We start from the raw sequence: 230686 nt of genomic DNA, 5'->3' as shown, positions 1-230686 counted from the left end.
AAAAAAGGGACTTTAGATGATCAAATGAAAAAAATACTAAGACCTGAGCAATATAAGATCTATTATAAAGAGACTAGACAAGGTAGAACTTAAGATAGCATACTTTGCAAACAAAAACGCCGATCAAATTTGATCGGCGTTTTTGTTTGTTATAAGTTTTCTGCAGTAATTGAAATCGCTTTTATAGTATCATCTAAATCTTCATATGTGAGTGCTTCTGTAATAAACCATGTTTCAAAGGCACTTGGTGCTATATAAATTCCTTGATCTAACAGTCCATGAAAGAACTTCTTAAAGGAATCATTGTTACCTAATGCAGCACTTTCGAAATCTATTACTGGATCTTCAGAAAAATGCACCGATATCATAGATCCTACCCTATTGATTGTATGTACAACATTTTTTTCTGTCAATACCTTAGTGATCCCTTGATGAAGGTATTCGGTTTTTTTAGCAATACTATCAAAAATATCAGCATTATTATGTAACTCGGTAAGCATAGCCAATCCAGCAGCCATAGCTAAGGGATTACCACTTAAGGTTCCAGCTTGATAAACAGGTCCCAAAGGAGCTAAATGATTCATAATTTCTTCTCTGGCAGCAAAAGCACCAACTGGAAGACCACCACCAATTACCTTACCAAAGGTTACGATATCAGCATTAATCCCTAATAGTTCTTGTGCGCCTCCTTTTGCCAATCGAAAACCAGTCATTACCTCATCGAAAATCAATAGAATGTCATTGGCATCACAAAGGGATCTTAATCCTTCCAAAAAACCTTTTACTGGAGGAATACATCCCATATTACCAGCTACTGGTTCTATAATAATACAGGCAATCTCTCCTTTGTTAGATGCTATAATACGTTCTACATTTTCAAGGTCATTATATCTGGCCAACAATGTATCTTTTGCGGTACCTTCTGTAACACCAGGACTATTAGGACTTCCAAAGGTTACTGCTCCACTACCAGCTTGTATCAAAAAAGAATCACTATGCCCGTGATAGCATCCTGCAAATTTGATAATTTTATCTTTTTTAGTAAATCCACGAGCTAATCGTACGGCACTCATACAAGCTTCTGTACCTGAATTAACAAACCTTATTTTGTCTATATTTGGTACCATTGCAACCGCTAGTTCAGCAATTTGAGTTTCAATCTCTGTTGGCATTCCAAAACTGGTTCCTTTTTTTGCTTTTTCTACTACTGCATTCACAACAGGTGGATGTGCATGACCCAAAATCATAGGCCCCCAAGAATTGATATAATCTATCAAACGGTTTCCGTCTTCATCATATAAATAAGCTCCTTTAGCTTCTTTTACAAAAATTGGATCTCCTCCTACTGCTTTAAAAGCACGAACTGGCGAGTTAACTCCTCCTGGAATTACTTTTTGAGCTTCTGCAAACAGAGCACTACTTCTTTTATAAATCATATTGAAATTTAAAATTCATCAGAATCATCATCAGGACTTATTTTTAAAACTTGTCCGATAGCGATTGCATTATCTTTTAGGTTATTATAAGCTTTAAGTTCAGAAACTTTAAGATTATATCTTCTAGATATAGAGTATAGTGTATCTCCTTTTTTTACTACATATTCGCCATTTTCTATTGAAGGAGGTTTATTATTTTTCGGTTTTTCGGCAACATAGGTTTTTCCTAAAACTTCTATATCGTAGTTATACAGTTGATATCTTTCGATAATACTTATCAACTTAGCAGGATATTTTTTATCGGTAGCATAACCAGCAGCTCGCAATCCATATGCCCAAGATTTATAATCGTCTTGTTTATATGTAAATAATTTTGCGTATCGTTTTCTATTTTTTAAAAACAAGGAATGATCTCTAAACGAGTGACTTGCTTTTTCATATTTTCTAAAACATTCTTGAGAGCGATCATCATCGTGATATACTCTTTCTCCCGTCCAATCGTGGCATTTGATTCCAAAATGATTGTTCGCCTTTCCTGTCAATTCTCCATAACCTGCTCCAGATTCCAGAATCCCTTGAGCCAAAGTAATACTAGCCGGAATCCCATATTCTTTCATCTCATGTTTTGCAATGTTCACATATTCAAAAATATAATTCTGAACTTTCTCTTTATATGAAACAGCAGCTAATGGTTTTTTGGGTTCTTCTTTTGGTTCCTCTATAGTTTTTACTTCTCTACTTACGACAGTCTTTCTTGGAGAAGGCGTTGTTTTTCTTGTTGATGTTGTTGCTTTTTTAGAACCTCCACACGCTACTAAAAGCGTTGCGACACAAAACAACAAAATAATTTTCCTCATGTTCATATCAAATTGTAATAAGGGGAAGTTTCTTCTTATTTAATCTCTTATTCATCCCCGAAATACCTTGTAATCCACCGGTATGAACGGCTAAAATACGAGTATTTTTTTTAAAAATACCGCTCCGTATCATATCAAAAAGTCCATACATCATCTTTCCTGTATAGATAGGATCCAAAGCAGTTCCTTGATCATTCCTAAATGTATTTATAAACTCAATTAGATCTATATTTATTTTGCCATATCCTCCAAAATGATACTTTTCAATAAGTTCCCAATTAGAATGATTCGTATATTTTTTAATTTCTTTAGAAAGAAAATCTCCCTTTAAGGCAGGAAAACCAAGTACTTGCTGATGTGCCATACTTGCGTTAATAATCCCTGAAATAGTTCCTCCTGTTCCCACTGCACAGCAGATATAGTCAAACAGTTCATCTTGGGTAGTTAGAATTTCTTCACATCCTTTTACAGCAAAATTATTAGTTCCTCCTTCGGGAATAGTATAAAACAAACCAAATTCCGTTTTTAAATGCTCTAACAAAGAGGAAGAAGATTTCTCTTTATAGGCAGCTCTACTAATAAATTTCAATTTCATTCCGCTATCCGAAGCAAACCTTAACGTTTCATTTTCTGATAAGGTGTAATCGAGATCATTTGCTAGTTCTTCTCCTCTGATTATTCCAATAGTTTGCAAACCGATTATTCTTCCAGCTGATGCCGTGGCTGCAATATGATTACTATAGGCTCCTCCAAACGTAAGAATTTTATCAAATCCTAATCTTTTAGCTTCTATCAGGTTATATTTTAGTTTTCTAAACTTATTCCCAGAAACATATTTATGAATCTGATCTTCACGTTTAATATGCAATGAAATATTAGCAGCATCCAGAATAGGATGTGTTATTTCTTCATTTTTTGATGCTTGAACTTCAGAAGAAAAAAAATGCATGTAATCGTTTTATAGGAAGTTTCACAAAACTACGATTATTAATGCTATGTAGGCGTAATAAATTTTAGGGATAAGCATTTTAAAAAAATGAATGAAACCGAGCATTTTACAAAAATCTTAAAGCAAATCTGACGTTTTTTTTACAAACAGCGTGTAAAATCTAGTTGAAAAACAGGATAAAAAATAATAAACCTAGATATATTTTTCATAAAACATTAATTTTTAGAGATTTACGTTTTCCCCGTAATTAAACTACGCCATGCTTTGTATTTACAGTAGTTTACAGAATATTGATGATTCCAAAAAACTCTTTAAAAATTATTAAATCATCATTTTTTTGGCAATTTATTAGAGAATAATTGATTTTTTAGCAATTATTTTTATAAATTGGTCAACCAATCCCTAAAATAATACTACCATGAAAAAAAGTACGCTTTCCAAATTTTGCTACACTATATTCATCTTATTTTTTATGTACTCGTCCTCTAGTTGTACTAATGACCTTACCGAAGAGCTATCTCCAGAAGCCGAAGAAATTAAAGATGATATTGATCAAAAATTATCTACTGGAGATTTTACATGGAAAAACTGGTACTTATCTGTACCAATCAATCGTGGTGATGGAAAAGCTACCTCCATTTACTATAAAGATCTTGAAGACGCAAATTTTACTAGTTCTGAAGATGACTACGTATGGAAAAATAGTAACGGAAGTTATACTTTCAAAACTAAATTTACTGGATATACCACATCTGGACAATACGGTACGAATAAAGGAAAATATTGTAGAACTGAATTGAGAGAGTATTGGAGAGGTAATCAATCTACATCTGATAATTGGTCCATGTCTTCAGGATATCATAAAATGGAATCCAAATTAAGAGTAGAATCTATTGGAGGTAACAAAAGAACTTTTGTAGCTCAGATACACGGATATGGTGGCAATAGTCCAGCTACTGTAAAAGTAGCCTGGGATAATGGAATGATCAAATTAGAATATTACGTAAAACCTACGAGTGGATCAAATTGGACTAGTAAATACATCGTAAAAAAAGATCTTGGATACGTTGGGGATTCTATATTTACCATCTATCTAGAAATCAAAAGCGGAAAATTACGTACCAAGTTATATTGTTCTGATCGAGGAATTAATACAGGATATAAAACCCAGTATGACTATAAAGGAAATGGTTATGACTATGACAATTATTTTAAAACTGGGAATTATTTTAATTGGAATAAGGATAAATCTGCTACATCCAAAGTGAGAATTTATGGTGTTAAAACCACGCATTATTAATTTTGTCCCATAACGATTGCATGAATTACCTGCTTGAACACATTTCTGGCAGGTTTTTCTCTTTATTTACAGATACTTAATAAAACTCCACAGTTTTCGATGCTTCAGATAAGAAAGTTCTGCTTCCATCTCATATGCTTCACGTTCAAAAGAAATGTTACGATACGCTTCCTGTGAATTCTTATATTGAAATAATCTAATAATATACTCTAAAAGATATATAAAATAAAAGGGGATTACTAGTAACTCCAGTTGCTGTTTTAAATGAATTTTTTCGTGATTTATAAAAATCTCATCATTTTTAAGATGATGATTTTTAATCACTATAAATGGCCAAAATGCAATTCCCACAAAATGGCGACCTATCAAATATTTGTTAACTACAATTGGCATCTTCTTGCAAGATAGTATTTTTGTACAGATGAGCAACCAAAAAAAAATACTAAAACCCGAAGAAGGAGACTATTATCTTACTCCAGAAGGGTATCGATGTTTTACAGAACAATATCATCTAAAAAGAGGATATTGTTGTGAAAGTGGCTGTAGGCATTGTCCTTATGGCTATGATAAAAAAACAAATAAATATACTAAGAAGTAATTCCTATAGTACTCATGGTATGATTGTTGTGCGTATTTTATCAAAAAAACGATTGTTAAACATAAAAAATCCAGGACTATGAAATTTTTCTCTCTTTTATCATTAATTCTTATCATAACCCTTAGCTCCTGTTCTAGTGTTAGAGTAGCTTCTGATTATGACAAGCAAGCGAATTTTGATGGTTATAAAAGCTACGCCTTTTTTAAGCCAGGAATTGACAAAGCCGAAATTAGCGATCTAGACAAAAAACGTATTTTACGTGCGATCGAAGCAGACATGGCCGCTAAAGGGTTTTCTAAATCCGAAAACCCTGATGTATTAGTAAGTATTTTTACCAAGACTAAAGAAAACGTAAATGTGTACCAAAATAATTTTGGATTTGGTTACGGATGGGGTTGGAATCCTTGGTTTTGGGGAGCTGGACAGAATACAGTTTCCAGAACTACAGAAGGCACATTATATATTGATCTGATCGATGCATCCAAAAAAGAATTAATTTGGCAAGGTATGGGAACCGCCGCTTTAACCAAAAATGTAGACAGAAAGCAAGAAAAAATGAACCAAATTGTAACTGCGATATTAGAAAAATATCCTCCACAAGCGAGATAATTATTCTAATATAGAAAACTGAAGCCTTTCCTTTTTTGGAGAGGCTTTTTTTATTGTCTTATTTCTAGTGCCTTTTGTTCTAAATCGGATTTTGCAATGGATTCAGTATTAGATAAGGTACCATTTAATAGATTTGTACTTTCATATGGATCTTCTATTAGATGATACATTCTTTCGGTACGATCATTAAAAACAATTAATTTATAGGTTTCATTACGTATTGCATATCCGTTATTATTTTGCCCATCGATCTCACTATATATAAATGCTCTTTTTTCTGCAGATGTATCTACTAACAAAGGTTTAAAACTTACACTATTATGTACACTTGTAGTTCCCGAATTAGCAATATCAGCAATTGTTGCAAATAAGTCGGTAGTATTAATCATCCCTTGTTCTACCTGATTACTTCTATCCACTCCATATCCCGAAACAATCATAGGTACATTAACTCCTCCTTGATAAAGGCTTCCTTTAACACGATTAGAATTATATGGAGATTGAGCCACTTGATTAGGAGTTCCATTATCCCCAATAAAAATTATTACAGTATTGGCACGTTCTTCTTCAGAAAACGAACTTAATAGACGACCAATTTCTGAATCCATAGCTTCTATAGCAGCCATATAATATGGTGTTGGGTTCGCATCTATAGATGCTTGATCAGTAGGTAAATCTCCTTGAGAATGTAACGCTGTTGGCGGTAAATGAAAAGGGGTATGTGGTGCATTAAACGCCAACCACAGGAACCACGGTTTTTCTTGTGCATCAACCCAATCGATAGCTAGATCTGTAAATTTTGTAGTCGTATATGTTGTTGATGTTGTATTCACTCCATTCTCTGTTAGATTCCAATTCCAATAAGATTGCACACCACCACCAAGTACACCAGCATAATAATCAATTCCCATATTAGAAGGACTCATTGGGTCGTTAGACAAGTGCCATTTGCCTATAATCGCATGACTATATGCGTCAGAAGTGTTATCATTTAGATACGATTGAAGGGATGTTTCTGCAGTTGATATTTCATCCCCTACTGCCAAAACTCCAGTTTGTACTCCATACTTTCCAGTGAGTATCGTTGCCCTTGTTGGTGAACAGGTAGGGGCTGACCAAAGATTATTAAATCGTACTCCATTAGCAATAAAAGATTCCAGATTTGGCATGTTTGGTTTTATAATACCTTCACTAAATCCAGGAGTAGCATCCAATCCCATATCATCTGCTATAATTAGCAAAATGTTAGGTTGACTTGTTTCTGGATTACTGATCTCTTCTGAAATAGTATCATCACTTTTACATGATACTATTGATATTATACAAACAAAGGATAATAGGTGTATTTTTCTCATAAGTATAGGACTCTTGAAAAATAAAAAGGTTTAATATTTTTATGTACATTTATAGAAACTTGACCCATAAAGGTATGCGTAATTTTCTTCTAGGTGCATTGCTTGCTGCATTCATTGTCTTAGGTATTAATTATTTTATTAATCAATTTCAAACTCAAAAAACTGAAATACAGTCTTCAGATCTTATTTTAGATCAAATAAAAAATGTAGGCAAACTTGTGGTTACTGAAGGACATTTTTCTGAAGTCATTACCTATAAAGATGCTAAAAAATATTATTTGGATATCCTTACTGCAGAGAAAAAAGCAATTGTTGTGGTTAACGCTGGTGTAACCGTTTCTTATGATTTAAGTAAAATTGAACACGCAATCGACGAAACTACCAAAACTTTAACGATTACTAATATTCCCGAAGCTGAAATTAATATTCATCCAGACATAAAATATCATGATCTAGAGGAAGATTTTTTTAATCAATTTAATCCTGAAGACCACAATCTAATTCAGAAAGAAGTAATACAACAGCTCAATAAAAAAATAGAAGCATCTACCTTAAAGTCTAATGCCGAGAATCGATTAATTAGCGAGTTACAGAAAATATATATACTGACTAATTCTTTGGGTTGGAAACTAGTGTATAAAGGCAATTCGATTACCAATTCTGATCAACTGCTTTTATAACTCCTTATTTCTCTATTTCTTTAATCACACTTTTTAGCATTGTGGGAACAATCAATGTATGAAATGGTTTTACAGGCAAAAAATATAATCGCCCAAACCAATTATTAAATTTTACTGTTGTAGAGATGAATAGGCTTTTATCTCCTTCTTGAACTTGTTTCATTAACAATAGAGAAACTCTAAAATTAAGATGACGATCATCTTCTCCCAAAATAATTTCATTTTCAGTTTTATCAAAAACTTTAAAGATTCCTAGTCGTTCACCAACCTCTCCTTTAAAATTATCTATTAACTGCATCCTACTCTTTACTTTGTCTCCAGTTTTGAGGCCAAAAATCGAAACAATTTTATTTCTTAATGCAAACAGTTTTTCTATCCATTCTGGAGAAGTCGAGAAAAAAGCTCTTGAAATTGAAAGAATATCAACATCTCCTTCTTTATCCGTATATTCTGATTTAAAGCTGTCAACATAGTCCACCTTAGTTTCTGCTAATAGTGAAACACTGGGAATTTCAACTTTTTGAACCTTCATTTTATTTTTCAATTTTTAGAAGTATCGGATTAAAGGCTTTAGATGCAACAATTACTTTACTTCCTATTTCCAAATGCTTAATTTCTGATTTTTGTGCAATAACTTTTACAACATTGCTACCTATAAGCACAGTTACAATATACACTACTCCTTCTTTTACAATAGCAATTACTTCTCCCGTAAATTGAAACTTTCCGCTAAGTTGGTCATTCGTAAATATTGTGGATGGATTGCCTTGTTTACTTATTTTTCCATCCTCAATACAATACACTTCATCAGACATCTTGACAATTTCTCCTACATCATGACTTACCAAAATTGTAGTTAGTTTGTATTGTCGATGTACTTTTAGAATATAATCTTGCAGTTTGCTGCGCATTTTAATATCCAAAGCAGAAAGTGGTTCATCTAACAATAGCACTTTAGGTTTACGCACCAAGGCACGTGCTAAAGCTACTCTTTGCTGCTGACCTCCAGACAAGGTGGTCGGTTTTCTATCTTGTAGTTCCTTTAATTCTATGATCTCTATAAGTTCTTCGATAATATTCTTATCCTGACCCTTTTCTAATGCAAATTCCAGGTTTTCTCGAACAGTCATATTAGGAAACAAAGCATACTCCTGAAAAACATATCCTATTCTACGTTGTTGTGGAGTACAATTGATCCTTTTTTCTGTATGTAACCACGTCTTATCGTCTACTACAATTTGTCCTTTATCTGCGGATAATAACCCAGCTAACATCCTAAGTACCGATGTTTTTCCAGCACCAGAAGGTCCGTATAAGGTAATACATTGCCCTTTCTTGATACTCAGTTGAATATCAAGTAACATGTTTCCACTTGCGGTACTAAGTGTTTTATGGATATTGGCCTCTATCATCTCCAGAATCGTTTTAGATATCCTCCATTAATTAAGTATACTGATAATAATACCACAAAGGTTATCACAAATAAAATCATTGAGTAGGCATTTGCATGTGCATAGTTTAGTGCTTCTACCTCATCATAAATAGCAATAGAAACTACTTTGGTTTTCTCAGGAATATTGCCCCCAATCATCAGTACTACTCCAAACTCACCTACTGTATGTGCAAAAGCCAATACAATTCCTGTTAACAATGATGGTTTTATGTTGGGTAGCAATACTTTGAATAACGTTTTAATTTTGGATTTACCCAATACATACGAGGCTTCTGAAAGTGCAACTGGCAAACCAGACAATCCTGATTGGATTGGGTTCACCATAAATGGCAAACTATAAATAACTGATCCGATCACCAGTCCTGAAAACGAAAAAATTAATCGAATACCAAACCAGTCCTGTAACCAACTACCAAATGCATTACCTGGACTAAATGCCATTAATAAATAAAACCCCAATACGGTAGGTGGTAATACTAAAGGCATACTCACCAAGGTTTCTACTACAGGTTTTATTCTTGATTTAGAATATGCCAACCAATATGCAAGCGGAATTGAAACTAAAAGAAGAATCAATGTAGTCACTAGTGCAAGTTTAGCGGTTAATATAATTGGACCCCAATCTATCATCCTGAAATCATAATTTCGTTTGTCTGAATCATAACACAAACTTTTTCATCTTCTATTAGCAGAAGTCTATCCACAGCTTCTGTTGAAAGAATGGCAATCACCTCACCTATTTGGGTACTCACCATTAATTTACTTAACAACATTCCTTTTTCGATCTCCTGTATAGTACCTTCAATTTTGTTTTGTATGCTAATCAACAGATTATCTTGTTTTGCTATGATCACTTCTGTTTCTTTAAACAAAATATCTACCGAGTTTCCCTTCCGTAAGTAAGCAGCTGTATCGGGAGTTTCTACTACAATTGTTTTTAGTTCAATATGCTTATTTATTTGAACTGAAACCATTGATAAGCTTCCATTTACTTCTATTTCTGATATGTGTCCAGAGAAAATATTCATTATTCAGCTACTAAATATCCGAAATCTTCTAATATTTTTTTAGCTTCTTTAGAAAAAAGAAAATCATAAAACTGTTGCGCATTTTTACCATTCCGATTTTTCTGTTTAATCATAACCACTCCTTGATCGATTTGCTGATATACTTTTTTATCCAATGCTACCCAATTTCCTTTTCCTTTCATTCTTGGAGATAGCACTATAGATTTTGCGGTAAAACCAATTTCTGAAGACTTAGACATAATAAATTGATTGGTCTGAGCAATACTCTCGCCATATACTAATTTCTCTTTTATAGTATCATATATCCTATAATGTTTTAACACTTCTATAGCTGCTTCTCCATAGGGTGCTGTTTTAGGGTTGGCTATAGCAATATGATGTATATTTTCATTAGCAAGCAAAGTAACAAAAGGTTGAATGCTATCATGCATTGACCATAATACTAACTGGCCATACCCATAAATTTCAGGAGGACGAACTGCTAAACCACTTCTGTAAATTTCTTCGGGATATTTCATATTTGCAGAAACAAAAATATCATATGGCGCACCTTCTTTAATTTGTGCAGTTAATTTACCTGAAGAGCCAATAATCAGGTCGTTTTTTATGCCAGTATGGGTAGTAAATGCTTCTGAAATTGCTTCTATTGGAAACTGCATATTAGCTGCTGTTGCAATCGTAATAGTATCATCTTCGGTTTGCTTGCAACTTATAGTTAAAAGAATGACAATAATCAATATTTTCGTTTTCAAACTCATTAATTACTTCTAAACAATTTTATAACAATCATTAATTTATACTGTAATACTCTTCTAATACCTCATCCAATGCATCTACGACCTCTTTGGCATTTTCTTTTGTAAAACATAAGGGTGGTTTTGTTTTTATCACGCTATCATCAGGTCCATCGGTACTGACCAGTATGAATTTATTTCGTAACTCATTTTTAATGTGATGTGCTAACGCTCTATCGGTTTTACGATTTTTGCTTTTTATGATCTCGATCCCTAAAAACAAACCAGATCCTCTTACATCTCCAATACAATCATATTTTTGTTGAAGTTCTGCTAAAAGTGATTTATAGTATGTTCCAACAATTCGTGCTTGCTCTTGTAATTTTTCTTCTTCAATCACTTCCAACACTGATAATCCTATTGCACAAGAGACTGGATTGCCTCCAAAAGAACTAAAAAACTCTACTCCTTTACCAAAAGATTCAGCGATTTCTGTAGTCGTTATAACTGCACCCATCGGATGTCCATTTGCAATTGGCTTTCCTACAATTACCATATCTGGGACAACATCTTGTGCTTCAAATCCCCAAAAGTGATCTCCCAAACGACCAAAACCTGTTTGAACTTCATCACTGATGCAGATACCTCCTTGTTTTCTAATTACTGGATATATTTCTTTTAGGTATCCTTTTGCCAAAGGAACTTGTCCTCCACAACCCACAATAGGTTCTGTAATAAAAGCTGCAATTGACCCCTGTAAACTTTCTATTTGTTCAATAGCTTCTTTGGCATACAATTCACCTGCATTATCACTTGTATATTTACCTCTATAAATATCTGGAATTTGAGTTTTCAGGATATATTCTTTCTGTCCTTGTCCTTTTGGGTTATTAAATTTATAATCACTAATATCTATTGCCATTTGGGTATTTCCGTGATACCCATGCTCCATAATCATAATATTTTTATGCTGAGTATGAGCATATGCCATTCTCAAAGCCAAATCACTAGCTGCGCTTCCAGAATTTACAAAAAATACCTTGTTAAGGGATTTTGGGAATTTTGATAACAACTTTTCTGCATAGGTAGGCAACAGATCATACAGATATCTGGTATTTGTATTTAGTTGAGCCATCTGTCTTTGCCCAGCTTCAACTACTTTTGGGTGCGAATGTCCTACATGCGGAATATTATTATATGCATCCAAAAAAGTATTTCCATACGCATCGTACATGTATTGGAATGCCGAACGATCCATAAAAATAGGTTCATCATAACTTAATGACAGAATAGGACTTAGATATTCCTGTCTTTTTTTGATCTCTTCGAAAACGGATAATGAATCAAGGCTTGGAAAGCCTATAGCTTCTCTGAAAGTATTTTCTGCTCTAATAGGACTAATCCTTATCCATTTATATAGCATATTCCAGGCAGATTTCTCACTGACGGTGGCATAGGTATTATCAGGATTAATTTTTCTGGAATGGGCAGAATTGCACACGCTTGTACATAACCTAGCTGCAATTAAGTAATACAAAACTTTTATTTCTACTTCTTCAAGCGGAAGTACATTGTGATATGATTTTAGAATAATTGATGCCCATTCTAAAGGGTTTTCTTTATCATAACAAGCATAAGTAATCGCTATTGCTAACTCATTTATTACATGTGAATGTGCTAAATCTCCAAAATCTATAATGCCCGAAACCTCTTCATTCTTAATTAAGATATTCCATTCGTTACCATCATTATGAATTACCTGTTTTCTTAAGGCAGGTAATATAGGAGTCACATTTTCTTCGAATTGCTTAAAAAAATACTGTACAATATTTTTGTCATTACAATCATCAATATCATCCAAATATTTTTTATTTAAATGTACATATTGAATATCCCATTCCCATTGTCTTGCCCGAAGGATATAACTATCGAATTCTTGAAGTTTAATATTCATCTCTGCAAGGAAAACTCCTATCGAATCAAATAATTTTTCTGAAGATACTACATCGCCAAGAAATTGACCTTCCAGAAAAGAAAGCATTCTACATATGATTGTTTCTCCATCTACATCTATAACTTTAATAAAATCTCCATTTATAAACGGAATTGGTTTTGGAAATTGATTTTCGTTTTTAGTATGTAAATAAAGTAAAGCATCACTTTCTGCTTCAAGCACGGCAAGTAACTCTTTGTTATATGTATATGTTTTAAAAATATACTTGGTTAGATTATTTTTAACAATATAATTTATGTTATCATAACCATTAAGTCTCTTGATTTCTGGGTTCCGAAATCCAAATTCAGTTTCTAAAAGTGTATCCATTATCAAATAGCTAAAACAGCAGTTTGTGTTTTTAAAATCTATGATAAATATAATGTATTGTTTTGCTTTATTTACAATAGAAACCTTTATATATTTTAGTCTGTTTTTACTCTTTTCAGAATGAAAAATTTATTCATTTCTAGCGGGTAATGTACTTTCTCTTACATTTATACATCCAACAATCTTCTATGATAATTTATTTGCCCTAAATGATACGTTAAATGTGTTGTTAGATGTACCAAAAATCTCTCTGTACTAGGATTCTTATCCATAAGTATTCTTGGATATTCTTTTTGTAAATCTTCTTTTGTAATTACATCCAAAGTTTCTTTTACGATCACAATAGTTTCATTGATCATGGATAATAGTCTAGATCTGGGAACATTTTTTAAAGAGAACTCTTGGTCTCTTTGTCTAATATATCCAGTATTACCTAATGTAGCGCCTATATATGTATTGAGATTCCCTACGAGATGTAAACAAAGGTTTCCTGCACAATTACTAATAGCATCCGTTTCGATCCATAAATTTTCTTCTTTGGTATAAGACTCAATCTCAACTCTCAATTTTATCAAGTCTCTTTCTAGTATTGTTTTTAATATATCTATAATTGAATCATTCATTGTTGTGTGCTTTATTATTGTATCTTATTTAGTCGTTTTCTGTACTATCATTTTTTTTATCAAAACTATTTGTCCTAAATGATAATATCCATGTTCGATCATAGCATCAATATTTCTTTGATAAGTTCCATATTTTTCATCTACAAAAATTTCATTTAGTTTTTCATCAGGCATATCATCTATTAGATTGGCAAAATCTTCAGAATTACTCCATAATGTCTTTAATAATGTTTCCCAATCTTCTTTAGATTCTAAAACTGGAGCTTCAAAACTATATTTATCCTTTATTTCTAAAGGACCTCCTTGTAATACTTTTACAACTCCTTCTATATAATAATTGACATGAAAAGTCAAAAGTGCTATGGTATTTAAAGAAGCTATTTTGGTAGTAGCCTGTTCCCAAGATGTATTAGACAATTGATCTCTATAATTAGTATTTGCAATCCAAACACCATCAAGCATTACTTCTCTGAATCGATTAGCGATCTGTTGCGTTCTTTTCATTTTTTCAACTTTTACTGATCAACAAATATTGTTTTAGCATCGGAAATTATGATCTAAAATAACCTTTTACAGCGTTTCTATCCGTTTAACAAACGACTACAAACGTTTACAACCGAAAATAAACACTTCCTAACCGTATCTGATTTGGAACCTCATCTATGTTTGCACTGTCGAAACGTAAGAACTCGATACTATCAAATTATTTAATATCCCTGCAATAGACAGGTGTCAAAAAAATTAAAATTATGAACACGCTAAAAAACAAAGTACAGTTAATCGGAAACCTAGGACAAGAACCAGAAATCGTGAATTTGGATTCTGGAAGAAAATTAGCAAAGTTTTCTATCGCTACGAATGATTATTACTACAATAAAGCAGGTGATAAAATTACGGATACCCAATGGCACAATATTGTTGCTTGGGGAAAAACTGCAGAAATTATAGAGAAATATGTAAATAAAGGTCAAGAAGTAGCGATCGAAGGTAAGCTTACATCCCGTAGTTATGATGATAATGAAGGTAATAAAAGGTATATCACTGAGGTAGTTTGCAATGAATTTCTGATGTTGGGGAAGTAATTACAAATTCCTTTTTTTTGATAAAGGGAAGCTCAAATCTTCCCTTTAGGCATATAGAATTTTAACAACTTAAAGAGTTAGTAACTCCCATTCCCTATTTAATAATTACCAGTAATAAAAACTGGAAACATATTATTTAGTATGAATAGTAATCAGAATGAAACAAAGGGGTTTTAACCTATGAAGAATTGTAATAGTCAAAGTGATTTCAATACACTGAAAGTTACAACCACAATACAAGTTATTTTATATCAGAATTTTAAAATTATTTCAAGCAATTTTCACTTGTTAAAAACAACATTTTAACATTAATTTTTATGTGGTTTAAACGGAGCTTCAGCCTATGTTATTTCGGTATATTTAAAACCAACTAACTCAACCAAATAAACATGAATAATTCTAAAAAGTTCTCAAGGAGAACATTTGCCAAAAAAACAGCGGTGATAGCTGCTGCAAGTACAGTCGTTCCTCAATTATTAAATTCTCAATCCACACAAAACCGTACTAACACCGACTATGATTATATCGTAGTGGGATCAGGAGCAGGTGGAGGGCCACTTGCCGCAAATCTAGCGAGAAACGGTTTTAAAGTATTGGTTCTTGAAGCTGGTGCCAAAGATCCAAAAACAGATAATTATAGAATTCCTGCGTATCACACTTTTGCTTCAGAAGATGAGGATCTATCGTGGAGTTATTTTGTAAAACACTATTCTGGAGATAGAGATCAACTGGATAGTAAGTATGTTCCTGGAAAAGGAATCTTGTATCCTAGAGGAGCTACTATTGGGGGATCAACAGCTGTAAATGCCATGATCACGGTATATCCACATGCAAGTGATTTTGAATACATTGCTGATCTAACAGGAGATGAAAGTTGGAGAGCAGAAAATATGCGCGAATATTTTAAACGTTTAGAAAACTGTGAATATTTATTAACCCGTGAAGCAATTCGCGAAGATCACGGTATTGACGGATGGTTACCAACCAATTACCAAAGTTTTGATATCGGAACCTTACTGGATAACTTTTCAGTCGCTGGACTTCTAAGAGCTAATCTAGATCATAATGGTAAAAACTTATTTAATTATCTCTTTGATGAAAAATCATTTGATGTAAACAGACGATTTTTCGAAAGAGGTGGTGAAGGTCCCGTAATGATTCCTCAAACTATGGATAGAAACTCTACAAGACATACTGTAAGAGAATATTTATTGGAAACTCAAGAGCAATATCCTGATAACCTAACAATCATTACGAATGCTCTGGTAAGTAAGGTTGTATTTAATGACCAAAAAGAAGCTATTGGTGTAGAATACCTAGAAGGAAACAATTTATACGAAGCAGATAAATTATATGATGATAATACGCCACAACCTGCAGCAGTATTTGTAAAAGCAGGTAGAGAAGTTATACTTTCTGCAGGAGCTTTTAATACGCCTCAGTTATTACAATTGTCTGGTATAGGAGATGCTAATTTACTGCGTAACAAAGGAATCGAAGTATTAGAAGATTTACCAGGTGTGGGTCAAAATCTACAAGACCGATATGAGTTAGGAATGACCTACACGCTAAAGGATACTATATTAGAAGACTGTACCTTCTCTGAAGGTTTTGATGCTTGTCTTAATAAATTTAATAGAGGTACAGGTCCATATACTAGTAGTGGGACATTAACTGCAAATATTACCAGAACAGATCCAGATCTACCAGATCCAGATATGTTCAGTTTCTGTGCTTTAAGTGATTTTAAAGGATATTACCCAGGATACAGTGATGATATCAAAGCATCAAATGATAAAATAACTTGGTTACTACTCAAAGGACATACAGAAAATACCGCAGGAGAAGTTAAAATCGACAGTACCGATCCCAGAAAAACTCCAGATATTAATTTTAAATATTTCACGGATGCGCAAGACCTGCAAGGTTCTGATATGCAAGCTATGGTAAAAGGTGTGGATAACATCCGAGATCTTATGAAAAACAGATTGGTACGCGATGTTATTAAAGAAGAACTATGGCCTGGTCCAGATGTCGACTCTTTCGAAGAAAAAGCAGATTTTATTTCCAGAGAAGCATGGGGACACCATCCTTGCGGCACTTGTAAAATAGGTGACGGAACAGATCGGTATGATGTATTAGATAGTAATTTTAATGTAAGAGGTGTTAAGAACCTACGTGTTGTAGATGCTTGTGTATTCCCTAAAATTCCTGGATTCTTCCTTGCAGTTCCTATATATCTAATTAGTGAAAAAGCTACTGATGTAATCCTAAACGATGCTGGTGTAGAAAGAAGCACAAATGTAGTACGTAGCAGTATCAGTAAGTTTGCTCGTACGAAACAAGAAGCATTATTATCAATAAAGAGCTATCCAAATCCTTGTGTCAACGAAATACATTTTGATATAAATAGAAGTTATAAAAACACATTTGGGCACTTATGTATTATAGATGCTACTGGAAGAATCATGTATAATGAATCGTATAAAAGTTTAGAAAAAGTATCAGTTAATACAAGCCGTTTTGCTCCTGGTGTATATGCATATATTATGAGTGTAGGAAAAAACAAAAAAACTGGAAAGTTTATTAAAAAATAAACCTCACATACTAAAAACAATTGCCAAAGAAGCTATATAAAAAGTTCTAAAAAACTAGATTATTAGTTGAAGTAAGACGAAGACATTTTGAAAATCAAAAAAATTAAACTTCGAAAAAACACTTTTTGTATAGCTTCTTTGTATTTCTAATTCCACATAGCAACTAAAACTACTAATAAAGGGTAGTTTCTTTCCAACAACGCAAATTCTAATTATAACTACACTAGGATTAGATCAACTAAAAAGGTAATATACCTCTATCCAATTCCTCTACCTAAGACAACAAATATTGCATAGTTGTCGTCTAAAGTAACTTTCGGAAAATTATCCAATATCGGTTATACTAAAATTCTGTATTTTTAACATAACCATCCATAATTGCATTGAATACATATACAAAATATTGGTTTCTAGAAGGTTTTAACCTGTTTAACAAATTAGGAAGAATTACCATGATGCGCATGTGTGAAATCTTGGAAATGGACAATATTGATAAAGGATCTACTATTGAATTATTTAATGAAGACGAAAAAAGTATCTTTTTCCTTAAAAAAGGGACCGTTAAGATTATTGATAGCAGTAATAATAATGTCAAGTATATTGTAAAAAAAGGGCACATATTTGGTGAACTATCTCTCTACAATGAGCAGGCAGCAGCAGAAGAGCAAGCTATTGCCTTAGAAGACTGTATCGTTTGTTATATAGAATCTGAGAGGATGGAACAAATCATGGAGAAACATAAATCTCTTAAAAACGGTGTTCTAAAAGTATATGGCTTACGTATTAAAAAATTAGAAAGACGATTGCAAGATCTGCTTTATAAAGATAGTGCGACAAGAATAAAAGAGTTTATCATTGATTACATCAAGGAATTTGGCGAAGAACAAAATACCAGAATAATTGCTAAAAACCTTTTATCACATAAAGATATCGCGAACCTAACAAATACTTCTCGACAGACAGTGAGTAATGTGCTAAGCACCTTAAGAAAAGACTCCTTAATCGACTATGACTCTCAAAATATATCAATTTCTATAGAACAAAAAATATGATCTTATTTCGAATATAAAAGAATGAAAAAAAATCTTAAAGCATTATTAGCATTGTTTTTTTGCAATCGAATTTGCAATCACAAGATGTTTAATAATGGAAGGAAAATAAATAATAGCAGAAATTCCGATATACTATTATTCATTGTCAATTTTTACAGGGCTTATACTATTAAAAACATATCAACTGAAACGAGGTTTTTTAGCTAATTGATCTCATATAAAACTCATCTCATGCAAACTAAACTAGCAAAAAACATTTGGATATTATGTGCTTTTTTATGCACGCTAATTACCTATGGACAAGAAATCGAAAGTTCGATTTTTATTACTTCCAATACAGGTGAAATAACCGATCAAAATTACTTATCCACAATCCTAACTGAGGCTAAAAATGCTTCCAACTCTAAATTACTTATTGTTGGGAATTCGGTTTCAGAACAAGGATTTATTGATGATACCTCAGCAAAAGCATTAAAAAACCAATTAGATGTATTATCCGATTTCGATGAGCATACAATTTTCATTCCTGGTACGAATGATTGGGCTAAAAAAGGACACAAAGGCGTTAGAAAATTAGAAAAGTTTATACAAAAAAATAGTCAAGCTAAATTTTATCCAGATGATGGATGTCCTATCAAGAAAAAAGAAATCAGCGAAAATGTAGTATTAATAACTATTGACTCTCAGTGGTATCTAGAAAACTGGAACAACCATATTTATCTCAATGAAGAATGCGATATTAAGAACAGAACACTTTTCTTTCTGGAGTTAGAAAGCATGTTCAAAAAATCGCAGGATAAAATCAAGATTATAGCCATCCATCATCCGATATACACCTATTCTAAACAAGGGCTATTAGCCAATACTGCAGGGACTTCTACACAAGATTTTGAAAACAAACAATACCGTAATTTTAGAAATAGAATTACTACTATGGCTAGACAAAATGAAAACGTAATTTTTGTTTCTGGAAAAGATAAGAACCTGCAATACATAAATAAATATGGCGTTCCGCAAATCATAAGCGGTGCTATTGGAAAAACCAAACGTGTAAAAAGAGCCATAGAAGGAGATTTTACAAGTACAAAAAATGGATATGCTAAAATAGATATCTATACCAATGGAAAAGTTGCAGTCACGTATTATGCAGTAACAAATGGAAAGACTACTTCTCTATTTAACACTACTGTATTGCATAATGAAAAAGTAAAAACCTCTTTTGACTTGAAACCCAAAAATAGTTTTTCTGCTACAGAAAGTGCATCCGTCTATTCTGCTGACGAAACCAAAAAAAGTAAACTATACAAAGGGTTATGGGGACAACATTATAGAAAATACTATAGTAAACCTGTAGCAGCTAAAGTTGCTTTTTTAGATACACTTAAAGGAGGATTGACTCCTATTAGAAAAGGTGGTGGACATCAATCCAACTCCCTTAGGTTAGTTGACAAAGAAGGAAAACAATATGTAATGCGTGCATTACGAAAAAGTGCAACAAAATTTATTCAGTCTACAGCTTTTTTAGATAAATACGTAGAAGAAGATTTACAAGATAGTTATGCTGATAGGTTTTTACTGGATTTCTATACAACTGCACATCCTTATACACCTTTTGCCATAGGAACCTTATCAGATGCCGTTGATGTATTTCATACAAACCCTAGTTTATATTATATTCCAAAACAAGAAGGCCTTGGTGAATTTAACGATAGTTTTGGAGATGAATTATACTTAGTTGAAGAACGTGTAGAATCAGGTCATAGTGATTTAGCTTCTTTTGGAAAACCACAAAAAATCCTTAGCTCCAATGACATATTACAAGCAGTGCACAAATCTGGTAAATCTGTAGTAGATGAGCCTTCTTACATTCGTGCTCGATTATTTGATATGCTAATCGGTGACTGGGATAGACATCCCGATCAATGGCGATGGGCTTTATTCGAAAAAGAAGATGGAACAAAGGTCAGTAAACCTATTCCCAGAGATAGAGATCAAGCATTCTCCGTTTTTGATGGAACAATTATTAACTTCTTAACGCATGCAATACCAGGATTAAGAAAAATGCAATCCTATGATGAGCAATTGCGCAGTCCTAAATGGTTTAGTCAAACTCCATATCCTCTGGATATGACCTTTATTAATGGTTCAGATTGGTCTAAATGGGAAAAACAAGCCACGTACATTCAGCAAAATTTAACAGACGAAGTAATAGAAAAAGCTTTTGAAAATGTTCCAGATGAAATGAAAGGTGAGACTATTAATGATATCAAAAAGAAACTTAAAGGAAGAAGATCAAATATAGTTGATATAGCAAAGAGATATTACAAACACCTTAATAGTTTTGAGGTCATTGCAGGAACGCAAAAGGATGATGTTTTTAATATCAAAAGATTACCAAATGGACAAACCAATATCGAAATTAATCGAAAAGACATTGGTATTCTTAATAGAACATTCATGCAAGAAGAAACCAAAGAAATATGGTTGTATGGATTAGATGGTAATGACACATTCAATGTAGAAGGAAAAGGTAATAACCTAATTGATATTAAGGTCGTTGGTGGAAAGAAAGACGATACCTATAACTTTAAAAATACTAAAAGGATAAAGCTATATGATTATAAAAACAAAACCAATACTATCGTAAATAAGCGATCCAAAAAATGGTTAGTAGATGATTATGACATTAATAATTATGATTATAAAAAACAGAAATACTACTTTAATCAGATACTTCCATTAATAGCCTTTAATCCAGATGATGGGTTACGTGTTGGTGTATTAGATAATTTCACATATTATGGAATACAAAGAAACCCATTCACACAAAAACATGCGATTAGCGCATCTTATTATACAGGATCTGGAGGATTTGATGTATCTTATAAAGGTGAATTTTCTCATATTTTCCATAATTGGAATTTTGGTATAGAAGGTTTGTATACCAGCCCAAGTTTTGCTCAGAATTTCTTTGGTTTTGGTAATGAAACAGATTATGACAAAGATGTTGTTGACTTAGATTTTAATCGCGTAAGACTCAGAAAATGGAATGCTGCAATCTCGCTGATATGGAGAGGAAGAGATGGAGGGTATTTTCAATTTAAACCCTTAATAGAATCCTTCGAATTAGAAAATACCAATGGCCGATTTGTCAATAACATTCCGATAACTAATGATGTTTTTGATCAACAAACGTATGCTGGTGCCGAAATAACCTACGGTTTCAAAAATAAAAATGATATTGCATTCCCTACATTAGGGATGGATATTGGGCTTACTGCTGGTTATAAAACAGCTATCGACGGAAGTGATAATAGTTTTGGTTATATAGAACCAAAAATTGACATCGATCACAAATTAAATAAACAAGGAAACTTGGTATTTGCTACCGAAATTGGAGGAGAAATTTTATTAGGAGATGATTTCGAATTTTATCACGGTGCTCAGATTGGAGGTATAAAAGGGCTACGTGGATTTAGAAATGAACGATTTGTAGGTAAATATTCTTTATATCAAAATATGGATTTACGACTTAAACTTGGTAAATTTAAGACTAGCTTTATTCCTCTTAAATACGGATTGACTGGAGGATTTGATTATGGCCGAGTATGGTTAGAAAATGACACCTCAGATAAATGGCATACCAGTGCTGGAGGTTCTTTCTGGATTAGCGGATTGGATTCTTTTACAGCTAATCTGGGATATTACGCAAGTTCTGATGGAGGAAGAATAGTATTTGTCCTAGGATTTGCTTTTTAGATAATACTAACATCTGATGAAAGTTTTGTTAAAATTTTAAGACCAAATAGCATATTTGCTCTGATCAACACCAACATAAACTTCTTATAACTAACATCAAAAAATTAAAACAACACATGAAAAAACCTGTAGCAATTGCCCAGATCAGTAATTTAGAAAACAAACAACCTTCGCACGCTTTAGTTAATGGACTTGATCTGGTTATCGTCAAGTTTGATGAAGAAATCTCTGTATTATACGGGAGATGTCTTCATAGAGGAGCATTAATGGCCGATGGACATGTAGATGGGCATAATCTGATTTGTGGAGTTCACGGATGGGATTACAGAGTAGACACAGGTGTTTCAGAGTATAACAACAAAGAAATCTTACATAAGTTTAGTACTAAAATCGATGGAGATACCCTATACGTTGATGAAACAGAAATTAACGATTATCTCCTTAATCAACCACAGCCATTTAACAGAGAGGAATACTTAGGTGCCTATGCAGATACGCATCCAGAAGATACAGAACCATACACAGGATATATTAAAGAACTTGCTAAAAACGGTTTAAAAAACCTTGGACATCACGGGTTTTCTGCCTCGATGGGTGTAGATAGAAATACATTACCTAAATGGAATGATATTCAATTTTTACCTGCCCAATTAGCAAGTAGACCTTTATTAGATCACGAAGAGGTAGCAACCAAAGTAGTTATTGGACCTAAAGCAAAAAAACCTTTAAGCTTGGATATTCCACTATTTGTGAGTGATATGAGTTTTGGAGCACTATCCAGAGAAGCCAAAATATCATTGTCCAGAGGAGCAGAAATGGCAGGAACAGGGATTTGTTCTGGAGAAGGTGGAATGTTACCACAAGAACAAGAAAACAACACTAAATATTTTTATGAGTTAGCGTCCGCCCAATTTGGTTTTTCTTGGGACAAACTGGATAAAGTACAAGCATTTCATTTTAAAGGTGGACAAGGTGCAAAAACAGGTACTGGTGGTCATTTACCAGGCACTAAAGTAAGTAAAGAAATTGCAGAAGTTAGAGGTTTAAACCAAGGAGAAACCGCAATCTCACCTGCTACTTTTCCAGATTTTCACGGAGTAAAAGATTTTAAAGCCTTTGCAGAACAAGTTCGTGAACGAACGGGTGGTATCCCCATTGGTTTTAAAATAGCTGCCAGTCATATCGAAAAAGATATTCAATTTGCCTTAGATGTAGGTGTGGACTATATTATTCTGGATGGTCGTGGCGGCGGAACTGGCTCTGCTCCTACTATATTACGTGATAATATTAATGTCCCTACAATTCCTGCACTTGCAAGAGCCAGAAAATATCTTGATAAAGTAGGAGCCACAGATATTACTTTAATTATCACTGGAGGATTAAGGATTGCCGAAGATTTTGCAAAAGCAATGATGTTGGGAGCTGATGCTATCGCTGTTTCCAATTCAGCACTACAAGCTATTGGATGTTTAGGAATGCGCGCTTGCGGAAGTAATAACTGCCCAGTAGGTATCGCCACACAAAAAGAATCATTAAGAAGTCGATTGATTATAGAATCATCTGCAAAGCAATTATATAATTACTTTAATGCAACCAATGATCTTATTAAGGTAGTTGCAAGAGCTTGTGGATATGATGATATTTCTAAGTTTAACCATGATGATTTATCAACATATGATCACGATATGCATAAACTAACTGGTATTAATTATGCTGGTGTTCACTAAGCATATATAACCAGAATAATATAGTTATCAGTTAACACTTTCTGTTATCCATATTAAAAAACAACAGGGATTCATACTTAAATTTAGTTCTGTAGCGGGACTCAATGAAAACCTCACTTGTATAAATGTAATAAATCTATAGTTATGAGTTCACAAATACATATTGCGGCCCAATACCTAGCAGCTGCTGGAATAAGTTTCTTACCCAAAAAAGATGACGATAGTCATACCAATCTGGGGTTTAATTCAGAAAAAGGATATCTGGAAACTTGGCCATTAAATGATCAAGGTTGTAAAATCACATTTGATTATTTAAATTTTGCATTGCATTGGGTAGCAAACAGCACTGTTAGATTAAGCATTTTATTAGACGGAAAAACACATCAAGAAGTGGTATCCTGGATGGAGTCATTAGCCACTACTCTTGGATTAAAAAATCCTTTTGTCTATAAGCTTCATTATGACCTTCCTTATGATCCTATAACCAATGACTTTGTTTTTAGGAAACCATCAGACGATGTCTTGCAAGAATTATTAGAGCAAAGAATATTAGCGCAGCATGTTTTAGAGAAAACGATCTCCTCATCTTCGTTAACTTCAGATATTCGAATTTGGCCTCATCATTTTGACATAGGTGCTTTTTCTTCTCTCAAAAATAAGGAAGGAGTTGCAATTGGTTTAGGCATGGCAATTCCTGATACAATACACAATGATTATTACTTCTATATCAGTGGATATAAAGGCCATGATGGTATAGACACAACTGGTTTCAACAAGCTAACCTTAGGATCCTGGAGTAACGAAGGTTTTAAAGGAGCCACATTACCAATTAAAGGAGTTACTGAAGAACAAGGAGTTACTTTTTTTAAAGAAGCTCTTGCCATATTTAAAAACTAAAAACCATGGAACATTGGTATTTGCCAGCAACAATAATACCTGGTATTGGGCTTTTGATATTATCTACGTCTAATCTTTTAGTTAATCTTAGTACTGAGATTAAAACATTGATTATAGAAGAAACTACAAAAGAAAAATTGATACAACGAAAGCTAAGACAACTTAAACTTTTAAACAGTGCTATGGTTTTTTTGTATGTAGCTGTAGCATGTTTTGTGATTTCTGCACTGGTTTCAGGAATATATAAAAGTGTAGAGACCAATTTCAATGCTACAATTTACATTACCATAGCTGGTATCGCTAGTGCCCTATTAGGATTAATTGCCCTTATCGTGTACTCGTTTAAGGCTGTAAAAATCAGACAAGATCAATATCTCAATAAATGCTAACATCATAAAAAACAATCATGACTTCAAAAAAAGAAACTGTTTGGTATAAAGTACTGGATAATAAGGATAGACTTCCCGAAGGAAGAGTACAAACTGTTACCGCTGGTCATCAAGGGGTTTGTCTCACTCATTTTAAAGGTAAATTCTCTGCTTTAGACAATCGATGTCCACATCAAGGTGGTCCGTTGGGAGAAGGTTCTATAGAAAATGGTTTACTACGTTGTCCATGGCATGGATGGGATTTCGATCCTTGTACTGGATTACCACCAGGAGGTTATGATGATGGTGTAGGCACTTTCGAAGTTAAAGAAGAAGGTGATGCAATTTTTGTTGGAATCCCAGAAGAACCAGCTCACGAAGAAACGATTTCTGATGTGATGATGCAGACCATGGTCAATTGGGATGTCAACACAGTTTTCGGGATGGTAGGTCACTCTAATCTCGGAGTTGCTGATGCAATGATGCGATTAGAAGCGCAAGGAAAATTACAGTTTTTTGGTATTAGACATGAAGGTGCAGCCGCTTTTGCTGCCTCAGCATATGGTAAATTAATGGGAAAACCAGCAGTATGTTTCGGAATTGCAGGACCTGGTTCTACCAATATGTTCACAGGTATGTGGGATGCCAAAGTAGATAGAGCTCCACTATTAGCATTTTCGGGACAGGTGAATACACAAGTTATGGGTACTGGTGCTTTTCAGGAAGTAGATTTGGTTCGAGCTTTCCAAACGGTTGCAGATTTTAATCATCCTGTACAGCAAAACTCAAAACATAGTGAATTAATGAGTTTAGCTATCAAAAGCGCATTACTCAATAGAAATGTATCACACATTACATTTCCTGATGAAGTAGCTTTTATGCCAAAAACTGAAGGTGAAGAAGCTCAAACTCCAGAAGGCAGAATAACTCCTATGAATATTTCTCCTCCAAAACAAATGGTCGCAAAAGCTGTTTCAATGATTTCTGAATCAAAAAAACCAGCCATTATTGTCGGTCACGGAGCAAGATTTCATATGGAAGCAATTACGGCTTTTGCCGACAAATTAAAATGCCCGGTCATTACCACTTTTAAAGGAAAAGGATTGATCGCAGATGCTCATGAACTTGGTTGTGGTGTCTTAGGACGAAGTGGAACTCCGATTGCATCTTGGTTTATGAATGAAAGTGATTTACTCATTGTATTTGGCGCATCTTTCTCTAACCATACAGGAATCACACCAAAGAAACCCATTATTCAGGTAGATTATGACCCAACGGCATTGAGTAAATTTCATAAAGTAGATGCGGCGCTTTGGGGTGAGATTTCTGAAACCCTAACATTGATCGAAGAACAGACCAAAAACAATATCAATACTATCGACAGAAGATCTGAAATTGCACAACGATGGGAAATATGGAAAGAAGAAAAAACAAATAGATTAAAAGATCAAAGTGATAAAGGGATTAGCTCTATTGCCGTATTCGAAGCGATGAATAAAATCACCCCAGAAAATGCAGTGATTGCGGTTGATGTAGGTAATAACACCTACTCCTTTGGGCGCTATTTCGAACCTAAAAGCCAATCGATTTTGATGTCAGGTTACTTAGGGTCTATTGGTTTCTCATTACCCGCAGCGATGGGAGCTTGGGCTGCACAAGGAAAAGAAAGACCTATCTGGTCTGTATCTGGTGATGGTGGTTTTGGTCAATATCTTGGTGAAATGATGACCTTGGTTAAATACAACATGAATATCAAACACGTATTACTAAACAACTCAGAATTAGGAAAGATTTCTAAAGAACAAAAGGCTGCAGAATTAGATGTATGGCAAACATCACTACATAATGTGAGTTTTGCAAAATATGCTGAAAACTGTGGCGCTTTGGGAATTAAAGTCACCAAAAAAGAAGATTTGATTCCAGCATTAGAAAAACTAAGAGATCACGATGGCCCAGCATTATTAGAAATCATTACAGATGTAACTTTAATCTAAAAAAAACAAATAGAACGAATATAATATGGAAATAGTAATTAAGATTATAACGAGCCTCTTAGGACTCTATTTTGGCATTGGACTTTTATTTGGGATTTACTTTTTTATCAAAGGTGCTTTTAAAATAGACGAATTGATAGCAGATAGTAAATGGACTGTTCGATTGTTGTTAGTTCCAGGAGCAATTGGTCTTTGGCCAGTTCTTCTTTTGAAAATAATTAATAAATCAAGAGCAAAATCATGACGTCAGGACTTAGAAAAACACATAAAATAATTTGGTTATTGCTAATTATTGTGATCCCAATTTTATTGGTGCTATCGGTTAACAGTATAAAAGAGTCTCTACTTATCGATGGTGATGTAACGGTTTCAGAAACATCAGGACAGCGTACAGTTTTAGATGATGAAAGTTTCTTAATTGGAATTAAAGAACTGGAGACCTCTAATACACTTCAACTTATTCTGAAAAAACCTTTAAAAAGTGCTTCCTCTCTGGTATATGGTGTTACACCCAGCAATACGGATGGCAAGTATTTAGGCACTTTAGACAAAAAAGGGGTATATACATTCAAAATCGATAAATCGATCAAAAGTATTCGAGTGTATGATGAAATAAAGAAAAACAACATTGTTAATATCGAACTATAATGGGAGTAAATTATCAAACGGTACTTTGGAATCGAAACAAAAAAATCTATGATAAATGGATCGGATTCAGCATGCTGATCTATCTGTTATGCTTCATAGGAATTACTATAATTACTAACGGTGAAACTAGTCCAGAAACTTTGATCATAAGAGCTTTTGGGACATTAGCCGTTGCTTTATTGCATATTATTTTGGTAATTGGACCTTTAGCGAGACTTAACACAAGATTTTTGCCTCTATTATATAATCGTAGACATCTTGGTGTTAGTATGTTTTTGGCAGCATTGGTACATGGCGGATTTTCTATTTTTCAATTTCATTCACTTGGAAATACAAATCCTATTTATGCGATTTTCACCTCTAATATGGATTATGGTTCTCTGAACAATTTTCCATTTCAGGTATTGGGCTTCTTTGCATTGATCATCTTGTTTCTAATGGCCGCAACAAGCCATGATTTCTGGTTAAAAAAACTCTCACCTAAAACCTGGAAACGTTTACATATGATGGTATATATTGCATATGCATTGATCATTATGCATGTTTTCCTGGGAGCATTTCAGCAGCAACCTTCTATTGCTTCAATTGCAATCTTAAGCATTGGATTCTTAACTATCGCCTCATTGCATTTGATTACGGGATTCAAAGAAACTAAGGTTGATAAAATCAAAACACAACAGATTGAAGATGGATGGGAATATGTATGTGATATTAATGAAATACCTGAAGATAGAGCTAAAATATTTATTGTAGGTAAAGAACGAATCGCGGTATTTAAATACGACAATAAACTATCTGCAATCTCTAATGTATGTAAACATCAAGGTGGTCCATTGGGAGAAGGAAAAGTAATAGATGGTTGTGTTACCTGTCCTTGGCACGGATATCAATACCTGCCACATAATGGCCAGTCTCCTCCTCCATTTACAGAAAAAGTTGCGACATACCGTCTCAAAAATAGTAATAACAAAATATATGTACTACCAGAAGCCTTAGCAGAAGGAACTGAGGTAACACCTATCACTTATTAAATAGCAATACCTATGAACAATAATGAAGATGATTTTTTTGTTGGTTACCTTGACAATGTTTCCTCTAAAACAAAAAAGACAGTAAAAAACTTTGTACTACTAGGCTTATTAGGAATTCTTATTATAGCAGTTGTTTTTGCTTTCTCACAAAACACCTTTAAAAACAGTTCTTTTGAACTAACTACAAACACTAAGATTATGGGAGTCTATCATGAGATGCCCTATCCAATGTTAAAGGTTAAAACTGATGAGAATTCTTTTAAAAATATTCTATTAATTGGTTTTGGAAAATATAGTGCCAACCCATTTCTAAAAAAGATAAGAGAAGAAGTATCTGAACTATCAGGCAGTATGCTGAGTATAGAAGGTAATCTCATCTATTATAACGGAAAAACACTTTTACAGATTACTAGCGATGAGAAGGTAACTCTGATCGAAAAAGCAAATCCCAAAAGATTACCCGAAACACAAGCTTTAGTTACCGATATGGAACTAAAAGGAGAAATTGTAGATCCCAAATGTTATTTCGGAGTGATGAAACCAGGAAAAGGAAAAATTCATAGAAGTTGTGCAGTTTTATGTATTTCTGGAGGGATTCCTCCAGTATTAGCAACTAACGATGAAAACAACATCTCCGAATATTACCTGATTACAGATCAGAAAGGAAATCCTATTCATAAAGATATATTGCCTTATGTCGGTAAACCGTCATTGGTAACTGGCAATGTAGTCCAAGTAGAAGATTGGTATCAATTAAGAATCGATGTCAGTAATATTAAGGAATTGAATCTGCCTTCTAGGATATATTAATTATGCGTAAAACACTAGAAATATTAAACACCTATAAATATCTAATAGCACTTATCAGTGTGTTTAATTTTCTATTGACTCCTATTCACGCTACAATATCAGAAATGTATCCTGCTCATGTAGTCGTGATTAATTATACCTTGGTAATTCTAGCTAGTTCGTTAATAGCTTCTAATGCTAAAACAAGGCTCAGAACGTATATCCTTGGAGTCATAGCACTTGCATTTATATGGTTAGAATTTTCTAAACCTGATATGCATATGGTAAATGTATTTCGGTTGTTATCTTCATTTCTTTTGTTTTCTTATTTCTGTTTTTTGCTACTACAACAACTAAGGAAAATAGATAAAATAAATCTTCAATTTATTCTTGGTCCTATATTAGGATTCATTTATTTAGGGATTATCGGTGGTATTCTTTTCGAAACCATTCATTTTATCGATCCAGGATCTTTTCATCTTAGAGGAGATTATTCTGGATATGTCTTTTACTACTTTAGTTTTATCAGTATTACTACGGTTGGTTATGGTGATGTTACACCTCTTACTCCGCAAGCTCAATCCATCACATTAGTCATGAATATTATCGGTCAGTTTTATCTCGCCATTGTCATTGCTGTCTTTGTTGGAAAATATATTAATGTAAAATCTTAAAAACTATGTTACAGTCCTTCAGTATTGTTTTTTCTATTGCTGCTTTTTTTAGTTTTGTAAACTACAAATGGCTAAAGATGCCAACCACTATTGCTTTGATGTTAATGAGTTTAGTAACTATTCTGATTATTACCGTAAGCAAAGGTTTTGCACCTGGTTTCTATCAGTTCTTTTGTGATATGGTTGCCAATTCTGATTTTAGAAGTTTATTATTAGATGGAATTTTAAGTTTTTTGTTATTTGCAGGAGCACTTCATGTGAATATTGATGAGCTGGCAAAAGAGAAATGGCCCATTATTTTATTTGCGACACTCGGAGTTCTTATTTCTACTTTTTTAGTAGGAGGACTTACTTTTGGCGCTGCTCAATTGGTCGGAATAGAATTACCTTTTTTACACGCCTTGCTTTTTGGTGCATTAATTTCTCCAACAGACCCTATTGCTGTGATGGCCATCTTAAAAAAGGCCAATATTGCTAAAAGTTTGGGAATAAAAATAGAAGGAGAATCACTATTTAATGATGGAATTGGAGTGGTCGTATTTTCTGGAATCCTAATTCTTACAGGAATGGGAGAACATCAAGTTGAAAGTTCGGTAGGATTAGAAATTGGCAAACTATTTCTAGAAGAAGCGGTAGGTGGTTTACTATATGGAGCACTTCTGGGATTTATTGGGTATCAATCTATTAAATCTGTAAAAGAAAATCCGCAATTATGCGTCATGATCAGTTTGGCAATTGTAATGGGTGGATACGCATTTGCTTCTTTGATCCATGTATCAGGACCATTGGCAATGGTTGTAGCTGGAATGATCATTGGTAATAAACTAAATATTAAAACCAATCAAGGAGCCACTAGAAAATTAATCAATGAAATCTGGGAGGTACTTGACGATGTTTTTAATGGCATATTGTTCGTGCTGATCGGTTTGGCAATTCATCTGTTAAAATTTGATGCTACTCATTTAACTTTAGGGATTATTGCCATTTTCATTGTACTCTTGTCAAGATTTATTTCGGTATTCGTACCCTATTCTCTATTAAAGCATTCTGAAATGAGTCCCCTAAAAACGGTAACAATACTTACTTGGGGAGGTTTACGTGGTGGAATTTCTCTGGCATTAGCGCTCAGTCTAAGCGACAACCCTTCTTCTGAAGTTATATTATATATCACCTATGTTGTTGTGTTCTTTTCGATACTCGTACAAGGGCTTAGTATTGGTAAATTGGTAAAAAAGATATATGCTTAACTTAACAATTAGATCACACACAAGCTACTAACAACCTTATCTTTACATGAAAATTACCATAAAATATATTTTTATAATTTTTCTGTTTCCAACAGTTGTTAAAGCTCAATTATCTGACCTGGCTCGAATCGATTATACCTTTTTACCAGAAGGAGAATCCGACATTGAGTATCACAGATATAGAGCTCTTTTTAATTATCCTATAAAATTAAAAGAAGATACTTATTTGTTTTTAGGCCTTGACTATAGCAATATTGATTTAAAATTTGGCAATGACTTCGCGGCATTCGACAATGAAAAAATAGAAGATTTTCAACTACTGGATTTTAATATCGGATATACCACCAAAATAAGTAAAAACTGGCGTATGGGTGTTCGTATAACACCAGGAGTAAGCTCTAATTTAACTGTAGATGATCTTTCGATAGAAGATATCGTCCTATCTGCAGATTTAGTGTTTATCAATGATAAAAAAAAAGCGACCGATGTTAAAAAACCAAACCGTCTTATCATTGGGATTTCGTATTCAGAGAATCGAGGATTTCCTTTTCCCTTGCCATTTGTAAGTTACTATAGAAGGATTCATTCTAAATGGTCTTATAATATAGGTGTTCCCAAAACCAATCTACAATTTCATTACTCAGAAAAGCATCGCTTAAAAATGTATGTAGAACTGGATGGTTTTACTTCAAATATCCAACGAGGGATGGATATAGGAGATGGAGTTACCGCAGAAAGCATCAATATGTCTTTGATCCTATCTGGATTACAGTACGAATATCATTTCTTAGAGCACTTTCAGTTTTATATTAGAGCAGCATACATCGCCAGTAATAGTGTATATCTTAGAGATAATAATAGAGACAGGATCCTATCATTGGGTAATTCTAACAAAAAATATTTTAGAGCAGGAGTTCGCTTAAAAATTTAAAATCGCAACAACATGTCATTAATATCAAAGAAATATTATAACAGAGACCTTTCCTGGTTACGTTTTAATCATAGAGTACTTCAGGAAGCAGCTGACACCAGTAATCCTCTGTATGAACGTATTAAATTTCTTGCGATTTTTTCTAGCAATCTGGATGAGTTTTTCAAAGTACGAGTATCTGATATTAGAAAGATTAAGGATCTAGACAAACCTTTAAGAAAAAAGCTAATCACTAAACCTAATAAGCTTTTAAAACAAATTAAAAAACAGGTCCATATACAACAAATGGAATTCGGAGAGATTTTTAATAATCAAATCCTTAAAGAACTTCAACAAGAAGGAATAGCATTAGTTCGTTGTGAAGATTTTACAGCATCTCAGCAAGCATATGCAACAAAATATTATAAAGAAAACTTACAAAATAAACTTACGATAAACATCAATATTGAACATGAAAACAAAAAAGTATTCATTGAAAATGAAGAGTTATACCTAACAGCATTATTGCACGATGAAGAGTTAATTATTGTAAAGATTCCATCAGACACCAATCGATTTGTTACGCTTCCTGCAGAAAACAATACACACTATATCACTTTTGTAGATGATATTTTAAAACACAATCTGGCACAATTTTATTCGCAAAAAGAGACTTCTATTTTTTATGCTATAAAAGTATCACGAGATGCAGAGTTGTATATTGACAATGAGTATTCAGGAGATTTATTAACCAAAATAAAGAACTCTCTTGGCAATAGAGATACAGGACAAGTTACCCGATTTTTAATCGATGCAGCAATGCCTACCAACCTTTTGACAGCTATTGAAAAAATGTTGGATGTTAATGAAACTGATATTATAAAAGGAGGACGTTATCATAATTTCAAAGATTTTTTTGGATTTCCGAACCCTACCCAAAAAAAACTCTCGAATCCACCCGTATCTCCTATTCCAAATGAAGCGTTACAGCAATTTTCTAGCATGTTTGAGGCTATTTCTGAAAAAGATCGATTATTATATTATCCATATGAAGCATTCGATGATCTGTTACGATTAGCAAAACAAGCTGCTGTGGATAAACAGGTTACAAAAATCAAGGTTACATTATACAGGATTGCCAAGCAATCAGGATTGGCAGATGCATTGCTTGAAGCAGCAAAAAACGGAAAGGATGTTTTTGTTTTTATTGAGACCAAAGCACGGTTTGATGAAGAAAATAATATCCAATGGGGAAGTGTTTTAGAAAAACATGGGGCCAAAGTAACATATAGCTATCCAGGTATTAAAGTGCATTCTAAAATACTATATATTGAACGTACAGAACAAGACATTCCTAAAGCCTATGGATATATCAGTACTGGAAATTTTAATGAAAAAACAGCCAAAATATATACTGATTTTGGCTTGATGACTGCAAATCCAAAAATTACTTCAGAATTAAATCAGGTTTTTCAATTGTTAGAACGAACCATTATAATTCCTAAAACCAAAAAACTATTAGTCTCTCCGTTTACCACCAGAAGCACCTTTAGAAAATTAATCACCGTAGAAATCGAGCAAGCTAAAGCTGGAAAAGAAGCCTACATCATTCTGAAGCTAAACAGCCTTCAGGACACTAAAATGATTGATCTTCTGTACGAGGCTAACAATGCAGGAGTACAAATAAAACTTATCGTAAGAGGAATTTGCTGTTTGGTACCTGGCATCAAAGGACAAAGCGAGCATATTACAGTTACCAGTATCGTGGATCGATTTCTCGAACACGGTAGAGTTTATATTTTCTGTAATGCAGGAAAAGAAAAAATGTACATCGGATCCGCAGATTGGATGACTCGTAATCTGGATCATAGAATCGAAGTGATAACACCCATACTAGATCTCGAAGTATATAAAAAAGTAAGAAAGATGATACAGATTCAGCTTAATGACACTACAAAAGCAAGGATTATAAATGAAAATCAGGATAATTCATACGTACAAGCAACTCCAAAATTAAGAGCTCAGGTAGAAACCATATCTAATATCTAAAACATCATATCGTTATGAGTGATAAAAAAACTGAAAAACTAAAAGATAAGATTCTAAGTCAAGAATTAAATATTGATAAAGATGAGCTAAAAGCTTTGAAGAAAAAATTGGCTAAAATAGAACCTAGACCAGAAAAAGGAGTAGAAACATTGTTTAGATTACTTTCTAAAAATCAATATACCCTAAACTCAATGATAGATAGAAAATCGAATATTTTGATCTCTATAAATGCATTGATTCTTTCTATTGTTCTAGGAACCGTATTAGATCAATTAAATAGAGATCCACATCTAATCTACCCGGCAATGTTGATACTGTTTACCAATCTGGCATCTATCACCTATGCAGTAATAGCAACCCGACCAGAGCTAAAACACGGAAATAGAGAATCTAATAATCTTATGTTTTATGGTAATTTTCATGATATGGAAGAAGATACCTATGTAAACGGACTAACAGATCTAATGAATCAGGGAGATGAGTTATATAGAACCATCGCCAAAGACACTTTTTATCTGGGAAAAACGATTGATCGTAAATTTAAATTGCTTCGTAAATCATTTAATGTGTTTTTGATAGGTATTATTCTCTCAGTAGTTGCTTTTATGATGTGTCATTTACTATTTGGAGAATATTTTGGGTAAAAATTGATTTACTCATACTTCCCTAAAGCGCGTTGTAATTTTCCATGAATTCTGTCACGTAAACGTGTGGGTGCAATTACCTCTATACTGTCTCCAAAACCAAGGATCAATCGTTCTAATTCAAAATTCATCTGTACCTTAATACTAAAAATAACGCCCTGATCATCTTTTGATACAATTTCTTGTGATGCATGAAATGGCTTTGTTACAGCATACGGAGCATTGCGATGATCTATTCTAAATGTTATAAGTTCGGGCGCTACATTCTGTGAAACCGTAACACCTACTACATCTTTATAATAAACATCTCCATCAATATGTTGATCTATATACCTAATATCTTCTTTAGAATTATGGATCCAAACAATACGGTCTAATGCAAAAGTGGTTAGCACTTTACGTTTATGTCCTACTGCCAATAAAAACCATCGGTTATTAAACTCTTTTAATAATTGAGGGTGAATCGTAATCTCAGTTTCATCTCTTGCCTTAAATGATTTATACGCAATCTTTAATACCTGTTTATTTTGTATCGCATGATATAATCTGTCGATATGTTCTAATCCTTTAAGCTGATCATTTTTTTCGAGATGAATAATCGGTATATTATCTTTCTGCGTAGCATATACAGAATCTTCTAAACGTTCTATAACACCGTTCATCTCTTTAAAAAGAGAAAAATCTTTAAACTGTCGTAATATCTGTATTGACTCATTCATTACTTTAATATCATGATCTGTCACTGGGATGTTCATAATACTGTAATCTTCTTCTGCATATCGATAATACTTGCGTTGATACACTTCTATAGGCGCATTATATCCCAACTTATCACTACGCATCATTTGTATATCTAATTGCACAGTACGTTTACTCACATATACATCTTTTCCTTCATATTCATACAATGCATCAGAACACGCCTCAATCAAATCATCTAACAACCACTTTCTGAATTTGTTACGCAAACATTGATCAATTGTTTTATAACGGATCAATGCATTTTTATTAGAAGCCATTTGAATATTTTTTTGAAAAAATAACAAATATTTTTTACTACGCAAAAAGAATGCGTACTGACCCCAGACATTTGTACCATAATAATAAAACAAATAGAAACTCTGAACAGAGATCCTGCAATAGCAGTATACGTTCAAACATAGTATTTTGAATATACCTTTTTCAGGTTTGTCTAATCAGCGTTTCACTTAATTAACAATTAAAAATATTTAGAATGAAGTTTAACCAATTTTCAAAAAAGGAGCAGGAGATCAGAAGTTATCTGTTAGCCGACGCATTCGGTAGCTTCTATGGAATAGGATTAGAGACTTCAGTTCTAAACACTATTCCAGGAAAAATGCCAAATGTAAATGGTAACACAGGAATAGAAAAAGCGCTGCATATACTAAGCATGAGCATTCGCGAAGTGCTAGTAATAGACAGCTATACTTCTCATATAGTGTAGATTTCGTAAGCTTTCTATAAGTAGGTATGTCTTAATTGATACACCAAGAAATAGTAAAAGAAACTATGATGTTCTTACGGCGATCCTGATGAATTTATATACATCAGATACAACCAACAGATACAATCATATTTCGACTACTAGCACACCTATAGTTTGATTACGATATACACTAACCGAGTATTACCAGTCATAATTTTCTAACATACTGAATTGTAACATCGTAATGTCACCTAGACTTCACACCTAGATGTCACACTGAGCTTGTCGAAGTGTTGTCAAAGTGTTGTCGAAGTGCTCTTAAAGTGTTATCGAAGTGTAATTAAGATCCAAGTCTCTGAGTCTTCAACTAGCTCAGGTGGACAAAAGATTTAATCACCTCATCATCAGATACAATAGAAAGCTAACTACTGATCTGCATACCATCCAAACTACAGTTCGCTACTACTCAAAAAAAGGGAAAGTAGAGTATCGCGACTGTACGAGGATCACTTTCCCAAACAAATCGATCATTTCCCATAGGTCTTGGGTATGAAATAACATACCGATCAGGGGTTCAAACCTATGGGCGTACCCTAACAATTGGAATATCAAAACAACTAACAACATGAAAACTTTAAAATACATACTATTAGCCGTCTTATTAGGTTTTAACCTAGTCTCTTGCGATCCTCCTTCTGTCAATGACGAAGTTGGAATCGAAGAAGTTGAAACTTCAGTTTTAACTGAGGACGGAGAAGAGGAAATAGAACCAGGTGGTTAGTAATTAACTATTTACCTAAAAAACATTTCTAGAGGGTTTATTTTTAATAAACCCTCTTCGTAATTTTTAGCTATAATCAATATATTATTTAATTTAGTTATCTCTAATATAATATTTGTATGAGGTTTTTAAAATTGAAAGCTTTATTGATTTGTTTTTCCTTCGTTTTTGCAAGTTGTGAACAGAAAACGGAGACGTCTAAAAAAAACATCCCAAAACTAAATCTAATTGACTCCTATATTGAAAATTCAAAAGACCCTTCCAAAACTATTGAAGAAAGAAAAGAATATTTAAAAAATGCTTATACAAGATATATTACATTAAATGATAATATATACAAAAGAAAAAAAATTGGTGAAATTTCAGTTAGCTATTATCATTTAAATGATTATAAGACCTCAAAAAAAATGGATAAAGAAATGCTGAATTTATCCATTTCAATAAATGATTCATTGGGTATAGCTGAGGCTTATTCCAGATTAGGAATTTATTATAGGTCGAAACAATTATTAGATAGCACGTATTATTATTTTTATAAAGCAGATAAACTATATATTTCTTTCAATCAAGGAAGTACTTATAGCCCTTTAGATTATGTTTATGATCATGGTAAGGTTTTAGTTGATTTAGCAAAGTTATCTAGAAAAGCAAAAGATTATAGTGAAAGTGAAGCTCTTACTATAAAAGCTATAGAAAAGTTTAAATTATCCGAAAATTATAAATACCTACCACTTTGTTATACTAATCTAGGTATAATCTCTAAATATCTAGAACGATATGAAAATGCTGTAATGTATCATCAAAAGGCTATAAAATTTGCAAAAAACACAACTAAAGAAAATCAATACGCATCCCTAGGCAATAACAATATAGGTACAATATATAAAGCTCAAAAAAAATATAACAAAGCTATAGAACACTATAACAAAGCATTAACATATAAAGATTTTCTAAGGAATAACCAGAATCATTATGCAAGAATATTAGGTAATTTGGCTTATGTTAATTTTCTTGCAAATAAAACCAAAAACCTTCCTAATGATCTTTTGCATCCTCTAAAAATAAAAGAACGTATTGGTGATAAATCTGGAATGAGTACTAGCTATCTTCACCTAGCAGAGTATTACAAATCTATTCAAAATGATAGCTTATCAACAAATTTTGCTCAAAAAGCCAAATTAGCGGCCTTAGCAGTAAACAATAATGGTTTATTACTACAATCTTATGAAATACTTGCTCAGATTTCTAAACCCTATGAAGGCAGAACATATGCAATGAAGTATATCAAATTAAATGACAGTTTAGTTAAAAACGATCAGTTTTTTAGAGATAAGTTTGCTCGTATTCGTTATGAAAGTGAAAACCTAGAAAAAGAAAATGAACAAAAAAACAAAGAGATCTTAGAAGTCCAAAATCAAAATACCATCTATTTTCTTGGTATCATATTACTCGTTACCTTTCTCGGGTTTATCATTTATTTTTCCAGGCAACGTACCCGATACCTTAGCCAGCAAAATAAAATCGTACAATTCCAGACGGCATACGAAACCGAAACCCGTATTTCTAAACGATTGCATGATGAGTTAGGGAATGATATTTTTCAAGTGATGATGCAATACCAGCACGATCCACACGATCCACAGATAGTACCTAAACTAAACACTGCCTATACCAAAGCCAGAGATATCTCTCGAGAAAACAGTGAGTTCGAAACAGATGAAAGTTTTCCAGAAGAACTCAGTGATATGTTACAAAACTATACGCAAAACCAGGTACAACTTATTCTTAGGGGATTTGATAAAATCAATTGGGATGTGTTAGATAAAAACATCAAAATTACCATCTATAGAGTATTGCAGGAACTGATGACCAATATGCAAAAACACAGTAAAGCAAATTTGGTTGCTATTGTATTTAAAAAAGAAACGAATACACTCACCATCAAATATTCAGACAATGGTGTTGGTGTTGCAGAAGAGCATAAAAAATCTAAAAATGGACTTAGGAATACAGAAAAACGTATTCAAGCTATAAACGGAACGCTTACTTTTGACTCTGAAAAAGACAAAGGCTTTAAAGCAGAGATTGTTATTCCAGCGTAGACTGGAATCTGTTTTGAGATAAAATCTTCAAAACAAACACCACAATACGGAAAAGCGTATTCAAGCTATAAATGGAACTCTTATCTTTGACGTTGGAAAAGACAAAAAATTAAAGCGATACCGATAATTCGGATAAAAAGAACACTATTATGTTTACTAAAGTATTGGTAGCAGAAGATTATGAGATTGCTAATCACGGCATCGTAAAAGTACTAAATGAAGAGGCAGGAATCCATAACATTCATGAAGCCCAGTATTGTGACGATGCATACCTAAAATTTAGAAAAGCACATCAAGAGAATGATCCATTCGAACTTTTAATAACGGATTTATCTTTTAAAGAAGACCATAAGGTACAAGTAAGAACCTCTGGTATAGAACTAATACGAGATATCAGAAGCATACAACCTGATATTAAAGTGATTGTATATTCTCAGGAAAGCAGACCTGATAAAATTAACATGCTGTTCGAAAAACTCAACATCAATGGATATGTTTGCAAAGGACAACATGCCGTAAAAGAATTAGTCACCTGCTTAGAAGGTGTTTCTAAAGGAAATACTGTATTGCCTCCAGAACTCACTAACGCATCCTCTAAAGATGCAATGGTACATCTGGATGATTTTGACATCCTGCTTTTAGAAGAACTAGCACTTGGTTTTACCAAAAAAGAAATTGTAGCTAAGCTAAAAAAGCAAAAAATATCTCCTAATAGTGAGAGTACAATTGACAAAAGAGTCAGTAAACTTTTTGATGATTTTAAAGCAAAAAATACGACTCATCTCGTAGCCATTGTAAAAGATTTAGGGTTGTTATAAAGTATCTCTACTATACATTCAATAGTATTACACCTATATAATTCCTGTACAAACTGGAATCCACTTCCCTTTTCATCTAAAACGTAAAAAGTTTTTTGTAGGTACACATAAGATATACCCAATCAATACCTACCAAAAGCACATTTTTTTAATAAAAAAACCCTCCATTACGGAAATCTGTAAGGACATATCGCGTAGCTGATTTATGTTTGCACCGTAAAAGAAATGAAGCGCCAGATGATGACGAGTTACCCTAAACCCAGAATAAACAAACTCAATATACAGATGAATAAGGATCAACTAATTATTGCAGGAATCATTAACGGAGATGAACATGTGTTAAAAGGCTTTTACAGAGACAATATAAGGTACATTCAAGGATATATTCTCCGTAATTACGGAAGTACTCAGGATGTAGAAGATGTGTTTCAGGATGCATTGGTAGTACTATATCAAAAGCTAAAATCTGGTATTTTAGAAATAACGGTACCTGTAAAAACTTATTTTTACGGGATTTGTAAAAACATCTGGAAAAACCGATTACGAAAAAAAAAGAAGCTTATTACAGATCAAGACCAAGTAAGCAGACAAGAAAACGTTAATGATTCTTTGGTTTTAGATATCGAAAACCAAGAACGAGAACACCTATATAGAAAACACTTTCGGAAACTTAGTACTAATAATAAGAATTTACTATTATTATATTTTGAAGGAAAATCTGCCAAAGAAATTTCGCAAATCACTGGATACTCTATTGGATATACCCGTAAAAAGAAATTCGAAGCAAAAAGACAATTACTGGCAATGATCGAAAAAGATCCTATGTACGAAGAATTAAAAATGACATCATAAATAGATTATTTGGAGAATCAAATCGATATAAACAAAGAATGATGTAGAAGGGGGAAATATTAAAAAAAGAAAACCGAGCATATGCTCGGTTTTCTGATTAATACAATTAGAAGTTTATCGTATCTCTTTATAAAATGACTTTGACCCTTGAAAAAAATTACCTATCATTATAAGACTAAAGCTAAACAACCATGAAAAAACTACTTCTTCTACTACTATTGATGATTTGTATAATATCTTGCAAAGATGATCAAAAACAAAAGGCTGCAGACACGCAAAACGAAATAGAGTCTGAACAAAATAATGAAACCCAGAACCCAAACACAAATAATGTAGATCGAGCCAATTCAAGTTCTAAATTAACAAATGTAGATCTCAATAAAGAAGTAGAAAATTTTATCATCTGTAAAAAAGCCGCTACAGAGCGTAATGATTGTAGAAACAGTATCACTAAAGTCATAACAAAGGCATTTGGGTTAACAGAATTTAATGACCAAAAACTAGGATATATGGTCTATGATAGTATTCGTCCTATTGCTGCACGATCACGCAATTGGTTGCAACTGGGATCTGTAAATCAAGAAACCATAGATCAAGCTTTAGCACATGCCAATCGAGGAGGTTTAGCATTAATTATTGACACTGCAGAAACCTACGGACATGTAGTTATGATTGTTCCTGGAGAAAGCAAAAAATCTGGTTCATGGGAAATGAGTTTACCGAATGTATTATCATTGACCAACTATAAACCAGAAAAATCATTTAGCAATAAATCTCTTTCGTATGCTATGAAAAAAAGCGACGATCTAAAGATATTTATCAGACAATAAAATAACGCTACCATATCATAATCCTCAATTGATCGTTTCATTTGAGGATTTTTTGTACACTTTTTTAGCTACGCAAAAACATTACGTAATACAAACTCACCTTTGTTCTATAATTAAAACAACCTCTCTTTAGCATAAAAGGAAGTGCTGCGGAAAAAGATTATTACGTAACCGTGGAGTGATTGGATGATATTGTTAGTGATGCGCTCACTAATGAATAGGTTTTGCAGAAGCACCGAAATACACAGGATGTAAAGTAGGGAAGCGCATTTAGAGCCAATCTGTTCGTTAAAACGAAAGTCTCAGTTCGAATCTGAGAAGAGAGACAAGATTTGAAAAAAAGTAGCAGAAAGTAATGGCGAAAAGAAAACTATTTAAAAATATAGCTAATGGGATTTTAGGCTCATTTGTTAGTCGTAATAATGATGTTAACGGTTATTGGGGAATTGGAAAATTATATAGCTTAATGATTAATAAAAATAAATACGAAGTAGAAATCGATCTTATTAAACAAACCATATCACCAAATAAAAATGAGTTTAATAGTATGATTCAATATTTCTCTAATAAGCTATCTAGTCAAATGCTACAAAAGAATTTAAAAAAATCTTTCTTAAAAGAGGCTAAGATTATTTTAATTGGCTATCCCAATAATAAAACTTTATCATTAGGACGAACTGTTCCTAATAAAATAAAGTGTAGTATTACAATAGTCGATGATTTAGAAAAACAATATAATTTAGAAAAAGATATTAGGTGTAGAAAACATAATCCTAAATTAGAAATAAAAAGAGGATAAAGCCAATTTAAATTAGTTAACAAAATTGAATAAAATCAGAAAGTTTAGATGTTTTATATACTAACTCTGATTTAAGAGAACGACCAGATTCGGACGAACTAAATGAGTTGTTAGTCAAAATTAGAGATAAATTCTACAATTAATTTTAACTACGCAAAACTATTGCGCAATACAACTACATCTTTGCTTCATTAATTAGAATTACAATGAAAAATAAAATACATATTACAGGAAAAACATTGATCGATTTAGGATTTAGATCTGGAAAATGGTTTCCTGAAGCTATCGAACATATCAATACGCATCAATTAGATAATGAAGCAATGCATGCATATTTAGCACAATATAAATTGCCTCCTATCCAGGAGTTACATGATACTCCAGTAGATTTTAAGATCAATATCAAAGCAGAGAATACACTAGAAGAAGGTAATGTCTCTTCTGTAATTAACACAATGCAAGAGTTGATGAAAACACCAACGATCATAAATGGAGCTGTGATGCCTGATGCTTGTCCTTCTGGACCTCTTGGAACCATTCCTGTAGGTGGCGTAATTGTTGCTAAAAATGCCATCCATCCAGGAATGCATAGTGCAGATATCTGTTGTTCTGTAATGCTTACTGATTTTGGAAAAACTGATCCGAAAAAAGTATTGGATGCAGCGCATGCAAATACGCATTTCGGTCCTGGCGGGAGACCTAGAGGACAACAATATAATTTGACAGATGAATTATTGGCCGAATTTAAATCCAACTTCTTCCTAAAAGAAGATAAAGATATTAGTATGGCAAGAGAACATTTGGGAACTCAAGGTGATGGCAATCATTTCTTATTTGTAGGTACTTCTTCAAAAACTGGAAATACTATGATGATTACACATCACGGATCCAGAGGTGTAGGTGCCAGATTGTTCAAAAAAGGAATGCATATTGCAAATAAATTTAGAAATGATATCTCACCAGATACCCTAAAGCAAAATGCCTGGATTCCTTTTAATACAGAAGAAGGACAAACCTATTGGTCTGCATTGCAAATCATCAGAAAATGGACAAAATTAAATCATGAAGTGATTCACGATGCGACCCTAAAAGCGTTAGAAGTTGAAGCAGCAGATAGATACTGGAACGAGCATAACTTTGTATTCAAAGAAGGAGATTTATTTTATCACGCAAAAGGTGCTACACCTTTAGATAAAAAATTTATGCCTGATATTACAGGACCTAGACTCATCCCTCTAAACATGTCAGAACCAGTATTGATTGTAGAAGGTGCAACTACAAACAATAATCTTGGATTTGCACCACACGGAGCTGGTAGAAATATGAGTAGAACGCAACATAAAAGAAATAAAGAAGGGCAAACCAAAGAAGAAATCTTTAAGATCGAAACTCAAGGTTTGGATGTTCGTTTTTTCTCTAAAGAAATAGACATTTCTGAATTGCCTAGTGCATATAAAAATGCCGCAACCGTAAGAAATCAAATGGATGAGTTTGGATTAGGTACTGTGATCGATGAAGTGATGCCTTACGGATGTATTATGGCGGGAGATTTTCAGATCAATGCTCCTTGGAGAAAGAAGAGAAGAAATAAAAACAAATAATAATGGCCATCTAAGCTTGTAGAAGACATCACAATTACTACGTAAGAATCTCTTCGACAAGCGCGGTGACAAATTAATACAAACTATTAAAATGACGACAAAAAAAGGAACATTGTATTGAGTTTTTAATTTTTAAACTTAATACAAATGAAATCTTATGACAACAAGAAACTTTACAATTATAAGAAGAGTCATAAAAGAAAAAAGAGAACCAAAAGTGCTAAAATTTGGTGGAAGAGTAATTCTTGGGAGTATCGCAGATGTTTACGACGAAAATATCGTAAGAAATGTAAAACAATTCTTCGTAAGAAAATTGAAAATGATAACCTTGAATTTCCGCTTTATAAAAAAACACTTTGGTGGGAAGCATAATAACAATTAAAAATGGACCTATATCCGATCATACAAAACAGCATTCAGTTCCTTTCAGATAATTGGAAGGAACAGTATGCTGATTTCTTACAGGAAGAACATCTAGGGATGTTTGCTAAAAATCTGGAGCAATATCACGAATTCGGAGTTCCTGATACCCATCCACTACCCTATTTTGATGAAGAGATAACGCCATCGTTGTCAAAAGCTTTTGAAAATTTTGAAGTAGTATTATCTAATCAAAATACGCCATTACAAGATTGGGCTAAAAGTATAGAAAGAGTACCATTCCAATATCTTTTGATGCTAATAGGACAACGATGGACCTCAGCTACTTTAAAAAATGAAACGGCAATTCCTCCTTTAAAAAAAACCTTATTGGATAGTTGTTTTGCACCATTTAATGATCAAATCTGCATTGCAACCAGAGCTTGGGAAAAACATATCGGAAGATCAGCGGATGATTTTTGGGGAGAAATGAAAGGCAATCCATCTCAGAAAGAAGAAAAAGTAAGAAAACGTATTCTGGAAATCATAGATCACAAAACCTGGTGGAATATTTTTTATCACTACAAGCATGAGTTTGTATATGAGATTCGTGTTCCAAGTGGACACGGAATCCGATGGAATTCTAAAGGAACAAAGCTAATTGGGTTTTTAGAACCTTTTTTATAATCAAAAAGTAATGGACAATTTTACTGCAACATACAACTTTACAAAAGACGAATGGAATAGCTGTCTTAAAGTACTTAGTACACTGAAAGAAGATCCTTTTCATAACCCGGATAACACTCATTTTGCTTCCTTGATTACAAAAATTCATAAGCAAGCTAAAAAAACAAACCGCAAACAGAGTTATACCGAAAAGAAATACAACGATTTAGAAATCATTAATGGATCTGTAATTTCACAAAAGGCATTGCAAAATGAAACTTCATTTGATCATACCAAAGAAAAAAAACATACTGAATATGCTACACTAGAAATCCCTAAGCATTGTTATTGTTGTAATCAATCTTTTGTATTGGCACATTCATTCTATAACCGATTGTGTCCCGATTGCGCGATTATTAATTATGAAAATCGTTTTAAAGAAATTGATTTATCAAATCGTCATGTAATTCTAACAGGAGGTTGTGTAAAAATTGGATATGCAACAGCACTAAAACTATTACGAAGCAATGCTAAACTTATGGTTACAACCCGTTTTCCAGGATTAGCATTAGAACAATACAAAAAAGAAAAAGATTATGAGGAGTGGAAAGATCAATTAACCTTGTATGGACTGGATTTACGAAACCTCAATGCGGTACAAGAATTTATAACATACTATAGATCAACATACGATTCTTTGGATATTTTGATCAACAATGCTGCACAAACTATTAAATATACCGATGCTTATTATCAGCCATTAATTCAACAAGAAAGAGAATTAATTGCCTTTAATAAACCAGAGATAACGTTAATTCAAAATAAAACTCCAATCGTTGAGTCTCACACCATACTCGAATCGGTTTCTGATCGATTCGGTTTACAATTAAATCGTTTTGGACAACCTATTGATACCAGAACCAAAAACAGTTGGAATTCTACGTTAGAAGAAATTGATATGATAGAGTTGTTAGAAGTAAATTTAATCAATCAAATCTCACCGTATCATCTAATAAAAGAATTGACTCCTTTATTAAAAGCCTCAACTTTTAATAAGAAGTTTATCATTAATGTAACCTCATCAGAAGGACAGTTTAGTTATACCAATAAGTCTATATTTCATCCACATACGAATATGACCAAAGCTTCATTGAATATGCTAACAAGAACCTCTGCCAGAGCATATGAAAAGAATAAGATTTATATGAATGCAGTAGATGTAGGTTGGGTCTCTACAGGAGCACAAGAAACATTAAGAAAAAAACAGTTCGACGCAGGATATATACCACCATTGGATCCAGTCGATGGAGCATCTAGAATTATGCTTCCTATTATAGAAGGAATTAAAAACATACATAATCCTGTTGGTAAATTATTAAAAAATTACAAAGTGGAAACATGGTAATTAATTAGGGGTGTTAGCTCCAATCGGAAGAGCGTCTGCTCCGCACGCAGAAGGTTGTGGGTTCGAGTCCCATACACTCCACTAATTAATTATTACATTTGAAAAGTATACAATAAAATGCAAAGAACGTTAGCTCAACTGGAAGAGCGTCTGCCCGTCACGCAGAAGGTTATGAGTTCGAATCCCATACGTTCTTTGTTACTTTTATATAAAACTAGGAGATTGTTAGTTTAACTAGAAAAGCAATGGATTGCGAATCCGAAGTTGCAAGTTCAAATCCTTTGCATTTTCTTTTTTTTCGTATTAGAACCTTTGAAAAAGTTAATCTAGAATCAAAATGAATTGTTTGTAAAATTTGGAACTTAATCAATAATAAACTCATCTTTGCAACAGAAATAAGAACCAAAAACAAGTTTTAAACATCTATGAATCTATTTTATACACATAAAAAAGGACGCTTTATAGCTATTTTAGAATCGAAAGCATAGGTAAAAAAACTAGAAAACGATATAATTTGAAGAGCGTCCAAAAAAAATGGACGCTTTTTTTATGTTTTTTTCTAAGAAACAAGGAACACCAAATATAATGTTGTTTGAACGATACTCATAAGAGCTACAGCAAGTTACCAATTAGATGAATATCTGTTATTAAACGGACAGGGATTTCTTTGCCTAAAATTAAACATAAAACACTGATTATCAAATAAATAAATTAAAAATAATTTGTGTAATAAAAAAAATGATTTCATATTTGCACCGCAATACGGCAATATCATAATGAACTTGTAGAAGTGTTGCCTAAGACAAAATAATAATTAATAATAACCGAAGTAATATGACCTTTACAAACATATACACAGATACTCTAAGAGAACCAGGTTCTTTTATGCGTACGCTTCGGGACTACTATACTACATAAGCTGATTACATCAGTTTAATATACAGTCCGAAGCCAGAACAAAGTTTCGGATTTTTATTTGCAATAATTTCTTTTCAGAGGTAATTAATACGTATCTGTTATACTACACCTGCTTTATTAATAGATAGGAGTATCGAAATATTGTTAAACCGTTCCGAAATATTTAATCATATTATTATTACCGCGTTAGGGATAGAGCAGTTACCCCACAGATGTCGCACTGAGTTATCGAAGTGTGGCGATCGAGGAGTATGAGCGAAAGCCCGACCCCGAAAAGTATGCATTGGGGAAACGCCCAAATTCCAATATCATGGGAAAGAAATTAAGCGGAAAAGACTTAATCAAATTAGGCTTTCCAAAAAACAATAGTATTAATGTGACATTGGGTCAGATTAATCGATATCAGAAAAGAGTAAAAAAAGAACAAATATTAATAGAAGCCAAAAAAGTATTACTAAATCCTGAAGCATATCTAGGAGATGGAATCTGGGGTAAGATTGCAGAGAGTTTGCTAAAACCTGTAGAGGTAAAAAAACACGCATTAAAAACCACAAGATCACCATTTCAGGTGTATGGCGAAAACGAAATTGATGATCAGGCAAAATATCAGTTATATGACGCCCTTAAGTTACCTATAGCTGTTGCAGGAGCTCTGATGCCAGATGCACATAGTGGTTATGGTTTACCGATTGGTGGTGTCCTTGCTACAAAAAACGCAGTAATTCCTTACGGTGTAGGAGTAGATATAGGATGTAGAATGTGTTTAACTATCTACCCTATTGCAACTTCTTATTTAAAAGGGAAAAAGCATCAATTAGAGAATATACTTTCTGAACACACCAAGTTTGGAATGTATGAAACCCATAAAATAAAGCACGATCATGAAATCTTTGAACGAGAAGAATTTAAGAACATTCCATTGGTAAAAAGGTTAAAAGACAAAGCGTATAAACAATTGGGAACCTCTGGTGGCGGTAATCATTTTGTAGAATTTGGGTCTGTGGATATTACAGATACAGAAAATGAATGGGGATTGGATGTGGGATCATACATCGGTGTATTATCACATAGTGGCTCTCGAGGATTGGGAGCTAATATCGCAAAACATTATACCTATTTAGCTACCAAACAATGTCCGCTACCAAAACACGTACAACAATTAGCTTGGTTAGATCTTAATACGCACGATGGACAGGAATATTGGTTGGCAATGAATCTTGCTGGAGATTATGCAAAAGCATGTCACGATAATATTCATGCCAGAATAGGAAAATTATTAGGATCCAGACCTGTTGCCAAAATTGAGAATCATCACAATTTTGCCTGGAAACAAGAAGTAAATGGTGAAGAATGTATTGTACATCGAAAAGGAGCAACTCCAGCTGCCAAAGGAGAATTAGGAATCATTCCTGGATCTATGACAGCACCTGGATTTATAGTACGCGGATTAGGAAACCCTGAAAGTTTGCAATCTGCATCACACGGAGCTGGCAGATTTCATTCCAGAAGAAAGTGTAAAGAGAAATTCACCAAAAGCGATATCAAAAAACAACTAAAAGCAAATGATGTCACTCTTATTGGTGGAGGAATTGATGAAGCTCCGATGGCGTATAAGGATATTACTAAAGTAATGGCGAATCAACAAGAGCTCGTAGAAATAGTAGGAACATTCACACCTAAAATCGTGCGAATGGACAAGTAAAAATATTAAAAATGAAAACTAAAATAATTCAGATAACGGCTGGAAGAGGACCTGCAGAATGTTGTTGGGTAGTAGCCCAAGTACTAAAGCTATTTCTAGAAGAAATTAAAAGTAATGGTTTTACTTACAATATTCTTCAACGGGATAAAGGTCAGGAAAACGGAACAGTACAATCTGTAACCATACAACTAAAAGGAAAAGAAATAGAACCTTTTGTAAAGTCTTGGTTGGGTACTATCCAATGGATTGGTACTTCTACATTCAGAAAACATCATAAACGAAAAAATTGGTTTATCGGGATGTATGAAATTAAACAAGTACAATCTATATCATTAAATGAAAAGGACATTTCGTTTCAGGCTATGAGAAGTTCAGGTCCTGGCGGCCAAAATGTAAACAAAGTGAATTCTGCGGTTCGAGCTACATACCATCCAACTGGAGATCAGGTAGTAGTAATGGACAGTAGATCACAACATCAAAACAAAAAAATCGCTATAGAGCGATTAAAAGAAAAAGTGTATCAAAGTCAGTTGGTTAAATTAAAAAAGTCATTATGTGATCAATGGGAAAATCACTTGCAGGTGCAACGTGGTAATCCTATCAGAACATTTAAAGGAACTGATTTTAAGAAAAATTATAAAAAACAATCGTATGCGTCGCATCGTCAACAATTAAAAACAGCGCTGCGCAACGAATTAAAAAACTAGCATCATGGGAAATTTATTAGATAAATATCTATTTCAGGCATTGGATGCATATCCATATAACTTAGAAGAAGCTGTAGAATCTTTAAACTATGCATTGTCATATGATGAAAAAAACCCTATAGCACTATGTCTAATGGGACAGATCTATGCAGAAAATCTTAGAAATTATGAAACTGCAAAGGAATATTATCAGCAAGCCTTAGCCGAAGATATGTATTCGCTAGATGTATATCCAAAGTATATCAATGTCCTACTTTGGAACGAAGATTACGAAGAAGCCGAAAAGCTAATTGACTTCGCTCTTACATTAAAGGGTACTGATAAAGCTGTTTTATATCTAAAAAAAGGAATCCTTTATGAACAAAAAAAAGAGTACAAAAAAGCTCTTAAAGTTTTAAAAACAGCCAAAGAACACACTTATAACAATTATTTTATTAGTGATATCGAAGGTGATGAAAAAAGGATCAAAGACAAAATGCCAAAGAAGAAGAAAAAAGAAAATAAAAACAGTGATTCTTCTAAAAAATCAAAAAAGAAAAAGAAGAATTAAACATCTAAATTGTCATTCCAGTGTAAGCTGGAATGACAACAAACGAAACCTTATGAAATCAACAAATACAATTATCATTATAGACCTGGAAGCTACTTGCTGGAATGGTCCTATACCAAAAGGACAAGTAAGCGAAATCATAGAAATCGGTATTTGCATATTGAATACAGATACAGGTACGATCAGCAAAAACCAGGGAATCCTGATTAAACCAGAACGGTCTAAAGTCAGCGCTTTCTGTACAGAACTAACAACGATCACTCAAGAACTGCTCGATCAAGAGGGGATTTCATTTGCCAATGCTTGTGAAATACTAAGAACTGAATATTGCGGCCATCAATATATATGGGCTAGTTACGGTCAATATGATCTAAATATGATGAAGAAACAATGTAGAGTAAGAAAAATCGAGTATCCTTTGTCCCAAAATCATATCAATGTGAAAACGCATTTTGCCCAGACAAAAGAGTTACAAAAAAAAGTCGGAATGAAAGGTGCTTTAAATATTTTGAATATTCCATTAGAAGGAACTCATCACAGAGGTATCAATGACGCTAAAAACATAGCTAAAATTTTACGTTGGTCTTTACTTCAAAAAGAAGTTGAAAATTGAAAAACATTATGATAATTTCCTACAAAAATGACAGAATAATTTCTTAATAATATCACAACAAAAAAAGTGTTAATTATATTCTTTTTTCGGATTCAAATCTATCTAAAGTTGATTTTACTTATAATATAACGTGCTTATCTTACTATAAATAGGCGTTTTTTTCTACTTGAAAACCGTACTGTTATGTTAATTTTATGTTAATTAAATATTTTTTTGTAAGGTTTTATTTTTTCATGCGTTTTCATCGTTTTTTCGAAAATAATCAGAGTAAACTGATGCCTTTTATGGTCAAAAACTCAAAAAAAAGCAATCAAAAACCCCTGAAATTTCCCTTAACATTGTAATTGTTTTTTTTAATCCCAGAAAAAGTTTGATCATCAACTATATTAAGGGATTTGAAGATTTAAGACATTGTCAAAAAACATTCTATTGGCATGCTTGACTCTGGCAATACTAAGCATAAAATCTACTAACAAATAATCAAAAATCACTAAATATAAACAACCGTAATTCGCCAAAAGGCTTAACAGTAAACGAATTACAACTTAATTTCAAAAACGTGTAAGAATAATATTTCTCCATTTTTCCGACATTGAACCATAACCTGTCTTACGTCTGTTTTTTTACTAATTTAGACTTCCCGAATCGAAAGAGACGCTAAGTAACCCCAAAAAAACTAACAAAATGAAAACTCTTAAAACCTATCTGATTATTTCAATTTCGTTCTTCTTTATTAACTCTTATTCTCAAGAAGTCGTTGACCACTCATCATGGGATCACATTCTAATTCTTAACGTTACTGGCGATGGTCTTGTAGACTACGATGGTGTAACTAGAGATGCAATTGTTTTCTACAAATATTTTAGATATCTCCAAAACATATCTCCAGAAGAACACTGGAGTAAAGATGAGAAATTAGCTTATTGGTTAAATGTTTATAATGCCACTGTGATGAAAATGATTCTGGATGAATATCCTATATCATCCATCAATGATTTAGAAAATCCCTGGAAACGAAAGTCTTTTAAGTCAAAAGGTGTTCGTTATAGCCTGGATGACATAGAGCATAAAATCTTAAGAAAATTTAAAGATCCTAGAATTCACTTCTTGCTTAATTGCGGATCAATCTCGTCTCCAAGACTTTGGGACAGAGCTTATACCAGCAAAAATATTAGATATGCGCTAGACGAAAGAACTAGTGAGTTTATCAATGATCCCCAAAGAAATCAAATCAATTTAACAACCGTTAGAATTTCACAGTTGTTTGAATGGTATGAAGATGACTTTACTGATAATCATATTGATGTAATTGATTTCATTAATCAATATTCTACTGTTAAAATAAATAAAGCAGTGAAAAAGAAATACGTTACTTATGATTGGAATCTGAATGAAGGAAATAAAGTCACTCCTATCACCAGTAACAACTAATTACACTGTTTGATTATGTCTTACTTAATCAAACTACATCCTCCTAAATACTTTATAGAACTAAACTCTTTTGTGATCTAGAAGTATAATTAATCTAGTCCATAATCCTATATTAATTATACTTCTATTTCTAAAAACCGAGTCACAAACACCAATCCGTCATAAACCTTAATAAGGTGGTGATATTCTTAACTATTGCGGAGATTATATAGTTTGACACAAGGTAATGAGACATACAATAACTATTATTTTCTATTCGAAATACTCTTAAAACCTAAATACAACTATTATGACTAACAAGATTTACTCAAAAAAAATATTATGGATACTCTTCTGTATCATATCAATTTCTTCGGTATCCGCACAAACCGTACTGAATGGTTTTTTTCCAAAAAAAAATGACTTAACTATTGCCACTTCGTATTCTTACAAGAGCTATGATAATTTTTATCGTGGTAGTACCGAAACCAAATCTAATCCTATGAATATGGGTGAAATTTCTTCAACTGTGTTAAGTGTGTATGGTGAATATGGCGTACTTGATTGGCTATCCACAACGGTAACATTACCCTATATATCCGTAGAAAATGAAACAGGAGTCTTAGATCCAGTATCACAAACCAACGAAGTAAGTGGTGTACAGGATTTAAGTTTATTCCTAAAAGCAAAAGTTCTGGATGCAAAAATAAATAATGCCTCAAAAATAGCTATAGGAGGAGCTGCGGGAGTTTCTGTACCTGTTGGAGGATACGAAGAAGCAGGAATACTGTCCTTAGGAAATGGAGCTACGGCTGTTGATGGATGTGGTTTTATCCAGTTTAATACTTCTTCTAATCTTTTTATTGAACTACAAGCTGCATACAGTGTTAGGAGTAACTCGGATTTCGAAATACCAAATGCTACTCTTTTTAGTGCTAAACTTGGATACTATAATAAATGGTTTTATGCACATGCAAAAATAGGTACTCAGAATTCATTAGAAGGCTTTGATATCGGTTCTCCAGAATTTGCCGCAGCTGGAGGTGCACAAGCACTACCAGAAACCGAAGTGGATTATACTAATTTTTACTTTGATCTGTATGTTCCTATATACAAACAAAGCATTGGAGTTTCTACTGGATACACTACAAACATGAGTGGAAAAAATTATGATAGAGCTTCAGGTTTTTCTTTAGGTCTGGTATATAAAATAGAATAACACCGCAACGAATTAAATAATTTTTAGATTCTAATCGATTATATAAAATAACCTTTCAATTAAAACTTATTTCATGAAAAAGATACTCTTTTTTGTTGTGATTTTCAGTTTGTTTTCCTGTGAAAACGATGATTACATCCTATTAAACTCTGAAATGGATCAATTATCAAACTCAAAAGCACCTCCTGGCGCAACTGGGTTAGAAAAACAAATTTTAGATGATTTGGATGTTATTTCTAATGGTATTGGGGTATCGTATTTTATGCTACCTGATAACAATCAGTACAGTAGTATCCCGCAAGATCCTTTAAATCCAATTACTGAAGAAAAAGTGGCATTAGGAAAATTACTTTTTCATGAAACTGCTACTGGAGGGAACCCTACAACAGCATCCAATTTATTTACATATTCCTGTGCGTCTTGTCATCACGCAGCGGCTGGATTTAGTTCTGGCCTCAGACAAGGTATAGGAGAAGCTGGTGTAGGGTTTGGTATAAACGGCGAAGGAAGGGTTTTTAATCCTAACATTCCAGTAAATGAAGCGGATATACAACCTATTCGTTCACCAACTGTATTAAATGTTGCGTATCAAGACATTATGCTATGGAATGGTCAATTTGGTGGCTCAGGAACCAATTTGGGTACAGAGGCAAACTGGACAAATATTCCAGAGAATTTTATTGGTTTCGAAGGTGTAGAAGTACAAGCAATCAAAGGACAAGGAGTACATAGATTATTAGTTGATGACAATTTTGTTACCAATTTTGGATATCAACAGATGTTTGATGCTGCTTTCCCAGATTCACCAATAACGGAACGATACTCCACTCAAAACGCAGCTTTAGCAATCGCTGCCTATGAAAGAACAGTATTATCAAATCAATCACCTTGGCAAGATTGGTTACAAGGAAATTATAGTGCGTTATCCAATAGTGAGAAAAAAGGAGCTAAGGCATTCTTTGGTAAAGGAAAGTGTTACCAATGTCATACGGGTCCTGCACTTAATGATAAAAATTTCTATGCTTTTGGTATGGGTGATTTTGATAACACCAGTGATGCGTTTGTGCTGGCGAATGTAAATTTTGAAAATGTTAAAAAAGGAAGAGGAGGATTTACCAACGTTGCAGCAGATGATTATAAGTTTAAAACTCCAACCCTTTATAACCTTGTAGATAATGGTTTTTATGGACATGGAGGAACTTTTACTTCTGTGCGAGAGGTTATCGAATATAAAATTAGTGGTATCCCGCAAAACAATGAAGTACCTGTAGAAAATCTAGCAACACAATTTGGAGATATTAAGCTAAATAAAAAAGAGATAGACGATCTGGTTTTATTTATTGAAAATAGCCTGAGAGATCCTAATTTATCTAGATACCTACCTCCGACTATAAATTCGGAAAACTGTTTCCCTAATAATGACGAACAATCAAGAATTGATCTGGGATGTGGTTAAATAAACTTATCTTACTAAAAGTAAGCACATAATAATAATAATAACACAGTCACCAAAACCTGCTAAACTCATTGAAAACTATTCCCCCAAATAGGACAATATTCAATGAGCTTAGCAGGATTACTTATACTTATCTACTATATAATATAACATTATTTTTATAGCTATTCTATTTTGCTGAGATAAGAAAATTACTTTGCATATACAATCATGCACTGCTCATTGAAAACTATTTCCCAAATAAAATAGCCTAACACAAATTCATCAATGAGCTCAGCATGATAATTATTTCTTCTTCAATAGATGCAATCAGATTCACAACCAACTGTACACTACCTGAATACTGATCATCAATATTTTTTTTAGAAAAAACGTCCCTTTTTTATCTAAATTTAACTTCGTCGATTGATGATCAGTTATACAAATATCAATTCTAAATAATTGAATTCTATCTACATCAGGTATTATGAATTATACGTTAAGTAATTCGATCGTATTCTTAAAACGCATCACTTTAAAAAAACCCTACCCCTACTTTTTAAAATTTTATCAAAATATTTTCATTTTAAGTTTTGCTACGATTAATCTCTTTAAAATTCATAATTATTATATTTACTAAAACAATCATATAGGAATGAAAGACAAATTATTCGAAGAAGTAATTGACAATTACGATGCGTTAAAATATAGCTTGCTAAACGCACAAACATTTGATGAATCTCATTTTGGTTTTCCAGAAATTTATTATAAGATCATGGAGACCGATAAGCAACGCGTAGATGCATTTCATAAGGCGTTTCAACTTAATAATAACTTTAAAGATGCTATCGTTTGCGAAATTGGTGTGGGTACACTTCCGCTTACCAAATTATATATGCCACACGTAAAAAAAGCATATTTAATAGAGAATAATCCCGATCTAATTCCTTTTATTAATAAAGAGATTGCTAAGTATCCTTGGGCAAATAAAGTAGAGGTAATCTATGCAGACGCTTTGACTGTAGATTTACCTGAAAAAGTAGATTTCGTAGTGGGCGAATTGATGAGTATCTATTGTGCGAATGAGTTTCAGGTACAAATTTTTCAGCATATGCGTGAATTCTTAAAACCAGGCGGAAAATTATTTCCTAATCGTATTGTAAATTTTGCCAGATTATGTGAAGCAGAAATCGATGCAGATGTTCATCATTATCCAGTTAATTTTACAAGGCACCAACCTATGTTTTTGACTCAACAATTTTTAGTAAATGAGATTGAATTACTGAAAGAAAAAAAACAAGGTGTAAAACTTAGTTTTTCAGTACCAGTGTTGTTCTCAGGAACTGTGAATGCTTTATACTTAGAATCTTATGTTGAAGTTACTGAAGGATCTAATTTTACAGGAACAGATAGTTTAATGCCTCCAACGGTTTTAAAAACCACCAATACGCAAGAGGTAAAAGCTGGTGATCTGGTACATATTGATTTTAGTTTTGACTATGGTTCTTCGCTGGATGATATTAGTTGTGTGTTGTCTTAATCCATGATATCCATATCAAAACCGATGATATCGCGTATTCCTGGTTTTGAAATATCTTCTGGTTCAATGGGAGTTACGTAATGCCATAAATCATTACCAAAAGTAAATTCCTCACCAGTATCTGCCTGAAAAATAAATTCTCCTGGTTGCAATACGTTATGGTAAATCATTTCATTGTTTCCAGAAGTTGTTTTTTCATATATCTGGCTTTCGGCGCCAGTAATATTTTGTCGATTTACTACTAATGCAGACATAATATATTGAGCACCGTCTTCGTGCACTCCTTCTGGGGAATTTTCCCCTTTTATTTTTTCTCTAGAAATGGTTCTCATAAAATGACTCGTAATCTGAATCTTTCGAACTTCTGGATGTATCTTTTTGACTAAACCGGCCATTTTTTTAAGCAAATCAACAAACAATTCATTTTCTACTGCTTCTCTGGTTGCTTGTTTAAAAACACGTTTCCATACTCTAAAATCACCTACATCCTGTTCAAAGCCTTGTTGCACCACTCGTTCTACAAAATATTGATCATCCCAAATCTCGATTAAAAATGTAGCAATATTTCGTTGCCTTGTTATGGTCGACAATCGATTAAATTCTTGCTTTTGATTTTCATCTAATTGCTGTATCCAATATGCCAACACTTCTATTGTACTTGTTCCTTCAAAATAAGGTTTATGAAGTTTTTCAATAGATGTTGCATCTGTAGGAAACGTTTCCTTTAAAAAAGTAATTTGATTTCCTCGCACTAGATATACGTCATCTTGTAAGCTTTCGAAAAAAGGTTTAAAAAAACGTACAAAAGATGTATTATCAATACCCAAATCAGATACGTCACCCACTCTAATTGGTGATTTAATTGTTCGTCCTAATGTTTTGGATATGTTTTTTTCCGTAATCATTATTCTTCTTCATCCTTCTGAAACCTTAAATATTCATCTACGGTTTGATTGATTGGAGGAATATCATCCTCTACAATTGTCTTTAGCAACTCCTCTGTTAATGGTGTTATAGATACAATGCGATTCGCTTGATATTCAATAATTTTTTCAAACAAATTTCTAGCAACTCTCGCATTACCAAAACTTTTATGACGTTTTTCATAAAGTTTTTCGAAGATAAATTCTAATTTTTCTTTTGCTTCATCTGCTAGCACAAAATCATTCTTAAGGCAGAACAATTCAAAGATTCCGATCAGTTCTTTTGGTTTATAATGATCAAATGTAAAGTATCTATTAAATCTTGACTGTAATCCAGGATTGGATTCTATAAATTCTTCCATCTCATCAGGATATCCAGCAACAATGACCACTAATTGATCTCTATGATCCTCCATCTTCTTCAGCAACACCTCTACAGCTTCGTTTCCGAAATCTTTTTTATTGTCTTTAGCTAATGAATACGCTTCATCAATAAACAATACTCCATCTATAGAAGTTTTTATTACCTCTTCTACTTTTAATGCTGTTTGTCCTACGTATCCAGCGACCATTCCTGTTCTATCCGTTTCTACGAGGTGTCCTTTTTCTAAATACCCTAAATGCTTATATATTTTAGAAACCAAACGAGCTACAGTAGTTTTACCCGTTCCTGGAGGCCCCATAAAAACTGAATGCAACGAGTTATTTACATTCTTCAGGCCTTTTTCTTCTCGTAGCTTCTGAACCTTCAAAAAATTGGATAATTCTTTTACAGAGGTTTTGATATTATCTAAACCTATCAGTTCGTTTAACTCATCCATCACATCATCCAAAGTCTCATTCTCATCGATTTCTGTCTGTTTGACTCCTTCCAGCTTTTCTTTTGGATGCTGTAATTTACTATTGATCTTCTTTAGCAACTCCGTTTCTTCTTCAGAAACAGTGCCATCCGCTTTGGTTATTAATGAAGCTATTCTGTACAAAAAAGAAACAGAATTGGCAAAATGTTGGCTATCTAATCGCTTTAGAAGTGAAGGCAATAAAAATTCATTTTTATACTCCTCACCCAAATCAAAAAGACTGGCTGTTTTAATTACTTCAATATTCTCATCAAATTTCTCTGATTGCACAAATTTATTAATCCGTTCTATAGACAAAGAAGCTATAATGTCATTTCCTTGCAATTTCTCAAACATAAAGGCTAGTAGAAATTTCACCTTAGCATCTGCAACCGCATTCGAACCATCACTCAATGGGTAAATCATATTAAACACCCTAATAATATCCTGTAGAATGACATGTTCTGCTTTAAATTCTAGGGCATCGTCTGTTTTATGTACAATGGCATTTATCGTATTCGAAAATCGTTTGTTATTATTTAGATCTTCTGCTAGGTTTTGAATCTTTTCTCCTTCGTTCTTTAGAATTTGCAGAAATTCATAATCAATGTCAAACTCCTGAGTAGTATCTTCTTTTTGGTTTACAAAATCTTTAAACTTATTCGTAAAATCAGAAAGGCTCTTTTTTTCATCATTTTTAGTCAACAACAAATCATCTACTAAATCATTTAATAAAGTGATATGTTCCTTTGGAAAAGCACTAAATTTTACATCCTGAAATACATTCTTAGCTAATAGAATTTTACTTTCTGCAATATGAATGTGCTGTGTTGTTACAATAAAATCTAGTTCATCAATAGATTCCTTTAAGGAGTACAATACCAACAAATCTTCATCTTTAATCCTTAATGATGGAAATGACGATGAAATAGACAATATCTTTAATGGATTAACAGATTTCCCTTTAAAAAAAGAAGCTTTATGCTCCTGAACTAATTTCGAAAAAAACTGATCTATGGTTTTATGGTATTTTCTGTTGGTCATTATACTTCTTATAAATTTGATTTAAGACAATAGCTGTTCTGCTTTCTTTTTTTTAGCCCTCTTATCAGATGCTACTGCGAGCATAATAAAACCAGAAGATATGGATAAAAACGCAATCCACATTAGTATGCTCCACAACATATTATTAGGATAAACTGCCAAGCCTTTAGGCACCGTTACCCTTGTATTTTCACCTGTATCTAATAAAGTCTCCCTAAGTTTTATTAACACATTGGTTTTTTCTAAAGCACTTTCTGATTTCAAATTCTGAAGCTCGTTTTGGCTTGCTTTTAAATTTTTATACCAAAAATCAATGTCTTCATCTGGAGTTTTCCATAAAACGGAGGTATATCCGCTTGTGATATTATTAGATTCTAAATAATCTATCACTTTAGTCAACTCATCATTTGCTAACTCGATTGTATTGGCATCTGCTGCTCTTTTTAGATACCCAGAGACGTTTTGTTTAAATTGTATTTTTTTGGAAATTCGTACTCCAAAAATCACAAGCGATACTGCAATCAATAATATACTTATTATACTTTTCATTCTGGTATCTCTTTTATTTTCAATTTTTTATCAAAAACATCTGTTATTTTTTAAACTAAGGTCTCAGAAGATTGACACTGATATGAATATATGATGTCCATAAATCCTAGCTCCCAGCATCGATCTGCATCATTGCATCTTCAACCTCGTGTACTAGTTCATCAAAATGTGCTAATCGTTTCGTTTCTCTATTTCGATTAAATGGTAAATCGATATTAATATGTTTTACAAAATGCGAGGGTGCATGTTTCATAATATAAATATCATCCGCTAAATAAACCGCTTCCTGTATATCGTGAGTGACAAATAAAATCGTAGGACTAAATTTTTCCCAAATACCAATCAGTAAATCTTGCATCTGCAATCGAGTTTTGATATCCAATGCTCCAAAAGGTTCATCCATCAATAAGATTTCTGGATTAGACATTAAACTTCTTGCTATAGCTACACGTTGTAATTGCCCTCCAGAAAGTGTAGGATACTGTGCATATTTTTTTTGATGACCATCTAATCCAACTAATTGAATCATTTCCATGGCCTTTTCATCACGTTCTTTCTTAGAGATTCCTTTAAAACGGAGTCCTAAACCTACATTATCCAACACCGTCATCCACGGCAACGAAGAATATTGCTGAAACACCATACTCACTCTATTCTCCTTGCTTACAGGTTTTCCTTTTACCAAGACCGTTCCCGAAGTTGGTTCCTGTAATCCTGCGATATATCGTAACAAGGTGGATTTACCACATCCAGACATGCCTAATATGACAGAAAACTGTCCTTGCATAGGTTTATCTTCAACCAATAGGTCGAGATTTTCTATAATTTTTGATTTCCCACCATCATAAGATTGTGATACTCCACGTAATTCTATAACATTAGGAGCCTGAGGGTTATCTGTAAACTGTAATGCCATATTAGTGTTTGTTTCCTTTATTAATGTGTTTAAAAGGGAATAATATCCTATCAATCATCACAAAAAGTCGATCTTGTAATATTCCTATCACTACAATGATAATTAGTATTGCAAAAGCTTTATCGATTCTACTTTGTCGTTTTGCAGTCCAAATCAACTCTCCTATTCCTCCTCCTTTATTCAGCATTTCTACAATAGTAATATAGGTCCAGGAAATGGCGGTCAATACTCGGATATCATCAATAATTTTAGAGAATACATAAGGCATATATACAGTTCTGATCGTTTGCCAGGAAGTAGCTCCCAACGTAAAAACAGTATTTAGATATACATTCTGGACCTCATCGATCCGCTGTATGACGACTGGTATCAAGTATACAATAATACCAAATGCCAGAAAAGATACTTTCATATCACTACCTAATCCTAACCACATGATAAAAATACCCGTTACCGCGGTTAACGGAATAAAACGATACGAATTGATAATCTGACTAAACAAACCTCTAAATAATGGGATCAATCCTAATAAAAAACCAATAGGAATGGATACCAAAATAGCCACCAGATATCCCAGAAAATTTAATTTAATTGAATAAAAGGTATTTCCTATTACATCGTCATTTTGATTTAAATCTGGAAAAGCTTTGATCACCTTAATTGGAGATGGCAATAAAGGATATACTTTGTTTTTCTTAAGACCAAAAGATGTCAATTCCTCGACACTCATTTGTTCTAATGCATCATAACTAGCCACTAAAAGTGAATCATTTTCGTAATACTTCCGCTCGCTTTGAGCAATCTTAGAAATATCTATTGATTCATCCTGTGTAATAACAGAAGTGGATAGAAACTCAGCCAACAGAAACCACAAACCTATTAAGATTACCGCACCTATTGCAGTAAGAATAGCTTTATCCTTTGATTCTAAGTTTCCTCTAAGTTCAAATAGTTTTTTGATCCCTACCATTAGTCTACTACTAATTCAAAATCTGTTCTTCTGTTTTTAGATTTACAATCTGCATTTTGATTTCGCTCACATCCAGGAACTGGTTTATCAGGACCATTACCTATGATAATAAATCTATTGGTAGGCATACTATGCTGTCCTATTAAATAGTTGGCTACAGATTGTGCTCTTTTTTTAGATAATGCTACATTGGGACCTCTAGAACCAACATTATCCGTATTTCCTTCAATTCTAATACGTGCATTGGCAAATGCCTTGGCAATCGGTGTAAACTGAAGATCTATTAATTGTTTAGAGTTCTCGTCTAACTGGAACTCTCCTGTTCTAAAACTAATACTTACTTTCTTAGAAGACAATGATTCTTTTTTTGCCAATTCATCATTCACTGCAGTAAATTGTTTCTGCTGTTCTGCATTATGAGAATTCCCAGAAAGTGATGTTTTATTTACTAAGTCTTTCGTAGATAACAATCTCCAACTTTTTGCTCCAGCAGTACTGTATCCAAGATTATTATACTTCACCTTCATTTTATTATATAAATCTTCTCCAGTAACTCCACTATAACTTGGATTTAATCCAAAGAAATCTTTATTATCTCCATGAGTTGCTAATCGCACATTATTGATAGCATCATAACAGAAATCTTCTGGCTGAGACAATCCTTCTGCAAGAATCTTAGCAGCTTTTCTTTTATTACTATCCGAATTGTTTAATTCTGATGCTCCAATCATCCATCCTTCATAAAGATCCTGTAATTGTTCTTTGTGAGTTTCTATAAATTCTTTTTTAGACACAAAAACATCCGCAATAATATGGGTTGCATTTTTGGTACTTTCTAATACTTTAGAACCAGCTACTTTACTTACACAATCTGCATCATCTGGACTCCAAACTACTGCTGCATCTACAGTATTACTTTTAAAAGAATCTGCCGCATCAATAGCACTTGGCACTTCTATCAATTGTACATCTTTGGTTGTCATGTCACTAGCTTCTAGCAACCAAATCAGGAAAGAATGCGACGGCGTCATAGGTGCTACCGCAATTTTCTTACCTCTTAGATCACTTACTTTATTGATCCCTCTGGCTGCTACGATGGCATCTCCTCCGCGACTCCAATCTGCTTGAAATACAACTTGCGGTTGGTATTGTGATAATCCTTCTACTTCTGTTGGGAACGCATCAATAGTTGCCCACATTAAATCTATAGAACCATTCTTAAAAGCATCTCTCGAAGCATCGAAATCGTCAATAACTTCAAAATTTACTTTAAATCCATAATCTTTATAAAATCTGGAAGCAGTATTTGCTTTGAATCCTTCATTGAAATATTGCCCTCCAGCATATCCTCCCCAAGTTACAACTCCAACATTGATGACATCTTTATATCCTTCTTTAGTTTTTCCTTTATCAGAAGAAGAAGTAACTTCTTCAATCTTGTCCTTTACAGCAGGATCTCTTAGTTTATTTAATAAAAAGTATAGTCCACCAATAATTAGAACTACAATTAAAATTTTTGAAAACGGTGTTAATCTTCCTTTTGCCATGATTTTTGATTAGTGTTATTTTTAATCCTCAAAATTAAATAAATCCGAGTATTGATTATTTTGGGTTTTAGTTTTTACAATGGGTGCATCAAGATCTACACTGTGTTGATCGTGTACTAATAAATCCTTTTGATTTCCTAAAATAAGAGAAACCCCTTCATTTTCCCATTTCTCCAGTAATTCTAACCCTTCTTCTTCGAATATCCCATTCTGTAGGTCTATAGAATCCATAAAGTTATTAGACATTTCCATGAAACGTTCCATCTCTCCAATTTTCATACTTACATCATCAGCGATTGCCTCTAATGCACGATCAAACATTTCTTTCTTGTCATTGTTACCTGCAATAATATTCATTGCAGATTTCATTGCAGAATGCCCTGCGCGTACTGCCTTTCTTTCCTGTTCCTTCACCATTACCTGATCTTCAATATCCTCTAGTAATATCTCAGAATTCTCATACATCTTGATCAGTACTCTATATAAGATTTCCATCTTTTTATAGAGTTCATCAAGTTTCATATTAGATTCTTTCAATCTACCAGCCTTTCTGGATTTAAGGATCATAATTCCTTTTTTATCCTTTTCTTTCGCAGCACTCGCTAACTTCAGGTTGTTATTGATATTCTTTTTATTATCATAGATAATCGTTTGCAAACGCTTCATTTGCCCTTTTAGAGAAGCAATCTGCTTATTCATCTTCTTTAGATTATCATGAAGATCTTCGATATAACTCTTTAGAATTCCTATTGGATCTATCTGAATAAAAATACCTGTTAACCATCGCATAAAAGATTTATACATATAGAAAATCAGGTTTCTCATCTTAGGATCTAATACAATATAGATTAGCGCTCCTAATACGGCTAATAGAACTCCTAAGTATAAAGTATTTTCTACAATGGTAATTAAAAACGGAAGCACCTTGTATAATCCATACAATCCTCCTGCTCCTAATAGCCCCATAAATAACATCCCTGTTTTACCTTCAGGTCTTTTCCAAAATGTTTTTGGTTTTAATGAGTTGTTGTCCATTTATTTTAAGTATTTCTGCATTTTTACAATATCTTCTGTGAACTGAGATTTAAGGTGATCATAAGACACTTTAAAATCATTTTGTGTTTTATTAATCTTACTATTACTCTCTTCTACTTTAGCTTTTAAATCCCCTATCTGTTGCTGATGTTTCGCAATTTCTTCTGTCAGTTTTTTAATTTGTTCTGACTTTTCTTTTATAATAGATTCAAACTGCGCAATTTCTCGTTCTCTTCCTGATACCTTATTATCAAATTGGCTTTTAAAAGCTCCTAAAAACTGTTCATTTTCTTTATCTAAAACACCAATATAAAAATTAGTAGTCTTCAGTAATTTTTCTAATGTTACACCCATCGTAGCAGCTGTAGCAAACGCTGAGCGATATTTTGTTGCCTCATCCATCGGCATTTTTTCGAGCGCTTTAAGAGACTTCTTATATTCAAGATAATCAAACCCATCTAGATTATTCTTCTCAATAGCTTGCAATAATTTCTCTACTATTTTGGTATCCAAGACACCTTCTGATGAAGTATTTACTGAGGTATTAGGAATCGGAGGTGGCGTTGAAGCATCAGGTTTTTTATCCGAACTTACATCAGTATTTTCTTTTGATTCTTCAGGTTTTTTATTTTCTTCTTCAGAATCATCAACTATAAATAAGGATTTTAAGTTTTTTAGCATGGTTAGTGAATTTAAACAAATTTAAAAAAATAAGTGTTCTATAAAGGTTTAAGATAGATTTTTCCGCTTATACCTATATATTATTGGTATCATCTATGATCAAAACGTTACAATTAGGTCTAAAAGTGGTCATTTAACTATACGATCCCAAGCTATTTTTAATCCAAATAGTAATGCCAAAAAGAATACTATTAAGTATTGAAATCTTCCTACGAAGAATACTCCAAAAAACATTCTCTGTAAAACATACGTAATTACAAAAGTTATAATTACCAGTATAAACAATCCAGATAGTTTTCCAAAGCCTGGGATCTGAGCCATTGGAATAGTTTTATTAATTATAATCAAAGTGATAATCATTGCTATTAAAGGAACGAAATATGCAATCAAATCTACTTGAAGTAGGTTTGTTCTTAAGAAGAAAAAACTATACAAAATCAAGATCAAAGCCAGCAATCCTGGAATTGTTACCGCATAAATCAAAATTCCGTAAAAATAATTGATAGGTGGTTTAAAATTACTTTGCTTTACAAAAAGTAACCCTATTAAAGAAATAGCTATAATTATTACAAAATAACTTAGCACTACATTTGGATTATCTCCAAACCAATTGATAAAATCTTGAACTGTCATTAAAGATAAAAGTACAAATATAGTTTTACATGTTACTATGTATTTTTAATAGAAATATTACCTAAAATGATTCTAAACTTCTTTGTTAATACAAAAAACACATTGAAAATTTGGATTATTTGACTCTTTTATATCATATTTGTAGTGTAAATGACTGGAAATAGAGCACATATTAATCCGAAATCACTGTTTAGTCAGTGTGATTATCGATGGATAACAGAATTATCCTATCGAGAACGGGCGTTGTGTAGCTATTTTTAATCATTAGATATGAAGTGATTTAGATAAAAACTATATAAAACTACAAGCGTTCAAGAAATTGGACGCTTTTTTTATTAATTTTTTTTGAAAAAATGTTTAAAAGTTAATTAGTACATAAAGAATAGTATTTGGAAAGTAAGCATCAGGGAGACAGACGATTGCCAAAATATCCAAGATTCGTTGAAAAACGAACAGGTATTTCTATGCTTAAAAACAACCATAACTAACTGATTATCAGAAAAATAAAATCAAAAAATATTTGGAAATTAAAAAAATGTTTTGATCTTTGCATCGTAATCATAACGCAATTAAATACCAGTAATGATTATATAACTAATAAAATAAAGAATTAAAAATGATACCGAATAATTTACAACATAGTGTAAGCCGACTCTTTAGCAAACAAAGAGAATATTGTTCCGATTGGAATATATATGGTGTCTATTATATAAAAAGGAAATGTATGTGCGTATAAAGCAACATACAAAAACAATATATATAAAAGGCGCCCGAATAAGGCGCCTTTTTTTATTCACATAGTTCATTGACATACTGAAAACCAAAATTGACACGTAGCTTAACTGGAAAAGCACTCGACTTTTAATCGAGGTGATGTGGGTTCAAATCCCTCTGTGTCAACTTTAAGGAAGAGCAAGCCAATTGGCGGTGGCCGCAGTCTTGAAAACTGTTAGGAGCTAATGACTCGTGTGGGTTCGACTCCCACTTCTTCCGCAAGGGAGAATAGGCAAATATTGGTTCGTTGTGCTTGTCTGCTAAACAAGTCTGCATAACTGCAGTGAAGGTTCAATTCTTTTATTCTCCGCACTATTGATACTGTAGCTTAACTGGCAAAGCTGGGAGCTGTTAACTCTCAAGATGTAAGTTCGAATCTTACTGGTATCGCAAAAGACAAGGTGGCTGAATGGCAAAGGCAACGGACTGCAACTCCGTTTTTTATGAGTTCGAATCTCATTCTTGTCTCAATTTCAAAATAGGAAATTCGCTGGAGTTGGAGAGCCAGGGCAGTCTGAAATGAGGAATCGAATTCAACGAATCCAAAATAAAAAAACAGCCTTTGAGATAAAAACTGTTGCGAAAGCTGAATAAGTTCGAATCCTATAACTCCCACTGATTATTCATAAATCACAATTAAAAAGTATCGTAGCACAGTGGCTAGTGCACCCGACTGTCTCTCGGAAGGTCGCGGGTTCGAATCCCGTCGGTACTGCTATATCTGGGAAGATAACGGAGGTTGTTTACTCGCCTTGGACGCGAGAGGTCGCAGGTTCGAATCCTGCTTCTCAGACTAGATTTATATCTATGGTGTAATTGGAAGCACAAGGGATTTCTAATCCCTAAGTCTAAGTTCAAGTCTTAGTAGATATACAAAAGCTCTATTAGCATAGTGGTAGTGCACCTGGCTTTCTACCAGGCGACAAGGGTTCGATTCCCTTATAGAGTACAATTTTATATGTAATGCAGGAATGGCGGAACTGGCATACGCACTTGATTTAGAATCAAGGTTTTGAGAGTTCGAATCTCTCTTCCTGTACAAATGCTCCGCTAGCCCAAATGGAAGAGGCATCTGGTTTAAGCCCAGTTCAGTCTAAGTTCGAACCTTAGGTGGAGTACAAAATAGGCTCATGGTGTAAATGGAAGCACCCAAGGTTACGACCCTTGAAGTATAGGTTCAAATCCTATTGAGCTTACAAATTGACCTGTGATGTAACGGTAGCATCCAAGACTTTGACTCTTGGTGTAAAGGTTCGAATCCTTTCGGGTCATCAAAATAAGGTATAACTCAGTGGTAGAGTACCGCGGATATATCGCGGGAGTCTTGGGTTCGATTCCCAATACCTTTAAAACAATAGAAATCAATGAACAATTCAGAGTATGTACATAGTACTATTTTTAAACTTTACTTTTAATTCCGAAAAATATTGCAATTCCTCCAGTAAAGAACATTAACAAACTATATACTGCTGGGGCAATTGCAAAAGAAGTATTATGAAGTATTGCGATAGCGATGGATATAGCCAAAGTACCATTTTGAATCCCTGATTCTATAGAAATTGATATAGCCCCTTTACGATGAATTCGAAATAGTTTTGCAGAATAATAACCTATGGTCATTGTCAATATATTTAGTAATAGGGCTACTAATCCAGCTTCTTGAAAATAAGAAATGAAATTGTCTTTTTCTTTGATTAAAATACCAACAATCACCAGAGCAAGTACTAATGCAGAGGCTATTTTTACTGGTTTGTTCATTCTTAAGGCAAAAGGTTCATTATATTTCCTAATAATCATACCAATGCCAATCGGTACAATAATAATCACTAAGATCTGTATAATAGTTTCTATTACATCCAACTGAATAGTTTGATCTTCTGATAAAAAATAAAACAACGAAAAATTAACTATAAACGGTATCGTAATAATTGTAATCAAACTACTACATGCGGTAAGTGTTACAGACAAAGCGATATCTCCTTTAGCGAGATGAGATATCAAATTAGAAGTTGCTCCACCTGGACACGCCGCTAATATCATAATCCCAATTGCTATTTCAGGTTTTAATGAAAGTAAAGATGCAAGAAGAAAACCTACAAGTGGTAAAATAATAAGCTGATTAGCCAAACCAACCAAAATGGCCTTTGGATAAATAAGTATTCTCTTAAAATCAGCTAATACAAGAGATAACCCCATCCCTAACATAATGATAAATAAGGATGCGGCTAAAATAATCGTCGATATATTATCCATACACTTTGTTTTCCAATCTATGGACTAATATAAAGATTTATTTATCAAAATTCTGAACACCAAACAATTCAAAAAGATAAAATGGTGTCTCTAGCTTATCAGGTAAAGCATCTCACTGTGAATGAGAAGAATAGGGTTCGAGTCCCAGAGTACACCCTACAATAGGAATAGTAGCAAAGTTGGTCAATGCATCGGATTGAAGCTCCGAAGATACAGGTTCAATTCCTGTCTGTTCCACTAAAAATCAAAATTTAAAACTATGAAAAACAATTTATTACAAAGGTTTTTATGTAAAACCGAAGATACAGGAAGATTCATAGTTCAATCCAAAATTACTGGTATTACCTACTTCGTAGAACCAATAGATAATGGTAAACCAGATAAGCTTTGGGGCGATCTGGATCCTGTTACAAAAAAACTTACTGGTGATTACGGAAATTCCAGAAGAGGAGCTGTAAAGAAAGAAGATTCTTTAATTCTGAAAGAAAATGGATTTAAAAACATCTCTATTTTTCAAGGTAGCCCTCTAGGAGAAATAGACAGGCGTGATCATCAATATGAACTATTAAATAATCCATAATTAAAATATGATGTAAAAACGAATATCATGAAAACACAACTTACCATTACCAAAAGAAAAACAAACAGTATTATAAAAAATATCGGAAAACTATTTATTAAATGGGGTTCTGCATATGTCAGCGCTACTAGTAAAGCACTATATCCAGATGCAAATACTCCATCTAGTGAACATGATAAAAATCGCATTTTTTATAAATAAATAATTACTACGCAAATACATTGCGCTTATACATTAAACATTTGCATAGTAATTAAGACAAACCTTTGGTATTAAAGGGGAAAACAAATAAAGGTTTGTTGTAGTGCCCTGCTATTATATGAGGAATGTAGCAGGGCTTTTGATAAAATAAAAAATATGAAAACTAGAAAAGAGTCAGAAATTATAAATGTAGATCAATTTTTAGAAAGTAATAAAGACTTCTGGCAAGATTTAGAAACAGAATGTGTTGCTGAATGTTGTGGTATTGATGCTTTCGATTTTTCGCAAGAAAATCTCGAAAGAACAATTAAATTTTATAATTCTAAAAAAATCCTGTTGAATATAAATCGGGTAATTGAGTGTATTGAAAATAATTCCTCAAAACTAGTATGTAGTTCAATTTTAAATCATTGTGTTTCAAAGATAAGATTCATTGAACTTTTTAAAAATATCAAGCAAGTCTTGTTGGGTGTTTCTGTATAGCACTATTGTATGAAGTATTGCAAATTTGTATGACCACTTCATATTCAACTTGGCTTGAAGGTTTGTCTATTTGCCAAAAAATAGTCTCAACTCTATTTGTCATGGGTTCGAATCCCGTCGGGACCACTAACAATATTTTAAAAAATGGTCCCGTAGCTCAGTGGTTAGAGCAATAGATTTTTTAGGTGTCGCGGGTTCGAATCCCGTCATAAGCTTGAAGTAAAACTTCTTGGCTTTTGTAGCTCAGTTGGTAGAGCACTACACTTTTAATGTAGCCAAAATGGACTCAAAATCCGTTTTTATGAAGTTTGGATTATCTTCTAAAACTAATCCTCAGCCTGTCGAGCTGTAAAAACGATAAAAATAGTGATTGCCAAATCCGTTGTTATCATACTCTTGTGATAAAAACAGTCTTGAAGGGACTTTGAGGTAATAGTAATGCTACTATTTAAAACCATTACTTTTTTGTATTAAGGTTTAGGATTAGGACACCTTTCTTAGGTATTCATTCCTTAATCTCTTTATTAAAAACTAATTGAGGAAAATATAACATGCTATTATTTCCGTACTAGAAAGATGATTTGCTTTCACTGTTTTTTAATTATAAAAAAATGAATCCCTTAAAGTTTTTTGTATTCAGAACAAAGGGAATGTTTACAAAAATATACTTCAGTAATGTGATGAATAAGCGCACTGAAATGAAGTAGATAATACCTCCGTTACAGGATTATCATCCAATTAATGTTTAATCTGTCTGTTAGAAAACAGACGCAAAAATTAAAAAAATGAAAAGAGTAAGAATCAATGCTGGAAAAGTAGGCTTGGTTTTCAGAAAAGGTGATTATAAGCGTGTAATTACGCATGGTATCCATTGGTTAGGGTTTACAGAACATGTGATACAATATGATCTTTCTAAACCTTTTGCCGTGCCAGTAGCATTAGAACTCTTACTACAAGATAAGGAGTTGGAGGATATGCTACATCTAATTGAGGTAAAGGATAATGAAATCGTATTAGTATATGAGAATGGTAATTTCAAAAGTGTTTTTACTGCTGGTAGATACACTTTATGGAAAGGATTATACAACTATGAGTTTACTAAGGTAGATCTTAGTAAAATATATATTACCGAAAAGATTGATAAGTCTTTATTTAGCAACTATGCTTTCAATAAATACATTAGAGTGTTTGAAGTTGCTGCTTATGAAAAAGCTGTATTAATCGTAGACGATGTATATGCAAAAACATTAGATAGCGGTACTTATCGTTTCTGGAAAAATGATACTACGATCAAGATTGCTAAAGTAGATTTACGTCAATTGCAATTAGAAATCGCTGGTCAAGAATTGTTAACCAAAGACAAAGCTGCAATTCGTATCAATTTCTATACACAATACAAAGTTGTTGATGTCGAAAAAGCTTTACTAGACAACAAAGATTATAGTTCACAACTATATATCGCGATGCAATTAGCACTTAGAGCTTTCGTAGGAAATTACACGCTTGATGAGCTTTTAGAACGAAAAGAAGATATAGCAAATGCCGTATTAGATACGACTAAAAGTCAAGCAATCAAGTTAGGTGTAAAAGTATTGAATTGTGGTATCAGGGATATCATCTTAACTGGTGAAATGAAAGAAATCATGAACCAGGTATTGGTAGCACAAAAGAGAGCTCAGGCTAATATCATTACTAGACGTGAGGAAACAGCATCTACCAGAAGTTTGTTAAATACGGCAAAACTAATGGAAGATAATGAAATGCTCTACAAATTAAAAGAAATGGAATATGTAGAGAAAATTGCCGATAAAATCGGAGAAATCACGGTTTCTGGTAATGGAGGTATTGTAACACAATTAAAAGACATATTCTCTATGAATAGGTAGGTGTGAAAAAATGCACGGATTATAATGATCCGTGTATTTTTTAATCTGTTACAAAATATCTTTTAGAAAATTATTCATTATGCGGTAGGGTATTTCATACTCCTTTTGTTTTAGGTATATAAAAAGAAAATAATAATCAAAAATTACAATTATTAAGTTCATATACTCAATAAAAATAAAATGAATTGGCACAACCTATTGTTTAGCAAGCTTTACAATACTAAATGCACATCTTGGAGGGAATAGTATTTAAAACGTAACTCTTACTAAAAATTAATTAGAATTGTCCAATTCACTACATAATATTGAAATATTATAATTTCTATTGTAATTATTAAAATACAGTATAATAGCTAACCAATTCATGAAAAAAACTAGACTTTACAACATCGAAACAAAATTCTATTTCTTTGATAATTATCAAATTGATTCAGATAAACTATTGAATATTCTTTAAAAAATGTTAATTTATTAACTTTATCTAATCTAATAATCGAAGATCTAAACTTTAATCAACGTTGGAAAACAAAATAAATATTTGTGAAGAAAAGGTATATGAGCAATTGTATCGGGAACATGCAGAAAAAATATGCTACTATATTTACTATAAGTATGGAGATATGGAAAAAGCCCAAGACATTGTGCAAGATAGTTTTGCAAAATTATGGGTCAATTGTTCTAAAATCATTTTTGGAGCAGCCAAAAGTTTCTTGTATAAAATTGCAAATAATGCCTCTATTAATGATGCTATACACCAAAAAACAGTATTGAAATATAAATCAATACCAAAAAAAACATATACCAATGAATCGCCAGAATTTCAGATGGAAGAAAAGGAATTTATGGAGAAATTAAATGTAGCGATTAGCGATCTAAAAGAAGGACAAAGAGAAGTGTTTCTCTTAAATAGAATTGAAAAGAAAACATATAGAGAAATTGCAGAAATGCTTGGTATTTCTGTAAAGGCTGTTGAAAAAAGAATGCATGTTGCATTGGTAACTTTAAGAAAAAAAATAGGGAATATTTAAACTATAAGACTATGGCTTTTTTATATGAGGATACTCAAAACGAATTTTTAATAAAATGGATACAGAGTGAACTCACATTTGACGAGTATATGGACTTTATTAATTCTCAATTATATAAAAACCTTGTAATTTCTAAGACAGAAAATAAAACATTTACAAAACACCCTAAATGAATCAGGACAACAATAATTTTCTAGGAAGGTGGTTAGCAAACGATCTTTCTGAGAAAGAGAAAAAAGACTTTGAAACTAGCCAAGAATATTTGGCTTACAAGGATATTCTACGAGGTGTCGAAAAATTTGAACGTCCTGTATTTGATATAGAAACTGGGCTTAAAAAACAAAAAGAATTTAATAAAACATATGTAGACACTCCTAAATCTAAGGTAATCAAACTACGTACCTGGATATATTCTGCTGCAACTGTAGCGGTTATTTTATTTGGCTTAAAGACCATGTTTTTTAATACAACTAAAGTTAGTACTGCAATGGCAGAAACTAAAAATTGGACCTTACCAGATAATTCCGTAGTAACACTCAACGCTGATTCTTCTATAGAATATGATCAAAATTCTTTCCTTGAGGATAGAACTCTTATATTAAAAGGAGAAGCTTTTTTTGATGTAGCCAAAGGATCTCAATTTACAGTCAACACAAAAAACGGAGATGTAACAGTATTGGGAACAGAATTTAATGTATACTCAAGAAACACAACTATAGAAGTACATTGTTTTGAAGGAAAGGTATCTGTAAGCAATAGCAAAAATACTACAATCCTAACTCCTGGAAAAGGTACTAAATCACTAAACAACCAAACATTCACTCCATTAGAGATCAAAGAATCCAAACCTGGTTGGATACAGCAAAAAAGCACTTTTAATCAAGTAAGATTAGCTAGAGTCATAGCAGAGCTAGAGAGGCAATATGATGTTACATTTACTGCAAATGACATAGATACAAACCGTTTGTTTTCGGGGTTTTTCACCCATACAGATCTAAATAAAGCACTGAAAACTTGTTTTGAACCTATGAATATTAGTTATATATTTAAGAACTCAAAAAATATAGAACTAAAAAATAAGTGAGGTTTTTCAAACTAATTATATTTTTATTTTTTTTATGTCATATCTGTGTTTATTCTCAAGAAGTTAATATACCTACCACTTCAGAAAAACATCCATTAACTACCATTTTAGAAGAGTTTAAAAACCAACATGAACTCAGTTTTTCTTATGATGTTAATGCAATTAAAGACATTTCGCTAACAATAAAAAAAGAAGTTATATCTATAGTAACGCTGCAGGAAATTATAGAAGGACAAACTTCATTTCTACTACAGCAAGTGAATCCTTCAGATTATATTCTGGTTACCAATACCAAAGTAATTGATATTTGCGGGGTAGTTATTGATGCTACATCGACTTATGAACTAGGAAAAGCTACTATAACTAGTGCCAATAAAACTATTGAACTTACCGATAACCAAGGTGTTTTCAAACTACAAATGCATCCTTATGACTCCATTAGTATTACATATCTGGGATATAGAGATCTAACTATAAAGATATCAGAGTTTTCTGCTACAAGTTGCGATACTATCAGATTGCAACCTGAGATTCAAAATCTCAGTGAAGTATTAGTAAAAGAATACTTAACTGGTGGTATTCAAAAAAATCAAGATGCTGCAATTAGTGTCTCTAGCAAAAAGCTTAGAATTCTTCCAGGTCTTGTGGAACCAGATGTGCTTCAGAGTTTACAATTATTGCCTGGTATCAATAGTCCTACTGAGGATCCAGCAGGGTTGTACATTCGAGGTGGTACGCCTGGTCAAAATCTAGTGTTATGGGACGGGATCAAAATGTATCAAAATGGACATTTTTTTAATCAAATCTCTTCTTTCAATCCTTTTATAACTAATAAGGTAACAGTATATCGAGGAGGAACCAGTGTACGTTATGGAGATAGAATCTCTGGGGTTATCGTTATAGAATCTGATGATGATCTTACCGAAAAACTACAAGTTGGTAGTGGTCTTAATTTTACTCATGCAGATGCCTACATCAAACTACCTTTGTCCAAAAAATTGGGAATTATGGTGGCTGGAAGAAGATCAACTACAGATGCGTATCAAAACATTGCGTATAATAATTTAGTTAGAAAAGTGTTTCAGAATACCAGAGCAAATATTCCTGATGCGAATGAGGAACAAACAGCAGAGGAACGTTCTAGAGAAGATGATTTTTCTTTTTCTGATAGTAATTTCAAGATATTGTGGAAACCAAATGACAATAACATATTAAAATTCAGTTCTATTTTTGCTGAAAACCGACTTGATAACAACAAAACAATAGCTATACGGAATTCTGGAAATACATCTTCTGTTAAAGATGTTCTTAAAATAAGGAATCTAGGGTTAAGTTTAAACTGGGATAAAAAATACAACAATAACATCCATCAAAATATTAATTTCTATTTCTCATCCTATGATCAACGATATAATTTAATCGATGAGCGGGAAATTATGGATAACACCACCTTAGACAGTGAAATTATTACTAATACGGTAAAAGATATTGGAGGAGAATATGCACTGCACTTGCCTATTACTAAAAAACATTCAATCGATATTGGGTACCAGTTTACGTATAATCAAACGGGATTTGAATCAAAAAACTTTTTTTCTGATGGTTTTAGTAGCTTTGAAGACGAGTTTAGTATTAACGGAAATGGGACCAATCATACATTATACTCTGAGTATAAATATAAAACATCAAAAACATATATAAATATAGGTTTGAGAGGATCACAACTAAGTAATGTAAATTCTTTTTTTATAGAACCTCGTGTTTTTTCTTCTTATGAATTATGGGATAATTTTACATTAAACACTTCTGCTGAACTAAAAAACCAACAGCTTAATAATTACCTTACAAATAACAGCCCATTTGGAGAGGTTCAAGCATTACCTGTTTCTGATAATATTTGGATTCTTTCTAACAACTCTTTTGAAGGTGAAGGCATTGAAGGCACTCCCATACGTGTTTTAAAAAGTATGCAATTTACTCTAGGAGCTTTATATACTTATAATGGCTGGAATTTTGACATGGAAGGATATTATAAAAAAATAACAGATATATCCTCATTAAGTGATTTTATTTTAGATCTCGCATTACCAGACGAGGATGATACTGTAATATTTTATGGAGAAGAAGAACGGATAGGAATAGATTTCTTAGTAAAGAAAAGGATTAATAATTATAGGTTTTGGGCTAGTTATTCATTAAGTAAAACCATTAGCTCGTTTCCGCTAATACAAGATTCATATTACCGTGGAAATTTTGATCAACGCCACGTGTTTAATCTCTCTCAAACCCTAAAGGTCAATCATTTCGAATTTGCTTTAGGCTGGAATTATGCCACAGGAAGACCTTTTACACGATTATTTAGAGATGATGATGATCTGGATGGAACCATCACAGATCCAAGGGGAATTAATTCCAGCAGATTTAAGGATTATCATCGATTAGATACTTCTGTTGTGTATCGATTCAAATTAGATAAAGAAAAGGATTGGAATGCGATGATAGGAATTTCTATAAGAAACCTCTATAACAGAAAAAATGTTATTGGTCAGAATTATCAGGAAAATGTTGATGGTGATTTCAATTTTTTTGTAGAAAGTCTTGATAATCAATCTTTGCGTTTTACTCCTGATTTAGTATTGCGCTTTAACTTTTAAATTATAAAAAAGAACAAAGCTGTATTGCTATACAACTTTGTTCTCTAATTATCGAAATATTAAATTCTAGCTAATATTTGTTTAAAATCACCTTCTTCATCTGTGGTTTCTACGGTCATAGTATTTCCTGAAAACGTGATCGTAGCTTCTACTTCATCTATTTCTGGTGTAATTTTATACTTATTATCTCCCAAGTTTTCCCAGGTACCTGTTAGTGTTTCTTCTAATTTACACGTACCGTTTTCCGCAATATAGCTAGTACTAGTAAGATTTTGATCATCCTTTATAGTTAATACATCTTGTAGAGTACAAGTTTCAACTGTTACCTCTATACCGTTCTCAAACTCTTGTGTTATTTTCCAACTACCAATAAATTTATCTTTTGTGTCTGCTGGTCCTGCATCATCATCTGTTTGACAAGAAGTTATACATATAGAAATACTTACTGCGAATAATAAAATGATTTTTTTCATGATTGCTTTTATGTTTATTTGTTTTATACCTCCTAAAACACACAAGCATTAAAACACCCTACTTTTTTTTTATTTTTTTACTGTTATAACCTCTATTCTTGGTATTCCCAGTATTTATTACATAGTAGAAAATAAAAAAGAACGCCTAAGGCGCTCTTTTTCTTCACACAAATCATCTTAATTTAGGGGCTTATTCTAAAATTAAAACTCACTTTTTATAAATGCTTCCATCTTGGGGAGAATGAAAGCGCTAACTCATTAACTCTGGTGTAAAGATACAGCTTTTTTTGAATTCACCAAACTTTTTGTGTATTTTATCTACTAAATGTGCTTTTTAACTAGTTAATTTTTTAAAATTATCAATATTGTAGGTTTTATCGTACAAAATTATTTGTTATGTTTTTACAAAAAAACTATTATTCTGTACTTATTTAAAAATATCTCACAAGGGCAATTTTTAAATAGTCCTTTGGTTTTGATTGTATAAAGATTCATCCATACCTAGGTTTAAGAATCAAAAATTAATTGTAAAACACTGAGAAACAGTACAACATAAAAAAAGAGCGTCTCCACGCTCTTTTTCTTCACACAAATCATCTTAATTTAGGGGCTTATTCTAAAAATTAAAACTCACTTTTTATAAATGCTTTCATCTTGGGGAAAATGAAAGTACTAACTCATTAACTCTGGTGTAAAGATACAGCTTTTTTTGAGTTTACCAAATTTTTTGTGCTTTTTATCTAAAAAATACGCTTTTAAACCGTTTTATTTTATTGTAATTACAAAAAAGTAGTCTTTTGCCTACATATTTAATATATCATTCTTACGAAAAATTCTATCAATCATTCTGTACTTATTTTGAAAGTATGTCATAAAAACAATTTTTGAATAGTGCTTTTTGGTTTGATTCAATAGAGATTTATCAATACCTAAGTTTAGAATTGAAAATTGATTGTAACCTTTGGGAAATAAATAATAGAACACAAAAAAGAGCGTCTCCACGCTCTTTTTCTTCACACAAATCATCTTAATTTAAGGGCTTATTCTAAAAATTAAAACTCACTTTTTATAAATACTTTCATCTTGGGGAAAATGAAAGTGCTAACTCATTAACTCTGGTGTAAAGATATAGCTATTTTTCGATTTACCAAATTTTTTATGCTCTTTATCTAAAATAAATGCGTTTTAACATTGTTTTAGATTCAAAAATATAAATTATGTAGGTTTTATCTTACTTTTAAAGTAATCTAAAAAATAAAACCTCATCAGCAATATAACCGATGAGGTTTTATTTTTTTCAATTTATATACTTAATACCCTAGTAACTCTTCTATCTTAGTTCTTACTTTTTCTGTAGAAGGGATCATTGTTTGTTCTAAAGTACTATTTAACGGGATTGCTGGCATATTCTCAGAGCCTATTGTCATTACTGGCGCATCCAAATACCTAAAGCATTCTTCTTGAATTTTTCCTGATAAGGCTCTGGCGAAGGAATTGTTAGTAGGCTCTTCTGTAACCACTAAGCACTTTTTAGTTTTCTTTACCGATTCCATAATAGTTGCTTCATCCAAAGGATACAACGTACGCAAATCTATAATTTCTACCGCATCTTTTATATCCTTTGTTGCATTCAGTGCCCAGTGCACTCCCATTCCATAGGTTACTATGGTCATAGTTTCCTTTTCATCTTGCGGCCATATTTGTTGTACAACATTAGCTTTTCCGAATGGTAATACATAATCTTCTGAGGGTTCTATGGTTCTTGCAGCATCTGTTCCTTTTACTTTGGACCAATATAATCCTTTGTGTTCTAAAATAACAACAGGATTAGGATCATAATACGCAGCTTTCATCAATCCCTTAAGATCAGCTCCATTACTTGGATATGCAATTTTGATCCCTCTGATATTTGTAACCACGGATTCAACTGAGGAAGAATGATACGGTCCTCCACTACCATATGCTCCGATAGGTACTCTTAAAATCATCGATACAGGCCATTTACCATTGGATAGATAACAAGATCTACTCACCTCAGTAAATAGTTGATTCAGTCCTGGCCATATATAATCTGCAAATTGTACTTCTACTATTGGTTTTAATCCCACTGCAGACATCCCAACAGTAGATCCAACTATAAATGCTTCTTGTATCGGAGTATTGAAGACTCTTTCATCTCCAAATTTTTGTGCCAACGTTGCAGCTTCTCTAAAAACTCCTCCTAATCTTCCTCCTACATCCTGACCATACAATAAACACTCTTTATGTTTTTTCATCAATTCTTCTACCGCGAACAGTGCACAATCCACCATAACGACTTCTTCTTTATCAGAAGGAGATCGTTCACCACTTTCTTCAGTGATTGGTGTTGGAGCAAAATCGTGAGTAAATAAATCTTCTGGCTTTGGATCTTCTGCTTTCATAGCTTCCTGAAGATCTTTTGTTACAGTTTCTTTTGCTTTGGTTTCAATCGTATTTACTTCATCTTCTGTAAAACCAGCCTGTAATAATTGATTACGTAATACTGGATATGGATCTCTAGAACGTGCTTCTTCTAGATCATCTCGATACCACTCCATTCGTACTCCAGATGTATGGTGGTTTAGTAAGGGTACCTTGGCATGCACTAATATAGGCCTTCTTTCTTCCCTTATAATTCGAATTGCTTCTTCTACAGCCAAATAACTTTCTGTAAAATTCGCACCGTCAATTGTAATTGCCTCTAATCCATGAAATCCAGCGGCATATTCATAGGCATTTTGAGCTCTGGTTTCTGCTTCATTAGCAGAGATATCCCAACCATTATCCTGAACAAGATATAATATCGGTAATTGCTTTAATGCAGCCATCTGGAAAGCTTCAGCAATCTCTCCTTCTGTAACCGAAGCATCGCCTAATGAGCATACAACCAGAGGTTGTTTTATCATCTCATTGTTGCTCGAATTACTATTTGAGGAATGTTCAATTCCAACCAATTCTTTATACTGCATCCCTAAAGCAACACCAGTAGAAGGAATCGCTTGCATGCCTGTAGCAGATGATTGATGTGGTATTTTTGGTTTATCATCATCTCGTAAACTTGGATGTGAATAGTACGTTCTTCCTCCTGAAAAAGGATCGTTCTTTTTTGCCAACAATTGCAACATTAAGTCATAAGGTCTCATTCCGATTCCCAATAACATCGAATCATCTCTGTAATATGGAAAAGCATAATCCTGAGGTAATAATTGCATAGCTACTGCTATCTGAATAGCTTCATGCCCTCTAGAAGTCGCATGTACATACTTAGACACCACTTTAAAATTTTCTTCATACAACTCAGTCATGCTTTTCGCTGTACAAAGGGTACTAAATGCTTTTTTTAATATTTCTTTCGCTATTGTTTTTTCAGCCAACATCTCTCTTTAATTTTTGATGTACGATTTATGAGTTACGATTATTCATAATCCTACATTATGTATTCATAATTAATACTTACCCTACTTTTTCTTCAATAGCTACTGGTACGATCCAACCAAATGTATCTTCTCTCTTCTGAACCTTCATTTCATCAAGCGTATTTTTTACATCCAAACTTACTGGATTATCATCGGATAATGTAATCACTTCATCTTTATACCCTATCGCTTCGATCATTGCAATTGCAACCGCTGTACCAGTTCCAAATGCCTCTTCTAAGGTTCCTTCTTCAGCATATCCTATCACCTCATCAATAGTAATCGCACGTTCTTCTACTTCAAAACCTTTATCTTTTAATAAAGTAATGACACTATCTCTGGTAATTCCTTTTAAAATAGAACCTGTGGTCGCTGGAGTGATAAACTTACCTTTAACTTTAAAAAAGATATTCATGGTACCTACCTCCTGAATATACTTATGCTCATTAGCGTCTAACCACAATACTTGATCAAACCCTTTAGCTTTTGCTTTTTCAGTTGGTAAAATAGCCGCTGCATAATTTCCTGCTGCTTTTGCTTCTCCTGTTCCTCCATCGGCAGCTCTTATATATTCGGTTTCCGCATATAGTCTAATCTTTTTCGTAAAAAAAGGTCCTGCAGGAGAACAGATTACAATAAACTTATAACTTGTAGCTGCACGCATCCCAATAAACGGTTCATCGGCATACATAAAAGGACGCAGGTACAGTGCACTTCCTTCTTGCGGAGGAATCCAATTGTGTTCTACAGCAACAATTTGTTTTACTGCCTCTACAAAAAGGTCCGTAGGAACAGACGGCATTCCCATTCTTGCGGCACTATGATTAAAACGTTTCGCGTTTTCCTCTGGTCTAAACAATAATGGAGTGTTATGGTGACCGACAGTAGCTTTCATTCCTTCAAAAATAGCTTGTCCATAATGTAAAGCCATTGCTGCAGGATGTGTAGGAATCATTGCCAAAGGTTCAATTCTTGGGCTCTTCCATACTCCATCTTCATACTCACATATAAACATATGATCTGTAAAAGCTTTACCTAACGGGATATTTTCAAAATCAATATCCTTTAGTTTAGAATCCGATGTTCTGGTAACTTTGATTTGTTGTCTCATTCCGATTTTATTTTGGGCGCATCCCCGATTCATACTTTTCGGGGTCGGGCTATCCGCTATATCTTTTCTATCTTACTTCTAGGCTCCGCTCGAAGAGCCAGAAAAGGATGTCGCTGCTATCCCTTACGCATTTACTATATTTCTCTATTTATATCAAAAGCTTCTAATTCATCTCCTATCTTACGTAAGAAGGAACCTCCTAAAAACCCATCTACTACTCTATGGTCAAAGGATAATGATAAATACATCATACTTCTGATTGCTATTTCATCACCTTTTTCTGTGGTAATTACTTCTGGTCTTTTCTTTATAATTCCTAATGCAAGAATGGCAACTTCTGGTTGATTTATAATTGGAGTTCCCATTAGACTTCCAAAAGTTCCAACATTAGAAATTGTAAAAGTACTACCTCCTATTTCATCAGGTTTCAATGCATTATTCCTTGCATTATTTGCCAAATGGTTTACATTTTTAGCTAAACCTAATAAATTCTTTTCATCTGTATTTCTTACCACTGGCACTATTAAATTGCCACTAGGTAATGCTGTTGCCATACCGATATTAATATCTTTATGTACAATAATTTTCTTCCCATCTACAGATACATTGATCAATGGATATTCTTGAATTGCCTTAGAAACCGCCTCTATAAAAATCGGTGTAAAGGTTAATTTTTCACCATGCTTTTCTAAGAACTCATGCTTGACCTTGTTTCGCCAATTAACCATATTAGTTACATCTACCTCTATATAACTAGTAACATGAGGAGAAGTATGCTTAGAATATACCATATGATCTGCGATCATTGTCCGCATACGATCCATTTCCACAATACGATCTTTTCCCTCTATATATGAAATAGGAGGTGCATTATAGGATGATTTAGATACTGGAGGTTGCGGTTTGCTTGGCAATGGATACCTTCTATTCTTAAGATAAAGTATGATATCACTTTTACGTATACGTCCACCGTCTCCTGATCCAGCTATACTTTGTACTTCTTCTATCGTAAGATTTTCTTTTTGAGCGATGCTTATAACCAGAGGAGAAAGAAAACCATCATTATCTCCGGAGTTCTTAATCTTGAATTCAGAATTTTTCGCCGTTATCGACTCTGCTCGAACTGACAGTTCTGGTTCTATTTGCTCTTTAGAATTAGAAGATTCATTTTTTTCTAGTTTTGAACTTTTATTTCCAAAACTCTGATCACTACTTCCTTCTATTACAGCAATTACTTGGCCAACTGTTACTACCTGATTAGGTTGAAAAAGCACCTCAGTAATAACTCCCGTGCAAGGTGCGGGGACTTCAGAATCAACCTTATCTGTAGCTACTTCTAATATCGTTTCATCTTCTTCTACAGTATCGCCTACATTCTTTAACCAATTAAGAATGGTAGCCTCTGATATACTTTCGCCCATCTTGGGCATTTTTAATTCTATTCTAGACATTGTGGTTAACTAATGTTTGTTAGCGTATGTTTTATATTATTTCTTTCCTAATTTTATGTCAGCCTAAGCCTGTCGAAGGCTATTTTGACACTATATCTTTTAATCACATTTCAATAAATTAAATGTGATATTAGTATATATCTATTTGTCTTTAAATTCTTCTAATGTTTTATAGAATGCTTCTTGCGTTGGTCGGTCCAGAGGAACTTCTCTTAATGGTTCTACCTCTCTCAATGACTCAAAGCAATCTGCAGGCAAGCGCTGATATAAACCTGTCCCTTTTGTTTTCCAGGCAATCATTTCATCACTTACTTCTTTAATTACTTTAGCAGGATTTCCTACAATCAAACTTCGTTTATTAAAGATAGATTTTGCTTTTATAAAAGACATTGCTCCTACAATACATTCATCTCCAATTTCTGCATCATCCATGATAACGCTATTCATTCCAATCAAACAATTACGTCCTAGATTAGCACCATGAATTACCGCTCCGTGACCTACGTGAGCACTTTCTTTTAACACAATAGATTTACCAGGAAACATATGTACTGTACAGTTCTCCTGAACATTCACTCCATCTTCAAGAATAATTTCACCCCAATCTCCACGTATCGCAGCTCCTGGACCTATATAACAATTCTTACCGATAATCACATTACCAGTTACAGCTGCTAACGGGTGTACAAAACTACTTTTGTGAACTACGGGTATGTATCCTTTAAAACTGTAAATCATCCTAATTTTAGATTTTTGAGTTACGATTTATGATTATATTGTATTTCAACAAACCGTCTATTCAAAATCATATATTATACATTACTTAAATCTCTTCAATGTTTCTTTTGTAAAATCAGATAATACTAATCTTCCACTTATTACGGCTCTATCCGCCAACATTGTATCCCAATGTTCTGTCCCTTCCCAAAACGCTTTCTTCATATCTCTCATTGCTTCGGGATTATATGTGCACAAATGTTGTGCAAATGCTTTTACCTCTGCATCCAACGTTTCTGTATCTTCAAAAACTTTTGTAAACAGTCCTTTATCCCTAGCCCATTCTGCATCATAAAACGAATTGGCATCAATTGCTATTTGTGTCATAGCAGACAACCCTATTTTACGCTCTACAGCTGGTCCTACTACAAAAGGCCCTATCCCTACATTTAATTCGCTTAACTTAATAGAGGCAAATTTTGTGGCCATACAATAATCTGTAGCAGATGCTACTCCTACTCCTCCACCAACGGTTTTACCTTGTACACGTCCAATAATAAATTTTGGACACGTACGCATTGCATTAATTACATTAGCGAAACCTGAGAAAAATACTTTCCCTGTTTCTGCATTGTCAATATTAATCAATTCTTTAAAACTGGCACCTGCACAAAAGGTTCTTGCACCTCCACTTTTTAGAACAATTACTTTAATTTCATCATTCTTTCCAGCATCAGTAATTGTTTGTGCTAGCTTAGCAAGAATATCACCTGGTAATGAATTATGCGCTGGATGAAAGAACTCTATAGTTCCTACTCCATTTTCTATATCTATGTTTACGTATGGTTGTGTCATAGTTTCTTCCCGCGTAGGCGGGAATCTTATTATTTAGTTTCTAAATATCTATTTTTAAACTTCTATTTAAATCATTCCAATCAGAATTATTCTGTTTGATAAGTTTAATCTTCCATTCTCGATTCCACTTTTTCATTTGTTTTTCACGAATATATGCCGCTTCTTTGGTATCATAATTTTCAAAATACACTAATTTATCCAGATTATATCTCGCAGAAAAAGTTGTAGGATGTACTTTATTTTCATGCTGATACATTCTTCTTTTCAGATCTTTTGTAACTCCTATATAAAGAACTCCATCTTTTTTATTTGTAATTATATATACACTCCAAACAGTCATTTTAACTTTGATTCAAAATAGATTCCCGCCTACACGGGAATTTTGAACAATTCAATCAAGTAAATTGAATTGTTCAAAATGATGATTTAAATGCTTTACATTGAGTAAATCCCATTCGAACTTATTCATTTCTCCAAAAACAGCATTTTTAGTAATTGCTTCAGGATTTTCTTTAAAATATAATTCAAATGAATCCATTGCTTCTACTAATTTTGCCTTGGCGGTATCTAAATCTGGATGTACCAAATCTTCTAATACTCCTTCTTTCATTAAAGGATGGTTATGTCCTTTTGGCATTGATTTATGATTATACACCATCTCCTGTACTTTCTCCAAATACTTTTCTGGTGTTGCTATTTCAAAATCTTGAATCTCTCCTGCACCAATACGTATTGTTTTCTCTACGTGTTCTAACATATGCTGTGGAGTCATCATTCCCCATTTAGGTTTATTACTTTCTGTAAGCTGAGCTAAATATCCTTCAATATTTGATCGATCTACTTGTACAAATGGTGATTTTTTTTGTACCATCGTTAAAATCGTAGCAATTGCTGCCAATTCATCTTCTTGGTCAAATACCTCTACAAACCATTTTACAATTCCACTTGGTAATTCTTTACCACGATGATCACGATCAATTTTCTGTTTACATGTCAATCGCACATATACGGTATCATTATGATATATAGGCCTTAAGAATCTACATTCTTCCAGTCCGTAGTTTGCTGCTACTGGTCCTTTATTAGGGTATACAAATAATCCTGCTGCTGCTGCTAAAATGAAATATCCATGTGCAGTTCTCTTTTCAAAAATGCTTCCTTCTAAAGAAGTGATATCGGTATGAGCATAGAAATGATCCCAAGTAAGGTTTCCGAAATTTATAATATCTGTATCTGTTACTGTACGTTTGTGAGTTTTTAAGGACATTCCTGGCTGAATATCTTCCCAATGATATGCAAACGGATGCTTGTCTGACTCTTTATATTTTGAGTTTGCTTGATAAATTCCTGTAACTTCAGTCAATGTTGTTGGGGTTCCTTGGATTGCACATCGTTGCATATAGTGTTTAATGCCTCGCATTCCTCCCATTTCTTCTCCACCACCAGCTCTTCCTGGACCTCCATGTGTAAGCATTGGTAATGGAGAACCATGACCTGTACTTTGTTTAGCATTCTCTCTATTACCCACTAAAATACGTCCGTGATGAGAGGCTGCTCCTACTATGTATTCTTTAGCAATCTGGTCATCAAATGTAAAAATAGAAGACACCAAAGATCCTTTACCCATCTGAGATAAAGTAATTGCATCTTCTAATGTATCGTAAGGCATTATTGTTGATACTGGGCCAAACGCTTCAATTTCATGAACACCCACATGTTTAAACGGATTGTCTTGTCTCATTAAAATCGGACTTACGAATGCTCCTTTTTGGGCATCCGCTCCTACTGTTTCAATTTTATCCAAATCTCCATACACAATCTGTGCAGTTTTAGCTATCTCGGCAACGTTATTTCTAAAACTTTCTACTTGTTGCTTACTTGCCAATGCTCCCATTCGAACTTCTTTCAATCGAGGGTCTCCAATGGTCACTTTGTCTAATTGTTTCCCTAGAGCTATTTGCACATCTTCAACAAGTTTTGACGGTACAATAATCCTGCGTATCGCTGTACATTTCTGACCTGTCTTCACGGTCATTTCTTTTCGTACTTCTTTCACAAACAGATCAAATTCTGGAGTTCCTGGTACTGCATCTTCTCCAAGAATACAAGCATTTAATGAATCCGCTTCCATTGTAAAAGGCACTGATTCTTCTATCAATCTTGGATGAGCTTTTAAAATTCTACCTGTATGTGCAGAACCTGTAAATGTAACTACATCTTGAGATTCTACCGTGTCTAATATATTCTTAGTCATTCCACTCAGTAATTGTAAAGACCCTTCTGGTAATATTCCAGAATCTACAATAACTCTTACTACAGCTTCTGTTAAATATGCTGTTTGTGGAGCAGGTAATACAACTGCTGGCATTCCTGCCATCCAATTGACAGCACATTTTTCTAACATTCCCCATATCGGAAAATTAAACGCATTGATATGGACTGCTACTCCTTTTTTAGGCACTAAAATATGATGCGCCATAAATCTTCCACCTCTAGAAAGATCAATTGGATCTCCTTCTACATGATATGATTGATTAGGAAATAATTTACGTAACGATGCGTTCGCAAAAAGATTCCCAAAACCACCTTCTATATCTATCCAGCTATCTATACGAGTAGCTCCTGTTCTATAGCTTAACTCATAAAATTGTTCTTTTCTTTTAGTAAGATAGAGTGCCAGTGATTTCAGCATGTTTCCTCGTTCCTGAAAAGTCATTTTTCTAAGAACTTCACCTCCTTTGGTTCTTCCATATTGTAAAACTTCAGGAATATCTAGCCCTTGTGTTGTGGATAATCCTATAGGATCTCCTGTAACTGCATCGTGCATTACTAATCCATCTCCTGAACCAGTAGTCCATGCTCCGTTAATGTAGCTTTCTAGTGTTTTCATAAATTAGAAATTTGTGTTTTCAATCACACAAGCATATCCTTGTCCAACTCCTACACACATTGTAATTAGTGCATAGCGTTTATTTTGTTCTTGTAATTCTAATGCTGCTGAGTAAGCAATTCTGGTTCCTGTTACTCCTAAAGGATGCCCAATTGCGATAGATCCTCCATTAGGATTAATTCTAGGATCATCATCTTTTAATCCCCATTCTCTTATACAGGCTAAAGCTTGAGAAGCAAATGCTTCATTTAACTCAATCACATCAATATCGTCCATAGTGATTCCTGCTTTTTCTAATGCTTTATTAGAAGCCTGAACAGGTCCTATTCCCATAATTCTAGGTTCTACTCCAACAACAGCTGAACTGACGATTCGAGCGATTGGGTTAAGATTATATTTTTTAACTGCTTCTTCGGAAGCTATTATTGTTGCTGCAGCGCCATCATTAAGTCCCGATGCATTTCCTGCTGTCACGCTTCCATCTTTTTTGAATGCTGGACGCAACTTACCTAATATCTCTTTGGTTGTAGTTGGTTTGATAAATTCATCCTTAGAAAATTGGATTGGATCTTTTTTTCTTTGTGGAATCTCTACAGTAGTAATTTCTTTTGCTAATCTTCCTGATTCTTGCGCTTTGGAAGCTTTCATCTGACTCCAATACGCAAAAGCATCTTGATCTTCTCTAGATATATTATATTTTTCTACTAAATTTTCTGCCGTAGTTCCCATTCCATCGGTTCCATATAACTCGTGCATTTTTTTATTTACAAAACGCCATCCAAAACTGGAGTCATACATTTTAGAATCGTTTCCATAAGCAGATGAAGGTTTTGCTATTACATATGGTCCTCTAGTCATATTTTCTACTCCACCTGAAATAAAAAGATCCCCATCTCCTGCTTTAATGGCTCGATTAGCCTGTACAATAGCGGATAAACCTGAGCTACACAATCGATTAATCGTTTCTCCAGGAACGGTAAACGGTAAACCTGCTAATAACAAAGACATTCTTGCGACATTACGGTTATCTTCTCCTGCTTGATTTGCACAACCCATAATCACATCATCATAGGCTTCTTTAGGGATATTAGGGTTTTTTTCAACTAATTCTTTAATTACCAAAGCTCCTAAATCATCTGTTCTGACAGCAGATAAGGTTCCTTTATAACTTCCAATGGGTGTTCTAACCCCATCTATTATATATGCTTCTTTCATATTTTAGTCTCTGAGTATATGAGTTTTTGAGTATAAAAAAATTATTTCTTCAATTTTGCTGTCAATACTGATTTTTCGATTAATGGTAAATATTTAGATTCTTCTTTTTCCATAAAATAAGAAGATATCATTATTGTTTTATCTCCAGCGGGTAATGCGTGCATCATCATAATCATTTTATCACCTGCCTGATCTATGGTCATAGACTTTTGAACCAGTACTTTTTTTCCTTCTAATTCTGTTTCTTCTAATCCCAGAGAAGTAACTCCGTTTTGGGATTCTGGCTCACTCATCATTCTTTCTTTGAATATTTCATAAGGTTGAGGTGCTAACATTTTCATAATTCCAGCAGACATATCTTCAGTAGCTCTATTTGTACCATTATCGATCACAAATATGGTTTCATCAACATCCATCGCAATTTGATCATTAAAAATATCACCAATTGCATTCTGTGCCTCTTCCGAAACTTGTTCTTTCGTTTCTGAAACTATAGGCTCTGTTCCTTCTAATGTTTCTGTTTTTGATTTGGTTTCCTTTCCACAGGAAATAATCGACATCATTATAATTATTAAAAAGGCTCTCATAGATTTATGTTAGTTAGTCTTATTATTTTATTTTTATTCCCAATCTTTATTGGTTCTATATACTACTCCTTTAAAAAGTGCTACGACCTGTTCTCCTCTTTTTACTTCGACAATATTAAATCCAACTTTAGTTTTAGTTATATCTGTAACTGCTTCGGCGGTTAAATAATCTCCTTCTTCTAATGCTTCGATATGGTTAATTGAAGTTTCAATTGAAACTGCATATTTTCCGTGGGTATTTGCCGAAAACCCAAATGCCGTATCCGCTAAACTATAGGATATGCCTCCATGAGCTTTCCCCATACTGTTAAGCATCTCTTTCCTAACAGTCATTCCTACTCTACATCTACCTTTTTTTACCTCTAATACTTCTATACCTAACCATTGACTAAATGGATCTAAGCTAAGCATCTTGACAGGAATATTTTTTGATTCAATCATATCTCTGGATTAACTATCTGTACCTGAAACCGAATTAAAAAAATTACGCTTCTCTCGTTCCATTTTTCTTAGTAAAGGACTACATCTGTACCTATCTTCATGATATTCTTCATACAGCTTATCCAGTTTATTGACACACCAATCGATTCCTTTTTCATCAGCCCAAGAGAGCAATCCTTTAGGATAATTTACTCCTTTGGTCATTGCATTATCTATATCTTCAGCCGAAGCTATATTCCAAAATAATGCATCTGCTGCTTCATTAATCAACATTACTAACACTCTATTAAAGATATATTGCGAAAGTTCTTCTTTTGATAACTTCTCGACTCCAGTTGAAGTAACAGAACTGATTATATTTTGAGATAGTATCTTACCGCGTTCATCATAATTATAATAACCTTTACCAGATTTTTTTCCTAAGTATCCTGCTTCAGATAATCTTTTTTGGGTAAAGGATGGTTTGTATCTCGGATCATAATAAAAAGCAGAAAAAACTGTCTCTGTAACTGTATAGTTGACATCATTTCCTATAAAATCCATCAGTTCGAAAGGTCCCATTCTGAATCCTCCGAGTTCTTTTAAACTTGCATCGATAGTTTTGATATCTGCCAATCCTTCTTCATAAAGACGTAGTGATTCTCCATAAAAAGGCCTAGCTACTCGATTAACAATAAAACCAGGTGTATCCTTTGCTATTGCTACTACTTTTTTCCAATCTTTTATGGTATTAACAACTTTATTTTTTACCTCATCAGAAGTTTGTACAGCAGGAATTACCTCTACCAACTTCATTAAAGGAGCTGGATTAAAAAAATGAATTCCTATACATCTTTCAGGTTTTTGTAATGATGATGCAATAGAAGCAATTGATAATGAAGATGTATTCGATGCAATAATAGTATGCTCAGAAACATACGTTTCTAATTCTGAAAACACTTTTTTCTTAATCTCTAAGTTTTCAATAATTGCTTCAATTGTAAGATCCGCATCACTAAGTTCTTTTAAAGAAGTTACGTATGAAACATTCCCTTGGATACGATTTTTTTCTGCTTCATCAATTCTTCCTTTTTCGATTAAACGAGAAAGGATTTTTTCTAAAGCAAGTTCACTTTTATCCAAAGCGCTTTGCTTAGTATCAAATACTTTTACTGTACAACCTGCAGTAGCCGCAACTTGTGCAATACCACTACCCATAGTTCCAGATCCTATTATACCTACAATCATAATTTATTTCCCTTTAAAAATAGGTTTTCTTTTTTCTATAAAAGACTGTACTCCTTCAGCATAATCTTCACTTTCTGCAGCTTCAATTTGCAAATCTGATTCTATTGCTAATTGATTCTCTAGATTATTCACCATAGATTGATTTAATAATCTTTTAGTTAGACCTAACGCTTTTGTAGGCATTTGAGCTACTTTTAAAGCCAACTTATTTATTTCTTCTTCGAAAGTTTCTATTCCTACTACTTTATAAATCATTCCTAATTCTTCGGCCTCTTTTGCAGAAACTTTATCTCCTAGCATCATTAAAGCAGATGCTTTTTGGAAACCAATTAATCTAGGTAAAAAGAAGGTTCCAGCGCTGTCTGGGATTAATCCTATTTTACTAAATGCCTGAATAAAACTAGCAGCTTCTGATGCTACTACGATATCACAAGCTAACGCTAAATTGGCTCCTGCGCCTGCTGCTACTCCATTAATTGCCGCTATTATCGGTTTTTCAATACTTCTTAATCTTTTTACAATAGGATTATAATGTTCTTCTAATATTTTTCTAAAACCTGGGTTTAATTCAGGAGAAGTAACTTCTTTAAGATCCTGACCTGCACAAAATGCTTTGCCACTACCTGTAAGTACAATTGCTCTAACGTCATCATTAGTTTCACAAGCATCTAAAGTATCTTGCAATCTTAGAGCCATTTCTCTATTGAAACTATTAAATGACTCAGGTCGATTTAATGTAATCTTAGCAATTCCGTTTTGTATTTCTAATTCTATTGAGTTCAAACTGTTATTCTTTTTAGGCCTTCAAAGTTCAATACCTTAAAGGAAATTTATTATGTTATTTTAAATGCTGGATTATAAATTATTCCTATAATATTATTCCAAGGATCTTTTACTGAAGCTACCATTAATTCTCCACCTACATTGGTTGGTTTTTCATGTTCTATAGCTCCCAATTCAATAAGTTTTTGATATGTTTTATCGATATCATCTACTCCCCAATAAGAAAGTACACTATCTACCTTATCCTTTATTTCACCTTCTTCTGGTAATAATCCCAGTTCAAATCCGCCAATATTAAAACCTACATAGAATGGCTCATCAAAATACTCCTCTGTATTAAAGGCTTTTGCGTACCATCCTTTGGCTTTTTCTAAGTCATTGACTTTATATATTGTCGTTCTTAGTCCTAGCATATTATTTTAAACATTTGAAGTAATCAAAAGGTTCCAAACAATCTTCACATTGAAATAATGCTTTGCAGGCTGTTGATCCAAATTGACTTATCATTTTGGTATTTGTAGAACTGCATTGCGTACATTTTACCATTCTTTTATTTCCTAGTAAAACTTCCTTATCAGATTCTTCATCCAACGGTGCTGCTATTCCATATGCTTCCAGTGCTTTTCTCCCTTTTGGTGTAATCCAATCAGTGCTCCAAGCTGGTGATAATACTAAGGACACCTCTGCTTTTATATTTTCTTGATCAAAAGCATGAACAATATCATCTCCTATTACATCCATTGCTGGACATCCACTGTAGGTAGGGGTAATTTTAACATGCACAACGTTATCTATTATTTGTGCAGATCGTACCACTCCCATATCCATAATTGATAATACGGGAATTTCGGGATCATGTACTTTCTCGAGAATCGAGATAAGTTTAGGATTTATATATTGCTCTAATTCTATTGCCATTTTGCTTTAAAATATGGATCCTGAAATACATTTAGGATGACAACACAAAGACATTTTTACCACTTCATATTAGGATAGGTACGTTGCATATACTGTAAATCAGAAAGCAAATACCCCATATATTCACTATGCACTCCATCCTTACCTCCTTTTCTAAACCATTTAAGCTCGGGAATGGTTAAGGTAGCTTCTTCTAATACTTCCTTTACAATCTTATAGTATTGTTCTTTTAACTTGGTAATATCTACTCCAACGCTACTGTCAATGGCAACTTTATCAAAATCTGTTAGGTGAAATAATTCATCAGTAAATTTCCAAAGATCATTTACTGCTTCCTGAACTTTTTGATGACTTACTTCAGTACCATCACCCAATCTTTTCATCCAATCAGAAGAAAAACGTTGATGGTAGCTTACCTCTTTAATTCCTTTTTTAGCAATTGCAGCAAGAGTTTCATCTTTGCTATTTTGTAATTCTTGTAATAACAATAAATGAAACACATCATAAAAAAACTGACGTGTAATTATATATGCAAAATTAGTATTAGGTTGTTCTACCAATAATACATTTTTGTATTGTCTTTCTGTTCTTAAGAAAGCAATATCATCTTCTGTAACTTTTTCTCCAGAAAGCTGTGCCGCATATTGATAATAGCTACGTGTTTGTCCTAATAAATCCAATGCCATATTAGTACAAGCTATATCCGTTTCTAAATTAGGTCCATGACCGCATAATTCAGAAAGTCGTTGTCCTAAGATCAAAGCATTGTCTGCAACCCCGTAGATATATTGTATTAAATTTTCGTTTTTCATTTTAAAAATTGCATTAACTAATCATATCTCAAAATGTTATTGAAATACTCATTCTTTCATCATTACATATGTTTTACTTCATCTGGCAATGTATAGAACGTAGGGTGTCTATATACTTTATCTTGCGCAGGCTCAAACAATTCACCATTGTTTTCTGGATTAGACGCTGTAATATGTTTAGATGCTACTACCCATATACTTACTCCTTCGCTTCTACGAGTATATACGTCTCTGGCATTTTCTAATGCCATTTCTTCATCGGCAGCATGTAAGCTTCCAAAATGACGATGTTCTAAACCATTCTTACTTCTTACAAAGACTTCCCAAAGTGGCCAATTTTTTTTCATAATCAAAGAGCCCTTATTTTCAGCTTCTCTATTGGGAGAAGAATCCATAAGGAATTTATTAAATTGCTTTCTTTATTTTATTATTTTGTTGTTTTTCGGCATAAGCCATTGCAGCATCTCGCACCCATTCTCCTTCTTTCCAGGCATCGACTCTTGCTGATAACCTTTCTTTATTACAAGGACCATGACCTTTTACGACCTGCCAAAACTCATCCCAATCGATTTCTCCAAAATCATAATGTTTTGTTTCTTCATTCCATTTCAAATCAGGATCTGGAACCGTTAACCCAATAAGATCTGCTTGCGGTACGGTCTGATCTATAAACTGTTGACGAAGTTCGTCATTGGTTTTACGTTTTAGTTTCCATTTCATTGATTGTTCTGTATGCACAGATTCTGCGTCTGTAGGCCCCAACATCATTAATGATGGCCACCACCACCGATTTAATGCATCCTGAGCCAAGTCTTTTTGTTCTGGAGTACCTTTGGCCAATGTCATCATAATCTCATATCCTTGTCGCTGATGAAAACTTTCTTCCTTACATACGCGGATCATTGCTCTTGCATAGGGTCCATAAGAAGTACTACATAATGGAACTTGGTTAATAATCGCTGCTCCATCTACTAGCCATCCTATCGCTCCTATATCAGCCCAAGTCAATGTAGGGTAATTAAAAATACTAGAATATTTTGCTTTTCCAGAATGTAATTGCTCGTATAATTCATCTCTAGAAATCCCTAAAGTCTCACAAGCACTATACAAATAAAGTCCGTGTCCAGCTTCATCCTGTACTTTGGCTAATAATGCTACTTTACGTCTCATTGATGGCGCTCTAGAGATCCAATTACCTTCTGGTAACATCCCGATAATCTCAGAATGTGCGTGTTGTGATATTTGCCTGATATGCGTTTTTCGATACTTTTCAGGCATCCAATCTTTTGGTTCAATCTTTTCATCTCTGACTATTCGTTGCTCAAAGATTTCTTCTAAATTTTTTATTTCTTTTTCACTCATAACATTTGAGTTTTATTATTCTGAAAACAGCTCCAGTTTTAATATCAGAATTACAAGGTATTCTGATTACACATCAAAATCAACTACTACTTTCTCTGTAGTTGGCACCGCTTGACAAGACAATACTAATCCTTTAGCCACCTCATCTTCTTCTAGTGCATAATTTATTTTCATCTCTACTTCTCCTTCTACTATTTTGCATTTACAAGTACTGCAAACACCTCCTTTACAAGCAAAAGGAAGGTCTGCTCCTGCAGCTAAAGCACCATCGAGGATGTTATCATATTCGTCATCCATTCCAAAATGAAATTCCTTACCTCCATCTATGATAGTAACTTCGGTTCCGTCAAATTTATGCTCGATAGCTGCAGCTGCTCTCTTTTTATCTTCTTCAGTAACTCCTGAAAAGAACAACTCATAATGAATTTTATCCTTGGATAATCCAGCATCTACCAACTCATCCCTTATAAGAAAAATCATCTCTTCGGGACCACATATAAAACATTCATCAACATCAGATACCTCAATTACCTTATCTGTAAGCTCCTTAAGTTTTTCTGAAGTAAATCTTCCATTAAGTAAAGGAATATCACGATGTTCTTTTGTGAGGAAATAAAATATTTCGAACCTTCCAAAATATGTATTCCTTAAAGCCTCTATCTCTTCTTTAAAGATAATAGATTTAACGGTGCGATTCAAGTAAAATAACTTGAATGTACTCTCTGGTTCTAAGGCTAAATGTGTCTTTATTATAGAAAGAATGGGTGTAATCCCACTTCCTGCTGCAAAAACAATATAATTTTTAGGTTTTGTAGCATCTACTTTAGTAAAAAAGCTACCATTTGGCGGTAATATATCTAGTTCATCTCCAGCTTTCAACTCATTACAAGCATAATTAGAAAATAACCCACCATCGATTCTTTTTACAGCAACTTGCCATTTATCTTCAACGGGACTTGAGCAAAGAGAATAGTTACGTCTTACCTCCTCACCATTAAGTATAGTTTTTAATGTCAAATACTGACCTTGTTTATAAGAAAATTTCCCCTTAAGATTTTGTGGTATCTCAAAAGTTATTGCAGTACAATCCTTTGTTTCTTTAAGAACCTCTGCTATTTTTATGGTATAAAAATCATTCATGAAATGGTATACTATATCGTTATAGTTCGACAAAACTAACAATTGTTAGTTTTATACGCAATTAAATGTTGTTAATTTTAAACAACACCTTTAAGTAATACTAATATCATGTCTTTTTTAAGAATATCAGCATCTATATTTTTTTGTTTAGGATACCACAGGTACAGTGTTCTAAGTGTGGAAAGTGTTGAAAAAACAACAATCTCTATATTGTTAGATTTAATCTCATTGGTATCTACCCCTTCTTTTACTATCTTTCTGAAACTATCTTCATAATCTTGTCTCATTCTTTCGAAGTACAATAGATTTTCTTCTTCTAAATGCATCCAATCATTATTAAGCGACGCTAATCCATCTGAATTTCTCAATGTAACATCGATGTGAAGACCTATAATATTCTCTAGTTTTTCTGTAGCGCTTTTATCAGAATTTACAATCTGATTCATTCCTGTAGTAAATTCTTCTGCCAGGTCTATAATAATTGTAGATAAAATTTCTTGTTTGGACTGTATATGATTATATAAGCTTGCTGCTTTTATACCCATTGCGGTAGCCAAATCTCGCATGGTGACAGCACTATATCCTTTTTCCTTAAAAAGAATAGAAGCTGCATTTATTATTTCTTGCTTTCTACTTTCTGGTCTCATCGGCAGATCAATTTGTTTTTTAATCAAAAATAGATTTTAATCTCTAACTAATGCATTGTATTAAAAGATTAACAACTAAAATATGATAAATTTGCTATATTCGAAATAATACTACATCGTATTGATGTAACATATAAAACCTAAATCATTATGAAAAACTTACTTTTAGTTTTTATCTCTATTGCACTATTTAGCACTTGTAACAGCACAAAAACATCTAACTCTAAAAACAATGGTAATCAGGATAACACTGAACTAAATGGAGAATATCTCGTCACTAACCTTTACGGAGAAGATGTTTCTGAGATGAAAATCACTATGAAGTTCGATACTGAAAACAAAAATGTATTGGGGTATTCTGGCTGTAATACATACTCTTCTCCATATACTATTGAAGAAGGGACTATTACCTTTGGAACGCCTAATGCTTCTAAAAGAATGTGTTTAGACGACACCTATATTGAAAAAAAGTTCTTTAAAGCACTTTCTGAACTAAAGAACATATCTCAAAAACAATCAAGTCTAACTTTTGGAAACAATAATAACGACCAAGTGCTAATCGCAAAAAAAGGTTTATAGTTTATACAACATTATATATAAAAGAAAAGCGACTTATCTAAAAACAGGTCGCTTTTCTTTTATAAATAGAAATAATATTACTGCTTTATAATCTTTCTTGAAAAGCTTGAATTATTAGTTTCATTGGTTACACTTATAAAGTATATACCATTAGCACTTGAAGAAATATCCACAGTATCATTTTCCTGAACGATCTCTCCTGATCCTATATTCTGACCTGCAATATTAAACACCTTATAGGTCAATTTATTACTTGTATTATTAGCAACATTCAATATCCCATTAGAAGGATTCGGATAAAAAACTATATTCTCCTCCTTTAAATCAACATCATCAACATTTAATAGTATCTCTTGAGACAACATTTCTAAGGTCATTTTTCCTGTATTTGTGGGATCTAACCAATTAGAAAGTCTAGTACTATTTGTTGTACCAAAATCCCAAGAAGTTGCAAATCTTCCATAATAATCATGCTGACCATTATCATTAGTTCCTGAACATGCTGCTGTTCCACCATATAATTGTCCTATTACTCTACCGTTTTGATCATACAGTGCAGAACCCGAAGATCCTCCTTCAGTAACTCCTTGATCCCAACCTGATCCAACTGTAGTAATATCCCAAGTTTCTGCTTGTGGCGATGATCCACCTGCATTCTGCCTTACCTTGGTCACTGGAGAATCATCTCTACAAACCTTCATAATATCTCCAGATGGGTGATGAATCCCAACTACATATGTTGGAAAATTATCTGTTCTATCCCATCCTGCCCATTCTAAATCCCAAGCGTCATCTAATCCACCTGTAATTCGAATCAAATTAAAATCAGATTCTTGGTTTTTTGCCAAAACAGTTGCTCCACCAGTTACTTGGTAATAATTACTTGGACCATTATCAATACTATTTGTAGAAGTAGCACAAACTGTATTAGTACTTATCCAATTAAATCTAAACGACCAATTCGCTTCGCTTCCGCTACAGTGATTTGCTGTAAGCAGATATGGCGCTTTGTTATTACTAGTATTATTAATCAAAGTACCAGAACACCAATCGCTTCCTCCATTCAAGATAAGCGCTACTCCTTTTTTTAATTTATCTTTAATTCCATCAAAATCACTTCCTATAGAGCAATTGACATCTAGATTACAGTTTCCTGAATCATTAAGTCGTTTTTGATGTGCTTCAAAATTACTCACAGTTCTATATCCATGAACTACAGATCCAATATGGAATTTACCTTTTCCTTTGACACTTGAAGGTACATAATATTCTACCGTAATCATATCTCCATCAGCAATCCAAGTACCCAATGATTTATTTTCATTGTTCATTTTACTAGTATATGCTCCTAGAACAAAAGATTTATCATGGTTATACAAGAACACTTCTTCTCCTTCTAATAATTCAAAAGAATCGAAGATAAAATTTATTGTATTTGCTCCTTTAGAATGTACATTAAGTCTCCATACCTTATCTCCGTTTGGTAACTCATCCCATACTCCAGAATTTTCTGGTCCCAAATCCACTTCAAATTCGTATCCGAATCTATATGGCTTTACTTGTAAATCATTGATTGCATCTTCTTTTTGAAGTTTCTTAAGATCAAAAGAAGGCATTTCTACAACAGGTATACTGTTTTTTAGTTCTAAGTCAAAACTCTTTGGTTTTTCATTAGTAATCTGACCGCTTACTACTCCATAAAACACAAATGCAATAGCACATAAAATAATTTTTTTCATAACAAAAGTGTGTGATATATTTAAGTTAATTCAATATCGTTTAATACTTATAAAATCCGTACAATTTACAAAATCATACAAGATCCTTATTACAATAACAGTTTATATTCCCTAAACCCTACATTATCTTAACAAAATTAGTTAATTATTTCTAATCTTAGCAGTAAAACTAGTACATTTCGATACTAAAAGTTTGTTGTTAAAAATTTGATCCCGAAATGTCATTACAAATAGAATCTAATCCTTTACTTGATAGATTACCTCCACATTTAAAGCAGTTTATCAAACCTCAGAATTACGAAGAATATACTCCGATTGACCAAGCAGTATGGAGATATGTAATGCGAAAAAACATTGCTTCGCTAAGTAAAGTTGCACATAATTCATACCTCAATGGATTAAAAAAAACAGGGATTTCTATTGATGAAATCCCAAGCATGTATGGCATGAATCGAATTCTTAAAGAAATTGGTTGGGCTGCTGTTGCTGTAGATGGTTTTATTCCTCCAAATGCTTTTATGGAGTTTCAGGCATATAATATTCTCGTAATTGCTTCGGATATCAGACAGCTAGAAAATATAGAATACACTCCTGCTCCAGATATCATACATGAAGCTGCAGGTCATGCTCCCATTATTGCCAATCCAGATTATGCTGAATATTTACGTCGTTTTGGAAAAATTGGTTGTAAAGCTATTTCTTCAAAAAAAGATTATGATATGTACGAAGCTGTTCGTACACTTTCGATTCTTAAAGAATCTCCTGATACAAATATTGAGGAAATCGAGGAAGCAGAAAAGAAAGTTTCTGCATTACAAAACCTAAAATCCGAGCCTTCAGAAATGGCTTTGATTCGTAACTTACATTGGTGGACTGTAGAATATGGGCTTATTGGTAGTGTTGATGACCCCAAAATATATGGAGCAGGACTACTTTCTTCTATTGGAGAAAGCGAATGGTGCATGACTGATAATGTTAAAAAACTATCTTATACTCCTGATGCTGCTTTTCAGGATTTTGACATTACAAAACCTCAACCTCAATTATTTGTAACTCCCGATTTTGCATATTTATGTCAGGTTTTAGAGGAGTTTGCTGATACCATGGCATTGCGAAAAGGAGGGCATCGCGGTCTTGCAAAATTGATTGAATCTCAAAATCTTGGTACCATAGAACTAAGTACAGGTTTACAGGTTTCTGGAGTTTTTACAAGAATGATTAAAAATGAAGATAACGAAGTTATTTATTTCGAAACTGATGGTCCTACAGCTCTTTCTTTTAGAGAAAAAGAATTAATTGGCCAAGGTATTGATGTACATCCAAACGGGTTTAGATCTCCTCTTGGAAAATTAAAAGGAATTAATCTAGCTATCGAAAATATGTCTCCTAGAGATCTAAAAGCTTATAATTTTTATGATGGTGAATATATTGAATTCGAATTCGAAAGCGGGATTACGATTGCAGGAATAAATATTACGGGAATGCGAAATATTAAAGGAGAACTCATTCTGATTCAATTTAAAGAGTGTACTATCAAATACAGAGATGAATACTTATTTAAACCCGAATGGGGAACTTTTGACCTAGCAGTAGGAAAAGAAATCGTATCTGCTTTCTCTGGACCAGCAGATGATTATTCATTTGACATGATCACACATAATCCAGATATGAATACCATAAAAAGAACGTACGCTGCGCAAGAGGAAGAGCTACATTCTTTATATCTAGCCGTCAAAAATGTACGAAATGGCGAACATACTAAATTCTCTCTCGAAGCAGCTTTTGAGATTATAAAAAAGGATCATTCTGAAGATTGGTTATTACCTATTGAAATCTACGAATTGGTTTATGATAGAGATCAAAACTTTGCCGATCGTATTCTAAAGCATTTAGAAAATATCAAAACAAACAAACCTTCAATTAAACACCTAATCGATAGTGGCATTGATATTATAAATCAAAATACCCTAATTGTTTGATTTGTATTAGTAATTTCAATAGATAAGAAAACCAACTCGGTCAATACTACTTGATTTTTATAGTAAAGCATATTGAAATGACTGGGTTTTCTTATCTATTTTATGTTTCATATTTAACTTAATAGATTCGGATTCCGATACCTATATTATGAGTCACATTAGATAATTGGTTAAAATTCATCCGATAACTTACAAACCATTTTCCTCTTCGATTATATTGCAAACCAAGGCTTATATTATTGAATTGATTTTGATTACCACCAACTTCTCCAAAACCATATAAGCCACTTTTATATTTTGACGCATGTTCTATAGTGGTCGTTGTTCTAATTTCTCTAGGCACTTTAAGCTTATAAGAAAGATTGTTTTTTAACAACTCTCCTTTTAACAAACTATAGCTATAGATTTCAATATCTTCATTATATAATGTATCAGTGTAGGTTCTTGCTTCTTCATAGAGATGCTTTTCTGCCTGAGAAATCTCTTGTTCTGTTCTCACACTAGCCATAACGTCATCATCATTATTAATTTTGGGTACAAACACCGTATTATACTTTGTTGTTTGAAGATAAAATGTATCAATTTTAACCTGGTATACGGTGTCTTTTACAATGGTTATTTGTGGTTTCTCTGGCACTGCGATATTTCTAGAACCACATTGTCTTTGTGCCAAAATATAAACAAACAACACTATCACAATGAGCAACAACGATTTATTACTTGATATTTTATACAACATTTAATTTAGAGTTTAAAAATTAGACAATTGACCAGATTGCATTCTATAACAACCTGGTCTTTTATGGAAGCATTAGCTAAAACCTATCTTACCTACAATACTTTATCTAAAGCTATTTTTAACGTTTTTAGAGAAATTTGAGCAACTATTTTTCTAGGATTAGAATCTGTAGTTAATTGTAGATATCCATTTACAATGTCTATATTCTCAATCGCTCGATCCTTTAATGATGCTATTTCTGTATTAGCAGTATCTACCTGAATCAATTCAAACTTTAAAGAAACCTCTTCTAAGAGTTTATTGGTAACAGGTCCACTAAATGATATCATTCTATATCCTGTATATCCATTATGCACAAATGTCTCTTTGGTTGTATCAACAATAAAAGAGAGAGGATATTTATTGGCTCGAACTTTAATTTTCCCTTTATTTTTAAAATAAGCAAATGCTCCCGTAGAAGATGAATAAACGTTTTTTACAAAGAAAAAACTTCCGATCACTTTTCCATCGATATCCTGAAGCTTATCTACTTCTATAAAATCTTTATCAAAGGTGATTTCATCAATTTTCACATTGGCATATGTTCTTACATCATGTTTTAAAACAGAGTTTTTTAATGCCTTATATGCTCCTTCAGTATTGGAAACTTTACTATTTAATGCAGATAAAATTGTATTATTCCTAACTGGATTAATAGAGCTAGCAGACAAAACGCCATCAACAGTTACACTACCTCCTGTTGAAGATAAGGATGCTAATTTCTCTTTTTCTGCATTTGTAAAATCATTACTAGACAACCCTTTGTTAGTCTCTACAGTTACTTTATTAGTCAAAGCATCTAATAACCCGTGTACTTGATCCATATCCCAAAACTTTGGGATATCTAAAGTAGTTCCGTCATTAAATTCAATTACTACAGGATCATCTGCATTATCCAGTATTTTTTTAATAATCTTACCATCATTTTTATGATAAAACCCGTCGATTAATTCTCTATATTGTTCTTCTGTAGGAACATCTCCCGTTTCGAAGTATGATTTTAATTCTTCTTTCGTTTTTATAATCATTCTTATTTTTTTTATAAATTATTTTTTTTGAAAAGCTGCCTCTTCAAGGTCATCTCACATCTTTATTTTACCACATAACTATCCTTATCACGGCTTAATAAGCGTAACACATTTTTCAGGATTGTTTTTATTTTTGTATTGTAGTTTTAAAGAAGAGGGAACCAAAGAAGCGACAGCATTTTTTACCTTTCTTTATTTTTTACCTTCTTTAGAAAGGCTACTTATAGTTTCTGAAAGACCTCCTATCTTTAGTAGACTTACTAAAGCCTTAAAGAGATCCACACCATAAATTTTATTGAAGTTTTCTAAAATAGATTTTATCTCAGTGATCGCAATAAATCCAGCTATAATCTTAAGAAAAGGAACCTCATCCACGATAAAGGTTTCTAATAAGAATGATGCAAGGATCACTAGGTTATAGATAAAAAATTTCGAGATCGTATTACCGATTCGTTGACTGCTTATCGGAATTTTATTCTTATAAGATGCATACGAACCTGTAATAAAGTCTACCAAAATCAAGAAGACCATTGTTATCATTACACCATGAACTGGCGATAGGATCGTAAGCAACCAAAATGTCATACTTATAATTTTATCCATGTTTAATTAATTTTTTATATTCTAATATTCGATTTTTGGGATATGCTTGAATACATACCCTATTATTCTGATTACCTCCCAGAACATACACAAATCCTTTAGTTTCTTTAATGTAAAAACCTACATGACCTTTCCAGCTACTTCGGTTTTCTCTCCATAACACTACCACATCTCCTACATCAGGAGTATTGGTTGATTGACCAACATTAAGCCAACTTCGTGCATTAAGTTTACCAGAAAAAGAATATCCAGATTTTTTTGCTACCCAATTAGCAAATGCACTGCACCAAGCAGTTTCATCATGCAATTGCGCACCGTTAAAACCCAATTCATTAAAGTAGGAAACGATCTGCGGATGATCTTTGGAGCCACTAATCTCCTTAACGCCATACTGTGATAGCGCCATTTCTAAAATACTCATACGTAAAAATGTTTTTGATTACTTCCGCATGAATTATTATTATTCAAAACAACCTATTTTCTTGAACACGTTTTTGTATTAAGTCTCTTTGGGAGATTTTTTTTGAATCACAATAATTATTCGGAACTTGGTTCATTGTACCTTAATAGTCAAGATTTTTTAGGCTTAATTATAAACCTGCAGGAACCTAAAAATCTAATCTATTTTTGTACATAATTACAGTAAACTGTTAGTGCACTTTTATCATCAATCCGTCATTAAAAATCAATGATTTACAGTGCGTTGAAAAGCGTATACAAATATACGAATACACCAAGTTTTTGGAAAGAAATCAGCCCTTTACTTACTGCAACTACGGGAGTAAAAATCCCCTGTTTTTTTTATTCTACATTATAAAAAAAGCTCAACCCAGACAATCAATCTGGTATTGAGCTTTTTAGAAATCTTTGTATATTTTTTTTGTAAAATCTACTTATTGTATTACGAATCTTTTGATTTTTTTACCAGAAGTATCCGCTACCTCTAAAAGATACAAACCGCTGGATAAACCTCTTACATCAACACTTCCTTTTTTAGCAGTTGTATTAATAACTTTTTGTCCAGCATAATTATAAATTGTAATAATAGCTTGTTTATTCGAGATTCCTTGTACAAACAAAACCCCATCTCTTACGGGATTCGGATATAACTGAAATGGTTCTTTTGAATTCAAATTGATTATAGTATTTGCACTTCTTGCAGTTGCTCCACCAATATTCACTGTATAATCTTCTACTTCTCCATAGGTAAAGGTTTCACAAGGCGTTGCGGTTGCATTATACTTTAAAGTAACTCGCATTCTGGTTGTTCCTGCCAATGCATTAGAAGGCACAGTAAAATCATACGATTGATTTGCTTCACTTCGAGTTGACTCAGAAACGATTAATTCAGAGCCATCAAAAGTTCCATTTTGGTTGTAATCAATCCAAACATTCCAATACTCAGTATACACGGTTCCTGTATAATTAAGACTTAATATAATAGTATTTTGTCCATAAGATACGTTTCCTGATATATTTGTGTAATCTGTATATCCACTATTAGCCGCAGAGGTATTATCAATACCTCCTAGTCCTACATAATCGATATACTCATCATTTACATTATTACCTTGACTATCGCAATAGGTTATGGTAACATCTGTAGTTGTAATAGTTACAGCATTGCTAAACGATGAACTATTTCCTGCTGCATCTTTAGCCAATACAGTAAAAGTATACGTAGTGCTCGGATTTAATCCACTTACAGTTGTATTAACTGAAGAGGAAGTACTTACAAGAGAAGTTCCTTGGTAAATTTCATATTCTGAAACTCCAACATCATCGGTTGCTGCAATCCACGATAAATCCGCTGTCGTTCCTGTTATATTGGATGCTGATAAATTTGTTGGAGCAGATGGTGCTTGTGTATCTGGTGTAGTAGAAATAATCTTAAGATTATCAATAGCTATATCACTTCTAAATCCATTTCCTGTAGTGCCTCTAAACTGAATTTTAATTACTGACCCAGCATAGAGAGAAAGATCTACTGAAGCTTGATTCCATTGATTTCCTTGACTTCCATTTCTATTCCAAACGGCATTGTAACTTGCTCCGTCATCGGTACTTATTAACACCTCCAAAGACCCCATATTAGTACCGTTCATATGATACCCAAACTCTAATGTTGCTCCTGTTAAAACTCCAAGATCTATACAAGGGCTATTAAATAATGCAACTTTTCCAGGATACCCATTACCGTTACCAGAAGCTTCTGTATACATATAAAAAGAGCCTTCTTCCCCAGATGAAGGTCCTGTTCCACTGGATGGAGTACCATTACTATCACGAGTCCAATTAATATCACCACCACCAGGATTTGTCCACACTCCGATGCCAGATTCAAAACTTTCTGAATAGGGAAAAGTAGAAATTCCAGCACATGCAGGCACTTCTGAAGTTGTAAAAGATATCGAATTACTATATGGTGACGTTGTTGCTCCCGCACATATACTTCGTACCTGTGCTTCATATACCGTCTCAGAAATCAGACCAGAAAGACTAGTGGTATTGGTTGCTACTGAAACTACTGTCCAATTCGTTGTACCAGTTTGTCTATATCTTACATCAAAAGTTGCTCCTGCACTTCCTGACCAACTTATGGTTGCACTAGTAGATTGTACAGAAGATGCTATCAATCCTGTAGGTGCTACTGCTCCTATTGGAGTTAGTTGCACATCCCTTGTTACAGATTGACCGTCTACAATAGTAACACCTGTAATTGTTTTTGATTCATAGCATTCTGCTTCATACACCAATGTATAAGTTCCTGCTTTGATCGGTCTGTAATAATCTCCTTCTGGCAACTCCGTAGGAGTCCAGGTCTCAAAAGCGTCTTTTCCTACTACTGTTACCTTAGCATCGATCGCTTGATTGGTCACTGCATCTGTTACAACTCCTCGTATCCCATAATTTATTTGTTTTAGAAAACCGATAAGAGCTTCTTGATTATAATTCCAAAAATTAACTAGCTGACTAGCTGCTGGTGTTTTGGCATTAGAAAGTTCTACAGTTACTTCTCTTCCTTTTTGGAAATATATTTGATAATCTTGTCGTCCTCCTTGCACTTCATACCAGGCAAATCCATTTGTAATTCCATTATTGCGATCATCGAAGTATCCGTTTGGACTGTTTTGCTGACAGAAGTCTCTATATTCTTCTGATATATGAATAAAATAATCCTCATCAGGATGCGCTCCTGCATAGGTATCCCAAGGATAGTTGATTAACTCAATTCCTCCATGAAAATTAGCAGATAATACGAAATGCTTTGATGCTGCAAAATTCATAAAATGTTGCGTCTCTGTCTGATAACTATTTCCATCTGGATTGGCTCCGTCATCAGGATCAGGATAATTTCTGTTAAGGTCTACATTGTTAGCATTTCCTCTTGTAGCATTGGCTACAGAAGTATTACTAGCACTATTTCTATAGGTACCATCAGGGTTAGCTAAAGGGTTAATCCAAACCTCATTATTATCTAATAACTGCTTTATTTCTGCATGTCTTGGATTTGTATTGTCATTGTATGCAGTTAGCAGAAAATCGATTAGATTCAACATCATTGGATATCCAGCTATTTCATCTCCATGCATAGAGGATGTATACATTACCCTTGGTTCTTGTTCGTCAGAATTTACATTATCAGATAATTTTACAAAAAGCAGTGCTTTATCTCCTTCTGTTGTTGTACCAATATTTTCTAGTTTACATATTGAAGGGTTATTGGTAGCAAAATCATTCATCATACCTACATAATCGGAGTAAGTCGGATATGCAGTTAATGGAAATGTAGCTGCTTTAACTGACAGATCGGATGTCATAGTTCTATATCCTATAATATTATCTTTTTCTGTAGTGGTAAATGGAATATTTTTTTGTAAAAACTGATCAAATTGAATTTGATTAGCCATTAATTTTACTATTCTAGTAGCTTCATCGTAATGAACAATGGATAAACCTTTAGTAAGTGTTTGTAATTGAGAAGGGGTATCTATTACAATATCAAATATCACCTCTCCTTTCAGGTTTAGATATTCAATAGCTCGTTCTTTTTGAGTTTGCTGCGCAAATAATGAGGTACCAAGGATCATACAGACCCATAAGGCAAGTGTTAGTTTTTTCTTCATGGTTTTTAAGAGTGTTTGTGTGCTACATACTTTGGTCAAGTAGCGATCTTTATAATTAAATTGGTTTTAATAATTATAAAGATAGGGGAAAAAACAACAAAACCAGAATAGAACAACAGATCTTTTTAAGAACCTATACTCCAGTTTATCAATAGATTAACTATCAAAAAAGAAGAAACAAAACCGCTCAATTCGAGCGGTTTGAAATTATATTTTTTATTCAATATCTTGAAAACAATTACTCTTCATCCAACTTAAGTCCATTAATAAAAACTTGGAAAGATTGTGCTACATATACCATTTCAGGAGATCTTCCGTCTTGGTAAAATTTATAAATTTTACCATAATCTTCTTTTTTCAGAGATATACAAAAATCATTTCCTCCAGCATCCAATCCAAAAGGAAATAAATACTTAGGAATATTATCTTCTTCTATTTGATGAGTAAGTATAGAATCGTTAACACTTACAACATCAGCATCTTCAAAATTTATACAACTAAAACTATTTATCACAAATTCATCATCATTCTCATTAACAAAAAGAGTTAAGTCTGGATATCCGCCATTTTTTGACAAAATAAATTGTTTGTATTCATCAGGAAGAGTTAGCTTATACTCATCCTCAAAAGCTTGAAATTCAATAGCTGAAATATTTTCTGCACTATCCGATATTTTTATAGTATTCATATTCTTTATTTTCTGTCTTTATACGTTATTTTAAACAAATCAGACCACAATCCTGCTCCTCCTTTATGCGGGCAACTCCATCGATGAACCTTGGTTTCAACGAGTTGCATTGTACACTCTCCAGTTATAGGATCATAATCATCTAAATGATGCCAAGTATATTTAGCAGGTGTCTTCTTTAAATTAGCAATCTTATTTGCGGCCTTGAAATCCTGAGCATCAACACCAGTTAATTTAATTTTGATATTGCCATATTTGGACTTTCCTTTATACAAATACTTAACTTTGCTTCTAAAATCTGGCACTAAACCTCTTACACTTGATTTTATCTTAATTCCTCTTTTAAATAATGCTTCTTTGAGAGGGTCATATTTTTGTTTACTTTTTAAAGATTTAGTAACTATCGCATCTAGATCTTTTAAAACTTCATTGTTCGACTTAGAAATTTTCTTAGCATATTTTTCAATTTCATCAGGAGCTCCTCTAAATCGCAAATCTCCTTTTTGATCTACTATATCTAAATACTTTTTAGTTCCTTTACCTTTAACAATTTTTAAATTTCTACCAGCTAATAGTTGAATTATTTTTTTATCAAATTTAATCGTTTTTCCAGAAAGTTTAAACGTAAAAATAAGTTCATCCATAAACTCTTCAAGACTTCTTCCCTTTCGGGTAGTACTTTCATATATTTGCTTTAAAAATCCTTTTATAGTACTTCCTCTCTTTTCTGTAAAAACTGTAACACCTTTCCAGTTAAGAACCTTTTTACCTTTACCATTTAAAATTATACCAAAACAACCTAACGTTATGCTTGTGTCTTTTTTATAAATAATTCTTAAATATGGATTTTGGGTTAGATTAAACCTTATTCTTGTAAATTCTTGTTTTACTTCCCAAAACTTGAGAAGTTTATTAAACCATTTTCTCATATTATGTTTTGGGATTACTTGCCTAAAGTGCAAAGAGTTAATATTCCATTATCAAACTTAGTTGGTGTAAAGCCCATTTTTTTCAATAGTTGTTGTTCCTGAATACTTAACAATGTTCTATAAGCATCCTGAATTGCTTTCTTGCCAACTTGTAAGAGTTCATCCAACCATTTTCCTAGGTCATCCAATAACTTCGGGAATTTTTTTATTTTTTCCTGAATGAGTTTGATTATTGCTAAAACACCGTCAATACCAAATTGCGCCGTCTTTTTTACAGCTTTATAAGTTCCTTTTAGCAAGGATCCATATAATCTAGCAGCTTGTTTTAGGGCCTCGGCCACAGTTTTAGCACCACCAGTTAAAATCGCAAATACGACTTCTTCAATAACAAACCCAATTAAATATCCAATTCCGTATCCTAACTTATCTAATGAAATCGAAGGTGGTGAAGTGATAAACTTAACAAACAAAGACGTCATAAACTTAAAAAAGGCTTTGATGTTTTTTACTGTAAAAAGCTTGAAAGTACTTTCTAATGCATTTTCAAACAGCTCTACAAAAAGACTAAACATAGAAGCTGGAGTTTTTGCAATTTGTTCCTGAGCTTTATTTAATCCAACCACTATTTTACAGATCAAACCAATTAGATCAAAAATTCCTTTGATCACATCCACCAAACTATTAAGCAACCCAACTAAAAAAGCATTTAGAAAAACAAAAGCTCCATTAGCTAATGATATAAAGGTGCTAACAATCTCTTTCAAAAAATCTTTTGCTTGACCAATGATATCGAATAGAACCTCAACTTTACTTTTCACATAATCACGAATAATATCAAGTGGAATCTCTTCTATTCCTGACAGCAAGCTTGTTTCCAAGGCATCTAACTTTTCGGTAAACCCAGATAACACCTGACTATAATCAGCATTTTTATTCAGCTCTTCTAGTTCTTTAAGAGATTCAAAAACAGGAAATAGTGGAGTATATTTAGGATTCTCATTTCCTTCTTTATCATAAGCTTTCCAATATTTACTTCCTATTTTCAGGTTGTCCTCGATACCTTTGGATACTACATCCATTGCATCTGAAACTTTTTCTAAAGCATAATTCACAGGGATTTGAGTAACACTTACACCTTTTAACAGTGTATCTCGTATGATATAAAAAACACTATCCTTATTTTTTACATGACTTTGTAATACTTCTTTTACATCTTTAGTCCGTATCCCAATCTCAAAGGTCTTACTTAACTTAGCAATATCTCTATATGGGATTTTAGTTTTTTCTGTAATTTTACTTCCAGAAGACACTCTCATTACGGAGCCAAAGACATTATACACGTCGTCTTTCTCAAGAAATAACACTATTTCATTATCTGTAAATTGATTTATTTTCTGATAGGTCCTTTCTAATTTCACTCCATCTTTGGTAATAAAGAGTATGACCGACAATTGTGAATTTTTCAATTGTTCATTAAGTGTTGTAAGATCTGGCGGAAACTTAGCTCTGTTTCCTGTTCCTTTAGCAATGACCTCTACTTCATCCAGAATGGTAATTTCTGGGTTGAACACAAAATAAGCACCTTTAAACTGAAAAACTTCTCTCTCTACAGGAAGTCCAATAATCTTTCGAGTTTCACCTGTGCTAGTAAACTGACCAAATTTTTGAAAATATTCTTTTACAAAAAGATCAGAGTATGTAATTCCAGATGGCACCAAACGTGCAAGTACTGGACTTACTTCATCCAGCGTAACCTGTTTATATACAAACTGATCTATATAATTCGTCTTCTGTTGATCTACTATCTCGATGTTATCATTGAAAACGGTAATATTGGGAAATGGTTGGTATTTTTTATCAAAATTCCTAACACCATATTCATATGCATACATAATTGTTTTCTTTTGTATTAATATTTTTTTTAAGGCATACAGCATCCCTATCCCTAAGCATAGGAACACTGTATGCAGTGAATTGCAAACCATTTTTCAGGCTCTATAATTCACCATTTCCTTATGTTTTCAATGAGATTATGATACGAGTGTATCACCAACAGTATCTACACCTATACCAACATCGCTAGCATCTGAAGTATCATCATTACCACCAATCAATTCATTGGTTTGCTGAATAGGATTGAGATCTGAATCAAACTTAGACCAATCTTCGCAATCCGAATCGCAAGGCAACCCTTCTACGTTAAGACCAATCGATCCAGCTTGTATTACCGTTAGAGAAGTAGGAACTCGTGTTTCCCAAGTTTCTTCTACTGTACTTTCAGGGTTCTGAAGTTCTTCTACAATTGATACAAACTCTTCATCATCGATAGTTGGCACTTGGCCTCCATTCCAAATTTGACCTGTAGCCAGATACCAATTCACCATTTCTTCAAATCCTGGACGTACCGTTACAATTGCTCTGGCCATGCCACTTTGCAAGAAAGCTTTGAATAACGGATCGTTATTCTCCACAATATATTTGCCGCTCCATTTAGATTTTGCTGCCCAGTAAAAAGGATAAAATTGGTAACTCATGATATCCCATTCAAAAGCTTGTTCAAAAAACTTAACTTTTGCTGCATATGCATCTAGTCTATCATTCGTATAATCTGGCCTCATTTCGCCCAATTTATTTCTTTCCAGCATCATATCCTTCCCAAGGTTTTCATTCCCAAGCAAATAAGCTATACAGTTTTTACGAAGTACTGTTTTCTCTATCTGACGATAAAATCCTGGATTGGTCTTAAAGGTTTCTTCCTGCAGTTTTCTTTGCTCAGCAATTTTCGCTCCATATTCAGCCAATCTAATCTCATATGCTTCAATGATTGCATTAAAAGATTGTTGTTGCCATTCCTTAAGCGCTTTATCAGTTATATCACAATGCGCTACTACATTCACACGAATTCCTCCTACATCAGCACCAGAAACAGAAACTGCTAATTCATTTTCTATACCTCCTAAAACGAAGCTTCGTTTCTCATCCCAACTTGCTCCTCCTTTTGTAAAATGATAATCACCTACAGATACTGTGGCATATGTATATTCTACACGACTTGGAACAAAAACAAAACCTGCATCCATATTAGCGTATGTAGCTTTATAACCTTCAGGAATTCTCATATTAAAGTTACTTGCTCCTGGATAATTATGTGCACTTAAATAAGTACTGCCATTAACACTAAAAGATTCTGAAACTTTTATTTTTCTATCAATACTAGCCACTTCTGCATTATAAACTCCAGCCCAATGTGCAATGGTACTATCATTTATTTTTGCTGGATTAGAAAGATTAAATGCTCCTGAAACTCTAGGATCTACAGGTTTTATTAATACTTCAGCATCAACATCTCCTTTTAATCTTACCGCTTCATCATGAAAAGCAGCTGGTTCAGGGATCATAAATTCATACATCAATCTCTTTCCATAATTCAGGATGCTATTGTTATAAATTTTATCTACCCAACGATATACACCTGATATATGTTTATCACCTTTACGATTATCAAATCCGTGCGAACTATTTTCTTCGTATTCCTCGACTACTTTGGTTACACGTTCTTGTCGTACTTTTTGTACCACTCGATCTAATGCTCTCTCGGTTAATTCTTTTGCCTGACTTACAGCTTGAAGATTTGATTCTTCTTTACTTGTATTGTTGGCGTAACTAGCATTAGCACTAGCATTAAAACCTGCATTAGAATAAGACACTCCTGCTGCTGCTGCAAAAGACTGATCTTTAGCGATTACACTAGCAATCTCTTGATTCATCTCAAAACGACCTGTAGAAGTTGTTTCTGTTAAAGTTTCTGTTTCTTGTTCTGTCGCAGTAGTTAAAGTATCTTCTTGTCTTCGCAACCTTCTTGTAGACTTTTCTTTATACTCACGAGCCATAATATTCTCAATATGAGAAACCTCGCCTGGAACATAGCAACAAACTTCTTGTTCTACTTTACGATAATCTGCTATTCCTAAACGTTGAATCCCAAAACCACTTGGCACTTCATCATCAGAACTTCCAGGATTTCCTCCAGAAATTAAAGTCAATGTTCCCGTAGAACATCTATTTGTACTAAATCCAGGGACATCGAATTTATATTTAGCTCCATTCGAAAAAGTAATATCTCCTTTAAATCCTGAAAGCGGTTTATTGATTAAAATCCCTCTTGATAATGTAAGAGATATACTATTATTAAATTTCCTTTGAGTAAAAGCTCCACTAGTATTATTGGTCCCGTCTGCAAAATTTACATGATATAGTGTACTTGCTACATCTAAACTTGAATCTGGAACCTTTATAGTCATAATAATAGAATACCTATTGGATTCGATATCTCCAAGGGCACAACAGCTATACGTAAAATCATCACCTTTAGAATTATTTACAACTGGAAGCGTTGCTCCTAAAAGATTAACCTGTTTTGTTCCTAATTCAGTATTTTCTGAAATGATTTCATCATTCTTCTTTATTTCCTGTGTAAGAATTTCTTTTACTTCTTCTAGAGAATCTACCAAAAAATCAGTTTTCAAACTCTCAATGTAACGTTTTGAATTATCACTCAGTAAACTCAGAACTTTAGGATTCTCTAATTCATTTGTTTCAGTAAAATCGTACTCTGGAAGTTTTAAATTCTCATATTCTTTAATAGCTATATTATTGCCTGTATCAACATCTTCGATCACTTTATCAATAACCGTAGCATCTGCATACGCTTGTTGAACCTGATCATTATACTTTTTTTGATACAACTCTTGAGCTTTTTGATTTTCTTTTATATAAAAAGCTTCAGAGCGCTTCACTTCTGCTAAAATAGTGCGTAACGATTCATTCTTTTCAGTAGCCATTGCAATATCCATTTCCTTCTGAAAATCCTTTGCCATCAATGGTTGATCGGATCGAGGATCTATTGGATTAGCCACCTGATTGAATAACGACTTATCAATCACAACTCTAGTTTGTGCTATTTTTCTATATGATTCATCTGTTTTTTCTATTTCAACAGTTTTTTTAACAAAAAAATCTGCAACAATCAGGGACAATAATAAATCTCTCAAATATGGAGATCCATCAGTCAAAATACTATGATGTAAATCATCCCAGACTCCTAATAACTGACTATTAGTAAGTTTTTTTACGCCTAATTCAGTGATTTTCGCATCTGTCTGTGACACTGTTAATTTTGTTCTATTTGCTATTAACCATTTGGCAAAATCTGCTAGATTTGGTACTGCATTTTTAAGATCATCAATAGTAGGATATTTCGGGACATAAGTTGTGACTGCCTGTACAAGAGCATCCGTCGATATATCAATAGATTCTGAGGATCGAGCAGCTGAAATGATTGCGCTATCCGCAGAGGCAGATGGATAACTAATAAATCCATCCGCTTTTTCCTGATCCCCAATTAACTCTGGAGAACGCATAGTTACAAATCTGTATAATGTGTTCTTAATGTTTTGACTCATGTTTAGTCTTTTAAAATGTTATAAATTGTTTTTTCTGAAATGAAGAGTTGATTTATCAACTCTTCGACAATGACTTTCATTTGTTTTTCTGAATTGTTTTCGACATAATTCTGAACAAACTGTTTACGCTTTTCTAATAACAGTTTACTTCGTTGCATAGGTCTTTTAAATTTTAAATTAGACACAGAAACACCACCCTATTCAAACTTTTGTTTGAATAGTTAACCGTCTAAAGTGATTTTAGCACGACGTCTTATACTAGTTCACCTGAAAATGTTGCAATGATAATAACACAAATGTTTGATTATTAATTCTTTTTCGTATTTTAGCAACTAAATACAGCACAAATATACAACATTTTACAGAATTACACAACAAAATACAGATATATTCTGTAAAATGTTTAAATATTTGTTCATCATATGTTTTTAACAAAAAGATTGAAGAAAATGGTAGAAATCGACATAAAAATTAGGGAAATAATAGATTTTTTTGGTTTAAACAACCATTCTTTTGCTAAAAAGATAGGAGTCACAAGTACAACTATAGATAGTATTACCACAGGAAGACTACAATCTGACGGTTCAAGAAAACGCACCAAACCTGGATATGATTTATTAGAGCGCATCATTGATGAGTTTAACATTGATCCAGAGTATCTTTTTGGTAAAAGCAATGAACTATTGAAGCAAAAACAGCAAGAAATTCAAACATATGGTGGAATTCCTCAAGTAGTTGCTGTAAATCAAGAAGGTGATGAGAATGTAGTATATGTTCCAATCAAAGCAAGAGCTGGATATCTGGATGGATATGGTGATACTGATTTTATAGAGACCTTACCTTCTTTTAATATGCCTCATCTTACCAATGGTACATTTAGATGTTTTGAAGTACAAGGAAACTCTATGGTTCGTACTTTTTTTGACGGGGATTTGGTTTTTGGTAAATATGTAGAGGACTTGAGCGATATTAAAGATGGAAGAATTTATGTTATTGTGAGTAAGAATGATGGTATTGTATTAAAAAGAGTTATTAATAGAATTGAGGAACGTGGAAAACTTATTCTTAAATCAGATAACAAAGATGGCAACTACCCAACATACACCATTAATTCTGAAGAAATCATGGAAGCTTGGTATGTTACTATGTTTGCTTCTAAACAAATGCCCGAACCAGTAGATGTATATGATCGATTACATGATCTGGAAACTAAAATTGTTGTACTAGAAGAAGAGCTAAGGAGAAACAATTAAAATAAAGATCGGGCACAACCAATATAGATTAATACCCGATCTCACGTAAAAAAACCTCACAATAAAGCTTTTATACTTATATACCTATCCTAATGATTAGTGTCTTTTAAAATCAATAGGTTAACATTAAAGATTATTTATTTTACGGAATAATTTTTGATGCATTAAAATCAGACTAAAACGACCTGAATTATGAATTATTCTAAAATTTTATTTTTCGCAATACTGTTCTTCTTTGCACACTCGATATATTCTCAATCTATACAAGCTCCATCTTTAAGTCATCAGAAGACTACTAAAACATTAATTATAGATTCTATTCCAGTAACTAAATTAAATCAAATAGATATTAGTAACATTTCTAACATGAAGTTCAAGAATACATATGTAGTTTTCTTTAACTCTTCTGAAAGCTACCCTTCGTTTGGTTTTTTCAACCAAAACAGACAAGTTATACGAACCAAAAACGCATTTGATCATAATTCTTTATTCGACCCGCTAACGAATAATAATTACTTTATGAGAAGTTGGGACAACCCTTATGGACAAGACTCTTTTGCAGGAAATATATTAAATGGAACTCTTTGTCTTCTTTTCGATTTATTACCCAATTAATCAAACAAAAAACTAACATATTTATCTACAAACTAGTTAAAAGCCATGTAAGAATATTGCTCTTGTAATCGCTTAATTTTGCTTTCTAATTTTTGAAGAAACAACTGATGCTGTTGGCTACTAGGATTAAAAGGTCGGTGAGAAAGTGAATGTTGTATTTCCTTAACCTTATTCATAGTGATTAAGGTATTATCAGAAATCCAAGTTTGCTTAAAAATCTCCCATATATAGTCTATAGCTATATTGTTAGGGTGAATCATATCTCTATCATAAAATCGATAATCTCGAAGCTCATCCATTACAATCTCATAAGCTGGAAAATAACTACAATTATTAACTTCTGATATAGTTTTATGAATTGAAGCAATCAAATGTGACTTACTTAAATTATTTTCTACAAAACCATCCTTACTATGTCTGACTGGAGACACTGTACATATAATTTTGACATCTGGATTTAAACTTTTAATCAGACCAATACTATTTTGCAAACATTGATTAATCTCTTCTATGGATAAAAGTTCTTTCTTAAACTCTTTTTGAGGAACTTTATGGCAATTTGCCACAATCATATCCAGCGTTTGCAAACGATATACCCAAGCAGTTCCTAAAGTGATACATATATGAGAAGCAGATTGAATCTTTACAAATGTATTTTTTAAAGCATCATTCAGTGATTGAAGTAACTGATCTTGATTAGGGCTACTAAGTTTAGAATGTGCATCAAAACAATGCCACTGTTCGTTATGAAAAAATAAATCTGTTTCGGTATACGCTTCCTTTTGTGTTGCCATCCAAAGAAAAGTCTCAATAGCTTTAGGATGAAAAAGTATTCCAAAAGGATTAATCAATGTTTTGAATTTAAAATATTCAAACTTACTTCCTATATTCTCTGCAAAACATGAACCTAACATAAGAACCTCTGATTCATAATCAATCTTAGGTTGCTGAGGTTGTAACGGTATTTTGGTTTGTAGGTTCATCTTTTGCAAAGGTGTATGATATGATTACAGGTACTGTTTTGCTTTATCCAAAGCCTCTGCTATTCCATCTGGGTTTTTACCTCCAGCAGTAGCAAAAAATGGTTGTCCACCACCACCACCTTGGATGTATTTTCCTAACTCACGAACAACTTGTCCTGCATTTAATCCTTTTTCTTCGACTAGATTTTTGGAAATATAGCACGACAACAAAGCTTTGCCGTTATTATCTGCTCCAAAAAGCATAAAAGCATTTTCTACTTCTCCACCAATTTCAAAGGACAAATCTTTTATTCCAGCAGGATCAAGATCTACCTTTTTTGCTAAAAACTGAACTCCGTTGATCTCTTCAAATGCTGATTTAAGATCTCCTTTCAAGTTTTTAGCTTTATCCTTAAGTAACGCCTCTATCTGTTTTTTAAGATTTGTATTTTCTTCCTGTAATGTTGTAATTGCTTTTACAGGGTCTTTTGCGTTTTTCAATACTGACTTCACCTCTCCGTATGCTTCAGATTGTGAAGTAAAGTATTCTTTCGCTGCATCACTAGAGATTGCTTCAATACGTCGTATTCCTGCTGCTACAGCGCTTTCTGATGTAATTTTAAAATGCCAAATATCTCTAGTATTTGACACATGAATTCCTCCACATAACTCCATAGATTCTCCAAACCGAATTGCTCTTACTGCATCTCCATATTTCTCTCCAAATAACGCAATAGCTCCTTCAGAAATTGCCTGATCATATGAAATAGCTCTTTGCTCTTCTAATGGCAAGTTTTCACGAATTCTGGCATTCACAAAATCTTCTACTTGTTGTAATTCATCCGAAGATACTTTAGAAAAATGAGAAAAATCAAAACGAAGATTTCCACTATGCACCATAGATCCTTTTTGTTCTACGTGAGTCCCAAGGATTGTACGTAACGCCTGATGCAATAAATGCGTAGCCGTATGATTAGAAGCTGTTCTTAATCGTTGTTTTGCATCTACTACTGCAGTATGTGTTTCATTAAGATGTTTAGGCAATGTTTTAGTGAAATGAATAATTAAATTATTTTCTTTCTTAGTGTCTACAATATAGACTACATCTCCATTATCTACTTCCAGATATCCCTTATCTCCAACTTGTCCTCCTCCTTCAGGATAAAAAGGTGTCTGATCAAATACTAATTGATACAGCTCTCCATCTTTCTTACTATTTACTTTACGATAGCGTGATATTTTTGCTTTACCAGAAGTATGATCATATCCTATAAATTCTTCTTTAGCATTAGGAATCAATATTTCCCAATCTCCTGCTTTTACTTCGGAAGCTGCTCTAGATCTGTCTTTTTGTTTTTGTAATTCTACATCAAAACGTTCTTCATCATACGTATATCCTTGTTCTGATAGAATCAAAGCTGTAAGATCCTTTGGAAAACCATATGTATCATATAACTCAAAAGCCTTTTCTCCAGAAACCAATGTTCCTTTTGTATTCTTGATCACGTTATCTAATAATACCAATCCTTGATCTAATGTTCTTAAGAATGAGTTTTCTTCCTCTTTTATCACATTAGTGATTAAGTTTTTTTGAGATTTTAATTCTGGAAAAGCATTACTCATTTGATTACTAAGCGTATCTACTAATTTATAGATAAATGGTTCTTTAGTATCTAAAAATGTAAACCCATAACGAATTGCTCTACGTAAAATCCTACGTATCACATATCCAGCTCCTGTATTACTAGGTAGTTGGCCATCAGCAATAGAAAATGAAACTGCTCTCACGTGATCTGCAATTACTCGAATAGCGACACTCACTTTACCATTTTCATCAGTTGGTATACTGTTTTTATCGTATTTAGAATTCGTAATTGTTTCTATTTCTCTGATTAGCGGTGTAAACACATCTGTATCATAATTTGATTTCACACCTTGCAACGCCATACATAATCGTTCAAAACCCATTCCTGTATCTACGTGCTGCGCAGGTAATTTCTCAAGAGAGCTATCTGCTTTACGATTAAACTGCATAAATACAAGGTTCCAAATCTCAACTACTAAAGGGTCATCTTGATTTACCAAATCTCGACCAGGTATTTTTGCTTTTTCTTCTTCAGATCTTAAATCCACATGAATTTCTGAACATGGACCGCAAGGTCCCTGATCTCCCATTTCCCAGAAATTATCTTTCTTATTACCCATAATGATACGATCTTCTGGAACAATATCTTTCCATAAATCATATGCTTCCTGATCCATCTCCAGGTTTTCATCTTTTGCACCCTCAAAAACTGAAACATATAAAATGTTTTTATCTATCCCGTATACTTCGGTAAGCAATTCCCAAGCCCATTGAATGGCTTCTTTCTTAAAATAATCTCCGAAACTCCAATTTCCCAGCATCTCAAACATTGTATGATGGTAGGTATCCATACCAACTTCTTCCAGGTCATTGTGTTTTCCGCTAACTCTAAGACACTTTTGGGTATCGGTAAGACGATTATTTTTAGGAACTCCATTGCCTAAAAAGAATTCTTTAAACTGGTTCATCCCAGCATTGGTAAACATCAGTGTAGGATCATCCTTAATCACCATGGGAGCAGAAGGAACTATACTATGTTTTTTAGATTCGAAAAACTCTAAAAATTGGTTTCTGATGTCTTGGGATTTCATTTTTTTATATTTTATTTTGTATCAGTTAGTTACCAATAGTTATCTCAAGATAAGCTATCGATATTTGTCAGTTTTTTCTGGACTTTGCGACATTTTACTATATTTGTTGTAGCCCAAAGTATAAACAAGCCTATTTTTGGCTAATATCCTGCAAAAATAGTATATTTTAGATTATGTCAAAGGTTAAATATTACTACGATAGCGAGACGCTATCTTATCGTAGAATTGAACAAAAGAAAGGACGCAAATTTGGTTTTGCCATTTTAGGTCTTCTTGCTTCATTATTAGCGGGTTTACTCCTTTTAATTATATATCTAAACATCCCTCAATTAGAGACTCCTAAAGAAAAAGCATATAAAAGAGAGTTAGAAAACATGAAGCTTCAGTATGAGCTCATGAATAAACAATTAAAGAAAGATCATGCAGTTCTTGAAGAAATAGCAGAGAGAGACGATAATATATATAGATTGTATTTTGGAGCGCCACCAATCCCAGAAGAAGTAAGAGGTGCTGGTTTTGGAGGTGTAAATAGATATAAGGGATATGAAGGTTATGATAATTCTGAAATGATTATCGAAAGTCAAAAACAAATTGATAAACTAACTAAACAAATTGCGGTTCAGTCTATTTCATTAGATGAAATTAAAGAATTAGCAGAACAAAAAGAAGAATTATTATCTACAATACCAGCAATACAACCGATACAAAATACTGACCTTAAGCGAATGGCATCTGGATATGGATGGAGAAGTGATCCTTTTACCAAAGCTAGAAAATTTCATTACGGTATGGATTTCTCTGCAGCTACTGGAACTCCTATTTATGCTTCAGGTAATGGAGTTGTAACTCGTGCAGATGCAAACTCGAGTGGTTATGGAAGACATATCAGAATAGATCATGGTTTTAATTACGTAAGTCTTTATGCACATCTTAGTAAGTACAATGTAAAAAAAGGACAAAAAGTAAAACGTGGTGATGTGATTGGTTATGTAGGAAGTACAGGAAGATCTGTTGCTCCTCATCTCCATTATGAAATATTTAAAGATGGAGATCGTATTAACCCGCGTAATTTTTACTACGGAAGTTTAACTTCTGAAGAGTTTAACGAAATGCTTAAAGCTTCTTCTCTAATCAACGAAACTCTAGACTAGCTCTTATGCGCAAAGCACTTCTTTTTGTAATTTTATTAGGTTTTAGTTACACAATACAGGCACAGAAATTTTCAAAAGAAGTTATTGACTCGATGACTGTGATCGTTGAGGGTTTTAAGCTTGAAATGGAAAAACTTGCTGCTCCAAAAAGTATAAAACTGATGGCAGTAGGAGATATTATGATGGCAACAAACTTTCCTAATGAAAGTTATATGCCTCCAGAAAACAAAGGTCCTTTTGACGATGTCAATATTATTTTAAAACAAGCAGATATTCTTTTCGGCAATCTGGAAGGTACATTAACTGATGAAGGCGAAAATGCAAAACGATGTTCAGATCCTTCTAAATGTTATTCTTTTAGATCTCCAGAATCTTTTGGCAAATACCTTGAAGAAACTGGATTCGACGTTATGAGTATTGCTAATAATCATATAGGAGATTTTGGAGCAATTGGCATAAAAAACACCGCTAAAACACTGGAAAAACACAACATTGCTTATGCGGGTATTTTTGCTCAAGAATCTACAATATTTGAAAAAAATGGAATCACGTATGGATTTTGTGCATTTGCCCCAAACAAAGATTGCGTAAAAATTCATAACTTAACAAAGGCAAAAAACATTGTAAAAGCACTAAAGGAAAAAGTAGATATTGTGATTGTTTCTTTTCACGGCGGTGCAGAAGGTGCAGATCACACACACGTACCCAGAAAAACAGAACGTTTTTATGGAGAAGATCGTGGTAACGTATATCTTTTTGCACATACACTCATAGATGTGGGAGCAGATATTATTTTAGGGCACGGTCCGCACGTATCAAGAGCTTTTGAAGTGTATAATAATAAGTTCATTGCTTACAGCTTAGGTAATTTTTGCACGTATTCTAGATTTAATTTAACTGGAATTAAAGGGTATGCACCCATCGCAGAAATAGAAGTAGACCTTAAAGGTAATTTTATCAAAGGGAAGCTTCATTCTGCAAAACAAATAGATGAGGTATATCCATTTATGGATGATAAACAAAGAGCACTAAAAGAGATTCAAAAACTTACGCAAGAGGATTTTCCTGAAAGCAAATTAGTTTTTGATAAAGACGGAACATTTACTCAAAAAAAAGAGGACTAATATGTATGTTGACTTACCAAAAAAAATGTACTATGGTATTGGCGAAGTAGCCGATGCATTTGATGTAAATGCCTCTCTTATCCGTTTTTGGGAAAAAGAGTTTGATATTCTAAAACCCAAAAAGAATGCAAAGGGAAATAGAAAATTCACTCCAGAGGATATCAAAAACCTTGAGTTGATCTATCATCTGGTAAAAGAACGTGGATTTACCTTAGAAGGAGCAAAAATTCATCTTAAAGAACAAAAGCAAGAAGCTTTAGATAGCTTTGATATCATCAGAAAATTAGAATCTATCAGAGGACAACTACTAAAGATTAAAGAGCAGTTGTAAAAGATTGTTTACTATAAGTTACTATTACTCTAATTTGTCAAACTACTTCTTTCTAAAATATACTGCTACTGGTACTCCGTGAAAATCAAATTCTTTTCGCAATTGATTCTCTAAAAAACGTTTGTAAGGATCTCGTATATATTGTGGTAGATTACAAAAGAATGCGAATTGTGGTTGAGGTGTTGGCAATTGCATACAGTATTTAATCTTTACGTATTTACCTTTATATGCTGGTGGAGGATTCCTTTCTAAAATTGGAAGCATCGTATCGTTCATTACACTAGTTTTAATTTTTTTAGAACGATTCTTATACACTTCTACCGCTGTTTCAATAGCTTTAAAAAGTCTTTGTTTTGTCAATGCAGAAATAAATACAATCGGCACATCTGTAAACGGTTCAATCTGTTTACGGATGTATTTTTCAAAATCTTTTAAGGTATTACTTTCCTTATTTTCGATTAAATCCCACTTATTTACCAGAATAACAATCCCTTTACGATTACGTTCTGCCAGCCAGAATATATTCTGCACTTGCGCATCAAACCCACGTGTTGCATCTACTAACAGTAAGCAAACATCACTATGTTCTATCGCACGAACAGATCGCATTACCGAATAAAACTCAAGATCTTCTTTTACTTTAGACTTACGTCTAATTCCAGCGGTATCTACTAAATTAAATTCAAAACCAAAACGATTATATTTAGTGTCAATAGCATCTCTGGTAGTCCCAGCAATATCAGTAACAATATATCGATCCTCTCCGATTAGTGCATTTATAAAGGATGATTTACCTGCATTAGGTCTTCCTACTACCGCAAAACGTGGTAATTCTGAAGCTTCTTCTTCTTCTTGTTCTGGCAAAGCCTCTACTAAGGCATCCAGGAGTTCTCCTGTACCGCTTCCATTAATACTTGCAATCGTATAATATTCTCCTAATCCCAAGCTATAAAACTCAACCGCATCTTCAGCTCTTTTAGAATTATCAACTTTATTAACTGCAACAAAGATAGGTTTATCAACTTTGCGTAATAAGTTAGCTACCTCTTCATCCATTCCAGTCACACCAGACTCTACATCCACCATAAAAATGATCGCATCAGCCTCATCAATAGCTAGCTCTACTTGTTTATCAATTTCAGCTTCAAAGATATCATCACTACCTACTACATAACCACCTGTGTCTATGAGAGAGAATTCTTTACCGTTCCAATCACTTTTGCCATAGTGACGATCCCGAGTAACCCCACTAACCGCATCTACGATTGCTTCTCTTCTCTGGATCAGTCTATTAAAAAAAGTAGACTTCCCTACATTAGGTCTCCCTACAATTGCCACTATATTACTCATTATCCTGAATTCTAAAATTTGTGCAAAATTAGTCTTTTTATTCTACCTAAACTATAGAACCCTGATTATGTGTTAGAAAATCTACTATATATAATTTCTGATAGTAAAATGTTTCTTGTTATTGCTTGATAAATGTTCCTAATTCTTCCATGCCCTTGAACATATATAATGAATTAGATGTTGCTTTTTCAAAAGTTCTGGTAAAAACATCTTCTGAAGCATTCGGCTCATGAATCAGAATAGTTAACGTATACATGTCTTGGGTTGCAATTTCTTCAATAAGTGCATCATTCCCATTTAAAGCTATTGATTGGCTAAAATCAACAACATTACCATCTCTATTCTCTAGAATGATATTGGTTTGGGTAAATATCAGCGTTTTAGAAAGCGCATCGCCATCTTCGTTTTCCCATACTCCAACTGTCCATTCTGGAGGGTTGAAGATGATTTGTTCATTTCCTATGCCATCATCTCCTATGCAGGATGTTACTACTAATAGAAGACACATCCAATATATGTATATGGTTTTCATTTTAAATTTTTAAAGACTATAATTGTTTTACTTTTTTGAATTACACTCAATGTTTTTGCGACAGAAAATATCATCTCTTTAATTGATTTCTAAAAAAACAGCCAAGATAATTCTTGGCCGTAATTTATCATCATTCAGAAAAAAAATGTATCTCCTTATTTATGTTATTACAATTTTTCTGTTGTAGATTCAATATCCTCAATTAATTGCTATAACACATTGGTTCCATCATAACATTTTTTAGCATCCTCAACAAGTCCATTGATGATTTCTTCTCGTATTCCTTCATCAAAAGGTTCAGTTCGTTGCGTCCTGATAATTAATCTTTGATGTCTTCTTATACAAGAATTTAATCCTCCTGCATTGATACTTTTAAGCTCATTTTTTGTTAGTAGCTTCATTCCTGAAATAGTGATCATAATTATACTTTTTTTAATTAAACATTTTTACTCGATTCTCATGAATCACTCTTTATGTAGTTATCATTAAAAATGTTACCCCCTTTTATATTTTTTTTTATAAAAAAAACTCTTTACTCTAAATCTGCGGCTCCTTCACCATTCGTGAGATTACGAATAGTTTCTCCGCCTAAAACTTGTCTTAATTGTTTTCTTTCTAACACTTGATTTTCATTTTGTTCAAAATGTTTGATTGATGAATTTTCCATTTTTTATAATTTTAAATAACACCTACTCTGTTACAGACTTTTCGGTTACCGCCTTATAATTATTAGTCTTATCACTCAACTACAATATTTTTAATAATAACATTGAGCAATTACAACTTAAAAACACCTTAATCTGTATCTGTATCAGGGATAGAACTCCTAACTCTTTCTCCTCCTTTGATTATATATTTCTCTCGGTTGTTTAGTATATTATCACTAAAAGAATCAAATGATAATTTGTTGTTTTCTTGTTTTTTCATGATGTATCGTTTTTAATTGTTCTTTTTATGTTTGAAGGTTTGAAAATGTTACCCACTTAATTTTTATAAATAGAAAAAAACCAGCAACATTGCTGTAACTGGTTTTTTTAGTATTCTCACTAAGTCAGGAGGCTTTGTTATTAGAATAATAATTCACATTATCTATCTTACTTCTATCGGGTTTTATTGTTTTATAACCCTTTTATTTTCATAAAACCGACTACTGTTAATAAAAGTATGATGTAATTGTACTCCCTGTAATGCTCTTTGTATTTCAGGATCAGTTAGACCTCGCAAAACTCCATATGAGCTTACGGTTTCATTTTTAATTCCAATTATCCCTAAGATAAAATCTCCTAGAGATTGTGCCTCTTTTGCTTTTTGGACAGCAAATGAACCAGGGTTATCACTATTATAGGTCATTGCTTCACTAATTGAATTATTTAATTCAGAATCTAGTTCTATCTTTTTCCCATTATCCAAAACTAAATGTCCATTAGAAATTTTACCCAAGTACCCCTGAAAACTTTCTGATCCTTTAATTAATTTACCATTTTCATCTACTCTTTTTGTGGCTTTTGTATAAATAGCACTATGAATTTCTCCATTACCATCGATAGCAATTCTAACAGATTCATTTATAAGAGTTTTTCCTAAATTAGGATCAAAAACTACTACTTTACCTACCATAAGACCATGTTGATTAGCTTGTGTCATTCTTTTCTGTTCAACATATGTTACAGAAATACTCCATCCAGTACCTTTACCATTAGAAGCTTCTTCTCCTAATCGGGTAGATGTAATTGACCGTATGGTTTTAGGGTCACAATTAATACAATTCATAGGGTCTGGCCCATTATTAGTGCTTTCACCACTACCGTTATCATAACCATTAGCATTAAACCCTGACCTATACTGATCCCTCATATCAACTGCTCCTGGCAAAGAAATCCACCCTCTTGGAGCCATCCCGTCTGGATCCGTAAAAAATATTGGATTATTAAATGCGTAGTTATATGGGGAGTGCCTACGCATTATTTCTGCCAATAGGTCAATATTCATCCATCTTCCGAGGGCAGGGTCATAATTACGAACAGTAATATCAATCCAATCTAAGCCTAACTCATCTTGCTCTTCTTTACCACCAAAACCATATTTATGATTTCTACTACGTACAACATTGTTGTATCCTTCATGTTTAAGCCCAAAAGGGTAATAATTATTTTCTTTACGTATTTCGTCTTTAGTAACGATACCATCTTTATTGGTATCACTATAACTTAAACGAATATTATCTATATGATCTCGATATTGATATATATAATCAAACCCATCATTGGTGTTAGGCTCTATATATCCTTCTGGATGTTTAAAAAATTGTAGTTCTTGCCCTTCATATACGTAACTCCCATCGTAGTGAGTATAAACTCCGTTTACTGATTTGGTTAATTTTGTACCTGTAGCGTCATAGGTGTATCGGATCTGCTTACCATTGATAGTCACTACAGTTGGTAAGTTTAAATGGTTATAGGTAATATTGGTAATTCCTTTATTACGATCTACGGTCATATTCCCGTTTACATCATATTCATAATCAATACCTTGAGTATTTACCCCATCTTTAAACCCATAATTATCGTTACCCGTATCTATTACTTTCATCAGTCGATTGCCTTGATCATAGGTGTAGTGCAATCTGTCCATATTGGCATAACTCACACCGTTTTGCCATCCTTGACGAGTTAAGTTTAGGAGATTGCCATTTTTATCATAACTTACATCAGTCAGATTATATCTACCTGTATTATCAATCCCTTTAGTAATTCTGCTTAAAGCATCATAACTATAGGTGTAATGTCTTTTTACACCATCATTAGCCGTTTTCCAATGTGTTTCGCTTATGTTTCCATTATAAAGCGCTGTACTTCCTGCAACATCTGTATTATTATAATTAATTTTAAAGGCAAAAAGATCATCTGTTAACTGCTGGTCTGGGTTATTAATCTGTCGCAACCATCCGCGTACATTATAAGTATAATCTACCGTTTGCAACCCTTGTTTTAGTTCTCCAGATACTCTAAAGTTCTTCACTCCACTAGTATTATGATACATACACACATCCCCCATCAAAGCTCCATTACTGGCAACTGTAGATGTATAAAAAGTTATTCCATTTTTTTGGTAATATACTGTAGTATCTTTTCTTTCGATCGTTAATTCATCTGTGGTAGTATAATCACTAAAAACTCCTTTGTTTACTCCTTTTTCATATACTCCTATCTTACCATCTAATCGTAAATACATAGCATAATTTATCGTTGTATGCTTATTGTCTATATTATTATATGATAACCCAACCATAATTGCCTTATCATTTTGCAATGCAAGAAAAGATAGCTTTCCATCTCCAGATATTCGATCTCTAGTTGCTGTTCCTGCATTCCAACCTTCTACCCTATGGTTTTTTGTAATTTCTCCTTGCTCACTTACATCCACATTTTCCATACCTGCATAGAGTGATTGGATAACCTGACCTGTTTGTCCTCCTACATTTTTTTTGATCAACATCCCTAATTCATCATACGTGTTGCTCACAATCAATTCTTCTGGCTGATTATTTATTGTTTGTTTTTGCGTTAACAATCGACCTACGTGATCATATGTGAATTTATCTAATGTGACAATAGGTGTAGCCTCGAATCTTTTATGAGTTGTTTTACTTTCTAGCACCTTACTAGTAAAATCTAATTTATTACTAATGGTATTTGTAGTACCTAAGTATTCGTTATAAGTATACCCATAAATCAATTGCGCTTTCTCACTGTAATAGTTAACGTTAGTGATCCATTTCTTAGTCCCCAGAACTCTTATTTTGGAACCTGTTGCTAAGGTTTTTGTGTTGGCCGTGATGGACTGATCATAGACATTTATTGGATTTGTAGCACCAGCCAAATCAAAATGATAATCATCATAATAATTTATAGACATCAGGTTATACACATTCTTTGGCTCGGCATTATTACTGTAATACAACTTATATCCCGTTCCACCCAGATTCAATGGACTTTCCACCCTTTCTTCATACAAAGGAGCTGTACTATCATCGTAAAAAGATTGCATTGTTTCTCGATCCTTGCTATCATATAAAATACCTGTATATACCACTCTCCCTAATTTATCATATTTGGTAAAAACCCATTCTTTAGGTACCTGTTTCATTTGTCGGGCATCTTGAGTAAGTATTAAACGATCTAATCGGTCATATACCATATATTCCCATCCTTTACCTGGTACTTTTTTCTCGATCATACGGTATCGGCTGTCATATCTGTATTGATAACATAACTCGTTTAATATGTCAGCAGCAATGCTCTCATCAGATTTTACAATTCCGTCTGAAGCTTTTGGAGGGATCACATATATTAAACTACCGTGGTCATCATATACATAATAAGTACCATAGGGTTCTCCTTTATTAAACAAACGTTTTAGAACAACTCTACCTTGGTAATCCATATACTCTTCGATAGTATTGTCTTTACCATCACTCGGTTTCCAGTTTTCGTTTCTGGTCACGTTTTTTTGTAAGGATACTTTCTTAAGTTTTCCTGTATAATTTGTTATCCCAGTTTCTACATAACCATTAAATTGTAATGAAAGGTTTTTATCTGCATCGGATACTACGCTGAATTTTCTAACATTATCATTAGTCCTAACAACATCTTGCATAGCATACACCGCATGATCATTTAATGTCGTACTTTTCCAATCATCTCCTGGTGCGAATTGTTTTTGAATCCTAGGCGAAGGGTTGTTTTCAAAAATGATTTCGGCATAAGGGTTTTGAGTATGTTCATATTTTGGAGTATCATAGAATCGTTTTGTTTCTTCTTGTGCGTATATTCTAAAAGCTTTATTAGAAGTTTCTGAAGCGTATCTAAGATAGGTTTTGGTTTGCCTACCTAAACCATCATATTCCATATGATGAATAATATCTTCCTGATTTCCTCCAGCTTTTATGGCAAGTTCTTGCTTGGGTCTACCTAAAACGTCAAAATAAGCTATATTTTCTATTGTATTTGCTTCATTAGCTTGCGACAAGTTTTTGATAGGTTTATCAAAAGTTTGTGTCAGTATATAATTTTCATTAGTAGAAAATGAAGAGGGAGGATTAATATAGTTATCTAAGTTTTTAGTTTCTAAAGTAACTTTAGTAGTGCAACTTTGTGCAGTACCATCTACATCAGTGGCGGAAACCGAAATACTATGCTCTCCATTTACAAGATGATTCCATTTTATGATAGCCCCAAATTGATCCTTCTCCAAAACTTGACCACCAACAACATTCCAGTTTACATTCTGGTAGGACGATATAGCATCATGTGCATTTTTTAGTTCGTATTTTACTGTGCTATTAATATTGGCGACCACTGGTCCAAGCAACCCTGGTTTTCCTAAGTTTGGTATAGTAATAATTACTGGTATCTGATCTGTAAAAACATCTCCATTTGGAGCTGTTGCAGTAGCTTTTATAGTACCTACACCTGCCTTGTTCCAGTTTACAAAAAGGTTAAGCCCCTTATGCATTATTTCTCCTCCTGTAATCTCCCAATTTCTAGAAGTAAGATCTGGGATATTTGAATCGATATAATACAATTCTTTTTGACCTAATTCTACAGCCTCTTTTCCTATAATTTTCACATAAGGAGGAGTTATGTTAATGGTTACTTCTTTATAAATAGTATACTGGCTATCAATAGTAGCGATAATCACTCCTTTGGTCCCATATGGAGTATCTGGCCATTTCACATAGAAAATAGGCTCCTGTTCCTGATATTCTAAAGTTCCACCGACTATTTTTTTAATATTAACTTCCGGATATTGTATTCCTACATTATTTTCAACAGTAAATTTTGCATATGTATTAGGATCAATAATATCAGGCCCTACGATTGTAAATGGACTATTATTGGGTGTAGGTGAATTGACAATAACATCCAATGTTTTTATAGTTCCTTCTAAATCGTATATCACTTTACCTCCATTTCTATCTATCCATACAACATCTATATAATCTTCTTTAGCGTTTACAATCTCTCCTCCTGTTACGCTCCAATTACTTACTGGTACATATACACTTTTTTGAACATTATATCTTTTAAACTGATATTGATTAACGGTTGTAGGTCCCTGTAACGTAAAATCAGTTGAAACATTTATATTTACATCCAATCGTATATTTATTCTTCCTGCTTGATTTGTTGCATCGAGTTCAATATCTATAACTCCTTTTCCATCTATTGAAGGGTTATCCCACTTTATAGTAATCTCGGTTACATTTCTATTCGGAACAGGTTCTATACCAAGTACACTACCGCCTGTTATATCATGACCATTGATATCTGCAATAACGTTCATTTCATATACTACTATATCATTTGTGTTTACATTAATTGGACCTCTAAGAACAATCTCATCAGGAACATTGTTATTAATAACCACATCTAAACTAATAGTTTGCTGACCTTCATAAGCTACATTAACTTCTGCTTCTATATATCCTACCCCATTTGCTGGGTTTTCCCATTGTATGGTAATATCATATATATCTGTCTCCACTTCAGTTTCCGAAACTACATACCCTCCTAAAACATAAACTTGTCCGTTGATTTGCACAGGTTTTGAAATTCTGTAAGTCGCTTGAGTATTGGGCTCTACGGTTGTTGGCCCAACAAAATCTGCTTGTGCTTGTATGGTTGCACTGCAAAATAGCAGCATTACGAATGCTATTTTTATATTATTTATTATATACTGTTTCATTGTTTTAATTCTTGTAGTGATATTCATTATTACTTACGATATTACCATTATGATCCTTAATCATTTTTAGGCGATTAAAGCTGTCATAATAGAAGCTCTGTTTACGCCCTCTTGGATCTGTAATAGAGGTAACACCTACTAAAGGTTTATGTAAGTAAGAAGTCACCAGAGCTTTGGGTAATTTTTCTCGCAACACTGTTGTTGCCCTTTCTATTTCTGTCGTATTGTATGTTAAATACAATTCAGAAAATGATATATCGTTAGTTGATAATATATTTTTGACCTCTTCTAATCTCGCATTACTAATTACTGCAATTAAATTGTTACCAGTATAAGCATATAGGTTTGTTGTAAAACTTCCATTTTTATGCTGATACTCTTCTATTTTACCCATTACCGTACGCTGGGTAACCACATCAGAAAAACTAGACTCTGTTCCATTACCAAAGAAGTTTATTTTTTCCAGATTTATTAATTGGGTATGATATTTTTTAAAATGACTTTCTTCTTGTAACCTTATTTTTCCATTTTCTTTAACCCAAATTTTCATGGACTCGTTCAGTCGGTTTTGATTTTTTAACTCGTTTACAAAAGGCAATGAGCTAGCAAAGGCATATTGTATTTTCTTTTCGACTTTTGAAGATTCAATTGGTAAACATGACTGATCATTTTCATCACACTGCTCAAACAATGATCGAATTTCTCGTACGAGTAATGGGTAATCCTTATCGTAATGATATAAGGTTTCAGTTTTAAACACCTCTGTTATTTCTTCAATGGGATTTTCCCGAGGATCAGTATTTTTATAAGATGGGCTGTACTCTTTTGTAACTACCTTAGAAAGTAAATTTCGCTCAATAGGAATTTTCAATTCTTCTTCAAAACCATCGCAAGATCTATCTAAACGAAGACATTTGGGGTTTGACTGATTGTAAAAATTAAGTGATATATCATCAAATTTTTTGGATTTATATTCATACCGTTTCTCAGTTATTGGTCTATGATCCTTATCGTACACTATCTCAAACCTTAATTTCCCTCTATATACATCCTGATCGGCAAATAACTCACCTGCTCCTAAAGTATATAATAGATTTCCATTGCCTCTAAACTCTTTTTTGGTAGAAGGAATATTTTTATAATCTTTAGGCGTATAATATCTGTATAAAGTATATCCGTTATTAATTCTATTTTTCACAGTTACAGCAGTATATCCAACAAAAGCTCCTTGGGTTAGTTCTACCTGAGAATTTGGTGTTCTATAGGTAGTAATACCAATCCCTTTTACTTTTCCATTTTCAAAAGTTACGTTTGCACAATTTCCATATTGTGGGCCCGAGCCTTCACAATCATTAGTCGTGATTTTTGCGAAAGAAGGAAAATTATTGATCCTTCCTTCGTAGTAGATATAATCCATGATTTGCTCATTACCGTACTCATCAATAAGTTTTTGAGATTTGATTCGTAATCCACCTCCTTTTCTTGTTGCTCCTTGATTATAAAATTCATTAAGTTCATATTCATATTCGGTAATACCTCCTGTAGGATAGATCATTTTAGTAAGGCTATAAGTTTTTGCATGTTCCAAATCAGCTTCTAAAGAATAGTTCCCGCCAAGGCCTACACTTCCTGAACTATTAAAAAAAGGAGTAATTACTCTCGATTTTACATTAGTGATCATACCATTATCATCTAATGGAGGAGGAAATAAAGTTGATCTTTTAAGAAAGTAAAGTTTGGGTATAGGTTTATTTAAAGATGGGTTGTATGAACCATTATTATACCCCAAATAATCATGAGCATATGAATCTCTTGGAGGCATCTCCATAGAAGTATTATAAAACAATTTATATCCTGGCAAAGTGTTTCCTTGAGCATCTACTTGATATACTTTGTCTAAACGTAATCGTCTACTTTGTGGTCTATGGCTTTGGATTGAAGATTGAAAATTACTGTATTGTAACTTCATCTTTTTAATCATATTCCCTTCTCTATCATATACAGTTATACTACTTAACGCATAATCATCGCCCCCATCAGTTCTTTGATGATTGTAGTCAAATTTTACAGCTCCACCCATCCAACTGATTCTTTTAAGACGGCGTCTACTTAAGTGTTGCGTAAATTTACTTTGGGAAGATGGTACATTTTCTCCTTCTTTATAATATACAAGCCCAGATTGATGTACATCAAATTGTGGGGTTCCATATTCCTGATAGTGAAATTGAATCGGCTGATCCGTAGAAGGATCATACATCGAACTTAATTGCAAAGACTCAAATTTAACACGCCCACTACCCATATTTGAGTTAAAAGAAAAACTAGGAGCACTAAAGGTGTATTTTATTCCATTAATATTGGTTATAGTCGCATTAGTAAGACCTAAAATATTTGTTGGAGTAATCGGGGTAGGATTATTATAAGAATACCAAGGTGTGGCATCACTAAATCCAAAAGTTTCTTTCACTATTATTCCTTTTGAATCTCCAAATAATATAGGATACCCTCCTACAACTTGATTGTCGGATACTCGTGATTTAGTATGATAATACTTAACAGATAATCCTGGGGCATTAGCCATGAATAGATCAGGATGATAGTCATCAAATTTACCTAGAGAGTATTTATTTTTCCCTATAAGAGGTCCTTCTCTATAAAAACTTAACCAACCCCTATCAGTCCTGTACTTATTAAAGTTAGATAGCGTAATTGTTCTTCCACCACTGAAGTCATCCATACCTCTTGTAGATCTAGACAATACTCCTCCAGCATTTAATGACCAATTGGATCCAACACTAGAAGGTATATCACTGACCTTAACTCCAGAAGAATTATAGGATAAAGTAATCGGCACTGACATTTTACCAGCTACTATTTCATAAATAGGAATAGTGATATTGGCTCTGCCTGTATAATTGGATACAGGGATAAAATTTACTTTCTCAAAAGCGGCAATATCTGGATTTTTCATTGATGGATTAATCACTTGGGTAGGTGAGTATAAATCTGTTGATGAATAGTAGTCATCATCTTGTGAATATCCCAAGTGTATTCCAATGAAAAGAATTAAAACTAGGGATGAAAATTTAAGGTTAGTTTTAGAATCACTGCTTTTACTAAACCAATAAGTAAAATGTACAGTATCTTTTTTAATAAAAAGTTTTTGTTTCATTGTATAAATAAGTTTACTTTTTTTGTTTTAAATCCACCTTTATGTAATAAGTAAGGACAATGTTACCCCCTACTTTATGAGATTTCGTAAAAAAAAATTGAAAAGCTCTAAATGCTATTTATTGATGCAATTATCAAGAAGGGATAGATGATTCATATTTTGTTTTATTAAATCAAAAAAGCCATAACTTTTGTCATGGCTTTTGATACGATCTTGTAAAATTAACACATAGCAAAAGTGCTACTGGCTAAAGAAAATCAGAAAATTTATATTAATAATGAATATAATCCGAGGGCTCCCCGCCACACTCTAGAACTGTCATTATTGCGTTGGTAAATGCCAAGGCTGAGGTTGCGCTATATTGTACATTACAACTTTGTCGGCGGCCTTTCCATTTCATGCCACCTTGTACTAGTTTCTGGTCTTCTTTGCTTAATAATTGCATTCCCTTAATGTCAAATTTCTTATGTATCATGTTTTTAATTTTTAATAAATGAACTCTTAATGTATTCGCAAACAAAATTGTTACCCCTTTCATTTTTTAAAAAATGAAATAAAAAAAGCTCCCGATATGGGAGCTCCTTTATAATCTATATTTTATAAGGTTACTTTACTATAAATCGTAATGTAGTAACCGCCTCCTTTTCTTGTATCTTAAGAAGATATACTCCAGTGCTTAAAAGTCTATCAAACTGAATAGTTTTTTGTGCCTGATTATTTTTTATATTGCCTTGTTGCACTAACATACCCGTAACATTATAAACGCTATATAAGAAATCAGTTTCCAAACCACTAAGATTAACCGAATTTCCATTAGAAATTGTTGGATATAGTATAGGTCCTTGCACTAATTCTTTCTGTGCAGAAGCAGCGCTGCTTTTACTTGACGCAAAATCATCGGTCTCTCTTTTTCTAAATGGGTTTTGTGGAGAAGGAATTGGGCATCTAAATGATGCAACTGGATATCCTTCAATAATTTCGAAACGAGCAGAAGGCTCCCATCGTACCTGTGCTTGATTTATTACTCCAAAACACAAAAGCGTATAGATATCATAATAGTCATATCTTAATGTACTTATTCTATATAATTCTGGATTATTATCCAATACAAAACCACCTCTTTGCTGTGTTACTGTTCTCAAATTATAAGTAAGACCTCTTAGATTTTTAAGAGCAGTATTGTTTTTAATGATAATACTCCCAGCTTCTTTTAAAGATTGTAATGCCAAAAGATTGGTGATATTACCAGAAACAGTTTCTTCTATTATAAGACTACCTTTCACAATCTGATAATCAAAAGCGTCTACTTCTTCTTGTGATGTTAGTGTTATATCTCCTTCTGCAACAATATTACAGGTATTAATAATATCTTCTCTACTGCTCGAATTAGGTCCGTTATTTGCTAATTCTATAGATCTCACTCCCCAAATAAGTGTATCTATTCGTTGACGTTCTACCATTTTTAAGATTCCACAAGCGTTTTGTAATCCAGTATTACCTGCAATAATCATATCATCCTGGATGCCTCTTACATCAGAAAGACCATCAAGATTCTCTAACACTGGATTATTGGTAATAATGATACTTCCAGGAACCATAGAAATTCCTGAAAACACATCTATATTTTTCAAACTTGCATTATCTTGAATACGGATGTCGCAATATCTAAAAAGATCCAACCCGATCACATCTAATCCATCTAAATCAGCTAAGTTTTGGTTATTGCTAACCGTAAGGTTTCCTCTTATAATATTAATAGTTGCTAAACCGCTAAGATCTGTAAGAAGAGGGTTATTAGCAATCGTTAACCTTCCGCCTAACGAGCTTAGTTTATTAAAATTCCCTGTATTAGTTAAGCTTTGGTTACCATCAAGTATCAAACCTCCTCTAAGTGCTTTTAGGTTTGACAAGGCAGTAATATCATCTAATGCTGTATTATTTTTTATAGATATGTTTCCGACTACAGTAATAAGTTTATATAAATTACTAAGATTCTGAATTGCTCCTGGAGCTGACTCTTCAATCGTAAGGCTACCATTGATTTTACAATACTTAAAACTCTCTATATCTGATTGAGTAGTTAGTATGATATCTCCGTTTAGTACTCTACATTCATTACAAGCATCTATAATCGCTTGTGCAGAACTAGATGCTATTGCATTATTACTGATAGTAATATTTCGTCCTACGGCATTTGGATCTTCTAATAATTGAATAATCCCACAAGCACTTTCGAGATTACTATTATTACGTATATCCAGATTATCAATAATTCGCATAATATTAGATAAAGGGTCTAAATTTGTTAACCTAGGATGATTTACAAACCTTACATCTACATTAATACTAGTTATTTTTTCGACTCCTTCTATACTCTGCAAATTAGGATTATTGACAAAATCCAGGGTAACAAAATTTCCCTTTAAAGCTGCTGATATCCCTTCTATATCCTGAAGATTCTTATTATTATGAATATACAACCCTCCGTGAATCTCTTCGATGCCAGAAAGATCATTAAGGTTATAAATATTCGATTTTTTAATAATTAAACTCTTTCCCACGACAGCAACTTTTCTTAACGGTCTTAGGTTATATAGTCTATTATTGATTAATCTAAGATGTCCTCCAATATAAATTACATTGCTAAGACCATTTAGATTTGTCATATTTAGGTTAGCAGTGATGGTGATATCTCCACCTAATCTTGTAAGCGAAGTAAATCCATCCATACTAGTTAAACCTGTGTTCCAATGTACACTTAATTTACCTCCTAAAACAACCAAATTGTTAAATGCAGTTAGCGTTTTTATTTTATGGTTATTGTGTATCAAAAGATCCCTTGTAACTCTTTCTATACCAGATAAACCCGAAAGGTTTTCTAAATTGGCATTACCTTCAATCTGCAAGGTTCCATTTACTGCAGTTAGATTAGAGAATCCGTTAAGGTTTTGGATATTTTTATTTGATTTTACAAATAACCCTCCTTCTAGTTTTTCCAAACTTGTAAGTGTAGAAAGGTCAATAATGTTTCCAGGAATAGTTTCTCGAATGGTTAAATTTCCTTGTATTTCGGAATAGTTAAAAGCATTTACCTCTGCTTGCGAAGTCAAAGTCAGGTTGCCATTATATACGTTTTGTGCCAATAACACATTACTGATCAGCATTCCCATTACTAAAAGTAGTAGTTTTCTCATTTTTGTTTTCAAGTTTATTTAGGGCTTTATGTAGGTAAGGAGTAAAATGTTACCTCCTATTTAAATTTTTCCGGCTGCAAAAGAACTAAATTTATTCGTATTCAAGTAGTTAATACTTAATTTTTCGATGAATCTCCTGTTTTTTTGGACATCATACATTTACATCCTTAGTTTTCAAAAATCATAAAAGGTTCGTATTCTATGCAGCGAGTTTTTTTGTTACAAAATTCGAATCTTTCGGAGAAAGATCTCACCCTGTATTCAGGGAATTTCTTATACAGATGAACCTTGTTTTCTTTTATAATACCAAAATCCAGTTATAATTAATAGTATCGTTACTAAAATCATCCAATAAAGCCGATTTTTATTATCAAATTTGATCGGAGTAGTGTCCCCAATGAGATAAAATCCACCCCAATAATAAGGATCTGAATTATACACATTTGACTCATTAAGGAATTGTAATTTAGCTTGTTGCAAAGCCTTCGACTTATTCATTCCTTTTTTAAGATTTGCATAGAAATTTTTCATAATCTCAGGAGTAGTTTCATCAGAAACTTCCCAATTGGTCAATACCAGACTTTTGGTTCCAGCATATCGAAATGCTCTCCCTAAACTCATTACTCCTTCTCCTTTAGAAATCTTTCCTGTCCCAGTATTACAAGCACTTAATACTGCTAATTCCGCAGGAATATTCATACTGTATATCTCTCTATTATAAAGATAGTTATCTTGTTCCGAATTTTCCACTTGAGTAAAATATAGTTTAGAATTTTCAGGTTGAAGATCATCTAATTCTCCGTGCAATGCTAAATGTAGCATTGAAAATTGATTCGCTTTACTCTTAAAATTAGATTCTATTGCTTGTTTACCATAGAAATAACTACCATCTACGATCTCAGAAATTGCTTTTATTTCTTGTCGAGCACCAGGAAGATCATCTTTACTATTTCTAAAGGTATTTAGAGCTAATTCATCTCCAGTAGATTTTAAATTTGCTGTATCTGAAAAAGAGAACGCCAAGCATTGGTTACGTATATTATTATCTCTATTCATAAACGAATCTTTAAAAAACAAATTAGCAGCATTGGCGTAACTAATCGTATGTTTCTTGATTACAAATGGCAGATCTATTGGATTCGTTGATGAAGATTTCTCTGTTAGTAATACATCAAAATTGAGATGCCATAATACTCCATCAGGCACAATGATTATATTTTCATGATCAAAATCAGAAGATATTATAGGATTTAAAAGAGATGTATACAATTCATATCCCATTCTTGAATATGTATCAATATCTTTATTGATAACTGCTTTTCTAAACTGAAGTACTTTTTGATCTAATCCTGAAAATTGTAAGGGTACTACTGAGAACTTATTTTTAGAGATCGCAAAGGCATATAGCTGATTATCACCAATAAAATATTCTAATAATAATGTGTTTTCAGGTATCTTTTGCTGAATTTTAGATACTGAAACTATAGTGTTGTCATATTTAAGTTGATGATATTCTGGATACCGATTTTCAATTTCATCAAACAAAGAATCTTTCTTTCTATTATATGTAAATACTAGGTCCTGATACGAATCTCTTTTTAGCGTGTTTTTTTCGGTATTTTCTTGAATTTGATATTCTTGAAATTTTGAAATATATGTTTCGAGTTTCTGCGAAATTTCCTGTATTTGGTTCAATTTATCTTCAGAAATCCCTGCAAACTTGGTTGCTTTTATTTTTCTAAGTTGTTCATCTAACAATCTTGCTTTGTTTTTTTCAGAAAAGTAAAATGCATTATTAAGATATCTTACGCTTTTAGTTTTGTTATATAAACTCAGGGCAGAAGAGATTCCATCTCTATATACTTTTACAGCGATTTTGGCTAAGGATGCCTTATCCTCTTCCGACTTAAATACATTTCTTGTTTGATCAATAAGGGAATCACATAAGAACAAATTATTATATGCAAGAAAAAGCTCATTGTCATTTTTAGTTATTTCTGATTGTAATTTTAATGCTTTTGCCTTTCCATAAACAGCTGTTAATAGTGTGTTGCTATTAAAATAATCATTCGGTTCAGGAGATGCTTCAACAGATAGGTTCTTAAATTGTTTTGTTCCTGCAATTATTGCATTATGATATTCTTGTATCGATTGATGATATTGTTGTTTTGACAAAAGAATTCTTGCTTTGTTAATATAAGCTTCGGCAGTTTTTTGATTCTTAGCTCCAAAACTTTGTAAAGAGATGTCTATATTTTTTTGATAGTATAGATAAGCCTGATCCAGATTATCCTGTTGTTCATACAACTCAGCAAGTTCCTTATTGGGCCAAACCATATCTCCATGATTTTCGCCAAAAATGCTCAGAAAAACTTGTTCCCCTTTTCTTAAATACTCTAATGCGGTATCATATTCTTTTTTTATTCGATAGGTTCCGCCAATATTTAACATTACCTCTGCTGTAGAACGATGATTTTCTCCATAAATATCTTTATAAATATTTATAGCTTTTTGATAATAATCCAAGCCAAGACCTTCTTTTCCTAGTCTTGTATATTGTGTAGCAATACCACTATATGATTCAGCAAAAAACTCATCTTCTTTTTTATAAATTTCTTTCAGGATATTCAACCCTTTTTGATAGTACTGTAGTGCAAGGTCATCCTCTCCTACATAGCTATAACTGGTTGCTAAATTGTAGTAATCTCCTGCAACATAAGGATGTTTTTCTCCATAATTTTCGATATCCAATGCAATAGCTTTTTTCAAATAAGTAAAAGACTGTCTATACAATCCTAAATTAGCATATAAAATAGCTTGATTTAAGCATACTGAACTAAGGTTATTATTTTTTTCTTCATCATAAAGATGTTGGTTGATCTTTAGAGATAATGTATAATAATGTTGTGCTTCTTCCAACAAACCAAGGTCGTCGTAACATATGCCCGCAGTATTATAGATATTGGCCAATCTAATTGTATACGGATCTAATTGTTTTTCTGCAATTGAGAGTGCCTTTTTATAAAAACTCAGTGCTTGGTAATAATCATCTTTTTTTCTGAAAGTGTTCCCTAATCGCATTAACGCGTTCATTTCTTCAAGGGATTCTTCTCCTATTTTTTTTCGAGATATATCAATTACTTCTTTTGAAATATTAATTACTGAGTCAAAATTTCGGAGACGGTAATGATTGTGAGCAATTTTATTAAGACTTTGTACATGTCTTTTCCAAATTGATTGCTCTTTAAATTCTATAGCAGCTTTTTCAAATAGTAATATTGATTGATTATAGCTTCTTTGTTTCAATAACGTATCTCCTTTTGCAAAATTCTGATGTGCAGTAAGAGTATCTTTGGTTATTTGTGCATGACTACATATAATAAAAGTCAAGAAAGTTATAGGAGTCAAAAAATTCCATTTTTTAATCATGATGTAAAAGTGATTCGTTATGATTTTTCTATATGATTGATTTATATAGTATTTGTAGTCACAAAAATAAATATGTTACTTTTATACTGATTATTTTATCCCTAACCAGGTAACAATTTACAGCTATTTAACATTAATCAATGAGCAACAACGAACAAAATGAAATTATAACAGGAATTGTTGCAGGTAATCAAACAATCATTACAGCCTTCTATAAAAAGCATTTACCACAAGTAAAAAGCTTTATTCTGAAAAACTCAGGAAGTGAAAAAGACGCTGAAGATGTTTTTCAAGATGCTATGGTGTTTGTTTACGAAAAACTGGAAAACAATTCCTTACAGTTAACTTCTTCATTGGGAACCTATATCTATTCTGTATGTAGAAATATGTGGATGAATAAGTTAAGAAAGAGTAAAAAAGAAATACAACACGAAGGTGTTCTTTCTGTTGTTGCTTCTGACACTGGAAATATTGTTGACGAAATTGAGAAAAAAGAAAGAAGATACATATATCAAAAGTGCTTTTTGAAACTTGGTCCCGCTTGCCAGGAGCTATTAACACTTTTTTTTAATGGATTGTCTATGAAAGATATTGCAAAACAAAGAAACAGTACAGAATCATACGTTAGAAAGAAAAAATTTGATTGCAAAAAGAGATTGACACAATTGGTAAAGGCAGATCCAATTTATGAAGAATTAAAAATGGATACTAATTAGGTTTCAATTATGGAAATAACACAAGAACTATTCGAAAAAATAGAAGCATATATTGAAGGTTCATTATCTGAAGCTGAATTAAGGAGTTTTAAAACCCTTATTGAGACAAATCCTGAGCTTAAAAAAGAAATCATGATTCATAAAGAGCTTCAAAATGAGCTCTCCAACACCAAGGCAATTGAATTCAGGAAAAAATTGGTAGTAGTTAGTAAAGAATTAACGGATCAAAATAATATACAACGAAAAAAATCATCCATTTTGTCGTACTGGAGAATTGCTGCCTCCTTAATAATAATAATTGGGCTCTCTACCTTTCTATGGTTACAAAACAATCCTGAACAGGATTTATATGCGATGTATTACACTCCATATCCTATTGGTGATATCAAACGAGGTTCTGATACCACAAATGATACAGTTTTTAAGGATATTTTATTGAATTATAAGAATCAAGAATATCAAAAAACAATCGCGGGCTTAGAAAGTTTGATAGTAGAAAGACCAAATGAAGAAAAATTAAAACTATGTTTGGGTAATAGTTACCTTAATACAGATCAACTAATAAAAGCAGAAACATTGTTTAAGGTTGTTTCTAAAGAGAGTGAAACTTATTTTGACGCACAATGGTTTTTGTCATTAACTTATTTAAAAATGAACCAAGAAGAAAGAATGGTTCCAATCCTAAAAAAATTAGTATCTCAAAATACAAGATATAAGAAAAATGCTTCAGCTTTATTAAAAAAAATAAAAGACAAGTAATGTTTTTAAAAACGAAAAAGCTCAACGGTCAGCGCATCGACCTATTGAACTTTTTCATAATTGATAGTCAGTCAGTGAAATAATTACTTAGATCAAAGATAAAAATAAATGATACTATCTAGGTTACTGTAAAACAACAAACTTTTTATGGACCTCTATTTAACCTCGTAAATTGCCACTGTATTAGAAACCTCATGAGTAATGATCACTAAATCATTTCCTGTAGGACTATCCGAAGCTTTTATAGCAATTAATCCTTCAGGACCTATATCAGAATTATCTATCATCCAATCTAAAAATACTGGACTAGATGGAGTAGTAATATCAAAAACCATAACTCCACCCGTTCTTTCTAATCCAACGAAAAGAAGTGCCTTATCTCCTATTTTTAATGTTTCAACTGCTTCAGGTTCTGCTCCTTTATCATCAGATCGATCATCTACATCACCCTCATCATTATTAAATAACATTGGCTCTAATTCAAATGTTTTTTTTCCAATAAAATCTCCACTATCATAAACTATATTTCCTGCTGTACTCCAAATCGTGAAAGATCTTGCCCCATACGAATAGATTTCGTCATGATCTCCATCTCCATCGATATCTCCGTTGGCTGTCGTTGTTTTTAATCTTCCTAAATTTTCATCTAACTGTAATGTTGCAGCATCAGGAAAAGCAATTGGATCCAATATTAAATCCTTAACTCGTTCTTCTTCGGAGAAACCATCATAATCTCTTGCATCCCCTTCATTTGCAGAAATAATATATTCTATTCCATTAATAGAAATGAACTCGATCGCATCAGGTTGAAAAATTCCAAAAACTGGCCAGTTTTTAAAATTTCCTGAGATATCATCTCTGTTACTAGCATCCATTTGATTCTGAGAAAGCAAATGATTTTTCGTTCCTAAACCTATTAATTCTGTTATCGTTCTGGTATCCAAATCTACAATAGCTAATCCATTATTCTCTTGTAATGAAATATAGGCTGTTTTAGAATCATCAGAGATCGTTACATATTCTGGTTCTACATCCTGTGCTAAAGACGCTCCTTTACCAAAAACTCTAAAATTATTATTGATTATCTGACCATTAAAAGCAGTAAAGCCCGTTGTTGTTGTCTGACCAGAAGCTACTTCTATAATAGTTACTGAACCCTCAGGATCATTTACATATAGATTATCTGGTTCTCCCTCATTTGCAGAAACGATATATTTACCATCTGGACTAAAAGTTACCATATCTGGCAATGCTCCTGTGGTATATGTGTTTAGTAAAACCTGCGTATCTGAACTATAGGTTGCAATTTTTCCATTTGCCTGTTTATTAGAAGAATTTTCCAAAGCAACTGCAACTAATCCATTCGATACGGCTACGCTATTTGGTATTCCATCTACAGTGATATCAGTTCCTGGCACTGGAGTTGTTGGGTTTGACAAGTTCCAAACCGATATTTCTAAGTCATTAGGATTAACCACAAACAACTTATTAGTAAGAGGATCAAAAGCAGATATCTCGGCATATCCTTCATTACCAAAACCATTGGTAAAAGTTCCTATTTTTTTAAAAGTTAAACTACTAGTATCAATAACCTCGACACTATTATCGTCATCAGAATTACAAGAAGTAAATACACAAAGTATAACCAGTATTATACTTAATTTATTAAAGATTTTCATTATTAATTATTTTGATTTGTATTAGCTACCAAAATTCAATACTGAGTTTATCTTTAACGTTATGAAAAGAACAAATTAAATCTATTAATTCCAGTGGATAGTTAAGAGATTGTTAGCAACAAAAAGCCCACCTAATTGGCGGGCTTTTATTATTAAACTAGTATAAAATAAATCTCTGTATTTATTCTATAACTATTTTTTTCATCATATTTCCATCAGTGTTAGAGATCTTAACAAGATAGACCCCAGAAGACAATATACCCATTGTGTTAAGATCGATATCGACTGTACTATCTCCTTCAGAAATATTCATCATTGCCGTTTTCGACATTAACCTTCCAGATAAACCATACATAGTTACTTGAATATCTTCAGATGTTCTGGTAGTAGAAAGTTCTAAAGAAATAACACCAGAAGACTTAAGTACTGTAGGATATAAATTATTTACAGATGTTGGTCCTCCACCTATACGGAAATCACAATTTTCTACAAATACTGTAACCTCATCTCTATCTAGGCAACCATTTCTAATAATAGTTACTGTATACACTGTTGTTTCTGTTGGAGTAACTGTAATAGTTTGTGTATTTCCTGGAGGTGCACTCATGGCAGCAGACCAAAAGAAAACATCTCCATCTGAAGCTGTTAACACTGCAGAATCTCCGATACATATCGTTTGATCAGGTCCAGCATCAGCAGTTCCTTCACAACCAACAAAAACAGTAACTTCATCAGTGTCCGTACATACTCCTATTGACACAGTAACCGAATACGTAGTTGTTGAGGTAGGAGATACTACAATCGATTGCGTAGTTTCGCCCGTTGACCAAAGATAACTTTCTCCTCCTATTGCTGTTAATGTAGTACTCTCTCCATCAGCAATTTCTACATCTAAACCTGCATTGGCATCAACATCAATTACAAATACTGTAACTTCATCAGTATCTTCGCACCCATTGGCAGATACAGTAACACTATAGGTAGTAGTCTGTGTTGGAGACACTACAATAGTTTGTGTAGTTTCTCCTGTTGACCAAAGATAAGTGTCTCCTCCTGTAGCAGTCAGTGTAATTTCTTCCATCATTTTGGAATTCTTAGTATTCACTTCTGTAGGGTTAGAATCTGAAACAGTACAAATTGTTTGATCAGGACCAGCATCTGCATCTACATTACATCCTTCTATAAACACTGTCACCTCATCAACGTCTTCACATCCATTTTCAGAAACAGTAACACTATATGTGGTAGTTTCTGCAGGAGTAACTTGGATAGTCGCAGTTGTTTCTCCTGTTGACCAAAGATAAGTATCTCCTCCAGTAGCTGTTAGAGTAGCTGTTCCTCCTATTGGAAGCGTTTGATCTTTTCCAGCATCAGCAGTAACTGAAGTTACTACTACGGTAACTTCATCCATAGCGGTGCAATTTCCATTAACCACCTCTACAGTATATGTTGTAGTTTCTGTTGGAGTAACTTGAATACTTGCGGTTGTATCACCAGTAGACCAAGTGTATGTTCCATCACCTACAACTGTAAGTGTAGTACTTTCTCCTAAACAAATAGCTTGATCATCACCAGCATCCGCATTCGCTGCACCTACTGCAACTACTACTTCATCTGTAGCTTCACAGTTTCCATTAGTGATCGTTACACTATATGTTGTAGTTTCTTGGGGAGAAACTTCTATTGTACTGGTAGTTTCTCCTGTTGACCAAAGTATATTTCCGTCTCCAACAACCGTAAGTGTTGCAGTTTCTCCTAAACAGATATCCTGATCATCTCCAGCATCTGCATTAGCAGAATCAACTGTTACCGTTACTTCGTCTTCACCTTCACAATCAGAACAACCTGTTACCGTAACCGTATATGTAGTATCTTCTTGTGGAGATACTGTAATACTTTGAGTAGTTTCTCCTGTTGACCATAAATATCCTGCTTGTCCTTGACCTGAAGTAATACAATCGCCAAGATTAATATTAAAATCTCCAAAAGAGTTAGGGTTTCCTTCTAAATTAAACCATCCAGATGCTCCATAAACTGCAGGTGTATATTCAAATACATTAGCACCATTTCCTACTTGGAATGCTTCTCCTCTTCTAGAAATATCATAACTCAATGATCCATTTATTTGCGTAATAGTACCGCTAATCTCTGTGTAATAAACCCAATCTGTAGCATCTTCAGCCTGGCAAACACTAGCTTTAGGACTGCCAACTGGTGGTGTGCTAGTTAATCCCAAAAATGTTGCGTCTACAACAAAAGATGTATTTGTAGTATTATATTCAAAAACTTCACCTTTTAAAGTTGCCGTTCCATCAGCATTTTCTTGCCAAACAAGATCTACATTACTAAACCATAATCTAGTATCATTATCATTTATGAAAACTACAAATTGATGCTGTCTACCTCTACAATAGTCTGTATTCTTAATACCATACTCAACACAATCAGTACAATTATCTATTCCTGTTGCTTGTGCAGTAAGTGTTACTTCTTCTCCTAAGCAAATTTCTTGATCTTCACCTGCATCAACTACAACTGGATCGTTCACAACAACTGTTATTGAATCTGATGCTTCACAACTACCATTAGTTACTGTTATTGTATACGTAGTAGTCTCTGTTGGTGTTACTGTAATACTTTCGGTAGTTTCTCCTGTTGACCATACAAATGTCCCTTCTCCTCTAGCTCTTAAAGTTACTGTTTCTCCTAAACAAATATTTTGATCATCACCTAACTCTACTGCAGCTGATTTTACGGAAACTTTTACCTCATCGGTAGCCGAACATCCATTACAATTAGTTACTGTAACTGAATAATCTGTATCTTCTTCTGGAGATACAGTAATACTTTCTGTAGTTTCTCCTGTTGACCATAAGAACGTTGTACCATTGGTTTCTGAAGTAATGCAATCTCCTAAGTTAAAATTAAAATCTCCTACACTATATTGAGAATCTGTAGTATCAAACCATCCACAAGCTCCGAATTTTCCTGGTACTGTTTCTGTTACATTAGCCCCATTACCCATTTGGAATGCTGGCCCTCTTCTAGAAAGATCCATAGACCATGATCCATCAGCACTAATAATAGTACCTGTAAATTCTGTATAATACTCCCATGCAGACTCATCTTCATCATTACACCAATGTTCTTTAGGGCTATTAGCAGGTGCATTCGCTGTTTTTCCTGTAAAAACTACATCAACTTCATAATTAGTTTGGGTTATCGTATAATCGAATACAGTACCTTTTAAAGTAGCAGTACCATCTGCGAGTTCATTCCATTCTAAATCTACATTAGAAAAATATCTATCTCCCTTTAACCACAATACGTAGTTTTCATCTTTATTGCATAAATCAGTATTTTGAATACCATATTCTATACAATTTTCGCAATTTTCATTACTATCAACTGTAGCTGTTAAAGTAACTTCATCACCTAAACAAATTTCCTTATCTTCTCCAGCATCTACTTGTGGTGCATCATTAATTATAACATCTACAGTGTCTGTAGCTTCACAATCTTCGCAATCCTTTACAGTTACGGAATAAGTTCCTCCTTGATTGACTGTAATTGATGGTGTAGTTTCTCCTGTAGACCACAGGTAAGATACCTCAGAAGTAGAAGTAGTGATACAATCTCCTAAGTTAAAATTAAAATCTCCTCTATCGTATTGTCCATCTGTTGTATCGAACCATCCGCAAGCTCCAAACTTGCCTACTTCTGTTTCAGTTTGATTTGCTCCATTTCCAAGTTGGAAAGCAGGTCCTCTTCTTGTTAAATCTATAGACCATGAACCATCAGTACTAGTTACAGTTCCCGTTAATCCAGTATAGTACACCCATCCCGTTTCATCTTCATCATTACATCTATGTGCTTTTGGACTATCAGCAGGAGTACTTGTCGTTCTTCCTGAATACACTGCATTTAGCTCATAAGTGGTTTGAGTCAATGTATGATCAAAAATAGTTCCTGTAAGTGTCGCTGTACCATCAGCTAGTTCTTTCCATTCTAAATCTACATTAGAAAACCATCTAGGATTATCTCCATCGGTCAACCACATTACATAATTTTCATCTCTACTGCAGTTATTAGTATCACTTACACCGTACTCTCCAGTACAATCTACGCATTCTGATTCTCCAGAAACTGTTGCGGTAAGTGTTACTTCTCCTTCTCCACAAAACTCGGAATCATCTCCCGCGTTTACTGTTAATTGACAACCATACATTGGAGAATTAAAATTATCTACGGTGTTTTTTGTAAGTTCTTCTTTATTTCCTTCGACTACAGAAGTAAAACCTGAAGTCATAACGAAAATGACGATCATAATTAAGCCAAAAAAAGATGACGCAAACCGAGTTGCGGTAACCTTTTGGCTTAACACGTTAAGCTTGTTAGTAATTTTTGACATTGTGTAGTAGTTTTTTTCGGTTGAATGTTAAAATTCAATCTTGGTTAATTTATTTTGGGTATTCATAAGATAAATACAGAAGTTACGAAACCATATAGTAGTCCTAGACCATATACATTTTAGTATCCTTTTGTAATTTATTTGATTTTTAAAGTTAAGCCTTTACTTAAAAAAAGTGTGTGAAGATAAAGTAGTGTTCATATCATATTTTAGGGCGTTTTTAAACATGTTAAGAATGCTAAATTAGAGGATTAACTTGAATACTTCAATAAAAAAGGGTGCAAAAACGTTCAAATGCAGCATTTTATCTTTAAAATACAGTTTTGCTGTAATTGAAGAAATTGAAAAGCTTACAAAAATCCTACAAACATTTTGATTTCAGATATTTTAATCACAAAATCAACGATTATATCCAAACCGTTTTAGTTGTTTTTCACTATTTCGCCAGTTTTTATTAACCTTTACATACAACTCGATATGAATCTGTTTTCCAAAAAACTTTTCTAATTCTTTGCGGGCTTCTACTCCAACTCTTTTTAGTGCAGAACCTTTATGTCCTATTATTATTCCTTTTTGAGAATCCCGTTCAACCATAATAACAGATCTAATTCTAATGATTTTTTCATCTTCAAAAAACTCTTCTGTCTCTACCTCAACTGAGTATGGAATCTCCTTTTTATAATGTATTAAAATCTTCTCACGAATTGCTTCATTTACAAAGAAACGTTCAGGTTTATCTGTTAACTGGTCTTTAGGGTAAAAAGGAGGTGAATCTGGCAACAACTCAACAATTCTATTAAAAACTTCTTTGACATTAAAATTTTCCAAAGCCGAGATTGGATACATTTCTGCATTAGGTACTTTTTCTGTCCAGAATTGTACTTGTTCTTCTAATTGTTCCTGATTGGATTGATCAATCTTATTTAATAATAAAAATACTGGAATTTTAGCATTCGTAATCTTATTAAAAAATGCTTCATCTTTGAGCGCTTTTTCTCCTATCTCTACCATATAAATAAGAACATCTGCATCTTCAAAAGCAGATTTCACAAATCCCATCATGGATTCTTGTAATTCGTATGCAGGTTTTATAATTCCTGGAGTATCAGATAGAATAACCTGAAAATCATCACCATTAACTATCCCTAAAATTCGATGTCTTGTAGTTTGAGCTTTAGAAGTAATTATAGACAATCTCTCTCCCACAAAAGCATTCATTAATGTGGATTTCCCTACATTGGGATTTCCAATTATATTTACAAAACCAGCTTTATGACCCATAGATAAAATTTTAGTGCAAAGTTAGTTGATTATTATTCAAATGTCTTAAAGCTGTAAATGATTATTTCTACCTTTTTGTAGATTGAGATCTTCTTTACAATTAACTCGAGTAGATTATGACTAATGTAAAAAATCAATCTACAACCTAGGCATTTTGGTAATTTTTCGTAAATTTAATTCCAGTACGTTTTCAAAACCCCACGAAAACAAGTAATTCATTAAAATACTGGGACCATTTTGACAAACTATTCTATTTCTTTTTTATCATATGTGAAAAGACATTACTCAATACATTTATGTATATCCGTAGTGTTATCACTATTGCTGTTAAACCAAAGTTTTGGGCAAGATAAAAATAAACAACTTACAAAAGCGGATCAAAGTTTTGAGGCACTTGCATATATAAATGCTCGTGATATTTACTTGAATGTTGCAGAACAAGGATATTCTTCTCCTGATTTGTATAGAAAACTTGCGGATTCCTATTATTTTACTGGCGAGTTGGAAGAATCCGTGCAATGGTATGAAAAACTAATCACAAACTTTTCTGAAGGAATAAAACCAGAATACTTATTTAGGTACGCCCAAAGTTTAAAAAGCGTAGAACGGTATAAAGATTCTGACGCTATTATGGAAAGGTTTAATATGTTAACTGGAAACGATAAACGTGCAAAATCTTTTGTAAATAAGCGCGATTACCTTCATTTTATAGAAATGCAATCTGGAAAGTATGATTTATATACGCTGGGTATTAACTCTGAGTATTCTGATTATGCGCCTAGTTTTGATCATAAAGGTCAGATCGTTTTTGCTTCTTCACGTGGCAAAAGGTCTAAAATCCATGAGTGGAATCAGATGCCATTTTTGGATCTTTTTTCATCTGTAATTGGAAAAGATGAGGTTTCTGCAGCAGAACCTGTAAAATTAAAAGGAAAAATCAACACTAAGTTTCATGAATCCTCTACTAGTTTTACTAAAGATGGCAAAACAGTCTACTTTACCAGAAATAATTTCACCAATAATAAATTAGGTAAGAGTAGAAAAGGTGTGGTTTTATTAAAGTTATACAAAGCTACTTTTGTTAACGGGAAATGGTCTAATATCACAGAACTTCCATTTAATAGTGATAATTATTCAATTTCTCATCCAGCATTGAGTCCCGATGGAAAACAATTATATTTTGCCAGTGATATGAAAGGTACCAGAGGAAGATCTGATTTATTTGTTGTAGACGTTCTTCCTGGTGGGAAATATGGAAAACCTAAAAACCTGGGAGATGATATTAATACCGAAGGCAGAGAAACATTTCCTTATATAAGTGATAGTGGGCGATTGTACTTTGCTAGTGACGGACATGTTGGATTAGGAGGATTGGATGTTTTTGTAGCTATTTCTATAGATGATGGTGTTTCTGAAGTGTTTAATGTAGGTAAACCAATAAATAGCTCTAAAGATGATTTTTCTTTTGTTTTAAATGAAGAAAATAAAACTGGATACTTTGCCAGTAACCGAAAAGGAGGTAAAGGAAACGACGATATTTATAGTTTTCGACAAACTGAGGAATTAATTACCACTTGCAAAGAATACCTAACGGGCATAATTACTGATAGTGAAACCAAAGAACCTTTAGCCGATGTAGATGTCTCCTTAATAGACAATGACGGAAACATCCTGAGTACGATAAAATCCGCAGTCAATGGCGGATATAGCTTTGAAGTTGATTGTGATGAACAATACATTATAAGAGCTTCTATTGATGGATTTAACCCTAATGACATCATTTTTAGATCAAAAGACACGTATGAAACCACAAACAATGTTCCTATCGAGTTTGTAAAAGAAAAATTATTATCTACTACCTCAGAACCTGTTAATATTGGTGATGATATTGTAGATCCTTTACAATTGAATACTATTTTCTTTGATCTTGATAATGATGAAATTAGAGTCGATGCAGAAGCCGATTTACAAAAAGTAATTGCGGTAATGAAACAAAACCCTAAACTAAAAATAGAGGTTCGTTCTCATACAGATAGCAGATCAAGTTACTGGTACAATAAAAAATTAAGTGTTAAACGTATGCGTGCAACTGTGCGATATATTATACGAAATGGTGGAATCAACTGGAGACGAATAAGAGGTAAGGCATATGGAGAACGAAGGCTTATTAATGATTGTGGCAATGGTGTACCTTGTACTGAAGAGCAACATCAAGAAAATAGGCGAAGTGAGTTTATTGTAAGGAAGTAATCCTACATCTACTTTTTATTTAACACTTGTTTTCAATTTTTCGAAATAACTTTTTGCCCTAACATTTACTTTTTTAGCTAGTAATAATCCTGAAATTACGGTTGGTATTGCCATTAATGCAAATGCGCTATCAATTAAATTAATTGCAAAATCTATCTTAACTACTGCAGCAACTACAATCGATAGAATATATATGTAATTATAATACTTTCCATATTTAGGTTTTGTTAAAAAACCTAAACAAGTGACTCCATAATAAGAATATGAGAACAAGGTAGAAAATGCAAAAACAAGCACCATAACAATTACGATTCCATTCCCTATCCCATAAGGCAACACAGAATTAAAAGCTTCTAATGTTAGTGAAATTCCATTATCATCAGAATGTTTCCAAACTCCCGTAGATAAAATAGCTAATGCGGTTAATGTACATACTAATAATGTATCGATTGCTGGACCTATCATTGCCACCAATCCTTCTCGTATAGGTTCATTGGTTTTTGCCGTACCGTGCATTATTGGCGCAGTACCGATTCCTGCTTCGTTAGAAAAAGCCGCTCGTTTTACTCCAGTCTTAATTAAATACCCCAAAGCTCCTCCAGCTACCGCTTCTCCAGAAAAAGCATCTGAAAAAATCAACAAAAACATCTCTGGAACCTTATCTATCTGTAATACCAAAATAGTGAGGACGGTAATGAAATACAAAATCACCATTAAAGGAACTAACTTGCTCGCCACAAGCCCTATTCTTTTAATTCCTCCTAAGATCACAAAAGATGCTATACAAGCTAATACAATACCTATATACAGTTTATTCTGATCATCCCATTGAAATACATCTATAAGTGTTTGTGTAAGTTGATTCGCCGTAAAAGCGGGTAATGTACCTATTAACCCTGCTAATGCAAAGAAAACCGCTAGTGGTCTCCAATGCCTCCCTAATCCTTCTGTGATTACATACATAGGACCACTTAACATTACTCCTTCTTTGCTCTCTGACCTATACATTACCGCAAGTGTACAGGTATAAAACTTAGTAGCCATTCCTATCAATGCACTAATCCACATCCAGAAAATCGCACCAGGACCTCCCATCACCAACGCCACAGCTACACCGCTTATATTTCCCATTCCAACCGTAGCAGCAATAGCTGACGACAAGGCTTGAAAATGGCTCAATTGACCAGGAGCATTTTCATGATCAAATTTACCCCTAAGGATATCAATAGCATGTTTAAAGTAAAAAAAAGGGGTAAAACGAGAATATATTAGAAAAAACAATCCGCCACCAACCAAAAGAATAAGTAATGGCCAATCCCATATCCAGGAACTAAACATTTTAATACTAGTTTCTATTTTTTCGAACATAGGATTTATAGTGCTATAAATGTACTATAAAAATGAATTCTTGTCTCTATACAAAATTTAAAATAAGTAGTACAATGTTTAAAAACTTCTTAAAATCACTGTTTATTTCTAATAAATCGAGGTTTATTAATCCCTCTATCATACATTACTATGCTACCCGCCACGGCAACATTGACACTTAACTCTGAAGTAAATTTGATTAAGAAATGTGATTTTTCTATAGCAACCTTAGATAATCCATGATCTTCTGCGCCCAAAAGATAAACACAACGCTTAGGATGATTAAATGTCTCCAAAGACACTGCTTCATCCGTTAATTCTACTCCTACAAGCATTGCTCCCTTAGGAAGATGCTGATAAAAATCCTGAAACGTATCATAATGAAAATAAGGCATTGCTTTTACCGCATTATGAGTATCACAAGCTTGCTTAGCATATCGATTGCCGATAGTAAAAATATAACTAGCTCCCATATTTTGTGCTGTACGCCATAGTACACCAAGATTTTCTGGAGTTTTTCCGTTTTGAATCCCTATGCCAAAAAACTCATTTTCAAAATTATCAATCATACTACAAAAATATAAAGAGCAATCTCTTATCAATACTATCTATTAAAATTTTTAAGCAATTAACTTAGAATTAAAAGAAATCCATATATTAATTGGAGCACACCAATTTATAACCACTTAATGTACTGAAAGCTATATCTAAACGGCTGGTTATTTCTATGGATATTAAGATGTTTTCCTTTTAATCGAAAAACCTTTTACGAATTCTAATTCAATTCCAACGAATACTAAAAACCCTTTAATCAAACCCTTTTTAGTACATATTTTCGTACAAATAATCAACCTCAAAATATACTGTTATGAAAAATGTTATTATTTTTTTCATTTTGATCATAGGGTTTCAGTTTATGAAAGCACAAAGTTTTCAGAAAACAGAAAAGTATAGAGTAGTTACCGAAATTAAAAAGAATGGGACAGAACATCCAACTTGCATTGTTAATCTGGTTCGTTTGGGGGGAATTTCTGAAAACTTATCTACTTTGACGATTAATGACACAGAACTTTTTGAGGACATCTTTATTACCACCTTAGAGAATCCTGGTCTGGATGGGGTCTCTGAGGTGATTAAGATGGAAGTAGAATACTTAGCTTGTTGTGCTCAAGTAGAAACCTACTATTTTATGGTTACCAATGACAATGAACTTGTTTCGCTTCCGCAATTAACCAATATATATTGCGAAGATTCAAATACAGATTCTCAGTATACATTCCCTAATCAAGAATATGGAATAGAGGGTAATATATTAGAAACCGAAACACTTTATAAAGAAACATCAGAAATTAAATACGTAAACCTAAAACAAAGCTTTACCTGGAATGATAACAAGGTTAATTCTCCAAAGAATACAGCAATCACAAGCTACTAGTGTACAAAACAAAGAGAAATACAATATTTATTACTCTATCATTTTATTATACTGTACTGTGCTATTTTTTTTCACTATAGTGTTAAGCTTCAAGGTTTTCTATTAAGATACAAAACCAATGTATACGGCAGGCGCGTCCAATTATTTCCAATTGTTTTTCCCAAAAAAACTGCCTGCTTGTATACGGTTTTACAAAAATCATCTTTTTACCTAAGTATTTCATGGGTTTACAAAATCAAAAAATCAGTTTGATTATATTTGCTGTCAAACCTTAGTTTTATGAGCCCCCATCGTATTAGCTACTATCTATTATCATTACTTCTTTGGATTTTTTCGGTCCAACTTCTATCTGCACAAAATAATGGGCTTAGAGCCTATACGTTAGAAGATGGTCTTCCGCAATCTCAGGTACTAGACATCATCCAAGATGACATAGGATATTTGTGGTTAGGTACTAGAGGTGGTGGACTATGTAGGTTTAATGGAGAAGAGTTTAAAATCTGGAATGAAGATGATGGACTACTATCTAATTATATCCACGCATTACATTTTTCGAATGACAGCCTGTTTATAGGAACCAGAAGAGGGCTTTCTATAAAAACGAAAAAGCATTTTCATAATATTGAAGGTTTACAGATCAATAAAATATTTAGAATCCATAATCAGATCTTTCTTGCTACCAACGTAGGGATTCATAAATACAACAGCACTGTTGGTCTAAAAAAAGTGGTGTTAGATACTAAAATCAACATAAGCATCGTAAACGATATTGTATTTGATGGTAAATTGTTTTGGGTTGCAACCAATAAAGGGCTTTGGAAACTAAACAAAATTCATAAAGATGCGAGTATTATGGTAAGACATAGTGCGCATAATTTCACTTCAGCATTATATCATAATAAAAAAGTATTTACCTCTGCAATTAATCAAGGGATTTTAGTTCTCAACACAAATGCAAAAAGCTATGGTAACAAATGGATACAATCTCCTTTAAATGTAAAAAACATTTCTATTCACAATAATAATGAATTGTGGTTTGCTACTGAAAATGAAGGGATTTCTATACTAGATGCAAGCAACTATAAATTAAAAAAGAAAATTAATCGCAAAAATGGATTAGCCGTTTCTAATATTAGTAAAAGTATTTCTGATCGTCAATCCAACATTTGGATTGCTACTTCTGGAGGCGGTTTTTATAAATACTTTCATAACAATTTTACCCATTATAATCAGGACACTGGATTGAAAGGAAATAGGGTATATGCAGTACACACGGCCAATAATGAGATATGGGCATCTAATTCTGAAGCAGGGCTCATAAAAATTGACTCAACCGATATACATCAAATCGAGCAAGATGAAAGAATATCTGATATAAAAATCAAAACGATTACTAACGATGCTAAGGGAAATATTTGGGCTGGTACAGAAGGCAAAGGTATTTTATATAAAGAAATCAAACTAATCGATAGTATATTCAAAAATACTGATGATCCTAATAACATTACAACAGATACCCTTGTAAAGACGGTAACCAAAAATTACATAATAAATAAAAAAAGAGGTCTTTTATCAAATTGGATTAGGTCTATTCATATTTCTAATGACACTGTTTGGGCGGCTTCATACTCTTCAGGAATTACTCGATTTATCTATGATTATAGGAGAAATAAAGTAAAATCTATTAAAAAATTCAGAAAAAGAAATGGTATTAAAAACCTGGAAATAAAACACATGATTCCAGGCCCGAAAGGTAAAATATGGTACGCTACCGAAAATGGTGGTATTGGATATGTTAAGAAAAATAAGGTTACGCACCATTCTAATGTTTTACATCAAAAAGTAGCAATAAATACATTTCTTTTTAAAGATAAAAAAATATACATCGGAACCGCTGGGCAAGGAGTTTGGTGGGCTGATCTTGAAAAAGATGAGCTTTCATTTAAAAAATTAAAAGGGGAAAAAAACCTCTATTCAAAAAATATCTATCAAATGATATTCGACGACCAAAACAATTTATGGGTTGGAACAGAACGTGGAGTAGATAGAATAGAAATTAATTTACTCAATCAGATTACCGACATCTTTCATTACGGAAGAAATGATGGTTTTTTGGGAATAGAAACATGTCTAAATGCAATTTCAAAGGACTCTAATGGAAATCTATGGTTTGGTGCTATTTATGGATTGACTAAATACGAACCAGGAGAAATCAGTAAAACTACCATTAAGCCCGAAATCTATTTTGAAAATATCGAGGTAGCTTACCAAAGTCTGGACTCTATAAATCTAACTACTTGGGGGAAAAACAATAAGATACTACAGTTGACTCCTGAGCAGACAGAGTTATCGTTCAACTATAAAACAGTAGATCTTGATCATCCCAAAGATATTGAATATCGTTACAAGCTCAATGGTAAAGCCTGGAGTCCGTGGTCTTCTGAAGAAAAACAAAAACTTGCTGGATTAGCTTATGGCGCTCATTCTTTTTCTGCCCAATCTCGGAATTATCGATCAGAAGAAAGTGAACCAATTACTTTTAAAATTTTTATCGATAGTCCTATCTATAAAAAAGCATGGTTTCAACTAACATTACTAGGAATATTATTACTTGTTCTAACGATATTTACACTGTCATATATAAGAAAAGTAAAACTAAAAAATAACGAAGAACGAGAACGACTACAAATGCAAAATCATTTGTTATCTCTAGAGCAAAAAGCACTTAGACTTCAAATGAATCCGCATTTCATTTTTAATGTTCTAAACGGTATTAAAGCTATGGGAACAAGTAACCCATCAAAAATGAATAGTACCATCAATACTTTTGCAACATTACTTAGAGAAACACTATATAACTCCAGGAAAGATCACATTACACTTGATCAGGAAATGAAAACACTAAAGCATTATATAGAAGTAGAAAAATTGATGGCTACAAAGTCATTTGAATATACGATTTCTATAGACTCAGAGTTCGATCCTGAAGAAGTTCTCATTCCTCCAATGCTTATCCAACCTTTTGTTGAAAATGCCATAAGACACGGTATTTTAAAAGGAAATAGAGATGGAAAATTAAAAGTTTTGTTTGATACTAATGAAGAATTCTTACATTGTACTGTATTAGATAACGGACTAGGAATTTTTCAATCTCAAAAAGCAAAAGTCAAAACAGATCATCAATCTATGGCGCTTACGGTGACTAGAGAAAGACTAGAGTCTATATCAGGAAAAGATGCTTTACAAATAAAAGAAATTCTTGAAGAAGATACTTCTGTGGCAGGAACTCAGATATCATTCAGAATACCATTACAAACTGATTATTAACAACATTATGCTAACAGCTATTATTGTAGAAGATATGCCAGATGCGCTTCAACTTTTAAAAAGTGATCTGGAAACTAATCATCCCGAAATAAAAATTATTGACACGGCTCGTAGCGTAGTAGAAGCGGCAAAGTCATTAAGAACCAACGAACCTGATATTCTTTTTCTGGATATTATGCTTGGTGATGGTACTGGTTTTGATGTTTTGGAGATATTCCCTGAATTAAAATCTAAAATCATTTTTGTAACTGCTAGTGATGAATATGCTATCAGAGCTTTCAAGTTTGCGGCTATTGATTATGTATTAAAGCCATATTCTAATGAAGAGTTAGCACAAGCAATTACTAAGGCAAAAGAACAGATTCAACCCAATACAGAACGCTTAAATATATTAAAAGATACTTTATCCGCTCCAGAACAGAAGCCTGACAAAATCTCATTACACACCTTAGATAAAATTATCATTGTTAGCCTTGATGATATTGTTCGTTGTGAATCTGATAGCAATAACACTATTTTTTATCTAGAAGATGGACAAAAAATATTTGTTACTAAGACGCTAAAGTATTTTGCAGACATGCTCAAAAATTATCAATTTCTTCGAGTACATCAAAGCCATTTAGTAAACTTGCAATGCATTAGCGCTTTTATCAAAGCTGATGGAGGTTATCTTATGCTAAAAAATGGTGAAAACGTACCTGTTTCTGTTCGTAAAAAAGTAGAAGTAATGGAAATTTTAGATAGTATGCATCGATAATCTGGTTAATTTAATACGATCAAATAGTAAATAAAAACAAACAGAGCACTTACTTGAGTAAGTGCTCTGTTTGTTTTTATTTACTTCAATATAGTTTTATGCGAGAATCACTTTGATAACAACATATGCGATAGTACTATAAAAAACTATCAATGTGGCTCCTAATCGATACTTCTCTATCAATATCTTCATCAATTAGTTCTTGATTAACTGCAAAGTTCTTGCACCTTTATTTTCTAATTTCACGAAATATACTCCAGTTGCTAATGTGCTAGTATCTATTGCAGTACCATTGTAATCAGATACTTCTTGTATCATAGCTCCATTGATATCATAAATACTCAGTTTATTTATCTGTCCCTGTAACCCCTGAACTACAAAAGAATTTACTGCTGGATTAGGAAACAATGCAAGTTCTGAAAATTCTAAATCATCTACACTTAACAATGGGTCTTGAAGATTATGACTATTAGCTGTTGGATCTGTACCTGCATAACGCTCTGATGTACTACTCTCACTTGATAACTGGATCGTACCAATATTAGATACATTATTACCAAATCCAAACAAACCAACACTAATTGGATCATTGTTCTCTAAAATAGCAATCGTACCTGAAGTAGGATTATTTGCTACTTCAAATGACAAGATAGGAATCGGAACTCCTGCCATGTGAGGTGCCGTAACTGGAGAAGAAGATGGTTCACCCATAGTAAAAATCCATAAATCTAAACTACCATCTCCTAAGAAAAAAGGACTCGCTGCCAATATAGGACCCGTTATATCAACAATAGGATCATTCAAAAAAGGATCCAAAATCTCTGTGTAATTAGTAAGCGTATTACCAGTACTAATCGCAACAGTTAGCTGAATAGAACCAAAATTTGGTGTAGCATCTGTAAAATCTGGGGTCATCACCCAGGTATATTCGTGAGGATTACCTGTACTATTAAAATCTCTGACTAATCCAAAGGTATAACTCTGGGCAGAAACCATCATCGTTGTTAATAATAATAGGGCAATACTTAATATCAATTTTTTCATATTTCTTAAATTTAGGGGGATAGTTTTTATTGTTCTTTGGTTAAGCTCTTTGCCTTTGCTAATAAGGCCTTATCTCTTGCCATTTGTTTGCTACTAACTACTTCTGGCAATTGTTCTGTAATTGTAAATCCATACAGGCCAAAAATATTAGATGGATTATTTAAGATATTATCATTAATCAAACGCACATCGTTATTAGTACCTATGATCTGAGCATCTCCACTTAGGTTCATATCAACTTGCGTATAACCCGCAACACTAAATCCATAAAGGCCAAAAATATTCAAAGGATCGTTTAGTATAACATCGGTAATTTCACGATTATCATTAGGGCTTCCGATAAGGTTTATCTTACTATCATCATTAGCATCTCCTGCCCACATCGCAGATACACCTGTTGGGGTTCCAATAGTTGTTTGAGCATTCGTTCCATAGGTAGTAACACTACCATCAGTAAAATCAAGTGCAGTTGTTGTAGAAGACAAGCTAATCGCTGTCGATGTCATCATACCTAAATGGTTTCTGTGTTTGATCGCTACAAAATAATTTCCTGCAGGTTGGTCAAACTCTAGATCAGAAACACCATCTACTCCTACAATATCTCCATCACGTTGTAATAATCCTGATTGACTATCTACAATTGTCGTATTTGTGGTTGCATCTCTTAGTTCTACAAATACCCAATCTACAATTGCATTAGCACCTGTAGTTGTTAATATAGAGTTGTCTACCACTAATCCATCAATATATGGTGAAGTATTTGGTATATAACTAGCGACACGCAAATCATCACGCATTAAGCTTTCTTCTCCTGAATTAGGGTTTAAGGCTGGTCCTTGTAAAAAAACGACTGGATTTACTTTAATTGCTAACATCAAAGATCCTTGATGAAATCCTTGAGACACTATCGCTGTACCATTTGTTATTGTAGTTATAACAGGCTCTCCAATAGTAAAATCCAGTGTAACTGTTGCATTACTAAGAGTAGTCCCTGCAGACCCAATTACTTGTCTTTCTATAGATTGTGAAGTTGCATTAACTACAACCAACAAAATCATCAATAACATCAGAGTAAAAGTTCTACTCATACAAATCTTAAAATTAGGGGTTTACTTAAATTTTTGCTAAAATACTCAATTATTTTATAAAACTCTCGAAATAAGGAACCTAATTGAGATTAGAAATTATATCGTAACCTCTAAAATATACTATTAAACTTCTATGTTTTCAGATACAAATAGGTTATTCTTACATCAAATTTTACATCCTTAATTCATGATATTAAGCTTTTTCAGGATGCTATATTTATATCGTTCACTTAGGGATATTTTTTCTTCGTCCATCAGTACAATGAGATTATCATTAGGATAGACATCTTTGATTTTATGGAGGTTAACGATACTATTCCTATGTGTTTGGATAAAATAAGAAGGAAGCTTTTCTATTATTCTTTTTAATGCCATTTTTATCAAATAACTCTTTTGGCAATACATGATTTTACAGTAACGGTCTTCTACTTCTATCGCAGAAATCTGACGTATTTCTATCTTACTTATTCTATCTGCATTTTTTATAAATACATATTCATCACCTAACACAGTAGGAGCTTCTTCTCCCGAAAAAGCGTGAAGTTGATCAAAAAATTTCTCAATTGCCAACTCTAATGTAAACAGTAATTCTAACTTATTAAATGGTTTTAATAAATAACTAAATGGATTGGTAAGTTTTGCTTTTTCAAAAACGGTGCGATCTTTAGAACTCGTAAGAAAGAGAAAAGGAATATCTAAGCTTGATATCCTTTCGGCTAATTGAATTCCTCCCATTATTTTGCCTAAAAAAATGTCCAAAATACAGAAATCTACTTGCTCTGTATTCAGAATTTGCTGTGCTTCTTGCACTGTGGAGCAAATTGCCGTGACCTGATAATCATTTGATACCAAAGTATCTTTAATACTAAGAGCTTGCTTTGGATCATCCTCCAAAACCAATATATTTATCTTTTCCATGCTTTATTTTTCCAGCTTTTTTTATGCCTCTTTAACTGGCAAAGTAACTGTGATATTAGTTCCATTACCTTCTTTGCTAGAAATTATTAAATCTCCACCGTTATTCTGTAATAATGACTTACATAATCTTAACCCAAAACCACTTACAGCAGTTTGACTATCCATCTTGGTATTAGCTCCTGATGTGATCATTTTTAATTTTTCTTTAGTAATACCAATACCGTTATCTATTATTTCAAGATGACATACTTTGCCTTCTTTAATAGATGTCTGAAATATAATTGAGCCATTCGTATGCGAATATTTTATGGCATTATCCAATAAGTTACGCAACACTACTTTTATAGATTCAATATCAGCATATACTACTATACTAGATGGAGTATTATTATTGATTTGTATATTCTTTGAAACAAGAATGCTTTCATAATCATAAATAATCTGTGCTATTATGGGTTTTAGGAGAAAAGATTCCATATTGGTGAACAACTGGCCAGATTCTAACAAAGACCAATTAAGTACTTTATCTAATAATAGATGTACTCCATCAGCCACCTGTATATTTTCATCTATCCTATCTGATAGTTGTATTTTATCGTCGTTTTCTATAGCCTCTTTGAGTAAGACATTGTTACTTCTAATACTATTCACTGGTGTTCTTAAATCATGAGAGACAATAGAGAATAGCTTGTTTTTCATCTCATTAAGATTAGACAGCTCATCTTTTTGCGAAGTGATTATTTTATTTTTCTGAATTCTATGTCGTAAGAAAAATGCTATAATCCCTATAATCATTAATAGGGAAACTATTCCGATAAAAAGAAGGTTTTGTCTTGCATTCTGAACATCGATCTGCTTCTCTTGTAACTCAATTTCCTTTTCTTTTTGCGCTACGGTCAGCTTTTTTTCCAATTGTGCTGACTCCCATATTTTATCACGATTCCATATAGAATCTTTCCATTTTTCGTATTCTTTACGATACCTTATACTCTCTTTAAAGTTTTTTTTATTTTCTTCCACAACCGCCATATTGAGAGCAGCACTTTCTTTTATTTTAAAATCAGAGGTAGTTTTAGACAATGTATAAGCTTCTTCAAATAAAGGTATCGCTTTACTATCCAAATATTGTTCATAGTACACATTAGCAATGTCCATCGTTGCATATATTATACTCAATGTGTCTTTGTCTTTTATAGCAAGATCTCGCTCTTTAAAAAGATATTTTGTAGCTTCCGAATGATCACTAAGATGAAGATAACACAGCCCCATATTGTGATAGATTTCTTTAGTGTTTATATCTTCATCTTTTTCAAACTGTACAGATTCCCACTCTTTATAATAAACTAATGCCTCTTTATATTCTTTTTGATATAAATGAATATTAGCAATACTTAAATTTTTTAAGTGGTTAAATAAAAACGTATCTGAAACTTTATCAAAACTCTCCCTAGCTTGAGTCCACAATTTTTTCTTTACTGCGCAACTACCCTGTAAATAATAGGCATAATCCATAAGATGTTTATCTTCATTAGACAACAAGTATTTACTAACATATATGTATGTTGAATCGATTTCATCTTCTAAAAAGAAAGAAACTGATGCATGAAAAAGCTTCACATGACCAGATGCCTTGCAAGTATTCTGAATACTTATTTCAAAACTGGGGTTATCTAGACCTTTGTCCTGAGCATGAACAATGAATATAGGCACAAAAGATATCAAGAATATCCATGTAATAATTTTTATCTCTGGCATGAAGCAAAATTGTTATTCTAAAATATCACGAATAATACGTGGTAAGGATTTTCAACAGGTAATATCTCAATGTTACCATATATTATTATAAATGGTTGTACTTAACTATCAGAAATCCTATTGTATGTTTTCTATTTTATGATTTACGTTTTCTTTTCTTTGATATCTCGAACAGTTGTTACCGTTCCTCTGGTAGTCTCTGGGTCATCATAGGTGTAATTTACCCAAATAGCCTCTGCTTCATTTTCTAAATCCATATCAGTAGTATACCGAAAATGCATCACGTATAAATCAAACATAACCGATCGTTGTGCTATTAAAGCATTGAGATCAACCCCATCAAATTCTAACGTAATTTGACGAGTAGCTGATGTAAAAGCTTTTTTTAGTTTTTTCGGTTTGCAAGAAGAAATATAAGCACCATTATTATTTTTCCAGGTTTTAAGACCAAGATTTGTTATCCCTTGAGGGAGATATACAGCAACATCTATTTGGTATACTGCATACTTAAAGTTTCCTTCACTATTATTAACAGGAAAGCGTGAAGCCGCAACCATAGGCTTGACTGGAGCATCCTCTAGTAAAAATAGTTGTTGAGACACTTTCTCAATAGATACACAGCTAAAATCGATTATCATATTTCTAAGGGTATTACAGGTTATGTTAAGTTTAGAGTTAAATATACAAACTTAAAGTGAAAAATTCCCTTTGATTTTGTGAACTACTTTTTTTGTTACCCAGTATTACTTTACGCCTATGCACTTTTTATGTACGTTAATGTCATTTTCTTCTAATTCTCTTCTTTTATCATAGAAATTAGCACTGTCTTTACTACCCGAATGCGCATTCACTATAGAGATAGGCAGTATCCGAAAAGCCTTTATTAAAAGAGTAGGAATTATAAATTAAAAATTATGTCAAATACGATAAAAATTACTCAATGCGATAATCAACTTGTTCTTTTTGCTATCCCACAAGGAGAAGGTAATAGTTATCAATTATGTAATATTAAAAGTGGAAATTTCAATTCAGTAGATGTGAATTTGCAAATAGAAGCAGGATCATACAGTGGAGGTTTTGATGCCAATGGAGTAGGCGGTCCACTTAATGAGTCAGGAACTGTTCAATTACCAGCTGGAGAATACACACTAGTATATGCAGGTCTAAATTGGGGTGGTCCTTATAACTTCGATTTTACATTTAATGGTAAACCATACATATTAGCTAATGACCCTAAAAAACCTTTATACGGTGTAATTTGGAGCAAAGGTGATAATGGTATATCATTTACTGTGTAGTCATCTACTTATATACTATATAAGAATCATACTCCTTAATTACCCTTTATCCCAATTAAAAAAGGTGGAATCCGAAAAACCAAATTTAAACAGAGTAGGATATAAAAACTTATAACGATGTCAAATTCAAACAAGCATATTTTTCAGTTAACGATGGTAAGTCAAAATGACCCTCAATGTAATGATGGAACGGATTTATTTGGAGAGGTAACTTCATTCACTGGAGGAACTCTTGGCGCAAGTGGACTTAAGGCTCAAAACCAAGTACACTTACCTATACCTCCTGACCCTAGCAATCCTAAACCTGCACCATCTCCAACTTGGTTTTTAGAATTGGATGGAAGCATTGACAAAGCATCTTTCTCGGTAGTAATTTCTGGACCTAAAGGATATACTTCTACAAAAATTACTATTGATGGTAGTAATATGGAAAGTTGGGTAACTCAAAACGAAAAAGAAAAAACTAATCAAATTTATAAGGAATCTAGTTGTGGAATATTTGGTTTTGCTCAAAAAAACGTTACTGCATCAGGAACCTATTGGATTTACACAATTACAGCTGGAGTTTCTTATCCTGTAGTGCATCCACCAAATGCTTAACATAAATAAAAGTCAATAAATTATTTCAAGAAAAGAGATTTACATAAAAAAGTCAGTTACGAAAGTAATTGGCTTTTGTTTATAACAAAATAAGATCCAAAATTATAGTGAAACGTGTCGATCAGGACACTGATCAAATACCAAAAAACATTTAAAAAACTACCCTTATCTATTTTATAAGATAAGTAATTCAATGGCATAAATTATTATACAGTTTCTAGATATCTACTTTTTTTGCATATATTTAAAGTATAAACCCCATTCAAAGTATTTTTTTGAACAGGGGTTTTTATTTTCTCATTTAAGCTTCTGATTTAAAAATCATAAAAGTAGAGTTAAGACCAAATGTCAGAAGAAACAACATCGATTGGAAAAAAAATAGAAGATTCATTACAAAATTTCTTATTATTTTTTTTTAAATATATAAAGTCAATCTATTTTATTTTTCGGAACCCTCACAAACTATATACTCAATATGAGAAGGAAGTACAAAACAATTTTAAAACTTTTGTCTACCCGTTAACATTTCTCACCTTTTCTTACTTTCTTATTGCTATAGTGATTAATTTTTATTTTCAAGTTACAAATGGTTCTAACAGACTATATATAGATGTCATTTTTATTACTACAGAATTAATTCAAGAAGTATATAATGAAGTTAATGAAGCGCCTTCTATTTTAGAAATTTTTTTAACAACCTTGCCAGGTATAACTTCCATCTATTTATTAGTATATCTGTTTTCCTTAAATTTTAAAAAAGAGTTGAGAAAACCTATAATAGATTTACTTTTTTATAGTATTGGCTTACAGTGTTTTATTTTTTTTATGTGTGTAGTGATAGTTTTTTTCATGGATAAGGAATTGTTCTTTTTTCATAAAATAAGGAATTCTTTCATTTCAAGTATTTTTTATTTTGGTTTGATTATTTATTCACTATTCCATCCGTTTATTGTGATTAATAGCCTAAGTAAACCAAACACTCTCAATACAGTCTCAAAACGTTTATATATCAAGTTTTTAGGCCTTGTTTTAGTTGTGATAGTTCCTTTATTCTATTTTTGGTCTGGAGCGTTAGTTCCCTTAATTAAATCTTCATTTAAAGAAAAAAAAGAATTAGTAGAAGAAGATATTTCAATAGATTTAGGGGAACATTATATTATAAAAAGTGATTCAATCAATAGCATGATTTTCACTCTAATGATTGAAAATAATACTGATGAGGTTATTTTTATTGACTCTTCGGAATATGAGATAAATTTAAGTCAAGCAAATGATATTGATCTGGATGATGATTCTGATGAAATCATAGAGCTTCAATGTGATAGTATTACATATAAAATTAAGGATAGAGTCATTTTTGATAGCTTAGATCGAGAAGTTTCTGTATTTGTTTTACCCGCTAAATCTATTACGTATTGGAAATTGAAAGGGCAATTTCCAAATTTGAAAGTGGATTGGGATGAAGATTTTGATGTTTCGGAAAATTATTGTTGTCATTTAGAATTTGGGTATTACGATAATACTTTTGAAATTTACTTTAGTGATTATTCCAAACAAAATTAACCAACCAGTACTTCTATCGTTTATGATAACAGTAAAAGGTAAAACTCTACTCTAAGTTTTTTACAAAATATAAATACACTTACACTCTTTTTCTTCTTAAAACTAATACAGAACATACGTTAGAATTCTATACTATAATCTCTTCATACTTGACCAAATATCATCAAATTTAATAGCATGAAATAGCTATAAAACACGTCCAATTTCTCAAAAATCAATACAATCTCATCAAATATCGAGATATTCTACTCTTTCTGAATTCATTTAAAAACTAAGTTTTAGCAAATCAAAACATTCAATTAAACAAATAAAAAAATCGGCTCAAAATAAAAATAATCAATTGATTATCAGTAAAATAAATAATTGCTAGAATTCTTTTTTAATCACACTTAGTTAAAAACAATAGTTTTTGCGAACACAAAAAAAATATACTTTTTTAAATATTTAGCGAACGTTCGCTTTTTTTATCAAAAACTTTTTTATAATATTGTCCTGTAATTAACAATGAAAAACAATAATTCATATGATGCTTTAGTAAATCTGGAGTATTAAAAGATGAGGTTTTGATTTTCTAGATCAAATTGCGGAAAAGAATTCGAAGACACTATTAGGTGTACAAGGAGCAGAATTAAAATTATTAATAAAACAACAAAAACCTAAAGAATGAAATCTCAAGTAAAGACTAAAACATTGGTTACAAATTGGGCTGTTAATAACACAATTGATTACAACGCTCAAAAAAAACAATAGTTAAACAAAGACATTAACCTAAAATAAAAATTAAAAACAAGATTATGACTAATTATCATTCGACGCTTGATATTGTACGCAAACTAAAGGCAAAACATGGAAATACCTGGGCAACCATTAACCCAGAAAACGCTGCTCGTATTGCTGTACAAAATAGATTTAAAACAGGATTAGATATTGCTAAGTACACAGCATCTATTATGCGTAAAGATATGGCTGAATATGATGCCAATAGTGTAAATTACACACAATCATTAGGTTGCTGGCATGGTTTTGTTGCCCAACAAAAGATGATTGCTGTAAAAAAGCATAAAGGTACGACTGATAAAACTTACCTATATCTTTCTGGTTGGATGGTAGCAGCATTGCGCTCAGAGTTAGGACCGTTACCAGATCAATCTATGCACGAAAAAACTTCAGTTCCTAAGTTAATCGAAGAGATATATACTTTTTTACGCCAAGCTGATGCTGTAGAATTAAATGATCTTTTTCGTCGTTTAGATGCTGGAGAAGATGTGCAAGCAGAGATTGATAATTTTGAAACTCATGTAGTTCCTATCATTGCAGATATTGATGCAGGTTTTGGTAATGAAGAAGCAACCTATCTTTTAGCCAAAAAAATGATTGAAGCTGGTGCTTGTGCACTTCAGATCGAAAATCAAGTATCAGATGCTAAGCAATGTGGTCACCAAGATGGTAAAGTAACTGTACCACATGAAGATTTTATTGCTAAGTTAAATGCACTTCGATATGCTTTCTTAGAACTAGGTGTAGACGAAGGTGTAATTGTTGCCCGAACGGATTCTGAAGGCGCTGGTTTGACACAAAAACTACCTGTATCTATGGAAGAAGGTGACTTGGCATCAAAATATATGGATTTTGTAGAAGCAGAAGAAGTACGTATAGATGAGGTGAATGAAAACGATGTATTATTCAAACGTGATGGTAAATTAGTTCGTCCTGTAAGAATGCCTAATGGTTTATATAAATTCAAAGAAGGTTCTAATATCGACCGAGTGGTATTGGATTGTATTACCAGCCTGGAGAATGGTGCAGATTTATTATGGATTGAGACTCCAACTCCAAATGTGAAGCAAATCGCACATATGGTAAATCGTGTAAAAGAACAGGTACCAAATGCCAAATTAGTATATAACAATTCTCCATCTTTTAACTGGACGATCAACTTCCGCCAACAGGCATTTGATCTAATGGTAGAACAAGGTGAAGATACCTCTGCTTACAATCGTGCAGAGCTAATGGATGCAAGATACGATGGTACAGAATTATCAAACAGAGCAGATGAAATGATTCGCATCTTTCAGGCAGAAGCTTCTCGTGATGCTGGTGTATTCCATCACTTGATTACATTACCAACGTATCATACGACTGCATTACATATGAATGATCTTGTAGAAGGTTATTTTGGAGATGAAGGAATGTTAGCATATGTAGATTCTGTACAACGTCAGGAAATACGTAAGGGTGTATCTTGTGTAAAACACCAACGTATGGCAGGTTCTGACCTAGGTGATGATCATAAAACATTCTTTGCTGGCGACAAAGCATTAAAAGCTGGCGGAGAGAAAAATACGAGTAATCAATTCGAAGTTAAAACAAATATTGAAGAGCCAGAATTGGTTTTAGATAAATAAAATTTGTGTTAATTTTATTTGGAAAGGTGATCCTAGTATATAGGGGTCACCTTTTTTTTATAAGGCGAATCTGTTTCAGTATTCACTTTTAATTAGTTACCCCATTTTTTTTTTAATAATGAATGATCAAGTCTACAGACGGTTAGTTATTTTATTATTATGACCAATTGTTTTGTTGGATGACTTTTATTTTAGTCATATTGTTTAAATCGATATCAATAATTGCACCTGTATCCCCATAACAAATTAAGTGATCTTCTTTCACTTCGGCTTTGTGTATAGGATTAGAAAATGTAAAGAAAATACTCCAATCTAAGGTTTTATCTGCATTAAGAGAGGCTACATATCCTTCATTACCCATAGCGCCATCTCCAAATACAATAGTTTTGTCTTTGTATTTAAAAGAACCATGAAATATATCTATTTCGGTCCAAATATCTTCATGATGTCTTTCAATGCCAGAAAGTGTTGTATCGCATAATGGGAACCAGTGTCTTTTTACCTTTTTTGTCTCACTATTTTCCACGCAATACGTATCGCCCATAACTACGTAACCGTCTCCGTACGCAATACAGTCATAGCCAATAACAAATCCTTGTTTCCATTTATCTTGTATTTTTTTATTCATCATCAGTAAAAATTTCTGCAAAGTGTTTTTTTATTAAAGGGAGTAACTGTTCTCGTTTTAATCCAGCTTGTATCAGGTCATCAATTTTATAATCAAGTTCATAGGGTCTTTTATCTTCATCATTCCCACTATATTCTTCAAAAGGAGTTAAATATCCATTTATTGCATGTAATATATGTACTCTTTCATCTATACAATTAACCTCATCATATTTTTTTTCTGCCACAATAATTCGGAAGCTTTTAAGTGTGTTATTACAGTATTGAATTTCTTCCGAATACATTTTTCTAGTATACTTTAGTATTATTTTTTCATAATCATTGATATACTCATTCATTAATTGAATAACCTCTAAAAGAAACAACTGAGTTCTTGCATAAAACTTCTTAGTGTCATTGACTTTATGTAGGTTAATTATTTGATATACTTCTTCTATATCTTCTATGAATTCTAACTCGTTAAAATCTATTGTTTTTATTTCCTGAATAAATCCTTGTGGCAAGTCTTCTAGGAACTGTTTTAGTGCGTCTATTTTTTCTGACACAAACCTACTATCATCAAGCTTTTTAATCGGTATTTTTTCAGTTTCTTTTGGTTCTAAAGAATCATTAAAAGAACTGCAGAGGTGGTATTTAAAATGTAGAAACTCTGTTCCCATTTCTATAGATACTAATGCATTTAGAAAATGAGGTTTTACAGTTTTATTCGACCATTGATACTCATCAAAATCTAACTCTAATCGCCATTGTTTATTTCTCCCCCAGCTGGCATATTCAAATTGACAAATTATGGGTAATGGATATGGAAATTCTCTTTCTTTTAAAAGTTGTTCATATTGTGGTGTTATGTTTTGTTTTATCGCCGAAAACTGATCACGTAATAAGGCGTTAACCTCCTTATAAAACAAACTATGCATCACCTTTTCTTTTTCTTCCATTTCTAAATAGTTTTTCTCCAATCTTTGTAATACCAATCGTTTTTTGTGGGTAATGCGTGTTCTGAACAATCAAAGGTTTCATGTACCGAAAATATGTCTCCTCTATCTACAGCTTCAGCGGTCCACATATGAAGTAAATCATGTTTATGTCTCACTTGTTTTAACTCTTTCTTTAAATTTTTAAAGCAATATATATGACCAAACATTCCGTTACCATAAGGACTATAGTTACTGTATTTACAACTTAAACAGGTATTTAAATAGATATGTTCAGGTAATTGATTTTGTATGGCTATCAATGCATCTTCCATCCATTCTAATTTCTTTTCAACAGTAAATTCTCCAAAGGATGTAGTTAACGTCAAGCAAGTAAGTTCGCTATCTAAACCTTTAATAGTTGTAGTTTCACCAACTTCTACATTTACTATTAGTGGTGCTGTGAATTTATTTTTTTTGATCGAATCAAAAAGTAAAATAGGAATTGTTACTGCTAACGTAAAGTTGGTCAAATCTCCTGACCCATCCTGAAACATTTCATACTCAAATTTTGTATCATCAATCTCTTCTGCTTCCAACATTTCAAAATCTTGTCCTTCGAAATTAATCCCTCTTAGCGTAAAGTCCATATAACTCCCATCAGATTTTATGACAATTTCTTCCGTACCTCTTTTGTCTTGATATATTGCTTTATATTCCCTCATTGTATTTTTTATTTTTCTATTATAAAAGGAAACCCAATATCTGTAACCTTACTTTGTGTTCCTTTTGCTATTGGATTGATTTGAAACTCAAACGTAGCTTCTTCTATTCCTTCTTGCACAGTAAATCCTCCGTGTATTGTAACTGAATAGCATCCATTATCTACTACTATTTTTTGTCTGACACCTTTTTTAACAGCTTCTTGTAAACGTTGTATTCCATTTTCTAAAGTCCAATTTTTTAAATAGGGAACAGTTACTACACAGATTTCGTTGTTAATTACATTCAACACATATCCACTTTTTCGAAATAATAAGACACTTGTGTCTTTATCAAATTCTGATGTTTGATTATTGACAGTAAAGAAAATAGTATAGGGTTGATTACGAATGGAACTCATAGGAATTATTACCCCATTTTGAATAGCCAATTCGGCACTTTCATTGGTTGTAAATTCATTCATTATATCATCTGACAAACCATTTTCTCCTTTAAACAATAATAAGTTTGCAGGATCAGTTAAAAAGAAATAATCCCAGGTATCATTTAGACATTCGGTAAATTTTATCATTTTTTATTTTCTATATATTACCATACTTTATTTTGATAGGCTTCATATGCCTCTCCATACGTTTTAATATTGGTACGTTTTGCCCATTTTATTAGATTTTCTTCAGGTTCGTTTGTGTCAGAAATACTAAAAAGCACTAAGATATCTTTCTCTACGTTGTCCATAAAAAAGTTTTCTTTTTGTAATTCTTCTAGTACCTGAACACAGGTTTCAAACAACTGGTTTTTAAAAACTTCAAAATTTATATTATCTCTTAAAACCTCTTTATTTAGGACACTACAAATAGCATCTATTTCATCATTAGCACCATCTGATGTATACCATTCTGCAGGTTCAAACTCGTACACCTCTTTATAATCAGGATCATCCTTTTGCATTTTTTGTAAATGCGCAATAGTATTGGTATATGGAACCACAGTCATAGCACCATCATCACTAACTAAAGCAAAGGCACAAATCTCTTTTCCATATTTAGCAACATTTTCTAAAAATGCCCTTTTAGTTACCTTTTTTATTTGTTGTTTTAAAGCATTAAAATCCATGTTTTTTACTATTTCCATCGGTTTGGGTTTTCGGCTACTAATCCAAACGAACTTAGATGAAAGTCGTTTGTATCTATATGCTCAATATCATTTATATTTTCAAAAGTTAATTCGATTCCACTATTCAGTCTTAAAAGAACACCTAGCTTATCTGTTTTTTTCTTGTAATCAATGTTATGGGTGTTTAATGCTGTTAATACAAATTTCAGATTTAGCTTATCTATATCTTTAAAGATCCATTTGTCTAGTTTTATTTGACTACTACTTTCTAGTTTTCCTTCATACCAATAATCAGAATAGATTAAATAGAGTTTTTTATTTTCAAAAAAAAGTTCAATTCCTCCATAGGTCCAAATATTGACTTCTTCAGTTAAAAAATCTGGGCTATAACAATCTGGATCTGGAAAATTATTTATAATCCACTCTTTGGTTTGCCCTAATTTTAGATAATCAAACTTTCCTGTTTTAAAAAACGTTAACAGGTTTATTTCAATGGGGGTTTTTAGTTTCATCTAAATCTTCTATTTATATCCATATATAATTATGGAGCCATTTTCTTCTTCAAAAGGTATATATAACTTGTTTAATAAATTTATCAATTCTTCCGTCTCATCTACTATTTTTGGAGGTACTAAACGACCTTCGATTTTTCTGTATTTAGGTCTTATTTCAAGCCATTCGATCGTAAAGAATATCGGAAGTCCTTCTTCCCAATAACTAGACCAATCACCAAAATAAGCAGGCTCTTTTTCTATATCTTTAAAACTAAATTTAGCATTATCCCATTGAACCAATTTTTCATTATAAGCTGGAGGAAAAGGTAGATTCTCTATTCCTTGTTGTAAGACGATCCATTTGGTATCATTCATTATCGAAGATAAGTTTTTACGCATTGCAATGCCTCTTATTTGTTGCTTGAGCTTTACAATATCTTGATCATTTTCTGTAAGATATTTGTATTGTTCGAATACAGTCATATCTTTTAGATGACTAGAGGTATATATGCTGTATTTGTCTTGGTTTTTCAATTTGATGCTGTTGTTATTTCATATTCAAACTCAAAAAATTCATAAGTCAACCAACCATCGCTTTCTTTACTAAACCCGTTTAATACTAGTGTTGTTTCTTCTTTAAGAAGAATTTCTTGAATACAATCAAATGTTTCAATGCTATTCATCCAATCTATTTTCAGATAATAACCATCGGTAGACGGGTCTTTTGTTATGTACTTACTAACACACAATTTTTTCCATTTTTTTATTGTTATTCGTGTTTCATTATATCTTTCTAAATCACTAATTCTAATGGAACCTTCTGAAACAATATTTATTTCATCATAATTTTCTCCAAGTGACATTCCTGTAATTCTAAAATCAGAGAGACTTATATTATCTATTTTTAATTGCTTCATCATATCTACTATTCCTGATAGTCAAGTATTCTGTATTTATTTATTTTACTTTCTATATAATTTTTTAAGGGAATTAGATTTTTCCATAAATAACTTCCATCATACCTACAAACATAAATTCCATCGTTTTCAAAACAGATACTAATATTTGGCATTTTACCTTTGTTATCAAGTTGTCTAAAATCCCAGAAGACTTTAGTATTAAACTCGTATTTTTTATCAAAATCTTTAGTTGTTTCCAATACCTGTTTAATCTCTGAAGTCTCTTGCTCAGTAAACTTTGCTATTATTTTATATTCAAAACCCATTTTAATCACTATTAGACCAAGTTAAGACTCCTTTTGAAACATGTTCAGAAAACCCATTTAGTATTCCTAGATCACTATCAGGTCTAATTTTTATATAAATCCAGGCTTCATGAGACTCTTGTAATTTTTCTAGATCTATAGTTATCATTTTATGTAATCTAAATTGTGTGAGTATTTCATTTATGATGGCTACGTCTTCCAGATCAATACCTTTTATAGCACCACTTCCTTTATATTTTGCGCTTTTAAAATAATCTATTAGCGCAATTTCTGGGCTTAAAAATTCTTTGGATGCTTCTTTATAATAATTTGCAAATGGTACATAAACACCTTCCATTTTAGGGTGTAAACAGGCAGTTCCTCCTGTTTGATTCGTTATCAAAACTCCCGTTGGAAATTCTATAACAATCCCCAAACCAACTGTATCCCATATCGCAACTAAAGGCTTGTTCATTTTTAAAATTCTATTTTATTATTGTATACGATCTTTATAAATTCCCATAAACAACTATAGTATCTGCATACCTTAGTTGAATATTAAACCATTTGATTAGATCTCTCAAAAAAGACTCTACATGAGCGTCTTTGGTTTTGATGTTTGCCATTCTGTTTACAATAATTCGACTTGTTTTGTTATCAAAAAAGTTACTACTAGTGGTACTAAAATGATTATCAATTATATCTCCTTTTTGGTCTTTAATTGGAAAAACGGATTTAAAAACATCCATAACATAGTCAAAATCTTTAGTCTGAATAAACAGGCTTCTGTCTCTCGAAGTTACATACTTATCAAGGTTTTCATTTTCTGACCATAATATGAATCCTATTTTACCAATAGCTTCTTTTGGTGTGGTCGTAAGAAAAAATAATTGTTGATGAATCTTTTTTATGGATTTCTCGATATCAAAATTGCAGATTTGATAATATTTTTCTGCTAGTATTTCATCGCATTCAGCAAGTCTACAAATGGTATTAATGTTATTTCTATGAAATTCTTGTTCGCACATTAATATATCATCGTTATTTTCTTTCATCAATTGCATTGCAACGTCTAGAGGAATTGACAACTTTTCTCTTAAGGTTTTTATTTTTTGAAGTGTTTCTTTTTCTTTCACTATTTATAGTATCTAAAAATCAATTTGTTAAAACTTTTTCTGTTTATTTTTAAAAATGTATTTAATCTCCTACTATCTGTATATCAATATCTTTATTAGAAAAATAATCCATCCATGTTTTAAACTGGATAACGGTTTCAGTCTTTAGTTTGTTTTTGTTAAGATCCGCTACATAAATCCAAGCATCTATTATTTTTAGCATCGTTTTTTGATGATCCACAGATAATCTTATATCTCGATATGGGTCAATATACACACCTGTTTTTTGTTTAAATTCTACAAACAAGTTTTCTAGATGAGCATACTGCTTATCGTCCAAACCAAACAAATGTTCATTGTTATCAAATTTGTGAAAATCTAAAGCCATAAGGTTCTATTTTTGTTTTAGGGTTATTTCCCAAATTCTCAATTTGTAACTTCTAATCGTTCTTCTATATCGGTTATGGTACCGTATATATCTCCATTATCAGAAATAACTAATGTTGTATCAGCTACTGGTAATGGGATTTCTTTGATTCCAGTTAAAAATTGTTTTATTTTTTCATTATTCAGGTGTAATACTTGAGACTCACAATAAATTACGATAATTTGTTCTTCGAATTGTCTGGCTAATCTACCTCGTAAAAACCCACCATAATTGGGTTCATCTTGTAAAATATAGTCAAAACCTTTTGGAGTGTTTTTTTTATGAGCTTCTTTGGCATCAAATAATTTACCATCTGGATATATCCAAAACACAAATTCTGGATAGGTATGCGTATATTCTTTTATTTCTTTTCTTCTTCCTCTATATTTTTCTTGTAAAAATGGAAAAATAGCTGTTGCTTCTTCTCTAGTTACGGATCCAACTGTTATCATCTATAAACTATAATTTACTTCAAATTCATAATACTTTTTCGTCTCCATACTAATCTTTACACTGTAATAGCAATTCCCGCCATCTTCTACTTGTACTAATTGTGTTTGCCAATTTTTCTCATCTGTAGCATCACAAAAGAAATTAATAAAAACCTCTTTTTGGCCTTTATTATTTATCACAGGTACATACTGCCTCATATATCCTTGTAACTGCACTTCATAATTGGTCTGAGTAATCGGATCATCAGAGTTATTTTTATTGTGTTCGATGAGTTGGTTTTTCTGTGTTTGATTATGTTTTTGGATGGCAGATTTTAAAACCTCTTCTATTTCTATTAACTCAGATTCTTGTAATTGAGACGGTTTCACATTATTAAATGTCCAATGCCATTTGGGTGTATATGTAAGTATTGTATAGTCCGACTTTGCTAATTTGAATTTTTCTTGAGTTTTTTGCTCATTTTTAATCTCCTCTGTTTTTACACTGGTAGTGCAAGAAGAAATTAAAGTTATAAGTATTAAAATTATTTTATTCATTTATTGAAAATCTAATTACAATTTTTTATCCCAAATCCACAGTTCTTTGTTTCCTATATAACCACATATATAATCTAAAATCTCATCGATAAAATCATCCAAATGATCAATTCCCAAAGCTCTATACACTAGCTTAATTGCATATATGGTATTATAAGCCTGTTGCTGAGATATTCCTTTGTTTTTATAGTTAACAATGCAATTTCCAGCTTCTTTTGAAGCACTATAAAATGTATCGTTGTTTATCGTTGTTTGTAGTATTTTTTGAAAATCGTTTATCAATTCCTGATAGATTAGTTCTTCTTCTAATTCTTCTTTACAAATCAGTTCTATGATCTCGTTCAGATTACAAACTTCACCTTTGACAATAGGAATTTGTATCGTTGTGAATGAATTAAAAATACCCGATTTTGACAACACTAGGTTGACTATATCTTGAGGGTTTTCTAATGTGATCAGCCTATACGAAGGTGCATGACCTATAAAATCAAAAAGAAAATATTCTCCTTCTATACAAGTCGTTTTGTCTAATACTGTTTCTCTTCCTTTAATGGCTATTCCTGAAGGTTCATGTATAGTAAGCGAATCGTTTAGTCCCTTATTTTCGGAATCAAAAACCACCCATTTCCATAATTCATTCATTGTAAAACTACAATCTTCATCATACATAGATGCTTTTGTAATTTTCTCGAAAATAGTGGCTAGATTATACTTCATTTTTACATTCTTTATTTTGAAAAAACATTTCGTATACCATCAAAAATTTTAAAACAGGTATCGGTATCTAATCCTTCTGGTCTACTTGCTTTCCAATGCCCCATACTGGCTCGTAAAGTTTGGTTCATACTAAAGAGTTGGTACACTAACTTTTTTTCTATAGTTTTTTTGTCTGCATAATATTGTTCTATAGATTTTAATGCTTCTAAAAAATTTCTAATTCTCTCTTCTTCTACATCCGCACTCATCCTAAAAAGTAGATCTAGTCCGTCATCAGATTCATATTCGTAATGTATAAGGTTTTTGGCTTCTTCTATTGTCATTTTTTGTTATTCTATTGTATATTCTACAATTTGGATTTGCCATTCATTTCCTGTTTTCCATTGATACCAACCTTCATAATTGGTTCCTTTCTTAAAATTAAACTCTCTTAAAGGATCTTTTATTAATTCTATCCATTCTCCTTTTATACTTTTTACCTTAAAAGGGTAAAAGTCATAGGTTTCTGAACAGAAAATAATTTCTCCATACGGTTTATCATATATCTCAAGTTTTTTTAATTCTATATATTCTACACGTTTTAGATAATGCTCCCAAGTTTCATACAAAAACCACACTCTATTAGAAGGTTCTGTGTTAAAACTACCTTCTAAAGCTTTTCGAGTTGTGTAATACATTGCTTCAGGACTTTTTTTTATATAATATTTTGTTCCTTTTTTATCATCAACAATAACTTTATAATAATTGGAGGTTGCTTCAGTAACAATAAATTTTAATATGGGTCCTGCGGGAACAAGTCCACTGTTTAGGAGCTCTTGCACTTCTATGTCTGTTTCTCCTTCAGATATCTGATAAGGGTTTAATACTATTGGACTTTCATATTTTACTAGTAAATCTTTTAGTTGCTCGATATGAAGTATTGCCGCAGGAGTTACATCATTAAAATTTTTAAAGAATGAGATATCAGAATTGGTGTTTACTTCTAAAATTCCGATACCAATCTCTTTCATTTGTTGTGCTTTACTATTCAAAACAATGAATAACATTAATGTGTATGTTACTAATTTCATGTATTTAATTACTTTGCTACTTTTTCCCATTGATACAATTCGTTTAAAGGAATATCATTGAATCTTTTTATACGACCGTCACAATGTTGGTATGTTCCATTTTCCATAGCTTCTATTTCGGTATCTATTTCTAAACCTGTTCCGCAGAAAGGAATCCCTAATTCTTTTCTTATAAAGGTTTCCCATTCTCCTCGATTCTTAAATTTTATCGTTCCAGACTCGAGTTTAATAGTAAGTATCGTGTCTTTGTTAAGAAAATACGTTTCTTCAAATGGTTTATAATTCATTCCAAATACTTTGATCTTAATTTTATTACCCTTTATTTTTTTAGAACATATATTCCAAGAACTTAGTCCTTCAAAATCTGTTTGAACTTCACCAACCCTTTTGTTTCCCGAACTAATTTCTAAAATGGCAAGAGGAGCTTCAGTATGTGACTTGGCATCAATAACCTTAAAAACAGTATGTAATATCCTATTTTCATTCCTAATAGTTTGCGCCTGTAAGGTCAATACAAAGAATACTGTAATAATTATATGTAATGTATTTATGTTCATCTTAAAAACATTTTTATTCTTCTGATGAATAGGGTTCTTCATATTCGGTAATAATTTTACCTGTTATGCCATCTACAATAATAATCCCTAAAAGCAGGTCTGTATGACTTTTATTATATGTTATTGCCCAAAATGGTTTTTCTGAGGGGTTTCCAATACACTCTGTACCAAAACCAAAGCTTCTGCTAACCTCAAAACCATAGGCTTTCATATCAATTTTTCTTTCCTCAATGTATCTTAAAACATCTTTCCATGTGAATTTATAAAGGTGATCAAATTCACCTTGGATATTACAGGCATTCCAAAAATCGGTATCTATAGCTGTGATTCCTTTTTTCATATTGTACTCTGGAAATATGTAATAATTCTTCATCTCGGTTACTCCATCATAGGGAAGTATCTTAAGCAATATGGTATCTGTCATATGTTCGCGCTCGTTATAAAAATAATACCCTACCTGAATGGTGTCATAATTGGTTAAATTTCCTTTAATAGTTTTTAGAACTTTATATGGTGCTATATGGACTTTACTACCAATACCTGATGCTATTTGTTTTGCTATCACCTTGATCGTATCATTTGGGACTTGTCCATAGATAGAGTGTCCAAAAATAAAAGCAAGAGTTGTGAACATTAATTTCATATACTTTTTTTGTTTCATCATCCTTATTTCCCCTCTGTAATAGAAACATTATTGCAAGTTATTTCAAAATGGTTTTCTGCATCAACTACTTTGTAATATGTATCGTGATACTCAATTTCTATATCTGCATTATCCCAATCAAATGATCCTTTCATTGTAATAGGTTCGTGCATTGAAATCAACAAACAAGAAATATCATTTTGGTATCTATCTTCACTTATTCTTAGTTGTATTTTTCTATGGTTTTCGCTCAAATTAAAAAGTCTCGCTTGGTTGCCCTTCCATCTTTTTAATAAGCTTGGTGCGTGCCTTAAAATTGGATGAGATTTTAATTCTTCTGTAATCTCTGTTGTGCTAATCATTTCCTTATCAATTTATAAAAAAATACTCCTGTCAAAATCAGTCCACAAAGCGCAAGAATTCCATAAACTTCTTTTGCTTGTTCGTTATAAACTACGCCATCTTCTATAGATAAAAATGTACCTTCGGTATTATAATCAAGATTTGCTCTTTGAATATACATCCAAATAAAGAAAGTGGTAATACATCCAAGTATTGTTAGTATAATGTAACGTATGTATTTCATCTGTTTATTTTATGCAATTAATTTTTGGCAGTCTTTTTTTGTGAATATTCACTTAATAGCGCCAATAGTATTTGTTTTCCGCTTGCCATATTATACAAAGGGATTCGTATTTGAACTCATTCTGAAATATCTATAATTTTAAGGTTTTGCTCTATAATTTGTTTGTTGGTTCTACCGTGTTTATCTTTTTCTCCATATACATTGTCTCGTTTTGCCAATCTATCTATTAAGTCATTTTCGGTCCCTTGTGAAACGATTATTTGAATTGATTTTTCACCTTTTTTTAAAGCATCGGATCTTTTAATTAAAAATTTAATAGTTCTTTCTACATATCCGACTTCTTTAGGATTGATTTGATCTAACTCATCAATTATTATCAGTACTTCATTTTCTTTTTCTTTAATCCAGGAATGGTGAGAGTACACTAGTCTTAAATCTGGAAATGGTGGGTATGCTGCTGTTTTATAATCGGGTTTATGCATTTTTGTTTTCTTAATAAATTTTGCATATTCCTTTAATGTTGTTATCCCTCTTGGTGTTCTATTTGCCGCTCTATTAACTATTAGATCACTGATAAATTTTCTTCTATCCGCTTCAGATTCCCCTACAATTAGAAGGTGTTTATTACGATGTAGTATTTTTTTAGCATCTTCGATCATATAACAGTTATTTTTTCTTTCTAGACTTCTATCTCTTTTAGTATTCTCCTTTTATTATAATTAATAATATCAAAAGTATCTAGTACTTCACATGGCCCTTATCCTCGCCCCATCTTTTATTGTTCCTTATATAAATTAAAGTCCCATCATTATTATAATTGAAACTTTCTATCACTTTTCCATTCAACATTTTTTGAGTTAGATTTCCATTACTATCATATATAAATCTATAATCATCTGAATTATCGAATAACCCATGTATTTGAATTTTTTCTATTCTATTCTCAGCATCGTAATGATAGGTCAAATATGTACGTTTGTATTTTTTGTCTCTCCATGTTTTTACTTCACTCAAGCTAGTGACCTTTTTTTGGTAGTTGTATTGAATAACAATTTTGGATCTACTACTCTGTATAATTTCTGATAATTGCCCTTTATCATTATACACATAACTTAGATTATTTTTTGATGTTTTTAAGTTACTTATAGATGCAATCAGTTTACCATTTTGATACTTGTACTTACTAGAACAGCGTATTTTTTTTGATTGTGTATCTTGATAACATTTTTCAACTAACTGTCCGTTGCCATTATACTTATAAACAGCACCTTCTACTTCTGTAGGTAATCCATACTTGTTGTATTTATATAAGTTTTTGTCTCCAAAATGATAGTCATCATCGCCTGCTATATCATTTGGGCAGATTTCTTTATATCTCGTTTTTAAACCTAGTTCATTATAGTAAACATGTTCAGAACAAAGTACAATTCCTGCATCAGTATATCGCTGCCTATATAGATATGTAGGGAATGTTTCTTCTGAAATCTCTATTCTTTCTGGGATTTTCCCATCATATATAATGTCCTGAACTTCTTTTGGCAATCCAAAAGGAGTAGATTTTTTGTTTTTTAAATTAATGATCTTTCTTAATTCGCCAGAACTGTCATAAAAGTAGATTGAGTCGTTTTGCTGTTTTACTGCAATCTTATTATTTTCATAGTATACAATGTTCCTATCCTGTGCATTGCTATTGAATTTAAAAAACAATAATAGTACAATCACAAAACTTGTTCTATGTATTATCAAACGCTTCATGCTTATAATTCTGATTCGTGACGAATGCCCTTTTTATCAATTCGTATATTCCATTTACAGGTTTTAAATGCACCACTGTTGTTTGGTTCTACTGTTCCGTAAGCGATTAAATCATCTTTGTTATCAAATTCATCTTTATCATCCATATATACTTTGATTTTCATACCTGCTTTTAGTTTAATTGTAGTGCCATTAGTGTCTTTTTTGAAATCCGTTTTTGATAACAGTATCAAATCGCATTCTATCATTGCATTAAAATCGATATATATTTTAGATTCATTCATTTTTTATTTTATTTGAAATTCTTCAGTCCAACATACTATCGCTTCTTGCAATTGTATATAGTCATTGTCATACGTAACAGCAGCAGGCAATAAACCAAGTTCTCTAGCCTCATTACTTTTATAGTAGGTTTCTAATAGATTCTTTTTATATTCAAAAAAATCTATGATACACTGCAGTTGTTCTATAGTCAATAAAGAATAGCGTTCTTTATAATATTTTTTAGCACTCTCGTTATTACTCAATATTTCCATTAAATGAAATTCGATATGAGGTTCTGTGCATCCTTTTAGAAGCCCTTTTTCTAATAATTTTTTCTCTTCTTTTTTAAAAAAACCAATTGCAAACAGCAATAGTATTGGTAAATGGAAATGCATTCCTTTGGCATCAAAAAATGATAACGAACTACTACATTGATACAGATGAATTAATGGAATTTTTGTCCAGTCTTTTATTTCATCTTTAGCTCTTAATTTTCTGCATTCACTAACAGTCAATCGATCATCGTGTCCTTGAGCTTCCCAAAGGCCTATTCCATCTTCTAGTGTTACATTTCTAAAAGCCTCATTTATTTCTTTAATTAATGCTTCTTTTTTAGTCATTTTTATAGTTTCCTACTATTATTTCTTTTGTCATTCAACCAAAGTTCTATTTCTTGAAGATTAGTATTGGATACCTTACTCCCGCACTCTATTCTTTTAGTTTCACCGCCTTGTCCTTTTTGATATTGTATCCCGAAATTATCATCCTCGGCATTATAACTGACATACACCATAGGTAAATCATATCTTTCCTGATAGTTTTTCCCTAACGAAAGTCCTAAGGCATTATGAGATTGACTTGGATAGTATTGCTCCCAAAAACCAATTTCTTTACACTTTTTGATCAATTTAAGAAGAGGTTTCAGTTTTTTATGCTCTATATCAATCCATAGGGTACACCATTTAACCATGGTGTTCCATTGAACAAATCTGTCCTCAGACTCCATTCCTTCAATTATTTCTGCATATCGATCTCTAATATTCATTATAGTTTGCAAATGTCACCATCAATAGTACATTTCTTAATCTTAGCATCCTATGGTCAACTAATATTCGCAGTGTGGTAGTTTATATTTGTATTATAATTCATCAATCATTTTATAAAACTCCTAAAAAAAACAACACAGCTTGCTGATTTACTGAATAGTCTATAATCGTCGAAATCTAAAAAAGACGTCTTTTATAAGACACTAATTCGTTTAATGACAAGGATATCCTGGATATATGTCAGTCAATTTATTATTTTCAAATTCAAACGTTATTCCACAATATTGTCTTCCTGAAGATGGACATTCTTTTAGAATATCTCTTAATGCTATAAATTTAGTGTTTGCATTTTCCCATTCAAAAAATGCTTCAATACTGTTTTGTTTGAGTTTCTTTTTAAAAGATGCATGCGTAATCCCAGTTTTAAAGATTTCTTTAACGTAGTTTAGTTCAGTATTTTCACATTCGGCAGTTGCGTGATACTTTTCGCTATTATCTTTTCGGATATATTCAACAATGAAAAATCCAATTCCGATGATACTTACTACAATAATTAAAAATAGTTTTATTTTTTTCTTCATTTTTTAGAATTATTACTAGCTTCTTTCTAAACTCTCTATGCATCTAGCGCGTCATAGCTAACAAAATCTACTTTATTATTTTTATTACTGTAAATTAAACAAATTTCTTATTGCAATACGATAGCCAATCAATATTCGTAGTGTGGTAGTTTATATTTGTATTATAATTCACCAAATCCATATTCATCAATCATTTTATCAAGTACAGCTTCATCTTTTGTACACGTCAATATCATATCACTTATTTGGTTTTCGCTATTGAGAAAATACATGAGTATTGTTTCAGGATTCCAATAGATTCTCAATCCATTACCATTTACTATTTCTTTATAATCATTGTTTAATGTATCTATAAAACTCTTAGATTTTTCATTACTATGGTATTCACTAATGTCAAGTGATGCAAAAAATCGAAATCCACTTTTTGCCTTCGCATGAAAACTTTCATCAGACATAACACATTGAACATATAAGATCATTTCAATAAATTGGTCTAAACTTAGTTCTTCACTATACCATTCAACATTCTTATCAAAATTTTGATCGGTAGTTTGATACACTGTTTTTGAATCTGTTAAATCAACAGCCCAATACACTACAGATTGATTTTCTTGAAGAAATACCAACTTATTATCTTTCACAAATAGTGCTGTAATTTCAGCAAAATGATGAAACCCATCAGTAAATAATGTGTTGTTTCCTAAGATCAGATACAGTTCTTTGAGTGTAGCTGGGATTTTGATATTCAATCGTTTTTCTTGTTCGAGAATACTTGATTGCTTCATCCCTTCTTCTAAAAAAAGATGTCTTCCGATAATTTTTTCTGCTATTTGTTTTACACTTCTATTCATTTTTTTATGAATTCAATATCCCTTATGCGCTTTATATTTAATTGTATTAACCATATTATAGTTGTTTATATAATATTCTATTACTTCATTAAAAGTGTCAAATTCGATTGGTATTTCGAATCTAGGAAGTATCAAAAAAGAAGATGGAGTGCAATACACATGTTGTCCATCAAATGTATGGGCAATTAATATGCTATTATGTATTTTATTTTTTTGCGAATCATCTTTCCATTCCCATAAATCAATATCTTCTTTAAAATTATTTTTAAAGAAATTTTTATCTGGTGTTACTATGTTCAGGTATTCAATATTTTCTGAAATGATTCCATATCCATAATGTTCGATAAACTCCAAATACGATTTTGGTATTGGAAAATTGAGCATATTCTTTATCAAATCAATATTCGGTGTACTTTTTTCTCCAATAATTTCAAAATTCATACTCATTTTAGTTTACTAATTTTTCAAATCTTGATAAGATATCCTTTATATCGTTAAGCGTTTCTTCTCGTTCTTCTTTCATACACATTTCAAACATAACATAGCTATCAGGTGTATTATATATAGTTTGTAAAGCCTCATAAACTGGTCTTATTTCCTCTTTATTCGTTTGAAATTTCAGTACTTTATTACCGTACGCTTTGGTTAAATCCACTTGTTCGTTTAATCCAGCTTCGACAATTATTGCTGAAAGTGCAATAATCAAATCTTCGAAATGAATGTATTGTTCGAATTTTGAGTTCGTAAACCTAACATTGTTGTCTGTCCGTTCATGAAGTACATCTGGATTATCAATATACTTTTTCACATCGGTATGCGTATATATTAAATCCATTGTTAACATATCGCCTGTTATGTTTTCTATAAGCTCTAAAAAATCACCTCCAAAATCAGAGCCAAATGCGGTGTCTTTCCAATTTTCTATCATAGTTTTTATATACTATTCATTACTCCTTTAAATACGTTATGTTTTTTATTACAACTATGGCAATTTATGTCTCCTTTAAAATATGGGATTAATGGTTTTAACGAATTGATATTCATTTCGTCAATTGGTTTTTCTAGCCAATCCAGATTTGTATTAGATGTATTTACATCAATTCTTAATTTTTTCTGGTTTTTATTTGTAGTAGGATCTCTGCTATATGCGTTTAAAACATTCTCTTCATTCCATAAAAAAGTTTCTTCTTCGCAAGTAGGACATACAAAAATATATTCGTCATTGATATTAAAGGTTTTAAATATCTCAGCTTCTTTATGTCTTTTTATGGACACTAAAAATGCGATTAAATAAAATCTTCTAGACTCTTCATCCAAAACTTCAGTATTGTGTGAATACTTATTTACAAGGTTTCTAAATTTTTCTATCGAATCCATAAATGCAATCTGAATTCTATTTTTTTCTTTTTCATTAAGATGATTCTCTTCGAATATTTGCTCTAACTCTGATATATTGTCTAGGTAAATTAAAACGACTCCTATAGAAGCTAATACATCAATATTAAATTCGATGTCCTCGGATTCTTCAATTATTGTTAATACATGAGGTACAGTGGCAAGTGTATTTTCGTATACTGTTCCTTGGTGATAAATATGTTCCCATATTAATTCATCTGCAATTTTTTTATCCAAACTTTTTGAAAGCTCCTGAATGAGTGATGGTATTACTTCTGAGTTTCTATATGGACTACTTAATTTTCTCCAAATATGTGATTCATCTAATCGTATCATGGTTTATGGATCGTAAGTGTTTTGTCTATTACATATTCTTCCCAACGATTTGGGGTTTTATCTATGAAGCAGAATGAACTTAACTAAAATCGTTTGTACTTAAATTAGCGTTATTTTGATATAAATTCAAAGTATAAGAATAAACACACACAAGAAATAATCCCCATTAAACAAACAATTCCCATAAGTAATCTAACTGTTTTATTTCCTAGTTTTTCTTCCCAAAAAGCGATATTCAACCATCCTCCTCCAGGTTCCATTACCCAATTCCAATTTTTTAAATAACCTAATAAAAAGACACCAAAACCAAGTGCTGCAATTAGAGCTCCATAATGAGGGTAGAGTTCAATAAAGTTGTTGAATTTGTTTATTATTTTTTCCATTGTTAGTTTGCTTGAATGCGAAACATTTTAAATTCATTTGGTATTATATCATTTTTTTGTACTTCGGTTTTCGATATACATTTTCACCTTTTTCATTAATAATCCCGATTAATTCCCCCGAAGAATTATATTCAACTACATATACTATTTTGTTTATGGAGGCCTTTGTTATTCCGTCAGGATTATCCATAACTTCAAATTCATCTCTTCTCTGGATCGTTATTCTTGAAAGAATACTATTAGTATATTCATATTCTTCTAAAGTGGCTCCTGATCTATGCGCTTTAATCATTTTAGTAATTAGGCCTTCTTTGTTTTTATGATAGTAGCTGATGCTTGTCAGCTCTTGTTCATCATCATCAATCACAACCCTTTTACTTTGGGTAATACCATTACTAATTTCAAAATAATTTGCAAAACCCTGTAGTTCATCTTCTTTCCAAAATTTTGCACATATCATTTCATTGTTATTGTATATCCCTTCCGAAATACGTTTTAAACTAATTGGCCGTTCAGTTAAAACCTTTTCTTTCCTCAAGTTCCCCCAAGATCTTTCTATATGTAAAGGGGTTAAATCAAACATAGCTGAGGTTGACCATAAGGAATCGTTTCCATTCGCTAAGGGTTTTAGTTGTATTCCTCCATTTTCAATTTCTCTGTATAACTCAATAAATTCTTTCTGAATTCTATCTAACTCTTTTGTTCCCATTTTAGTTTTATTGATCTTAAATGTTACTATCATTTTATCAATGATAAACCTCTATTGAATTTAATTTCTTTCAATAATCTATCGGCACTGTCCTATATTTAGGGTTTCCTTTTTCGTTTGTTTCTCCAAACCAAATGCCTACATGTTCTGCAGGTGTATCTTTTTCTCCTGTAAGAAAAACGATTACTCCTGTATCATTCCCAATTGTTACAAAATCTCCTTTATTAAGTTCATATTTCATTTTTACAATTTTAAGTCTTGATCATCCCATATCCTAAAGGGTATAAAGGGTAAGCTGTAAAAAATAGCTATTTCTGGTTTTTTTAGTTGGGATAGGTATTCTTTTTTTTCTAAACCGTTATCTGCTAAATTGACTTCTTTTAAATTAGGGAGTGTGTTTAATACACTGATATCAGAAATTTTATTACTATATAAGTTAAGTTGTTCTAATTTTTTAAGGTTTTTTAATCCATCTATATTTTCTATAGTTCCATTTTCTGAAAGATCTAACACTTTTAAATTGGTAAGCTTTTCCAGGTTTTTAACTTCAGCTATATTACACCAGCCCAGATCCAATTTTTCAAGATTTGGTAGATTATCAAAACAAGTTGTATTTGTTAAATTGGACTCACCTTGTATTCTCAAAATCTTGAGTTTATTAAGTTTTCCTATATCAATATTCGCGGTACCCGTAATATTTAAGTTTTCTAAATTTGGAAATTGTTCTAAAGTATCAATTTTAGATTCTTCTGATATTTCTAATACTAGTGTTTTTAAAGATTTTATAGAACGTATTTTGTTTATATCGGTATCTTCATCTAATCGTAAGTATTTTAGGTTCTGCAAGGTATCTAATCTTGTGTTTTTTAAATTTCCATAAAGTGTAAAGTTTTTTAACTTTTGAAGATGTTCTATACCTATAAGTTCTATAGAAAAATAACACCAAAGTTCTAGAGTATCTATGTTCGTTATAGTACTTACATCTATCGCTATAGTATCTTCTGGTTCGGGTTCAATATCAATGAATAATCGTAGCCGCTTAAGGGTTTTAAAAGCTAAAATACTTTTTGTGTCGGCAATAGAAGTTACTGTTAAGTCCAGAGATTCTAATACCGTAAATTCTTTGATGCACGAAACGTTTTTTACCTCATCTTCATTTACTTTCAATTTTTTAAGTTGATGTTTTAACGGTAAGAGTTTTTTTAAATCTATCAATCCTTTTTCGTGCGGATTGGTGTAAAATGTAATTTTTTCTAATTGTGTAAACGCTTTTAGTTGTGCCGATTCTTTTAATTCTGATTGACTAAAATATAATTCCTTTATTTGAGTTGCTATGGGTATAAAATTACTAATAGTAACAGTACTATACTGAAAATCTAATTTTTCGAGCTTGGTAAAGTGTTGTAAAAACGTCATGTCATCAGGTACGTATTGATGAAATTCTAAGATTTTGATATAATGTGCTATAGATGCCAAGTTTTGCAAGTTGACTTTTGCTTTTGGATAAGACCTTTCTTCTCCTAAGGAACAATAACTTATGGTAAATGTGCTTGATGTATCTTGAGAAAGTTGTTGATCTTTTACAATAGTACCAGTATCAATATCTAAACGTTCTAGCTTAGAAAATTGATGAATGTTCTTAATCGTATCTATTGTACATCCGTTTAGGACAATATGCTCTACATTATCTGATATTGGTAAAAACATATCTATAGTATCAAATATCATATTAGCTAAACGTATACGTATAAAATTCCTATCGGGTTTTGCCTGGTGAATAACATCGTTGTCTGATTGCTTAATAGTTACTCCATTGAGTCGTAAATCGTATAGTTTTGGAAAGAGATTGATTTCATAAAAATTATGAACTATACAATCAGTAATAAAAATATGATCGATTTTTTTTGCAATAGGCTGCAATACTGCTAAATGGTCAATGGTCATATTTTTAAGAATGATATGTTTTAAATTGCCATCGTAAGCAGTTGTACAAATCTTGTTACTGTACAGCTCATTTATATTTCCAATAGTTACCTTATCTAAAGTAAGTTCACGTAGGATTTCAAACTTAATTAAGTCGCTAATATCCTTAATCGTACAATTGATAAAGGTTAATCCAGACACTTCTTTGACCAAGTGTAGAAAGAGATCCAGATTGTCAATGCTTATATTTTGAAGGGTTAATGATGTTATTCTCTTATAATGTTCAAAATATTCATAGGTATTGGTTTGCTCTTTACCATACTCATGTTTTTCGAACTTTATATTGAGTTCTTTTTCTATGTTTTTAAGTTTGTCCATCTTCTGTTATTCTTCTTATTTAAACCAACTTTGTTTTTATTAGTTGTTACCAGCTGTTTTCAATTCTTCGATTATCAGTATTTGTTGAACAAACTCATTATAATAAGAATCAAATTTTCTTGAAGTATCTTTTTCCCATTCGGCATATCGCTGTTCATACTCTTTTGTATGTTCAGATTTTGTTCTTTCATCAATCCATTTTAGCGCTGACATTGCATAATTTTGCTCATAAAACAAGTCTTTTCTAGTTAAGTAATAGTCAAGGTATTTTTTCAGGTAATCGATTGATTTTTTTGAGTTAAAACTTGCAAGTGCTAAAGCAAATCCTTTCCCTTGATGAACTAATTCACTTTTCAGGAAATGTACTCCAATGATATCTTCAAATTCGGTTAAATTCTCAATTGCACAGAAAAAAGCTCCAACAATTCTTTCTCGCCAATTACTTTGTCCAATTATCTTTTTAACGATATCAGCATCTATTTCAGCTTTGATGTTTACATAATCACTTTTAAAGTTGATTAAATTTATAATACGTACCGTATAAAAAGGTGCTACAAATTTTTTATAGAATGCTTCATCAAATTCATTTTCTGTATGAAATGAGTTTAATGTTTCGAATGGGTTCTTGTTAGTATCCTTCAATGTTGATTTTTTAATTGCTATTCATAACAGTTCCTATAAATGTTTGTTTTAATGCCTTTTTACAACGGATTTAACTATAGTGTTTTTTAATATTCTTCTACATCAGATTTTATATTCTCAGCCTTTATCGTTTCAAAATAAACAATGTATTCTTCTCTACTTTTAAATTTTGCATTGGGGTTTGACTCATACCATTCAATAGTTTCAAGGATTTCTTTATTCAATTTTAGTTGCGTTTTTTCATTCCTCAAGAATGCTTTTGTCTCATCCCTATTTCGCCCAAAAACCAATTCTACATCAACATATGCTTGATTATCCGAACCTGCACCAAATTTAGCATCATACAAATCATATATATCTGCCATTTCCATATACTTATATAGCATAAAAGCGCATAAATCCGCTGTGTATACAGGAACATCAAATTCAAACCCTTTTAATTCTTCTTTCAGCAACCATTTTAAAAGTGGCTTATCCTCTGCAGAGTAATCACTGTATAATTCTAAAATAAGATTTTTTCTATTTGAGTAGTTTTTGTCACCATATTTCCCATTATCAATACATCCAAAATCAATCAATACTGATTCATCTTTACTTGATTTAAATGTGTCTATTATTTTTCTGTAGTTATTCATTTTTTTCATCCTTATTCTAAGTGACGTTAATTGTAAAATGCTTCTTAATATGCATCTACTTATAGTAGATATCTCGACTTATTTTAGGAATATCAATCCCTTATGGTAGTATCGATTATTTTCATTTCTGCAACCATATTAAGTCTATATATTGAATATACATACAGGCAATCAATATTTGCAGCGGTACAATTTATATTCGTTGGTATTATTCTTCTTCCTTAAAATCACTTAACATTACATCAATTCCCTCTTCGATTTTTCTCTTTTCATCTTTGGTATATGCTTCTAACTGTACCGTTAATTCTTGTGCTTCTTTTAATGAAATTTTCTGGTTCACCTGAACAAATGCCACACAACCCAAAAATGAAACACCTTTGTTTTTTAGTTCTGTGATTTTTAAGGATAGTGATGGTATATCATCACACTTGCACCGCTTTGCTTCTTTTTTTATTTCTTCTAAGTTCATAGTTGTTTTAATTAAGATTTTCTGATTAAAATCGCATATCTTCGATACAATTGTGTTTCATTTTATTTAGAAAAACTACTACCATTGACTTACTTTTAATGGGTTGATTTTTATTTAGAATGTCATGCTGAGCCTGTCGAAGCAAATTATAGAGAAGAAAGCCCTTCGACAGGCTCAGGGAAACATACTAGACAAAATGTATTAAATAAACATTTTAATTTATTTACAATTCAAAATCCTGATCCTCCCATATCCAAAAAGGTACTTTAGGTAATCCATAAAAAACTGCGATTTCAGGAATATTTAATTGTTTTAAAGCTTTTGGTTTTTCAATAAGGTTTCCTGCTATATTAACTTGTTTTAAGTTGGGCAGGTTATTTAAAATAGTGATGTCAGAGATTTCATTATCGTATAAATTCAAATATTCTAAACTTTTTAAATTCGCCAGACCATTTATATTTTGAATCATGTTTTCTGAAAGATTCAACATTTTCAGATTGGTGAGTTTATCTAAACCCGTTACCTCGGTTAGGCAATTATTTTCTAAACAGAGTTTTTCTAAGTTGGGTAAATCATCTAAAAAATCAATTTCTTTTGGAAATGTGCTGGAAATATCCAGTACCTTTAAATTGGGTAAATGCCCTAAGGTGAATTTGTTAGTCCCTTTTATCGAGAGCTCTTTAAGGTTGATAAACTGTGATAATCCTGAAATTTCATATGCTTCTGTAACATCGATTTCTAATTTTGTAAGTGTATCTATTGCTGGTAACTCACTTATGTTTATTGCTTCATTTATCTTTAAATACCGAAGGTTTTTAATTTTATGGATTCCTTTTGCTTTACAAAAGTCTTTTAGGCTTAATACTTCTAAAAGCTGAAGGTTTGCAAGCCCATTAAGTGTAATTTGATTATCATTCTCTATATAAAGCTCTTCAATGTTCTTAAGGGTTTCTACATTAAATGTATGCGCTTTTTTTGCTCGAATATTGATCGATAACTTTTTTAAACTGGGTAACAAGAAAACACGTTGAGCTACTTTTTTTGAAGCATACAATATAAAAATAGACTCTAGTGCCGTAAACTCCTTAATTAAGTCCAAATTTTTAATACGACTATCAGAAAACTCCCAAAAATCGAATTTCTTAAGTTGATTTTTTAAGGGAAGTAATGTTTTAAAATCTTTAAAACTTTCTTTTGAGGTATTGGCATCAATTTTTAATACTTCCAGATTTTTAAAGTGCTGGATTTGTGATCTGTTTTTAATGGTTGATTCTGAAAAATCTAAAGAGCTAATTTGTGCTGCTATGGGTGAAAAATCACTTAATCTTGCTGTAATTCGATCGAATTTTAATCTGTTCAAGTTAGTAAAGTTTTTTAGAGTATCTAGATTTACTAGCTGATGATTTTCTATAGTTAGTTGCTCTATAAAATGACCAATTGAACTTAGTTTTTTAATATCAAAGTTTTGTACATCGGTATCTTCTTCTGATCTAGCTATAATACATTCTTTAAGTTTAAGATTAGAATGATTGGCAGGAAAACTTGTATCTACTATAGTGGTAGTAGCATCTACTTCAAATTTATTTAAAGTCGTAAACTCTGATAAATGCTTTATGTTGTTAAACTTACAGTTGTATATTCTTAGCCCATGTAAACCTGTTGCGATTGGTATAAAATATCTGAGGTCATTTACGGACATATTTGTAAACGTTAACCAGGTAAAATTCCTGTCAGTATTGGGTGTATAAATTACATCCTCATCAGATTGTTTGATAACTACACCATCTAGTCGTAAATCATAGAGTTTGGGAAACAAATTCACCTCATAAAAATTATGAATGGTACAATTGGTAATAAACACATGATCCAAATTTTTAGCCATAGGTTGTAAAACACCTAAATGCTTAATGTTCAAGTTTTCTAAGTTTACGTGCATTAAATTTCCATTGTAGGTAGTATTACAACTTTTATTTTCGATAGTTAACTCCTCAACATTAGTAATGGTAACATTGTTTAATGTTAAGTTTCCCAAGTTTTCGAAGTTATAGAGACTGGAAATGCTACCGATAGTACAGTTAATTAATTTTAACGTGTGTAGGTACTTAGAAAAAGGTAATAAAACATGGATGTTGTCAATAGTTATATTTTCTAATACAAGCTCTCTTATGTTTGGATCGTTTGACCAAGTATTATATGTATTCACTTGATCTTCTTTTTTATAATCGTGCTTTTCGAGCTTTATGCTTAGTAGTTTTTCTATTTGTTGTATTTGATCTTCCATATTGATTTTAGACACCTAATAATTATTTGCTTTCTAAGGAACGAATTAGATTAATGTTATGATTTTCAATTTTATCGAAGTTTGGATTCGTTGACTTTTCTAATGAATTATACCAATCTTTTTGTGAAAAATAGTTATGCATTTCTCCACCTTGTTTAAAAAGATATCCCTTTCTAGCAAAAATTTCATTTCTCATAACTTTTAATTCTTTAGCAGAGAAAACTTCTAAATCTAAAGGAGTCAATTTTACGAAACTTGTTTCAGGGTATTTTCCTAAAGGTTTTTTAATAGCGCTGTGATAGTTAAATTGTAAGTAGTGATGCGTTTTTTCATTTTCAACCTCGTTATAAAACGAAGCTAGACCTTTATCTCCCTTTTTTAAGAGCACATTAGAATCATCTATGCACTTATATAATTGGTAGGGGTTATTTGATACATAAAGTTTTTCGTGCTCATATTTAATAGGCTCTCGTTGATTTTTGAGTACCCAATTATCAATTTCCCAATCATAATATTTTGAACAAGCAAATAGTTTACCATTACTATAAATTATTTTCAATTCAGACTCGGACTCAGAGCCTCCAAAATAATAAACACCTTCATAGTCATAAATTTTAATATTCTCTATTTTCTTGAGACTTGAAAAATTAACCTCTTCAGTTCGAACGGATACATAAGCATTAAAAACTGTGTCTTTGGTTTGACTAAAGCCACTAGCAATACTTATTATTATAAAAAACGTACTTTGAACTATTTTTTTCATTTTTCTAATTTATTCTAATTCTATCTTGAAATAATGTTTTAATACAGATTTTCTATATGTTAATGTGAATTCTTCGCTTCCATTCATTAAATTACACAAAGGGTCTTTCTCGTCAATATATTCGAATATTACCTTTTGATGAGCGGGCAAATCATGATAAGCATCTGTTAGACTTTTTAAATTAGATTCTGATGGCTCGATCAGATACTTTTTAAATGATTTCTCGCAAACTATTCTTCTGTTATCACGATTATTGAGCTCATTTATAATGTCTTCTATCTCTTTAATAAAATCTTCATTACTTTTTTCAGGAATAAACCCTGAACTTTTTATAGTTCCCAAACTACATTCTAATTCGACATGATCTGGTATTGTTTGTAATAGCTTTCCTGATGTTATTTCGCTTTTGATTTGATCTATATCCTTTAATCCCCAACAATCGATACATCCATCTTCAAATATGGTTATGTATGATAGATAATATCCATTATTGTTAATAATTACAGGTAGTTTTTTGCCAAATATCTTTTTACCATTCTTTTCTATATATAGTTTTTCTTTGTAGTATTCCATGTTCCTTCAATCCTGTTCGTCTTTTAATCCCAACCTATCATTTTGATAAATTCATGTTCACTTTTAGCAATCCGTTCTTCTTTTTTAGTATTTGGATCTAGCTTAAAAATATAGCCTCCAGAATGTCTAAGAAAAAAATGTCCGTTTTCGTCTACTGCTACCAGATAAGACTCTTTTCCTTGATACCAATCTGCCTGAAAAGGACGTCTGTCTTCTGTACGTATCAAACAAACCAGTTTATATACTTGCTCGTTATGATGTATGATTCTTATGAGCCCTAAATTATTGCTAGCTTTTTCTAGTAGATTCATTGATTTAATTTTCTTTCATTTTCAAAAAACATTTTGGGTTCATTTATACTTGATCATTAAAAAATCTCCTGGCATCGGTCTTAATTCCTGATCGTCAAGTTTAACTTCTGTCCAGTATTTTCTTTCATCAGATTCATGATCCTCTATCAACCTATATTCAGAAGATGGTGTTTTTGTCATTTTTTCAGGTATCATAATAATATTCATATCTGGATGAATTTGATGATCCATTCCTTTTTTCAACCATGTAATGGCATTGTCAACTTCTTTTTTTCTAGCTACTAATTCTTGAGTCCTATTTATTCGTAATTCTTCTATTGTTTTTTTTGATTCAGCATTTAAAAGTTTGATTATGTTATTGTAATTAATTTCCATTGCTCTATTTTTCAAATTCTGTTATCATCATTTATATATTAGAAACCTCTATTAAAGTTATCATAATCTTCTTCGCTTTTCCCAAATGCAAATAGTTTATATTTATTAGTTTCGTCATTCATTTTTTCGGTTTCGGGATGAAACCAAAGCTTGACACCACTATATTTTATTTTGACAATCACATGCCGTTCTTCAGTGTTAAACTTCACTAAATAATTTACACTTTCTGAATTAAGCCTTTTTTGAGTTTGTTCTAATGTCAGTTCATCTAGATTGGTCAGCATCCATTTATCATATTTAATTCGATCACTGTCTTCGATATAAGGAAGGCTATCACACCATATTAGAAATAATTTATCAAGGTCAAAATGAAGTTCAATCCATCCATACCTAATAATGCTAAAGCCATTTCCCATGTCTGTATCATCGTCAGGTTCAGGAAAGTTATTTAAAATCCATTCTTTTGTTTGCCCAACTTTTATAATGTCAAATTGTTCTTTTAAAAAAAAGTCTTTTAAATGAATATGTATTGGATTATTAATTTTCATTATTTACTATGGTTATCTACGTTTAGAGGTAGGTTTCTTAGGTCAGTTTTAATTCACTTGGAGTTAATAGCCAAGAAATTCCATCACTTTCTTGTTTCACATGCCAGACAACAATCCCTTTTGTTTTTTCCCAATATAAAGTCTTGCCATCTGGGTCTTTTAGCATAAAAGGTGGCACCCAGATTAATTCTATATTGCCGTCTCCTGCCCAACCAGATTTTAGAAATCTTTCTTTGGCAATCACAATATATTCATCAGCATTTTTCAAACACTCTCTGGGGTTTAACGTAAAATGCAGATTGTCTATGTATTCATACATCAACAATTCGAAATCCTTTAAAGATTCTGGTGAATAGTCAATAATTTCAGATTTTTTAATTGTATATGCCATTTTGTGGTTGATTTGGTATTACACTGAGTTTAATCTGGGTTTAACAAATGTTATTTTCAAATTCAAATGTTCCTCTTTTGTCTATATACATTAAGGACTTATTAAAATCATTAAGTCCCCAACAAGACAAATTATCATTTTCTTTAATCTTTGATTCAGAAAAAATTTTGGCTAATTGGATGTTGTCAAATTTATGATAGATATTTCCTTCTCCTTCATAAAGTGTAAAGTCAAGATGTAACCTTTTATTATGCGATTCAAAAACAACAGCTACTTCTTCACCTTTCAATTCTGGGAATTTGGTTATTTTTTTTAGTTGTACATTAATTTTATCATCTAAATGATTCACAATCATTTGTTTTAGGTTCTCCTCTGGTTTCCAATTGTTATCTAAACCATATAAAATTACTTCTCTAATTGTTTTAGGGGTGACAATGGTTCTCTGAAATAGACTCCAGCTTTTTGCAATACCTTCTGTATTAAAATTAGACACATAATTTGAGTGATAATCAATCCACCCTATTAGCACTTGCCCATTAATATCAGGAAGGCCTATAATAAGTCTAATGCCTCCATCTTCACCTGTTATTTTGTATTTGTAAAGGGTATCATTTACTATTATTGATCTAAATCCTTTTTTGGGTAATGTCATTTTTCAATGTTTGTTATTGTTTGGTCCAAAATGTTTTTTTAACTCTTTTTGTTGTATTCTATATTACGAACTCCTAATAGAATAAGTTTGTTGATGTTATCAAATCCAGAGATTCTCAACTCTATTTCTTTATTTGGATACATTTTTTCTTTTCCAAATTTTTCCTGACAAGTTTTAAAGTCTGATAGCGCATTAAATTCTTCTCCAAAATTTGAGATTATTCCTTGTGGGTAAAAACATAAAATTCGGGATATAACTAAATCTCCAATTTCATACTTCATTTTCAATGTATTCCAATTCGATTCGGATTTCATCATTGATTCTTTCCATAAGGTATCAAATTCTACTTTGGAGCTCACCATCATAAATTCTAAACTATCTTTTAGATTGCCTTCTGGTAAAAAATATGATTCATGTTCTATTTCTAAATATGTGTTGATTACATTATTTCCTGTCTTGTAAATTGCTCTTTCACAAAAAAAATCTTCATCCAATTCTAAAAAACACTCTGTTTTATCTTCGTCTACATATTTATAGTAATTTTTCATGCTATATATTTATTTCTTAAGTTCCATAACAGTCTTTGTATGATGTCAATCTCATACACCACATAAGATGATCGTTTATACTTTTCCTTATTTTGAACCTATCCAATTTTGGACTTCAATTTTTATCTTTTCTAGTTCTTCGGTAATAATATATTCTTTATTCTTTTTTTTCTCTTGTCTTATATTTTTTAGTCTATCCCATATTTGATAAAATTCTATCAAAGATTTCAAGTAAAAATTTTCTTTTAAATATATCAGCATTTTATCAACCGCTCTTTGAACCTTATTTTCCTTTAATAAATTTTGTAGCTCATCAATATTGGTTTTGGAGAATTTAAACGCTCCCCAATATTTAATGTTATCTAAAAAAGATTCAGTTGATACAATTAATCCACAGGTCTCTTGTTTTTTCAATAGAAAGGAAAGACACTCTATTTTTTCATCTAATGTTATTTGACTACTACTATCTTTTTCTAATACCATTCTCAAAGCTTGACCTTGTTCATAACCTGTCCCAAAACCAATATAATATTCAATTCCTGGTAATGTGTAGTAATTAGGAATTTCCAATTCTTCTTTTCCGTTATCGATAATATATGTAGTAATATGAACAGCGTTATTTAAACCTTTTATACGCCCATCAAGTATTCCTTTTGCAGTAGGATGAAGCATTCCTCCCATATCTTTTTTTTGATTTACTCTATTTTAAAATTCAGGTTAAAAATTTGGCGTTGACTCAAATCTTTAGATTTAAGACTTTTTAGTAATCTTTTATCGCAACTGTATTGTGTATAATAGTTTTCTACTCACTTTGTTTGGTAAAAACTATTGTCTCATCAACTTTAGATATTAAAAAAATTATCTCCTTTGGTTTTCGGTGCTCCGTCGGTTTTTCCCATTCACCAGAGTACGAAACAGTATCAACTGAAATGATAATTTTTTCTTTGTCAAAGAATTCATATTTCCCAATTACTGTTGTAAAATTATCATTCCCGCAAGGTGCAACATAACTACTATTAAAAACCATTTTATCTCCAAAACTAGTCAGGTTACCAGCAAATTTTCTTTCAATAAACTTTGTTAAGTTGTATTGTTTGATGTTAGGATCTAACCCTAATATATTGTCAGTTATCCAAGTTCCGTTTTCTAGTTCAGTCTTATACATATTTTTCATTTCTTGTGCTTTTCCTTGAGAGCTAAAAAACAAGATTGTAATAGTCAGTATCGTAAGATTTAATACTATTTTTTTAGTCATAACATTTTATATTTTACGTTTATTTTATCACTTAAGCCACTATTATTTTTTACCGTGTTGGTAATATTTATTTGTTTTCGTTCCAAAACCTTAGAGGATAAGTCCATTCGTTTGAATAGAAATGATTTGATAAAACATCTCTAAATTCTGGAATAAAAATGTTAGATACGTCAATTTTATTAGTTTTTAAATCTCCAGAATATGCTAGCGATTGTAAAATTTCTTGTTTAAAATATTTATCTCCTTTGATTATTCCTTGACAGCTTTTAATGAGGCTTTTTAAGGTTGCTGAACTATCCAGATTATTAATATTCTTAAGCAAGATTTCAATCCAATTTATTATTTCAGATTGTTTAACTTCTTTATACGGAAGATTAATACATAAATCACAATAGCAGTAAAATAAATTATATCTATCCACAGCACCACCTCTAAATAGTTTTTTGAATAGTGTTTTTATAAATGCTAGATTATCATAAGATTCTTTATAATCTAATAATTCTAATTTTTCAAAACTCAGATTATTTAGGTAATGATATGTTGAGTATTCAGATAAATAACAATAATTTTTCTCCAATCCAGATATCAGTATATTTTCTCTAAGTTTGTCGGGGTTTTTGTTCTTATGACTAGATACGATTTGCTCTTTCAAATACTTTTTATCAAAGCTTAAATCGTTTTTGAGTCCAAGATATTCAAATATTAGTTCACTGTCTTTTGTAAGTTGTTCTGAATCAATCTGTTCTTTTTGAACCCAACCTATCGACTCTCTCCCGATAGGATCATAATCCCAATTATAATTCGCAAGTAAGGCCACAAACTCCAAATCAAGATTTGACGATTTTGCAAGAGATTTTAGTTTCTTTCTTGCTACTTCACTTTGATTTATTTCTTTAAATGATTTCATTTTTCTTAATTATTGTCAATCGTTTGGTGTATGAGTAGTATCGGATTTCTACATATTAACTTTTCATTTTTACATTACTCTTACTTTTATGTTTCTATTTTGATAATCGTTCTTAAACCATTATGGTTCATACTATATTTAAGTACAGTATTTTTTTAAATAGCTTTCAAACTCTAATTCATATTCCTTTCTGGCAAATTTCAGTTCCTTTATTGGTTGTATTCCTCTGTTCTCCATCTCTTTCTCATATTCAAAATCATCATTTTCATAGGTGATCTCTTTCCAGACTATCAAATCATCTTGTTTATCTAAAATAAATGAAATAACACCGCAATAATCACTACCACAATGACATCTATACAATATAATTCGGTTTGTTGCGAATTGATTAGATGGCTGTTTATTTCCTAAAAATTGGGCGACAGCGTTTTTGTTAATTTTTGTTCTATCATAATCAGGAAACTTAGATGTATCAACCTCCAATATATCTAAATCAAAATCAGAATAAGCTACATCAAAGCGACTAATGTTTAACCATTCGGTTAGTGCTTTCCCGTCTATAAAAAAGTCGAAACTTATTTTTTTATCCTCCTTTTTTACTGCTCTTATCTCAAAATTATTTTTCATTCTTGCTTATTAAATCTAGCTTCTAGGTTATAGTTAGTGCGAGAATTAAAAGTAGTGCACTTTCTATTAAGCACTTAGCCAAAACTTTTAATTCTGTCTTATCTTTTTCTTTATAAACCTCTCAATTTAGCAATTACTAACTATGTTTATACACCGCGGCGTAAAGCGTTTTTATTCAGATATAACATATTCAATTCTTAAATAATCTCGCATACTAGGGTCAACAAATTTATTTTCTCCAGTTTGTTTGAGCTTTATTTCGTTAAAATCGTGGTCTTTAAAAAACGAGCTGCTAAATAAGTTATGAATGTCTAGCCCAAAAACATCTAATTTTCCAACCAAATGAGTAAACTCATATTTATCAGTCAATTTTTGCTTTCCGATTATGTAATTTCCGATTGAGTTAAATAGAGAGGAATATCCAATGCAGTTAGCTTTTTTTGACCCATAAATGATATTTGAATTATTTGAAACCTTATTAAAGGTAAATTCTAGTTCTGCGCTTGTAATATCATTACTTAATTCAATTATTTCTTCTATTGTTAATGATTTTTCTTTTATTTTTTTGTCAATTTCTTCAATCAGATTTTTGTTAGTCAGAATGATATTATTTCTAATTCCAATCTTTGAGTAGTTGACTAAATTTCGATACAAAAATCCACGAAATAAAATTGTCAGAATAAATAGAATTCCAAAATATTTGATGATTTTCTTTAACTTATTCACTGCTCTGTTTAAATGACTTGCAACTTATTTACATAAGTACCTTTATTCCTTTTATACATCTAATATGATAGTATACCGATAATTACATACTGCTATATTAAAAATATTTGTTTTATAAATCTACAGTCAATCAATATTCGTAGTGCAGCAATCTATATTTGTTCATTTACCACAAATGATTTATTTAAATTAATGAAAAATTGGCATTTTTAATGGGTAATCGCTTTGAAAAAAGGAATTATTTTCTAGCTAAAAACATTGATCTCCGCTAAAAAAATGGATTCATTTGCAATTTCATTTGTACTTATTGGATTTAACGTTTATTGTGGTTGGCTTATTTTTTAATAATTTCCTCCTCCGGAATCAATTACCACTCCGTCTTCGGAGAATTTAATGCTTAAATATTCCATAGGAGAACCTTTAGGAAGATTATAAAATAAATCAAAATCTTTATTTATATGAAAACCCACAATACTGACTTTAATTTCCTCAAGTTCTCTCTCAGTTGGATTATATAGTTCTTTTAATTTTTTCTTTGCTTTTCTATCAAAAGTTGTAATTTCAAGTAGCGTTGAATGAATATAAGTATGGAGACTTTTGGCTTCGTTTTCATCGATTGAATTAATTTCGATTGTTATTGTGTAGCTCTTAATTTTAAATTCCTTTAAACTACTAAAACAACACAAATTGCTTAAGTACTTCATTTTTCCTATTTCATCTATTTTGTAGAAATCATTCATATTTTTTTTCAATTAAATACAACTTGTTACTAACAGTGTCTTCATTCTTTTATTCATCTTATCTAATGATCTAGTAATACTTACTATACTACTATATTAAATATAATTGTTTTATAAATCTATAGTCAATCCATATTCGTAGCGTAGCAATCTATATTTGTTCATTTACCACAAATGATTTATTTAAATTAATGAAAAATCGGCAATTTTAATGAGTAATCGCTTTTGAAAAAAGGATTTATTTTCTAGCTAAAAAACATTGATCTCCGCTAAAAAAATGGATTTCAGTCTACGCTGGAATGACAAGAAACGATGAAACCAATAAAAACTTGCAATTCTAGTTTAAATCTAAGCCCGAAATAATATCAAAAAGTTTAAAAGCAATTGCGCTGTCTATTCCATTTTCAAGCTCAAATTCACAATCTCCAATACTTTTCCCGATCCTATTTTATGTTTTCCTTCATAAAACTCAAAACACATATTTTCATACAACTTATTGGCAAAATAATCTTTGCTCAAGATCGAGATTTCGGCTAGTACTGTTTCTCCTGGAGCAACGGTTTCTTGCCCCAAATACGTTTGCTGTCCTGAGGTTAGATATTCTGGATATTCTTCGAATTCTATATGTGGTCGATAACCTGATGTTACCAGGGTTTTTCTTCCTCCTTGTTCGGTGTTTAAAAATTGTAGTTCTGCTATAAAATCAGTTGAAGTAAATTTGTTTTTCATAAAACACTTTTTGGTCTTTTTAAATAGTATTCAAACCATTCTGGTCTACACCATAATCCACTCATTTCCTGACATAATTCAATTTTATTATTGGTGAATAACAGTTCAAGTTCAAGTGTAAAATTACTGTCAACAAGCTTCCAATTTGTTTCTGGAAGCAATAAAGCATAGTGGTTCTCTGATTGCCCATGCTGTGGAATACATATTTGAGTTTCTCTCCAATTAATGGTTTCAAGAATATCTACATATTCAATGTTTTGAATCCTATTCTTTTTAAGTTCGTTGAAGTACACTTTTTCTAATTCTGTACGTACATTTATTTTGTTTGAATTGGGAAGTGATATCAATTTTTCTAGGGCATTTATCTGAATTGGTGTAAACCATTTTTGTTCATTATCCAAATCCACCCAAACATCCAATAGACGTTCTAGCCAAGGAATATCTACTTTGGATACAGAATTTAAATAATCTCCATCATCATTAATTTTATAATTCTCCTTATTCATGTGTTTCAAAAGTGTTTTTTATTCGAAACGAAATGTGTTTCTGCTCAAAAACCTGAAAGTTACAAACAACCCAATCTTTGCCTGTTACCTGCCAATTATACGCATCTAATTGATCTGTTATCTCATCTAACAATTCTCCGATAATAAAACTGTTTACCAACTCTTCAAACTCAGCGATTTTTTGAAGCAATTCAACATCAAACGAATGTGACACAATAATGCCTTGCACCAAATTATCCTCAAAACTTTCTACTAGTATTTCAGCTTTTTGTTGTTTCGTTTTGTCTGTGAGAATTATTCTCTTATTAACGATATCCATAAACTTTTAACCCTAATTCTGATCTTTCGTATTCAAATTTTTTCCCTGTTTTAAGTTTTTCTTCTATTACTACTATGTTTTGAAATCTTACTTTTGGCACTAATTGTTCTTCACGGTTTTTTCTTTCAGATATAATTTCTGAGGGTATTACAATCCACTCTATTTCTTTTAACTCAAATACACCCCAGTATTTTTCTATATATTTCCCATCAATCAAATCGTTGACATTTGGTATGGTAAACGCTCTCATTCTTTCGTCTAAAAGAAGTTTTACTTTTGCTACCAATGAGGGGTTTACATCTTTTAGCAATGAGAATAAAGCCTTCCATTTGGCATCGTTCATAAAACTGGCTCTACTGTCAATTTCTTGCTGTAATTTTAGTTGATATTTATCTGCTCTAGACATAATGTATGTTACCTCAACTTATCTTTATTTATAATTCTTAACTGTTCTCCAACACCTATTAGTTGATCGCTGTGATTTTCGCATAACAACCATTGTTTATTTTTGTCGATTACATAATATTCGAAAGCCGTGCATTCTCCTATCAACTGGGCAATTACAGATGGTTTGCAATTGTATATTGGATAATATTTTTCTTCGTCATCTTCAACCATTAACCAAACAGTATCTACATTTTTGGGAATAATATTGATTATTTGCTGAAATGGAAATTCATATTCTTTAAAATAAAAGGCTTCTTGTTTAAAATCTTCCCACCACCATCTTCTATCGCCTGATTTTACAAAATGAACTAACAGCTCTAAATACAAGCTTTTAACATCTGAAACTAAGCATATATCTTCTTGCTTTAGTTTTAGTGTTTTTATCGCTTGTGCTATTTCTGTTTTTACTGTTCCCATTCTTTATTGTGAAATTTTTATTTTTTAATAATTTCAAAACAATCATCTATAACATTAATTTCAATATCAAAACCCAGTATTTCCTGAATTTCTATTTTTCCTACTTTTTTAAAGTCGATCCCAAATACTGATATTTTGTTCCATTCTTCAATATTTGAATATCCTTTTTGATGGTGATCATCTATGATTCCAAGAAAGTCATAAAATGTGTTTTCGGTAGTGTCTTTGATCTCAAAGGATGTAACACCTCTATTGGGATTGTACTGTCCATTTTCTTTTTTCCAAACATCACGTATTCGGATATCATTGGCATTAGAATTACAGATCCAAATAGGATGTTTTTGGGAAAGACTGTATAAATCTTTCTCCCAATTCTTATCTAAAACAAAGTATATTTCTGTTTTTGTCGTTCCCATTTTTAATTTCTATTCTAAATAAAATGTACTCACTAATTGAAACATATCTTCCCTTGACGGGTTTTTAGGAAATTTTTCATCTAAAACATCTTCGAAAAAAAGTCTATAATCCTCCACAAAATCATAAAACTCTTTATCTGACAACTTGTTATAATCTTCAACACTATCGGGATATGCTTTTGATAAAATTTCATCATAAAAATCTTCTTCTGGCATATGACTTTGCCAATCATCACCAGTATTCTCCCAAATAGAAACAAGTCCTAATACTCTTAATGGATCTCCTCCAATGAATTTATGATTGTCTTTTACTGCACAGAAATCACCCATATATTCTTCTCTTTTATCTGGTATAAGAAAAATTTTATATCCTTTGGATAGTATAATCTTTAATGCAGTGTTATACGTGTTCATAGCGTCTGCTATGGTACATCCATTTTCCATGTTTCTACTATATTAAGCTGTTCTAATATCATCCCAATAGGCATCAAAACCTTTGCTTTCAATTTCTTTGATATCTGTATCTGTAAAATGAATGTGAAAGTCTACACCTCTTAATATGGGTTCGTTGGGAAAATCCTTGTTATACATACTCTCATCTATTCGCCATAAGTTAAAATACACAAACGTAGCAGGATTTAAGGATTTGATTTTTTGAATTCTTTTTTCTAATTCATCTTTGGTAATACATTGGTAATACTTTTCTTCAGTATTAAATTCTTCAATAAAAAAGAAGGGAAATATCGTATCAATCGTAATTATTTGATATTCATTTTGATGTTCTTTGTTATACGTCTCGACACTTTTTTTATCCTCAAAAACTGCATAAACTGTCTTCAATTTATTAGCATCTAATATTTCTCCTATAATGTACATTTTAGTTTTTCTCTTTAAAAATGTATTCGATAATTTGCCCGTTTAAATGCCTTATCCTTCCTACAAATTGTTCTTCACGGAGTTCTAAAGTTAAGTTTTCGGCATATGTTCCTTGGACTTTTTGCGGTATAAAATCAATAACTATTTCTTTATTATCTTTTAATTTCCAATCAAATGTTCCTATTTCCTGCATAGTTTCTTTATCACATGATGACATTTCTTTTTCAGCTACATGCACCTGTTTTTTATCAAATAACAATGTAATATATATCTCACTACCTGCACAAGGGTTGTCATCTGGTGTTTCTTCATAAACAGCTCCAACTTTTGCAATGAATTCTTTATGCATATGTTTTTTCATTTTTTGTACCTGAGATGATATACAGGATATACAAAACAACATACAAAATAAAGCGATTATCATTCTGGTATTTTTTACATGGCATAATTGTGCTTTATCTTTTATATTCTTCTTTTCCATACTTATTCTTCTTGAGTGGCCCACATAATTACATCACGAAAATCAATCTTGGCACTTTTGGTCAATTCTATAACGTCATCGATATTACCTTTGGCTAATTTCAAAATAGATCCTCTTGTATTTTTTAAATTATATTCTGACGCTGCCATTACATGATTTAAGGTGATAGAGGAAAGTTCATTAATTACTATTGGTACTTCTTCAGGTTTAAAATCCCGATTTACAATATCCATGATATCTTTACCTATTTCCATAATTTTGCGCTGTTATCGTCTCGGCTATGATTAGTACGAGAATTAAAAAGTAGTAAACTTTTGATTTTGTTTTATACTTTTCATTATAAATCCAAATCAAAAAGATTTGGCGGACTTTGTTTAAAACTCTATTTTTTGGGTTAAGCACCAAACCCCGTAATTAATTACAATTCTTGTTGTACACAGTTTTACTTAATTCTCAGCTCCGCATCCTTTTTTTAAAAACGTTGATTTTATTTTCAACTTTTTGTAGATTTCTCCTCTTTTATCGAAATGGGTATATTCTGATTCTCCATATTCCAGATTGATTATAGTCTCTAAATCACCTGTAATATTATATTCTTTCTCAAAAATGCTGCATTTTGGGCCATGCACCTTTAGAAGAATGTTTTTATCAACAATGTCTTTTTCATTAATAATGAAATTACTTTTTCCGTCAAAATCTGAAAGATAGACTTCTAATCTTTTTTGTCCAGAGTACAATTCAATTATTGCGCCTCTTATTGTATCATTAGTTGTTTTTTCATACGTCAACAAATCAATTCTAAACCACCCTTTATCGGTTGAATTTTGTGCATTCGTTTGAATTGAAAAAAGAATAACAAATATGTAAATCAGGTTTCTCATAAATTGTGTGCAATTTGTAAATATTAATATAACTCTATTTCCCAATCTTCATAAGGAGGTTCTACTTTAAATTCTGGATCGCAATAGGCTCGAAGGTAGTCTACCGCTCTTTTTTCTGCATACTTTGCATTGAGTACCTCTCCATGTTCATCTAACTCAATCACATTAGCAAATATGGCAAAGACTTGTTCTATAGCGCTTGGTTCTTCTCCATATAATTTTAAGTAATCAATATCTTTTAAATGATAGTGTGTCCCACTTGCCATAAAATAGGCAAAGGTTCTTAATGCTCCGCTAAATGAATTGCTTAGTTTCATATGTTTTTGTTTTATCTTTTCACCTACAAAATCAAATCAATAAAATTTGACCTTTATGGTTAACCAATCCGAATCCTGTGGTTATATCTAGTCCGAGTTATTTTTAGTTTCTATGGTTTTTTTAATTGTATAATTATATATTATCTGACTATTTTTTAATAAGCTTTGATTTATCAAACCTTTTTCATTTCGAGTAAGTGTAATTTCTAAATTCCTTGTAATCGTCAAAGAATCAATAAAATAAGATTTAGGAATTATATATTCTCCTGCTTTTTCCTTTAAGGTATCGATACGGTTTCCTCCATATCCATATTCTGTTATGTTTTTAGCTTTCTTCTTTTTTACTTCTATTCCTTTAATAATTTCTAATTTATATGGAGTACTAAGATTTTCCCATTTTATAACAAAATCTTCTTGTAAAGAAACTTTTTCGGGAATGCTAAATTTAGTGTCCCGCTCTTTTTTCATGGGTTTGATAAAGGCAATTGGATATCTTGTGCTATCAGGTAAAATCATTTCAAAATAGTAAGAATCGTTTCGTAATAGACTGTCTGTTTTGTAAAAAGATGTTTTTGTATAATACAACTCATTTTTTATATATAAATCAAGGGGTAAATCATTTAACAAGACCTTTATGTCCTTATTTATGATTTGTTTTTTTCCATCCGATAATTTTACTTTTATATACTCTAGCGTATGATCTTTGGTGCCATCTTGAATAAGAATATTTACCTTCAACTTCGCTAAATTCATCGTATCTGCTTTTGAAATTTGCGAGACATCACAACTATTAAAAACGAATATTAATAATAGTAATTTATAGTATTTCATTTTTCCGATTGTAGTTTGCTCTACACTATTTCCAATTAATGCATCACATCAATTATAAATTTTGCAGAATGTATTAATATGTTCTAACCTTTAATGATTGACTTGCTCTTATTCTTAATGAGCGTCAGCGTTATTATCTATTGATTTTATTTCTTCTATAGAATATTCTTGTTGTCCATTAAAATCAATATTTTCAATTTTTATAAGTCTAAATCCTCTTTTTTTATTTGATTGAGTCATAAGAATTACACTTTTATCCAACCAACACTACTTTGTTCTTTTTCTTTTAAAACCACTAAACACCAATCACTTTGTGTTTTAATCACTATTACATTTTTATTTTCTATAACTCTTATTTGATTTCCTCTTTTTACATCTCCAGTACAAGGATCTTTTTTCTTTATATCATCTATAATCGGCTGTGTCCTTAAAATTCCTGATAGTGTTTTTTGTTCGAATGTGGTATTTAACTTTGTTAATTTAGTATCCGTATGAAGTTCAATAATATTCTCGGTAATCGTATTGTCATTGTTAACAGCTAATTCTGACAATGATGTCTCGTTTAAACAACCTATAGCTCGGCATAAAACATATATGGTTGTTTGTTTTCCTTGTTTTATGTCAACTAATGCTCCTGGTTTATTCCATATTTCAACAAAATCATTGCCTTTTTTTATCAATACTATCGTAGTTTGATAATGTCTATTATCTTGGCAGATAATATCTTTTTGATCATCATTATTGACATCTATTAAGTGTACATTGTTGCTATTGATATCAAACTCGCCTGCAGCTCCGTTTTTAGTTAAAAAGTTAGTGTTTTTAATTTCTGAAAAACCAATGCTATCTATAGGAAATTGATAGTCTAGCGGTGTTTGCAATAGTTGTAATTGTGTTTTTACACTATTGTTTTGAGCACATCCAGATAAAGGTAAAAACAGACACCATAACCCAAAAAAGAATAGTTTGTTTTTCATGTATTCGTTTTTAAATATTCTTTCCCATTAAATTTCAACACTGTTGTTTTAGATGAAGTTTTATTTTCTTCGTCACATTCCTCATTTTCATCTACAAAAGTTTTACTTTCGGTAATTTTACTTTTAACAATAATATCAAAATAAGCATTGGTTTTTTCTTCAGACATCATGAGTGTGTTTTCGACCATTGTAGATACTCCTGCGCAACGAGTATCCCATTCTCCACCATAATCCTTTACATCATAATGACGCAACACTCTGTTTAATGCGTTACCTGATTTCACAAACAAAGTTATTGTTGTATTGCTATATGGATTGGGTCGAGATCTACCATAGTGCGACACTCGAATACCAAATGCTCTGGTATCTTTAGTAACCATATAGGGAGCCGTATCAATTGTTATTTCTGATAGCTTAATTGCATCAGATTCCCAACCATTTGTTTTAGAACTTTCAAAGTATTTATGTGTTATTTTTCCTGTGGTATTATTTACCAAGACTATATGACTATTAAGTTCAAAATGGTGTTCGTCATATTCTCCTACAATCTCAGGAATCACCACAATGGTTTCGTTACTATTATTAGGTTGCACTTTAGCAATTATAAAGTCTTCTTGGATTTTTAACTTGTTTACACCTAATTGTTGTATTACATTATCAATTAAATTTAGATCTTCAGAACTATTTACAGACACTGGTTTTATTTTTCCTTTTTCATCTATTTTAAACGCCTCTGTAGTTTCTTGCTTTTCGTCAATCCAAAGGATGTTATTTATGGTTAGTTTACCCTGTTCTATTTTTGATTCAATTCTTGATTGCCCTTCTGCTATTTCATCGTAAGCAATTACTTTAGAGTCGATAATATCTCCATTCATATTATAATTGACGAGTACTGATTCCATTTCGTGATCTCCTTTTAACACTGTTATCACAACGGTATGAAACTTTTGAGAGAATGCTAATCTATAGGAAGCTATTGCCCGATAGTTATGGTCTTCTTTATAAAAATTGGGATATATTTCTTCTAGTTTCAACCCTTTTTCATCTACTTTTTTATAATCTTCTTCTTCAATAAAATCATCAAAATTTGTTGTATCGACTAAAGGAATTGATTTGGTTTTAATTGTATTAATTATACCTTGGAAACTCGAGTTTTCAAATAGGTTTTTAAAAATTGCATCTTGTTGTATAAACTTCCCTTCTTGATATGGGTTTTGATAGGAGTGCGTGCTTTCAAAACGGGCATAATCTTCGTCGTGAATGTGTTTCGTTTTCCAGATATCACCATCGAAATCATGTTTTATTTGTAGTTTAGAAGTATCGTAGTTTTTTGCTTTTTCATATTCCTTAAGGTATTCCTGATAATTCTGTTTAGCATTCTTAATTGTTTTAACTAGTGACACATAAAACTTAGATTCGTTTTTCTTTTTCTTGTATAACATATAATGTCTAAAATTCCCTCCATATCGAACGATCCCTAATGTGTCCCCTTTTTTGTGAATGAATATCTGATTATATATGTAAAGCCCATTTGTGAAATTATCTTTGGTATATCCTTCAACTTCTTTCTCATCACAGATTGCTAGTTTATAAAAATTGTTTTTAAAACTTCTAAAAATTCCAAAATCGCCTATTGGTGAAATGTCCTTTACTTTATAAGCTGAATAGAACCCGAAATCTGTTTCAGAAAGTTTATCTATAACAATAGCTGCTTTATACATTTCAAAGTTTTCTGAACCAATCATATGGTTTTCACCTTGTATCAATTCGTATACTCCCGAAATATCTTCTACAATTGCAGCAGTATTTCCTACTACATTTTCTTCTTCAACAGTTGATGATTCTACGACCTCTTTAATAGCATCCTGTGTCTTCACTACAGGTTCTTTTTTTTCTTTTGCATTCTGACTACAAGAGATTAAAATAAATAGAATTAGTGTATTTAATATTTTCATTGTTCTGTAGGCATTTCGGGGTTTTCTCTTTTGTATTCTTTCTTATTAAACCTCAATAAAGTTTCTTCTGTAGCAATGATTTTTTCTTTTGGATTACATTCTCCATTTTCATCATCACGAAAATTTCTTTGAGTAATTGTTTTATGAACTAAGATATCGAAGTATCCATTAGTTTTGGTGTCACCAACTGACAGTTTATTAGCCACTATTTTAAAATCTGCATAGCACGCGTTCATGTTTACATTAACTATTCCTGAATCTTCATATATAATATAAGAATCCAGTATTTTTTTAATACCACCTTTTTCTTTTGTAAAAAGTGAAATAATCTCCTCATTATATGGATTTGGTTGTGACATACTCCTTTTTTTTACAATAACACCAAAAGCATTTTTAGATCTATTTAGTTTGTAATTGGTAGTATCTATTTCAATACTCTCTATAAATATAGCATCCGAATACCATCCATTGGTTTTGGAGCTTTCAAAGTAGTGATGTGTTATTTTACCCGTTTTATTATTTGCTATTACAATATTGGTGTTCAACTCATACACTTCGTCTTCCTCGTTTACAACTTCTGGAATCACTATAATTGTTTCTTCTAAATTGTTTGGAGTTATTTTTGAAAACACAAAATCTGTTCTCGAGGCATCTATATTCAGCACTTTTAAGGCGCTACTTACAAGAGTCTCCTGAGAAAAAGTCGTAGTCGATTTTTTACCTGTTTTTTTTACAACACAAGAGGTCACTATACACAGCATTAAAATAGATACCTTTTTCATTTTTTACAGAAATTAAATAGTGTATCGGTTTTTATTATTCTAGCGTCAGTATAGTACTCTAATTTACCATAATAACTGGAGGTATCTTTTTCACAATTTTGTACACTGAATCTTGCTAATAAAAACTCTGGGTAATATTCTAAAAGTTCAGGGAACATCCCTTCTGGTTTTTCTTTATGTTCTATAAAATATGGAGTACCATACTCTCCCCAATCTCCTTTATTGTATTCGTAAAACCGTAACGTATATGATTGTATTTCTCTAGGTATGTCTTTACTTTTAAATTGGTTATTACTCAATTGGATTACCTTATCTTTTATTGATTTATTTAAAGAATCTTTATCTTTTACAGGGTTTCTTATAAGATACAAATCTGGATATATTTTTGATTGTATAAACTCCATTTTTACAAAAAATAATTGGTATACAGTGAAAGCTATACCTATGCTTGTTAACAGTAATAACATTCTAACAACTCTTACTTTTTTAATAAAAACCCATTTTATTATTTTATACAATAACCATACGCCTATAAAGACTAATACCAATAAAAAAATATAGAATAGTATTATCATGTCTCTATAGATTATAGTTTATGTGGTTTCAATGTTATTGCTTCTATTTTGTTAACTATTTCTTGCCTGTTTTTACTTTCGAAAGTAAGTACTGACTCCAATGTTTCTGGAACTTTCTCTACTGTTTTTTTCTTTGTATTATATCGTCCTACAAGGTTAAAAACTTCTAGAATGTATTTTCCGTTCAAATCTCCTTTAGGGTACCAAATTAATTCGATACATCTATTAATTTGAGTATTCGTAATAGAAAGCAATGTTGAACTAGAAAACTCGTACAAACGGTTTTCTTCATTTATGTCTTGTTCATAAAACATATTCCAGTTCACTTTCCATCCTGAAGGTATTCTTAGAGCTTGTAATTTCATGTTAGCTCTTGTATTTAAATTTCTTCAATATTGTTTTTGCTTTTTTGTTTCCTAAATTATATCTACAACTTTCTCTAACACATAATGTATTACTGCAACAAACACTGTAATAACAAGAAGAAAACCAAATCGAATAACATTGGATTTAATACTGTTTTTCAGCTTCTTTTTCAAATAAAAAACATCTAATAAAATAAATAAAAATGCAATTACAACTCCAATTACAAGGCCTACATAAAATAGTCCCAAATCAAAGAAAATATGGAGCAGGTACCATAAACCCTCTGTAGATGCTTTATTAGGACCTAATACAATTCTCATATAACCAATGCCGAGCAACAATGCTGTTATTGTCCAAATTAAGTAAACCAAAATTTGTTTTAGGGCTTTCATAGATTTAATATATAGCTTACAGTTTTTGTAATTGTATTTTATAATACATTTTTTCAACTTTTACTAGGATAGTGTTATTGTTCTTCCAAAAATATTTTTCTAGGTAATCTGACTGAATAAGGCTTGAAATGCTGAACATATACTCTGGAGCAGCGTTTTTATTATTTTTTTCTAAAAAATAAACATTTGATTGTCCACTATAATATCCATTTAAACGAAAAGTGTTTTGTGGAGATGAGAAGTAATAATCTGGATTTCCTATTCGATTAATATCATCTTCTCCATTTTTTAAGTTTATTAAATAATCAGAAGAATGACCACATTCCAATAACAAATAATGATATTGAGGATAGTATGCAATAATATTACATTCTTCTTCATACAAGCCACTGAATTCCTTGCCGTTATCAGTCAATATTTTTTCTATAGTAAAACTATTATCTTCATCATACTCCCCGATTAATTGATTTTTTAAAATATTTTTTATTTTTTTAATATCTGTAATTTTTTTGACAGATGGAGTACTCTTGTTTTTATCTTTTTGATGATAAAATTCTTCTTCCGATATTTCATCAAGAATCACTTTATAATCATTAGTCATCACTTCAATATGTCTTTTTGCAAAAGCACCAAAAACATATCCTAATTGTTGTATAGAATCTTTTGTAGCAACTTTTAACCACTGATTTTTTAAATATTTTCCGTTATCAAACACTGATGTTGAATCTACTTCATAATTGCTGGATAAGTAATCAAAAACTTTTAGATTTGGTGCAGTAGCTACAATAGCACTATTTGTAGTTGGTTTATTACGTATTCTAATTCCAGATGGTGTTTTTATAATAACTTGATTATTTATAGCTATAAAACCTCTATTTGTAATCGAATATTTTTTTCTTATGTATTCTGGATTGTTATATATATTATGAATATTGACAGTTAAAATATTATAGTCTATCCATGAGTTTACTCCATAAAAACCTTCTTCGTTATCATAAGCAGTTTCCTTTAACCTATCTATTATGTTTAATGATTTATCAAAAAGTATAGCAAAATGAATATTTTCTGAAACCGAATATTCTGAAAAGAAAAGAACAATTAAATTATTTATTTCATATTTACCTGTAATATAATATTCTCTATTCTTTAAAGGAGTAAGTTTTAATCTTTTTAAAACTTGAGCCTCATTTTGTATGGAAAACCCTTGTTTTTTTTCAGCCCCATCAGAATAGCTAAAAGGCGAATAATGGTTTTCATAAAGAGGTATTTCATCAATAATTTGTTCAAAAGTTTTTTGACTAATAACAGATTGGAATTGAAATACCAATAGTAGTATAATTGCTTTTTTCATTAATAAATGATATTTATTTAGGTAATTACTGCTAACATCATAATAAGTTCCATTATAATAATGTATTGACACTATAGTTCTACTACTTTTTATTTATTATAAGCTGAATATGTAATTTTATTTGGACAACACCTTTATGAAGGTACTTTAAAATTTTAATTTTTTCTTTGTTTTAAAAAAGGTTTTATCGAAAAAATAATTCCTAAAAAAATTAAACAATACATTCCGTAACTAGAAAGCAATTTACCTAAAGTAGTTTTCAAAATAACAGGATTATTTCTGTCATAATTAATTATAATAGTATCTCCTACCGATTTTGTACTTCCTACATACGGAATTATAGAAAGCTCCACATTTCCCAATTGTTCTGTACCATTCTCTAAATGAAATTTCACAATAGCCGTTTCTCTCATATAACGACCTCTGTGCTTGTTAATTTCTGTAATCTCTCCTTCTGTTTTAACCCATGTTTCTCCTTGCGAAAAACAATTGACAGTTAAGAGTAGTAAAACAAATAATAATAAAAATCTCATTAAGTAGTAATTTTACTAAATACATTTTCCATTTCTTTGAAAGCTTTATTTTGAGCAGGAGCGAGTATTACATCTTTGATTTTTCCAGTAACTATTTCTAATATATTTTGATATCTCTTCTGACTTTTCCCAAAATAGGCATGCATCATTTTATTAGGAATAATGTAATTCATCTTTATTGTATTTTCATTTTGAAAACACACCTTCATTCCATGCATTGAACTTTTTTTTAGAATAAGACATTGTTCTATTTGTCCATTTTCATCTGTTCTATGTTCCCAAGTATCATATTCCTTACTACTCTCCAAATCAGATGCTGTTTTTAAAAAATTCTGAAGTGCGTCTAATGAATTATATTCATTTTTAATTTTGATTATTTTTTCCATTTGTTTCAAAAATTGATTTTAGGTATTCCTAAAAAAATTAATAGTCCATTTTAATAAAATCTCCATTTAATTTATATCGAAAAGTATAAGTAGCACCTCCACTTTCAGGTTTTAACGCTACCACATATTCGGTTATAGCAATATTTCCGTTTTTTGGAAATTTGATATATGCCATATTCAAAGTGGGATTTTCTATATTTTTCTCGTCTTTTAGTTGTTTGCCAGATATTTCCACTAATTCTCCTAATTTTGACAGGTTCATTTTTTCGTTTAATTGAAACATAAAATCCGCTGCTTTACTTCCTTGTGGAACTTCTAAGGATATCTCTGTGTTTTGTCTCCAAGCGTTTTGTGTTAGATTCCATTGTCCCATTTTTAGAGATTCTGGCGCATCCGTAACTGTTACTCCTATAATGTTTCCAATAGCACTGTTATAGGTAATCGTTATGTCTGTAAAATATGCCTCATTGCCAAATTTGCTTTTTATTTCATTTTCTATGGCTGAGAATCCTTTTGCGTCGGCTGATTGTTCATCGGTTGACTTCCCACAAGAGACTATAAAAACCATTATAGCAATGATTACTGTAGATTTGAATACTTTCATTTTAATGTGCTTTTAGTTTATTTGAGCACCATAAAAGTATACAGCATATGTAAGACAGAAAATAGAGAATCTATTTCTGAGGTTTAAGAATACATAAATGCGATACTTGAAAAAATATTCGCAAAAGAAGAAACTTTAATTATTATTCTTATTAAAAAGTTCGTTTAAAAAATGTTCTTTTTTCCTAGAAGATACGGGTATTTTTTTTCCATTTTTTAAATAAATAACTCCCGATTTATCGTACTTGTCGATAAATTTTAAGTTGACCATAAAAGATTGATGTGGTCTGGTAAAACCTGCTTTAGAAAGATGTTCTTCAAACTCCTTTAAGGTTTTCGAAACCATATATTTTTTATTATCGCTACAATAAAAAGTAGTGTAACCTTTGTCTGACTCGCAAAATAGTAGTTCGTTTAAATCTATAACCTGAAAACTATCATGAAGTGATAAAATTAACTTTGAATCTTCATTATTCCATACTTCTTTTGCAGTTTTTATCTGCTGTTTTTGTTTCGTTATCGATAATTCTCCAACTTTTTTTAAAGCCATTTCTAGCTCTTCAATATCTACTGGTTTTAATAGATAATCTACTGCTCCAATTTTTAAAGCTTGTAACGCATATTCTTCATAAGCCGTAATAAATATCACTTTGAAAGATATGTTCTCTGTTTGTTCTAAAAAATCAAAACCAGTACCATCTGTAAGATTAATATCTAAAAAAATTAAATCTGGTTTGCAAGCATTAGCAACGATCACTGCTTCTTTTACAGATTCACATTCACCTACTACTACTACTTCTGCCTCTATTAATTGTAATAAGTTCAGTAACCCTTTTCTTATATATGCCTTATCTTCAACTATTAATGCTTTCATTATGCTTGTTCTAGTTTATGCGGAATTACCAAGGTAACTATGGTTCCTTGTTTATTATATTTCTTTCTGTCTTCAACAGTAACAGAGCCTTTCATCTTAAAATCTTTGGATAGCATTTGTAATCGTTCAGAAGTGATCGTTGTTGCCAGTGATTTTTTATGCTTATTTTCCTGAACTTGATTAGCAGCAATACCTATCCCATTATCCTTAATTACACACCTTAATTCTTTATTAGTGTAGGTAAGAAGGACATCAATTTCTTTATTATCTTTTTGATTTTTAAAACCATGCTCTATTGCATTTTCAATAAATGGTTGAATTAGCATTGGTGGTATTTTGAACAAAGAGCTGTCTATAACATCATCTACAGAAATACTATATATATAACTCTTTTCTGCTTCTATATTCTGGAGTTCTAAATAATTCTGTACAGCAATTAATTCTTGAGTTAGAGACACTGTTTTATCTCTAGAATTTTCTAGCGTAATACGAAGTAATTTTGAAAATTTTGACAGATATGAAACTGAGTTTTTTTCTTCTTTATTTAAAATCATGCCTTGTAAAACCGAAAGAGAATTAAAAATAAAATGAGGTGTCATTTGCGAACGTAAAAGCTTTTGTTCTATGATTATATTTTGAGTTTTCGATTTTTCATTCCTAAATTTCAAAAAGAAAATTATTGTTCCCAAGATTATCGTAGTTATTAAAAAGGCAATCACACCAAGTAATAAATTACGTTGTGACTTTTCTAAATTCCGAGAGGTAGTTTTTACAGTTTTAGTTAGCTTCAATTCCTTTTTTTCTGCCAATTCTAACTCACTTTTGTATTTATATTCATATTCTAACTCAGCAATTTTCTGAATGTTTTCTCTATTAAAAAGACTATCATTCAGCTTTTTGTATTCTTCATGACTAGCCAAAGCTTTTTTGTATTCTTTGGTGTTTTCATAAATCTTGAAAAGTAAATAACTTGTTCTTTTTTTTTGACTAAGTGAATTCAATTTATTTGCGATTTCTTTAGATTTTAATGCATAAAATAATGCTTTTTCGTTTTTATTTTCATCTAAAAACGTATTGGCTAATCCCCTGTAAGAGTTACACAAGGTGGGCAGATTTTCACTTTCTAAACTAATATGTTCAGCTTTTTTATAGCATTCACGTGCTAAAGATATTTTCTTTAAAGATCTATAAACAGAACCAATATAATTAAGGCTAAAGCCAATATGCTCTGAATCATTAATTTCTTGACTTATTTCCAGAGCACGGTTTAAAAATGTAAATGCTTTTGTATATTCTTTTTTATTCTTAAATAAGTTTCCTATATAAATACTTGTTCTAACAATACCTCTCTTAAAATTGTTTTCATTACATATTTTCAGAGCACGATTATAATATTCTAAAGCCTTATCAGGATACTCTTGCTTTTCATAAATAGCGCCTATATTATTTAAAATATTATGCAGCCCAAAAAGATCATTGTTTTTTTCTTTAAGATATATGGATTTATTAAGGTATTCTAATGCTACTGGATAATTTCCTTGTTTTTGATAGGTATCTCCTATTATTTCAAAGCATCTAGCCATTCCTTTCTTATCATCTTCTTTTTCGAATAATTTTAAAGCATCCTTGGAGTATTGCAAGGATGCTGTATAGTTTCCCATTATTGAATTAACAGCTCCAAGAAAATTCAAATTATCGGGAATATGTTCAGTATGCCCTATTTCTTTCTTTATACGTAATGCCTCCTCAATAAATTCAATGGATTTTTTATAGTCGTTTTGAAAACGAGCAATTACTCCTAATGCATCATAACAATCAGAAATACCTTTCTTAAAATTTATTGTTTTATATAATTCAAGTGCTTCTTCATAATATTGAATGCTAGATTTAAAATCACCTTTCATTGATCGTAAAGATCCTTTAACGTATAAATTTCTTGCCTTTCCTTTTTTGTAGTTTATATTTTTAATGATTACTTCTGCTTCATCTACATATAATTGAGATATATTAATATCTTTTGTGTAATAATTAAATGCCAATTCATTTAAAAGGTTCACTCGTACAGTATCCTTTTCTATATGATTTTTTAAGGCTACTTTAAGGCTATCTATTTTTTTGTCTTGTGCTTGTATGTGTATTACAAAAAAACATAAGCTAAATAAGAAAAGTATGTATTTATTAACAGCACTCATAAATTATTTTTCCTAATTTCAATATCTATTAATTGTAGCGGTTAGTATACCTTTTCTAATACCTATTTTATCTTCTACTAGTAATGCTTTCATGGTTTACCCTTTTTGTATTTTATAAGGGATTATTAAAGTAACTATGGTTCCTTCCTTATTATATTTCTTTCTGTCTTCAACAGTAACAGAGCCTTTCATCTTAAAATCTTTGGATAGCATTTGTAATCGTTCAGAAGTGATCGTTGTTGCCAGTGATTTTTTATGCTTATTTTCCTGAACTTGATTAGCAGCAATACCTATCCCATTATCCTTAATTACACACCTTAATTCTTTATTAGTGTAGGTAAGAAGGACATCAATTTCTTTATTATCTTTTTGATTTTTAAAACCATGCTCTATTGCATTTTCAATAAATGGTTGAATTAGCATTGGTGGTATTTTGAACAAAGAGCTGTCTATAACATCATCTACAGAAATACTATATGTATAACTCTGTTCTGCTTCTATATTCTGGAGTTCTAAATAATTCTGTACAGCAATTAATTCTTGAGTTAGAGACACTGTTTTATCTCTAGAATTTTCTAGCGTAATACGAAGTAGTTTTGAAAATTTTGACAGATATGAAACTGAGTTTTTTTCTTCTTTATTTAAAATCATGCCTTGTAATACCGAAAGCGAATTAAAAATAAAATGAGGAGTCATTTGCGAACGCAATAGTTTTTGTTCTATAACTATATTTTGAGTTTTAGATTTTTCATTCCTTAATTTTAAAAAGAAAATTATTGTTCCCAAGATTATCGTAGTTATTAAAAAGGCAATCACACCAAGTAATAAATTGCGTTGCGATTTTTCTAAATTCTGATAAGTGGTATTTACAGTTTTGGTTAGCTTTAATTCCCTTTTTTCTGCCGATTCTAATTCATTTTTGTACTTATATTCATATTCTAACTCCGCAATTTTCTGAATGTTTTCTCTATTAAAAAGACTGTCGTTCAATATTTTTAATTGTTGATGACTTATTAAAGCTTTTTCATGTTCTTCTAATTCTTTATTTATTTTAGAAAGTAACTCATAAGAATCTCGTTGGTGCATTAAAAGCTTATATTTTTTTGATAATTGGGCTCCTTTTTCTGCATTGATCAATGCCAACTTGTATTTTTTCATGTAGTAATATACAGTTGATATCCCAATATAAGATCCTACTAATTCATATTGTTTTTGATTAATAGAAGTAATTTTATTTGCTTCTTTGAAATTATCCAAAGCTTCTGGATATTTTTTAATCCCCAAATATGCGTGACCTAAACCATTAAGACTAACGGCTAACTGTTCATTATCTTTAATTTCTCTGCTAAGTTTAATTACTTCTTTAAAATAATGAATAGCGCTAGCAAATTCTTTTTTATCAATATAGATCCCACCCATATTATTTTTTATAGCATTCGTACTTTTTGTAGTACGATTAGCTTGTTGGATATCTAAAGCTTGATTATAAAAATTCAATGCTTTATCGTAAAATTCTTGTTGCCTATAAATATTCCCAATATTATTTAGTGATTGAAAAACACCTATAGCATCTTTAGATTTCTTGGCAACTTCTAATGATTTATTATTGTATTCTAGAGCTAAAGGGTAATTACCTTGATCTGTATATATTATTCCCATTGCATTCCAACAACTAAGAATGCCATGTTCATTGTTGTTATTTGTGTATGATTTTAATGCTTTTTTTAAATTTGTAAGAGCTTCTTGGTATTTCCCTGTATCCGAGTAAATACTACCAATATTATATAGATAATTAGGGATGTTCTTTTTAACGCCAAGATTCTGATCTATTTCTAAAGCTTTTTTATAATACTCCAGCGCAAGTTTTTGATTACCTCTATATTTATGTAGAACTCCCATAGCATTATAACAACCTGCTATTCCTGCTACATCCTCTATAGAATTGTATAATTTTATTGCTTTTTCAAAATTACTGATAGAAATTTCAAAATTAGCTTGTTCCATATACGTAATCCCTTTCATATAAAAGCTGCGGGCTTTCCCTTTTACGGATTTTATTTCGTCTGCAAGTTTTCCTGCTTGCTCAGCATATTGTAATGACTGAGATGGATTATTTCTGTAGTTATAATAGGCCAAGTTATTGAGAATTCTTACCCGAACCGTATCTTTTTTAGGATGGTTTTTTAATTCACGTTTTAAGCTATCTATTTTTTTGTTCTGAGCTAAAATAGTTGTCGAAAAACACAAGAAACATAATAAATATATAATAACGTTATGTTTTACTTTCATAAAATAAAGAACGGTTATTAAAACTTTAAATCAAAAAAGTAGAAGTTATTATACTAATTTATTAGCATCATTACATTTAAATAAAAAGTAATTAACCATCAATTAAATGTTGCTTCAATTTGATTGGATGTTTTTACTTCTGTATATTATTTATGAAATTTTAATTCATATTTTCGTTTAATGAACGAGTTTATAAGTTACATAAAAAGCTATATCAATCTTTCTCCAGAGGCAGAGAGCGAGATTTCTTTATTGGCTTTGGTTGAAGAAACTCCGAAAGGGCATTTATTATCCAAAGAAGGTAAAACTTGCGAACGTTTATATTTTATAGCAAAAGGTACAGTCAGAACGTATCATTACCAAAATGGAAAAGACATTACCTATTGGATTTATCCAGAAAATACAATGATTACTTCTTGGCATAGTTATATGTTAAGAAAACCTGCATCCGAATATATTGAAACCACTGAGGATTCTATATTAATATCTTTAACTTATAATCAGTGGCAAGAAATATACTTAAAATACCCAAAATTAGAACGTTTTGGCAGGTTGATTTTGGAGGAGCAAATGGCTTTACTTGATGATTTCTTTAAAGGTTATTATTTTTTAACTGCCAAAGAAAAATATGAGTTATTAGTTAGTGTTTTCCCATCAATAACACAGCGAGCAAATCTCGGACACATTGCTTCTATGTTAGGAATCTCTCAAGAAACCTTAAGTAGAATTAGAGGAAAATAAGAAGACATACATTCACCAATGTATGCCTTCTCTATAAAATTGGGTTAAACGTTTTATTTAAAATACTCTCACGATATTAAATCCAAAAAAAACATCTTCAAACCACTTTCCTTCTGCATTACTAACAAATCCAGGTTCATTTGTAGATTGTGCATTAGAAAATAACAGTTGAAATACGTGTCCACCAGTTTCTATATCTAAGCCAAGAGTAAGAGGGTCGTTATAAATAGAATTTTCATTTCTACTAAAATTATAGACATAATCAACATTAACACTCATCCGTTTACTAATTTTCATTCGACCTCCAGCACCTAATGCAATTTGGTTATGTTTTTGAAAAGGTTCTAAGACTAAATTTTGACGTACAAACGTTGGAGCTATTTCAAAAGAAAATCTGTTAGTGAAACGCCTTGAAACCAATAATTGCGCCGCATAGCTTATTCTATCTCCAAACTCTAATAATGGGAATTGTTCTTTGCGCAAATCGGTTCTAATATTTACAATCCCATAAGCTGCAATATTTACAGGGAAGTTTTTTGATTGGCTTTTCAATTTTGCCTTTACGTGTGTAGAATAAGTTTTTCGCAAAGATTCTCTTGCTACACCTAGCTGAACACCATTATAAATACCATAGACTAATTGTATTTTGGTATTAGCATTATCAAAACCAAAAAAAGTGGTTAGTCCATCCTTTAACGACCCAAAACGATGTGATACATACATATATAAATCTCCTTTTGAAGCAACTTTAGTAGATTGTAAATTTCCAATTTTCATTGCTTTGAATGCAGGCTGTTCATAAGGCTCTTCTGTTACTTCTTGTTCTAATTCATTTAATAAATCGTCTTGGGCAAACAAGGAATTAATTCCTAAACATATAATTGAAATTGCTAATAAATAATTCTTCATTTAATATTAATTTTCAGGAAAGCCATCACTTACCCATTTATCCATAATTTGTCTTAATTCGGGAGATAGTAAACCATTTTGAGGCATTGGGTTTACGCCATCATTTATTCGTTGAATTAAATTTCCATTTTCAGCAGAAAACCGAACATTTTGATAGGTACTTAAATCTAATCCATTTTGAGGAGCCGAGCCTCCGTGACACGTTACACATCTATCAAACATAATCGTTTGCACATCGGATTCATAAGTAATAATTCGAGTAATTGGAGGTAATGCATCAACAGGACCTTCATCAATAATTGCCGTAGTACAGCTTTGGAATACACTAATAATAATGATTCCTATTATGCAGAGTTTCTTGTTCATTAATCTTAATTTTGAACGTTAATATTATCAATTGTTATTTGTTGTTGCCCTTCTGTAGTAATAGTTATTATTTGTTGAGAATGGGTGATATCTCCTTCTGAAATAATTCCATCTTCATTAGCATCTGCTGTAACATTTATATAATATGTTCCAGGATGCAAGTAGGTAAGAAAAAGACTATTTTCATTCTGTGACAATTCAGAAAACAACAAGGTTGTGTCATAGACTTCTAAATCTGAAACGAAGTAACCTAACTCGTCGGTATAAGATTCTTTTGAAAGGTTTATAAACAATGTTTTATTTTCAATAGCAGGGTTTCTTGTAACATCTAATTGCAAAGTTGCCAGATACGGGTGTTGCTCAATAGTATAGGGATCTCCAGATTCTTGAGCTAACCCTATGACATCGCTATTATCTTGTCCTTGCGCTAAAAAAGTAGCAGAAACTGGTGCTGTATCTCCTGGATTTATATATAAATATTCCTCCATAAATCCTTCAGAAAAATCCCAAGCTGGTGTATTTTGAGGAAATCCAACTGTATTAGCTGCTGTTTGTGCTAATTCAATATCATTTAACCTTCCTTTAAATGTCATATGGCGTGTTGGTGGAATAACAGTGCCTAATCTACTTGTATATGCATTCCAGTATAAACTATCTTGTTTAAAACGTAGTTCCATATACATTGTTCCAGAACCACCAACGGCATCAACTAATCTATAGTAATCTCCATTTGTATCAGTACGTACACTATCCAAAACAAAATAACTCGAACGATATATACCATTTAATAAACCCCCATTACGAGCCATTATGGTTCGTTTATTTTTAAAGTCCGTTACAAAAAATGAAGTCAACAGGTTTCCTAATGAACCTCCTTCAAAAATGCCATGTACTTGTGACGGTGAATTTGCCCTATAATCCCAGGCAAAAAAATCGTAGTCATCCGCAATTACACGATTGCTTCCAATCCATTGCCCTTGCATTCTTTCTAACAGGTTAAACCCATTAGCATTTTGATTAATATCAACGGGATTAACTTCTGTAGGACCTGTTGGTTCTGGATCTACAACTTCGATAGGGCCTGCAATATTTCTAATACTATCCGTTGAGCATCCTATTATTAATGCATATAATAGGATGCAAAAGCTTAAAAATTGAATCGTTTTTTTCATAATAAATATTAAATTCTAATGTCTTACCCAGATTTCTTTTATGGGTTTATGCATCATATGAGTAGTTACCTCCAAAGTATCTTTGCTTAGCAAGTTTAGCGTTACAGTTTCATGTAAGTTCTCTGTTTTTGTTGCTCCAGCCATTGCATCTATATAGACACCATTTTTTTCTTTTAGATTGTTAAAAAAATAATTTTTAGGCTTTCCTTCTTTGTATTTATAGACAGTTGTATCGTCATTATAGTAGATTACCAATCCTTTTAAGGTATTTGCTTCTTCTACAATTTCACAAGTTGCTTTATAAAACTTACTATCTACTTTCCATAACCCTAGCATTGATTTTTCCTTTTCCATACAGGAAAAAGAAATAATTGCAATGACTATAAAAAATGCTTTTCTCATGTAAATAATTCTATGTCTGCAAATCTATAGGCAATGCAAAACACTTTTTTTGACCTATGTCAAAATCATAAACAACAGCATTTTTTTTCGTTTTTGACATAGATCAAATGATAAATAACAGACTGATTATATGTTTGTAGCGGATCAAAATCGATACTCATGAAGAAGTTAATGACACGATGGAATATTGAAAAACCATCACAACTAATAATCATATTTTTAGTGTTTTCTATTACAGGTTCCTCATCTGTAGCTATAGGAAGACCCCTCTTAAAAATGATTGGAATTACATTAGAGAATTTAAATCCATTTATTTACTATCCACTTTTTATAGTGTTAAGTTTTATCTTTTATCAAGTGTTTTTAGTTCTCTTTGGTTGGTTGTTTGGACAGTTTCAGTTTTTCTGGAATATGGAAAAGAAGATGCTTCGTAGGTTTGGAGTTACATTTTAACATTTCTTATCTTTAAGAATGAAAAAATGGAAAACAGTTTTAGCGCTATTAATAATATATGCAGCTGTCGTTTTTAATTGGTATTGGATATGGGGGCTTTTATTTATTTACTGGGCTATTCATGGCATTACATCTGGAACAACATATCTTATCGAACCTATTGACAAAAAAGAAAGTACAGGGCTCTTCTGGGTAGTTATATTAAGTTGGGTTTTAATTGGTATTTATTTTTTATCAGCACTATTTATAAATTATAATCAATACGGTTATTAGTATGAAAAAGTGGAAAACAATTTTAGCACTAATACTAATGGTTTTTGCCATTTATTTTAATTGGAACTGGTTTTGGGCAGTATTTATTCTTCTAGGATTACTACACGTTATTAGGAGTGAGGAAATTCATTTTGTGGAAGTTGTTGCCAAAAAGGAAACTCCTCACTTATACTGGATTATGATTATTATTTGGTCATTACTGGCACTATATTCTATTCTTAATTACTTGAATGTTTTTGACTTAGATCAAAATTAGTAACATCATCAATTGATACTTTTGTGTTAAACAATTTATAATGAAAAATTCAACTTTACTATTCAGAAGCCTTGCTATAATTATTTTCTTGGCAGGAAGTGCACACTTAATTAGATTAGGGTACAGCTATACTGAAGATCAACCTAATTATAATGGAGCTAACAATGATAATAAAATTAAAAACTCAACTGCGGATGAAAGTATTGCTGAAGATTTTGATAAAAAAGAAACAAACACAAAAAAGACAAATAATTATGATGAAAACATTGATTACATAATCGGAAAATGGATCGTGAACTATAGATCAGAAGAATTTAATGGAGCCATCGTTTATGATCTTCGAAAAGAAAATCAAGTTTTTAATGCATATACCCTAGAATACCAAGATATACAAGGTAATTCCCAAAAAGCAGATGGTAATAAAGTACTCACTATAAAAAAGTTTGACGGTTATAAAGGAAGTGGAATATATAAAATTGAATACGAAGGTGAAGAATATAAAGTAGACTGTAGTATCGATATGGTAGATGAAAATATTTTTAAATTAAGTTATGAGTATTATGGCTACGGTGATATAGAAACCTGGAAAAGACAATAAATTATGATAGAAATTTTATCTAAAAAATTAGAATGGCTTGATGTTCAATATTGGTTCTACGTGTTAAATGATTTGAGCTTGATATATATTATTGTTCCTTTTTTTATACTGGAACTTATACGATATGCTTTCAATAAAAGATTAACAAAGGATTTGATTTTTGATTCTATTGCTAACATCATTACGTTTGGTGCTTTTTTTGTTATCGAAATTATACTTGGTCTTCTAGCTATTACTAAAGTATATTTTTGGATTTATTATAACGTTAGTTTACCTCATCTAGAGTTGAACTGGATTACTATCATCTCCTGTATATTTCTTGCTGATTTTGCTTATTATTGGGAGCATCGTATGATGCATCGTATTGGTATAGGTTGGGCTACGCATACAGTACATCATAGTTCCGAACATTTCAATATGTCTGTTGCCTATAGGTTTGGCCCATTAGATGCTATTATGCCTATCATCTTCTCATTACCTATTGTTATGTTAGGTTTTGACCCTATTCTTGTATTATTAGCAGAGGTATTTGTACAAGTTTTTCAAACCATACTACATACTGAGATAATTGGTAAGCTAATTAAACCATTAGAATTCATTTTTAATACACCTTCACATCATAGAGTCCATCACGGTTCTAATAAACAGTATTGGGATAAGAATTATGCTGGGATCTTTATAATTTGGGATAGAATGCTCGGTACATTCGAGCCAGAAGTTGAAACTGTTAGATATGGTATTTCAGAACCTATAAACTCAAACAATCCTTTAAAGGTATTCTTTCACGGAATTAACAGATTGATAAAGAAAATTAATAGCGTGAATGGATTTAAAAACAAATTACTGGTATTTGTTAAACCTCCCGATTGGATGCCAACCACTTCAAAAAATGACTTATGAAAAAAGATACATCCATGATGCACGAACTCCCTGTATCTGCATATACTTCTACGGATTGGTTTGACTTAGAAATGGAGCACATTTTTAGTAAAACCTGGCAATTTGCAGGTTTGATTGAAGACATTGTAAATCCAGGCGATTTTATCTCTGTTCAGGCTGGTCTCAATAACATTTTTATTGTTAAAGGTCGCGATAATCGTTTGCGAGCATTTCATAATATGTGTCGCCATCGTGGCACACAATTATTGCGGGCTGTTGGGAAAGGTAAAAAAGCGATTACTTGTCCATATCACGATTGGACTTATGATTTGGAAGGAAAATTAATAAGCATCCCAAAGAAAGAAGAGGAATTTCCTGATTTATGCAATAAAGAATTACACGATTGTGGATTAAATCTACACGAAGCATCCGTGGATATTTTTAAGGGAATGTTGTTTGTTCATCCCGAAAAAGATGCTCCCAGTATCATGAACTTTTTTGGAGAAGTTGAACCTTATCTTGGCCCTCATATTGTAGAAGAATTAGTAGAATACTCAGAAGTCAAAGGAGAACCAGCCTATATCAAAGAAGTAAAAGCAAACTGGAAAATTATTGTAGAGAACTATATTGACCATTATCATTTAGCACATCTACATGAAGGTACTTTAAATATGTACGATCATTCCAAGGCAGATTTTGGTTGGGCAGGTCCACATTATTGGTTTTATGAGCCTTTGGTTGCAGATTACATGGCTGATCTAAAGAATGCTTCACCATATCCTTTAATAAGTTCAGTTCCAGAGGATAAAATTGGAGCCTACGTACCTTGGTTGTTTCCCAATATCGGTATTACTGAGGGAGAAAGTAGTTGGAATACATTTCATCTAATTCCTATAGCTCCAAACAAGACTTTAATTGTTGTAAGAACAAAATTGATGAATGTAAGCGATTGGGAGTTCAACAAACAATATTCAAAATCTGCAAAAAGTAAGATCTGGAAAAAATATGGTAACAAAGGAAAATATGAAGGCGATAAAAACGATCCAATGGCTTCTGGAGATTTTATGGCTGAGGATGTATATGCTTGCGAGCAGCAACAAAAATCATTAAGCTCTCCAATGTTTAGTATAGGTGCACAAGCCAAAAGAGGCGAGTATGCAGTAAGTAAATTTCAAAGTATCGTAAAAGAATGGATAGAAAAACATATAGACAATGAGTAAATTCTATCAATTAAAAGTATCAGCTGTTAAAAAAGAAACTGAAGATTCGGTTTCTGTATCTTTTGATGTCCCATATGAATTTCATGAAATGTTCAGTTATAAGCCTGGTCAATATCTAACATTAAAGTTTAGCTTACATGGTGGAGATTCCTATGAATTTGACCCATCCATTCCTGTTTAAATTGCGCATAGTAAAACAGGTTCTAAAAAGAGCGGTTTTGTGATTATAAAAGTATAAAAAATATTATTGTTTTTTTCTTTTT

The 230686-nt window shown here is 32.2% G+C and carries 234 protein-coding genes and 16 tRNA genes (1 of these 250 cut by a window edge); 90 read left to right on the top strand and 160 right to left on the bottom strand.

From position 1 onward, the window contains the following. Positions 1-93: the final stretch of a hypothetical protein gene (locus tag QBK95_RS19325; RefSeq protein WP_280936195.1), read on the top strand. The gene continues 237 nt to the left of window position 1, outside the view; only the last 93 of its 330 coding nucleotides appear in the window; the start codon falls outside the window, past its left edge; it ends in the stop codon at positions 91-93. A gap of 56 nt (positions 94-149) precedes the next feature. Here QBK95_RS19325 and hemL read toward each other — a convergent pair whose 3' ends face one another. Genes hemL through QBK95_RS19310 form a run of 3 tightly spaced genes read right to left on the bottom strand, consistent with a single transcriptional unit; the run spans position 150 to position 3242 of the window. After that, a complete protein-coding gene (gene hemL, locus QBK95_RS19320; protein ID WP_280936194.1) occupies positions 150-1436 on the bottom strand; it encodes a glutamate-1-semialdehyde 2,1-aminomutase in 1287 nt (428 codons plus the stop codon). Between the two features lie 8 nt (positions 1437-1444). Further along, positions 1445-2293 carry a glucosaminidase domain-containing protein gene (locus tag QBK95_RS19315; RefSeq protein WP_280936193.1) on the bottom strand — a complete coding sequence of 283 codons (849 nt, stop codon included), beginning with the start codon at positions 2291-2293 and terminating at the stop codon, positions 1445-1447. A 7-nt stretch (positions 2294-2300) separates the two neighbouring features. Beyond that, the gene (locus tag QBK95_RS19310; RefSeq protein ID WP_280936192.1) at positions 2301-3242 is read right to left on the bottom strand and encodes a 1-aminocyclopropane-1-carboxylate deaminase/D-cysteine desulfhydrase; all 942 of its coding nucleotides are present in this window, start codon (positions 3240-3242) and stop codon (positions 2301-2303) included. A gap of 418 nt (positions 3243-3660) precedes the next feature. On the opposite strand from QBK95_RS19310, the gene QBK95_RS19305 reads away from it, so the two are divergent. After that, positions 3661-4542 carry a polysaccharide lyase family 7 protein gene (locus tag QBK95_RS19305; RefSeq protein WP_280936191.1) on the top strand — a complete coding sequence of 294 codons (882 nt, stop codon included), beginning with the start codon at positions 3661-3663 and terminating at the stop codon, positions 4540-4542. 66 nt (positions 4543-4608) lie between these two features. Here QBK95_RS19305 and QBK95_RS19300 read toward each other — a convergent pair whose 3' ends face one another. Continuing rightward, positions 4609-4935: a hypothetical protein gene (locus QBK95_RS19300; protein ID WP_280936190.1), complete on the bottom strand. Its 327-nt coding sequence runs from the start codon at positions 4933-4935 to the stop codon at positions 4609-4611. Between the two features lie 28 nt (positions 4936-4963). Between QBK95_RS19300 and QBK95_RS19295 the strand changes: the two genes are divergently transcribed. Together QBK95_RS19295 and QBK95_RS19290 are read left to right on the top strand one after the other, a co-directional pair. Then, a complete protein-coding gene (locus tag QBK95_RS19295; protein WP_280936189.1) occupies positions 4964-5140 on the top strand; it encodes a C1orf53 family protein in 177 nt (58 codons plus the stop codon). Positions 5141-5218: 78 nt separating this feature from the next. Continuing rightward, positions 5219-5749: a DUF4136 domain-containing protein gene (locus QBK95_RS19290; protein WP_280936188.1), complete on the top strand. Its 531-nt coding sequence runs from the start codon at positions 5219-5221 to the stop codon at positions 5747-5749. Between the two features lie 50 nt (positions 5750-5799). On the opposite strand, the gene QBK95_RS19285 is transcribed toward QBK95_RS19290, so the two are convergent. Continuing rightward, positions 5800-7104, bottom strand: a complete 1305-nt coding sequence (locus QBK95_RS19285) for a sulfatase-like hydrolase/transferase (protein ID WP_280936187.1) — start codon at positions 7102-7104, stop codon at positions 5800-5802. Between the two features lie 74 nt (positions 7105-7178). Here QBK95_RS19285 and QBK95_RS19280 point away from each other — a divergent pair, with 74 nt between their 5' ends. Further along, positions 7179-7784 (top strand): DUF4230 domain-containing protein, encoded by a 606-nt coding sequence (locus tag QBK95_RS19280; protein WP_280936186.1) that lies wholly within the window; start codon positions 7179-7181, stop codon positions 7782-7784. A 4-nt stretch (positions 7785-7788) separates the two neighbouring features. Here QBK95_RS19280 and QBK95_RS19275 read toward each other — a convergent pair whose 3' ends face one another. From QBK95_RS19275 to QBK95_RS19240, 8 genes are all read right to left on the bottom strand, one after another. Next, positions 7789-8316 (bottom strand): DUF2867 domain-containing protein, encoded by a 528-nt coding sequence (locus QBK95_RS19275; RefSeq protein ID WP_280936185.1) that lies wholly within the window; start codon positions 8314-8316, stop codon positions 7789-7791. 1 nt (position 8317) lies between these two features. Beyond that, positions 8318-9196: an ABC transporter ATP-binding protein gene (locus QBK95_RS19270; RefSeq protein ID WP_280936184.1), complete on the bottom strand. Its 879-nt coding sequence runs from the start codon at positions 9194-9196 to the stop codon at positions 8318-8320. Further along, complete coding sequence (modB, locus tag QBK95_RS19265) at positions 9193-9867, bottom strand: molybdate ABC transporter permease subunit (RefSeq protein WP_445012637.1); 675 nt, start codon at positions 9865-9867, stop codon at positions 9193-9195. Before modB ends, QBK95_RS19270 begins: the two co-directional genes overlap by 4 nt. Further along, entirely contained in the window at positions 9864-10265 is a 402-nt protein-coding gene (locus QBK95_RS19260; RefSeq protein WP_280936183.1) for a TOBE domain-containing protein, read from the bottom strand. The genes modB and QBK95_RS19260 overlap by 4 nt, the downstream gene beginning before the upstream one ends. Continuing rightward, on the bottom strand, positions 10265-11023 hold the full coding sequence (modA, locus tag QBK95_RS19255; protein ID WP_280936182.1) for a molybdate ABC transporter substrate-binding protein: 759 nt from the start codon (positions 11021-11023) through the stop codon (positions 10265-10267). Before modA ends, QBK95_RS19260 begins: the two co-directional genes overlap by 1 nt. A gap of 31 nt (positions 11024-11054) precedes the next feature. Further along, complete coding sequence (locus tag QBK95_RS19250; protein ID WP_280936181.1) at positions 11055-13322, bottom strand: aminotransferase class III-fold pyridoxal phosphate-dependent enzyme; 2268 nt, start codon at positions 13320-13322, stop codon at positions 11055-11057. A 167-nt stretch (positions 13323-13489) separates the two neighbouring features. Beyond that, the gene (locus QBK95_RS19245) at positions 13490-13945 is read right to left on the bottom strand and encodes a DUF1572 family protein (protein ID WP_280936180.1); all 456 of its coding nucleotides are present in this window, start codon (positions 13943-13945) and stop codon (positions 13490-13492) included. Positions 13946-13969: 24 nt separating this feature from the next. Continuing rightward, positions 13970-14449, bottom strand: coding sequence for a DinB family protein (locus tag QBK95_RS19240; RefSeq protein ID WP_280936179.1), 480 nt, complete (start codon positions 14447-14449; stop codon positions 13970-13972). Positions 14450-14694: 245 nt separating this feature from the next. Between QBK95_RS19240 and QBK95_RS19235 the strand changes: the two genes are divergently transcribed. From QBK95_RS19235 to QBK95_RS19155, 17 genes are all read left to right on the top strand, one after another. Continuing rightward, a complete protein-coding gene (locus QBK95_RS19235; protein ID WP_280936178.1) occupies positions 14695-15027 on the top strand; it encodes a single-stranded DNA-binding protein in 333 nt (110 codons plus the stop codon). 389 nt (positions 15028-15416) lie between these two features. Beyond that, positions 15417-17624: a GMC family oxidoreductase N-terminal domain-containing protein gene (locus QBK95_RS19230; protein ID WP_280936177.1), complete on the top strand. Its 2208-nt coding sequence runs from the start codon at positions 15417-15419 to the stop codon at positions 17622-17624. A 383-nt stretch (positions 17625-18007) separates the two neighbouring features. Further along, positions 18008-18676 (top strand): Crp/Fnr family transcriptional regulator, encoded by a 669-nt coding sequence (locus QBK95_RS19225; RefSeq protein ID WP_280936176.1) that lies wholly within the window; start codon positions 18008-18010, stop codon positions 18674-18676. 231 nt (positions 18677-18907) lie between these two features. Further along, a complete protein-coding gene (locus tag QBK95_RS19220) occupies positions 18908-22435 on the top strand; it encodes a metallophosphatase (protein ID WP_280936175.1) in 3528 nt (1175 codons plus the stop codon). A 116-nt stretch (positions 22436-22551) separates the two neighbouring features. Beyond that, positions 22552-24162 carry a glutamate synthase-related protein gene (locus QBK95_RS19215; protein WP_280936174.1) on the top strand — a complete coding sequence of 537 codons (1611 nt, stop codon included), beginning with the start codon at positions 22552-22554 and terminating at the stop codon, positions 24160-24162. Positions 24163-24306: 144 nt separating this feature from the next. Then, entirely contained in the window at positions 24307-25059 is a 753-nt protein-coding gene (locus QBK95_RS19210; RefSeq protein ID WP_280936173.1) for a hypothetical protein, read from the top strand. Between the two features lie 5 nt (positions 25060-25064). Continuing rightward, a complete protein-coding gene (locus tag QBK95_RS19205; protein ID WP_280936172.1) occupies positions 25065-25448 on the top strand; it encodes a DUF2721 domain-containing protein in 384 nt (127 codons plus the stop codon). Between the two features lie 17 nt (positions 25449-25465). Beyond that, complete coding sequence (locus QBK95_RS19200) at positions 25466-27421, top strand: thiamine pyrophosphate-dependent enzyme (RefSeq protein ID WP_280936171.1); 1956 nt, start codon at positions 25466-25468, stop codon at positions 27419-27421. A gap of 25 nt (positions 27422-27446) precedes the next feature. Next, positions 27447-27665: a hypothetical protein gene (locus QBK95_RS19195; RefSeq protein ID WP_280936170.1), complete on the top strand. Its 219-nt coding sequence runs from the start codon at positions 27447-27449 to the stop codon at positions 27663-27665. Further along, a complete protein-coding gene (locus QBK95_RS19190; protein ID WP_280936169.1) occupies positions 27662-28069 on the top strand; it encodes a hypothetical protein in 408 nt (135 codons plus the stop codon). Before QBK95_RS19195 ends, QBK95_RS19190 begins: the two co-directional genes overlap by 4 nt. Next, the gene (locus QBK95_RS19185) at positions 28069-29100 is read left to right on the top strand and encodes a Rieske 2Fe-2S domain-containing protein (protein ID WP_280936168.1); all 1032 of its coding nucleotides are present in this window, start codon (positions 28069-28071) and stop codon (positions 29098-29100) included. The genes QBK95_RS19190 and QBK95_RS19185 overlap by 1 nt, the downstream gene beginning before the upstream one ends. Positions 29101-29112: 12 nt before the next feature. Continuing rightward, on the top strand, positions 29113-29910 hold the full coding sequence (locus QBK95_RS19180) for a hypothetical protein (protein ID WP_280936167.1): 798 nt from the start codon (positions 29113-29115) through the stop codon (positions 29908-29910). A gap of 2 nt (positions 29911-29912) precedes the next feature. Then, positions 29913-30563, top strand: coding sequence for a potassium channel family protein (locus QBK95_RS19175; RefSeq protein WP_280936166.1), 651 nt, complete (start codon positions 29913-29915; stop codon positions 30561-30563). Between the two features lie 5 nt (positions 30564-30568). After that, the gene (locus QBK95_RS19170; protein ID WP_280936165.1) at positions 30569-31810 is read left to right on the top strand and encodes a cation:proton antiporter; all 1242 of its coding nucleotides are present in this window, start codon (positions 30569-30571) and stop codon (positions 31808-31810) included. A 46-nt stretch (positions 31811-31856) separates the two neighbouring features. After that, positions 31857-32741: a DUF6268 family outer membrane beta-barrel protein gene (locus QBK95_RS19165; protein WP_280936164.1), complete on the top strand. Its 885-nt coding sequence runs from the start codon at positions 31857-31859 to the stop codon at positions 32739-32741. Positions 32742-32753: 12 nt separating this feature from the next. Next, positions 32754-34769 carry a polyphosphate kinase 1 gene (ppk1, locus tag QBK95_RS19160; RefSeq protein WP_280936163.1) on the top strand — a complete coding sequence of 672 codons (2016 nt, stop codon included), beginning with the start codon at positions 32754-32756 and terminating at the stop codon, positions 34767-34769. 14 nt (positions 34770-34783) lie between these two features. Beyond that, the gene (locus QBK95_RS19155; RefSeq protein ID WP_280936162.1) at positions 34784-35413 is read left to right on the top strand and encodes a Pycsar system effector family protein; all 630 of its coding nucleotides are present in this window, start codon (positions 34784-34786) and stop codon (positions 35411-35413) included. An 8-nt stretch (positions 35414-35421) separates the two neighbouring features. Here the strand turns inward: QBK95_RS19155 and QBK95_RS19150 are convergent, their stop codons facing one another. Beyond that, positions 35422-36432: a helix-turn-helix transcriptional regulator gene (locus QBK95_RS19150; protein WP_280936161.1), complete on the bottom strand. Its 1011-nt coding sequence runs from the start codon at positions 36430-36432 to the stop codon at positions 35422-35424. 215 nt (positions 36433-36647) lie between these two features. On the opposite strand from QBK95_RS19150, the gene QBK95_RS19145 reads away from it, so the two are divergent. From QBK95_RS19145 to QBK95_RS19045, 21 genes are all read left to right on the top strand, one after another. Beyond that, positions 36648-36878, top strand: coding sequence for a hypothetical protein (locus tag QBK95_RS19145; RefSeq protein ID WP_280936160.1), 231 nt, complete (start codon positions 36648-36650; stop codon positions 36876-36878). A 607-nt stretch (positions 36879-37485) separates the two neighbouring features. Continuing rightward, entirely contained in the window at positions 37486-37641 is a 156-nt protein-coding gene (locus tag QBK95_RS19140; protein ID WP_280936159.1) for a hypothetical protein, read from the top strand. 119 nt (positions 37642-37760) lie between these two features. After that, entirely contained in the window at positions 37761-39743 is a 1983-nt protein-coding gene (locus QBK95_RS19135; protein WP_280936158.1) for a tetratricopeptide repeat-containing sensor histidine kinase, read from the top strand. 149 nt (positions 39744-39892) lie between these two features. After that, a complete protein-coding gene (locus tag QBK95_RS19130) occupies positions 39893-40561 on the top strand; it encodes a response regulator transcription factor (protein ID WP_280936157.1) in 669 nt (222 codons plus the stop codon). Positions 40562-40846: 285 nt separating this feature from the next. Further along, the gene (locus tag QBK95_RS19125) at positions 40847-41413 is read left to right on the top strand and encodes an RNA polymerase sigma factor (protein WP_280936156.1); all 567 of its coding nucleotides are present in this window, start codon (positions 40847-40849) and stop codon (positions 41411-41413) included. A 191-nt stretch (positions 41414-41604) separates the two neighbouring features. Continuing rightward, positions 41605-42243 carry a hypothetical protein gene (locus QBK95_RS19120; RefSeq protein WP_280936155.1) on the top strand — a complete coding sequence of 213 codons (639 nt, stop codon included), beginning with the start codon at positions 41605-41607 and terminating at the stop codon, positions 42241-42243. Positions 42244-42598: 355 nt separating this feature from the next. Further along, positions 42599-43042 carry a hypothetical protein gene (locus tag QBK95_RS19115; protein ID WP_280936154.1) on the top strand — a complete coding sequence of 148 codons (444 nt, stop codon included), beginning with the start codon at positions 42599-42601 and terminating at the stop codon, positions 43040-43042. 206 nt (positions 43043-43248) lie between these two features. Further along, a complete protein-coding gene (locus QBK95_RS19110) occupies positions 43249-44643 on the top strand; it encodes an RtcB family protein (protein ID WP_280936153.1) in 1395 nt (464 codons plus the stop codon). Between the two features lie 147 nt (positions 44644-44790). Beyond that, positions 44791-45015: a hypothetical protein gene (locus QBK95_RS19105; RefSeq protein ID WP_280936152.1), complete on the top strand. Its 225-nt coding sequence runs from the start codon at positions 44791-44793 to the stop codon at positions 45013-45015. 12 nt (positions 45016-45027) lie between these two features. Then, positions 45028-45690: a tRNase toxin domain-containing protein gene (locus tag QBK95_RS19100; protein ID WP_280936151.1), complete on the top strand. Its 663-nt coding sequence runs from the start codon at positions 45028-45030 to the stop codon at positions 45688-45690. Between the two features lie 10 nt (positions 45691-45700). After that, a complete protein-coding gene (locus tag QBK95_RS19095) occupies positions 45701-47074 on the top strand; it encodes an SDR family NAD(P)-dependent oxidoreductase (RefSeq protein ID WP_280936150.1) in 1374 nt (457 codons plus the stop codon). A 7-nt stretch (positions 47075-47081) separates the two neighbouring features. Then, positions 47082-47155, top strand: a tRNA-Ala gene (locus tag QBK95_RS19090). A 42-nt stretch (positions 47156-47197) separates the two neighbouring features. Next, positions 47198-47270: transfer RNA gene (locus QBK95_RS19085), tRNA-Asp, on the top strand. Between the two features lie 1032 nt (positions 47271-48302). Continuing rightward, positions 48303-49694, top strand: a complete 1392-nt coding sequence (locus tag QBK95_RS19080) for an RtcB family protein (RefSeq protein WP_280936149.1) — start codon at positions 48303-48305, stop codon at positions 49692-49694. 11 nt (positions 49695-49705) lie between these two features. Then, positions 49706-50401 carry a peptide chain release factor H gene (prfH, locus tag QBK95_RS19075; RefSeq protein WP_280936148.1) on the top strand — a complete coding sequence of 232 codons (696 nt, stop codon included), beginning with the start codon at positions 49706-49708 and terminating at the stop codon, positions 50399-50401. A 4-nt stretch (positions 50402-50405) separates the two neighbouring features. After that, the gene (locus tag QBK95_RS19070) at positions 50406-50951 is read left to right on the top strand and encodes a tetratricopeptide repeat protein (protein WP_280936147.1); all 546 of its coding nucleotides are present in this window, start codon (positions 50406-50408) and stop codon (positions 50949-50951) included. 52 nt (positions 50952-51003) lie between these two features. Continuing rightward, entirely contained in the window at positions 51004-51564 is a 561-nt protein-coding gene (locus QBK95_RS19065; protein WP_280936259.1) for a 3'-5' exonuclease, read from the top strand. A gap of 684 nt (positions 51565-52248) precedes the next feature. After that, on the top strand, positions 52249-52995 hold the full coding sequence (locus QBK95_RS19060; RefSeq protein ID WP_280936146.1) for a DUF547 domain-containing protein: 747 nt from the start codon (positions 52249-52251) through the stop codon (positions 52993-52995). A 289-nt stretch (positions 52996-53284) separates the two neighbouring features. Beyond that, a complete protein-coding gene (locus QBK95_RS19055; RefSeq protein WP_280936145.1) occupies positions 53285-54193 on the top strand; it encodes a hypothetical protein in 909 nt (302 codons plus the stop codon). A gap of 73 nt (positions 54194-54266) precedes the next feature. Beyond that, a complete protein-coding gene (locus QBK95_RS19050; protein ID WP_280936144.1) occupies positions 54267-55649 on the top strand; it encodes a cytochrome-c peroxidase in 1383 nt (460 codons plus the stop codon). Positions 55650-56283: 634 nt separating this feature from the next. Beyond that, positions 56284-57168 (top strand): methyltransferase domain-containing protein, encoded by an 885-nt coding sequence (locus QBK95_RS19045; RefSeq protein WP_280936143.1) that lies wholly within the window; start codon positions 56284-56286, stop codon positions 57166-57168. Here the strand turns inward: QBK95_RS19045 and QBK95_RS19040 are convergent. The 9 genes from QBK95_RS19040 to QBK95_RS19000 form a co-directional block, all read right to left on the bottom strand. Then, positions 57165-58073 (bottom strand): 2OG-Fe dioxygenase family protein, encoded by a 909-nt coding sequence (locus tag QBK95_RS19040; protein WP_280936142.1) that lies wholly within the window; start codon positions 58071-58073, stop codon positions 57165-57167. The genes QBK95_RS19045 and QBK95_RS19040 overlap by 4 nt on opposite strands. After that, positions 58073-59974, bottom strand: a complete 1902-nt coding sequence (locus QBK95_RS19035) for an AAA family ATPase (RefSeq protein ID WP_280936141.1) — start codon at positions 59972-59974, stop codon at positions 58073-58075. Before QBK95_RS19035 ends, QBK95_RS19040 begins: the two co-directional genes overlap by 1 nt. Positions 59975-59995: 21 nt before the next feature. Beyond that, entirely contained in the window at positions 59996-60523 is a 528-nt protein-coding gene (locus tag QBK95_RS19030) for a hypothetical protein (protein WP_280936140.1), read from the bottom strand. Between the two features lie 106 nt (positions 60524-60629). Then, the gene (locus QBK95_RS19025) at positions 60630-61439 is read right to left on the bottom strand and encodes an ABC transporter ATP-binding protein (protein WP_280936139.1); all 810 of its coding nucleotides are present in this window, start codon (positions 61437-61439) and stop codon (positions 60630-60632) included. A 1-nt stretch (position 61440) separates the two neighbouring features. After that, entirely contained in the window at positions 61441-62409 is a 969-nt protein-coding gene (locus tag QBK95_RS19020; protein WP_280936138.1) for an ABC transporter permease, read from the bottom strand. Further along, complete coding sequence (locus tag QBK95_RS19015; protein ID WP_280936137.1) at positions 62409-63956, bottom strand: phosphate ABC transporter substrate-binding/OmpA family protein; 1548 nt, start codon at positions 63954-63956, stop codon at positions 62409-62411. Before QBK95_RS19015 ends, QBK95_RS19020 begins: the two co-directional genes overlap by 1 nt. A gap of 21 nt (positions 63957-63977) precedes the next feature. Next, entirely contained in the window at positions 63978-64991 is a 1014-nt protein-coding gene (locus tag QBK95_RS19010) for a hypothetical protein (RefSeq protein WP_280936136.1), read from the bottom strand. Continuing rightward, a complete protein-coding gene (locus QBK95_RS19005; protein ID WP_280936135.1) occupies positions 64992-65672 on the bottom strand; it encodes a hypothetical protein in 681 nt (226 codons plus the stop codon). Between the two features lie 129 nt (positions 65673-65801). Then, positions 65802-66305: a hypothetical protein gene (locus QBK95_RS19000; protein ID WP_280936134.1), complete on the bottom strand. Its 504-nt coding sequence runs from the start codon at positions 66303-66305 to the stop codon at positions 65802-65804. A gap of 827 nt (positions 66306-67132) precedes the next feature. Here QBK95_RS19000 and QBK95_RS18995 point away from each other — a divergent pair. The 12 genes from QBK95_RS18995 to QBK95_RS18940 all read left to right on the top strand — a co-directional run bounded on the left by QBK95_RS18995 (position 67133) and on the right by QBK95_RS18940 (position 68428). Next, a tRNA-Lys gene (locus tag QBK95_RS18995) sits at positions 67133-67205 on the top strand. A 6-nt stretch (positions 67206-67211) separates the two neighbouring features. Beyond that, a tRNA-Ser gene (locus tag QBK95_RS18990) sits at positions 67212-67298 on the top strand. Between the two features lie 4 nt (positions 67299-67302). After that, positions 67303-67389 (top strand) — tRNA-Ser (locus QBK95_RS18985). 7 nt (positions 67390-67396) lie between these two features. Continuing rightward, positions 67397-67469, top strand: a tRNA-Asn gene (locus tag QBK95_RS18980). A gap of 5 nt (positions 67470-67474) precedes the next feature. Then, positions 67475-67547, top strand: a tRNA-Cys gene (locus QBK95_RS18975). Positions 67548-67721: 174 nt separating this feature from the next. Then, positions 67722-67794 (top strand) — tRNA-Asp (locus QBK95_RS18970). A 6-nt stretch (positions 67795-67800) separates the two neighbouring features. Continuing rightward, positions 67801-67872, top strand: a tRNA-Pro gene (locus QBK95_RS18965). Positions 67873-67957: 85 nt separating this feature from the next. Then, positions 67958-68028, top strand: a tRNA-Glu gene (locus QBK95_RS18960). A 16-nt stretch (positions 68029-68044) separates the two neighbouring features. Beyond that, positions 68045-68118, top strand: a tRNA-Leu gene (locus QBK95_RS18955). 85 nt (positions 68119-68203) lie between these two features. Beyond that, positions 68204-68275: transfer RNA gene (locus QBK95_RS18950), tRNA-Arg, on the top strand. Positions 68276-68280: 5 nt separating this feature from the next. Then, positions 68281-68351, top strand: a tRNA-Gln gene (locus tag QBK95_RS18945). A gap of 6 nt (positions 68352-68357) precedes the next feature. Beyond that, positions 68358-68428: transfer RNA gene (locus tag QBK95_RS18940), tRNA-Ile, on the top strand. 49 nt (positions 68429-68477) lie between these two features. On the opposite strand, the gene QBK95_RS18935 is transcribed toward QBK95_RS18940, so the two are convergent. Beyond that, complete coding sequence (locus QBK95_RS18935; protein ID WP_280936133.1) at positions 68478-69332, bottom strand: bile acid:sodium symporter family protein; 855 nt, start codon at positions 69330-69332, stop codon at positions 68478-68480. A 164-nt stretch (positions 69333-69496) separates the two neighbouring features. Here QBK95_RS18935 and QBK95_RS18925 point away from each other — a divergent pair. The 10 genes from QBK95_RS18925 (at position 69497) to QBK95_RS18880 (ending at position 77248) form a co-directional block, all read left to right on the top strand. Further along, positions 69497-69569 (top strand) — tRNA-Phe (locus QBK95_RS18925). Between the two features lie 22 nt (positions 69570-69591). Then, complete coding sequence (locus QBK95_RS18920; protein ID WP_280936132.1) at positions 69592-69912, top strand: hypothetical protein; 321 nt, start codon at positions 69592-69594, stop codon at positions 69910-69912. 27 nt (positions 69913-69939) lie between these two features. Then, positions 69940-70113, top strand: coding sequence for a hypothetical protein (locus QBK95_RS18915; RefSeq protein WP_280936131.1), 174 nt, complete (start codon positions 69940-69942; stop codon positions 70111-70113). 156 nt (positions 70114-70269) lie between these two features. Further along, positions 70270-70596 (top strand): DUF6331 family protein, encoded by a 327-nt coding sequence (locus QBK95_RS18910; protein ID WP_280936130.1) that lies wholly within the window; start codon positions 70270-70272, stop codon positions 70594-70596. 231 nt (positions 70597-70827) lie between these two features. Continuing rightward, positions 70828-70925, top strand: a tRNA-Lys gene (locus tag QBK95_RS18905). A gap of 456 nt (positions 70926-71381) precedes the next feature. After that, complete coding sequence (locus QBK95_RS18900) at positions 71382-72482, top strand: slipin family protein (RefSeq protein WP_280936129.1); 1101 nt, start codon at positions 71382-71384, stop codon at positions 72480-72482. Positions 72483-73000: 518 nt separating this feature from the next. After that, positions 73001-73510, top strand: coding sequence for an RNA polymerase sigma factor (locus QBK95_RS18895; protein WP_280936128.1), 510 nt, complete (start codon positions 73001-73003; stop codon positions 73508-73510). Between the two features lie 11 nt (positions 73511-73521). Further along, positions 73522-73683 (top strand): hypothetical protein, encoded by a 162-nt coding sequence (locus QBK95_RS18890; RefSeq protein WP_280936127.1) that lies wholly within the window; start codon positions 73522-73524, stop codon positions 73681-73683. After that, the gene (locus QBK95_RS18885; protein ID WP_280936126.1) at positions 73680-74594 is read left to right on the top strand and encodes a FecR family protein; all 915 of its coding nucleotides are present in this window, start codon (positions 73680-73682) and stop codon (positions 74592-74594) included. Before QBK95_RS18890 ends, QBK95_RS18885 begins: the two co-directional genes overlap by 4 nt. Beyond that, positions 74591-77248 carry a TonB-dependent receptor plug domain-containing protein gene (locus QBK95_RS18880; protein ID WP_280936125.1) on the top strand — a complete coding sequence of 886 codons (2658 nt, stop codon included), beginning with the start codon at positions 74591-74593 and terminating at the stop codon, positions 77246-77248. Before QBK95_RS18885 ends, QBK95_RS18880 begins: the two co-directional genes overlap by 4 nt. Before the next feature lie 59 nt (positions 77249-77307). Here the strand turns inward: QBK95_RS18880 and QBK95_RS18875 are convergent, their stop codons facing one another. The 20 genes from QBK95_RS18875 to QBK95_RS18780 all read right to left on the bottom strand — a co-directional run bounded on the left by QBK95_RS18875 (position 77308) and on the right by QBK95_RS18780 (position 97341). Continuing rightward, entirely contained in the window at positions 77308-77721 is a 414-nt protein-coding gene (locus QBK95_RS18875; protein WP_280936124.1) for a lipocalin-like domain-containing protein, read from the bottom strand. 1310 nt (positions 77722-79031) lie between these two features. Next, the gene (locus tag QBK95_RS18870) at positions 79032-81047 is read right to left on the bottom strand and encodes an alpha-ketoacid dehydrogenase subunit alpha/beta (RefSeq protein WP_280936123.1); all 2016 of its coding nucleotides are present in this window, start codon (positions 81045-81047) and stop codon (positions 79032-79034) included. A gap of 148 nt (positions 81048-81195) precedes the next feature. After that, positions 81196-82269 carry a branched-chain amino acid aminotransferase gene (locus tag QBK95_RS18865; protein ID WP_280936122.1) on the bottom strand — a complete coding sequence of 358 codons (1074 nt, stop codon included), beginning with the start codon at positions 82267-82269 and terminating at the stop codon, positions 81196-81198. Between the two features lie 134 nt (positions 82270-82403). Next, positions 82404-83720: a dihydrolipoamide acetyltransferase family protein gene (locus tag QBK95_RS18860; RefSeq protein ID WP_280936121.1), complete on the bottom strand. Its 1317-nt coding sequence runs from the start codon at positions 83718-83720 to the stop codon at positions 82404-82406. 141 nt (positions 83721-83861) lie between these two features. Then, the gene (locus tag QBK95_RS18855) at positions 83862-84458 is read right to left on the bottom strand and encodes an acyltransferase (RefSeq protein WP_280936120.1); all 597 of its coding nucleotides are present in this window, start codon (positions 84456-84458) and stop codon (positions 83862-83864) included. An 81-nt stretch (positions 84459-84539) separates the two neighbouring features. Then, positions 84540-85292 carry an enoyl-CoA hydratase/isomerase family protein gene (locus QBK95_RS18850; protein ID WP_280936119.1) on the bottom strand — a complete coding sequence of 251 codons (753 nt, stop codon included), beginning with the start codon at positions 85290-85292 and terminating at the stop codon, positions 84540-84542. A gap of 40 nt (positions 85293-85332) precedes the next feature. Then, on the bottom strand, positions 85333-85632 hold the full coding sequence (locus tag QBK95_RS18845; protein WP_280936118.1) for a GIY-YIG nuclease family protein: 300 nt from the start codon (positions 85630-85632) through the stop codon (positions 85333-85335). A gap of 51 nt (positions 85633-85683) precedes the next feature. Next, complete coding sequence (gene paaZ, locus QBK95_RS18840) at positions 85684-88182, bottom strand: phenylacetic acid degradation bifunctional protein PaaZ (protein WP_280936117.1); 2499 nt, start codon at positions 88180-88182, stop codon at positions 85684-85686. A 3-nt stretch (positions 88183-88185) separates the two neighbouring features. Then, a complete protein-coding gene (gene pcaF, locus QBK95_RS18835; protein ID WP_280936116.1) occupies positions 88186-89397 on the bottom strand; it encodes a 3-oxoadipyl-CoA thiolase in 1212 nt (403 codons plus the stop codon). Positions 89398-89438: 41 nt separating this feature from the next. Then, complete coding sequence (locus QBK95_RS18830) at positions 89439-89984, bottom strand: hypothetical protein (protein ID WP_280936115.1); 546 nt, start codon at positions 89982-89984, stop codon at positions 89439-89441. A gap of 33 nt (positions 89985-90017) precedes the next feature. Then, complete coding sequence (locus tag QBK95_RS18825; RefSeq protein WP_280936114.1) at positions 90018-90425, bottom strand: PaaI family thioesterase; 408 nt, start codon at positions 90423-90425, stop codon at positions 90018-90020. 9 nt (positions 90426-90434) lie between these two features. Then, complete coding sequence (locus QBK95_RS18820) at positions 90435-91652, bottom strand: 3-hydroxyacyl-CoA dehydrogenase NAD-binding domain-containing protein (protein ID WP_280936113.1); 1218 nt, start codon at positions 91650-91652, stop codon at positions 90435-90437. A gap of 3 nt (positions 91653-91655) precedes the next feature. Further along, positions 91656-92435, bottom strand: coding sequence for an enoyl-CoA hydratase-related protein (locus QBK95_RS18815; protein ID WP_280936112.1), 780 nt, complete (start codon positions 92433-92435; stop codon positions 91656-91658). A 50-nt stretch (positions 92436-92485) separates the two neighbouring features. After that, positions 92486-92848, bottom strand: coding sequence for a VOC family protein (locus QBK95_RS18810; protein ID WP_280936111.1), 363 nt, complete (start codon positions 92846-92848; stop codon positions 92486-92488). Between the two features lies 1 nt (position 92849). Beyond that, positions 92850-93353, bottom strand: a complete 504-nt coding sequence (paaD, locus tag QBK95_RS18805) for a 1,2-phenylacetyl-CoA epoxidase subunit PaaD (RefSeq protein ID WP_280936110.1) — start codon at positions 93351-93353, stop codon at positions 92850-92852. A 56-nt stretch (positions 93354-93409) separates the two neighbouring features. Then, positions 93410-94165, bottom strand: coding sequence for a 1,2-phenylacetyl-CoA epoxidase subunit PaaC (gene paaC, locus QBK95_RS18800; protein WP_280936109.1), 756 nt, complete (start codon positions 94163-94165; stop codon positions 93410-93412). 62 nt (positions 94166-94227) lie between these two features. Continuing rightward, positions 94228-94512 carry a 1,2-phenylacetyl-CoA epoxidase subunit PaaB gene (paaB, locus tag QBK95_RS18795; protein ID WP_280936258.1) on the bottom strand — a complete coding sequence of 95 codons (285 nt, stop codon included), beginning with the start codon at positions 94510-94512 and terminating at the stop codon, positions 94228-94230. Between the two features lie 58 nt (positions 94513-94570). Then, complete coding sequence (gene paaA, locus QBK95_RS18790) at positions 94571-95527, bottom strand: 1,2-phenylacetyl-CoA epoxidase subunit PaaA (RefSeq protein ID WP_280936108.1); 957 nt, start codon at positions 95525-95527, stop codon at positions 94571-94573. Positions 95528-95593: 66 nt separating this feature from the next. Next, positions 95594-96667: a 2Fe-2S iron-sulfur cluster-binding protein gene (locus QBK95_RS18785; protein WP_280936107.1), complete on the bottom strand. Its 1074-nt coding sequence runs from the start codon at positions 96665-96667 to the stop codon at positions 95594-95596. Between the two features lie 77 nt (positions 96668-96744). After that, on the bottom strand, positions 96745-97341 hold the full coding sequence (locus QBK95_RS18780; RefSeq protein ID WP_348637349.1) for a TetR/AcrR family transcriptional regulator: 597 nt from the start codon (positions 97339-97341) through the stop codon (positions 96745-96747). A gap of 123 nt (positions 97342-97464) precedes the next feature. Between QBK95_RS18780 and QBK95_RS18775 the strand changes: the two genes are divergently transcribed. Beyond that, positions 97465-97893: an META domain-containing protein gene (locus tag QBK95_RS18775; RefSeq protein WP_280936106.1), complete on the top strand. Its 429-nt coding sequence runs from the start codon at positions 97465-97467 to the stop codon at positions 97891-97893. Positions 97894-97970: 77 nt separating this feature from the next. On the opposite strand, the gene QBK95_RS18770 is transcribed toward QBK95_RS18775, so the two are convergent. Beyond that, the gene (locus QBK95_RS18770) at positions 97971-99632 is read right to left on the bottom strand and encodes a T9SS type A sorting domain-containing protein (protein WP_280936105.1); all 1662 of its coding nucleotides are present in this window, start codon (positions 99630-99632) and stop codon (positions 97971-97973) included. A 218-nt stretch (positions 99633-99850) separates the two neighbouring features. Here QBK95_RS18770 and QBK95_RS18765 point away from each other — a divergent pair, with 218 nt between their 5' ends. After that, on the top strand, positions 99851-101611 hold the full coding sequence (locus QBK95_RS18765) for an aromatic amino acid hydroxylase (RefSeq protein WP_280936104.1): 1761 nt from the start codon (positions 99851-99853) through the stop codon (positions 101609-101611). Positions 101612-101729: 118 nt separating this feature from the next. Here the strand turns inward: QBK95_RS18765 and QBK95_RS18760 are convergent, their stop codons facing one another. From QBK95_RS18760 to QBK95_RS18715, 10 genes are all read right to left on the bottom strand, one after another. Then, positions 101730-102350, bottom strand: coding sequence for a hypothetical protein (locus QBK95_RS18760; RefSeq protein ID WP_280936103.1), 621 nt, complete (start codon positions 102348-102350; stop codon positions 101730-101732). Positions 102351-102442: 92 nt separating this feature from the next. Beyond that, a complete protein-coding gene (locus QBK95_RS18755) occupies positions 102443-103417 on the bottom strand; it encodes a hypothetical protein (RefSeq protein ID WP_280936102.1) in 975 nt (324 codons plus the stop codon). Between the two features lie 192 nt (positions 103418-103609). Then, positions 103610-104020 (bottom strand): phage holin family protein, encoded by a 411-nt coding sequence (locus tag QBK95_RS18750; protein WP_280936101.1) that lies wholly within the window; start codon positions 104018-104020, stop codon positions 103610-103612. Then, the gene (locus tag QBK95_RS18745; protein WP_280936100.1) at positions 104013-104441 is read right to left on the bottom strand and encodes a TIGR02594 family protein; all 429 of its coding nucleotides are present in this window, start codon (positions 104439-104441) and stop codon (positions 104013-104015) included. The genes QBK95_RS18750 and QBK95_RS18745 overlap by 8 nt, the downstream gene beginning before the upstream one ends. Before the next feature lie 472 nt (positions 104442-104913). Then, entirely contained in the window at positions 104914-108147 is a 3234-nt protein-coding gene (locus QBK95_RS18740) for a M14 family zinc carboxypeptidase (protein ID WP_280936099.1), read from the bottom strand. A 238-nt stretch (positions 108148-108385) separates the two neighbouring features. After that, a complete protein-coding gene (locus QBK95_RS18735) occupies positions 108386-108835 on the bottom strand; it encodes an SMI1/KNR4 family protein (protein WP_280936098.1) in 450 nt (149 codons plus the stop codon). Positions 108836-108840: 5 nt separating this feature from the next. Next, positions 108841-109764: an HNH endonuclease signature motif containing protein gene (locus QBK95_RS18730; protein ID WP_280936097.1), complete on the bottom strand. Its 924-nt coding sequence runs from the start codon at positions 109762-109764 to the stop codon at positions 108841-108843. A 14-nt stretch (positions 109765-109778) separates the two neighbouring features. Continuing rightward, positions 109779-111656: a hypothetical protein gene (locus QBK95_RS18725; protein WP_280936096.1), complete on the bottom strand. Its 1878-nt coding sequence runs from the start codon at positions 111654-111656 to the stop codon at positions 109779-109781. Positions 111657-111794: 138 nt separating this feature from the next. Then, positions 111795-115226 (bottom strand): hypothetical protein, encoded by a 3432-nt coding sequence (locus QBK95_RS18720; protein WP_280936095.1) that lies wholly within the window; start codon positions 115224-115226, stop codon positions 111795-111797. Between the two features lie 2 nt (positions 115227-115228). After that, entirely contained in the window at positions 115229-115384 is a 156-nt protein-coding gene (locus tag QBK95_RS18715) for a hypothetical protein (protein WP_280936094.1), read from the bottom strand. A 291-nt stretch (positions 115385-115675) separates the two neighbouring features. Here QBK95_RS18715 and QBK95_RS18710 point away from each other — a divergent pair, with 291 nt between their 5' ends. Next, positions 115676-116479, top strand: coding sequence for a S24 family peptidase (locus QBK95_RS18710; RefSeq protein WP_280936093.1), 804 nt, complete (start codon positions 115676-115678; stop codon positions 116477-116479). 192 nt (positions 116480-116671) lie between these two features. Next, the gene (locus tag QBK95_RS18705; protein WP_280936092.1) at positions 116672-117094 is read left to right on the top strand and encodes a hypothetical protein; all 423 of its coding nucleotides are present in this window, start codon (positions 116672-116674) and stop codon (positions 117092-117094) included. 32 nt (positions 117095-117126) lie between these two features. On the opposite strand, the gene QBK95_RS18700 is transcribed toward QBK95_RS18705, so the two are convergent. Both QBK95_RS18700 and alaS read right to left on the bottom strand, forming a co-directional pair. Next, positions 117127-118077, bottom strand: a complete 951-nt coding sequence (locus QBK95_RS18700; protein WP_280936091.1) for a GSCFA domain-containing protein — start codon at positions 118075-118077, stop codon at positions 117127-117129. Positions 118078-118101: 24 nt separating this feature from the next. Further along, the gene (gene alaS, locus QBK95_RS18695) at positions 118102-120732 is read right to left on the bottom strand and encodes an alanine--tRNA ligase (RefSeq protein WP_280936090.1); all 2631 of its coding nucleotides are present in this window, start codon (positions 120730-120732) and stop codon (positions 118102-118104) included. Between the two features lie 173 nt (positions 120733-120905). Between alaS and QBK95_RS18690 the strand changes: the two genes are divergently transcribed. The 3 genes from QBK95_RS18690 to QBK95_RS18680 are packed head-to-tail and all read left to right on the top strand — an operon-like array spanning position 120906 to position 123338. Beyond that, positions 120906-121883, top strand: coding sequence for a M23 family metallopeptidase (locus tag QBK95_RS18690; protein WP_280936089.1), 978 nt, complete (start codon positions 120906-120908; stop codon positions 121881-121883). 5 nt (positions 121884-121888) lie between these two features. After that, positions 121889-123007 (top strand): CapA family protein, encoded by a 1119-nt coding sequence (locus tag QBK95_RS18685; RefSeq protein WP_280936088.1) that lies wholly within the window; start codon positions 121889-121891, stop codon positions 123005-123007. A 1-nt stretch (position 123008) separates the two neighbouring features. Next, positions 123009-123338 carry a MerR family transcriptional regulator gene (locus QBK95_RS18680; RefSeq protein ID WP_027395257.1) on the top strand — a complete coding sequence of 110 codons (330 nt, stop codon included), beginning with the start codon at positions 123009-123011 and terminating at the stop codon, positions 123336-123338. Positions 123339-123380: 42 nt separating this feature from the next. On the opposite strand, the gene der is transcribed toward QBK95_RS18680, so the two are convergent. The 9 genes from der to QBK95_RS18635 form a co-directional block, all read right to left on the bottom strand. After that, positions 123381-124688 carry a ribosome biogenesis GTPase Der gene (gene der / locus QBK95_RS18675; protein WP_280936087.1) on the bottom strand — a complete coding sequence of 436 codons (1308 nt, stop codon included), beginning with the start codon at positions 124686-124688 and terminating at the stop codon, positions 123381-123383. Positions 124689-124806: 118 nt separating this feature from the next. After that, positions 124807-125220 carry a hypothetical protein gene (locus QBK95_RS18670; RefSeq protein WP_280936086.1) on the bottom strand — a complete coding sequence of 138 codons (414 nt, stop codon included), beginning with the start codon at positions 125218-125220 and terminating at the stop codon, positions 124807-124809. 209 nt (positions 125221-125429) lie between these two features. Beyond that, positions 125430-125639 carry a hypothetical protein gene (locus tag QBK95_RS18665; protein ID WP_280936085.1) on the bottom strand — a complete coding sequence of 70 codons (210 nt, stop codon included), beginning with the start codon at positions 125637-125639 and terminating at the stop codon, positions 125430-125432. A gap of 113 nt (positions 125640-125752) precedes the next feature. Then, complete coding sequence (locus tag QBK95_RS18660) at positions 125753-125887, bottom strand: hypothetical protein (RefSeq protein ID WP_280936084.1); 135 nt, start codon at positions 125885-125887, stop codon at positions 125753-125755. A gap of 128 nt (positions 125888-126015) precedes the next feature. Beyond that, positions 126016-126147 carry a hypothetical protein gene (locus QBK95_RS18655; RefSeq protein WP_280936083.1) on the bottom strand — a complete coding sequence of 44 codons (132 nt, stop codon included), beginning with the start codon at positions 126145-126147 and terminating at the stop codon, positions 126016-126018. A gap of 183 nt (positions 126148-126330) precedes the next feature. Next, positions 126331-131925, bottom strand: a complete 5595-nt coding sequence (locus tag QBK95_RS18650; protein WP_280936082.1) for a DUF6443 domain-containing protein — start codon at positions 131923-131925, stop codon at positions 126331-126333. Positions 131926-131971: 46 nt separating this feature from the next. Then, entirely contained in the window at positions 131972-135139 is a 3168-nt protein-coding gene (locus QBK95_RS18645; RefSeq protein ID WP_280936081.1) for a hypothetical protein, read from the bottom strand. A gap of 605 nt (positions 135140-135744) precedes the next feature. Then, entirely contained in the window at positions 135745-138333 is a 2589-nt protein-coding gene (locus tag QBK95_RS18640) for a T9SS type A sorting domain-containing protein (protein ID WP_280936080.1), read from the bottom strand. 273 nt (positions 138334-138606) lie between these two features. After that, entirely contained in the window at positions 138607-141741 is a 3135-nt protein-coding gene (locus QBK95_RS18635) for a CHAT domain-containing protein (protein WP_280936079.1), read from the bottom strand. Between the two features lie 161 nt (positions 141742-141902). Here QBK95_RS18635 and QBK95_RS18630 point away from each other — a divergent pair, with 161 nt between their 5' ends. Next, on the top strand, positions 141903-142478 hold the full coding sequence (locus QBK95_RS18630; protein WP_280936078.1) for an RNA polymerase sigma factor: 576 nt from the start codon (positions 141903-141905) through the stop codon (positions 142476-142478). Between the two features lie 9 nt (positions 142479-142487). After that, positions 142488-143237, top strand: a complete 750-nt coding sequence (locus QBK95_RS18625) for a hypothetical protein (RefSeq protein ID WP_280936077.1) — start codon at positions 142488-142490, stop codon at positions 143235-143237. A gap of 155 nt (positions 143238-143392) precedes the next feature. On the opposite strand, the gene QBK95_RS18620 is transcribed toward QBK95_RS18625, so the two are convergent. The 3 genes from QBK95_RS18620 to era form a co-directional block, all read right to left on the bottom strand. Beyond that, entirely contained in the window at positions 143393-144916 is a 1524-nt protein-coding gene (locus QBK95_RS18620) for a choice-of-anchor I family protein (protein ID WP_280936076.1), read from the bottom strand. 181 nt (positions 144917-145097) lie between these two features. Continuing rightward, positions 145098-149327: an SP85-like N-terminal domain-containing protein gene (locus QBK95_RS18615; protein WP_280936075.1), complete on the bottom strand. Its 4230-nt coding sequence runs from the start codon at positions 149325-149327 to the stop codon at positions 145098-145100. Positions 149328-149726: 399 nt separating this feature from the next. Then, positions 149727-150608 carry a GTPase Era gene (era, locus tag QBK95_RS18610; RefSeq protein ID WP_280936074.1) on the bottom strand — a complete coding sequence of 294 codons (882 nt, stop codon included), beginning with the start codon at positions 150606-150608 and terminating at the stop codon, positions 149727-149729. A 237-nt stretch (positions 150609-150845) separates the two neighbouring features. Between era and QBK95_RS18605 the strand changes: the two genes are divergently transcribed. Then, positions 150846-152858, top strand: coding sequence for an OmpA family protein (locus tag QBK95_RS18605; protein WP_280936073.1), 2013 nt, complete (start codon positions 150846-150848; stop codon positions 152856-152858). 15 nt (positions 152859-152873) lie between these two features. Here the strand turns inward: QBK95_RS18605 and QBK95_RS18600 are convergent, their stop codons facing one another. Beyond that, on the bottom strand, positions 152874-154226 hold the full coding sequence (locus QBK95_RS18600; protein WP_280936072.1) for an alanine/glycine:cation symporter family protein: 1353 nt from the start codon (positions 154224-154226) through the stop codon (positions 152874-152876). Positions 154227-154321: 95 nt separating this feature from the next. Next, positions 154322-154795: an RNA methyltransferase gene (locus tag QBK95_RS18595; protein WP_280936071.1), complete on the bottom strand. Its 474-nt coding sequence runs from the start codon at positions 154793-154795 to the stop codon at positions 154322-154324. Between the two features lie 299 nt (positions 154796-155094). On the opposite strand from QBK95_RS18595, the gene QBK95_RS18590 reads away from it, so the two are divergent. The 3 genes from QBK95_RS18590 to QBK95_RS18580 all read left to right on the top strand — a co-directional run bounded on the left by QBK95_RS18590 (position 155095) and on the right by QBK95_RS18580 (position 159745). Then, positions 155095-155661: a hypothetical protein gene (locus QBK95_RS18590; RefSeq protein WP_280936070.1), complete on the top strand. Its 567-nt coding sequence runs from the start codon at positions 155095-155097 to the stop codon at positions 155659-155661. 279 nt (positions 155662-155940) lie between these two features. Next, on the top strand, positions 155941-158988 hold the full coding sequence (locus tag QBK95_RS18585; protein WP_280936069.1) for a sensor histidine kinase: 3048 nt from the start codon (positions 155941-155943) through the stop codon (positions 158986-158988). A gap of 7 nt (positions 158989-158995) precedes the next feature. Further along, positions 158996-159745 carry a LytR/AlgR family response regulator transcription factor gene (locus tag QBK95_RS18580; protein WP_280936068.1) on the top strand — a complete coding sequence of 250 codons (750 nt, stop codon included), beginning with the start codon at positions 158996-158998 and terminating at the stop codon, positions 159743-159745. Positions 159746-159940: 195 nt separating this feature from the next. On the opposite strand, the gene QBK95_RS18575 is transcribed toward QBK95_RS18580, so the two are convergent. From QBK95_RS18575 to QBK95_RS18555, 5 genes are all read right to left on the bottom strand, one after another. Continuing rightward, on the bottom strand, positions 159941-160789 hold the full coding sequence (locus tag QBK95_RS18575; protein WP_280936067.1) for a T9SS type A sorting domain-containing protein: 849 nt from the start codon (positions 160787-160789) through the stop codon (positions 159941-159943). A 26-nt stretch (positions 160790-160815) separates the two neighbouring features. After that, a complete protein-coding gene (locus QBK95_RS18570; RefSeq protein WP_280936066.1) occupies positions 160816-161877 on the bottom strand; it encodes a hemagglutinin protein in 1062 nt (353 codons plus the stop codon). A 180-nt stretch (positions 161878-162057) separates the two neighbouring features. Further along, entirely contained in the window at positions 162058-162795 is a 738-nt protein-coding gene (locus QBK95_RS18565) for a LytR/AlgR family response regulator transcription factor (protein ID WP_280936065.1), read from the bottom strand. Positions 162796-162816: 21 nt separating this feature from the next. Next, positions 162817-164550 (bottom strand): tetratricopeptide repeat-containing sensor histidine kinase, encoded by a 1734-nt coding sequence (locus QBK95_RS18560; RefSeq protein WP_280936064.1) that lies wholly within the window; start codon positions 164548-164550, stop codon positions 162817-162819. A 143-nt stretch (positions 164551-164693) separates the two neighbouring features. Continuing rightward, positions 164694-165188 (bottom strand): hypothetical protein, encoded by a 495-nt coding sequence (locus QBK95_RS18555; protein ID WP_280936063.1) that lies wholly within the window; start codon positions 165186-165188, stop codon positions 164694-164696. 276 nt (positions 165189-165464) lie between these two features. On the opposite strand from QBK95_RS18555, the gene QBK95_RS18550 reads away from it, so the two are divergent. The 4 genes from QBK95_RS18550 to QBK95_RS18535 all read left to right on the top strand — a co-directional run bounded on the left by QBK95_RS18550 (position 165465) and on the right by QBK95_RS18535 (position 170416). Further along, positions 165465-165848, top strand: a complete 384-nt coding sequence (locus QBK95_RS18550; RefSeq protein WP_280936062.1) for a hypothetical protein — start codon at positions 165465-165467, stop codon at positions 165846-165848. A 117-nt stretch (positions 165849-165965) separates the two neighbouring features. Then, a complete protein-coding gene (locus QBK95_RS18545) occupies positions 165966-166448 on the top strand; it encodes a hypothetical protein (protein ID WP_280936061.1) in 483 nt (160 codons plus the stop codon). Positions 166449-166793: 345 nt separating this feature from the next. Continuing rightward, entirely contained in the window at positions 166794-168011 is a 1218-nt protein-coding gene (locus tag QBK95_RS18540; RefSeq protein ID WP_280936060.1) for a hypothetical protein, read from the top strand. A gap of 794 nt (positions 168012-168805) precedes the next feature. Next, complete coding sequence (locus QBK95_RS18535; RefSeq protein WP_280936059.1) at positions 168806-170416, top strand: isocitrate lyase; 1611 nt, start codon at positions 168806-168808, stop codon at positions 170414-170416. 157 nt (positions 170417-170573) lie between these two features. Here the strand turns inward: QBK95_RS18535 and QBK95_RS18530 are convergent, their stop codons facing one another. From QBK95_RS18530 to QBK95_RS18135, 80 genes are all read right to left on the bottom strand, one after another. Further along, entirely contained in the window at positions 170574-171047 is a 474-nt protein-coding gene (locus QBK95_RS18530; protein ID WP_280936058.1) for a hypothetical protein, read from the bottom strand. Continuing rightward, positions 171037-171981 carry a hypothetical protein gene (locus tag QBK95_RS18525; protein ID WP_280936057.1) on the bottom strand — a complete coding sequence of 315 codons (945 nt, stop codon included), beginning with the start codon at positions 171979-171981 and terminating at the stop codon, positions 171037-171039. Before QBK95_RS18525 ends, QBK95_RS18530 begins: the two co-directional genes overlap by 11 nt. Before the next feature lie 2 nt (positions 171982-171983). Beyond that, positions 171984-172682: a DUF6304 family protein gene (locus QBK95_RS18520; RefSeq protein ID WP_280936056.1), complete on the bottom strand. Its 699-nt coding sequence runs from the start codon at positions 172680-172682 to the stop codon at positions 171984-171986. Between the two features lie 8 nt (positions 172683-172690). Further along, complete coding sequence (locus QBK95_RS18515; RefSeq protein WP_280936055.1) at positions 172691-173251, bottom strand: hypothetical protein; 561 nt, start codon at positions 173249-173251, stop codon at positions 172691-172693. A gap of 17 nt (positions 173252-173268) precedes the next feature. Beyond that, entirely contained in the window at positions 173269-173811 is a 543-nt protein-coding gene (locus QBK95_RS18510; RefSeq protein ID WP_280936054.1) for a DUF4303 domain-containing protein, read from the bottom strand. After that, positions 173802-174305, bottom strand: a complete 504-nt coding sequence (locus tag QBK95_RS18505) for a hypothetical protein (RefSeq protein ID WP_280936053.1) — start codon at positions 174303-174305, stop codon at positions 173802-173804. The genes QBK95_RS18510 and QBK95_RS18505 overlap by 10 nt, the downstream gene beginning before the upstream one ends. Positions 174306-174314: 9 nt before the next feature. Next, on the bottom strand, positions 174315-174821 hold the full coding sequence (locus QBK95_RS18500; protein ID WP_280936052.1) for a DUF6678 family protein: 507 nt from the start codon (positions 174819-174821) through the stop codon (positions 174315-174317). Further along, positions 174818-175207, bottom strand: coding sequence for a hypothetical protein (locus QBK95_RS18495; RefSeq protein ID WP_280936051.1), 390 nt, complete (start codon positions 175205-175207; stop codon positions 174818-174820). Before QBK95_RS18495 ends, QBK95_RS18500 begins: the two co-directional genes overlap by 4 nt. A 5-nt stretch (positions 175208-175212) precedes the next feature. Beyond that, on the bottom strand, positions 175213-175512 hold the full coding sequence (locus QBK95_RS18490) for a hypothetical protein (RefSeq protein ID WP_280936050.1): 300 nt from the start codon (positions 175510-175512) through the stop codon (positions 175213-175215). 1 nt (position 175513) lies between these two features. Next, on the bottom strand, positions 175514-175966 hold the full coding sequence (locus tag QBK95_RS18485; RefSeq protein WP_280936049.1) for a DUF6210 family protein: 453 nt from the start codon (positions 175964-175966) through the stop codon (positions 175514-175516). Positions 175967-176000: 34 nt separating this feature from the next. Then, complete coding sequence (locus QBK95_RS18480) at positions 176001-176627, bottom strand: hypothetical protein (RefSeq protein ID WP_280936048.1); 627 nt, start codon at positions 176625-176627, stop codon at positions 176001-176003. Positions 176628-176688: 61 nt separating this feature from the next. After that, positions 176689-176994: a hypothetical protein gene (locus QBK95_RS18475; RefSeq protein ID WP_280936047.1), complete on the bottom strand. Its 306-nt coding sequence runs from the start codon at positions 176992-176994 to the stop codon at positions 176689-176691. A 38-nt stretch (positions 176995-177032) separates the two neighbouring features. After that, the gene (locus tag QBK95_RS18470) at positions 177033-177485 is read right to left on the bottom strand and encodes a hypothetical protein (RefSeq protein ID WP_280936046.1); all 453 of its coding nucleotides are present in this window, start codon (positions 177483-177485) and stop codon (positions 177033-177035) included. Next, a complete protein-coding gene (locus QBK95_RS18465; RefSeq protein ID WP_280936045.1) occupies positions 177486-178022 on the bottom strand; it encodes a hypothetical protein in 537 nt (178 codons plus the stop codon). A 15-nt stretch (positions 178023-178037) separates the two neighbouring features. After that, positions 178038-178739 (bottom strand): hypothetical protein, encoded by a 702-nt coding sequence (locus QBK95_RS18460; protein ID WP_280936044.1) that lies wholly within the window; start codon positions 178737-178739, stop codon positions 178038-178040. A gap of 11 nt (positions 178740-178750) precedes the next feature. Next, positions 178751-179062, bottom strand: a complete 312-nt coding sequence (locus QBK95_RS18455; protein ID WP_280936043.1) for a hypothetical protein — start codon at positions 179060-179062, stop codon at positions 178751-178753. Between the two features lie 6 nt (positions 179063-179068). Further along, complete coding sequence (locus tag QBK95_RS18450) at positions 179069-179809, bottom strand: hypothetical protein (protein ID WP_280936042.1); 741 nt, start codon at positions 179807-179809, stop codon at positions 179069-179071. Positions 179810-179817: 8 nt separating this feature from the next. Further along, a complete protein-coding gene (locus QBK95_RS18445) occupies positions 179818-180408 on the bottom strand; it encodes a hypothetical protein (protein WP_280936041.1) in 591 nt (196 codons plus the stop codon). Then, a complete protein-coding gene (locus tag QBK95_RS18440) occupies positions 180380-181009 on the bottom strand; it encodes a hypothetical protein (protein WP_280936040.1) in 630 nt (209 codons plus the stop codon). Before QBK95_RS18440 ends, QBK95_RS18445 begins: the two co-directional genes overlap by 29 nt. A 23-nt stretch (positions 181010-181032) precedes the next feature. Further along, positions 181033-181371, bottom strand: a complete 339-nt coding sequence (locus QBK95_RS18435; protein WP_280936039.1) for a hypothetical protein — start codon at positions 181369-181371, stop codon at positions 181033-181035. Beyond that, the gene (locus QBK95_RS18430) at positions 181368-181595 is read right to left on the bottom strand and encodes a hypothetical protein (protein ID WP_280936038.1); all 228 of its coding nucleotides are present in this window, start codon (positions 181593-181595) and stop codon (positions 181368-181370) included. The genes QBK95_RS18435 and QBK95_RS18430 overlap by 4 nt, the downstream gene beginning before the upstream one ends. A 116-nt stretch (positions 181596-181711) precedes the next feature. Further along, positions 181712-182254 carry a hypothetical protein gene (locus tag QBK95_RS18425; RefSeq protein ID WP_280936037.1) on the bottom strand — a complete coding sequence of 181 codons (543 nt, stop codon included), beginning with the start codon at positions 182252-182254 and terminating at the stop codon, positions 181712-181714. A 79-nt stretch (positions 182255-182333) separates the two neighbouring features. Further along, complete coding sequence (locus QBK95_RS18420; protein WP_280936036.1) at positions 182334-183350, bottom strand: RHS repeat domain-containing protein; 1017 nt, start codon at positions 183348-183350, stop codon at positions 182334-182336. A gap of 2 nt (positions 183351-183352) precedes the next feature. Continuing rightward, positions 183353-183634 (bottom strand): hypothetical protein, encoded by a 282-nt coding sequence (locus QBK95_RS18415; protein ID WP_280936035.1) that lies wholly within the window; start codon positions 183632-183634, stop codon positions 183353-183355. Positions 183635-183637: 3 nt separating this feature from the next. Further along, positions 183638-184234 (bottom strand): DUF6714 family protein, encoded by a 597-nt coding sequence (locus QBK95_RS18410; protein ID WP_280936034.1) that lies wholly within the window; start codon positions 184232-184234, stop codon positions 183638-183640. A 2-nt stretch (positions 184235-184236) separates the two neighbouring features. Continuing rightward, complete coding sequence (locus QBK95_RS18405) at positions 184237-184659, bottom strand: hypothetical protein (protein ID WP_280936033.1); 423 nt, start codon at positions 184657-184659, stop codon at positions 184237-184239. Between the two features lie 213 nt (positions 184660-184872). Continuing rightward, positions 184873-185241, bottom strand: a complete 369-nt coding sequence (locus QBK95_RS18400) for a hypothetical protein (RefSeq protein WP_280936032.1) — start codon at positions 185239-185241, stop codon at positions 184873-184875. Positions 185242-185402: 161 nt separating this feature from the next. After that, positions 185403-186092 carry a hypothetical protein gene (locus QBK95_RS18395; RefSeq protein WP_280936031.1) on the bottom strand — a complete coding sequence of 230 codons (690 nt, stop codon included), beginning with the start codon at positions 186090-186092 and terminating at the stop codon, positions 185403-185405. Between the two features lie 12 nt (positions 186093-186104). Continuing rightward, positions 186105-186533 carry an SMI1/KNR4 family protein gene (locus tag QBK95_RS18390; protein ID WP_280936030.1) on the bottom strand — a complete coding sequence of 143 codons (429 nt, stop codon included), beginning with the start codon at positions 186531-186533 and terminating at the stop codon, positions 186105-186107. Positions 186534-186540: 7 nt separating this feature from the next. Beyond that, complete coding sequence (locus QBK95_RS18385) at positions 186541-187020, bottom strand: imm68 putative immunity domain-containing protein (protein ID WP_280936029.1); 480 nt, start codon at positions 187018-187020, stop codon at positions 186541-186543. A gap of 5 nt (positions 187021-187025) precedes the next feature. Continuing rightward, the gene (locus QBK95_RS18380; protein WP_280936028.1) at positions 187026-187823 is read right to left on the bottom strand and encodes a hypothetical protein; all 798 of its coding nucleotides are present in this window, start codon (positions 187821-187823) and stop codon (positions 187026-187028) included. 110 nt (positions 187824-187933) lie between these two features. Beyond that, on the bottom strand, positions 187934-188206 hold the full coding sequence (locus tag QBK95_RS18375) for an Imm17 family immunity protein (RefSeq protein WP_280936027.1): 273 nt from the start codon (positions 188204-188206) through the stop codon (positions 187934-187936). Positions 188207-188249: 43 nt separating this feature from the next. Next, positions 188250-188915 carry a hypothetical protein gene (locus QBK95_RS18370; protein WP_280936026.1) on the bottom strand — a complete coding sequence of 222 codons (666 nt, stop codon included), beginning with the start codon at positions 188913-188915 and terminating at the stop codon, positions 188250-188252. Between the two features lie 70 nt (positions 188916-188985). After that, positions 188986-189156, bottom strand: coding sequence for a hypothetical protein (locus tag QBK95_RS18365; protein WP_280936025.1), 171 nt, complete (start codon positions 189154-189156; stop codon positions 188986-188988). Between the two features lie 2 nt (positions 189157-189158). After that, positions 189159-191216, bottom strand: a complete 2058-nt coding sequence (locus QBK95_RS18360) for a leucine-rich repeat domain-containing protein (protein WP_280936024.1) — start codon at positions 191214-191216, stop codon at positions 189159-189161. Positions 191217-191255: 39 nt separating this feature from the next. Further along, positions 191256-191858: a DUF6000 family protein gene (locus tag QBK95_RS18355; protein WP_280936023.1), complete on the bottom strand. Its 603-nt coding sequence runs from the start codon at positions 191856-191858 to the stop codon at positions 191256-191258. A gap of 86 nt (positions 191859-191944) precedes the next feature. Beyond that, entirely contained in the window at positions 191945-192493 is a 549-nt protein-coding gene (locus QBK95_RS18350) for a hypothetical protein (RefSeq protein WP_280936022.1), read from the bottom strand. A 208-nt stretch (positions 192494-192701) separates the two neighbouring features. Further along, complete coding sequence (locus QBK95_RS18345) at positions 192702-192962, bottom strand: hypothetical protein (protein WP_280936021.1); 261 nt, start codon at positions 192960-192962, stop codon at positions 192702-192704. A 223-nt stretch (positions 192963-193185) separates the two neighbouring features. Further along, positions 193186-195258, bottom strand: coding sequence for a leucine-rich repeat domain-containing protein (locus QBK95_RS18340; RefSeq protein ID WP_280936020.1), 2073 nt, complete (start codon positions 195256-195258; stop codon positions 193186-193188). 7 nt (positions 195259-195265) lie between these two features. Next, positions 195266-196006 carry a YARHG domain-containing protein gene (locus tag QBK95_RS18335; RefSeq protein WP_280936019.1) on the bottom strand — a complete coding sequence of 247 codons (741 nt, stop codon included), beginning with the start codon at positions 196004-196006 and terminating at the stop codon, positions 195266-195268. Positions 196007-196015: 9 nt separating this feature from the next. Then, positions 196016-196579: a DUF7638 domain-containing protein gene (locus tag QBK95_RS18330; protein WP_280936018.1), complete on the bottom strand. Its 564-nt coding sequence runs from the start codon at positions 196577-196579 to the stop codon at positions 196016-196018. Positions 196580-196602: 23 nt separating this feature from the next. After that, the gene (locus QBK95_RS18325) at positions 196603-196890 is read right to left on the bottom strand and encodes a hypothetical protein (protein ID WP_280936017.1); all 288 of its coding nucleotides are present in this window, start codon (positions 196888-196890) and stop codon (positions 196603-196605) included. Between the two features lie 39 nt (positions 196891-196929). Next, positions 196930-197265, bottom strand: a complete 336-nt coding sequence (locus QBK95_RS18320) for a hypothetical protein (RefSeq protein WP_280936016.1) — start codon at positions 197263-197265, stop codon at positions 196930-196932. Positions 197266-197303: 38 nt separating this feature from the next. Further along, positions 197304-197813: a hypothetical protein gene (locus QBK95_RS18315; RefSeq protein ID WP_280936015.1), complete on the bottom strand. Its 510-nt coding sequence runs from the start codon at positions 197811-197813 to the stop codon at positions 197304-197306. Positions 197814-197850: 37 nt separating this feature from the next. Continuing rightward, a complete protein-coding gene (locus QBK95_RS18310) occupies positions 197851-198204 on the bottom strand; it encodes a hypothetical protein (protein ID WP_280936014.1) in 354 nt (117 codons plus the stop codon). Between the two features lie 40 nt (positions 198205-198244). Further along, positions 198245-198856 (bottom strand): hypothetical protein, encoded by a 612-nt coding sequence (locus QBK95_RS18305; RefSeq protein WP_280936013.1) that lies wholly within the window; start codon positions 198854-198856, stop codon positions 198245-198247. Positions 198857-198894: 38 nt separating this feature from the next. Then, positions 198895-199404 carry a hypothetical protein gene (locus tag QBK95_RS18300; RefSeq protein ID WP_280936012.1) on the bottom strand — a complete coding sequence of 170 codons (510 nt, stop codon included), beginning with the start codon at positions 199402-199404 and terminating at the stop codon, positions 198895-198897. 87 nt (positions 199405-199491) lie between these two features. Continuing rightward, a complete protein-coding gene (locus QBK95_RS18295; protein WP_280936011.1) occupies positions 199492-200085 on the bottom strand; it encodes a hypothetical protein in 594 nt (197 codons plus the stop codon). A gap of 121 nt (positions 200086-200206) precedes the next feature. After that, positions 200207-200659 (bottom strand): hypothetical protein, encoded by a 453-nt coding sequence (locus QBK95_RS18290; RefSeq protein WP_280936010.1) that lies wholly within the window; start codon positions 200657-200659, stop codon positions 200207-200209. Positions 200660-200726: 67 nt separating this feature from the next. Continuing rightward, positions 200727-201566, bottom strand: a complete 840-nt coding sequence (locus tag QBK95_RS18285) for a hypothetical protein (RefSeq protein WP_280936009.1) — start codon at positions 201564-201566, stop codon at positions 200727-200729. Between the two features lie 138 nt (positions 201567-201704). Next, positions 201705-202193 (bottom strand): hypothetical protein, encoded by a 489-nt coding sequence (locus tag QBK95_RS18280; RefSeq protein WP_280936008.1) that lies wholly within the window; start codon positions 202191-202193, stop codon positions 201705-201707. Positions 202194-202364: 171 nt separating this feature from the next. Further along, complete coding sequence (locus QBK95_RS18275) at positions 202365-202919, bottom strand: hypothetical protein (protein ID WP_280936007.1); 555 nt, start codon at positions 202917-202919, stop codon at positions 202365-202367. A 341-nt stretch (positions 202920-203260) separates the two neighbouring features. Continuing rightward, on the bottom strand, positions 203261-203659 hold the full coding sequence (locus QBK95_RS18270; protein ID WP_280936006.1) for a hypothetical protein: 399 nt from the start codon (positions 203657-203659) through the stop codon (positions 203261-203263). A gap of 393 nt (positions 203660-204052) precedes the next feature. Then, the gene (locus tag QBK95_RS18265; protein WP_280936005.1) at positions 204053-204388 is read right to left on the bottom strand and encodes an EF-Tu C-terminal domain-related protein; all 336 of its coding nucleotides are present in this window, start codon (positions 204386-204388) and stop codon (positions 204053-204055) included. Beyond that, positions 204385-204894: a hypothetical protein gene (locus QBK95_RS18260; protein WP_280936004.1), complete on the bottom strand. Its 510-nt coding sequence runs from the start codon at positions 204892-204894 to the stop codon at positions 204385-204387. The genes QBK95_RS18265 and QBK95_RS18260 overlap by 4 nt, the downstream gene beginning before the upstream one ends. After that, a complete protein-coding gene (locus tag QBK95_RS18255) occupies positions 204887-205213 on the bottom strand; it encodes a hypothetical protein (protein ID WP_280936003.1) in 327 nt (108 codons plus the stop codon). Before QBK95_RS18255 ends, QBK95_RS18260 begins: the two co-directional genes overlap by 8 nt. Beyond that, on the bottom strand, positions 205200-205619 hold the full coding sequence (locus QBK95_RS18250; RefSeq protein WP_280936002.1) for a DUF6678 family protein: 420 nt from the start codon (positions 205617-205619) through the stop codon (positions 205200-205202). The genes QBK95_RS18255 and QBK95_RS18250 overlap by 14 nt, the downstream gene beginning before the upstream one ends. An 8-nt stretch (positions 205620-205627) precedes the next feature. Beyond that, positions 205628-206077 carry a DUF6756 family protein gene (locus QBK95_RS18245; protein ID WP_280936001.1) on the bottom strand — a complete coding sequence of 150 codons (450 nt, stop codon included), beginning with the start codon at positions 206075-206077 and terminating at the stop codon, positions 205628-205630. A gap of 17 nt (positions 206078-206094) precedes the next feature. Continuing rightward, on the bottom strand, positions 206095-206493 hold the full coding sequence (locus tag QBK95_RS18240) for a hypothetical protein (RefSeq protein ID WP_280936000.1): 399 nt from the start codon (positions 206491-206493) through the stop codon (positions 206095-206097). A gap of 9 nt (positions 206494-206502) precedes the next feature. Beyond that, positions 206503-206937, bottom strand: coding sequence for a hypothetical protein (locus tag QBK95_RS18235; protein WP_280935999.1), 435 nt, complete (start codon positions 206935-206937; stop codon positions 206503-206505). A gap of 12 nt (positions 206938-206949) precedes the next feature. After that, positions 206950-207369, bottom strand: a complete 420-nt coding sequence (locus tag QBK95_RS18230) for a hypothetical protein (RefSeq protein WP_280935998.1) — start codon at positions 207367-207369, stop codon at positions 206950-206952. 1 nt (position 207370) lies between these two features. Beyond that, on the bottom strand, positions 207371-207730 hold the full coding sequence (locus QBK95_RS18225) for a hypothetical protein (RefSeq protein WP_280935997.1): 360 nt from the start codon (positions 207728-207730) through the stop codon (positions 207371-207373). Between the two features lie 122 nt (positions 207731-207852). Then, positions 207853-208104 carry a hypothetical protein gene (locus tag QBK95_RS18220; protein ID WP_280935996.1) on the bottom strand — a complete coding sequence of 84 codons (252 nt, stop codon included), beginning with the start codon at positions 208102-208104 and terminating at the stop codon, positions 207853-207855. Between the two features lie 192 nt (positions 208105-208296). Further along, positions 208297-208731, bottom strand: a complete 435-nt coding sequence (locus QBK95_RS18215) for a hypothetical protein (RefSeq protein WP_280935995.1) — start codon at positions 208729-208731, stop codon at positions 208297-208299. 23 nt (positions 208732-208754) lie between these two features. Continuing rightward, the gene (locus QBK95_RS18210; RefSeq protein WP_280935994.1) at positions 208755-209048 is read right to left on the bottom strand and encodes a DUF7677 family protein; all 294 of its coding nucleotides are present in this window, start codon (positions 209046-209048) and stop codon (positions 208755-208757) included. Between the two features lie 87 nt (positions 209049-209135). Beyond that, on the bottom strand, positions 209136-209879 hold the full coding sequence (locus tag QBK95_RS18205; protein ID WP_280935993.1) for a hypothetical protein: 744 nt from the start codon (positions 209877-209879) through the stop codon (positions 209136-209138). A 114-nt stretch (positions 209880-209993) separates the two neighbouring features. After that, positions 209994-210119: a hypothetical protein gene (locus tag QBK95_RS18200; protein WP_280935992.1), complete on the bottom strand. Its 126-nt coding sequence runs from the start codon at positions 210117-210119 to the stop codon at positions 209994-209996. A 5-nt stretch (positions 210120-210124) separates the two neighbouring features. Further along, entirely contained in the window at positions 210125-210856 is a 732-nt protein-coding gene (locus QBK95_RS18195; RefSeq protein ID WP_280935991.1) for a hypothetical protein, read from the bottom strand. Continuing rightward, positions 210853-212811, bottom strand: a complete 1959-nt coding sequence (locus QBK95_RS18190) for a PA3715 family protein (protein WP_280935990.1) — start codon at positions 212809-212811, stop codon at positions 210853-210855. The genes QBK95_RS18195 and QBK95_RS18190 overlap by 4 nt, the downstream gene beginning before the upstream one ends. Then, positions 212808-213593 (bottom strand): PA3715 family protein, encoded by a 786-nt coding sequence (locus QBK95_RS18185; RefSeq protein ID WP_280935989.1) that lies wholly within the window; start codon positions 213591-213593, stop codon positions 212808-212810. Before QBK95_RS18185 ends, QBK95_RS18190 begins: the two co-directional genes overlap by 4 nt. After that, complete coding sequence (locus QBK95_RS18180) at positions 213590-213997, bottom strand: hypothetical protein (protein WP_280935988.1); 408 nt, start codon at positions 213995-213997, stop codon at positions 213590-213592. Before QBK95_RS18180 ends, QBK95_RS18185 begins: the two co-directional genes overlap by 4 nt. 182 nt (positions 213998-214179) lie before the next feature. Further along, positions 214180-214533 carry a hypothetical protein gene (locus tag QBK95_RS18175; RefSeq protein WP_280935987.1) on the bottom strand — a complete coding sequence of 118 codons (354 nt, stop codon included), beginning with the start codon at positions 214531-214533 and terminating at the stop codon, positions 214180-214182. A 51-nt stretch (positions 214534-214584) separates the two neighbouring features. Beyond that, complete coding sequence (locus QBK95_RS18170; protein ID WP_280935986.1) at positions 214585-214926, bottom strand: hypothetical protein; 342 nt, start codon at positions 214924-214926, stop codon at positions 214585-214587. A 16-nt stretch (positions 214927-214942) separates the two neighbouring features. Further along, positions 214943-216277, bottom strand: coding sequence for an SH3 domain-containing protein (locus QBK95_RS18165; RefSeq protein ID WP_280935985.1), 1335 nt, complete (start codon positions 216275-216277; stop codon positions 214943-214945). Positions 216278-216432: 155 nt separating this feature from the next. After that, positions 216433-216810, bottom strand: a complete 378-nt coding sequence (locus tag QBK95_RS18160; protein WP_280935984.1) for a DUF3592 domain-containing protein — start codon at positions 216808-216810, stop codon at positions 216433-216435. Next, positions 216810-217196 carry a hypothetical protein gene (locus QBK95_RS18155; protein ID WP_280935983.1) on the bottom strand — a complete coding sequence of 129 codons (387 nt, stop codon included), beginning with the start codon at positions 217194-217196 and terminating at the stop codon, positions 216810-216812. Before QBK95_RS18155 ends, QBK95_RS18160 begins: the two co-directional genes overlap by 1 nt. A 37-nt stretch (positions 217197-217233) precedes the next feature. Then, positions 217234-217800, bottom strand: coding sequence for a hypothetical protein (locus QBK95_RS18150; protein ID WP_280935982.1), 567 nt, complete (start codon positions 217798-217800; stop codon positions 217234-217236). A 135-nt stretch (positions 217801-217935) separates the two neighbouring features. Beyond that, positions 217936-218673, bottom strand: a complete 738-nt coding sequence (locus QBK95_RS18145; RefSeq protein WP_280935981.1) for a LytR/AlgR family response regulator transcription factor — start codon at positions 218671-218673, stop codon at positions 217936-217938. Further along, a complete protein-coding gene (locus QBK95_RS18140; RefSeq protein ID WP_280935980.1) occupies positions 218673-220865 on the bottom strand; it encodes a tetratricopeptide repeat-containing sensor histidine kinase in 2193 nt (730 codons plus the stop codon). Before QBK95_RS18140 ends, QBK95_RS18145 begins: the two co-directional genes overlap by 1 nt. Positions 220866-220961: 96 nt before the next feature. Continuing rightward, positions 220962-223154: a tetratricopeptide repeat protein gene (locus QBK95_RS18135; protein WP_280935979.1), complete on the bottom strand. Its 2193-nt coding sequence runs from the start codon at positions 223152-223154 to the stop codon at positions 220962-220964. A gap of 180 nt (positions 223155-223334) precedes the next feature. On the opposite strand from QBK95_RS18135, the gene QBK95_RS18130 reads away from it, so the two are divergent. After that, entirely contained in the window at positions 223335-223895 is a 561-nt protein-coding gene (locus QBK95_RS18130) for a Crp/Fnr family transcriptional regulator (protein WP_280935978.1), read from the top strand. A gap of 57 nt (positions 223896-223952) precedes the next feature. On the opposite strand, the gene QBK95_RS18125 is transcribed toward QBK95_RS18130, so the two are convergent. From QBK95_RS18125 to QBK95_RS18110, 4 genes are read right to left on the bottom strand one after another with little or no spacing between them, the layout of a single operon-like run. Then, positions 223953-224804, bottom strand: a complete 852-nt coding sequence (locus QBK95_RS18125) for a DUF5777 family beta-barrel protein (RefSeq protein WP_280935977.1) — start codon at positions 224802-224804, stop codon at positions 223953-223955. Between the two features lie 6 nt (positions 224805-224810). Further along, positions 224811-225170, bottom strand: a complete 360-nt coding sequence (locus QBK95_RS18120) for a hypothetical protein (protein WP_280935976.1) — start codon at positions 225168-225170, stop codon at positions 224811-224813. A gap of 5 nt (positions 225171-225175) precedes the next feature. Then, positions 225176-226342, bottom strand: a complete 1167-nt coding sequence (locus tag QBK95_RS18115) for a hypothetical protein (protein WP_280935975.1) — start codon at positions 226340-226342, stop codon at positions 225176-225178. Between the two features lie 15 nt (positions 226343-226357). Then, positions 226358-226744, bottom strand: coding sequence for a hypothetical protein (locus tag QBK95_RS18110; RefSeq protein WP_280935974.1), 387 nt, complete (start codon positions 226742-226744; stop codon positions 226358-226360). A gap of 159 nt (positions 226745-226903) precedes the next feature. On the opposite strand from QBK95_RS18110, the gene QBK95_RS18105 reads away from it, so the two are divergent. The 7 genes from QBK95_RS18105 to QBK95_RS18075 are packed head-to-tail and all read left to right on the top strand — an operon-like array spanning position 226904 to position 230604. After that, positions 226904-227197, top strand: a complete 294-nt coding sequence (locus tag QBK95_RS18105; protein ID WP_280935973.1) for a DUF6787 family protein — start codon at positions 226904-226906, stop codon at positions 227195-227197. Between the two features lie 18 nt (positions 227198-227215). Further along, positions 227216-227470 (top strand): hypothetical protein, encoded by a 255-nt coding sequence (locus tag QBK95_RS18100; RefSeq protein WP_280935972.1) that lies wholly within the window; start codon positions 227216-227218, stop codon positions 227468-227470. 1 nt (position 227471) lies between these two features. After that, a complete protein-coding gene (locus tag QBK95_RS18095; RefSeq protein ID WP_280935971.1) occupies positions 227472-227726 on the top strand; it encodes a hypothetical protein in 255 nt (84 codons plus the stop codon). Between the two features lie 40 nt (positions 227727-227766). After that, complete coding sequence (locus QBK95_RS18090) at positions 227767-228324, top strand: hypothetical protein (RefSeq protein ID WP_280935970.1); 558 nt, start codon at positions 227767-227769, stop codon at positions 228322-228324. Between the two features lie 3 nt (positions 228325-228327). Beyond that, positions 228328-229224 carry a sterol desaturase family protein gene (locus tag QBK95_RS18085; RefSeq protein ID WP_280935969.1) on the top strand — a complete coding sequence of 299 codons (897 nt, stop codon included), beginning with the start codon at positions 228328-228330 and terminating at the stop codon, positions 229222-229224. Further along, entirely contained in the window at positions 229221-230423 is a 1203-nt protein-coding gene (locus QBK95_RS18080; RefSeq protein WP_280935968.1) for an aromatic ring-hydroxylating oxygenase subunit alpha, read from the top strand. The genes QBK95_RS18085 and QBK95_RS18080 overlap by 4 nt, the downstream gene beginning before the upstream one ends. Then, complete coding sequence (locus tag QBK95_RS18075) at positions 230416-230604, top strand: ferredoxin reductase domain-containing protein (RefSeq protein ID WP_280935967.1); 189 nt, start codon at positions 230416-230418, stop codon at positions 230602-230604. Before QBK95_RS18080 ends, QBK95_RS18075 begins: the two co-directional genes overlap by 8 nt. Positions 230605-230686: the final 82 nt, after the last annotated feature.

It is taken from the genome of Aquimarina mycalae, assembly GCF_029906345.1.
In the GTDB taxonomy this organism is placed as follows: domain Bacteria; phylum Bacteroidota; class Bacteroidia; order Flavobacteriales; family Flavobacteriaceae; genus Aquimarina.
Note: the sequence above shows the minus strand (reverse complement) of the source record. Positions and strands in the feature narration are given on the sequence as shown.

Excerpts from the sequence above, each read along its gene's own strand:
- hemL (WP_280936194.1), bottom strand. The coding sequence starts at position 1,436 with ATGATTTATAAAAGAAGTAGTGCTCTGTTTGCAGAAGCTCAAAAAGTA.
- QBK95_RS19315 (WP_280936193.1), bottom strand. The coding sequence starts at position 2,293 with ATGAGGAAAATTATTTTGTTGTTTTGTGTCGCAACGCTTTTAGTAGCG.
- QBK95_RS19310 (WP_280936192.1), bottom strand. The coding sequence starts at position 3,242 with ATGCATTTTTTTTCTTCTGAAGTTCAAGCATCAAAAAATGAAGAAATA.
- QBK95_RS19305 (WP_280936191.1), top strand. The coding sequence starts at position 3,661 with ATGAAAAAAAGTACGCTTTCCAAATTTTGCTACACTATATTCATCTTA.
- QBK95_RS19300 (WP_280936190.1), bottom strand. The coding sequence starts at position 4,935 with ATGCCAATTGTAGTTAACAAATATTTGATAGGTCGCCATTTTGTGGGA.
- QBK95_RS19295 (WP_280936189.1), top strand. The coding sequence starts at position 4,964 with ATGAGCAACCAAAAAAAAATACTAAAACCCGAAGAAGGAGACTATTAT.
- QBK95_RS19290 (WP_280936188.1), top strand. The coding sequence starts at position 5,219 with ATGAAATTTTTCTCTCTTTTATCATTAATTCTTATCATAACCCTTAGC.
- QBK95_RS19285 (WP_280936187.1), bottom strand. The coding sequence starts at position 7,104 with ATGAGAAAAATACACCTATTATCCTTTGTTTGTATAATATCAATAGTA.
- QBK95_RS19280 (WP_280936186.1), top strand. The coding sequence starts at position 7,179 with ATGCGTAATTTTCTTCTAGGTGCATTGCTTGCTGCATTCATTGTCTTA.
- QBK95_RS19275 (WP_280936185.1), bottom strand. The coding sequence starts at position 8,316 with ATGAAGGTTCAAAAAGTTGAAATTCCCAGTGTTTCACTATTAGCAGAA.
- QBK95_RS19270 (WP_280936184.1), bottom strand. The coding sequence starts at position 9,196 with ATGATAGAGGCCAATATCCATAAAACACTTAGTACCGCAAGTGGAAAC.
- modB (WP_445012637.1), bottom strand. The coding sequence starts at position 9,867 with ATGATAGATTGGGGTCCAATTATATTAACCGCTAAACTTGCACTAGTG.
- QBK95_RS19260 (WP_280936183.1), bottom strand. The coding sequence starts at position 10,265 with ATGAATATTTTCTCTGGACACATATCAGAAATAGAAGTAAATGGAAGC.
- modA (WP_280936182.1), bottom strand. The coding sequence starts at position 11,023 with ATGAGTTTGAAAACGAAAATATTGATTATTGTCATTCTTTTAACTATA.
- QBK95_RS19250 (WP_280936181.1), bottom strand. The coding sequence starts at position 13,322 with ATGGATACACTTTTAGAAACTGAATTTGGATTTCGGAACCCAGAAATC.
- QBK95_RS19245 (WP_280936180.1), bottom strand. The coding sequence starts at position 13,945 with ATGAATGATTCAATTATAGATATATTAAAAACAATACTAGAAAGAGAC.
- QBK95_RS19240 (WP_280936179.1), bottom strand. The coding sequence starts at position 14,449 with ATGAAAAGAACGCAACAGATCGCTAATCGATTCAGAGAAGTAATGCTT.
- QBK95_RS19235 (WP_280936178.1), top strand. The coding sequence starts at position 14,695 with ATGAACACGCTAAAAAACAAAGTACAGTTAATCGGAAACCTAGGACAA.
- QBK95_RS19230 (WP_280936177.1), top strand. The coding sequence starts at position 15,417 with ATGAATAATTCTAAAAAGTTCTCAAGGAGAACATTTGCCAAAAAAACA.
- QBK95_RS19220 (WP_280936175.1), top strand. The coding sequence starts at position 18,908 with ATGCAAACTAAACTAGCAAAAAACATTTGGATATTATGTGCTTTTTTA.
- QBK95_RS19215 (WP_280936174.1), top strand. The coding sequence starts at position 22,552 with ATGAAAAAACCTGTAGCAATTGCCCAGATCAGTAATTTAGAAAACAAA.
- QBK95_RS19210 (WP_280936173.1), top strand. The coding sequence starts at position 24,307 with ATGAGTTCACAAATACATATTGCGGCCCAATACCTAGCAGCTGCTGGA.
- QBK95_RS19205 (WP_280936172.1), top strand. The coding sequence starts at position 25,065 with ATGGAACATTGGTATTTGCCAGCAACAATAATACCTGGTATTGGGCTT.
- QBK95_RS19200 (WP_280936171.1), top strand. The coding sequence starts at position 25,466 with ATGACTTCAAAAAAAGAAACTGTTTGGTATAAAGTACTGGATAATAAG.
- QBK95_RS19195 (WP_280936170.1), top strand. The coding sequence starts at position 27,447 with ATGGAAATAGTAATTAAGATTATAACGAGCCTCTTAGGACTCTATTTT.
- QBK95_RS19190 (WP_280936169.1), top strand. The coding sequence starts at position 27,662 with ATGACGTCAGGACTTAGAAAAACACATAAAATAATTTGGTTATTGCTA.
- QBK95_RS19185 (WP_280936168.1), top strand. The coding sequence starts at position 28,069 with ATGGGAGTAAATTATCAAACGGTACTTTGGAATCGAAACAAAAAAATC.
- QBK95_RS19180 (WP_280936167.1), top strand. The coding sequence starts at position 29,113 with ATGAACAATAATGAAGATGATTTTTTTGTTGGTTACCTTGACAATGTT.
- QBK95_RS19175 (WP_280936166.1), top strand. The coding sequence starts at position 29,913 with ATGCGTAAAACACTAGAAATATTAAACACCTATAAATATCTAATAGCA.
- QBK95_RS19170 (WP_280936165.1), top strand. The coding sequence starts at position 30,569 with ATGTTACAGTCCTTCAGTATTGTTTTTTCTATTGCTGCTTTTTTTAGT.
- QBK95_RS19165 (WP_280936164.1), top strand. The coding sequence starts at position 31,857 with ATGAAAATTACCATAAAATATATTTTTATAATTTTTCTGTTTCCAACA.
- ppk1 (WP_280936163.1), top strand. The coding sequence starts at position 32,754 with ATGTCATTAATATCAAAGAAATATTATAACAGAGACCTTTCCTGGTTA.
- QBK95_RS19155 (WP_280936162.1), top strand. The coding sequence starts at position 34,784 with ATGAGTGATAAAAAAACTGAAAAACTAAAAGATAAGATTCTAAGTCAA.
- QBK95_RS19150 (WP_280936161.1), bottom strand. The coding sequence starts at position 36,432 with ATGGCTTCTAATAAAAATGCATTGATCCGTTATAAAACAATTGATCAA.
- QBK95_RS19145 (WP_280936160.1), top strand. The coding sequence starts at position 36,648 with ATGAAGTTTAACCAATTTTCAAAAAAGGAGCAGGAGATCAGAAGTTAT.
- QBK95_RS19140 (WP_280936159.1), top strand. The coding sequence starts at position 37,486 with ATGAAAACTTTAAAATACATACTATTAGCCGTCTTATTAGGTTTTAAC.
- QBK95_RS19135 (WP_280936158.1), top strand. The coding sequence starts at position 37,761 with ATGAGGTTTTTAAAATTGAAAGCTTTATTGATTTGTTTTTCCTTCGTT.
- QBK95_RS19130 (WP_280936157.1), top strand. The coding sequence starts at position 39,893 with ATGTTTACTAAAGTATTGGTAGCAGAAGATTATGAGATTGCTAATCAC.
- QBK95_RS19125 (WP_280936156.1), top strand. The coding sequence starts at position 40,847 with ATGAATAAGGATCAACTAATTATTGCAGGAATCATTAACGGAGATGAA.
- QBK95_RS19120 (WP_280936155.1), top strand. The coding sequence starts at position 41,605 with ATGAAAAAACTACTTCTTCTACTACTATTGATGATTTGTATAATATCT.
- QBK95_RS19115 (WP_280936154.1), top strand. The coding sequence starts at position 42,599 with ATGGCGAAAAGAAAACTATTTAAAAATATAGCTAATGGGATTTTAGGC.
- QBK95_RS19110 (WP_280936153.1), top strand. The coding sequence starts at position 43,249 with ATGAAAAATAAAATACATATTACAGGAAAAACATTGATCGATTTAGGA.
- QBK95_RS19105 (WP_280936152.1), top strand. The coding sequence starts at position 44,791 with ATGAAATCTTATGACAACAAGAAACTTTACAATTATAAGAAGAGTCAT.
- QBK95_RS19100 (WP_280936151.1), top strand. The coding sequence starts at position 45,028 with ATGGACCTATATCCGATCATACAAAACAGCATTCAGTTCCTTTCAGAT.
- QBK95_RS19095 (WP_280936150.1), top strand. The coding sequence starts at position 45,701 with ATGGACAATTTTACTGCAACATACAACTTTACAAAAGACGAATGGAAT.
- QBK95_RS19080 (WP_280936149.1), top strand. The coding sequence starts at position 48,303 with ATGGGAAAGAAATTAAGCGGAAAAGACTTAATCAAATTAGGCTTTCCA.
- prfH (WP_280936148.1), top strand. The coding sequence starts at position 49,706 with ATGAAAACTAAAATAATTCAGATAACGGCTGGAAGAGGACCTGCAGAA.
- QBK95_RS19070 (WP_280936147.1), top strand. The coding sequence starts at position 50,406 with ATGGGAAATTTATTAGATAAATATCTATTTCAGGCATTGGATGCATAT.
- QBK95_RS19065 (WP_280936259.1), top strand. The coding sequence starts at position 51,004 with ATGAAATCAACAAATACAATTATCATTATAGACCTGGAAGCTACTTGC.
- QBK95_RS19060 (WP_280936146.1), top strand. The coding sequence starts at position 52,249 with ATGAAAACTCTTAAAACCTATCTGATTATTTCAATTTCGTTCTTCTTT.
- QBK95_RS19055 (WP_280936145.1), top strand. The coding sequence starts at position 53,285 with ATGACTAACAAGATTTACTCAAAAAAAATATTATGGATACTCTTCTGT.
- QBK95_RS19050 (WP_280936144.1), top strand. The coding sequence starts at position 54,267 with ATGAAAAAGATACTCTTTTTTGTTGTGATTTTCAGTTTGTTTTCCTGT.
- QBK95_RS19045 (WP_280936143.1), top strand. The coding sequence starts at position 56,284 with ATGAAAGACAAATTATTCGAAGAAGTAATTGACAATTACGATGCGTTA.
- QBK95_RS19040 (WP_280936142.1), bottom strand. The coding sequence starts at position 58,073 with ATGATTACGGAAAAAAACATATCCAAAACATTAGGACGAACAATTAAA.
- QBK95_RS19035 (WP_280936141.1), bottom strand. The coding sequence starts at position 59,974 with ATGACCAACAGAAAATACCATAAAACCATAGATCAGTTTTTTTCGAAA.
- QBK95_RS19030 (WP_280936140.1), bottom strand. The coding sequence starts at position 60,523 with ATGAAAAGTATAATAAGTATATTATTGATTGCAGTATCGCTTGTGATT.
- QBK95_RS19025 (WP_280936139.1), bottom strand. The coding sequence starts at position 61,439 with ATGGCATTACAGTTTACAGATAACCCTCAGGCTCCTAATGTTATAGAA.
- QBK95_RS19020 (WP_280936138.1), bottom strand. The coding sequence starts at position 62,409 with ATGGTAGGGATCAAAAAACTATTTGAACTTAGAGGAAACTTAGAATCA.
- QBK95_RS19015 (WP_280936137.1), bottom strand. The coding sequence starts at position 63,956 with ATGGCAAAAGGAAGATTAACACCGTTTTCAAAAATTTTAATTGTAGTT.
- QBK95_RS19010 (WP_280936136.1), bottom strand. The coding sequence starts at position 64,991 with ATGGACAACAACTCATTAAAACCAAAAACATTTTGGAAAAGACCTGAA.
- QBK95_RS19005 (WP_280936135.1), bottom strand. The coding sequence starts at position 65,672 with ATGCTAAAAAACTTAAAATCCTTATTTATAGTTGATGATTCTGAAGAA.
- QBK95_RS19000 (WP_280936134.1), bottom strand. The coding sequence starts at position 66,305 with ATGACAGTTCAAGATTTTATCAATTGGTTTGGAGATAATCCAAATGTA.
- QBK95_RS18935 (WP_280936133.1), bottom strand. The coding sequence starts at position 69,332 with ATGGATAATATATCGACGATTATTTTAGCCGCATCCTTATTTATCATT.
- QBK95_RS18920 (WP_280936132.1), top strand. The coding sequence starts at position 69,592 with ATGAAAAACAATTTATTACAAAGGTTTTTATGTAAAACCGAAGATACA.
- QBK95_RS18915 (WP_280936131.1), top strand. The coding sequence starts at position 69,940 with ATGAAAACACAACTTACCATTACCAAAAGAAAAACAAACAGTATTATA.
- QBK95_RS18910 (WP_280936130.1), top strand. The coding sequence starts at position 70,270 with ATGAAAACTAGAAAAGAGTCAGAAATTATAAATGTAGATCAATTTTTA.
- QBK95_RS18900 (WP_280936129.1), top strand. The coding sequence starts at position 71,382 with ATGAAAAGAGTAAGAATCAATGCTGGAAAAGTAGGCTTGGTTTTCAGA.
- QBK95_RS18890 (WP_280936127.1), top strand. The coding sequence starts at position 73,522 with ATGGCTTTTTTATATGAGGATACTCAAAACGAATTTTTAATAAAATGG.
- QBK95_RS18885 (WP_280936126.1), top strand. The coding sequence starts at position 73,680 with ATGAATCAGGACAACAATAATTTTCTAGGAAGGTGGTTAGCAAACGAT.
- QBK95_RS18875 (WP_280936124.1), bottom strand. The coding sequence starts at position 77,721 with ATGAAAAAAATCATTTTATTATTCGCAGTAAGTATTTCTATATGTATA.
- QBK95_RS18870 (WP_280936123.1), bottom strand. The coding sequence starts at position 81,047 with ATGACTGAGTTGTATGAAGAAAATTTTAAAGTGGTGTCTAAGTATGTA.
- QBK95_RS18865 (WP_280936122.1), bottom strand. The coding sequence starts at position 82,269 with ATGAGACAACAAATCAAAGTTACCAGAACATCGGATTCTAAACTAAAG.
- QBK95_RS18860 (WP_280936121.1), bottom strand. The coding sequence starts at position 83,720 with ATGTCTAGAATAGAATTAAAAATGCCCAAGATGGGCGAAAGTATATCA.
- QBK95_RS18855 (WP_280936120.1), bottom strand. The coding sequence starts at position 84,458 with ATGATTTACAGTTTTAAAGGATACATACCCGTAGTTCACAAAAGTAGT.
- QBK95_RS18850 (WP_280936119.1), bottom strand. The coding sequence starts at position 85,292 with ATGACACAACCATACGTAAACATAGATATAGAAAATGGAGTAGGAACT.
- QBK95_RS18845 (WP_280936118.1), bottom strand. The coding sequence starts at position 85,632 with ATGACTGTTTGGAGTGTATATATAATTACAAATAAAAAAGATGGAGTT.
- paaZ (WP_280936117.1), bottom strand. The coding sequence starts at position 88,182 with ATGAAAACACTAGAAAGCTACATTAACGGAGCATGGACTACTGGTTCA.
- pcaF (WP_280936116.1), bottom strand. The coding sequence starts at position 89,397 with ATGAAAGAAGCATATATAATAGATGGGGTTAGAACACCCATTGGAAGT.
- QBK95_RS18830 (WP_280936115.1), bottom strand. The coding sequence starts at position 89,984 with ATGAGAGCCTTTTTAATAATTATAATGATGTCGATTATTTCCTGTGGA.
- QBK95_RS18825 (WP_280936114.1), bottom strand. The coding sequence starts at position 90,425 with ATGATTGAATCAAAAAATATTCCTGTCAAGATGCTTAGCTTAGATCCA.
- QBK95_RS18820 (WP_280936113.1), bottom strand. The coding sequence starts at position 91,652 with ATGATTGTAGGTATAATAGGATCTGGAACTATGGGTAGTGGTATTGCA.
- QBK95_RS18810 (WP_280936111.1), bottom strand. The coding sequence starts at position 92,848 with ATGCTAGGACTAAGAACGACAATATATAAAGTCAATGACTTAGAAAAA.
- paaD (WP_280936110.1), bottom strand. The coding sequence starts at position 93,353 with ATGGCAATAGAATTAGAGCAATATATAAATCCTAAACTTATCTCGATT.
- paaC (WP_280936109.1), bottom strand. The coding sequence starts at position 94,165 with ATGAAAAACGAAAATTTAATACAATATATCTACGGGGTTGCAGACAAT.
- paaB (WP_280936258.1), bottom strand. The coding sequence starts at position 94,512 with ATGAAAAAAAATTGGCCACTTTGGGAAGTCTTTGTAAGAAGTAAGAAT.
- paaA (WP_280936108.1), bottom strand. The coding sequence starts at position 95,527 with ATGAGTGAAAAAGAAATAAAAAATTTAGAAGAAATCTTTGAGCAACGA.
- QBK95_RS18785 (WP_280936107.1), bottom strand. The coding sequence starts at position 96,667 with ATGAATGATTTTTATACCATAAAAATAGCAGAGGTTCTTAAAGAAACA.
- QBK95_RS18775 (WP_280936106.1), top strand. The coding sequence starts at position 97,465 with ATGAAAAACTTACTTTTAGTTTTTATCTCTATTGCACTATTTAGCACT.
- QBK95_RS18770 (WP_280936105.1), bottom strand. The coding sequence starts at position 99,632 with ATGAAAAAAATTATTTTATGTGCTATTGCATTTGTGTTTTATGGAGTA.
- QBK95_RS18765 (WP_280936104.1), top strand. The coding sequence starts at position 99,851 with ATGTCATTACAAATAGAATCTAATCCTTTACTTGATAGATTACCTCCA.
- QBK95_RS18760 (WP_280936103.1), bottom strand. The coding sequence starts at position 102,350 with ATGTTGTATAAAATATCAAGTAATAAATCGTTGTTGCTCATTGTGATA.
- QBK95_RS18755 (WP_280936102.1), bottom strand. The coding sequence starts at position 103,417 with ATGATTATAAAAACGAAAGAAGAATTAAAATCATACTTCGAAACGGGA.
- QBK95_RS18750 (WP_280936101.1), bottom strand. The coding sequence starts at position 104,020 with ATGGATAAAATTATAAGTATGACATTTTGGTTGCTTACGATCCTATCG.
- QBK95_RS18745 (WP_280936100.1), bottom strand. The coding sequence starts at position 104,441 with ATGAGTATTTTAGAAATGGCGCTATCACAGTATGGCGTTAAGGAGATT.
- QBK95_RS18740 (WP_280936099.1), bottom strand. The coding sequence starts at position 108,147 with ATGAAGAAAAAACTAACACTTGCCTTATGGGTCTGTATGATCCTTGGT.
- QBK95_RS18735 (WP_280936098.1), bottom strand. The coding sequence starts at position 108,835 with ATGAATACTATAAAAATATCGGATAGTGCAGAAAATATTTCAGCTATT.
- QBK95_RS18730 (WP_280936097.1), bottom strand. The coding sequence starts at position 109,764 with ATGAGAAAATGGTTTAATAAACTTCTCAAGTTTTGGGAAGTAAAACAA.
- QBK95_RS18725 (WP_280936096.1), bottom strand. The coding sequence starts at position 111,656 with ATGTATGCATATGAATATGGTGTTAGGAATTTTGATAAAAAATACCAA.
- QBK95_RS18720 (WP_280936095.1), bottom strand. The coding sequence starts at position 115,226 with ATGAGTCAAAACATTAAGAACACATTATACAGATTTGTAACTATGCGT.
- QBK95_RS18715 (WP_280936094.1), bottom strand. The coding sequence starts at position 115,384 with ATGCAACGAAGTAAACTGTTATTAGAAAAGCGTAAACAGTTTGTTCAG.
- QBK95_RS18710 (WP_280936093.1), top strand. The coding sequence starts at position 115,676 with ATGGTAGAAATCGACATAAAAATTAGGGAAATAATAGATTTTTTTGGT.
- QBK95_RS18705 (WP_280936092.1), top strand. The coding sequence starts at position 116,672 with ATGAATTATTCTAAAATTTTATTTTTCGCAATACTGTTCTTCTTTGCA.
- QBK95_RS18700 (WP_280936091.1), bottom strand. The coding sequence starts at position 118,077 with ATGAACCTACAAACCAAAATACCGTTACAACCTCAGCAACCTAAGATT.
- alaS (WP_280936090.1), bottom strand. The coding sequence starts at position 120,732 with ATGAAATCCCAAGACATCAGAAACCAATTTTTAGAGTTTTTCGAATCT.
- QBK95_RS18690 (WP_280936089.1), top strand. The coding sequence starts at position 120,906 with ATGTCAAAGGTTAAATATTACTACGATAGCGAGACGCTATCTTATCGT.
- QBK95_RS18685 (WP_280936088.1), top strand. The coding sequence starts at position 121,889 with ATGCGCAAAGCACTTCTTTTTGTAATTTTATTAGGTTTTAGTTACACA.
- QBK95_RS18680 (WP_027395257.1), top strand. The coding sequence starts at position 123,009 with ATGTATGTTGACTTACCAAAAAAAATGTACTATGGTATTGGCGAAGTA.
- der (WP_280936087.1), bottom strand. The coding sequence starts at position 124,688 with ATGAGTAATATAGTGGCAATTGTAGGGAGACCTAATGTAGGGAAGTCT.
- QBK95_RS18670 (WP_280936086.1), bottom strand. The coding sequence starts at position 125,220 with ATGAAAACCATATACATATATTGGATGTGTCTTCTATTAGTAGTAACA.
- QBK95_RS18665 (WP_280936085.1), bottom strand. The coding sequence starts at position 125,639 with ATGATCACTATTTCAGGAATGAAGCTACTAACAAAAAATGAGCTTAAA.
- QBK95_RS18660 (WP_280936084.1), bottom strand. The coding sequence starts at position 125,887 with ATGGAAAATTCATCAATCAAACATTTTGAACAAAATGAAAATCAAGTG.
- QBK95_RS18655 (WP_280936083.1), bottom strand. The coding sequence starts at position 126,147 with ATGAAAAAACAAGAAAACAACAAATTATCATTTGATTCTTTTAGTGAT.
- QBK95_RS18650 (WP_280936082.1), bottom strand. The coding sequence starts at position 131,925 with ATGCTGCTATTTTGCAGTGCAACCATACAAGCACAAGCAGATTTTGTT.
- QBK95_RS18645 (WP_280936081.1), bottom strand. The coding sequence starts at position 135,139 with ATGAAACAAAAACTTTTTATTAAAAAAGATACTGTACATTTTACTTAT.
- QBK95_RS18640 (WP_280936080.1), bottom strand. The coding sequence starts at position 138,333 with ATGAGAAAACTACTACTTTTAGTAATGGGAATGCTGATCAGTAATGTG.
- QBK95_RS18630 (WP_280936078.1), top strand. The coding sequence starts at position 141,903 with ATGAGCAACAACGAACAAAATGAAATTATAACAGGAATTGTTGCAGGT.
- QBK95_RS18625 (WP_280936077.1), top strand. The coding sequence starts at position 142,488 with ATGGAAATAACACAAGAACTATTCGAAAAAATAGAAGCATATATTGAA.
- QBK95_RS18620 (WP_280936076.1), bottom strand. The coding sequence starts at position 144,916 with ATGAAAATCTTTAATAAATTAAGTATAATACTGGTTATACTTTGTGTA.
- QBK95_RS18615 (WP_280936075.1), bottom strand. The coding sequence starts at position 149,327 with ATGTCAAAAATTACTAACAAGCTTAACGTGTTAAGCCAAAAGGTTACC.
- era (WP_280936074.1), bottom strand. The coding sequence starts at position 150,608 with ATGGGTCATAAAGCTGGTTTTGTAAATATAATTGGAAATCCCAATGTA.
- QBK95_RS18600 (WP_280936072.1), bottom strand. The coding sequence starts at position 154,226 with ATGTTCGAAAAAATAGAAACTAGTATTAAAATGTTTAGTTCCTGGATA.
- QBK95_RS18595 (WP_280936071.1), bottom strand. The coding sequence starts at position 154,795 with ATGATTGATAATTTTGAAAATGAGTTTTTTGGCATAGGGATTCAAAAC.
- QBK95_RS18590 (WP_280936070.1), top strand. The coding sequence starts at position 155,095 with ATGAAAAATGTTATTATTTTTTTCATTTTGATCATAGGGTTTCAGTTT.
- QBK95_RS18585 (WP_280936069.1), top strand. The coding sequence starts at position 155,941 with ATGAGCCCCCATCGTATTAGCTACTATCTATTATCATTACTTCTTTGG.
- QBK95_RS18580 (WP_280936068.1), top strand. The coding sequence starts at position 158,996 with ATGCTAACAGCTATTATTGTAGAAGATATGCCAGATGCGCTTCAACTT.
- QBK95_RS18575 (WP_280936067.1), bottom strand. The coding sequence starts at position 160,789 with ATGAAAAAATTGATATTAAGTATTGCCCTATTATTATTAACAACGATG.
- QBK95_RS18570 (WP_280936066.1), bottom strand. The coding sequence starts at position 161,877 with ATGAGTAGAACTTTTACTCTGATGTTATTGATGATTTTGTTGGTTGTA.
- QBK95_RS18565 (WP_280936065.1), bottom strand. The coding sequence starts at position 162,795 with ATGGAAAAGATAAATATATTGGTTTTGGAGGATGATCCAAAGCAAGCT.
- QBK95_RS18560 (WP_280936064.1), bottom strand. The coding sequence starts at position 164,550 with ATGCCAGAGATAAAAATTATTACATGGATATTCTTGATATCTTTTGTG.
- QBK95_RS18555 (WP_280936063.1), bottom strand. The coding sequence starts at position 165,188 with ATGATAATCGATTTTAGCTGTGTATCTATTGAGAAAGTGTCTCAACAA.
- QBK95_RS18550 (WP_280936062.1), top strand. The coding sequence starts at position 165,465 with ATGTCAAATACGATAAAAATTACTCAATGCGATAATCAACTTGTTCTT.
- QBK95_RS18545 (WP_280936061.1), top strand. The coding sequence starts at position 165,966 with ATGTCAAATTCAAACAAGCATATTTTTCAGTTAACGATGGTAAGTCAA.
- QBK95_RS18540 (WP_280936060.1), top strand. The coding sequence starts at position 166,794 with ATGTCAGAAGAAACAACATCGATTGGAAAAAAAATAGAAGATTCATTA.
- QBK95_RS18535 (WP_280936059.1), top strand. The coding sequence starts at position 168,806 with ATGACTAATTATCATTCGACGCTTGATATTGTACGCAAACTAAAGGCA.
- QBK95_RS18530 (WP_280936058.1), bottom strand. The coding sequence starts at position 171,047 with ATGATGAATAAAAAAATACAAGATAAATGGAAACAAGGATTTGTTATT.
- QBK95_RS18525 (WP_280936057.1), bottom strand. The coding sequence starts at position 171,981 with ATGGAAGAAAAAGAAAAGGTGATGCATAGTTTGTTTTATAAGGAGGTT.
- QBK95_RS18520 (WP_280936056.1), bottom strand. The coding sequence starts at position 172,682 with ATGAGGGAATATAAAGCAATATATCAAGACAAAAGAGGTACGGAAGAA.
- QBK95_RS18515 (WP_280936055.1), bottom strand. The coding sequence starts at position 173,251 with ATGATAAAATTTACCGAATGTCTAAATGATACCTGGGATTATTTCTTT.
- QBK95_RS18510 (WP_280936054.1), bottom strand. The coding sequence starts at position 173,811 with ATGGAAATAGTAAAAAACATGGATTTTAATGCTTTAAAACAACAAATA.
- QBK95_RS18505 (WP_280936053.1), bottom strand. The coding sequence starts at position 174,305 with ATGAAACTAAAAACCCCCATTGAAATAAACCTGTTAACGTTTTTTAAA.
- QBK95_RS18495 (WP_280936051.1), bottom strand. The coding sequence starts at position 175,207 with ATGATGAAGCAATTAAAAATAGATAATATAAGTCTCTCTGATTTTAGA.
- QBK95_RS18490 (WP_280936050.1), bottom strand. The coding sequence starts at position 175,512 with ATGGGTTTTGAATATAAAATAATAGCAAAGTTTACTGAGCAAGAGACT.
- QBK95_RS18485 (WP_280936049.1), bottom strand. The coding sequence starts at position 175,966 with ATGAACAAGCCTTTAGTTGCGATATGGGATACAGTTGGTTTGGGGATT.
- QBK95_RS18475 (WP_280936047.1), bottom strand. The coding sequence starts at position 176,994 with ATGGCTTTAGATTTTCACAAATTTGATAACAATGAACATTTGTTTGGT.
- QBK95_RS18470 (WP_280936046.1), bottom strand. The coding sequence starts at position 177,485 with ATGATAACAGTTGGATCCGTAACTAGAGAAGAAGCAACAGCTATTTTT.
- QBK95_RS18465 (WP_280936045.1), bottom strand. The coding sequence starts at position 178,022 with ATGAATAAAATAATTTTAATACTTATAACTTTAATTTCTTCTTGCACT.
- QBK95_RS18460 (WP_280936044.1), bottom strand. The coding sequence starts at position 178,739 with ATGAAGTATAATCTAGCCACTATTTTCGAGAAAATTACAAAAGCATCT.
- QBK95_RS18455 (WP_280936043.1), bottom strand. The coding sequence starts at position 179,062 with ATGACAATAGAAGAAGCCAAAAACCTTATACATTACGAATATGAATCT.
- QBK95_RS18450 (WP_280936042.1), bottom strand. The coding sequence starts at position 179,809 with ATGAAATTAGTAACATACACATTAATGTTATTCATTGTTTTGAATAGT.
- QBK95_RS18445 (WP_280936041.1), bottom strand. The coding sequence starts at position 180,408 with ATGAAGAACCCTATTCATCAGAAGAATAAAAATGTTTTTAAGATGAAC.
- QBK95_RS18440 (WP_280936040.1), bottom strand. The coding sequence starts at position 181,009 with ATGAAATTAATGTTCACAACTCTTGCTTTTATTTTTGGACACTCTATC.
- QBK95_RS18435 (WP_280936039.1), bottom strand. The coding sequence starts at position 181,371 with ATGATTAGCACAACAGAGATTACAGAAGAATTAAAATCTCATCCAATT.
- QBK95_RS18430 (WP_280936038.1), bottom strand. The coding sequence starts at position 181,595 with ATGAAATACATACGTTACATTATACTAACAATACTTGGATGTATTACC.
- QBK95_RS18425 (WP_280936037.1), bottom strand. The coding sequence starts at position 182,254 with ATGATCGAAGATGCTAAAAAAATACTACATCGTAATAAACACCTTCTA.
- QBK95_RS18420 (WP_280936036.1), bottom strand. The coding sequence starts at position 183,350 with ATGAAGCGTTTGATAATACATAGAACAAGTTTTGTGATTGTACTATTA.
- QBK95_RS18415 (WP_280936035.1), bottom strand. The coding sequence starts at position 183,634 with ATGAATGAATCTAAAATATATATCGATTTTAATGCAATGATAGAATGC.
- QBK95_RS18410 (WP_280936034.1), bottom strand. The coding sequence starts at position 184,234 with ATGACTAAAAAAGAAGCATTAATTAAAGAAATAAATGAGGCTTTTAGA.
- QBK95_RS18405 (WP_280936033.1), bottom strand. The coding sequence starts at position 184,659 with ATGAATATTAGAGATCGATATGCAGAAATAATTGAAGGAATGGAGTCT.
- QBK95_RS18400 (WP_280936032.1), bottom strand. The coding sequence starts at position 185,241 with ATGAAGAAAAAAATAAAACTATTTTTAATTATTGTAGTAAGTATCATC.
- QBK95_RS18395 (WP_280936031.1), bottom strand. The coding sequence starts at position 186,092 with ATGAATAGAAGTGTAAAACAAATAGCAGAAAAAATTATCGGAAGACAT.
- QBK95_RS18390 (WP_280936030.1), bottom strand. The coding sequence starts at position 186,533 with ATGAATTTTGAAATTATTGGAGAAAAAAGTACACCGAATATTGATTTG.
- QBK95_RS18385 (WP_280936029.1), bottom strand. The coding sequence starts at position 187,020 with ATGATAGAAAATTGGAAAGACACCGCATTTGGCTCTGATTTTGGAGGT.
- QBK95_RS18380 (WP_280936028.1), bottom strand. The coding sequence starts at position 187,823 with ATGATACGATTAGATGAATCACATATTTGGAGAAAATTAAGTAGTCCA.
- QBK95_RS18375 (WP_280936027.1), bottom strand. The coding sequence starts at position 188,206 with ATGGAAAAAATAATAAACAAATTCAACAACTTTATTGAACTCTACCCT.
- QBK95_RS18370 (WP_280936026.1), bottom strand. The coding sequence starts at position 188,915 with ATGGGAACAAAAGAGTTAGATAGAATTCAGAAAGAATTTATTGAGTTA.
- QBK95_RS18365 (WP_280936025.1), bottom strand. The coding sequence starts at position 189,156 with ATGAAATATGAACTTAATAAAGGAGATTTTGTAACAATTGGGAATGAT.
- QBK95_RS18360 (WP_280936024.1), bottom strand. The coding sequence starts at position 191,216 with ATGGACAAACTTAAAAACATAGAAAAAGAACTCAATATAAAGTTCGAA.
- QBK95_RS18350 (WP_280936022.1), bottom strand. The coding sequence starts at position 192,493 with ATGAATAACTACAGAAAAATAATAGACACATTTAAATCAAGTAAAGAT.
- QBK95_RS18345 (WP_280936021.1), bottom strand. The coding sequence starts at position 192,962 with ATGAACTTAGAAGAAATAAAAAAAGAAGCAAAGCGGTGCAAGTGTGAT.
- QBK95_RS18335 (WP_280936019.1), bottom strand. The coding sequence starts at position 196,006 with ATGAAAAAAATAGTTCAAAGTACGTTTTTTATAATAATAAGTATTGCT.
- QBK95_RS18330 (WP_280936018.1), bottom strand. The coding sequence starts at position 196,579 with ATGGAATACTACAAAGAAAAACTATATATAGAAAAGAATGGTAAAAAG.
- QBK95_RS18325 (WP_280936017.1), bottom strand. The coding sequence starts at position 196,890 with ATGAATCTACTAGAAAAAGCTAGCAATAATTTAGGGCTCATAAGAATC.
- QBK95_RS18320 (WP_280936016.1), bottom strand. The coding sequence starts at position 197,265 with ATGGAAATTAATTACAATAACATAATCAAACTTTTAAATGCTGAATCA.
- QBK95_RS18315 (WP_280936015.1), bottom strand. The coding sequence starts at position 197,813 with ATGAAAATTAATAATCCAATACATATTCATTTAAAAGACTTTTTTTTA.
- QBK95_RS18310 (WP_280936014.1), bottom strand. The coding sequence starts at position 198,204 with ATGGCATATACAATTAAAAAATCTGAAATTATTGACTATTCACCAGAA.
- QBK95_RS18305 (WP_280936013.1), bottom strand. The coding sequence starts at position 198,856 with ATGACATTACCCAAAAAAGGATTTAGATCAATAATAGTAAATGATACC.
- QBK95_RS18300 (WP_280936012.1), bottom strand. The coding sequence starts at position 199,404 with ATGAAAAATTACTATAAATATGTAGACGAAGATAAAACAGAGTGTTTT.
- QBK95_RS18295 (WP_280936011.1), bottom strand. The coding sequence starts at position 200,085 with ATGGGAGGAATGCTTCATCCTACTGCAAAAGGAATACTTGATGGGCGT.
- QBK95_RS18290 (WP_280936010.1), bottom strand. The coding sequence starts at position 200,659 with ATGACTAAAAAAATAGTATTAAATCTTACGATACTGACTATTACAATC.
- QBK95_RS18285 (WP_280936009.1), bottom strand. The coding sequence starts at position 201,566 with ATGAAATCATTTAAAGAAATAAATCAAAGTGAAGTAGCAAGAAAGAAA.
- QBK95_RS18280 (WP_280936008.1), bottom strand. The coding sequence starts at position 202,193 with ATGAAAAATAATTTTGAGATAAGAGCAGTAAAAAAGGAGGATAAAAAA.
- QBK95_RS18270 (WP_280936006.1), bottom strand. The coding sequence starts at position 203,659 with ATGAATGATTTCTACAAAATAGATGAAATAGGAAAAATGAAGTACTTA.
- QBK95_RS18265 (WP_280936005.1), bottom strand. The coding sequence starts at position 204,388 with ATGAAAAACAAATTTACTTCAACTGATTTTATAGCAGAACTACAATTT.
- QBK95_RS18260 (WP_280936004.1), bottom strand. The coding sequence starts at position 204,894 with ATGAATAAGGAGAATTATAAAATTAATGATGATGGAGATTATTTAAAT.
- QBK95_RS18255 (WP_280936003.1), bottom strand. The coding sequence starts at position 205,213 with ATGGATATCGTTAATAAGAGAATAATTCTCACAGACAAAACGAAACAA.
- QBK95_RS18250 (WP_280936002.1), bottom strand. The coding sequence starts at position 205,619 with ATGTCTAGAGCAGATAAATATCAACTAAAATTACAGCAAGAAATTGAC.
- QBK95_RS18245 (WP_280936001.1), bottom strand. The coding sequence starts at position 206,077 with ATGGGAACAGTAAAAACAGAAATAGCACAAGCGATAAAAACACTAAAA.
- QBK95_RS18240 (WP_280936000.1), bottom strand. The coding sequence starts at position 206,493 with ATGGGAACGACAAAAACAGAAATATACTTTGTTTTAGATAAGAATTGG.
- QBK95_RS18235 (WP_280935999.1), bottom strand. The coding sequence starts at position 206,937 with ATGGAAAATGGATGTACCATAGCAGACGCTATGAACACGTATAACACT.
- QBK95_RS18230 (WP_280935998.1), bottom strand. The coding sequence starts at position 207,369 with ATGTACATTATAGGAGAAATATTAGATGCTAATAAATTGAAGACAGTT.
- QBK95_RS18225 (WP_280935997.1), bottom strand. The coding sequence starts at position 207,730 with ATGAAAAAACATATGCATAAAGAATTCATTGCAAAAGTTGGAGCTGTT.
- QBK95_RS18220 (WP_280935996.1), bottom strand. The coding sequence starts at position 208,104 with ATGGAAATAGGTAAAGATATCATGGATATTGTAAATCGGGATTTTAAA.
- QBK95_RS18215 (WP_280935995.1), bottom strand. The coding sequence starts at position 208,731 with ATGAGAAACCTGATTTACATATTTGTTATTCTTTTTTCAATTCAAACG.
- QBK95_RS18210 (WP_280935994.1), bottom strand. The coding sequence starts at position 209,048 with ATGAAACTAAGCAATTCATTTAGCGGAGCATTAAGAACCTTTGCCTAT.
- QBK95_RS18205 (WP_280935993.1), bottom strand. The coding sequence starts at position 209,879 with ATGAAATACTATAAATTACTATTATTAATATTCGTTTTTAATAGTTGT.
- QBK95_RS18200 (WP_280935992.1), bottom strand. The coding sequence starts at position 210,119 with ATGACTCAATCAAATAAAAAAAGAGGATTTAGACTTATAAAAATTGAA.
- QBK95_RS18195 (WP_280935991.1), bottom strand. The coding sequence starts at position 210,856 with ATGAAAAACAAACTATTCTTTTTTGGGTTATGGTGTCTGTTTTTACCT.
- QBK95_RS18190 (WP_280935990.1), bottom strand. The coding sequence starts at position 212,811 with ATGAAAATATTAAATACACTAATTCTATTTATTTTAATCTCTTGTAGT.
- QBK95_RS18185 (WP_280935989.1), bottom strand. The coding sequence starts at position 213,593 with ATGAAAAAGGTATCTATTTTAATGCTGTGTATAGTGACCTCTTGTGTT.
- QBK95_RS18180 (WP_280935988.1), bottom strand. The coding sequence starts at position 213,997 with ATGGAGTTTATACAATCAAAAATATATCCAGATTTGTATCTTATAAGA.
- QBK95_RS18175 (WP_280935987.1), bottom strand. The coding sequence starts at position 214,533 with ATGAAATTACAAGCTCTAAGAATACCTTCAGGATGGAAAGTGAACTGG.
- QBK95_RS18170 (WP_280935986.1), bottom strand. The coding sequence starts at position 214,926 with ATGAAAGCCCTAAAACAAATTTTGGTTTACTTAATTTGGACAATAACA.
- QBK95_RS18165 (WP_280935985.1), bottom strand. The coding sequence starts at position 216,277 with ATGAAAAAAGCAATTATACTACTATTGGTATTTCAATTCCAATCTGTT.
- QBK95_RS18160 (WP_280935984.1), bottom strand. The coding sequence starts at position 216,810 with ATGAGATTTTTATTATTATTTGTTTTACTACTCTTAACTGTCAATTGT.
- QBK95_RS18155 (WP_280935983.1), bottom strand. The coding sequence starts at position 217,196 with ATGGAAAAAATAATCAAAATTAAAAATGAATATAATTCATTAGACGCA.
- QBK95_RS18150 (WP_280935982.1), bottom strand. The coding sequence starts at position 217,800 with ATGAAAGTATTCAAATCTACAGTAATCATTGCTATAATGGTTTTTATA.
- QBK95_RS18145 (WP_280935981.1), bottom strand. The coding sequence starts at position 218,673 with ATGAAAGCATTAATAGTTGAAGATAAGGCATATATAAGAAAAGGGTTA.
- QBK95_RS18140 (WP_280935980.1), bottom strand. The coding sequence starts at position 220,865 with ATGAGTGCTGTTAATAAATACATACTTTTCTTATTTAGCTTATGTTTT.
- QBK95_RS18135 (WP_280935979.1), bottom strand. The coding sequence starts at position 223,154 with ATGAAAGTAAAACATAACGTTATTATATATTTATTATGTTTCTTGTGT.
- QBK95_RS18130 (WP_280935978.1), top strand. The coding sequence starts at position 223,335 with ATGAACGAGTTTATAAGTTACATAAAAAGCTATATCAATCTTTCTCCA.
- QBK95_RS18125 (WP_280935977.1), bottom strand. The coding sequence starts at position 224,804 with ATGAAGAATTATTTATTAGCAATTTCAATTATATGTTTAGGAATTAAT.
- QBK95_RS18120 (WP_280935976.1), bottom strand. The coding sequence starts at position 225,170 with ATGAACAAGAAACTCTGCATAATAGGAATCATTATTATTAGTGTATTC.
- QBK95_RS18115 (WP_280935975.1), bottom strand. The coding sequence starts at position 226,342 with ATGAAAAAAACGATTCAATTTTTAAGCTTTTGCATCCTATTATATGCA.
- QBK95_RS18110 (WP_280935974.1), bottom strand. The coding sequence starts at position 226,744 with ATGAGAAAAGCATTTTTTATAGTCATTGCAATTATTTCTTTTTCCTGT.
- QBK95_RS18105 (WP_280935973.1), top strand. The coding sequence starts at position 226,904 with ATGAAGAAGTTAATGACACGATGGAATATTGAAAAACCATCACAACTA.
- QBK95_RS18100 (WP_280935972.1), top strand. The coding sequence starts at position 227,216 with ATGAAAAAATGGAAAACAGTTTTAGCGCTATTAATAATATATGCAGCT.
- QBK95_RS18095 (WP_280935971.1), top strand. The coding sequence starts at position 227,472 with ATGAAAAAGTGGAAAACAATTTTAGCACTAATACTAATGGTTTTTGCC.
- QBK95_RS18090 (WP_280935970.1), top strand. The coding sequence starts at position 227,767 with ATGAAAAATTCAACTTTACTATTCAGAAGCCTTGCTATAATTATTTTC.
- QBK95_RS18085 (WP_280935969.1), top strand. The coding sequence starts at position 228,328 with ATGATAGAAATTTTATCTAAAAAATTAGAATGGCTTGATGTTCAATAT.
- QBK95_RS18080 (WP_280935968.1), top strand. The coding sequence starts at position 229,221 with ATGAAAAAAGATACATCCATGATGCACGAACTCCCTGTATCTGCATAT.
- QBK95_RS18075 (WP_280935967.1), top strand. The coding sequence starts at position 230,416 with ATGAGTAAATTCTATCAATTAAAAGTATCAGCTGTTAAAAAAGAAACT.